This window comes from Leifsonia sp. Root1293, assembly GCF_001425325.1.
In the GTDB taxonomy this organism is placed as follows: Bacteria; Actinomycetota; Actinomycetes; order Actinomycetales; family Microbacteriaceae; genus Orlajensenia.
The window spans coordinates 1874684-2099910 of the sequence record NZ_LMEH01000001.1; the positions used below are offsets into that span (position 1 = coordinate 1874684).

Sequence of the window (225227 nt, forward strand, 5' to 3'; positions counted from 1 at the left end):
ACGTGCCGGCATCCGTCACCGATGAGACCGGCGGATCCGGGGAACGCAACCCGTTCTCGCGCTACGCGCTCATCCTCGGGATCGCGACGATCGCCGCGGCCGCCGCCGTTGCTGTGACTCCACTCGCGGGACTCGTCGCTGTCATCACCGGCCTGCTCGCTCTCCTGCTCGGCATCCTCGGGATCGTGCGGTCGATGCGCACGCGTACGGGACGAACCGCATCGATCTGGGGAACGGTGCTCGGCCCGGCCGGCGTCATCCTGGCGGGGATCGTGTGGATCGTGACCTCCATCGCGATGACGCCGAATCTCGGCCTTCCGGGGTTCGACTACCCGCAACCCGTGTCCGAGACGGCCGAGCGCCGCATCATGAGGGATCTGGAGAGGGCAGCGGCCTCCGACCCTTCGGTGCCCGCCCCCGAGTCCGTGCAGTGCCCCGACGACATCGGCTACGACGACGTGCAGTTCCTCTGCACCATCGAATACCCCGACGGATCGTCGAACGTCGCCTTTGTCACCCAGACGGCATCGGGTCTGTACTGGCAGCCCTCCGAGCTAGGAGAAGAGGGCGAGTAGGCGGTCTCGAGCTCACCTGTAGCGGTGCCGCCGTCGCGACTCCTGCGTCACGACCCCCCGCAGCCGGCCTCAGTCGACGAGCGCGCGGAACCCGCTCATGAGTCCGACGCGCTGCTCCGACGTGCGCGCCAGTGGAGTCACGGCGAGCGTGGTGACGCCGGCCTCGGCGAAGGCCGCGACGCGCTCCTTCACATGGGCCGGAGACCCGATGAGGTTGATGGCCCGAGCCAGCTCATCGGGAACCGCCGCGGTCGCCTCGTCCTTGCGCCCCTCCAGGTACAGGTCCTGGATGAGCGCCGCCTCCTTCTCGAAGCCGTACTGCGACACCAGGTCGTTGTAGAAGTTCTTGCCCCGCGCGCCCATGCCGCCGACGTACAGGGCGATCTGCGGCTTCACGAGCGGGAGGACGGCGTCGGCGTCGTCCCCGATGTACAGCGCCGGGCTCGCGAAGACGTCCAGGCTGGCGAGGTCGTCCGAACGCTTGGCCAGGCCGGCATCGAGCGACCCGCCCCAGACGTCGCGCGCTCGCTCGGGGTGGAAGAACATCGGCATCCAGGCATCGGCGATCTCGGCCGTCTGTCTGACACTGGCCGGGCCGAGTGCCGCGACGACGATCGGGATGCGGTCGCGCACCGGGTGATTGATGAGCTTCAGCGGCTTGCCCAGCCCGGTTCCCTGCTCGGCCGGCAGCGGAATCCGGTAGCTGCGGCCCTCGTACTCCACGCGGTCGCGGCGCCACACCATGCGGCAGATGTCGATGATCTCCCGCGTGCGCCGCAGCGGTGCGTCGTAGGGAACTCCGTGGAAGCCCTCGATGACCTGGGGGCCGGAGGCGCCGATGCCGAGCACGAATCGTCCGTCCGAGACGAAGTCGAGACCGGCGGCCGTCATGGCCGTGAGCGAGGGCGTGCGTGTGTAGATCTGCAGGATGCCTGACGCCAGCTTGATCGTGTCGGTCACGGCGGCGAGGTAGCCGAGCTGACTCACGGCGTCGAAGCTGTAGGCCTCTGGCACGATGACGATGTCGACCCCGGCCTTCTCGAGCTCTCCGACCTCGGCGGCCGTCTCGCGGAATCCGCCCGAGTAGTTCAGCATCATGCCGATGTCCATGTGAGTCCTCACTGCGCTGTGGTGTCGTCAGGCTGCGCGAGATGCACGCGGCCAGCGTCCAGTATGCCCCGGGGCCGCATCCGTACCGAAGCCGCTGCGCGCATATGCAGGATCAGCTGCGTTTCAGCCGCGATATGGGGCTGAACCTTGTCTCATCCTGCAATCCCTGCGCCGCCGATGCGGCATCCGGTGTCTCGTGAACTCTGCGTGACGACCATGGCGCGCCCCCCGATCGGGGGAATAGTCTTCGCTCGAATGACAGCGCTCTCATCCCCTGAATGAAAGGCATGCATATGACACAACCGACGATCGTCCTGGTGCACGGAGCCTGGGCTGACGCCTCGAGTTGGAACGCGGTCGCCACCGACCTGCAGGGTCGCGGCTTCACTGTTCTCGCACCCACCAACCTCCTGAGGGGCGTGGCGACGGATGCCGCCTACGTCGCCTCCTTCCTCGCTCAGCGCACGAGCGGTCCGGTCGTGCTCGTCGGCCATTCCTACGGCGGTGCGGTCATCACCAACGCCGGCACCGGTGGCGGTGAGGTGAAGGCGCTGGTCTACGTCGACGCCTTCATCCCCGATGAGGGCGAGACAGTGTTCTCCATCCTCGGCGGATCCGGCTCGGCGCTCGACGTCCCCGATCCGACCACGGTCCTCGACGTCGCTGGATACCCCGGCTCTCCCGAGGGCGACGCCGAGGCGTTCCTCAAGCCGGCGACGGTGCACGACTCCTTCGCCCAGGACCTGCCCGAGGCCGACCGCTGGCTCATCCACGCCGGCCAGCGCCCGATCACGCTGGCTGCCAATGCCTCGCCGACCACCACCACGGCCTGGAAGACGCTGCCCAGCTGGGCCGTCGTCGGTACCGAGGATCGCGTGATTCCGCCCGCGACGCAGCGCAGCATGGCGGAACGCGCCGGGGCCACCATCACGGACGTCGCGGGGTCGCACGTGTCGATGGTGTCGCATCCGTCGGCGACGGTGGACGCGATCCTCGCCGCGGTGGCAGCGGTCTCCGACTGAGCTCGGCGGCATCCGTGGTTCACAGGATGAGCTCGACGATGAGGCCTGGACGGCCGTCATCGTCGGGCTCATCCTGTGAACGGGAGCGGATGCCGGACCTCAGCTGGCGCCCGACGGCACCCTGAGGCCGATCAGACGGCGGTCGGCACCACGACGACGGGCTGCGTCGTCGGCTGCGGGGAACCGCCTGCCGGCTCAACGGTGACTCCGACGGCCGCTCCAGCACTCATGCTGCCCTCGAGCACGCGCCAGGTGGTTCCGTCGTCTCCGACGGTGAAGGTGCCTGCCGGAACCGCAGTCTCGCTGTCGATGTACCAGAGCTCATAGGTCTGGTCTTCGGCGAGCGCCGGCATGCCGTCGACCATCACGGCCGAGCGTCCGAGTTCCTCGGACCACGTCAGAGTGACGGTTCCACCGCCGGAGACCTCGCCGGTCGCCTGCTGGGCATCCGAGGCGGCCGAGATGCTGGCGAGGTCGCGCTGGGCGCCCCATCCGTTCGGTCCGGGCCAGTTCACCCCGACGACGACGGCGGCGATGAGGACGACGGCGGCGGCAGCGGCGCCGATGAAGGCACCCGGGCGGGAGAACCAGCGCCGGTGGGCTGCGGCTTCTGCCCGGCCGACCGGAGGCGGCGTCACGGACGAGCCGGGGCTCGGAGCAGCGTCGGCATCAGTGGCCGACGGCGCGAGGGGCGCGCCCGGAGCGGGAGGGACTGCAGTCAGAGTCGGAGGAGCGACGGAATCCGCGGCATCCGGAGCCGACAGCACGGCCGGGTCACCGACGTCGGGGGCGGCATCGGCGTCGTCCGCAGTGCGTGCGGGCAGCTGAGGCAGGCCGGCCAGTTGCGCCATGATGCTCGCCTTGAGGGCAGGCGGAGGGTCGACCGGCTGAACGCTGGAGCCGAGCAGGGCTGCGGTGTCAGCGAATCCGGCCGCCTCCTCGCGCAGCTGATCCGAGTCGAGGAGGGCACGCTCGTAGCGGGCGCGCTCGTCGGCGTCGACGGCGTCGAGGGCATAGGAGCCGCTCAGGGAGTTCTCGTCCCCCACGGGACTCTGGTCTCTCTCGCTCATGCGGTCACCCCCAGTGCGTCTCTCAGACGGATCATCCCGTCGCGTATTCGGGTCTTCACTGTGCCGATCGGCACGCTCAGTTCATCGGCGATCTCGCTATGCGAGAAGCCGGAGTAGTAGGCCAACGACACGGCTTGGCGCTGCACATCCGTGAGCTCCGTGAGTGCGCGTTGAACACGTTCGTTCTCCACCCGCAGCTCTGCGGCCTCGCTCACCACGTCGGTGTCGATGGGAAGATCGCGGATGCCGATCCTGGTGTCGCGGTCACGCGAGGCCTGGGCCGAGCGGATGCGGTCGACGGCGCGGCGGTGGGCGAGCGTGAACATCCAGGAGAGGGCACTGCCCCGCTCGGGCTGGAACCGCGCTGCGGACTGCCAGATCTCGAGAAACACCTCCTGCGTCACCTCCTCCGATTGCGCCGGGTCGACGACGAGCCGTCGAATAAGTCCGAATAGCCGAGCCGATACCCCGTCGTAGAGTTCGCTGAAAGCACGCTGGTCTCCCGTGGCGACACGTTCCAGCAGCTCTTCCAGTGTGACGACGGGAATTCCTATGTCGTCTTCACCGATCTCATGGGGCACGAGAACAAGCATGTCAGGTGTTCGGTGTGATGCCGGTTTCGGATTGCCGTCGATACGACGAGAAATCGGATGCCGTCAGGTCCGACATCGGTACGCCGATCGGGTTGAACCGGCACGGCGCCGCGGCCGACCGCCGGCTCCTTCGACTTCCACCCCTCTCCCGGATGCACCGAATGTGCGGATCACGCCGGATTCCCAGCTTCGAAAAACTTTCCGGACTTTCTCCAATCCGCGCCCCACGGGGTTCCGAATGCCCTCCTGAAGGCACCACAGCAAGTGGAGCCGGCCGAACCCGGCCACCGATTCCAAGGAGAAGATCCATGCGACTCACACGCACTTCACTCGCCGCCCTCTCGATCGTGGGCATCGCAGCCCTCGGCCTGACCGGTTGTTCGATGGGCGGCGGATCCGACGACTCGTCGTCGTCAAGCAGCCCCAGCTCGGAAGCCCCCATGACCGAGACCCCCGAGGCCATGGACCCCGCAGCCGACCTCGTCGGCTCCGGTTGCGCCGGCTACGCCGAGCAGGTTCCGGATGGCGCCGGCTCCGTCGCCGGAATGGCTGAGGACCCGGTGGCCGTCGCCGCCTCGAACAACCCGATCCTCACGACGCTCACCGCAGCCGTCTCGGGCGGGCTCAACCCCGACGTCAACCTGGTCGACACGCTGAACGGCAGCGAGTTCACCGTCTTCGCTCCCGTCGACGACGCGTTCGCGAAGATCGACGCCGCCACGATCGAGTCGCTCAAGACCGACTCCGCCACGCTGACCAAGATCCTCACGTACCACGTGGTTCCCGGCCAGATCGCTCCTGACGACATCGACGGAACCCAGACCACGGTCGAGGGTGGAACCGTCGAGGTCACCGGCAGCGGCGACGACATCATGGTCAACGGCGCCAAGGTCATCTGCGGTGGCGTTCACACCGCCAACGCCACGGTGTACCTCATCGACTCCGTGCTGATGCCGCCGGCCTGATGATCCGGTGAAGAGGGAACGGCCCGTCTCCAATGGAGGCGGGCCGTTCTTCGTGTGTCGGTCGCTGAGGCGCACCGGCGGATCTCGATACGCGTCCGACTCCGTCGGGCGCTACTCGATCACCGTCGAGTTCAGAACCCGCCGAAGCGGATGCCCCAGCTGATCTCCCACTCGTCGCCCGGGGCGAGCCAGCGCAGGCCCTTGCCCGAGTTGAAGGCGTCGGCCGGGGCCGTCATGGGCTCGATCGCGATGGCGGCGTCGCCCTCGCGGCCCGGGAACTGCCGTGTGGTGAAGACCTGCACGAATCCGAACTCGGGCTCCGACCACATCGAGACCGTGCGTCCGTCGGGTGCAGTGAGGGTGTGCACCACCTCGCCGTCGGTGGCGAAGGCCTCTCCCCAGGCGTCGTCGAGCTGAAGCTCGCTCACGCGCCGCGGGTCGCGCAGGTCCCACTCGGTTCCCTCGACGGGAACCTCGGCCGTCGGCAGCAGCCTGTCATCGACCTCGATGTGGCTCGCGGCAGAGAGCTGCAGGGTGAGCGAGTCTGTGGGCACGTCGCCGATGCGCAGGAACGGATGCGTTCCCACGGCCACGGGAGCCGACTCGTGTCCGAGGTTGCGCAGGTAGTGCGTCACCTTCAGCCCGTCGGAGACCAGTTCGTAGTGGACGGCGGTCTCGAGAAGGTAGGGGTAGCCATGCTGCGGGAAGACCGTCGCGGCGAGCGTGACCGAGTCCTGGGTGCGGTCGACCTCGCGGTACTCGGTGTAGCGCAGCAGGCCGTGGATGGCGTTGTTCAGCTTGGGCTCGGTGATGTCCAGCTGCCGCTCGACCCCGTCGTGCTCCCACCGCCCATCGCGGATCCTGTTGGGCCACGGCACGAGAACGATGCCGGCCCCGTAGGGCGGCGACGACTCCTCCGCGTAGGTCTCGACGAGGTCGACCCCGTCGAGACTCAGCTGACGGATGGCTGCAGCGAGGCCCGTGATCGTCGCGCGCAGCTCGCCGCTCGCTGTCCTCGTCTGCAACTCGTACTGCTCACCGGTGGGAAAGGTCATGCGGAAAGCCTAGAGCCGGCCGGCAGCACGGCGAGACCCGCCTGCTCGAACTCGCCGAGGAGCACCGCCGGGGCAGCAGCATCCGTCACCAGGGTGTCGACCTCGTCGAGACGGGAGATCCGGGCCAGGTGCACCTCGCCCAGCTTCGATGAATCGGCCACGACGACGGCGCGACCGGCCGCCCTGATCATCGCGATCTTGACGGCCGCCTCCGGCAGGTTGGCGTTGGTGACGCCACGTTCGACGTCGACGCCGTTGCAGCCGATGAAGGCGATGTCTGCCCGCAGATCGGCGAGGATTCCCCGGGCCAACGGGTCTACGAGGGAGTGCTGCCGAGGCCGCAGAGTGCCACCCGTGAGCACGACCGTGAAGCGGGGGATGGCGCTCTCGAGCTCGAGGGCGATGCTCAGCCCATTGGTGAAGATCGTCACGTCGTCCAGGTCGCGGCGGGCACGCAACGACCGGGCCACCTGCAGCGTCGTCGTGCCGACGTCGAGGATGACGCTCTGCCCGCTGCTGACCAGGGCGGCGGCGGTCTGCCCGATGCTCTCCTTCGGTCCGGCGGAGGCTGCGAGTGCCTCCTCGAAGCTGGGCTCGCGCTCCGGGCGTCGGGCGATGGCCGTGGCAGCGGCATCCGTCGACGGAACGGCTCCCCCGTGAACGCGCCTGATGAGGCCCTCGCGCTCCAGCTGGTCGAGATCGGCGCGGGCGGTGACGTCTGTGACGCCGAAGGCGACGGCCAGGTCGCGCACCCTCACGAAGCCGCGGTCGGCGACGAGGGCCGCAGCGCGGTTGCGGCGAATGCCGGCCGGCACCGAGTTGCCGATGTCGCGATCGGTCGAGGTCATCCGCCCATTGTTCCCGGTTTTGCTTTGCCTTTGCAATGCGCAAATGAACTTGTTTCGTAAACGCAAGCCGCGTATCGTGAGCCTGTCATGACAGAGCCTGCAGCCTTCACAGCCGACCCTCGCATCCGTCGCCTCGAGCACTCGCTCGCCGACGGCCGAGAACTCATCTACTTCGATGACGCCGACACGACGCTCTCCGCGGAGCGTGCGCCCGACCTGCGCGAGCTCGACCCGCGGCCGGCCACGGCGACGATGCGCCAGGACGCGCTCACCGGAGAGTGGATCTCCATCGCGGCCGCACGCCAGAACCGCGTGTTCCTGCCGCCGGCCGATCTCGACCCGCTCGCCCCGCAGAAGCCGGGCAACCCGTCCGAGATCCCCAGCATCTACGACGTGGCCGTCTTCGAGAACAAGTCCCCGTCGTTCGGCCCAGAGCTGGCGACGGATGCCGACCCCGACGCCCTCGCCGAGCTCTCGGCGGTGGGCATCGGCCGCACCCGCACCTCCATCGGCCGGTGCGAAGTGGTCTGCTTCAGCCCGGAGCACGCCGGATCGTTCGGAACCCTGAGCGTCTCCCGCGCACGCACCGTGATCGAGGCGTGGGCGGATCGCACCGCCGCCCTCTCGGCGCTGCCCGGTATCGAGCAGGTGTTCCCGTTCGAGAACCGGGGCGAGGCGATCGGCGTCACGCTGCAGCATCCGCACGGCCAGATCTACTCGTACCCGTACGTCACTCCCCGGACGACGCGACTGCTCGAGTCGATCGAACGCTACGGTCCCGGCCTGTTCGCAGACCTTCTCGCCAGCGAGCAGTCTGGCGACCGGCTGCTGCTGCAGGGCGAACACTGGAGCGCGTTCGTGCCGTTCGCCGCGCGCTGGCCCATCGAGGTGCACCTGCTGCCGCACCGGCACGTCCCCGACTTCGCCGCCACGACGCTCGAGGAGCGCGACGAGCTGGCCCGGCTCTACCTGCGGCTGCTCCGCGGCATCGACGCGCTCTACGAGACGCCGACGCCCTACATCGCCGCCTGGCACCAGGCGCCGGTGAATGTCGGGCGCGACGACATCAGGCTGATGCTCCAGGTGACCAGCCCCCGTCGGGCAGCAGACAAGTTGAAGTTCCTCGCCGGATCCGAGGCCGCCATGGGCGCCTGGATCGGCGACGTGACGCCCGAGCAGCAGGCTCGGAGTATCCGCGAGGCTATCGCCAGGGCTGACGCGGCAACACCGATCGATGCGGCGGATGCGGCATCCGGCGCCGTCGAGCACGGAACATCCGCATCGCACGAGGAAGAGATCTGATGGCCGACCTGCACACCAGCGTGACGGAGCACTTCACCCAGCTGTACGGGCGCCGTCCGTCGGGGATCTGGTCTGCTCCGGGCCGCGTCAACCTGATCGGCGAGCACACCGACTACAACGCCGGTTTCGTGTTCCCGTTCGCGATCAACCGCCGCACGGTCCTGGCGCTCGCACCGCGCGAGGACCGCATCCTGCGGGTGGCATCGGCGTTCTCGACGGAGCCCGTTTCGATCTCGCTCGATGACCTGGCGCCCGAGGCTCTGCACGGCTGGTCGGCGTATCCGCTCGGCGTCGCCTGGGCGCTCGGCCAGTTCGGGGCGCCGCTCGACTCCCTCAGCGGAGCCGACGTGTACCTCGACTCCGAGGTTCCCGTCGGGGCCGGCCTGTCATCGTCGGCCGCCATCGAGAGCGCCATGGCCGTTGCCCTGAAGGACGTCTGGCACCTCGACTTCGACCGCCGCACCCTCGCCAGGGTGGGGCAGCTCGCCGAGAACCGCGCCGTCGGAGCACCGACCGGCATCATGGACCAGTCCGCCTCCCTGCTCGGGCGAGCGGATGCCGGGGTCTTCCTCGACTGCCGCTCGTTCGAGTCCGAAGTCATTCCCCTCGGCTTCGACACCGCCGGTCTCGAGGTGCTCGTGATCGACACCAAGGTGAGCCACGCCCACTCGACGGGCGGCTATGCGGCCCGCCGCGCCTCGTGCGAGGCCGGTGCCCGAGCCCTCGGAGCAGACACCCTGCGCGACGTGCAGATGAGCGACCTCGCGCGGGCCGCAGAGATCCTCGATGACGAGACCTTCCGTCGCGTTCGCCATGTCGTCACCGAGAACCAGCGGGTGCTCGACACCGTGCGCACCCTCCGCTCCGAGGGGCCCAGCGCCATCGGCGAACTGCTCGACGCGTCGCATGCCTCGATGCGCGACGACTTCGAGATCTCGACGCCGGAGCTCGACCTCGCCGTCGAGGCATCCCGGGCCGCCGGAGCCGTCGGTGCTCGCATGACCGGCGGAGGGTTCGGTGGTGCAGCCATCGCCCTGGTGGCGGATGCCGACCTTCCGGCCGTGCGCGCTGCCGTGCTGGCCGCCTTCGCTGCAGCCGGCTACACCGCGCCCGAGCTGTTCACGGTGCGAGCGGCGCAGGGAGCCGCGCGCGAGGAGTAGGCGCGCCTCTCGTTCGGACGAGCGTCAGCCCTCGGCCGGCGCCACCACGGCCGATGGCTCGCCGCCGGTGATGCGCACCAGCTCCGCGAACGTGGTCGGGAACACCGTGTGCGCGTGGCCTGCTGCCGCCCACACGGTGTCGTGGTCGGCGAGCGCCGTGTCGACGATCGTGCGCACCGGCGCCGGATGCCCCACCGGCGCGACGCCGCCGATCGTCTGGCCCGTCGCATCCTTCACCTGTTCCTTCGTGGCGCGGGCGACGGTGCCGCCGAGCCTCGCCCCGAGCCACTCGGTGTCCACCCGGTGCGCGCCGGAGGTCAGAACGAGGAGCGGTCTCCCGTCGAGGGTGAAGACGAGCGAGTTGGCGATGGCGCCGACGCTGGTGCCGATGGCGTCGGCTGCCGCCTGAGCCGTGGGCGTCGCCACGTCGAACCAGGTGACGTCGGGGGTGAGACCGTGTTCGGCCAGGGCGGCGCGCACGCGCTCGACCGCCGGGTGAGAGGTGTCGACCATGTCGCCACCCTAGGGCGCTCGCCCCGAGTCGCCCAAATGTGTCGCATCCGCGCGCTGATCGGGGCTCTGAGGCGACGAAAGCGGGCGAGTCGGGCTTGGGTAGGGCTGGGTAGGGTGGGGGCGTGAGCATCGACGAGCTGGCTGTCATCAGGGAGCTGCCGGGTATCGGCCGCCCCTCCATCGCCGCGACCGCCTTCGTGGCCGCCGGCGCCGTGATCGTCGGCGACGTCTCCCTGAGCGAGCGCTCGAGCGTCTGGTACAACGCCGTGCTGCGGGCCGACGGCGCCCCGATCGTGCTCGGAGCGGGCTCCAACCTTCAGGACACCGTCGTCTGCCACGTCGACGCCGGCTTTCCGCTCACGATCGGAGCCAACGTCTCCGTGGGGCACGGTGCCGTGCTGCACGGCTGCACCGTCGGAGACGACAGCCTGATCGGCATGTCGGCCACAGTGCTGAACGGCGCGGTGATCGGCGCAGGATCCCTCGTCGCCGCCGGCGCGGTCGTGCTCGAGGGAACCGAGGTGCCTCCGGGATCACTGGTCGCCGGAGTGCCAGCCAAGGTGCGCCGGGAGCTGACGGATGACGAACGCCAGGGCATCCGCACCAACGCAGAGCACTACCTCCGCCACGTCGGCGAACACACCGCCGCGCTCGACTGATCGCTGACTGACCGCGCTCGCTCGACTGCGGTTGCCCGGTCGCTCAGCGGAGGGCGGACTCCTCGGCCGCGACGACCGGCACCCTCGAGTCGCGCCCGAGAGGCGCCGCCAGCGGGCCCGGCATGAGGGCACGGAGCATCCGTCGGGCACGACGCAGCACCCAGAGCGACGGGACGGCGACGATCATCACGACGAACCCGGAAACCGAGTCGTCGTAGGAGCCGAGCACGCGTTTGCGGTCCCAAGCCCTGCGCAGCCGGCCACCGCGCAGGTTGTGCCGCTGGGGGCTCAGCTGGAGCGGCGCTGCGTCGCGTTCGGCCACGAGCTTCTCGAGCCGCTCGCGCCAGTCGTCGGCCTCGGCGCCGTGGAAGTAGTTGTCCTCCAGCCACTCCGCCCGGGGTCGATGGAACCGTCCCGCGCGCAGGTCGGCCTCGTCACCGAACAGGCCGCTGTCGATGAACACGGTGTTGATCAGCCCGGGCGCGATCCCGAAGTCATCGAGCAGCAGCACGGGGATGTCTGCGGCGACGGCCTCGAGCGCGGCGGTCGAGCTGACCGTCACGAGTGCGACAGCGCGCGCGAGATGATCTGCCATCGGCCCGTCCTCGACCACGAGGTTGGCCGGCACCGGACCACCCCAACGGTCGGTGACACCCGGGTCGTCGAGCAGCGCACCGAAATCGTACGCCTCGGCGTGGGTCTGCGCCTCGCCCGCGCGAGCACGGACCTTGACGACCACGCGCTGTCCGGGGTGGGCGCGCGCGGTCTCGACCAACCATTCGAGCAGCTCGATCCGATCATCGAGCCCGCGGGGCACGATGGCCTGGGCCGCGAAGACGATCGAGTCAGGGAGGCCGCCTGTCGGCCGGACCGGGGCCGCCTGAGCAGCGGACGCCCCGTCCGCCGCCCGGCTGTTCAGGAACGGCAGGGTGGACAGGCCGACGTCGACGGAGACCGGCATCCGCTCCGCATTCCGGGAGAACTCCCGCACCTCACGCCGGCTGTGCACCACGATGAGGTCCGTCTGCTCGCGGTAGACGATGGCCTTGGGCACCGCAGGAATGGTGATGCCCGGGAACCCGCTCACGAGCACCGGCCGATTCGGAACCGACCCGATCGCCCTGATGACCACCCGCACCATCGGACCCCTGAGCGCCAGGAGCACGGCGTCGGGACGCAGCTCGGCCACGACGCGTGCCAGGTCGGTGAGATGACGCACGCGCACCTGCCCCGGGGTGAAGGCCGATCCGGCGAGCGCGTCCTCGAGCTGACGTGCGCTCGGCTGCACGGGCGATGCGAGCACCACGATCTCGACCGCCCACGCTGCCGGAAGCCCTGACGCCAGCGCGGCACCCCACTTCACGTAGGAATCGGAGTCGCCGATCACCAGCATCCGTCGGGCGGCCACAGGCCTCATGACGCGTTGACCCTCCGCAGCTTCGCCTTGGGTGCCTCCTCGCCCGGGAACACGCGCTTCACGCCGTCGCCCATGGCTTCGCTGATGATGCGGATGTCGCGCACCAGGTGGTCGAATCCCTGCGGCTCGAGCGAGGCGGCGTGGTCCGAACCCCACATCGTGCGGTCGAGCGTGATGTGCCGCTCGACGGCGACAGCACCGAGGGCGACTGCCGCGAGGGAGATCTGCAGTCCCCGCTCGTGACCCGAGTATCCGATCGGCACGCCGCGGTAGCGGTCCTGAAGCGTGCGGATGACGGAGATGTTCGCCTCCTCGGTCGGCATCGGGTAGCTCGACGTGGCGTGGAGCATGACGAGGCGTTCGGTTCCGAGCACGTCGACGGCGGCATCGATCTCGTCCAGCGTCGACATCCCCGTCGAGAGGATCACGGGCTTGCCGGTCTCGCGGAGGGCCCAGAGCAACTCGATATCGGTGACGGATGCCGAGGCCACCTTGTGCGCGACGACCCCGATGTCCTCGAGGAAGGCCACGGACGGCGCGTCCCACGGCGACGCGAACCAGTCGACCCCGCGCAGGTAGGCGTAGTCGGCCAGCTCGATGTACTGGTCACGGTCGAACTCGACCCGACGACGGTAGTCGAGGTAGGTCATCGTTCCCCACGGAGTCTCACGCGGCACGTCCTTCATGTGCTCCGGGGTCGAGATCTCGGGAGTGCGCTTCTGGAACTTCACGGCCTGCGCCCCAGCATCGACGGCGACGTCGATGAGCTCCTTGGCGATCTCGACCGAGCCGTTGTGGTTGAGCCCGATCTCGCCGATGACGTAGACGGGCTCGCCCGGTCCGATGACCGATCGACCGATTCGCACGGACATGTGTACTCCTTCGTGTTGCCCGCGTGGCGGGACGTCAGTTCTCGCGGGTGCCACGAGCGGCCAGGATCGCGTCGGAGAGCTCGCGCACGGCGCCGGCTCCGCCGACGCGGGAGAGCACGACGCGTGCTGCGGCGATGACACTCGGATCGGCATCCGCCACCGAGACCGGCCAGCCCACGATGCGCATGCACGGCAGGTCGGCCACGTCGTTGCCGAGATAGGCGATGCGGTCGAGCGGAACCCCGACCCGCTCGGCCCAGGCGATGAGGCTCGTGGCCTTGTCGTCGACACCGTGCTCGACGTCGACCCGCAGCTTCTCGGCGCGGGCGGCAACCACTGAGTTCGTCTCGGCGGAGAGGATGAGCATGGGGATGCCGGCCTCGCGGAGGCGCTTGACCCCGTGCCCGTCGCGGCGACTCACCCGCACCGACTCACGGCCCAGGGTGTCGACGGATGCGGTGTCGTCGGTGTGCACGCCGTCGAAGTCGGTGACGACGGCATCGACGTCGATGAGCGGATGCGGGGACTGGTCGATGACCCGGGCGAGCGCCGTGCTGATCGCGAGGTCGGCCGCGGAGTCGATCTCGACGGCGGAGGCCTCAGGGACGAGCTGAACCGCGATGCGCCCGAAGAAGCGGTGACCGGCCTCACGGAACCCCGCGGTGCTCATCACGTAGAAGGCACCGGTCTCGCGGTACTCGGCATCGCGGTCCTGCCGCCGGAGACGCACGTCGGCCGAGTGGTTGACGCCCTCGACGGCTCCGCTGCCGTCGGGCGTCGCCCGCCACAGGAACGCGTGACTCTCGATCGCCGAGAAGACGACATCGGCATCACCGTCGAGCACCGCACGCACCGCGAGCTCGAGGTCGGCGGCATCGATGAAGGGCGAGGTCGCCTGAATGAACACCGTCGCCTGGGGAACCGTCCCGGTCTCGCTCTCGATCGAGTCGAGCGCGTGCAGGAGGGCGGATTCCGAGGTCGCGGTGTCGCCGGCGAGGCTCGGCGGACGCTGCACGATGTCGGCCCCGGCGTCGCGGGCGAGCGAGGCGATGGCGTCGCCATCCGTCGTCACGACGACCCTGTCGATCGAGGGCGCGGCGAGGGCGGCGCGCACAGCGCGCACGATCAGCGGCACTCCCCCGACCGGAGTCGAGTTCTTTCCCGGCAGACCCCGGGAGCCCGCACGTGCGGGGATGACGGCGACGACGCGGTCGACGACGCGACCTTCGCCGACGGCGCCGGCCGTGCTGGGACGCCCGACCGCCCCGGCTCGCGCTCGCTCCGTGTTGGTCATGCCGCGAGGCTAGGGTTCGGAGGTGACCTGCCCGTGATCGGGAGGTGAACGCGGCCGGTCACCCCGGGGTCGCTCGCCGCAGCGCGCGGGATGTTTCCGCATGCGAGCGGATGCAGGCCTGATGCGACGCGACCGGATGCGATGCGACCGGATGCGACGCGATCAGCCGCTAGCCGAGCCGGAGCTCTGCTGCCTTCACCACGTTCGAGAGCAGCATGGCGCGGGTCATCGGACCGGCGCCACCGGGGTTCGGCGACAGGAAGCCAGCGACGTCGGCGACCGACGGATGCACATCCCCCGTGAGCCGACCCTTGCCGGTCTCCGGGTCCTCGACGCGGGTGATGCCCACGTCGAGCACCGCGGCGCCCGGCTTGATCCAGTCGGCCTGCACCAGATGGGCGACGCCCACGGCGGCCACCACGATGTCGGCCCGACGCACCTCGGCGGCGAGATCGATCGTGCGCGAGTGCGTCAGGGTGACCGTGGCGTCGAGCCCCTTGCGGGTGAAGAGCAGCCCGAGCGGCCGCCCGACGGTCAGACCGCGGCCGATGACCGTGACGTGCTTTCCGGTGATCGGCACGTCGTAGCGCTGCAGCAGCTCGACGATGCCGGCCGGCGTGCAGGGAAGCGGCGAGCGCAGCTCTCCCTCGATGCCGAGCACGAGTCGGCCCAGGTTGGTCGGATGCAGGCCGTCGGCATCCTTCGACGGGTCGATGGCCTCCAGCGCGGCGTGCTCGTCGAGCCCCCTCGGCAGCGGCAGCTGCACGATGTACCCGGTCACCTCCTGTGCGGCGTTGAGGTCGGCGATGGCCGCCAGGACGTCGGCCTGGCTCGCCGTGGCAGGCAGGTCCACCCGGATCGACTCGATGCCCACCTCGGCGCAGTCCCGGTGCTTGCCGGCGACGTAGGAGCGCGATCCGGGATCGTCGCCGACGAGCAGGGTGCCGAGACCCGGCACGATGCCCTGGGCGCGCAGACCCTCGATCCGGGTGGCGAGCTCGTTCTTGATCGTCGACGCCGTCGCGACGCCGTCCAGTCGTACTGCGGTCATGGGAGATCCTTTCGACCGTCTGCTGCTGGAAAGCGAGGAGATTCCCGTCGGAACAGGCCCGAACACCGCGTTCGTCGCGGCATCCGCCGAGAAGTTCCTCGCTTTTCAGCTCCGAGGAGGTGAGGGGTTACTGCTGCAGGCCCGGGTACAGCGGGAACACCGAGGTGAGCTTCGTCACGCGCTCCCGGAGGCCGGCGACGTCGGCGCCGGGCTTCAGCGTCTCGGCGATGATGTCGGCCACCTCGACGAACTCGGCGTCACCGAAACCGCGGGTGGCGAGGGCGGGCGTTCCGATGCGGAGGCCCGAGGTCACCATCGGCGGGCGCGGGTCGAACGGGACGGCGTTGCGGTTGACCGTGATGAGCACCTCGTGCAGGAGGTCTTCGGCCTGCTGGCCGTCGAGCGGCGAGTTGCGGAGGTCGGCGAGCACCAGGTGCACATCCGTTCCCCCGGTGAGAACGTCGACTCCCCCGGCGCGCGAGTCGTCGGCGGTGAGGCGCTCGGCGAGGATCTGCGCACCGCGGATGGTGCGAGCCTGGCGGTCCCTGAAGTCGTCGGACGCAGCGATCTTGAACGCCGTGGCCTTAGCGGCGATGACGTGCATGAGGGGGCCGCCCTGCTGGCCGGGGAAGACGTTGGAGTTCAGCTTCTTGGCCAGCTCCATGTCGCGCGACAGGATGAAGCCCGAGCGCGGTCCGCCGATGGTCTTGTGCACCGTCGAGGACACGACGTCCGCGAAGGGCACGGGCGACGGGTGCAGGCCGGCTGCCACGAGTCCGGCGAAGTGCGCCATGTCGACCCAGAGCTTGGCGCCGACCTCGTCGGCGATGGCACGGAAGGCCGCGAAGTCGAGGTGACGGGGGTAGGCGCTCCAGCCCGCGATGATGACCTGCGGGCGGTGCTCGAGGGCCTTGTCGCGAACGACGTCCATGTCGACGAGGAACGTCTCGGGGTCGACGCCGTAGGACACGGCGTTGTAGAGCTTGCCCGAGAAGTTGAGCTTCATGCCGTGGGTGAGGTGCCCGCCGTGCGCCAGCTCGAGACCGAGGATGGTGTCGCCGGGCGTGGCGATGGCCGAGAGCACCGCTGCGTTGGCCGTGGCGCCCGAGTGCGGCTGCACGTTCGCGTACTCGGCGCCGAACAGGCTCTTCGCCCGCTCGATGGCCAGAGACTCCGCGATGTCGACGTACTCGCAGCCGCCGTAATACCGACGGCCGGGGTAGCCCTCCGCGTACTTGTTGGTGAGCACCGACCCCTGCGACTGGAGCACCGAGACGGGAACGAAGTTCTCGCTGGCGATCATCTCGAGGTAGTCGCGCTGACGACCGAGCTCGAGCTCGAGCACCTCGGCGATCTCGGGATCGACCTCGGACAGAGGGGCGTTGAGAATTGACTGCGAGTTGGCGTAATCAGACACTGGCGTCTCCTTGCGGAATCGGTGAACTAAGGGGTTCGTGTCGTGGCCCAGGCGAACGGCCACCAACCGATTCTCATCGCTCCCCGATGGTCACCCATCCGAACGCCAGTTGCGACCCGATCAGAGTAGCAGCAGCATCCCCGTCCGCGCTCTTGTGTGTTAGTTAGGACTCCTGACATACTCGCTGGACATCGCGACGATGCATCGAGGAGGGGCATGCGCAGGCGCCGGACGGTGTTCGCCCTCGTCGCGGCCACCGTCGTGCTCGCCGCCGGAGCCGCCGGCACGACGCTGGCCATCGCCGCCCTGAGAGAACCCGAGGTGACCTTGCCGCAGATCGTTCCCCAACCCGTCTCCCTCGTCGCCCGCGACGGCGAACCGTTCGAGCTCACCGGTGGCAGCCGCATCGTCGTCGACGGTCCCGGCGCCGCAGCCGTCGCAGAGCACCTCGCCACAGCCTTCCGCGTCTCGACGGGGTTCGAGCTTCCCGTCGTCGAGCTGGCGGATGAGACTTCGGATGCGGCCCCAGCTGCCGCATCCGACATCACCCTCGCCATCGCCGCCGGCACGGCTCCGGCCGGCCACGAGCAGGAGGGGTACGCCCTCGAGACCGATTCTGCCGGCGCCAGCCTCCGCGCAGACACCGCCGAGGGACTGTTCCGTGGCGTGCAGACCCTGCGCCAGCTCTTCCCCGCCGCCATCGAGTCGAGGAAGAGGGTCGATGATCTCGGAACCCGCTGGCTCGCGGCATCCGTCGACATCACCGACCATCCCCGCTTCGCCTACCGGGGAGCGATGCTCGACGTCGCCAGGCACTTCTTCGACGTGGCCGACGTGAAGCGCTACATCGACGACATCGCCCTGCTCAAGACCAATCACCTGCACCTGCACCTCACCGACGACCAGGGCTGGCGCATCGAGATCGACGGCTGGCCGAAGCTCACCGAGATCGGCGGAACGAGTTCCGTGAACGACGAACGAGGCGGCTTCTACACGAAAGCCGAGTATGCGCAGATCGTCGCCTACGCCTCGGACCGCTTCATCACGATCGTTCCCGAGATCGACCTGCCCGGGCACACGAACGCCGCCCTGGCCGCCTACCCGGAGCTCACCTGCACCGGTCAGGCTCCCCCGCTCTACACGGGCATCGAGGTCGGCTTCAGCTCGGTCTGCATCAACTCCGAGGAGACCTACCGCTTCGTCTCCGACGTCGTCCGCCAGATGGCCGCCATGACGCCGGGTCCCTACCTCCATCTCGGCGGCGACGAGTCGCTGTCCACCCCCGAGGCGGACTTCGTGAGATTCATCGAGCGGGTGACGACGGATGCCGCCCTGACGGGCAAGACGATCATCGGCTGGCACGAGATGGGCGCCGCGACGGCCATGCCGAACGGAACGATCGGTCAGTACTGGAGTTTCACCCGCCCGCAGGATGGCGCAGAGGACGAGACCATGACCTTCGTGCGGGGAGGCGGCCGGGTCATCCTCTCGCCGGCCGACGTCGCCTATCTCGACATGGTCTACGAGACGGGCACCGAATTCGGCCAGGCCTGGGCGCAGGGGCCGACCTCGGTGCGCGAGTCCTACGGCTGGAAGCCCACGCGCATCATCGACGGAGTGGGCGAGGAGGAGATCCTCGGAATCGAGGCACCGATCTGGACCGAGACCATGCATCGTATGCAGGATGTGGAATACATGGCGTTCCCCCGCCTCGCGGCGATCATGGAGATCGCGTGGTCGCCGAGAGCCGAGCACGACCAGCACGACTTCGAGAGCTTCGGGCCGCGTGCAGTCGCCTTCGCGGAACGTCTCGAAGCTGCCGGCATCGGGTACCACCGCGCGCCCGATCTGCCCTGGACGGATGCCGCCCAGTAGCCTGAGCGCTGTGGAGAGAGTGGACGAACGCGCTGCCGGCCCCGGCGTGCTGCGCCCGGAGGACGGCGAGGCCGCTCACCGTGTCGCCTTCATCGAGGTGTTCTTCGACGTCGTCTTCATCTTCGCCTTCACGCAGCTCTCGAAGCTGTTCCTGGCGGAGCCGAACCCCATCGGCCTGCTCGAGACCGTCGTGCTCACGGCGGCCATCTGGTGGATCTGGGTCGACACCACCTGGGTGACGAACTGGCTGAACCCCGAGAAGTGGCCGGTGCGTGCGCTGCTCCTGGTGCTGATGGCGCTCGGCCTCACGCTCTCCAGTTCTCTCCCCCACGCCTTCGACACCGCCGTCGGCGGCGCCGTCTTCGCCGTCGGCATCGTGCTCATCGGGCTGGTGCGCACCACCTTCGCCATCGTCGCGTTCCGCATCCACCGGCCAGACAACGCCCGCAACTTCGTGCGCATCCTGGTGTGGACCGGCGCCGGCGGTCTGCTCTGGCTGCTGGGCGGCTTCGGTCCGGCCGAGGTGCGCGTCTGGATCTGGGTCGCCGCCCTGGCCCTCGCCTTCCTCGGACCACTGATCAGGTACCGCGTGCCCGGTCTGGGCGGAACCCCGGCCGAGACCTGGGACGTGAGCGGCGAGCACATGAACGAACGCGTCGGCCTGTTCTTCATCATCGCCATCGGCGAGTCCATCATCGTCACCGGCACGGTGTTCGCCGGCGAGGAGCTGAGCGGCGACTCCATCGGCGGCTATCTCGCGGCCTTCATCGGCTCCGTACTGCTCTGGATGCTCTTCTTCAACCACGGCGAGCGCGGTGGCCGGGAGCGTATGGAGGAGGCGTCCAAGACGGGCATCGTGGCCCGCAATGCCTACACGATCGTGCCCGTCGTCATGGTGATCGGCGTCGTGCTCACGGCCGTGGCCGACGAGCTCGTGATCCTGCATCCGCACGAGATGGAGCATCCGTCGACCGCCTGGCTCATCTGCGGCGGACCGGCCGTCTACGTGCTCGGCAACCTGTTGTTCAAGCGTGCAGTCGGGATGCCCTGGCTGGTGTCGCATCTCGCCGCCATCGGCGCACTCGTCGTGCTGGGCGTCATCGGAGTGGGGATCACCCCGGTGAGCCTCAGCTTCGCGGTGAACGGAGTGCTCGCCGTCGTCGTGCTCGCCGACGAATGGAGCTACCGGAGCAGCCTGCGCCGCGCCGTCGAGAGCGCGGCGCACCGCTAGCCTGATGCACTGACCCCACCGATCGGAAGGCGAACGGATGCCGCGCACGCGCTTCACCAGCAACCTGCTGCGTCCCACGACCGGCGACGAGTCCCACCGCGTCACCTTCGTCGAGCTGTTCTTCGACCTCGTCTTCGTGTTCGCGATCACGCAGCTCTCGCACAGCCTCATCGATGAACCCACGCTGCTGCGCTTCGCCGAGGTGCTCATCCTGGTGGGCGCGGTGTGGTGGGCCTGGGTCGACACGACCTGGGTCGCCAACTGGCTGAACCCCGAGCGCGGCGCCGTGCGAGCCATGCTCATCGTGCTCATGCTGTTCGGCCTGCTCATGTCGAGCGCCATCCCCGAGGCCTTCACCGACAAGGGCTGGCTGTTCGCGATCGCCTTCGTGGCGATGCAGCTCAGCCGCACCACCTTCGCCTACTTCTCCTTCGTCGAGCAGGGCAGGCGGGAGAACGCGCTCAACGTCGTGCGCATCATCACCTGGTACGTGACGTCCGGCGCCCTGTGGATCACGGGCGGCTTCGCCGAGCCCGAGCAGCGCATCTGGATCTGGGTCATAGCCCTGGCCATCGAGTGCCTCGGCCCCGCCGCCAGGTTCTGGGTGCCCGGCATGGGCAAGTCTCCGATGGAGACGTGGGAGGTCTCGGGCGAGCACATGGCCGAGCGCGTCGGCCTGTTCTTCATCATCGCGCTCGGCGAGTCCATCATCGTGACGGGGTCGGTGTTCTCGGCCCAGCCGGTCTCGTGGGAGGGATTGGCCGCGCTCCTCGCGGCGTTCGTCGGCACGGTGCTGCTGTGGCTGCTCTACTTCGCGCACGGGGAGCGCAGCGGTTCCGCCTACATCACCGGAGCCGAGTCCAGTGGCAGCATCGCCCGTGCCACCTACACCTACATCCCGATCCTCATGGTGATCGGCATCGTGCTCACAGCGGTCGGCGACGACCTCGTGCTGGCGCATCCGTTCGGTCATCACGGCGAGACCGGTACCGGGACGGCCGCGATCATCACCGGAGGCGCCGCCATCTACCTGTTCGGCACCACGCTGTTCAAGCGCTCGGTCGGAGGCCCGTGGCTGCTCCCCCACCTGCTCGGCGTCGTCGCCCTCGCCGTGCTGTTCGGGTTCGCCGGGCTTCTCAACCCTCTTGCGCTCACCTGGCTGGTGAATGTGGTGCTGCTGACCGTGGTCGTCATCGACGAGTGGCGCTACAGCCGCATGGTCGCATCCGAGGCCATGCAGCTGGAGTAGGCGCCAGGCTCCGGTCTCCGTTCCCCTCGATGACTACTTGACACTGCCGGCGGTCAGGCCGCCGACGAGCCGCTTCTCGATCAGCATGAACAGCACCACCACGGGGATGATCGCGACGACCGAGACGCCGAAGACGTAGTGCCAACTGGTCTCGTACTGTCCGACGAACTTCGTCAGGGCCACGGAGAGCGGCTGGTTTCCTGCTGTCGAGAGGATCACGAGCGAGGCGGCGAATTCGTTCCAGCAGGCCACGAAGGTGAAGACGATGGCCGTCACGATGCCGGGCCAGACGAGCGGCAGGTTGATGCGGAACAGCACGGTGAGCCGGCCGGCTCCGTCGATCTGCGCCGCTTCGTCGATCTCCTTGGGAACACCCGCGAAGAAGCTGTGCATGATCCAGACGGCGAACGACAGGTTGAACGCCGCGTTCACCAGGATCATCGCCAGCCACGTGTCGGAGATCCCCAGGGTGATGAACTGCCGGAACAGGCCGGAGGTGAGCACGGCCGGCTGCAGCATCTGGGTCACGATGACCAGGAACAGGAACACCAGACGACCGGGGAACCTGAACCGCGCGGTGTAGTAGGCGGCCGGCAACGCGACGAGCAGCACGAGCGCCGTCGCGAACACCGCGATGACGACGGTCGAGATGAGGTTCTGCGGCAATGGAGTCTCGGGCGTCGACCACATGGTGATGTAGTTCTCCCAGTGCCACTCCGTGGGGAAGTAGGTGGGCTCGACACTGCGGATCTCGGACTTCGTCTTGACCGAACCGAAGAACATGATCGTGTACGGCAGCACGAAGATCAGCAGGATGATGAGTCCTGCAGCCATGCGCCACGCCACCCGGGCGAACGAGACCTGGTCGGTGGTGTAGCGCCTCCTGCGCTTGACGGGCGGGGCGATGGTCTCGAAGGCAGGCGCTGTGACGCTCATTCCCCGACCTCCTTCATCGGCTTGACGACCTTCACGTAGACGGCCACGATCACCAGGACGATGAGGAAGGCCACGACGCTGAGAGCACTCGCCACGTCGATCTTGTGCTGGTTCTGGATGTACTTGAAGATGAGCGTCATCACGGTGTCGGCGTCGTACCCGGGGATCGAACCCGTCATGGTCTTCAGGATCGGCAGGGAGTTGAAGACGTTGATGATGTTGATGAGCACGGCGACGGAGATGGCACCCCGCAGCTGCGGCAGCACGATGCTCACGTAGGTGCGTCCCGCCCCGGCGCCGTCCATCTTGGCCGCCTCGAGCGCGTCGGCCGGAACCGTCTGGAGCCCGGCGAGGATCGTGTAGGTGGTGAACGGCAGCGACACGAAGACGGCGACGACGATGGCCCAGATGAACGCGGTCTCTGGATTCTTCGTCCAGCCGTAGCCCTGCGGGGTGTCGATGAGGCCGATGTCGACGAGGAACTTGTTGATCACCCCGAAGTACGGCTCCAGGCCGTAGTAGACGACGAGGGTCGTCATGACCACGGACGCCGCCCACGGGATGATGACGGCCAGGCGCACGAGCTGTCGCCCGGGGAACGCCTTGTTGAGCACCTGGGCGAGGCCGAGGGAGATGACGACGGTGAAGGCCACCACGGTGACCACCCAGATGATGGTGCGGCCCATGATGGGCCAGAAGTCGACGAAGGTGAAGACCTCGACGTAGTTGTCGAAGCCCACCGAGCCCTTGTCGATGCCGCTCAGGGAGATGTCGCGGGTGGAGTTGTAGAACATCACCACCGCGGGGTAGAGCACGATCCCGAAGACGAGCAGCAGCGCCGGACCGATCCAGGGCAGTGCGTGCAGGACGTCCTTGGCGCGGGTGCCCGGAGCGCGGCGGGGCCGCTCGGCGGCGGCATCCGGCGGCGTCGAAGTCGGTGGTCGGTCGATCTGTGTCGTCATAGAAGTGCGTACCCAATGCTTGGCGCACCGTCGACTCTGTGCCGACGGGACGTTCGGAGCGGTGGAATCGAGGCGGTGGGCCGACGGATGCCGGCGGCCCACCGCCTCACAGGTGCAGCGACGTGGCTAGCCTGCGTCGGCCGCGGCCTGGATCTCTGCGAGCACCGCCTGGGGGTCGTCTCCCTGGGCGAGCTTGCCGATCGTGCTCTTGAACGCCGCGTTGGTGGCGTCCCACGCCGGGTTCGTGTTCGGGTAGAACTGGGCAGCGGGCAGCAGGTCGAGGAACGGCTTGAGGTCGGCCTCGGAGGAGAGCTGCTCGGCACCGGACTTCGTGGTGGGCAGGAAGCCCTCGGTCTTCACCCACGGCACGTACACGTCGGGCGTGTAGTAGTAGTCGAGGAACTTCGTGATCGCCTCCTGCTTCTTGCCGTCGTTCTTGAAGGCCATCAGGTGATCGGCGACGCCCAGCGTGAACGGCGAGCCGTCCTTCGTGGGGATGGGAACGATCGAGTAGTCGAGGTCGGGGTTGCCCTCCGCGATCTGCCCGACCGTCGGCGGCAGGCCGACCTGCATCCCGATCTTGCCCTGCACGAAGATGTCCATGAGGGGGCTGCGGTCGGTGGAGCCGGCGTCGGCCTCCGTGGCGCCCTCGTCGATCATCTTCTGCATGAAGGTGGCCGCCTCGAGGTTGGCCGGAACGCCGTCGATGGTGATCTCGTCCGCGTCGCCGAAGGTTCCGCCTCCGCCGTAGAACCAGACCGCACTCTCGGCCTGAGCCTCCTCGGAACCGAGCGGCATGCCGTAACCGGCGACCCCGCCGCCGAGTGCCGAGACCTTCTTCGCGTCTGCGAGCAACTCGTCCCACGTCGTCGGCGGTGTCGTGACGCCGGCCTGCGTGAGCAGGTCGTTGTTCACGAACAGGGCACGGGCGCTGGCGATGAGCGGAGCACCGTACTGGGTGTCGCCCACGGAGGAGACCTCGACGAAGGAGTCCTGGAAATCGGCGAGGGTGTCGGAGGAGACCACGTCCTCGATCGGGTAGAGCAGGTCATCTGCGGCGAAACCGGCGAACGGCCCGCCGTTCATGATGTCGGGTGCCTGATTCGCCTGGATCTTCGTGGTGACGACGTCGTTGAGGTTGTCCCACGACTGCACCTCGAGTTCCACCTTGATGTCGGGGTTCTCTTTCTCGAAGCCGTCGATCACCGTCTCCCAGAGGCCCTGGGTGTTGTCGGAGTAACTGGGAACGAGCAGGTTCAGCGTCGTCGCCGACCCACTCGCGTCGCCGCTCGAACCACTGCCGAAACCGCACGAGGCCAGCGTCACGGTTGCCAGGGCCGCAGTCGCGACCACGGCACCGACGCGCAGGGATTTCTTCATCAGTACTTCCTCACTGTTGGAAAGGGTGATGCACTGCGGATGCGGTCCTGCACGCCACAGTGCGTACGCCGAAGAAGCGCAGAACATGCGAGATTTCTGACACTTCTTGACGGATATCGCCGATAAACGATCAGAATCGTTCACCGATGACGAAACTATGGCTGCTCTGCCACGGAGAGGTCAACGGGTTCACACATTCGTTACACAGAGTTTATTAGCGCTCCTAACAAAACGCCATGGTTTGCCGTTCACCTGCCGTTGCCGATCGTGACACTGATCGGTAGACAGGAGTTCTGCTCATCCGCAATCATGGGGAACGGCACGAAACGACGCGTGCACCGGCGGAGGAGCCCATGCACGACAAGCGATCAGGCCCGGCCGTCCTCGGCCCCGGCGCCGCCGTGCTGGCCTTCGACGTCGGCGGGTCCGACACCAAGTCCGCCGTCATCGACGAGTCCGGAGCCGTCCACGGCCTGCGGCGCACGGCAACGCCCCGTGACCCCGCCGATCCGGCCGGTGCGATCACGGCCCACGTCGGCGCGCTCGCTGAGACCTATCGCCGGGAGTTCCCCCACATCGCTCCGGAATCCGCCGGCCTGCTGGTGCCCGGCCTCGTCGACGACGACACGGGCATCGGCGTTCTCGCGGCGAACTTCGGCTGGCGCGACGTGCCGTTCCGGAGCGCAGCCGAACGGATGCTGCACCTCCCCGTGGCCTTCAGTCACGACGTGCGCGGGGCGGGCGAGGCCGAGTTCAGGCTCGGGGCGGCTCGCGCCTTCAGCGATGTCGCCGTGTTGGTGATCGGCACGGGCATCGCCGGTGCGTTCATCGTCGACGGACGGATGCTGGTCGCCGGAGGCTACGCCGGCGAGATCGGGCACTCGATCATCGTCCCCGGCGGCCCCGCCTGCCCGTGCGGCGGAGTCGGACGCCTCGAGGCCGTCGGTTCGGCCGGCGCCATCGTCCGTCGGTACGGGCAGCGCACGGGCCACGCCGTCGACGGAGCCCGCGTCGTGCTCGAGCGGGCCGGAGCCGGAGATGCAGATGCCGCCGTGGTGTGGGACGAGGCCATCGACGGCCTGGCCCTCGGACTCGCGCAGGTTGTGGCCCTGCTCGGACCTGAGGCCATCGTGGTCGGCGGCGGACTCGCGCAGGCCGGGGACGCCTTGTTCCGACCCCTCGAACAGCGCCTCGACGCCCTGCTGACCTTCCACAGGCGCCCCCTCCTCCTCCCCGCGCAGATCGGCGAGGATGCCGGCCTGCTCGGGGCGGCCCTGCGAGCCAGGGACCTGTTGGTTCCCGGGGCGGCATCCGTTCTCCCGACACCGGATTCCTCCACGCCGACACCCACAGCAGCAGACCTGGAGCCGAGATGAACCGCGCCGAGAGACTCACAGCCGTGCTCGACCTGCTGGCCCAGAGCGGTCACGTCGACGTCGACGACCTGGTCTCGACGCTCGGCGTCTCGCCGGCGACGGCACGCCGCGACCTCGACACCCTCGCCGAGAACCAGTTGCTCACCCGAACCCGCGGCGGCGCCGTCGGGAACACCGTCGCGTACGACCTGCCGCTGCGCTACAAGCACCAGCAGAGTGCCGGCCAGAAGCAGCGCATCGCCGCGGCCGCGAGCGCCCTGGTGTCGAAGGGCTCGGTGATCGGGCTCTGCGGCGGCACGACGGCCACCGCTGTGGCGAACGCCCTCGGCTCGCGCCACGACCTGGCCGAGCCGTCACCGCAGGCGAGCCTCACCGTGGTGACGAATGCCATCAACATCGCGGTGCAGCTGGCGATGCGCCCCCAGATCAAGATCGTCGTCACAGGCGGGGTGCTGCACACCCGTTCCTACGAACTCGTCGGCAGCTACTCGGACCTGGTTCTCGAGTCCGTGTCGCTCGACATCGCCTTCATCGGTGTCAACGCCCTCGACCCGACGCTCGGCCCGATGACCCACGACGAGCGCGAGGCCGGCGTCAACACCCTCATGGCGGCGCGCGCTGCCCGAGCGGTGCTCATCGCCGATTCGAGCAAGATCGGCAAGAAGGCGTTCGCCACCATGGGCGGTTCTGCGCGCTTCGGCACCATCATCACCGACACCGGGATCACCGATCGTCAGCGCGGTGACCTGCTCGACAACGGCTACGAGGTGATCGTCGCCTGAGAGCCGCCGCCCTCGACGTGCTCGGCCCCCTGCGGCCGGTGCCGGCCGGAGGTGACGGCCACCACGACGAAGGCCACGACGACGATTCCCGCGTACACCCACGGCAGCGCCGCGAGTCCGAGCGTGTCGTAGAGCACGGCGCCGAGCAGCGCTCCCCCGCCGATGCCGACGTTGAAGGCCGTCGTGTAGAAGGCACTGGCGGCATCGCGGATGCGGGCCGAAGCGGCGTGCAGAAGTCGGGTCTGGAGCAGCGGCGGGAGCATGCCGAAGGCCAGGCTCCAGACGATGAAGGCGATGAGCGCGGGGATCCAGCTGCCCGAGAAGAGGCCGAGCGCTGAGACCGACAGCGCCACAACACCGAGGGCGACGAGCAGCCCTCGCGTGGGCAGCTTGCTGAACACGGACCCGGCCACCACCAGGCCGATGAGGCCCGAGACACCGGCGACGAAGAGCAGCGGGCTGATGGCGGCGGCATCCGTTCCCACCACCTCGATGAAGTAGGGGGCGATGTAGGTGTACAGCACGTAGTGGCCGATCATGGTGATCGCCGTCACGGCGCAGACGATCGCCACGGCCATGACGGACCTGTCGCGGATCGCCGGGATCGCCGCGGTGTTGACCCCGGGCTCGACGCGGTGCACCACCGGCAGGAAGCGCCAGACCAGCAGGGCGCTCAGCAGGGTGAGGCCGGCGACGATGCCGAACGCGAGTCGCCACCCGACGGCGTGGCCGAGGGCTGTGCCGAGTGGAACCCCGAACACGAACGCCAGCGTTCCTCCGCCGAGGGCGATGGAGACGGCACGTCCGATCTGCTCCTTGGGGACGAGGTGGCCGGCGTAGGCACCGACGATGGCCCAGAACAGGCCGTGCGCCATGCCTCCCACGACACGGGAGCCGACGACGAAGCCGTAGCTCGGCGCGAGGGCTGTGAGCACGTTGGCCAGCCCGAGCACCACGATCGCAGCGACGAGCAGGGCGTGGCGCGGCAACCTGCGGGTGAGGCCGGTGAGCGGTGCGCTGGTGAGGACGACCGTGAACGCGAACACCGTGACGAGCAGGCCGACGAGCGGCTCCGAGACGCCGAGGTCGCGGCTCATGTCGGGCAGCAGGCCCGTCGGCAGCATCTCGCCGGTGACGGAGAGGAAGACGGCGACGGCCAGCACCATGAGGCCCAGCCAGGGGAATTTCGAGGTGCTGCTCACGGCAGCGGAATCGGTCGTGGACACAGGAGTCTCCGACAGGCGTTCCCCGCGTGACGCGCTCGACGAGCGGATGCACTGCGGGTCGACTACGCGCTGTTGTGCGCGCCCAGGGTCGGGTTGATCACACCGACCGTCGTCGAGTCTAGCCCGGCTGCACGGGATACCCTGAGCGGATGGACTTCGACGCCGCCGTGCCGCATCCTTCGATCCACCACCACTGGGTCATCACTGTCAGCTGCCCCGACCAGCCGGGTATCGTGCACGCCGTGAGCGGCGCCATCGTCTCGGCCCGGGGCAACATCACCGAGAGCCAGCAGTTCTCGAGCTCGGACACGGGCCGGTTCTTCATCAGGCTTCAGGTGGAGTCGCTCGCCGACCGCAGCGAGTTCGAAGCCGCCCTCGCCCCCGTCATCGAGCACTACGGCATGGCGGCGCACATCGACACCGTCGGTCGTCCGCTGCGCACGCTCGTGCTCGCATCGACGGCCGCGCACTGCGTGAATGACCTGCTGTTCCGCCAGCGCGCTGGCCAGCTGCCCGTCGACATCCCGCTCGTGCTCTCGAACCACTCCACCCTGCGCGACCTCGTCGGGTTCCACGGTGTGCCGTTCGAGGCCCTTCCGGTGACGGATGCCGCCAGCAAGGCGGCTTTCGAGGCCCGGGTCCTCCGGGCCGTCGAGGAGCACGACATCGAACTCGTCGTGCTGGCCCGCTACATGCAGATCCTGACGCCCGAGCTGTGCGAACGGCTCGAAGGCATGGCCATCAACATCCACCATTCCTTCCTGCCCGGCTTCAAGGGCGCGAATCCCTACAAACAGGCGCACGCCCGCGGTGTGAAGCTCATCGGCGCAACGGCCCACTTCGTGACCAGCGACCTCGACGAGGGACCGATCATCGAGCAGAACGTCGTCCGCGTCGACCACTCGCGCTCGCCGGCAGAACTCGTCGCCATCGGCCAGGACGAGGAGAGCCGCACCCTGAGCCAGGCCGTGAAGTGGTTCGCCGAGCGTCGGGTGCTTCAGGACGGCGCCCGCACGATCATCTTCCGCTGAGCCGGTCGGGCGCTCGCACCAGGCCGCAGCCTCGGCCGAAGCGCATCCCGGTAAACTCGACGAGTGAGTGACGCAGCGCCAGAACCCTCCAGAGTGAGTCCGAACGACATCCTCCGATTCCTCCTCGAGATCTTCGCGATCGTCACGCTGGGCATCTGGGGCTTCCTGGCCTGGCCGCTGCCGTGGCCGGGTGCCGTCATCGGCATCGGAGCACCGCTGTTCGCCATCCTGCTCTGGGGCCTGTTCCGGTCCCCCAAGGCCGTGTTCCACATCGACCCGTTCGGCAAGGCACTGGTCGAGATCGTCGTGATGGGTTCGGCGGCCGTCGCCTGGTGGCAGCTCGGGCAACCCGTCGTCGCCGCGGTCTTCGCCGTCATCGCCACCGTCTCGGGCATCATCAGTGGTCGCAAGGAGTTCGCGTGAGCATCATCGTGCGCGGTGCACGCAAGCTCGACGCCGATGGCATCATCGACGACTTCTGGTTCGCGGCATCCGCCGACCGCATAACGGCGACCGGCACCGGAGACGGATGGCGTGCCGTCGAGGCGTCCGACCCGACCGCCGCAGTCACCGACGCCGAGGGGCGCTGGCTCACCCCCGGTTTCATCGACCTGCACGGCCATGGCGGCGGCGGAACCGACTTCGACCACGATCTCGACGGCATCCGCACGGCCCTCGCCGTGCATCGCGCCCACGGCACGACGAGATCGGTGCTGAGCCTCGTCACGAACCCCGTCGACAGCCTGATCGACAGCCTCGGCATCATCGCCGAGCTCGCGGATGCCGACCCGCTGGTGCTCGGTTCGCACCTCGAGGGCCCGTTCCTCGCCGACTCGCATCGCGGTGCGCACGACCCCGAGCTGCTGATCGACGCTGATGCCGCCGTTGTCGCGGCCCTCCTCGGTGCGGCGCGCGGCACCCTGCGCCAGGTGACGATCGCTCCCGAGCTGCCCGGCGGTCTCGACGCCATCGAGGCGTTCCGCGCCGCCGGTGTCGTCGTGGCCATCGGCCACACGGCCGCGAGCTTCGAGCAGGCGCAGACGGCGTTCGACCGGGGGGCGACGCTCGTGACGCACGCCTTCAACGCGCTGCCCGGAATCCACCACCGCCAGCCCGGACCGATCGTCGCGGCCTTCGGCGATCAGCGGGTCACCCTCGAGCTCATCCTCGACGGCGTCCACGTGCGACCCGAGGTCGCCGCGCTCGCCTTCGCCGCTGCCCCCGGCCGCATCGCCCTCATCACCGATGCCATGGCCGCTGCCGGATCCGTCGACGGTCACTACGAGCTGGGCTCGCTCGACGTCACCGTGACCGACGGCGTCGCTCGGCTCACAGCAGGAGGATCCATCGCCGGCTCGACCCTCACGATGGATCGCGCCCTGAAGAACGCCGTCGAGCTCGTCGGCCTCGACCCCGTCGCCGCGGTGGCGGCCCTCACTCTGACGCCGGCGCGGGTGCTCGGTCTCGACGCCGATCTCGGGCTGCTGGCTGAGGGTCGAGCCGCGGATGCCGTGCTCCTCGACGCGGCCTTCGCCGTGCAGCAGGTCTGGGCGAACGGCGTCGCGCTCTAACCCTTCCGTTCGTATCAGCCGCTCGCTGAGGCCTCGACGCAGTGCGCGGTCGAAGCGCGCCGAGAGCCGGGCATCCCATGCGCTTCGGGCGGTCGCTCCGCTCGGCCCTCCGCGAGCGGGATCACTCCTACAGCGGAACGCCCTCCGGACGCAGCGCCCACGCGTGCCTGTAGTAGTCGGCGTTGCGGAGCTTCGACGCCGCGGCCTCGTCGACCACCACGGTGACGTGCGGATGCAGCTGGATGGCTGAACCCGGGTGGCTCGCCGAGATGGGTCCCTCGAGCGCGTCGGCGACGGCAGCGGCCTTGCGGTCCCCGAAGGCCAGCAGCACCAGGTGACGCGCGCGCATGATCGTGCCGAGCCCCTGTGTGATGCAGTGCGTCGGCACCTGGTCGATCGAGTCGAAGAAGCGTGCGTTGTCGCGGCGGGTCTGCTCCGTCAGGGTCTTCCAGCGCGTCGTCGACGCCAGGGAGGAACCGGGCTCGTTGAACCCGATGTGGCCCGTGGTGCCGATGCCGAGGATCTGCAGGTCGACGCCTCCGGCTTCGAGGATCGCCTCCTCGTACTCGTCGCCCGACGTCAGGATTCCGCCGGGGTCGCCGTTGGGCACGCTGATGCGTGCGGGGTCGAGCCCGAGGGGTTCGACGACCTCACGGCGGATCACCGAGTGGTAGCTCTCGGGGTGATCCACCGGCAGGCCGACGTACTCATCGAGCGCGAAGCCTCGAACGCTGCTCACGTCGATCCCATCGCCACCGATGCGAGCTTCGAGCGCCCGGTAGGTGGTGAGCGGGGTCGATCCCGTCGCGAGGCCGAGCACGGCATCCGGCCGGCGCTGGATGAGGGCGATGATGGCATCGGCGACGACCGCGCCGGCGGCCTCGGCATCAGGGACTATGACGACTTCAGCCATGGGTGACTCCTGCGAGGGCTGCTCCGACCGCTGCGGCCGGGAATCCGAGTGGGATGATGTGCACGCGCTCGGCGAGGCCGATCGATGCGAGGAAACGGGAGGATGCCGCTGCGCGACCGAGTGCGGAACGCACCCCGTCGATGAGAGGCGTCCCGAGGGCGCTGAGGCCGCCGCCGATGACCACGGCGTCGACGTCAGTCGACAGCACGAGGATGCGCACCGCCGCCGATACGCCGTCGAAGAAGCGCTGCTGCACGTCGATCGCCACGCGATCCCCGGATGTCGCGGCCTCGAACAGGGCGCGAGCAGGCAGGGGGTCCTCCGTCGGCCACAGCCGGGCGATGGCCGAGCCCGCGGCGACGGTCTCGACGCAGCCGCGCTGCCCGCAACTGCACATGGCTCCATCGGGGTCGATCGGGATGTGGCCGATCTCGCCGGCGATGCCGTGGCCGCCGCGCAGCAGCACGCCGCGCTGCACGATGCCGGCGGCGAGACCTGTGCCGAGATTGAGGTAGGCCATCGAGTCGAATCCGTTGGCTGCCCCGGTCTCGGTCAGGAGGTGCTGGGCTCCCATGGCCGCGGCCTTGACATCGTTCTCCACGCTGACACTCACCCCGAGGCGCTCGATCAGAGCCTCACCCAGGTCGAGGTCGTCCACGCCGAGGTTGACAGCGTGGCGCACCCGGCCCGTGGCCGAGTCGACGGCCCCCGGGATTCCGATGCCGATCGAGCGGAGGTCCCCGACGCTGATGCCCGAGAGCGCCGCCGCCTGGCGTACTGCGTCGACGGCGGTCTCGATCACAGCTGGCCCGCCCCACCCCGTCGGCATCCGCACCTGGTCGCTGAGCCGTCCGTTGGAGTCCATGGCGATGGCGGCCGTCTTCGTGCCGCCGATGTCGATTCCGAGTCTCATGCGACCGCCCCGTCGAGCAGGGCGAGCACGCTGCGACCGAGCAGCCGCGATGCGCCGAAGGTGGCGATGTCGGCGTAGGTACGGTCGTCGCTCGGCCAGCCCATGTCGATCACGAGGACCGCTCCCCCGCCAGCGCGGAGGGCATCGATGGCATCGCGTGCGAAGGCATGGCGGTGGATGTCCTTGCCGACCACGATCACCGGGCCGGAGAGGTCGGGAAGCGACGCTCCCGCCTCGGCGAGAGCGTGCGGGACACTCCATGCCGAGTCCGTGGGGAACGGATGCCGCGCGAGCTCGGCGAACGGGCCCCAGGGCGCGACTCCCACGGCGATGTTCGCGACGGTGTCGATGCGCACGACGGCCGTCGGCGCGATTCCGGCGTCGAGCCAGGCCCGGGCATGCGGCGAGACGTCGAAAGCTCGCTGCACCTGCTCGACGTCGAAGTCCGGTTCGGAGGGCTCGGCGGCGATGGTGCCGTCCGTGGCGTCCTCCATGGCACGCACCGAGCCGATGTCGAGACCGGCCAGGACGGCGTTGGTCTCCTCCCCCAGCTCGCGCACACGGAGTCCGGCCTCCAGGACGCGCTCGACGGACAGTCGCCGGCCCGCGATGGCCGCGAGCACGAGATCCTCGATCTCGCCGAGCTCGGCATCGGTGTTCTCCGTGCCGATGCAGAGCAGGTCGCACCCGGCGTCGAGAGCGCGCACGGCGGCCTCGGGGATGCCGTGGAGACCGCTCGCTCCCTTCATGTCCAAGGCGTCGCTGACGATCACGCCGTCGAAGCCGAGCTCGTCGCGCAGCAGTCCCTGCAGGATCCGCCGCGAGTGCGTCGCCGGGAACTCGGCGTCGACCTGCGGGATGAGGATGTGGGACGTCATGATCGTGCGGGCTCCGGCCTCGATCGCGGCACGGAAGGGCACGAGTTCCCGGGAGCGCAGGGTCTCGAGGTCGGCGTCGACGACGGGAAGGGCGAGATGGGAGTCCTGGGCGGTGTCTCCATGCCCGGGGAAGTGCTTGGCGCTCACGGCGATGCCGGCTCCCTCGTGCCCTCTCACCCAGGCGCCGACGTGCCGGGCGACCGCGGCGGGGTCGGTTCCGAAGCTGCGCACGCCGATCACCGGGTTGTCAGGGTTGGAGTTGACGTCGGCATCCGGTGCGAAGTTCAGGGTGCAGCCGACGATGGCGAGCTCGTGTGCGACGGTGCGGCCGACGCGCTCGGTGAGGTCGACGTCGTCGAGTCGTCCGAGCACGGCGGGGCCGGGGTATGGCGAGCCCTGGTCGTAGTAGAGCCGGGTGACATCGCCGCCCTCCTCGTCGATCGCGATGACCGCCCGCGGGTTGGCTTCCCGAACCGCATCCGTGAGCGCACGCAGCTGGGATGGCGACACGATGTTCGGACCGAAGATGCAGACCCCGCCGAGTCCAGCCCGCAGACGCGCGGCGAGCCACTCGGGAAGCTCGGTGCCGACGAATCCCGGCATGAGGGTCGCGGCGACCAGCGAGCGGAGTTCTCCCCTGCTGCTGGCGATGTCGGGGTCGGGAACGGGGGCGGTGGAAACGGCGCCGCTCATCCCTTGACCGCCCCGGCCACGAGTCCGCTCGTCATCCGGCCCTGCACGATGAGGAAGAAGATGATGACGGGCAGTGCCACGAGGGTGGACGCGGCCATGACCTGGCCCCAGTCGGTCTCGCGGGTCGCGCTGGCCTGGATGAAGCCGCGCAGCCAGAGCGGCAGCGTGTGCATGTCCTCGGCGGGCAGCAGCACGAGGGCGACCGTGAACTCGTTCCAGGCCTGCAGGAACGCGAAGACTCCGGATGCCACGAGCCCGGGTGCCAGCAACGGGAAGGTGATGCGCATGAACGCTCCGGTGCGGCTGAGCCCGTCGACCATGGCGGCCTCCTCGAGGTCGGCCGGGATGCCGGCGACGAAGCCGCGGAGCATCCAGATCGTGAACGGCACGACGGCGGCCGTGTAGATGATGCTCACGCCGATGATCGAGTTCAGGAGCCCGACGCTCGAGACCATCTTGTACTGGGCGATGAACAGCCCCTCGGCCGGCAGCATCTGGATGATGAGGACCGCGAGCACGAAGGACTTGCGTCCCTTGAACCGGAACCGGCTGATGGCCACGGCCGCGAGGAACGCGAACAGCAGGCAGAAGAACACCGCGATGAGAGTGACGGACAGGCTGATCCCGAGCGCCGAGTAGAACGTCCCGTCCTCGAGGGCGTTGGAGTAGTTGTCCAGCGATCCGCCGATGGGCAGGAAGGTCGGGATGAACGACTGCAGAGTGCGGTTGGGCAGCAGCGAAGAGTTGATCATCCAGTAGACCGGGAACACCCACGCGATCGAGACGACGATCGCGAGGACCGACAGCAGGATGCGCGCCGGACGGAAGCGCAGGCGCGTGAGCTTCTGCGGCTGAGTCTCAGGGGCGGTGGGGATGGGGGCTGGAGCCGGCGCGAGCTCGCTGGCGATGACGTGGGTGTTGATGCTGGTGTCGGTCATGACTGCTCGTCCTCCTTGAGAAGGCTGCGCACGTAGAACCAGCTGATCGCCAGGGTGAGCGCGAGTACGAAGATGGAGACGGCGCTGGCCATGCCGAAGTCCTGGGACCCGGCGCCGAGCTTGTAGATGTAGGTGCCGAGCAGGTCGTATTCGCTCGACTTCGATCCGGCATCCTGCAGCATCGTGATCTGGGTGAAGACGCGCAGGTCCCAGATGAGCTGCAGCAGCAGCACGATCATGATGACGGGCCTGATCATGGGCATGATGATGTAGCGCAGGCGCTTGACGCCGTTGGCGCCGTCGAGCTGCGCCGCCTCGAGCACCTCCTCGGACACCTGGGTGAGACCGGCGTAGACCGAGAACGCCACGAACGGAACGCTCATCCAGATGACGATGACGCTGGCGACGATGAAGAAGGTGATGGGGGTCGACAGCCACGAGAACCGGTTCATGTCGACGCCGGGGATCATGTCGAGAAGGTAGTTGACGACGCCGCGGCGGCGGTCGAAGAGCCAGATCCACACGGTCATCGCGGCGACGACGGGCATGGCCCAGGCGAGCAGCAGGGAGATCTGCAGGATGAGTCGCACCACGGTGCCGACGGCGGTCATGAGGACGGCGAGCAGCAGACCGACCACGAGGGTCACGGCGGCAGTGATGAAGCAGAAGGCGATGGAGCGCACGACGACCTCCCACATGGTGGGGTCGGTGGCGAGGCTGAAGTAGTTGGAGAGGCCGACGAACGGCGCCGGCTGCCCGAACTGCTGCTTGATGCCGAATTCCTGCATCGAAGTGATGATCTGCCAGATGAGCGGGTAGCCCATTCCGACCAGGAGGATGACGATCGCGGGGATGAGGAGAAGGTGCGGGACGGAGAGGCGTCGCCGTTGGCGCCCGGGCTGCGTCGCTGCGGGGGCGTCCCGCGTGAGCGTTGCTGTCACGGTCTCATCCTCCTTTCAGTGTGGAGCGCGTGCAAGGGAGATCAGGGGTAGGGGCCGCGAGCGAAGAGTCGCTCGCGGCCCCTGGGATCGTGCTGGATGTCCGGATGCCGCGGCCGGAACGACCGCTGCTGTCCGAAGGGTCGGACTAGTTGAGCAGCTTGTTCAGCTTCTCGTCGTACTCGGTGGCCAGGGCCTTGACGTCGCCGCCGGCCGAGACCTTGCCGAAGAACTCCTCGAGGATGCCGGCACCCTCGACTGCAGCCCATCCGGGTGCGGCGGGGGTCAGCTTGGAGCCGGCAGCCGACTCGACGAGGGCCTTGGCGAACTGGTCGTCACCGAGGGCCGACGCGTAGTCGAGGTTCGCCGGGCCGAGACCGTTCTCGCCGAGGAGCGTCTGGTACTCCTCGGAGAAGATGATCTTCATGAGCTCCTTGGCGCCGGCCTGGTTCTTGCTGGCGGCCGAGACGGCGATGTTGGATCCACCGGCGAACACCGGGGCCGCTCCACCGTCGACACCCGGGAGCACGAAGGTGCCGAAGGTGTCGTCGTTCCAGGTGGCGACGGTCTTGGTCGCGTCCTTGGGGTCCGGAGCGAGGTCACCGATCGACCAGTGCGCCCATCCGGGAGCGATGATCGTCGCGGCCTCGGGGACACCCGTCGCCTCGTTGTTGTTGATGTTGACCCACGGCGTGCTGTCGAACTCGGTCGACGGCGCCAGGGATGCACCCTCGAACAGCGACTGGAACTCGGTCAGGCCCTTGACGGTCTCGTCGGAGGCCAGCGTGCCGACCCACTTGTCGCCGTCCTTCTTGGCGAGGTCTCCGCCGTTGGCGAAGATCCAGGAGATGCCGTTGCGCCAGTCTGAACCGCCGATGTAGAAGCCGGACTGCGTGTCGGTCTTCAGCGACTTGACGGTCTCGTCGAACTCGGCGAGCGTCGTGGGAACGGTCTTGCCTGCGGCGGACCAGATGTCCTTGCGGTAGAAGTTGTAGCGCGAGCCGAAGTAGTAGGGCAGCGCGTACTGCTTGCCGTCGACCTCGCCGACCTCGACGAACGACTTCAGCAGCTTGTCGCCACCGAGCTCGTCGTACATGTCGCTGAGGTCGGTGAAGGCACCGGCGTTGGTGAAGGTCGGCGACCAGGTGTTGCCGATCTCGGTGACGTCGGGGGTGTTCGCGGCGTCGGGAAGCGCGGTGGTGAGCTTGGCGACGGCGTCGCCCCAGCCCTGCTCCTCGATCTTCAGGGTGCCGCCGGTCGCCTTCTTGTACTCCGTCTTGAGGTAGTCGCGGAGGGTGTCAGGGGTGTCACCGCCCATCAGCCACAGCGTGATGTCCTGGCCCTTGGCAGACTCGGTCGAAGCGGTGTCGCCGCCTGTCGAGCTGCAACCGGCGAGAACGAGTGCGGCTGCGGTTGCGATGGCAGCTACTGCGTACTTTCTCTTCATTGGGATTTCCTTCTCTTGGTTGGGTGGTGGTGCTTTGGGGGTGTGATTCACGAGCTCTGGGCGTCGCGGCTTTCCGACGCCCGTTCCTCGGGGCCTCTAGGAGACCCCGAGCTGTCCGGACAGGACCATGACCGCGGCGCCGCGCAGGACGATGTCCTGCCCCTGCGTGGTCATCCGAACCGTCAGAGAGCCCGTGAACTCGGCCATCGTCCTGGTGCGGATCGTCTCGATGGCCGCCGTCGCCAGCGGGCCCTCAAGCAGTTCGGTCGGCCCGCTCAGCACGATCTCCGAGAGATCGAGGGCTCCGACCACGGGGGCGAGGATGATGCCGAGCCGGCGGCCCGCCTCCCGAAGAACAGTGTCGCGCTCGGCGTCGGCCTCGTCGCCGGTCGCCGTGATGGCGGCGATGCGCGCCGCCAGCCGCGGGGCGGCGAGCCAGGCCTCGAGGCATCCGGTCTTGCCGCAGGCGCAGAGCGGGCCACCGTCGGTGCCGACGACGACGTGGCCGATCTCACCGGCGGCCGAGGTGGCCCCGAAGAGCGGTCGGCCTCCGACCAGGAGCCCGGCACCGACACCGTGGCCGACCTTGATGAGCATGATGTCGCCATCGACCCCGCCGAAGCTGTGCTCGGCGTAGACGGCGGCGTTGGCGTCGTTGGCCACGAGCACGGGGACCTCGAAGCGCTCGGCGAGCACTCCGTGGAGGTCGACGGCGGTCCACCGGAGGTTGGGCGCCGTGCGTACGGTGCCCTCGAGGTCGACGATGCCCGGGGAACCGACCCCGATGCCGAGCAACGGACCCGTTGCGGACGCGACGAGGCTGTCGACGAGCTTCAGGACCTTCGCGATGGCCTCGGCGCCGGTGCTGCCCGCGAGGGCGATCTCGTCGCGGGCGAGGATGGCGCCGCCGAGGTCGAGCACCGCACCTCGGAACACCGAGTCGTCCGAGAGGTCGACGGCCACGATCTGGAAGGCGCCACGATCGAAGTCGAGCAGGGTGGCCGGCTTTCCCGGTCGTGCATCCTCGCGCTGGCCGAGCTCGACGACGAGTCCCTCGGCGATGAGCTCCGCGACCAGGTCGGAGACCGTCACGCGGGTGAGGCCGGTCTCGCGGGCCACGTCGGCACGACTCTGGCCAGAAGCGCGGTACAGGGTCTGGAGCACGAGGGAGCGGTTGTGTCCACGAGCGTGCTCGGGCAACACCTTGGCTGTCGGGCGGAGTGCCCGGCTGGGAGAGAGCTGCGTCGCCGTCATGTTTGTTAGTAAAGCTTACGAACAAACGATCCGCAAGGCCGATGGTGAAGTTAGTCCACGTTCTTTACAAACCTGTGACCTTCAGGAAACACGCGACGGCCGAGCTCCTGCCCCGCGACTCTAGAGCGCGCCGGAGGCCGGCGTCTGCGTCACGGTGCCCGTCCCGTCGAAGACGAGCAGGGTGTCTGCGATCTTGTCGATGAAGAAGCGGTCGTGGCTCACGACCACCACGGCGCCCGGGAAGTGCGTCAGGGCGCGCTCCATCACCTGGGTGCTGGTGATGTCCAGGTGGTTCGTCGGCTCGTCGAGCACGATGACCGCAGCTCCCGAGAGCAGGCACTGGGCGATGGCGACACGGGCACGCTGGCCGCCGGAGAGGGTACCGATCTTCTGCTGCAGGTCGGCATCCGAGAACTGCAGCATCGCGAGGAAGCGGTTCACGCTCTTCTTGGTCGCTGTGAAGGCCAGGGAGTCCGGGTAGGCGTTCACGGCGTGGCCGACGGTGTCGGTGAGGTCGAGGTCGGCGTACACCTGGTTGTACGAGACGAAGCGCGCGCCCTTGGCCCAGCGCACCCGGCCGGCATCCGGTTCCGTCTGGCCCGTCAAGACGTCGAGGAGCGTCGACTTGCCGGAACCGTTCGAACCCACCACGGCGAAGCGGTCGCCTCGATGCAGGCTGAAGGTGAGCCCGGAGAACAGCGGTTCGCCGTCGAATCCCTTCTCCAGGGACTCGACGGTCAACAGGTCGTTGCTCACGCGGAGCCCGTCGTAGATCGCCGTGATCACCTGGTCGACCGGCCGGGGCGCCTGCCGCTTCTTGATGTCGGCGAGCTTCCGCGCGAGACCCCGGTCGGGATTCCTCGCGGCCTCTCGGCGAGCGCTGCTCGCAGCCTGCTCGTAGGCCAGCAGTTCCTCCTCGTGGGCGAACTGCTTCTCGAGCATCTTCAGCCGGGATTGCTTGGCCTGCACATAGGCGGAGTAGTCGCCGTCGTAGTCGTGCAGGTGGTGGTTCTCGATCTCGACGATGCGCGTGACGACGCCGTCGAGGAACTGCCTGTCGTGCGAGACGACGAGCACGGCCCCGGGGAAGGTGCGCAGCCAGCCCTCGAGCCAGCGCACGCCGTCGAGGTCGAGGAAGTTGGTCGGCTCGTCGAGCAGCAGCACGTCGGGGGCCTGAACCAGGATCTTCGCCAGCGCGGCCCTGTTGCGCCAGCCACCCGAGAGACGGTCGACGGGCAGGGTGCTGCGCGCCTCGTCGAAGCCGATGCGGGTGAGAACCGTCTCGATGACGTTCTCATAGCCCCATCCGTCGATGGCGTCCATCTTCTCGAACAGCTCCCCCTGCTCCGTGAGGAGGCGCGTCATCTCGGGCTCGTCCATGGGCTCGGCGAGTCGAGACCCGATCGCGTCGATGCGGGCCTGGGTCTCGTGCACCTCGGCGAACAGCCCGCTCAGGATCTGCCGGATCGACAGCTCGCCGTCGAGCTCGGAGAACTGCGAGAAGTAGCCGATGGTGGTCCCGAGAGACACGTCGACGGTGCCGCTGGTCGGCTCCTGCCTGCCCAGCACGAGCTCGAGGAACGTGGTCTTGCCTGTTCCGTTCTTGCCGATGAGGCCCACCCTGTCGCCCTCGCGGAGCTTGAGGAACGCCTCCCGCACAACGAGTCGCCCGTCGTACTCCTTGGTCACGTCGTTCAGGCGGATCTGGCTCATGGGTGTCCTCGGAATTCGTCGGCACGGCTGCACCGGGGTGTCTCGCACCGGCAGGTGCGGGGGAAAGACGTCCGGCCCACCGCGGCGCTGCGATCCTCCTGCCCGAAGGCGGGAGGACGGCGCCGGCGGTGGGCCGGACGACGGATGCTGCTGCCTACGCCAGGCGGGCGCGCAGGTTGGCGGCGATCGACTCGAGGAACTGCTCTGTCGTCTCGTAGCCCTGCTCCGGGCCAACGAGGAGCGCGAGGTCCTTGGTCATCGAGCCGGATTCGACGGTCTTGATGACGACGTCCTCGAGGGTCGTCGCGAAGTCGATGAGCTCCTGGTTGCCGTCGAGCTTCCCGCGGTGGGAGAGGCCGCGCGTCCACGCGTAGATCGAGGCGATCGGGTTGGTCGACGTCGGCTTGCCCTGCTGGTGCTGACGGTAGTGACGGGTCACGGTGCCGTGAGCCGCCTCGGCCTCGACGACCTTGCCGTCCGGCGTCGCCAGGACGCTGGTCATGAGGCCGAGCGAACCGAAGCCCTGCGCGACGGTGTCCGACTGCACGTCGCCGTCGTAGTTCTTGCAGGCCCAGACGTAGCCGCCCTCCCACTTGAGCGAGGATGCGACCATGTCGTCGATGAGGCGGTGCTCGTAGGTGAGGCCCGCAGCGTCGAACTGCTCCTTGAACTCGGTCTCGAAGACCTCCTGGAACAGGTCCTTGAACCGGCCGTCGTAGGCCTTGAGGATCGTGTTCTTGGTGGAGAGGTAGACCGGGTAGTTGCGGTCGAGGCCGTAGTTGAGCGAGGCGCGGGCGAAGTCGCGGATCGAGTCGTCCAGGTTGTACATGCCCATGGCGACGCCGGAACCCGGCGACTGGAACACCTCGAAGGACTGCGGCTCCGAGCCGTCCTTCGGCGTGAAGGTCATCGTGAGGGTGCCCTCCCCCTCGAAACGGAAGTCGGTGGCGCGGTACTGGTCGCCGAAGGCGTGGCGGCCGACGATGATCGGCTTGTTCCAGCCGGGGACCAGGCGCGGGATGTTGGAGATGATGATCGGCTCGCGGAAGATCACGCCGCCGAGGATGTTGCGGATGGTGCCGTTCGGCGAGCGCCACATCTTCTTGAGGCCGAACTCCTCGACGCGGGCCTCGTCGGGGGTGATGGTCGCGCACTTGACGCCGACGCCGTGCTTCAGGATGGCGTGAGCCGCGTCGACCGTGATCTGGTCGTCGGTCTCGTCGCGCTTCTGAATGGAGAGGTCGTAGTACTCGAGGTCGATGTCGAGGTACGGGTGGATGAGCGAATCCTTGATGGCCTGCCAGATGATGCGTGTCATCTCGTCGCCGTCGAGCTCGACGACGGTGCCTTCAACCTTGATCTTGGACAATTGTTGTTCTCCTCGAAAGATGCGGGCCGATCGGCCCCGACAATCCTACCCGAGCAACGCAACTATCTCGACATCAAGACAGTTGCCTTGGATTTCCGCGGGTGACGTCCACGGAAACGCCGACTTTCCGCTCCGGCGGCCCGCAGGATAGCCTTGCGTCATGGGTGAGATCACACTGGAAGAACTGTCCGCGTCGAATATCGCGGCGGCGAACACCCTGAGCCTGAAGCCCGGCCAGGAGCAGTTCATCGCGCCGGTCTCGTACTCGGCGGAGACGACGGTGACCGACCCGGCCGCCGCTTGGCAGCGCGTCGCCCGCCTCGACGACAAGGTCGTCGGCTTCATCCACGGCAACTTCGATCCCGACAACGAGCACGACGAGTTCCGCGCGTGCATCTGGCGGATCAACGTCGACGCCGATGCCCAGGGTCAGGGCGTCGGCCGTTTCCTCGCCCGCTCCCTCGCCGAGGAGGCGCGCACCCGCGGCTTCGACCGCATCACGGTCATGTGGGAGCCGGGCACAGAGGGACCGGAGGCGTTCTTCCACCGCATCGGCTTCGTCGACGTCGGCCAGACCCAGTACGGCGACGTCATCGGTGCCCTCGCGCTCTGAGTCCGGGCGCACCGGTTCCGTCGGCCCGTCGGCTGGCGCATCCGTTCCCCGTCGTCCGCCCGCCATCGCGGAGGGCTTCGTCGCCGCCGTGCTCGAGGTCGTCGACTCGATTCCGCCCGGCCACGTCATGACATACGGCGACGTCGCGGCCACCCTCGGGTCCCGTGGCGCACGGGTCGTCGGCCAGGTCATGGCGCGATACGGCTCAGACGCCCCCTGGTGGCGCGTGATCAGGGCCGGCGGCCATCCGCCCGTCGACCACGAGGATCGAGCTCTCGTCCACTACCGGGCCGAGGGAACTCCGATCGTGCTGACGGATGCCGGCTACCGCGTCGCGACTTCGGCACGCTGGCGTCCCTGACACCACAGCGGCGCCTGCCGTACGCACCGCGTCAGCCGACGCGCTGCTCCATGAGGGCAGCGGCCGGGATGCGTGCTGCGACGGTCGTGCCGCGCCCGCCCTCGCCCATCGACAGCTCGACCGTTCCGCCGAGCGCGGCGATGCGGTCGACGAGCCCCATGAGACCCGTGCCCTTGGAGAAGTCGGCTCCCCCACGTCCGTCGTCGGTGACGCTCACACTCAGCCCGTCGTCGTCAGCGGCCAGGTGGATGCCGCAGTGCGACGCCTCGGCGTATTTCGCGACGTTCGTCAGGCACTCCGCGATGAAGAAGTACAGCGTGGTCTCCGTCAGCGGCGGGAGGTGATCGGGAACGACCACGTCGACCTGCACGGGCACCGGCGACCGCGACACCAGTTCGCTGATCGCCATGCCCAGGCCCCCGAGCGTGAGAGAGCTCGGGTGGATTCCACGCGCGAGCTCCCGCAGTTGCTTCAACGAGCCGCTCAGCTGCGCGAGCGCCTCCTCGAGGTCGGCAGCGAGCCCGTCGTTGCCGTCGGCACTCGCCCGGGTGATCGCCATCCGCAGACTGAGTGCCAGGGAGACGAGCGACTGCTGAGAGCCGTCGTGGAGATCCCGCTCGATCTTCTTGCGGGCGAGGATGCCGGCCTCGATGATGCGCACCCGGGACTCGCGCACCTCATCGAGCGTCTGCTCGAGCTCCTCACGCAGTCGTCCGTTGTCGACGGAGAGCGTCAGTGCCGTCGACACGGCGTCCAGCAGCTCCTGATTCTCGCTCAGCGCCCTGTCGTGATCGATGACGGCGAGGCGGCCCGACTGCGATTCGATCGCCATGAGTGCGCGCCCTCGTGGGCGTGCTCGTTCCGGCTCGCCGGACATCACGGCGCCGCGCGAGTCGACGTACCCCTCGACGTCGGGCTCCCACCAGTACACCTTCAGGGCGGGGTCCCGCAGCGTCTCGGCGAGAACGGCCTGCCAGTAGTCGCGGTCGACGCCGTCGCGGGTGTGCACCATGAGATCGGACACCCGTCCCCTCAGGCTCCTGATGAAACCGAGCCCAGCGACGAAGCTGATCGGGATCGACGCTGTTCCGAGATAGCCGAGATAGGTGAACACCGCCGAGCTGCCGCCGGTGAAGTCGGAGACGGTGCCGTAGGTCACCGCAGCGCACCACAGCACGAGGGCGACCGGCATGATGAAGGCGACGTTGCGAGCGGGCGTCGTGCCGCGCATCCAGCGCACCGTGACCAGCACGATGATCCCGATGATCAGGGCGATGCCGAGCACCCGGAAGCCGAGGTCGATGGCGGAGTACGCCGCCTGGTTCGCGGCGAAGGCGTAGACGTTCGGCGAGCAGTCGCAGTCGGGGTAGCGGTTGGGAGCAGGCATCACGAACAGCACGGCGAACATGCGGATGACGGCAGCGACGACGCCGATCGCGAGCAGCCATTTCTCCACAGGGCCGTAGAACCGCCCTGTCGGGTACACCACGACCAGTCCCGCCTGCAGGACGGCCCAGAACAGTCCGACGGACTCCAGGAGCGGCCAGACCGCGCCGTACGGCCACATGGCGGCGATGAACGCCGGCGGCAGCCAGAGGAACGCGATCGTGATCATGATGCGGGCGGGGATGGGCGAGTCGGCCGTCTCCCAGGCGATCCAGGCGCACGCGGCGTAGCTGAGCCCGGCGAAGGCGTGGAAGATCGTGCCGCTCAGCGACCACGGCTGCGCGAGGGCGGCTGCCTCGAAGCCGATGACCTCCTGGGCGACGATGAGCGCCGCCGCGAGCGCGACGAGCAGCAGCCTGCGGAGCCGCAGTGCCGTCACGGCTGGCCGAGCAGGCGGAGCACGGCGAGCACGCGCCTGTGGTCCGTGGGCGACTCGTCGATGCCGAGCTTCGACATGATGTTGCCGATGTGCGTCTCGACGGTCTTGAGGCTGAGGAACAGCGTCGATGCGATTCCGGAGTTCGACTTGCCCTCGGCCATGAGGGCGAGCACGTCACGTTCTCGTGGGGTCAGCACCTCGACGGACGGGTTGCCCTTCTGCGCGACGAGTTGCGCCACGACCTCGCTGTCGACGACGGAGCCGCCCGATGCGACGGTGCGCACGGCCTGGACGAGTCGCTCGGGTTCGGCGACGCGATCCTTCAGCAGGTAGCCCGTGCCTCCTCCGGCGCTCATGGCCCGGATGGCGTATGCCGGCGTCGCGTACATGGAGAGCAGCAGCACGCCCACCTTCGAGCCGCCGGCACGCAGAGTCTCGAGGGCGACGATGCCCTCGTCGGTGTGGGTCGGCGGCATCCGGATGTCGAGGACGACGGCGTCGACGGGGCGCTCCTGAACGACCATGAGCAACTCCGCAGCCGTGCCGACCGAGGCGACGATCTCGCAGCCGCCGGCGGTGAGGACCGTGGAGATCCCCGTGCGCAGCAGCATCGCGTCGTCGGCTATGGCGACCCTGGTCGGCGTGCCGTCCGGGGTGACTCTCTCCGCGTTCATGATCGTCCAGTCTGTCGGGCGCCGTGCTCACGACGCTGGGGGTGACGGATGTGACTGAAGGTGCTGTGCGATTGTGCAGGTGCCCGCGACTCAGGCGACGAACTCGCGGAGGCCGGCTCCGGAGAGCTCGTCCTTCGGGATGAAGCCGTCGGCGCCGCTCGCTTCGATGCGACTGCCGTAGTCACTCCGATCGCGACTCGATGTGAGAACGATAGCGAACGAACCGAGCGCGCGCAGCGATGGGACGACATCGAAGCCCATCGCATCCGGAAGCATCACGTCGAGCAGGACCAGGTCGGGCAGGCTGTCACCCACCAGCTCGAGTCCGGAATGAGCCGATGCGGCGTCGCCGATCACCTCGAAGCCGTCGGCTTCGAGGAGCCTGCGCACCTGATCACGAAACACGTCGTGGTCGTCGACGATCACCACCCGAGACACCATGTCCTGATTCTGCCCCGGCCACGAAGGGCCATCCGACCAGCGGGCCGAAGATCGGGGAGCACCCCGAGGGGACACGGAGGGCGCGCACCGATCCGCGCCCCCGTTCGAGGGAGGAACATGACTGTCGAACTCGCGGGAAATCACCGGGCACAGCGGTGGTGGATCGCAGATCCAGCTCGTCGGCATCCGGACCCGAACACGGACGTGACGATCAGCCGGTCGGGTTCACGAAGAGGGGGAAGACCTGATCCCGACAGGTCCTCCCCCTCTTCACGTGCGGGGCCGCCGCAGTACCGCGTCGCGACAGCCGTGTCCGGGCTGTCCCCTCCCCGTCGAGGTGCCAGCACCGACGCGGCAGCGGCTCCGGCGGACGAGGATCGCCTGCGTGAGTCCCTTCCGAACCCGTCGAGCAGTCCAGGTGTGGGTCGCGCGCTACCTGGTTCCCGAGCTCCTCGGAACGGTCGCGGCCCTGGTCGCGGCGTGGGGAGTCTACGAGGCGACGCAGTCGCTGGCCGCCGCCGCCATCGCCGGCACCCTCGCCGAGACCGTCGGCTATTACTCCGTCATCGTCGTGCGCACAGTGCGCGGCCACGCCGCGACCAACGGACCTGTCGCCACGTCCTGGCTCACCATCAGGTCGCTCGGCGCTGAATTCGGACCGGCCGAGGTCGTCGACACCGTGCTCGTGAGACCACTCCTCCTCTGGGCCGTCCCGGCGGCCTGGGGAGCATCCCCCTTCGCCTGGCTCGTCGGGAAGCTGGCATCCGACGTCGTGTTCTACGCGATCACCATCACGAGCTTCGAGCTCGGCAAGCGCATCATCCTGCCGCACCAGAAGGAGAACCATGACTCCCGCATCCCTCTCGACGCTGCCGGCACGGTCGGTCCGCTCATTCGCTGACGACGAACGCGACAGCGCTCGATCTCCTGCGCACGCCCCTGGCCCGACTCATCGCGAACGGATGCGGGTCGAGCTCGCTCGGTACAGCGCGGCCATCGGGCTGCCCGGGATCGTGCGGCGTCATGGCTCTCCGCTTCTCGTGCTCGACGTGGCGCGAGTGCGCGAGCAGCTCGACCTGCTGCGGCGGGAGCTGCCGGGGGCGCAGGTCCACTTCGCGACCAAGGCGCTTCCGCATCCGGCGGTCGTCCGCACGATCGAGCTGGCCGGAGCCTCCTTCGAAGTCGCCTCCCGCGGCGAGATCGCCCTGCTCCGCAACACCGGAGTCGATGTCGGCCGCACGCTGCACACCCATCCGATCAGGTCCAGGGCCGATGTCGCCGACTCCTACGGCAGCGGCATCCGGCGATTCGTGGTCGACAACCCCGGTGAGCTGTCGAAGCTCGCCGTGCTGCCCCGCGACATCGACGTGCTCGTGCGGCTGAGCTTTCCGAACCCGTCCGCCGGGTGCGACCTCTCCGCGAAGTTCGGCGCCACCGAGGCGCAGGCGGCCGCGCTCGTCGAGCGCGCGATCGAGCTGGGCGTCACCGTCGCCGGATTCAGCTTCCACGTGGGCAGCCAGACCACGTCGGTGGCGCCGTTCGAGCACGCGATCCGCCGCACGACCCGGCTGATGAACGATCTCGAGGCGCACACAGGGGTGCGCTTCCACGTGCTCGATCTCGGCGGGGGCTTCCCGATCGGCTACGACGAGGCCGTTCCCGATCTCGCGGTGCTGGCTTCCGGCATCCGCGCGGCGTTGTCCGCGAGCGGGCGCCACGACGTGGTGCTGCTCGAGCCCGGCAGGTTCGTGACCGCGACGGCCATGACCCTCGTCAGCCGCGTGGTCGGGTCGAGTGACCGGATCGACGGACGCTGGCACTACCTCGACGACGGCCTGTACGGCAGCTACTCCAATGTTCTGACCGAGGGAGTGCATCCGCTCGTCTTCGCCGCCTGCGAGCTGCAGGAATCCCCGATCCCGGATGCCGCACGCGAACGGGTCACCCTCGCCGGACCGACCTGCGGCAGCATCGACGTGATCGCGCACGGCGTCGATCTGCCCGTGCTGCACGAGGGAGACCTGCTGGTGAGCCCGATGATGGGCGCGTACACCTCGGTGACGGCCTCGGCATTCAACGGGCTCGAGCCGACGCGGATCCACGTGGTCGACGCCGGCTCGCGCCGCTTCTAGACCAGCGAGTCCCTCCACGCGGCGTGCAGCTGCGCGAAGCGACCCGTGCCGGAGATGAGATCGTCGGGCGTGCCGTCCTCGACGATGCGTCCGTGCTCCATGACCAGCACCCTGTCGGCGATCGCCACCGTCGAGAGGCGGTGCGCGATGATGACGGCGGTGCGGTCGGCGAGCAGGGTCTGCAGCGCCTCCTGCACGAGGCGCTCGCTCGGGATGTCGAGCGACGACGTGGCCTCGTCGAGGATGAGCACGGCCGGGTCGGCGAGGAACGCGCGTGCGAACGAGATCAGCTGGCGCTGGCCTGCACTCACCCGGCCACCGCGCTTGTTCACGTCGGTGTCGTAGCCGTTCGGCAGACCCTCGATGAACTCGTGCGCCCCGACGGCCTTCGCAGCGGCCACGATCTCGTCGAACGACGCCTCCGGCTTGCCGATGGCGATGTTGTCGGCGACCGACCCCGAGAACAGGTAGGCCTCCTGCGTGACCATGACGATCGCGCGACGCAGGTCCTTCGGGTGCAGGTCGCGCAGGTCGACGCCGTCGAGTGTCACAGCCCCGTCGGTCGGGTCGTAGAAGCGCGAGATCAACTTGGCGAGAGTGGTCTTGCCAGCACCCGTCGATCCCACGAGCGCGATCGTCTGGCCTGCCGGCAGCTCGAGGTCGAACCGCGGAAGGATCTCGCGATCGGCCCTGTAGGCGAACCGGACGCCATCGAAGCGAACCGTGCCCTTGGCCTCCCAGAGGTCGACCGGCTTCACGGGATCCGGCACGCTCGGCTTCTCCTCGAGCACGCCGGAGATCTTCTCGAGCGCCGCCGTGGCCGACTGGTAGGAGTTGTAGAACATCGCCATCTCCTCCATGGGGTCGAAGAAGCGCCGCGTGTACAGCAGGGCGGCCAACAGCACGCCGATCGCCACCTGCCCGTCGATCACGCGGAAGCCGCCGACCAGCAGGACGACACCGACCGCCACGTTGCCGATGAGCACGAGGCCGGGATCGAAGATGCCGAACAGCTGGATGACGCGGGCGTTGACGTCGCGGTAGTCCTCCGTCAGGGCGCCGAACTCGCGGGCGTTGCGCTTCTCGACACGGAACGCCTTGACGGCACGGATGCCCGTCATGGTCTCGACGAACTTCACGATGAGCTTCGCCGAGGCCACCCGGGACTCCCGGAACAGTCGCTGCGACCGGGTCTGGAACCATCGGGTGAGCACGAAGAGCGGCACCAGCGAGACGACCAGCACGATGCCGCTCACCCAGTCGAGGGTGAACAGCGCGATGCCGATGAAGCCCATGTAGAGCACGCCGCGGATGAGGCCGTTGATGCCCTCGTCGAGCAGTTCGCGGATCGCGTCGAGATCGCTGGTCTGGCGCGAGATGATGCGCCCGGAGGTGTACGACTCGTGGAACTCGAGGCTGAGCCGCTGGGTCTGCAGGAACACGCGGGTGCGCAGGTCGATGAGCACGGCCTGGCTGATGCGCGCACTCAGCACCGTGTACCAGGCGATGAGGACGGCACCGAGCACTCCGGTGACGAGGTAGGCCCCGCCGACGAGTCCGAGCGGACCCCAGTCCTGCTTCATGAGAGCTGGCAGGCCCTGGTCGATGCCGATCGCGATCAGCGCCGGTCCAGCCACCTGGAACGCCGTGGAGAACACGATGACGATGACGGCGAGCACCACCTGGGGCCGCAGAGGTCGCAGCAGCGACCCGAGGAGGTGCAGCGACCGCCGACGGATCTGACGCGACTCCTCCTTGGTGAAGTCGTTGCGCTCCTCGCCTTCAACTCCGGTGACGCTCATCGGTTCACCCCCTCCTTCTCATCGAACAGATCTCGATCGGTCTGGCGCGCCTGGTCGCGGCGTTCCTCGTCCTCCAGGCTCGAGATCACGAACCTGTAGTGGTCGTTGGTCTCCAGGAGCTCGGAATGCCTGCCCACGGCGGTGATGCGGCCGTCCTGCAGCAGGGCGACCCTGTCGGCGAGCATGACGGTCGACGGCCTGTGCGCCACGATGAGCGCCGTCGTCGACGCGAGGACCCTGCGCAACGCCGCCTCGACCAGAGCCTCGGTGTCGACGTCGAGCGCCGACAACGGGTCGTCGAGAACGAGCACGGCGGGCTTCGCTGCGACAGCGCGGGCGAGCGCCAGTCGCTGACGCTGGCCGCCCGAGAGGCTCATGCCCTCCTCGCCCACTGTCGTGTCGACACCGTCGGGGAGGTCGTGCACGAAACCGGCCTGCGCGATCTCCAGCGCTTCCGCCAGGGCGGCATCGGCTTCAGGGCTGCGCTCGGCGAACTCGGGGCGACCCAGCAGCACGTTGTCGCGCACGGACGCCGAGAACAGCGTCGCGTCCTCGAAAGCCATCGCGACGTGCCGGCGCAGCTCCTCGCGGCTGAGGTCGCGCACGTCGACACCGTCCAGGCGCACCGCTCCCCCGGTGACGTCGTACAGCCTCGTGGTGAGGGCCGTGATGGTGGACTTGCCCGAACCCGTGAGCCCGACGAGCGCCATGGTCTCGCCCGGTCGAAGGGTGAGCTCGACTCCGTCGACGAGATCGGGGAATCGCTCCGGCGAGTCCTGGTAGCGGAAGTGAACGGCGTCGAAGTGCAGCTCGCCCTTCGGGTCGGTGATCGTGACCGGTGCCTCCGGGTCGCGGATGGCGTTGACCTCGTCGAGGATGTCGAAGAAGCGGTCGGTCGCGGTGCGGGTGTCGAACGTCATCGAGAGCAGGAATCCGATCGACTCGACCGGGAAGCGCAGCACCGTCGCCGTGGCGAAGAAGGCCACCAGTGTTCCGACGCTCAGCTCGCCCTGCGCCGCGAGCCAGGTGCCCACGACCAGGCAGAGCGCGAAGGCGACGTCCGGAACCATGAGCAACCACAGCCAGATGCCGGCGATGGCACGGGCCTTCTCGATCTCGGTGCCGCGCAGATCCTCCGCCTGCGAGGTGAAGTTCTTGAGCGCGTGCTTGCCTCGACCGAATGCCTTCAGCACACGGATGCCGTGCACCGACTCCTCTACCGCAGTGGCCAGGTCTCCCGCCTGGTCCTGGCTGCGCCTCGCGATGGTGGAGTACTTGCCCTCGAACACGAAGCCGTAGATCCAGAGCGGGATCGAGCAGGCGAAGAAGATGAGGCCGAGGATCCAGTTCATCGAGATGAGGATGCCGAACCCGACGATGATCGTGAGCACGTTGACGACCAGCAGGATGATGCCGAAGGCGAGGAAACGGCGGATGAGGCCCAGGTCGCTGACGGCGCGGGAGAGCAGCTGGCCGCTCGGCCAGCGGTCGTGGAACGCGACGGGGAGGTCCTGCAGCTGGGCGTACAGCCCGTTGCGCATCGTCGCCTCGACGTGCGTGCCCGGTGTGAGCACGAACCAGCGCCTCAGAGCGATGAGGATGGCCTCCAGCACGCCGAGCCCGATGACGAGCAGCGAGGCCGGCAGGATCGCGGAGGCGTTCCCCGTCGACAGCGGACCGTCGACGAGCACCTGCAGGATCTGCGGGATCGCGAGCGCGACGAGGCTCGCGAGCAACGCCGAGACGGCGCCCAGGATGAGGAACGGGACGGCGGGCTTGACGTACGGGTAGAGCCTCAGAAGGGTGCGGATGGTGCCGGGACGGTCTTGAGGCGGGTGTTGGTGCTGAATCGATGCAGGCATGTCTCGCTGTTTCTGACGGGGTGGCCGGCGGCCGGCTCGGGCGTGACCGCGCTGGCGGTGCGCGCTGTCGAGCGGAGATCCGCTGTCGGCGGTGGTGGAGAGAGGACGAGCGCGGGTCGGTCTGCGGACGGGCGCTGTGCGGGACGGGCGTCGCCCGTGCGGCGTGCGGTGCGGCTACTCCGTGATCACGGCGAGGCGTGCCGCGACGACAGGGCCGGTGGTCGCTCCGGATCGGGGCGTCGGCTTGTCTGTCTTCGTCATGGAATCCTCCTGCGCGTCTTCGTCGAATCTGGTGCCACCGTCGCGTGCGGGGCGGCAGGCAGCCTTGCAGACTATACCCGCGCATCCGTCGACCGCAACGGCTGCGCCGATCCGATCGCTGCCTGGGCGTCGATTACGCTGGCGGGAGTGTCGGCATGGCAGCGGGCGCGCGAGACGAGGGGGCGCCGGTGCGATCGATTCGTCTCGCCATGCTCCGAGCGCGAGCGCGTGCCGGACTCCTTCTCGGTCTCGGCGCCGTCGTGGCCGTCGCAGCGCTCGCGGGCGTCGGCATCATCGGCGGGCTCGCGACGGCGACGGCGACGGGGGTGCACGACGCCCTCGTGGTGACCGGGCCCGCGACGGAGTTGGTGGTCACCGCCGATCCGTCCGATCCCGACGACGCTCCAGCCAGCCGGGATGCCGTCGACGCCCTCATCGACGAGACGATCCGGCACGGCGACGTGCAGCGTTCCGTCGACGATGTCGATCGGCTGGTCTGGACGATCACCCCTGCCGATGCCGCTCTGACGCCGGCCGGCGCGGCGGAGCTGCGCCTCGAGATCGGCGACCTCGTCACGATGGTCGACGCGGCGTCGATTCCGGCGACGACGGTGGCGACATCCGGAGGGCTGACCGCAACGCTCGCCGAACTCGACAGGGGCGTCGTCGCCGTGTCCTCCGTGCTGCCGGTTCCGCTGCTGCTCATCTTCGTCTTCGCCTGGTTCGCGCTCGCCCAGCTCGCTCGTCTGCTGCGCAGCGCCCGCTCCGAGGAGAGCGAACTGCTCACCGCTCGCGGGATGACGGCATGGCAGCTGGGCTCGCTGGCCATTCTCGAGTCGGCCGTGACCGTGATCCCCGCGGCGGTCATCGGAGCAGCGGCAGCGGTCGGAGCGCTGAGCGTCATCCAACCCGCAGCGACGACCTCGCTGAGTGGCTGGCCGTTCGCCGTGGCCGTCGGACTCCTGGCCATGATCGTTGCCGGATGGAGCGCCGGGCGGAGCGGCATCGGCGGAACCGCCGGGCGCCGTGCCGAGCGCTCGGGCCGGGGCGTCGGCGCCGCCACGGCGACGGGAGCCGTCCTCGCCACCATCGCGGCCGCAGTCGCCGTCGCCCAGCTGCTGCAGTACGGCTCGCCCCTCGTCCCCTCAGCCGATGGCGGCGTCCGCGTCGACCCGATCGCCGAACTCGCCCCTGTGCTCATGCTCGTGGCCGGCGCGCTGCTGGCCCTGCTCCTGCTCCGGCCGGCCGTCATCGCCGTCGAGAGGGCGGCGGCGCGCGGAACCGGGCTCGCCGGTTCACTCGCCGCCCGCCAGGTCGCGCGACGCTTCCCGATGTTCCAGGTCGCAGTGCTGCTGGTCTGCCTGGCCGTCGGCAGTGCCGTGTTCGCCTCGGGTTACTCGGCGACGTGGCGGTCGCTGGCCTCGGCCTCGGCGCAGCAGGCCACGGGGACATCCGTGCGGATCGCCCTCGCCGACGACTCCACGGCCGTGACGACGACTGCCGCCGTGCGCGCCGTCGACGGAGTGACGGATGCGGCCCCCGTCGCCACAGCGCCCATCAGGGTGGGCGACGATCCGTCCACCCTCACGGCTCTCTCACCCGCGCTGGTGTCGGCCGTGCTCGCCGATGTCGGCGGCACCGTGGACACGGCGGCCATGGCGGCGGCCCTCGCCGAAGAGGTCAGGCCGGGCATCGCCCTCGCCGAGAACTCGACGTCGCTCCGGATCGATCTCGACATCGCCGCTCCCGAGGAGAGCCGTCGCGGAGAGGTCGCGATCAGCGCGTGGCTCGCCGACACCGACGGAGCACTCGTCTCCGTCGGCCTCGGCTCCATCGACGTCGACGCCCCAGGGCGCATCTCGGTGTCGGGAGAGCTCCCCGTCGTCGATGGGGGCTGGAGCCTGCTCGCGGTCGACGGGCGTCTGAGCGCAGCCGATGGCGCCGAGGACATCGACCTCGAGCTGACGTCCGTGGAGACCGACCCGGCTGCTCCCGCGTCGCTGCCCCTTCCGGAAGAGCCTGAGACCACTCTGGCATCGACAGAGCCGCTCGGCAGGATCATGCTGACGGATGCCACCGACCAGGACGTGCCGGCCGTGATCTCGACGGCCCTGGCCGAGAAGCGCGGACTGCGGGTCGGCGACCGATTCGACTACCAGTTCGATGGACTGCTGCGCTCGGGATCCGCCGTCGTGGCCGGCCTGACGCCCTCGGTTCCGGGCTCAGCCGACGCCCTCGCGGCGCTCTTCCCCCTCGCCACCCTCGACGACGCCCTGCTGCGCGACAACGACACCACGGCCGTCGCCGACGAGGTCTGGGCCGCAGCTGCCGACCCGGCGCTCGCGGCCGCTGCGATCGAACCGGTGCTGGCGGACCCGGGCGGCGACTCCGGCGACGTCGTGACGGTCGCCGGTCCCGGGCCGGCGACCCTGCTCGCCGAGCCTGTCGTGACCGCTGGGTGGGTGGGCGTCGGCGCCGCCATCGCGCTCGCCGTGATCGCCACCGTCGGAATCCTGTCCGCACTGGGAGCCGCTCGCTCCGGCGAGGTCGCCCTCCTGCGGGCGATCGGCGTTCCGTCACGGGCGCAGGGCAGGGGCCGCGCCGTCGAGCTCAGCGTTGCTGTGATCGCGGGAGGCCTCGCCGGAGTCGCCGTGGGGGCGCTGACAGTACTTCTCACTGCGGCTCCGTTCGCCGCGGCATCCGTCGCCGAATCATCGCTCGTCACCGACCTGCCGCCGTCGCTCGGCGTTCCCGCTCTCGCCGCGGCACTGCTCGCGTTGGCCCTGCCGCTGGCCGTCGTCATCGCTGTGCACGCGCACTCGGTCCGCCGCAGCGCGTCCAGGCCCTCGCCTGTCGGGGAGATCTCGTGAGCCGCCGGTCCGCACGGTCGGGCCCCGCGCTCCTCCTTCGCCATCTGGCCGCCCATCCGGCCGGCGGACTCACCGTCGCCGTTCTCGTCGTGCTGCTGTCCGCTCTCGCCGCGGCGGCACCCCGGGCGGTCGAGGCCATGCACACCAGGTCGCTCGACTACGCCGTGAGTGCACTCGAGCCGGTGCAACGCGACGTCACCGGTGGCGCCATCGGAGTGCCGGACCCCGGACCCGGCGCCACGACCGGTCCCGATGGGCTCCCGCAGGAGTCGCAGGCCGTCTGGGGTGCCTTCAACGACAGCGTCGTGGGCCTGCATGACAGCCTGCCGTCTCCGCTTCGCGAGGCCACGGGCAGCCCGCAGTACTTCCTGTCGCAGGACAGCCTGCCCGTCACCAGGGTCGGCGACGAGAATCACGGGGAGCTGGCCCTCGCCTTCGATCCGCGATCGCCCGACCATGTGAGGTACACCGACGGCTCGCCCCCGTCGGCGACCGACGACGACGTCGTCGAGATCGGCCTCGGATCCCTCAACGCCGATGCCCTCTCCTGGGGAGTCGGCGAGACCCGGCAGATCCAGGCCGAGCGCGGCGAGACCTACAGCGCCAGACTCTCGGGCGTCTTCGAACCCGTCGACCCCGATGACGACTACTGGTCGCATGCGCCCCTGCTGCTCGAGCCGAGCATCGTGCGGGATCCGCTCGCGCCGCCGGTCTACACCGTCACCGGGCTGATCGATGCCTCGGAGCTCGCTGCGCTGGCCGCGTCGCCCACTGCGGTGCGCGTGGAAGTGTGGTTCCCCCTGGACCCCGATGCCGTGACCCAGGCCGATGCATCGACCCTGGTCGAACAACTGCGCCGCCTCGAGTCGGCACCGCCGACGGTCATGATGACGCGGACCGAGTTCTACCAGGCCGCGCTGTCGTTCTCCGCCGGTCCGGCCGACACCATCGAAGACACGTTGACGACGGATGCCGCCGTCGACGCTGTGCTCGCCATGACGGCGTCGGGCCCTCTGGGCGTGATGATCGCCGTGCTGCTCCTCGGCTGCCGAGTGATCACGGGCCGGCGGGCCGATGCCCTCCTGCTGCTGGCCGCCCGCGGGGCGGGTGGGCAGACGTTGCGCGGCATGATGGCGATCGAGGGTCTGGTGATCGGCATTCCCGCGGCGATCACAGGAGCCCTCGCGGGCATCCTGCTCACCACCGGACCGATCACGGCGAGCGCGCTCGTGCTGCCCGCCCTGCTCGGCCTGCTTCCGGCGTTCCTGCTCGCGCTGCCGTCACCCGACCTCACTCGTCGCACGGAACGCGACGACCTCGACAGTGCCAGCCGAGCCTCGGGCCGGGTGCGTCTCGTCGGCGAGCTCGTCGTGGTCGGGCTGGCGGCCGTCGCGACCTTCGCCCTGATGCAGCGCGGGCTCACCACGGCTGCGGCGACATCCGGAATCGATCCCCTGCTCGCCGCAGCTCCGCTGCTGCTCGCCCTGGCGGTCTGCGTCGCCGCGCTCAGGCTCTATCCGCTGCCGCTGGCCTGGCTGGCCCGGCGCTCTCATGCGCGGCGTGGGCTCAGTGCCTACCTGGGACCCGTGCGGGCGCTGCGCGACCCGGCGACTGGGCTCGCCCCGGTGCTCGCCCTGGTGGTGGGCGTTGCCGTCGCCGTCTCGTCGGGAGTACTGCTCACCACCATCCGCTCGGGCATCGACGATGCAGCGGTGACGGCCGTCGGCGCCGACCTGCGCGTGAAGGGCACGCCACTCACCACGGACCAGGTGGAGGAGATCGCCGCCGTTCCGGGTGTCGCTGATGCCGCCGCCGTGTCGGGAGCGAACTCGGAGCTCATCGACGTCGACGGGCGCCGCACCAACACGTCGATCATCGTGGTCGACACCGAGGCCCTCGGTCGGGTGCAGGGCGATTCCCCCGGCGCACTGCCGGTCGGGCCTGCGCTGCGCGCCGAGGGCGACACCGTGCCGATCGTGGCGTCGGGGGCGACGACGTCGGCCGTCGGCTCGTCGACGGATGCCACTCTCGACGGAGAGCCGATCACCATCGTCGGCACGGTCGACGGCATCACGGCCCTCAGCAGTCGGGCGAACTGGGCTGTCGTCGACAGCCGCTTCGCTGACAGGGTCGGCGTCGTCAATCCCGTGACTCACGTCGTGCTGCTCCGCCTCGAACCGGATGCCGATCGGGAAGCCACCAGGGCAGCGGTGCAGGCCGTGGCCGGCGGTGCGGCGACCGTCGATTCGCCCGCGGACTCCGCTGCGGTCCTGGAGTCGGCCCCGGCTGCGGCCGGCCTGCAGTCCGCCCTGTTCATCGGCATCGCCGTGACGGCACTGCTCAGTGCTCTCACCATCGCGATGACCCTCGTGCTCGGCGCGACGGCGAGAGCTCGCATCCTCGTGCTGCTGCGCATGCTCGGCGGCGGGCGGCGCGATGCCCGCTCGCTCGCCGTCTGGGAGGTCGCGCCGATGGCCGTGGTCGCCCTCGTGTTCGGGGCGGCGCTCGGCATCGGCCTGCCGCTGGTGATCCTGGCCGGCGTCGACCTGCGCGGATTCACTGGAGGCCGGTTGCAGCCGGAGCTCTCCGTCGACCCGATCCTCACCCTGGCCCTCGTGGTCGGGTTCGTGCTGGTGACCGCACTGTGCACGTTCATCGCGCTGTTCGCCTCAGGGCGGGCGCGCGCCAGTTCCATCCTGAGAACAGTGGAGTCCTGACCATGGAGAAGACGGAGACCCGCGTGATCGACGCGACCGACACCGGCGAGCCCGACGTGATCTGCTCGGACCTGGTGCGCATCTTCACCGCCCAGGGAGTGGAGGTGCAGGCCCTTCAAGGTCTGAATCTGCGCCTCGATCGAGGAGAGCTGGTCGCCCTGATCGGGGCATCGGGCTCCGGCAAGTCCACCCTGCTCGGCATCCTGTCCGGACTCGACGTCCCGACGGCCGGAGTCGCGCGGGTGGCCGGTCACGACCTGCTCGCTCTGGGTCGACGCGAGAGGGTCGCATTCCGTCGACGGAGCGTCGGCTTCGTCTGGCAGCAGACCGGACGGAACCTCCTGCCCTACCTGACCGCCGCTGAGAACGTCGCCGCCGCTCTGGCCGTCGCCGGCGCACGGGGCGACCGTGACGGACGCGTCCGTGATGTGCTCGAGGTGCTCGACGTGACGGACGTCGCGGATCGGCGGCCGTCGCAGATGTCCGGCGGACAGCAGCAGCGGGTGGCCATCGCCGTCGCCATCGCCAACGAGCCGCGCGTGCTCCTGGCTGACGAGCCGACCGGTGAACTCGACGAGGCGACCTCTGCATCCGTTCTCGAGGCGATGCGCTCGGTGAACGAGCGCCTCGGGGTCACGACGCTCATCGTCACCCACGACCCGACAGTGTCCGAGCATGTCGCGCGCACTGTGCAGATCCGCGATGGACGCACCTCGACCGAGGTGCTGCGCAGCACGCGGACGGACGAGCACGGAGCGGAGCAGGCTGTGGCCGAGGAGTTCGCCGTCCTCGACCGCGTCGGCCGGCTGCAGTTGCCGCACGACTTCGTCGGGGCTCTCGGCCTGCGCGACAGGGTGCGGCTCTCGCTCGAGCCCGACCACGTGGCTGTGCGCCCCGGCCAGGAGCAGCGGCAACCGGCCATCCCGCCCACTCCGCCTGCTGCGCCGGCGTCAGACCCAGGCCCCGAGTCGACCACGGGGCAGGATGCGTCCCCCGCCCCCTCGCCTGCGCATTCCCCACAGCCGCGCGGGCGCCACGCCGCCCCCATCGAGGAGGATCGATCATGAGTATCGCCCTGCGCGCCGAAGGCCTCAGCCGCCACTACACGGTCGGCGACATCACCGTGCGAGCCGTCGACGAGGTGTCGCTCGACGTCTCGCCCGGCGAACTGCTGGTCATCAGGGGATCATCCGGCGCCGGCAAGACGACGCTCCTCAACCTGCTGGGTGGTCTCGACAGCCCGACGGCCGGGCAGGTGTGGGTCGGCGACCGGGAGCTCTCCAGCCTGGATGAGGACGAACTCGCGGAACTCCGTCGTACGGGACTCGGCTACATCTTCCAGGGCTTCGGACTCATCCCGGTGCTGTCGGCCGCCGAGAACATCGAGGTGCCGCTGCGACTGGCGAGGATGGACGCCGTCGAGCGCGACAGCCGCGTCGCCGAGGCGCTCGCCCTCGTCGGCCTCTCGGAGCACGCCGCCCAGCGTCCATCCGAACTCTCCGGCGGACAGCAGCAGCGCGTGGGGATAGCCAGGGCGCTGGTGTCGCGTCCCGGCATCCTGCTGGCGGATGAACCCACCGGCCAGCTCGACAGCGGAACGGCCGCGACGGTCATGGATCTCATCTCGGGGCTGGTGCACGACCGCGGTATCGCGGCCGTGGTCTCGACGCACGACCCGCTCCTCGTGCAGCGTGCCGATCGCGTGCTCGAGATGCACGACGGCCGGCTGCGTGCGGCGGACGACCTCAGCGCACGCGCACGCTGAGGCAGGTGACGCACCCCTCGAGCTTCTCGAACTCGGAGATGTCCACGGTGACCACCCTGTACCCGAGATCGGAGATCAGCGCCGCGCTGACCGGGGCCGATCCGGCCATGAGCACGGTGTCGGGAGCGAGTTCGACGACGTGCGCTCCCCCCGCCTCCGGCACGGCCACGAAACGATCGAAGACCGTGACGTCGTCGAGCAGCGGCCGGTAGCCGATCACAGTGCCGTCGGGCAGGGCGGTGGCTGCGCTCTTGAGATGCAGTGCCTTCGTGAGCGGCACGGCGACCACCGTGTAGCCGAGCGGCGCCAACAGGACGCGGAGCTGACGGATGCCCTCCGCATTGGTGCGCGTCGACCGGCCGACGTAGACCGTCGAACCGACCTTCAGCACGTCGCCGCCATCGAGGGTCCCCGGCAGCTCGATACGCTCGATCCGCACGCCCGGAATCGAGCGGACGGACTCCTCGGCCCCGGCGATCTCACCGCGACGGACCTCGGAGCCCGGACTGGTCATCACGGCGACGTCGCCGAACATCACCACGGTGTCCTCGACGAACACGGAGTCGGCCAGCTGAGGTTCTGCGGCGACCTCCACGACGTCCCAGCCCTCCGCCGTCAGGGCGGCGCAGTAGTTGTCCCACTGGTCATCGGCCAGCTCGGAGTCGATGCCCTCCCGCTCGATGTGGGTCACCATCCCCTCGGCCAGGTTCTCGGCAGGAAGACGCACGAGCGCGATCCGGCGGGCCTGGCCGGATGACCCGACGCCGGAGCCGAGCACGATCGCGGTGATGCTGCGGCCGAGGGTGACCTCGCCGAGCGTCACGGCGAGCACGAACAGCAGGTTGAAGCCGATGAGGCTCGCCACGATCTGCCCGAGTACGGCGCCGTCGATGGCGGCTCCGTTCCCGGCTGCGGTCAGGATCGAACCGAGCACGGCACCGATCAGGCCGGCACCGAGGCCACCGGCGAGCGCGGGGAGCCACCACCGGGTGGCGCCGAGGGAGTTGAAGATCGCCAGCAGGACACCGGCGACGATCGCGGGCACCAGGAAGAAGTTCGCCGCCTGGGTGAGCACGGCCGTCGCCTGCTGGCCACCGATGAAGAAGGCCAGGCTCGTGACGGCGAGGGCCACGACGACCACGACCAGAGCCGAGAGCACGCCTGCCGTGATGCGGCGCCCGAGGTCGACGGCCGGAACGGGTGGTCGGGTGGCAGCACTCGAGAAAGTCATGACTGCGACACTACCGGCCACCCGAGCGGCTCTCAGGCGGAGTGCAACCGTGCCTGTGCGATGCGCTCCGCGGCCTCCAACGTGGTCGTCCCCTGGGCGGCGGACTCCCGGAAGATCTCGGCGACGGTGTCGCCGATGGCCAGCACCCGCAGCTCGATCGCGTCGAGATCAGCGCCTCCGCTCGATGCCCCATCCAGGTAGATCACGCCGCCGCCGTTGACCACGAAGTCAGGCGCCCAGAGGATGCCTCGGTCGGCCAGACGCCGGGCTCCGTCGCGCGACTCGAGCTGGTTGTTGGCGGCACCGACGACTCCACGCACACGCAGTTCATCGATCACCCGACTGGACAGCGCCCCGCCGAGGCCGCACGGAACGAACAGGTCGGCCGTCACGGTGTGGGCTTCAGCCGGTTCGACCCAGCGGGCACCGAGCTCGGCGGCCAGCGCCTTCTTCGACGTGTCGACATCCGTCACACTCAGACGCGCGCCGCCGGCCGCCAGCGCCCGAGCGAGCCTGCCGCCGACCTGCCCGAGCCCGGAGATCACGATGTGCCGACCCGCGACGTCGCGGGATCCGTCGAGGGCGTCCAGGGTGGATCCGATGGCCGCGAGGACCCCGGACGCCGTCGCATCGGCGGGCTCCCCCACCCCGCCCTGCTCCGGGGGAAGGCCGCACACGTGAGCCGTGCGGAGCGCGACGATGGCCATGAGCTCCGCACTGGTGCCGACGTCCTCCGCCGTCATGTAGGCGCCACCGAGGCTCTCGACGGCGTCGCCGAGATCGAGCATGGCCGCGTGCCGACCCTCTTCGGTGAGGACGGTGCCGATCGGCACGTGGATGACGGCCTTGACGCCTCCCCTGGCAAGGCCCGCCGCCGCGTTCTTCAGCGTCATGGCGGCCGACAGCCGGAGTGCGTCGGCGAGGGCATCCTGCCAGTCCTCGTACTGCCAGACGCGGCAGCCGCCGAGCGCCTGACCGAGGCGGGTGGAATGCACCGCCACGATGATCGTCAGGCCGGAGCGGCGACCGGTGACGATGAGCACACGCTCATGGTCGAACTCGGGGACCGATGCTGTGACGGCGGGAAGGGTTGCTGGTGCTGTGTCGATGAGAGTCATCGTCGATTCTCCTTGAGGATCTGCTTCGTGGGCAGGGTGCGCGGCACGGGGTGTGTGCCGCTCCCAAGGATACGCGCGCGGTCGCCGTCAGGCGAGGATGGCGACGTCGGTTCCGTCAGTGGAAGAAGTGCCGCTCACCCGTGAAGTACATCGCCACGCCTGCCGCGGCAGCTGCAGCGATGACCTCGTCGTCGCGGATGCTGCCTCCGGGCTGGACGATCGCCTTCACGCCGGCATCGATGAGGATCTGGGCGCCGTCGGCGAAGGGGAAGAACGCATCGGAGGCGGCAACGGATCCGGCCGCGCGATCACCGGCGCGGGTGACGGCGAGCTGGCAGGAGTCGACGCGGTTGACCTGGCCCATTCCGACGCCGACGGATGCTCCTCCCACCGCGAGCAGGATGGCGTTCGACTTGACGGCACGGCACGCGCGCCAGGCGAACTCGAGGTCGGCGCGCGTGGCGTCGTCGACGGGATCGCCTGCGGCGAGGGTCCACTCCTCGAAGGGTGCGAAGTGGGCATCGGCCTGCTGCACCAGCAGTCCGCCCGAGATCTGGCGCAGCTCGGTCCCGCTGCGCGCGTAGTCGGCGGGGAGTTCGAGCAGGCGGATGTTCTTCTTCGCCGTGAGAAGCTCGAGCGCCTCGGGCTCGAAGCCCGGCGCGATGAGCACCTCGGTGAAGATGCCGGCCACGGTCTCGGCCATGGCACGGGTGACGACGCGGTTGGCGGCGATGACGCCGCCGAAGGCCGAAACGGGGTCGCAGGCGTGGGCGCGGGCATGGGCCGAGGCGATGGCGTCAGCGGCATCCGGAGCGGCGACGGCGATGCCGCACGGGTTGGCGTGCTTGATGATCGCCACGGCGGGCTCGCTGAAGTCGAACGCGGCGCGCAGGGCCGCGTCGGCGTCCACGTAGTTGTTGTACGACATCTCCTTGCCGTGCAGGACGGAGGCCTGCGCGATGCCGCCGCCGTCGGGGGAAGCGTAGATGGCCGCGGCCTGATGCGAGTTCTCGCCGTAGCGGAGCGACTGCTTCCGGGTCCACGTGGCTCCGAGCCAGCCCGGGAATCCCGTGCCCTCATCGTCGGGGGCGACCACGTTGCCGATCCATGAGGCGACGTTCACGTCGTAGCTCGCGGTGTGGCGGAACGCCTCCGCACCGAGGGCCTGGCGCTGGGCCAGGGTGGTTCCCCCGGCCTCCAGTGCCGCTGCGACCAGAGGGTACCGGGCCGGATCGACCACGATCGCGACGTTGGCGTGGTTCTTGGCCGAGGCCCGCACCATGGCGGGCCCTCCGATGTCGATCTGCTCGACGATGTCGGAGGCCGGAGCGCCCGATGCGACGGTCTGGACGAACGGATACAGGTTGACGACGACCAGCTCGAACGGCGCGATCCCGAGTTCGAGCAGCTGCGCTTCGTGCGACTCCAGTCGCAGGTCGGCGAGGAGCCCGGCGTGCACGGCCGGATGCAGCGTCTTCACGCGGCCGTCGAGGGCCTCGGCGAAACCGGTGACGCTGGCGACGTCAGTCACCGCGAATCCGGCGTCGCGGATGGTCGACGCCGTCGATCCGGTGGAGACGATCTCGACGCCGGCTGCCGAGAGGGCACCCGCGAGCTCGAGGAGCCCGGTCTTGTCGCTCACCGAGATGAGCGCCCGACGGATCGGCACGACATCGCGGTCGCGGTACAGGCTGGGGTCGTGGCTGGGGCCGCTCATGATCGGGAGAGTTCCTTCAAATCGACGTGTCCGTTGGCGATGTCGAGTACGGCCTCGATGAGGAGGCGGCGCTCGACGGGCTTGATGCGATCGTGCAGAGACGACTCGGTGTCGCCCGCGAGGATCGGCACGCGCTCCTGCGCGATGATGGGGCCGCCGTCGACGCTGTTGTCGACGACGATGAGGCTGGCGCCGGTCTGGGTCGCACCGGCGGCCAGCGCGTCCCGCACTCCGTGGGCTCCGGGGAACTCCGGGAGGAACGCGGGGTGGGTGTTGATGAGGTTCGGCGAGAGTGCTGCGACGACGCGCGGAGGCAGCAGGCGCATCATGCCGCTCAGCACGACGAGGTCGGGGCCCCACGCCCGGATCTGCTCGAGCAGCGCATCGCCCCAGGTCTCCCGATCGGGGTAGACGGGGTAGGCCACTGTGAAGGTCGGGATGCCGTACTCCTCCCCCAGCGCGAGACCGGTGGCGTCACGGTCGGCACCGATCGCCACCACGCGTGCGGGGAACTCGGCATCCTGCGATGCCTCGAGCAGGGCGCGGAGGTTCGACCCCCCTCCGGAGATCAGAACGACGAGCGACAGCACGCAGTCGAGCCTACCGGAGCAGCGGATGTGCCCTCGACGCCGCTGTAGCCGCTCACCTGCGCACAGCTGGAGCACTCAGCTCCTGCGGCCCGACTCACTCCCGCTCGGCGACATCGAGCCGCGACTCGGAGTCGACCCGGCCGCCTGAGGAGCGCCGCCAGCCCGTCACGACGAGGACGAGCACGGCGGGAACGGCGATCTCAGCTGCGGCGATGAGGCCCACGGACCACGGATCGGGGCCGACGCTGGAGAGCCGCCCGGGGCCGATGGCTCCCCCCGACCACCACGCGAGGATCCCGAGCGCGAGTCCGGCCAGGACGCCGATGCCTGCGCCGACGGCGGCCAGCTCGAGCCTCGTCGCCGCGGCGGGCATCCGGCGGCTGGCGAGCCACCCCGCCAGGGCTCCGAGGGCGAGGGGCACGAGCAGACCGAGCACGCCGATCGCTGGCTCGCCCTGGGGGAGGGCGCCGAACACGGGGAGCCCGGGTACGGCTCCGAGCACGGTCCCACCCGGCGCGACGCTCGTTCCCGTGCCGATCAGGAAGCCGGGTCCGATGAGCCAGGCCGCGCTCCAGATGACCAGGTTGGGCAGCAGCGCCAGCTGGAGCAGGGTGATCGCGACGCCGCCGAGGATGCCAGCCTGCAGGCTCTCGTACAGGGCGGTGACCGTGGCGTAGTGGGTCACGAGCATGACCGCCACGACGACGGAGGCGGCACCGATGATGCCGGCCACGGCGAGCAGCGCACCCCTGAGCGCTGCGCCGATGCCGGTACGGAGAATCGACGGCCACTGCATGATCGCCGCCCGCGACCAGACGGCCGTGGCATCGCGCCGACCGACGGGGCCACGCTGCGACTCCCACTCCGATCCCGCCAGCATCGCGCCCACGTAGACCAGTGTCGGGAGCACGAAGGCCTGCACGGGCGCTGGCGTCGCTACGGACGTGGCGGCGCTGGCCGCGAGGAGAGCTGTGAGCAGGGCGAAAGTTCCGGCGGCGACCACCACTCCGAGCATCCTGTCGCCGCTGATGACTGCGCGCCGACCGACGCGCACGCCGCTCAGCACCGTGATCACGGCGAACCCGAGCAGGGCGATGGAGATCGAGAACGGCTCGGCTGCGCCGGGAAGCCCTGTGGTCGCGGCCACGGCCTCCGGCAGCCTGACCGTGAGATCGACCCCGTGCCCGAGCAGCCACAGATCGACCGACCCCCGCCAGAACGGCACCCAGTCCGACGCCATGCGCAGGGTCGTCGCCCACAGGATGGTGAGGGGCACCAGCGGGATCCCGATGCCGACGGCGACGACGACGAGCGCCTCGAGAGCGGCGATCAGTGCGGTGGTTATGCGGTTCATCCGTCAGGGACTCTACCCGCCGGATGCCCGCCGTCAGGCGACGACGACCGGGGTGTCTTCGTCGGAGTCCTCCGGAACCGACACGACGGGGCGCTGGAGGAGCTCGCTGATGCCGAGCACGACGATCGCGATCACCGCGGTCCAGATGATGACCCCTGGCGACAGCGGACGTGTGAAGAGCACGACAACGGCCGCGATCACCCCGACGGCGATCCGCACCAGCACCCGCTGGCGGTAGAGCCACTCTCCGAAGCGGCCGGTGGTCACTCCCCGTTCCTCTCCGGCGGAACGCACCCAGGCGACCCAACCGAGGAAGAGTCGGCGCAGGGCGACCGCGGGGCGATACGACGACGACAGCCATCCGACGACGGCGACAGTCACAGCGAGCACCGCGACGGCTGTGATCGTCGCCGAGATGTAGGTGAGGACCTGGTCGTAGATGGCTCCGGCCGCTGATGCCGACATGACGGCCGGGGCGAGGTTGGCTATGGCGACGATACGCCCGACGCCGAATCCGCCGGCCAGGAGGATCATGGCGACGGCGAGGCCGATGCTCGCCCAGAGCAGGGCGACCATGTGGCGCCGCGCGACGATCACGCCGGCGACGAGGAAGGCGAGCGCCACCCACGGCAGCCACGTTCCCAGTCCGACGGCGACGCCGTACAACGACTGGGCGAGGACAGCCTGATCCGACTGCGCGATGACGATGGTCCTGTCGATGGCCGGAATCTGGGCTGCGAACCCGATGCCCCGATTCACCAGGACCTTCTTGACCTGCTCGATGATCGGCCCCAACTGCACGCCGATCTGCCCCTTCGAGTCGATGCCGATCGCCGCGTTCTCGTCGCCGTTGAGCGTCGCGAGAACCTGCGTGTGGGTGACGGTGAGCGACTGCTTCCAGATCTCCGAGAACGCGTCGGACTCGACGAACCGGCTCACCGCATCCTGGATGAGCGATTGGATGCCGGCCGCAGCAGGGGCCCGCAACAGGTCGAGTGCTGCGGATGCCTTCGGGCCGAGGCCCAGCTCCTGTACTCCGTCGAAGAGGGAGTCGGTCAGTCCGTTGACATCGACCTTGTCGTTGATGGCCACGACCACTTCGTCGGCGACCAGTTTCTGGACTGCCGGGTCGTCGGCCAGCGGGGCGAATGTGGCCACGAAGGTCTCGGTGTTCGACAACTGGTTCTTCGCCCAGCTCGCGACGACCGCCGTGGGGGCGAGGATCAGCCCGATCACGATGAGGAAGGCCGAGAGCACGGCCCACCACCGGCTGGTGCGCGGACGACGACCGCCGCGCGGCGGAGCCGAAGGGCCATCGATCGGGGTGATCGGCAGGGTCTCGGCAGCAGTGCGGGCCGCCTCGAGCTCGGCTCGGAGAGCCGCGTTCTCCGCGGCGAGTGCCGCTTCGGCCTCGGCCTGCTCCCGCCGCAGTCGCTCGACCTCCAGAGCGAGCGTCGCCGCGGACTCCTCCCGCTGTCGCCTGAGTTCTTCGGATTCGGCGTCGTCCGATCCCGCGATCTCCTGGCGACTCAGACGCAACTCCGCGTTCTCGGCCGCGAGCAGTTCGAGCTGACGTTGCAGCTCCGCATTCGTCAACCGAGCCATCGGCCCCACCTCTCGTCGTGTGCGATCACAGTATCGCCATGCTCACGAGCACGACAGGTGTGACGCGAAAACGACGCGGGAACGCGAAAATGGGGCCCACCATTTCGGTGGGCCCCATGTCGTGCAGCGTCGACTACAGCGCGGCCAGCACCTCGCGCATGAGGCGTGCGGTCTCGCTCGGCGTCTTGCCGACCTTGACGCCGGCGGCCTCGAGGGCCTCCTGCTTGGCCTGGGCGGTTCCCGCCGAGCCCGACACGATGGCGCCTGCGTGGCCCATGGTCTTGCCCTCGGGAGCCGTGAAGCCGGCGACGTAGCCCACGACGGGCTTCGTGACGTTGGCCTTGATGAAGTCGGCCGCGCGCTCCTCGGCGTCGCCGCCGATCTCGCCGATCATCACGATGGCCTTGGTCTCGGGGTCGGCCTCGAACGCCGCGAGGGCGTCGATGTGCGTCGTTCCGATGATGGGGTCACCGCCGATGCCGATGGCGGTCGAGAAGCCGAGGTCGCGCAGCTCGTACATCATCTGGTACGTCAGGGTGCCGGACTTCGACACCAGGCCGATGGGGCCCTTGCCGGTGATCGTGGCTGGCGTGATGCCGACGAGCGACTCACCGGGCGTGATGATGCCGGGGCAGTTCGGGCCGATGATGCGGGTCTTGTTGCCCTTCTCCTGCGCGTAGGCCCAGAACTCGGCCGAGTCCTGGACGGGAACACCCTCGGTGATGATGACGAGCAGGGGGATCTCGGCATCGATGGCCTCGATCACGGCGTCCTTGGTGAAGGCCGGCGGAACGAACGCGATCGAGACATCGGCGCCCGTGGTGGCGACAGCCTCGGCGACGGTTCCGAACACCGGCAGCTCCACGTCGCCGTGGGTGACCGTGGTGCCGGCCTTGCGGGCGTTGACGCCGCCGACGACCTGGGTTCCGGCCTTCAGCATGAGGGCAGTGTGCTTGGTGCCCTCGCCGCCGGTGATGCCCTGGACGATGACCTTGGAGTCCTTGTTGAGGAAGATCGACATGTCTTTGAATCCTGTCCTTGTCCGTGGCCTACGCGGCGGCGTTCGCGAGCTCGGCGGCCTTGTCGGCGCCCTCGTCCATGGTGGCGGCGAGGGTGACGAGCGGGTGGTTGTAGTCGGTGAGGATGCGGCGACCCTCCACGACGTTGTTGCCGTCCAGGCGCACGACGAGCGGCTTGTTGGCGTGCTCGCCGAGCGTCTCGAGGGCTCCGACGATGCCGTTGGCCACGGCGTCGCAGGCGGTGATGCCGCCGAAGACGTTCACGAAGACGCTCTTGACCTGCTCGTCGCCGAGAATGACGTCGAGGCCGGCTGCCATGACGGCCGCGGATGCTCCACCGCCGATGTCGAGGAAGTTGGCCGGCTTCACGCCGCCGTGGTTCTCACCGGCGTAGGCGACGACGTCGAGGGTCGACATGACGAGTCCGGCACCGTTTCCGATCACACCGACCTGTCCGTCGAGCTTGACGTAGTTGAGGTCCGATTCCTTGGCCTTCGCCTCGAGCGGGTCCGCTGCGGCGGCATCCTCGAGCTCGGCGTGGTTCGGGTGACGGAAGTCGGCGTTCTCGTCGAGGGTGACCTTGCCGTCGAGGGCGATGATGTCGCCCTCCTCGGTGAGCACGAGCGGGTTCACCTCGACCAGGGTCGCGTCCTCGCCGGTGTAGACCTCGTAGAGCTTGACGAAGACGGGGGCGACCTTGTCGACGAGCTCGGCCGGGAACTTCGCGGCGACGGCGATCTCCTTGGCGGTCTCGAGGTCGAGGCCGGTGCCCGGGTTCACCTCGATGCGCGCGAGTGCCTCCGGCTTCTCGACGGCGAGCTGCTCGATCTCCATGCCGCCCTCGAAGCTCGTGAGCGAGAGGTAGGAACGGTTGGCCCGGTCGAGCAGCACGGAGAAGTAGTACTCCTGCGCGATGCGCGCGCCGCCGGCGACCATGACGCGGTTGACGACGTGTCCCTTGATGTCGAGACCGAGGATGGCCTGCGCGGCCTCGTAGGCCTCGTCGGGGTTCTTGGCCACCTTGACGCCGCCGGCCTTGCCGCGGCCACCGACCTTGACCTGCGCCTTGACGACGACGACGCCGCCCAGCTTCTCTGCCGCAGCCCGCACCTCATCAGCGGTGTCCGCGACGATGCCCGGAAGGACCGGGACTCCGTACTGTTCGAACAGGTCTCTGGCCTGGTACTCGTAAAGATCCACGTGCGTGACTTCCAATCCGCATTGAGCGCGCGGCGCTGGCTTTTCAGGGGATGTGTTCCGTGGCCCGAGTCCGCGCGATTACCTCGACATCAAGACAGTTCCGGGCCATCTGAAAGCCTACCCCTCTCCTTCGGGTGGCCAGAACGCGCCGGAGGGGGCTGGCTTTCGCCGCGGGGGCGATGCTTGCATGGCAGACATGCACTCTCCGACGGCACGCATCGGGATCTCCGGGTGGGTGTACGCGCCGTGGCGCGGCGTGTTCTACCCCAAGGGCACCATCCAGAGGGCGGAGCTCGCCTACGCGTCCCGTCACGTGACGTCGATCGAGATCAACGGGTCCTTCTACTCCCTGCAGCGGCCGTCGAGCTGGGCGCGCTGGCGTGATGAGACCCCCGATGACTTCCTGTTCTCCGTGAAGGGTCCGCGACTCGTCACCCACATCCGTCGCCTCAGCGGGGTGGAGACCCTACTCGCCAACTTCTTCGCCTCCGGGCTGCTCACCCTCGGCGGGAAGCTGGGACCGGTCCTGTGGCAGCTGCCGCCCACCCTCGAGTTCGATGAGCACCTCCTCGACGCCTTCCTCCGGCTCCTCCCCCGCACGACGACGGATGCCGCAAGCCTGGCCGCGGCGCACGACGAACGACTCGACGGGCGCAGCGCCTTCGATCTGGTGGAGCACCGTCCGCTGCGCCATGCCGTCGAGGTGCGCCATCCCTCGTTCAGGAAGGATGCCTGGCCAGAGCTTCTGCGGCGTCACGGCGTGGCATCCGTCACCGCCGACACGGCCGGAAAGTGGCCGGTCATCGACGAGACGACGGCCGACTTCGGCTACGCCAGGCTGCACGGGGACAAGGTCCTCTACGAGAGCGGCTACGACGAGGCCGGGCTCGACCGCTGGGAGGCCTGGTGCCGTGCCCACCTCTCCGCAGGACGGGACGTGCATGTGTACTTCGACAACGACATCAAGGTGCGGGCTCCCTTCGACGCCATGGCGCTGATCGCCCGGCTTCGGGGCTGACCCTCTGTCGCCGGGGATGGCGCGCGCAGTACGGTCGCGAGCATCCACGTGCGAAAGGCGGATCCCATGGCGACCAATGCGAGCGGCGGCGAACCGGTCCTCGAGCTCCGGATCCACGGAGTGAACAACATGCCGCCACACGAGCTGCTCGACCTGCCACCCGATCAGGTCGAGTTCGCCATGGGAGACAAGCTCGGTAGTTTCTGGCATCCGACCGCCGAATCGCTCGACAAGGGACGCGCGCAACAGGAGCTGGGTGAAGGCACTCGCGGCGTCGTGGACGCCGTCGAATCGCCCAGGGGCAGCGTTCCGGAAGGAATCCACCGCGAGGCGTATTCCTGGGGCGGCATGGTGCGCACGGTCCCGCCGGGAACCGGCATCGGCGGTGCGATCGTCGCGGCGATCGGCCGGGCCTGCTGGACGGCGGTGCTGCCGTTCAGCATCGCGAACGCCGCGATCTGGAGCTGGAACCTGCCGCGCTCCGGTACGCGCATCCGGTTCCGGTCCGGACTGATCAGGGTCTTCTGCGTGGTGCTCACGACACTGCTCATCCTGGCCTTCTCCACCGTGGCACTCGACCTCATCGCCATGCAGTGCTACGGCGGTCGTCGCCTCACCTGCACGGCGCTGCCCGAACAGTTCGAGGCCTTCGCGCGCTGGTCGCCCGGCCGTCGAATCGCACTCTTCTCGCTCGTGCCCGTCGCGGCGCTGTTCGCCGTCTTCGCGACCTCGACGCTCGCCCGGCTGCGCTACAACGTGGCCGGACGCATCATCAAGGGAGCGCCGGCCACCGAGGAGCCCGTGCTGCTCGCCCAGCCGCGATTCTGGCAGTCGCGCACCGAGACCTCGCGCCTCACCTCGATGCACCTGGCCGCCGGAATCGCGATGTGCGCCCTGCTGTGCGGGCTGGCGCTGGCGAGCGGCACGCAGGTGGTTCTGGGCATCGGAGTCTGCGTCGCCGCGACCATCGTCATGGTCGCAGCCGTCGCACTCGCCTATCGCACCGACACGATGCCCTTCGAGCAGTTGGAGGAGCGCAACTCCCTGCCGACGCTCACCCTGACCCTGGCCTTCCTCGTGCTGGCGGTCGCGACAGGCGCCCTCTCCCTCATTCCGGGGATGGACATCAACGGCTACACGATGCGCATCGCCTTCAACTGGGTGCTCGTCTCCACCGTTCTGTTCGCGGTGCTCCTCATCACGACGACGCTGTTCTTCCCGGCACCCGACCGGAAGCATCGTGCGTGGGGCGGCATGGCCCCAGCCGTCTTCATGACGATGGGGTTGGTCATCGGCCTCGCTCTCTCCAGCATCGTCAACGTCGTGGTGGGCGACTGGCTCAACGGCGACAAACCGCCCAGCGCGTTGGGAGGCGGACGCCGACTGGCAGCGGCGTACGCATCGTGCACCGGCACGGGCTGTGTCCCTGGCGACCCTTCCCTGCGCCTGGGAGCCTTCTACCCCTGGTACCTCGGCGTGCTCCTGGCCTTCCTGATCGTGGCCCTGCTGATCGTGGCCATCGCCCTCATCCGCCGCCGGGACGTACGGCCACGCATCGGTGCGTTCTGGGACGAGGCGTCGAAGGAGCCTCCGGTCGCCGATGGCACTCCGCGGGGCGACCTGCGCGCGCTGCTGGCCGACGAGGTTCGGCGCAAGCGTGCCGCCGCGGCGCGCTACCACCTCGTCGAGCCCATCCTCGGCGTGCTCTGTCTTGCTGCGATGGCGGCGACCGTCGTCACGCTGATCACGGCGTTCTCCTCGTTGAACCAGCCGTTCGTCGAAGCGCTGCTGGAACCCGAACCCTTCTCGACCGCGTCGATCCTGGCGGCTCGGTGGATGGACTTCTCCCTCATCGTCTGGGGAGCCATCGGGCTCGCCGTGGTGGGCGGCCTCGTCCTCGGCGGGTCGAAGGTGGTGCGCCCCCTCGGGCTCGTCTGGGATCTCGCCTGCTTCCTGCCGCGGGCCGGCCACCCCCTCGGGGCTCCCTGCTACACGGAGCGGGCGGTTCCCGAGGTGGCTCGGCGACTCAGCTGGTGGCTCGACCTGCCACCGGCGAAAGGGCAGGAGCGCTCGGCGATCGTCACCGCCCACAGCATGGGAGGCGTCGTGGCGGTCTCATCGCTGTTCGCCCTCGCCACCCACCCGAAGTGGTTGAGCGACTATCAGGGACGCGTGTCGCTGCTCACCTTCGGAATCCAGCTGCGCCCGTACTTCGGACGGTTCTGGCCGGAGATCCTCGGGCCGGAGGTCATCGGCGGCGAGCCGTGCCGGGCACCCCAGTTGCGCGCGCGTGATCCCTGGGCATCGGATCGGAAACACGTTCTCGCCGAGCAGGAGGCTGCCGCGGCGGCCAAGATCTCCGACCGGCCGTCCCCCGGAGTCGTCCCCGTCGCCGAGTGGATCAGCCTGTGGCGCGCCACCGACTTCCTCGGCTTCCCGTCCTGGTCGACCACGCCGAACGACCGCGACGTCTATGCAGAGGAGGTGGATGCCAGCGGCTACGTCGGCGCCGTCGATGCCCACAGCTGGTACCCGCGCACGCCGTCCTACCGGCGGGCGCTGGGACGACTCGCCGGCCTGCCCGACCGTCAGCCGGGCCGTCCGTAGGCCCGGCGACCGGCCGGCCTGCCGGGCGGCCGCCGCCGCATTATGCACCGCCGGAGCAGGCCCGATGCGCGCAGGCAGGCCGAATGGGCCTGCATCCGTGCCTGATCGACGATCCGGCCTGCTCGCGCTGGTGACGTCAGGTGCCGGCAGCCGAGCGGGACCGGCGGGTGGCGAGACGGGCGGCGAGGACGGTGAGCAGGCCGATCGTCGCGCCGAGGGTCGTGGCGATCACGCGATCGAGCAGCAGGCCCGGCACCGGCGCCGTCGACGCGAGGTGCGAGATCGAGAGTGCGAGGGGCGTCACGAAGACGAGTGCCGCGCCGTAGTGGCGGCCGATCAGGATCTCCGCCGCGAACTGGCAGAACGCGATGACGAGCACGATCAGCACGGCAGGCGGATCCGGCAGCAACACGACCGCCGAGACGCCGACACCGACCACGGTGCCGATGATGCGGTGCACCGATCTGGAAGCCGAGTGCGGTGCACGCGGCGGCGGCACCACCGCGACGACGCTGACGACGGCCCAGGTCGGGTGGCCGACACCGGCCGCCAGGGCGATGGCACCGGCAGCCGCCGAGCCGACGAGCAGTTGTGCGATGTTGATCCACACCGCCGCGTCGCGATAGGCGCGAGGCCTCGGGGCCGGCATCCGGCTCAGCGTGCTGAAATAGCGGTCCTCTCTGGAGCCGGCTGCCCGACGCAGCACCCAGCCCGAGAGGCTCAGCAGAACGGCGAAGCCGGCCGCGGCGACGGTGATCGCCATGCGGATGCCGACCTCGTCGACCGTCGTCGGGATCTCGGCGCAGATGAGAAAGCCGAAGACGAAGAACAGCGGCGTCGGCGGGAAGAGTCCGAGCGACGCCGCGAGAAGCACGCCACCGACGATCACGACGCCGAGCACGGCGGCGACTAGGCCGAGCGGGGCCCCGACCACGGCGACGAGGATGCCGAGTGCGACGCTCACGACCATGCCGCCCGCCGCCGTCGACACGCTTCGCCAGCGCGTCTCGTACGGTTCGCTGCGTCCGTACAGGGCCGCCATCGCACCGAACGAGGCGTAGGGCGCCCACTCCACGTGGCCGAGAGCCAGCAGTATCAGCAGTGGGACCGCTGCGGCGATCGCGGCACGGGCGGCCACCTCGATGTCGAGGGAGCGCAGCCCTTTCAGCCGCTCGACCAGTCCGACGGGCCGGTCCGGCTCGCCGGCGTGACCGGCGGTCGGCGGCAGGCCACCGGCCACGCCTACAGCTTCTCGATGGGCGCGATCTTGATCAGCAGCTTCTTCGCGCCTGCCGTGTCGAACTGCACGTGCGCGACGCGCTTGGTGCCCTCGCCTGTCACCTGCGACACCCGTCCCTCGCCGAAGTTGGTGTGACGGATGCGGTCGCCCGGCGCCAGCTCGAGATCGCCGTTGTCGCGCACCTGCGCGCCGATGGCGTTCGGCCACTCGGTCTTCGGTCGCGGAGCCGGCGGCAGCGTGGGATCGGAGCTGTAGCCGTACTGGCCGGGACCCCGGCCGTCGCGACGCGCGTTCAATGCTCGCGGCTGGGTTCCGCCGCGGGAGTTGGCCATGCCCGGCGACTGGCGCCAGTCGATGAGATCGGCCGGGATCTCCTGCAGATAGCGGCTGGGCATGGCCACGGAGGTGTCGCCGAACTGCGAGCGCGTCATCGCGAGCGAGAGGTAGAGACGCTGGCGGGCGCGGGTGATGCCGACGTAGAACAGCCGGCGCTCCTCGGCCGGGCCGCCGGGCTCGTTCGCGCTCATCTTGTGAGGCAGCAGGTCCTCCTCGATGCCCGTGAGGAAGACCGCGTCGTACTCGAGGCCCTTCGCCGTGTGCAGTGTCATGAGGGAGACCGTTCCCGATGAGTCGTCGAGATCGTCTGCCGCCGCCACGAGCGACACCTGGGTCAGGAAGTCGACCAGGCCGGAGCCCGGGTTCTCCTTCTCGAAGTCCTTCGTCTGTGCGACGAGCTCTTCGACGTTCTCGGCTCGCGTCTCGTCCTGGGGGTCGCGGCTCCGACGCAGCGCCTCGAGCAGGCCGCTCTCGGTCATGAGGAAGGTGAGCACCTCGGAGACCTTGGCCGCTCCGACGCCGCCCCGCTGGTCCTCGGCGTTGGGGTCGTCGCTCGGGGGCGCGGTGGTTCCGTCTGCCTGGATCGGAACGAGCATGGCCGCGGCCTGATCGAGAACGGCCGCGAGCTGAAGGATGGCGTTCGTCACCTTGGGCCCGAGCCCGAGGGAGCCGGCCTCGCGCATCGCCTCGCGGAAGCTCAAGCCGTTGGTCTCGGCGAACTGGGCCAGTTGCGTCTCGGTCGCGGGCCCGATGCCGCGCTTCGGCGTGTTCAGGATGCGGCGGATGGCGAGCTCGTCGAGGGGATTGGCGACGGCGATGAGATAGGCCATCGCGTCCTTGATCTCGGCACGCTCGTAGAACTTGGTGCCGCCGACCACCCGGTACGGCAGGGCGGAGCGTACGAAGATCTCCTCCAGTGCACGGGTCTGGGCGTTGGTGCGGTAGAACACGGCGATGTCGCGGTAGGCCATCCCCTTGCGGTGCAGCGCCTCGATCTCGTCGGCGACGAACTGCGCCTCGTCGTGGCCCGAATAGCCCGTGTAGCCGGTGATCTTGTCTCCGTCGCCCACCGTCGTGAACAGATTCTTGGCCTTGCGATCGAAGTTGTTCGAGATGACGGCGTTCGCGGCGCTCAGGATGTTCTGGGTCGACCGGTAGTTCTGCTCGAGCAGAACCACGCGGGCACCGGGGAAGTCGCGTTCGAACTCGGTGATGTTGCGGATGTCGGCGCCGCGGAACGCGTAGATCGACTGGTCAGAGTCGCCGACGACGGTGAGGGAAGCGCCGGGGATGATCCCGGATTCGTCCTCGAGGCCCTTCACGAGCACGCCCTTGCGTTCCATCTCGGCTACGAGTTCTCGCGAGACCGGGCGGGTGAGCTCGCGGATGAGCGAGTACTGCGCGTGGTTGGTGTCCTGGTACTCGTCGACCAGGATGTGCCGGAACCGCCGGCGGTAGAGCGCCGCCGTCTCGGGGAAGGCACGGAACAGGTAGACGGTCTCGCCGATGAGGTCGTCGAAGTCGAGGGCGCCGGCCGAACGCAGCGTGCGGGTGTACTGGCGGAAGATCTCGAGGAACACCGCCTCCTTCGGATCGCTCATGTTGGCGTTCCGCGCGTAGGCGTCGACATCCGTCAGCTCGTTCTTGAGCTTGGAGATCTGAGCGCCCGCGTTGCCAGGGGTGAACCCGAGGGTGTCGGCGTCGAGGGCCTTGATGATGCGCTTCAGCACGGTGCGACTGTCGGCCGAGTCGTAGATGGTGAACGTCGAGGTGAGACCGGCCTTCTCGGACTCACGACGGAGGATGCGCACACAGGCCGAGTGGAAGGTCGAGATCCACATGCCCTCCGATGCCTGTCCGAGGAGGGCGGAGACGCGTTCGCGCATCTCGGCCGCTGCCTTGTTCGTGAAGGTGATGGCGAGGATCTGGCTGGGCCACGCCTCTCGCGTCTCGATGAGGCCGGCGATGCGGTGGGTGAGCACACGGGTCTTGCCGGAGCCGGCGCCGGCGACGATGAGGAGTGCCGGTCCCCGGTACTCGACGGCCTCGCGCTGCGGCGGGTTGAGGCCGTCGGTCAGGCGGCTCGACGGGCCGGTGCTGCCACCCCCGTGGCTGGAGCCCCGGCCGGAGCCACCCGGCGCGTCGTGGACGATGATCGGGGTGGGCGCGTCGGGTTCGAAGAGTGTGCTCATGGCTGCCTCAATTGTAGGCGCGACCGCTGACACCTGCGCTTCGGGCGGCCGCTGCGCGAAGCCATCAGCGGCCGAAGCGCTCCCGTGCCTCGACTCCCAGATCCGGGTGGTCGACGAAGATGCCGTCGACGCCGGTGCCCAGCACGAGCGTGAACTCGCCGAGCCAGTCGCCGTGCGTCGCCTTGCCGTGCCCGTGGCGGAAGTTCGTCGGCAGGAAGCGGTTCTCGGGCCGCAGCGTCCACGTGAACACGGACAGTCCGTGATCGTGGGCCGCGTCGACGAGCGTGCGACCTCTCAGGTCGCCCCGGCTGTGCTGGTCCAGGGCCTCCCGCTGGGCGGCTCCGGCATCCGACGCCACGAGCTCCCCCACGAGCACGCTCTTGTCGACGCTGATCCCGTCGACCCGCCCCGCCAGCTCGCGCAGCCCCGTCTCGGTCATGAAGTCCGCGTAGCCCGGCGCGTCGACCCCTGCACCCAGCTGAAGGTCGTAGGGGACTCCGGCCTTCTCCAGAAGGAAGACCCGAGGCGCCGACACCCCGCGCAGCGCGAGCTCCTCGAGAACGGTGATCTCGAACGCCTCGATGGTGAGGCGTTCATCATCCGTCGACCAGCCGGCCGCGGCGAGCTCCGCGGTGAAGAGTTCATCGAGTGGCAGTCCCAGACCGGCGAAGTAGCTGGCGTGCTTGATCTCGGCGACCATGCCGAGCATCCGGCCGTCTGCGGCATCCGTCTCCTCGATCAGCCTGAAGAGGTCGGCGAGGCGCAGGAGGGGGAAGCGCCCGTCGAAGCTGGCGTTGGCCGGGCGCACCTTCGGGATGCGCTCACGGGCGTGCAGCGTGGCGAGCTCTGCCCAGGTGAAGTCCTCGGTGAACCAGCCGGTGAGCTTCTTCCCGTCGATCTCCTTGGTGGTGCGTCTGGCAGAGAACTCCGGGTGCGACGCGACGTCGGTCGTCTCTGAGATCTCGTTCTCGTGACGCAGCACCAGAACGCCGTCACGGGTGGCGACGATGTCGGGTTCGACGGCATCCGCACCGAGCGCGAATGCCAGCTGGTAGGCGGATGCCGTGTGCTCCGGACGATAGCCGCTGGCCCCACGATGGCCGATGACGAGCGGATGCGGGCGAGCAGGCATGCGACAAGGCTAACGAGAGCGCGATGCTCACCGTACGCTGGCGGCGGATTCCCAAGAATTCTCCGGGAATCCCCGGTAGATTTGGGGAAAGCGATCACTCGTCGCTTCCACTTCCCCCGCCTCGAGCGAAGGACCACCATGGCAAACCCCGCATTCAGTCGCAACGCCGCGTTCAGCGAGAAGGGCGGCGTCGCCGTCGCCACTCCGACCGCAGAAGAGCTGGCGGCACACTACAACCAGCCCTCCGCGAATGCGGTCGAGACCGACCGCATGACCGTCGAGGACACGATCATGAAGTCGGCGATCAGCTTCGTCATCCTGCTGGCAGGCGCTGCCATCGGCTGGATGACCTACCCGACGCTGCCGTGGCTCTGGGGCGTCGCCGCCCTGGTCGGCTTCGTGCTCGCGCTCGTCAACATCTTCAAGCGCGAGCCGTCGGCACCGCTGATCCTGGCCTACGCCGCCGCGCAGGGCATCTTCATCGGCGGCATCTCGCTGCTGTTCGAATCGCTCTACCCCGGCATCGTCGTGCAGGCGGTCGTCGCGACCCTCGTGGTCGTCGGCGTCACCCTGGCACTCTTCGCCAGCGGCAAGATCCGCGCTTCGAAGAAGGCGACCAAGGTCTTCCTCATCGCGATGGTCGGCTACCTGGTGTTCTCGCTCGTGAACGTCGGCATCATGATCTTCGGTGGGGCGAACGGCAACCCGTGGGGCCTCCGCGGAGACGTCGAGATCGCCGGCATCCCCCTGGGTGTCATCCTGGGCATCTTCGTCGTGATCCTCGCGGCCTACTCGCTGGTGCTCGACTTCGACTCCATCCAGCAGGGCGTGCGCAACCGCGCACCGCGCAAGTACGGCTGGTCCGGCGCCTTCGGCATCATGGTCACGGTCATCTGGCTGTACACCGAGATCCTGCGCATGTTCGCGATCGCGCGCAACTAGCGCTCGCTCCGAGTCCAACAGAACGGGTCGCCCTTCGGGGCGGCCCGTTCTGGCGTTCCGGGCTTCTGTTCGGTTTCCCGGCGTTTCGGTCACCCTGGCGTTCAGTCGTCCGGCGTTCGGTCACCCCGGCTTTCAGTCGCCCAGGGACGCCACTTTCCCGAGCAGCACTCCGCGCTCCCGTTCATTGCCCGTGAGCCGCGCGGCCTCCATGAGCTCCACCCTGGCTTCATCGAAGCGGCCGAGGCGGGTGAGCAGCTCGCCACGCACACTCGGCAGCAGATGCGTACCGGCCAGGGCTCCGGATGCCGCGATCTCGTCGACGAGGCGCAATCCCGTCGCCGGCCCTGTGGCCATGGCCAGCGCGACGGCGCGGTTGAGGTCGACGATGGGCGACGGCGCCAGCCGACCGAGCACCTCGTAGAGCACCACGATGCGCTCCCAGTCCGTCTCCTCCGTCGACGGAGCGATCGAGTGGCATTCGGCGATGGCGGCCTGGAGGGCATAGGCACCGCGGCCCCTGCCGACCGCATCCGCCCGAGCGAGAGCAGCACGTCCCCGGGCTATGTGCGCGCGATCCCAGCGACTGCGGTCCTGGTCGCCGAGCAGGATCGGCTCTCCGTCCTCGGTGACGCGGGCCCGGAACCGCGACGTCTGGAACTCCATGAGCGCGACGAGGCCGTGCACCTCGGGCTCGCGGGGAGCGAGCTCGGCGAGCACGCGGGCGAGCCGCAACGCCTCCCGGCTGAGTTCCGGGCGCATCCACTCGCTGCCGCTGGAGGCGGAGTAGCCCTCGTTGAACACGAGGTACAGCACGCCGAGCACCGATCCGAGGCGGGCGGCGTACTCGTCGCGCGACGGCACCTCGAATGGCACCTTCGCTGCGGCCAGGCTCTTCTTCGCTCGAACGATGCGCTGCTGCACTGTCGCGGTGGGGACGAGGAACGCCCGGGCGATCTCCTCGCTCGACAGACCGCCGACAACGCGCAGGGTCAGCGCGACGCGCGCCTCCCGGGCGAGCACGGGGTGACAGGCGATGAAGACCAGGCGCAGCACGTCGTCGTCGATGTCATCGGGGTCCCAGGGCGCGGCATCGGGATCGATCCGGGACTCGAGGTCGTGGGCGATGGCGCTGTAGCGATCGTCGAGGCGTTCTCGACGGCGCCACCCGTCGATGGCCTTCCGCTTGGCGACCGCTGTCAGCCAGGCGCCGCCGTTGCGGGGAACACCGTCGCGCGGCCACTGCTCGAGGGCGTCGGCGAGTGCCTCCTGGGCCAGGTCCTCCGCCAGCGAGAAGTCGCCGGTGAGCCTGGTGAGAGTCGCGACGATGCGGGCCGACTCCATGCGCCAGACCGCCGCGACGGAGCGACGGATGCCGTCGGCATCCGTCACCCCCATCTCGGTCGGCATGATCACTGTCGTGGCTGGGGAGAGGCCGATCAGAGCTTGAACGTCGGGTCGTTCGCCGCCCGGAACTCAGCCTCGCGCTGGATGAACTCGTTGTCCTGCGGGAAGTCGCTGAGCTCCGTGACGCGCCGCACCTCGATGAAGCTGCCCGGGCCGAGCGGCACCTTCTTCGCCCACTCGGCTGCCTCCTCCTTCGAGGAGACCTCGAGGATCCAGAAGCCGTTGAACAGCTCCTTCGTCTCTCCGTAGGGGCCGTCGGTCACGAGGGGCGTCTCCGAGGCGAAGTCGACGACGAAGCCTTCGCTCGCATCGGTCAGGCCCTCCCCTGCCAGCAGCACTCCGGCCTTGATGAGCTCCTCGTTGTAACGGCCCATGGCGGCGATGACCTCCTCGAACGGCATCTCCTTGTACGCCTCGTACGCTTCGTCGGTGCCTCGCATGATGAGCATGTACTTCATGGTGTTTCCTCCTCGGATGTGGTGCCCGTCGTGGGCCTTCACTCAGTCGTCGAACGGATGCCGCTGGGATCGACAGCGTGGGAAAAGAATTCTCGCGTCAGTATCCGAGTGACGCGAGCGAGCTCCGGAGTGCCTCGCCGGACGCGAGCAGCCGCGATTCCTCCTGCTCCGAGAACGGCGTCTCGCGGATGGGTCGCACCCCGGAGGCGCTGACGATACTGGGCACGGACAGGGCGATGCCGTCGATGCCGTGGTAGTCGTTCAGCACGGTGCTGACGGGCATCACTGCGTGTTCGTCCTGCAGGAGGGCCTCGACGATGCGGGCACCCGAGAGTCCGATGGCGTAGTTGGTCGCGCCCTTGCCTCGGATCACGGCGTAGGCGGCCTCGCGCACCTCTGCGGCGATGTCGTCCAGTTCGTCGGCGGCGAACACGGTGCCTCCGCCCCAGTCGAGCAGGGGCACCGTTCCGATGGTGGCGTTCGACCACAGCGGGAACTCGGTGTCGCCGTGCTCCCCCACGATGTAGGCGTGCACACTCGATGTCGCGACTCCGGCTCGTCGGGCGAGAAGAACGCGGAGTCGCGAGGTGTCGAGCACCGTGCCCGAGGAGAACACCCGATGCGACGGCAGTCCGCTGATCTTCTGGGCGACGACGGTGAGCACGTCGCAGGGGTTGGTGACGAGCACGTAGGTGGCGTCGGGAGCCTGCTCGAGCAGTGCCGGCATCAGCTTCTCGAGGATGCGCGCGTTCGTGCCCGCCAGGTCGAGCCGTGTCTGGCCGGGTTCCTGCTTCGCGCCGGCGGTGATCACGATCACGTTCGATCCCTCGACCACCCCGATGTCCGCGCCGCCGGTGATGGTGCTCGACCCCGTGAACTGGGTGCCGTGCGCGAGGTCGAGGACCTCGGCCTCCGCCTTCGCCGCGTCGATGTCGTACAGGGCGACGTGTCGGGCCGAGCCGCGGATGAGCGCGGCATACGCGAGGCTGGCCCCCACGCTTCCGGCGCCGACGACGGTCAGTTTCGAGTTCTCGATCTCAGCCATGTGCCCATCCTCCCGTGCAGAGGAGCGAGCACGCCACCGCGCGCCGATGACCGTGACGTGTACGAGTCAGCGGAGTTCGAGCCGAGAACAGGCCGATGCAGACGCATCCGTCGCCCGATCACGCCGAACTCCGCTGACTCGCACGCCTGAGATGGTCTCGATACGCGTCCTCGCTGCGCTCGGTCGCTACTCGACCAGCGGGAGCGAGCTATCCGGCCGCGAAAGCGACCAGCAGACCTACTCCCACTCGATCGTTCCCGGCGGCTTCGACGTGACGTCGAGCACGACGCGGTTCACGTCGGCCACCTCGTTGGTGATGCGGTTCGAGATGCGGGCCAGCACGTCGTAGGGCAGCCGGGTCCAGTCGGCCGTCATGGCGTCCTCGGAGGAGACGGGGCGCAGCACGATCGGGTGCCCGTAGGTGCGGCCATCGCCCTGCACGCCCACCGAGCGCACGTCGGCGAGGAGCACGACGGGGCACTGCCAGATCTCGCCGTCGAGACCGGCGGCCGAGAGCTCGGCCCTCACGATCGCATCCGCGTGGCGGAGGAGCTCGAGGCGTGCCTCGGTGACTTCGCCGACGATGCGGATGCCCAGGCCGGGGCCGGGGAACGGCTGGCGTCCGACGATCTCCTCGGGCAGCCCCAGCTCACGACCGATGGCGCGCACCTCGTCCTTGAACAGCGCGCGCAGCGGCTCGACGAGCTCGAACATGAGGTCTTCGGGGAGTCCGCCGACGTTGTGGTGGCTCTTGATGTTGGCCGTGCCAGACCCGCCACCCGACTCCACGACATCCGGGTACAGGGTGCCCTGGACGAGGAAGCGGATGGGTTCGCCGTCGGCGTCGGCTTCGGCGATGAGATCGCGCTCTGCCTGTTCGAAGGAGCGGATGAACTCGCGCCCGATGATCTTGCGCTTGGTCTCGGGATCCGAGACGCCGGCGAGGGCGTTCAGGAACTGCTCGCGTGCGTCGATCGTGACCAGACGGATGCCGGTCGCGGCGACGTAGTCGACCTCGACCTGGCGGCGCTCGTCCTGGCGCAGCAGGCCGTGGTCGACGAAGACGCAGACCAGCTGGTCGCCGACGGCCTCGTGCACGATGGCCGCCGCCACAGCCGAGTCCACGCCGCCCGAGAGCCCGGCGATGACACGGGCCGAACCGACCTGGGCGCGGATCTTCTCGACCTGCTCGGCGATGACGTTGCCGCTGTTCCAGTCGGCGGCGATGCCCGCTGCCTTGTGCAGGAAGTTCACGATGACGTCCTGGCCGTACTCGGAGTGCTTCACCTCGGGGTGCCACTGCACGCCGTAGAAGCGCTTCTCGTCGTTGGCGAAGGCCGCGACGGGAGTCGACGCCGTCGACGCCAGCACCTCGAAGCCGTCGGGCGCGATGGCGACCGAGTCGCCGTGGCTCATCCACACGGTCTGAGAAGACGGCTGGCCGCCGAGCAACTGGTTGCCGTCGTCGGTGCGCGCTGTGACGGCGGTGGAGCCGTACTCGCGTTGCCCGGTGTGGGCCACCTCGCCGCCGAGCTGGGTGGCCATGACCTGGAAGCCGTAGCAGATGCCGAGCGTCGGGACCCCGAGTTCGAGGATGCCGGTGTCGAGCGCGGGCGCACCCTCCTCGTAGACAGACGATGGTCCGCCCGACAGCACGATGCCGATCGGGTTCTTCGCGGCCACCTCGGCCGCGGTGATCGTGTGCGGCACGATCTCGGAGTAGACGGATGCCTCACGAACGCGTCGAGCGATCAGCTGCGCGTACTGCGCCCCGAAGTCGACGACGAGTACTGGGCGCTGCGAGGTCTCGCTCACTGTGTGGCCTCCACGGTGGGGGTGGTCTGGGCGACGGGAGCGGCTTCTGCCTCCCGGGTCGCGAGGTACGCCTTCACCTCGCGGGCGATGCGGCCCTCGAGGAAGAACGACAGGAACGGGATGACGCCGCCGAGCGCGATGACGATGAACCTCGTGAACGGCCAGCGCATGAGGCTCCACAGCCTGAAGTCGCTGAACAGGTAGACGACGTAGAACCAGCCGTGCACGATCAGGATGCCGGTCGAGAGGTTCACCGCGGTGGTCGTTCCCTCCGGAACGAGCGCGAGGAAGCCCGAAGGACCGGCGAGCTCGATCTCGAGACCTCCGACGTACTTGAGGAGCATCTCGGCGCAGAGGGCGAGCAGAAGCGTTCCGGTGATGACCGAGGCCACCTGGTAGAACTTCACAGCCCCCCGGATGCGCGGAAAATCAGCGGGTTTGGGTGCGAGCGGCATGCTCACCATTCTACGGCGCGCTGGAGGCCGCCTCTGCCGAGGCCTCGGCCAGCGCATCCGCTGCCTCCTCCTGCTCGCGCTCGTATGCGTCGCGCACGAGCCGGTACCACAGGAAGATCGCGAAGCCGGCGAAGACGACCCACTCGACGGCGTAGAAGATGTTGAGCCAGTTGAGTTCGACGTCCTGCAGCGGCGGCGGCGAGTCGATGGCCGTGAGCCCGGCGGGAGGTTCGATCTGGACGAGGTAGGCGGCGTAGACGTCGCGGTTGTCGAAGTCGGCCCAGAGGTTGATGAGCGCCGCTGTCGACACCGTCGTCATCGAGTGCGGGTCTGCGCCCTCATCCGGAACCTCGGGTGCCTCGGTCGGCAGGAGGCGGCCGATGACCGTCACGGGATCCGTGCTCTCATCGGCCAGGTCCGCGGCGGCTGCGCGCGCGGTCTTCTCATCGGCCGCCCAGCCGCGTGCCACGGGGATGCCGGGCTCACCGGCCGCATCCACCGCCAGATGGCTGACCACCCAGAACCCGGTCGCGTCCGCGTTCACGCGGTCGCCGATGACCTGCTCGTCGCCGGGAACCCATCGCCCGGTGACCGAGACCATCTGGCCGGTCGAGGTCTGCCGGATGGGCTTTGACGGTTCGGCCTTCTCCGCGAGCGGCACGATGGTCTCGGTCGGGTGCGTCTCCACCCGGGAGGATTCGACGGCGCGGCTGAGCTGCCACTGACCGAGCACGGCGAATCCGGCCGCGATCGCGAGGGCAGCGAGCAGTGCGAGCACCCAGCGCGGGCGCACCATCATCCGGAGCATGGATCTAGTCGTCGTCCTTCGAGCGGGGTGTGTCTGATCCATTGTCCGTCACGTCGATGAGTCGTTCGACCGCTTCGGCCGTCTCGTCGTTGCGGCTCGTGCTGAGGCCGGCGGTGGCCGCCTCCATCAGGGCGATCTCCTCGGCCAGCATCGGATCGCGTTCCCTGCGTTGCTTCTCCGGCTTCTTCCGGATGATGCGCGCCCCGATCTTCTCGGAGTTCGCCGCGAGCAGCGGTCCGATGATCGACATGACCAGCACGTAGAGGCCGGCGAACGGGGTGATCCGGTCGTCGAGTCCCGCACCGACGGACAGGGTCGCCAGGATAAGCGCGAACTCGCCGCGGTTCTGCAGGATCACGGCCGCGTTGATGCCTGCCTGAACCCCGAGGCCGTTGATGCGGGCGACGAACTGACCGGCGGCCACGTTCAGGATGATGGTCATGACGATGGCGATGACCACGGGCAGCAGAACCGAGGGGAACGCGCCGACGTCCATGGCGAGGCCGAAGTTCAGGAAGAAGAAGGCTCCGAACACGTCGCGCAGCGGCAGCGCGATGTGCTCGATCTTGTTGCGGAAGCGGGTGGCGCCGAGCACGAGGCCGATGAGGAAGGCGCCGATCGCATCCGTCACCCCGAGCACCTCGCCGATGCCGCCGAACATGACGGCCAGGCCGAAGAACAGGATGGTGAAGAGCTCGTCGTCCTTGGTGCGGAAGATGCGACCGACGAACTTGCCGCCCCACCGGGCGACGCTGAACATGATCACGAGGAACGCGAACGCGATGCCGAGCTTCATGAGGATCGGCCCGATGTCGGTCTCCCCGCTCAGCACGACCGAGACGATCGCCAGGTAGACGGCGATGAAGATGTCCTCGACCACGGTCACGCCGAGGATCATCGGCGTCTCTCGGTTGGGCAGGCGCTTGAGCTCGATCAGCAGCTTCGTGACGATGGCGCTCGACGATGTCGCCGTCATCCCGGCGATGACGAGCGCTTCCCGAGGTCCCCATCCGACCAGGAAGCCGAAGAGGAGCCCGGCGCCCATGTTGAGCACGATGTAGGAGCCGCCCGAGATCAACAGCTTGCCCGCGTTGCCGAAGAACTCGTCCTGGTCGAATTCGAGGCCCAGGTTGAACAGCAGCATGATCAGCCCGAAGACCGCGATCAGCTCGATGTAGTGGTTCTCGAAGTTGAGCGGGAACCATCCCGTGTGCGGACTGGCGAGCAGCCCGACGATCATGTAGATCGGGATGGTCGGCAGCCCGACCATCTTTCCCAGGCGTCCGAGCGCGTACGCGACGATCAGCAGGATGCCGAGCGTGATGAGTTCTGGGCCGAAGTGCATGACTCAGCCTCCGGGCGGTGCGTCGGTGGCCGACGTGGCGGGGCGGCTTCCGGTGCGGAAGTAGGCGAACGCCTTGAGCACCTTGTCCGGAGCACCGGCCACCACGAGGGTGTCGCCGGGGAAGACCTTGAAGTCGGGAGCCGGAGCCGGGTTCGCCGATTCGCCGCGCACGACGGCGACGACGGTCAGCCCGGCCACGCCGGCATCCGCCGGATCGCCCAGGGGTTGACCGGCGATGTGGTCGTCATAGTCGACGGTGAACCAGTCGATCGAGAGCCCGGGAATCTGGTCGAGTGCCGTGAGGGTCTCCGTGATCTGCGTTCCGCCGAGCAGTTCCGCGAGGGTGTGGGCCTCGTCCTCGTTCAGGCGGAGCGACACCTTCTCGGCGTCGTTCTCCTCATCGGAGAAGGTGACGAGGTCACTGTGGCCGGAGCGATGCGCGATCACGCCGACCTTGCCGCCGTCGTCGGTGATGAAGGTGTGCAACACCCCGACCCCGGGGAGCTTGACGCGCCGAACATCGACCATGGCTGGAACTCCGTTACGTCTCGGGGACAGTCCTTCCACCCTAACAAGAGGGCCAGCGGCACCCGAATCGCCGGGCTCCGGCCGTACCCTTTGCGCCTCGCCCCACGCCACTTCGCGGGCGTCTGCGCCACATGGTGTGGCGCAGACCTCCGCGAACTGGCGCACGGCACCCGACCGGGCGCTCCTCCCCCGCGGCGGCGGCGACAGCGCCGGTGTTCGGACCTCGGATGCCCGCGAATGGCCCGGACGCCCGGCGAGATCATCGGACCATGAGAGCTCCCCTGCCCACCACCCCCGAGAACCTCGTGCTCTCCCGCCGCGCCGGCGAGGTCGGCATGGCCGACACCCTGCGTTCGGCCCGACGCGCCGGCGAGCTGGTGCGCATGAGACGCGGCGTCTACATGCCCGAGACGGCACATCGCGATCTGACCGAACGGGAGAGCTACCGAACTCGTGCGCTCGCGGTCGGTGAGCAACGAGCTCGTCCGGTCTACGCCGGCTTCACGGCCGCGGTCATGCATGGGCTGCCCGTCGTCGACGGATTCAGCCCGGAGGTGTTCCTCCTGTCGCCCACGAGCTCGGGTCGCAGACGCAACGGCGTCGTGGAGCTGGGTCGACGCGACCCCGCTGAACTCGTCGTGGTCGACGGGGTCGTGGCAACCGCCGTGCCCGACACGGTCATCGACGTGGCTCGATCGCGCTCGCTCCTCCAAGCACTCGTGATGGCGGATGCCGCCCTCCGCGTCGACCGGTTCGGGGAACGAGAGCCGCTGTGCACGTCGGAGGAGCTGCGATCAGCGTTCGAGCGGCGGCTGCCGTTCCCGGGCAGCAGGCGAGTGGCCGCCGTCCTCGATCGGGCGACGACCCTGGCGGAGAGTCCGCTCGAGACTCTGAGCCGGCTCCGCATCGAGGAGCTCGGGTTCCCCGCTCCGACGCTGCAGTATCCGGTCACGTTGCCCTCCGGGTCGACCGTCCACCTCGATCTCGCGTGGCCCGAATACGCGGCGTGGGGGGAGGCCGACGGGGACGGCAAGTACCTGGGACTCCTGCCCGGCCCCGATGACCGCCGCTCACCCGGGCAGATCGTCGCCGCGGAGAAGAAGCGCGAGGACGCAGTGCGCTCCGCCATGCGCTGGACCTGCGGGAGATGGGACTGGGCCGAGGCGTAGCACGGGGCCCCGCTCGCCGCCATCCTGCTCGCCCTCGGACTCCCGCGCACTCCGCGTCGCCCACGTTCCTGACGTTCTCCCGCCGCCCCACGCCAGTTCGCGGGAGTCTGCGCCACGTCAGGTGGCGCAGACTCCCGCGAAATGGCGCACGGCAGCAGACCGGGCGCTCCTCTACGGCGGCGCCGGCGACGGCCCCCTACGGCGTCATGATGTCGGGCGCCTCGAGCCTCACGCGGTCGGCCGACTCGTCATCGGGCTGCTCCTGCGACTGCCGCTCGGCGGCGACGCGCTTCAGGTAGTTCGCCACCTCGCGTTCCTGACGCTCCTTGTCCCACCCGAGCACCCCGCCCATGAGCTTGGCGGCCACCGGCGCCGCCGAGACTCCGCGATCCCACGCCTCGATCGAGATGCGGGTGCGTCGGGCGAGCACGTCCTCCAGGTGCAGGGCACCCTCGTGAGAGGCGGCGTAGACCACTTCGGCGCCCAGGTAGTCGTCGGCACCGGGCAGGGGCTCGCCGAGGGAGGCATCGCTTCGGATGAGGTCGAGCAGTTCGTCGGTCAGGGTGCCGTAGCGGTTCAGCAGGTGCTCGATGCGCACGGTGTGCACCCCGAACGCCTTGGCGATCTTGCGGCGCTTGTTCCACGCGGCCCAGTAGCCCTCCGCTCCGAGCAGGGGGATCTCCTGGGTGGTGGATGCGGGGATGCGACCATCGAGGGCGTCGGCGGCCGCGTCGATGGCGTCCTTGGCCATCACCCGGTACGTCGTCCACTTGCCGCCCGCGATCACGACGAGACCCGGAACACTGTGGCCCACCAGGTGCTCGCGGGAGAGCTTCGACGTCTGCTCGCTCTCTCCGGCCAACAGCGGCCGCAGGCCCGCATAGACGCCTTCGACGTCCTCGCGGGTGAGCTGCGTGGCCAGCACACTGTTGACGTGCTCCAGCAGGTAGTCGATGTCGGCCGCCGTGGCTGCCGGATGCGCCTTGTCGAGGTTCCAGTCGGTGTCCGTCGTGCCGATGAGCCAGTGCCTGCCCCACGGGATGACGAAGAGCACGCTCTTCTCCGTGCGCAGCAGCAGTCCCATCGACGACTGGAAGCGGTCGCGCGGCACGACGAGGTGGATGCCCTTCGACGCGCGCACCTTGAAGGTGCCTCGCTCGCCCACCATGCGCTGGGTGTCGTCGGTCCACACGCCTGTCGCGTTCACGACCTGCTTGGCCCGCACCTCGAAGCGCTCACCGGTCTGCAGGTCATGCGCGTGCACGCCGACGACACGCTGGCCGACCTTGATGAAGCCCTCGACCTTGACGCGGGTCGCCACGTGGGCCCCGTAGAACGACGCCGTGCGGCCGAGCGACGACACGTAGCGCGCGTCGTCGACCTGGGCGTCGTAGTACGTGATTCCCCCGACGAGGGCGTCATTGGAGAGCGACGGGATCGCGCGCATCACCTGCCTCTTCGAGAGGTGACGGTGATGCGGGACGCCGGGCGGGCGCCCGCCGCTGTAGCTGAAGATGTCGTAGAGCAGCATGCCCGCGCCGATGTAGAAGCGCTCGATCACGCGCTTCTTGAGCGGGTACAGGAAGCGCACCGGCTTCACCAGGTGCGGGGCGATGCGCTGTAGAAGCAGCCCACGTTCGATGAGCGCCTCACGCACCAACCTGAAGTCGAGCTGCTCCAGGTACCGGATGCCGCCGTGCACGAGCTTCGACGACCGGCTCGACGTTCCCGACGCCCAGTCGCGCTGCTCCAGCAGCCCGACGCTGAGTCCGCGGGTCACGGCGTCGAGCGCCGCTCCGGCCCCCACGATGCCGCCTCCGACCACGAGGATGTCGAGCTCTCGCTCCTTCATCCTCGTCAGCGCGGCCGCGCGTTCCTCGGGGCCGAGCTTGGACGATCGGCTGACGTTGTTCGTAGATGCCATCGTTGGCCTCCTTGAGGCGAGTCGTTACTTCGACGTTAGTTGCCCTGATACGGCGCGACAACAACTTCGACGCGCTGGAACTCCTTCAGGTCCGAGTATCCGGTCGTCGCCATCGAGCGGCGGAGCGCTCCGACGAGGTTCGCCGTTCCCTCGGCCACCGGCGCCGGGCCGTAGAGGATCTCCTCGAGCGGGGCGATGGTGCCGACCTGCACCCTGTTGCCGCGAGGAAGCTTGGAGTGGTGCGACTCAGCACCCCAGTGGTAGCCGCCGCCGGGGGCATCCGTCGCCCTGGCCAGGGTCGATCCGAGCATCACGGCGTCGGCACCGCAGGCGATCGCCTTGACGATGTCGCCGCTGGTGCCGAGGCCGCCATCGGCGATGACGTGAACGTAGCGTCCGCCGGACTCGTCGAGGTAGTCGCGGCGAGCACCGGCCACGTCGGCGACGGCCGTGGCCATCGGGGCGTGGATGCCGAGCGCCGCTCGGGTGGTGGATGCCGCTCCTCCGCCGAAGCCGACGAGAACACCGGCGGCTCCTGTGCGCATCAGGTGCAGCGCGGCCGTATAGGTGGCTGCGCCGCCCACGATGACGGGAACGTCGAGCTCGTAGATGAACTTCTTGAGGTTGAGCGGCTCCGTGCTCTTGGACACGTGCTCGGCCGAGACTGTGGTGCCGCGGATGACGAACAGGTCGACGCCGGCGGCGACGACGGTCTCGTAGAGCTCCTGGGTGCGCTGCGGCGACAGGGCTCCGGCCACGGTGACGCCTGCTGAGCGGATCTCGGCGAGTCGCTCGGTCACGAGTTCGGGCTTGATCGGCTCGGTGTAGATCTCCTGCATGCGACGTGTCGCCTTGTCCTGCGGAAGGCTGCGGATCTCGGCGAGCAGCGGCTCCGGGTCCTCGTAGCGCGTCCAGACGCCCTCGAGGTCGAGCACGCCGAGACCTCCGAGCTGTCCCATCATGATGGCCGTCGTCGGCGAGACCACGGAGTCCATGGGGGCGGCGAGGAACGGGATGTCGAACTGGTAGGCGTCGATGGACCACGTCACCGAGACGTCCTCTGGGTCGCGGGTGCGCCGGCTCGGCACGATCGCGACGTCGTCGAACGCATACACACGGCGACCGCGCTTGGCGCGACCGATCTCGATTTCCATACTCACGACTCCAGCCTACTGCGGAGCCTGAACGCGGCCTGCGGATGGCCGGGCCTCAGCGGGGCGTCACCGTGCCCGTGCCACCCGCGCCTCGTCCCAGACCGGCTGATCCGATTCGTACACCTCGCCGTCGGCGCCGAAGACGAGGTAGCGGTCGAAGCCCCGGGCGAACCAGCGGTCGTGGGTCACGGCGAGCACCGTGCCGTCGAAGGCGGCGAGGCCCTCCTCGAGCGCCTCGGCCGAGACCAGGTCGAGGTTGTCCGTCGGCTCGTCGAGCAGCAGCAGTGTCGCGCCCGAGAGTTCGAGCAGCAGGATCTGCATCCGCGCCTGCTGCCCTCCTGAGAGCGACTCGAAGTTCTGCTGTGCCGAGCGCACGAGCCCGTAGCGGTCGAGCGCCGAGCTCGCAGCCTCGCGCGGCAGACCGGTGCGTCCCTCGTCGCCGCGGTGCAGGATGTCGAGCAGCGTGCGGCCGGCGAGTTCGGGATGGTGGTGGGTCTGGGCGAACCAGCCGGGCACCACGCGTGCGCCGAGCACGGCGCGGCCGGTATGCGGTACCGGTGCGAGCCCCTGCCCGATGCTGGTCACGTGGCCGAGCATCCGATCGGGCTCTGTGCCGCCCCGGGCGAGCGCGCGCAGGAAGTGCGACTTGCCCGATCCGTTCGAGCCGAGCACGGCCACCCTCTCGCCGTACCAGACCTCGAGGTCGAACGGCCGCATGAGGCCGGTGAGCTCGAGCCGCTCGCAGACGACGGCGCGCTTGCCCGTGCGCGCCCCGCGCAACCGCATCGAGACGTCCTGTGCCGGCGGTCGCTCCTCGGGAGGGCCCGCCTCCTCGAACTTGCGCAGCCGCGTCTGGGCGGCCTGGTACCGCGACGCCATCCCGTCGTTGTACGTGGCTTTGGTCTTCAACGTCTGCACGAGCGTGCGCAGCTTCGCGTGCTCCTCGTCCCAGCGCCGACGCAGCTCGTCGAGCCTGTCCATGCGGGCGTCGCGGGCCTCGTGGTAGTCGCCGAACCCTCCGCCGTGCACCCAGACGGTGTTGCCGGCCGCACCGAGTTCGACCGTCAGGATGCGGTCGGCCGCGCGAGCCAGCAGCTCGCGATCGTGCGAGACGAGCAGCACGGTCTTGCGGGTCGCGCGCAGCTGCTCCTCGAGCCAGCGCTTGCCCGGCACGTCGAGGTAGTTGTCCGGCTCGTCGAGCAGGAGCACCTCCTCCGGGCCGCGGAACAGGGCCTCGAGGGCGAGCCGCTTCTGCTCACCGCCCGAGAGCGAGGTGACGTCGCGGTAGCGGGCTCGGTCCCAGGGGATGCCCAGAGCCGCAATCGTGCAGGTGTCCCAGACCGTCTCCTGGTCGTAGCCGCCAGCGTCGGCGTAGTCGGCGAGCGCCGTGGCATAGCGCATCTGGGTGGCGGTGTCGTCGTGCTCGATGAGCGCGTTCTCGCTCGCCTCCAGCTCGATCGCCGCTCCCCTGACCCGCACCGGGGCGACCGACACGAGCAGGTCGTGCACGGTGCCGGATGCCGCATGCCCGACGAACTGGTCCATGACGCCGAGGCCGCCGGCCAAGGAGACGACACCGGCATCCGGGGCCAGCTCGCGACGGATGATGCGCAGCAGCGTCGACTTGCCTGCGCCGTTGGCGCCGATGAGAGCACCGGTCACGCCCTCGCCGACGCGGAACGACACCGCATCGAGCAGGGGCCTGCCGTCGGGAAGGGTGAAGGAGACGTCGCTGACGTCGATGTAGCCCATGAGCAGGAAGTCCTCGTGATCGCCTGAGCCCGACAGCTGCGGGCGCCGCGGGTGGGCAGCCGATCAGGATACACCGATCCGTCCCTTCGGCAGCAGCACCCCCTAGCGCCGGACGGATGCGGCAAGCTGGGGCCATGACGAGGATCGACGCCGAACCCCTCCACCTGCTCCGCGAGCGCACCAGCGAGAAGTGGCGCATGCACCCCGCGGACGTCCTTCCGCTGACCGTCGCCGAGATGGACTTCCCGCTGGCGCCGCCCATCGCCGCGGCCCTGCACGCGGCCGTCGATCGCTCTGACACCGGCTACGTCTCCAGCCGCCTGGCCGTGGCTACGGCCTTCGCCGGATTCGCGCTGGAGCGCTGGGGCTGGGAGGTCGACCCGCAGAGGATCACCAGCACGGCCGATGTGAGCCTCGGCATCGTCGAGGTGCTGCGTCAGGTCACCCGACCCGGCGACGGCGTGATCATCACCCCGCCGGTCTACCCGCCGTTCTTCGAACTGGCCCCCGAGGCGTCGGCGCGCATCGTCGAGGTCCCGCTGCTGGGCGGGATCGACGACGGCTGGCGACTCGACCTCGATGCGATCGACACCGCGTTCGCGGCCGGCGCCCGCGCCATGGTGCTGTGCAACCCGCACAATCCCGTCGGCCTGGTCCACACGGCCGACGACCTGCGCGTCCTCGCCGACATCGCGCTGCGGCACGGGGCCACGATCGTGAGCGACGAGATCCACAACGCCCTGCTTCGGGAGGGTGCCGCGTACTCGCCGTTCCTGTCGGTGTCGGATGCCGCCCGCGAGGTGGGCGTCGCCGTCACCTCGGCGAGCAAGGCCTTCAACACCGCCGGCCTCAAGTGCGCTCTCGTCATCTCGGCGAGCGACCGGGGCGACGCCGTGCGCTCTGGGTTCCCCATCGAGGTGCAGTGGAGGACCGGGCTGTTCGGCGAGATCGCGAGCATCGCGGCGTTCTCAGCAGGCAGCATCTGGCTCGACGGAGTGCGCGAGACGCTCGACTCCAATGCGGCCCTGCTCGGCGAGCTGCTCGCGGAGAAGCTGCCGGCTGTGCGCTACAGGATTCCCGACGCGACCTACCTGGCCTGGCTCGACCTCTCGGCTCTGGGGTGGGGCGACGACCCGGCCGCATACGCACTCGCGCACGCCAGGGTGGCTCTGGCCAACGGCCCGGAGTTCGGCGCCGAGGAGGGCCGCGGACATGCCCGGCTCAACTTCGGCACCTCGCCCGAGATCCTCCGTGAGGCGGTCGACCGCTTGGCCGATCTGGCCGCACGCCCACCGCTACCTCCGCTGGTCGAGTAGGCCGCGAGCGAAGCGAGCAGCCGTATCGAGACCAGTCCCCGAGAACCACGCCCTCACGGGCTCTCCCGTCGCCGCGCGCCGCCCTCTACAGCGGAGGCGCCGTGACGAGGCGAGTCGAACAGCCGATCTCGCCGGGCATCAGCCGCTCCGGGGGGAATCCACCTCCGGCTCTGACGCTGCCATCGCTCTCGCGCACCCCGACGATGCAGTCGCCCTCGCTCGGCACCCCGACGGCTGCGATGAGCCGCCCATCTCCGACGGTCGTCTCGATCGCGACGTAGTCCTGCGGGAATGCCGCCATCACGTCCGCCTCGAGGCCGGCCGCATCCGTCGACAGCAGAACCGCCTCGAGGATGGCCGCTGAGGACGGGTCGAGGGTTGGCGGTGGTGATGGCGACGGGAGCGGTGGCACATCGCCATCGGGACAGTCGACCTGCTCGAGGTCGGGGGCGTCTCCGTAGCGATCACCGACGACCGTGTACTGGGCGCAGAGCGTCGCAGAGCCGGCGGCCCGTGCGATGTCTCCGACGGTGTCGGGGCTGTGAGCTGCGATGTCGACGCTGATGCGGAGGAGCAGCTGCGCACCAGCGGCGTCCGAGGTCGCACCGCTCCAGGAGAGAGCCTCCACCCGATGGGAGGAGCCGTCGGGGAGTTCGACGTTCTCGTCCTGGACGTGCGAGGCCACGAGCCACTCAGCCGTGCGTGCTCTCATCACCGAGGGTGCCAGGTCGTCCCCGATCCGCTCAGCGATGGACCACGCTTCCTGTTCGGCGAGAGCGTCGCCGTCGAGGCGGGTGCATCCTGTCGAGCCGAGCACCACCACAACGGCGAGCGCCGCGATCAGCCCCCATCGTGACCCCATCCGGCGATCCTAGGCAGGCTCGCGTGCCGCGGGCGTCGGGGACGACCCCGAGGGTGAGGAAAGGCTGCGGCACCCGCGGCGGGCTCACGCCTCATCTCAGGACCGCGGAATTCCGCGGCACGCTGACCCTCAGCGCGTGTAGTTGGGCGCCTCGACCACGATCTGCACGTCGTGCGGGTGCGACTCCTTCAGGCCAGCCGGCGTGATGCGCACGAACTTGCCCTTCGCCTTCAACTCCTCCACGGTGCGAGCGCCCACGTAGAACATCGACTGGCGCAGTCCGCCGATCAGCTGGTACGCGACGGCGGAGAGGGGTCCGCGGAACGGCACCTGGCCCTCGATGCCCTCGGGGATCAGCTTGTCGTCGCTCGGCACGTCGGCCTGGAAGTACCGGTCCTTGGAATACGAGGTCTTCTTGCCGCGCGTCTGGAGTGCTCCGAGGGAGCCCATGCCGCGGTAGGTCTTGAACTGCTTGCCGTTCTGGAAGATCAGTTCGCCGGGGCTCTCGGCCGTTCCGGCGAGGAGGGACCCGAGCATCACGGTGTCGGCTCCGGCGACGAGCGCCTTGGCGATGTCGCCCGAGTACTGCAGGCCTCCGTCGGCGATCAGGGGGACGCCGGCCGGCCGAGTGGCCTTGGATGCCTCGTAGATGGCCGTGATCTGCGGAACGCCGACGCCTGCGACGACGCGCGTGGTGCAGATCGATCCGGGTCCGACGCCGACCTTCACGGCATCGGCTCCGGCATCCACCAGGGCCTGGGCGCCATCGCGGGTCGCGACGTTGCCGCCGATGACGTCGATGTGGGCGAACGTGGGATCGCTCTTGATGCGACGGATGATGTCGAGCACGCCCGCGCTCTCGCCGTTGGCCGTGTCGACCACGAGAACGTCGACGCCGGCGTCGCGCAGCGCCTCGGCGCGCTCCCAGGCGTCGCCGAAGAACCCCATGGCCGCGCCGACGCGGAGGCGCCCCTCGGAGTCCTTGGTGGCGTTCGGGTACTGCTCGCTCTTGTCGAAGTCCTTCACCGTGATGAGACCGGTGAGGTATCCCTCGTCGTCGACGAGGGGCAGCTTCTCGACCTTGTGCTTGGCGAAGATCGCGAGAGCCTCGTCGGGGTTCATGCCGACGCGACCGGTGATGAGCGGCATGTGGGTCATGACCTCGCTCACCTTCGTCGAGCTCTTCTCGAAGTCGGCGACGAACCTGATGTCGCGGTTCGAGATGATGCCGACGAGCTTGCCGGCCTCGTCGACGACGGGAAGGCCGCTCACCCTATACGTCGCGCAGAGGGCGTCGACATCGGCGACGGAGGCATCCGGAGTCGTCGTCACCGGGTTGGAGACCATACCGGATTCGCTGCGCTTCACCCTGTCGACCATCTCTGCCTGGTCGGCGATCGAGAGATTGCGGTGCAGGATGCCGATACCACCCTGGCGGGCCATGGCGATGGCCATGCGCGCCTCGGTGACGGTGTCCATCGCGGCGGAGAGCAGCGGTGTCGCCACGTCGATGCGCCGGGTCAACTGCGAGCGGGTGTCCGCGTCGCTCGGGATCACGTCGGTGTGTCCGGGCAGGAGCAGCACGTCGTCGTAGGTCAGACCGATGAAGCCGAAGGGATCGTGCTCGCCCATCTCGAAGTTCCTTTGCAGAGTTCAGATCGTTATGAAGCCGCAATCCACGATGATCCGACCAGTTGATCAATGTTAAGCGAGTTTGCGCCTCAGGCATTCCACCCGACACAATCACTCAGCGTCGACAACCACATTTGCGAAACACATAGGACATAATCAGCACGTACTGTCGACAAAGTTGTTGTCAGGATTGACCTAGGAGCCGCCACCGGCACGACCGGTGAGGCACCCCCCATGGAGGTTCAGTGAATTCCACTGATACGGCTCGTCGGCGATCACCGAGAACTCTCGTGATCCTCGTCGGTCTCTTGTTCGCATTTCTCACATTGAGCGCATTCAACGCCTCACCAGCCCAGGCGGACGAGGTGGGCACCGAGTACGACTACACGTTCGTCGGCAACGTCCAATTCGACCAAGAGCCGCTGGAGGGCGTGGAGATCACGGTCTCCGGCAACGGCTACAAGGCGACGGTGAAGACGGATGCCGATGGCAAGTGGAAGATCGGAGTTCCGGAGAAGGCGGCCTACAAGATCACCCTCGACGAGGACACCCTTCCCAAGGGCGTCGTCGTGGCCAAGGGCGGTTCGACCATCGAGGCCGAGTTCGCCCTCACCGCGACGAAGGCGGTCAACTTCTTCCTCGGTGAGGGGCAGCGCGTCACGACGAGCTTCTTCGACCAGTTCGTGCAGCGCGTGGTCAACGGCCTCAACTTCGGTCTCCTCCTGGCCCTGGCCGCGATCGGCGTCTCGCTGATCTTCGGCACGACCGGCCTGTCGAACTTCGCGCACGCGGAGATGATCACCTTCGGTGCTCTCATGACGCTCACCTTCGGCGTCGACCTGGCCTGGCCGCTCTGGATCGCGATCATCATCGCCCTGGTGCTGAGCGCCGGCCTCGGCTGGACTCTCGACGCCATGATCTGGAAACCGCTGCGCCGCAAGGGCGTCGGGATCATCCAGCTCATGATCGTGAGCATCGGCCTCTCCCTCGCCCTGCGCTACGTCTACCAGTTCTTCTACGGTGGAGCCACGCAGCAGCTGCCCGGCGCGACCCTGCCGAGCGACATCCGCTTCGGCGCCGTCGCCCTGTCATGGGTCGACGTGGCCAGCATGATCATCTCGATCGTCGTGCTCCTCGGTGTCGCCTACTTCCTGCTGCGCACCCGCGTCGGCAAGGCGACCCGCGCAGTGTCCGACAACCCGAGCCTCGCCTCGGCCAGCGGCATCGACGTCGACAGGGTCATCCGCATCGTCTGGGTGCTCGGAGGCCTGCTCGCCGGACTCTCCGGCATCCTGTACGCCTACGCCCGCCCGGGTGTGAGCTGGGACATGGGCTTCCAGATCCTGCTGCTCGTGTTCGCAGCCGTGACCCTGGGTGGTCTCGGTACGGCGTTCGGTGCGCTGGTCGGGTCGATCATCGTCGGCCTCTTCACGGAGCTCACGACCCTGTGGCTCCCGTCGGACCTCAAGTACGTGGGAGCACTCATCGTCCTGATCCTCATCCTGCTGTTCCGACCGCAGGGCATCCTGGGTCGCAAAGAGAGAATCGGTTAGGGGGCAGGCACATGATCGACTGGATTCAGATCTTCTCCAATGCCTCGCAGGAACTCATCAGCCCGACGACGGCCGCCTACGCGCTCGCCGCGCTCGGCCTCGCGATCCACTTCGGATACACGGGCCTGCTGAACTTCGGCCAGGCGGGCTTCATGGCCCTCGGCGCGTACGGGTACGCCATCTCGATCCTCACCTTCGGCTTCCCCGTCTGGGCGGCCGTGCTGGTGGGAGTCGGGGCGTCGGTGGTCTTCGCACTGATCCTCGGTATTCCGACCCTCCGCCTGCGTGCCGACTACCTCGCCATCGTGACAATCGCGGCAGCCGAGATCCTGCGACTGCTCTTCACCACGGGAACGTGGGAGTCCGTCACGGGTTCCGCCAGCGGCCTCCAGGGCTACAAGGGCAGCTTCGGCGCCCTCAACCCCTTCACCTTCGAGGGCACCGTCGGCTTCGGGCCGTTCCAGTACAACGCCTACGACTGGTGGATCCGCCTCGTCGGCTGGACCGTCGTGATCGTCGCCGGCATCCTCACCTGGCTCATCATGCGCAGCCCGTGGGGCCGTGTCATCAAGGGCATCCGTGAGGACGAGGACGCCGTGCGCGCCCTCGGCAAGAATGTGTACTCCTACAAGATGCAGAGCCTCGTGCTCGGTGGTGTCTTCGGAACCCTCGCCGGCATGATCTTCGTGCTGCCGCGTGCTGTGGTTCCCGCGAACTACCAGACCTCGCTCACCTTCTTCATCTACGCGATCCTGCTGCTCGGTGGTGCAGCCACCATCCTCGGACCGATCATCGGCTCGATGATCTTCTGGGTGCTGCTGTCGTTCTTCTCGGGCTTCATCGCCCGAGCCGTGGAGGCCGGCTGGCTGCCCTTCATGACCCAGGTGCAGGCTGGACAGCTGCGCTTCATCCTCGTCGGAGTGGCGATCATGTTGATCGTGATCTTCAGACCCCAGGGCATCTTCGGAAACAAGAAGGAGTTGGCCTTTGTCAAGTGACACGACCCCAACAGTCACCCCGGTCAAGACGACCGGACTGCACATCGGCGATGCCGTGCCGGGAGTCCGCAAGGTCGACCCGATCATCATCGCCGACGGAGTGCGACGCACCTTCGGTGGTCTGACCGCCGTCGACGTCGAGCACGTCGAGATCCCCCGCGGCGCCATCACCGCCCTCATCGGCCCGAACGGCGCCGGCAAGACGACCTTCTTCAACCTGCTGACGGGCTTCGACAAGCCGGATGCCGGTGTGTGGGAGTTCGACGGCAAGCCGTTGCAGCGGGTGCCCGCCTACCGCGTGGCCCGCATGGGACTCATCCGCACCTTCCAGCTGACGAAGTCGCTCGGCCTCCTCACCGTGCTCGACAACATGAAGCTCGGCGCGAAGGGGCAGACCGGCGAGAACCTGTTCCGCTCGGTCCTGCCCTTCCTCTGGCGCAAGCAGGAGGACGAGATCACGACGAAGGCCGACGAACTGCTCGCCCGCTTCAAGCTCGACGCCAAGCGCGAGGACTACGCGGCCAGCCTCTCCGGCGGCCAGCGCAAGCTCCTCGAGATGGCTCGGGCCCTCATGAGCGATCCGACGCTGGTCATGCTCGACGAGCCGATGGCCGGCGTGAACCCGGCGCTCACGCAGTCGCTGCTCGACCACATCCTGGGCCTCAAGGACCAGGGCATGACGGTGCTCTTCGTCGAGCACGACATGCACATGGTGCGCCACATCGCCGACTGGGTCATCGTGATGGCCGAGGGCAAGGTCGTCGCCGAGGGCGATCCGCACACAGTCATGGCCAATCCCGCCGTCATCGACGCCTACCTGGGATCGCACCACGATTCCGACCTGGGCGAGACCGACACGGAGCACGTCGAAGTCCTGAAGGAGCTCATCGATGACGAACAGTAGTCCAGCAGCCCCGGCAGCCCCTGCCCCCGTCGGCGAACTCGTCGTCGACGTGCGCAGCGTCACCGCCGGCTACCTGCCCGGGGTGAACATCCTGAACGACTGCTCGCTGCAGGCACGCCAGGGCGAGCTCATCGGAATCATCGGCCCGAACGGCGCCGGAAAGTCGACCCTGCTGAAGTCGATCTTCGGCCTCGTGAAGGTGCGCGAGGGCGGCATCTTCCTGCAGGGCGAGGAGATCACCAACCTGAAGGCGAACAAGCTCGTCGCCAAGGGTGTCGGCTTCGTTCCCCAGACGAACAACGTGTTCCCGTCGCTCACCATCCAGGAGAACCTGGAGATGGGCATGTACCAGAAGCCCAAGGGTCTCAAGGAGCGTCTCGAATTCGTGACCGAGATCTTCCCCGAACTCGGACGCCGCCTCACGCAGCGCGCCGGTTCGCTGTCGGGTGGTGAACGCCAGATGGTGGCGATGTCGCGGGCGCTCATGATGGGACCGCACATCCTGCTGCTCGACGAGCCCAGCGCCGGGCTCTCCCCCGTGCGCCAGGACGAGGCGTTCCTTCGGGTCAAGGAGATCAACAAGGCCGGCGTGACGACCATCATGGTCGAGCAGAACGCCCGCCGCTGCCTGCAGATCTGCGACCGCGGCTACGTTCTCGACCAGGGCAAGGACGCGTACACGGGCACCGGCCGTGAGCTGCTGAACGACCCCAAGGTCATCGGGCTCTACCTCGGAACGCTGGGCGAGTAGCGCGCAGACGACGAAACGAGACGAGGGGCGGATGCTGCGGCATCCGCCCCTCTTCTCGTTGTCGATCCGACGCCCGCCGTCTGGCCCGCCGGCGAGCGTCGCCCTCTGCCTGCCGCCCTCACGCACTCACGCACTCACGCACTGACGCTCGCACAGGGTCCTCGCACGCCGTCTGCCATACCGTCGGGCGCCCGAGGCCCCCAGGGCGGTCAGGTGGGCGCTGAGCGCCTGTCGCTCGCCTTCGGCGAGACGAGCCCGCCCACCCCGTATGCGCGCATGAGAAAGGGCCCCGACCGAAGCCGGGGCCCTTCCTTCAGTGCTGACGCCTAGTTGATGCGCGAGTACTTGTTGTCGGCTCCGTACTCGTAGACACCGATGGTGGCTTCGGTCGGGTCGCCGTTCTCGTCGAACGTGACGGGTCCGGAGGCTCCGTCGTAGTCGATCTGCTTGCCCTCGGCGAGGAGCTTGGCGCCCTCTTCGAAGGTGGTGACCTTGGTGCCGTCGCCGGTACCGCCCGAGACCTGCTGGAGGTACTTGGCGATCTCAGTGCCGTCGGTGCTGTTGGCCGCGTAGGCCGCCAGAGCGATGAGGACGGCGGCGTCGTACGACTCGGGTCCGTAGCTGAAGTCGGTCAGGGCCGGGTCTGCGGTGAGCAGGCGCTCCCTGAAGTCGTCCTCGAGCTTGGGGCCGGGGAGCGTACCCTTCGATCCGGCGATGAGGCCGGGAGCGAAGTCGGCGCTGTAGTCGGCGAGGTTTCCATCGACGAAGTACAGCTTGTCACCGGGGTAACCGGATCCGACGAGAGCAGGCACGACGACCTTGGCCTCGTCGAACGTGATGACGGCAACGGCGTCGGGCTTCGCGGCGGAGATCGCCGAGAGCTGGGCGTCGAAGTTGGAGTCACCGGTGTTGAACTGCTGCTCGACGACGACCTCGCCGCCGGCGGCCTCGAAGGCCTCCTTGGTGGCAGCGGCCAGGCCGGTGCCGTAGGGGTCGTTCAGCACGAGGAGACCGAGGGTGGAGTTGCCGTCCTCGGCGATCTGCGTGCCGAGAACCTCGCCCTGGAGCAGGTCGGAGGGAGCCGTGCGGAAGTACAGGCCCTTGTCCTCGTAGGTGGTGAAGTCAGGCGACGTGTTGGCCGGCGAGAACTGCACGACACCGGCGCCGGTGATCTGGTCGATGACAGTGAAGGAGACACCCGAGGATGCCGCACCCACGATGGCCGAGACGTCCTGCGAGAGGAGGTCGGTCACCGACACGGTGGCGGTGTCTGTGGTGGTGTCACCCGAGTCACGGTAGATGACCTCGAGGTTGAGCCCCGATGCTGCATCGTTGACCTCGGTCGCACCGAGCGCGACGCCGGCTTCCTCGGGCGGGCCGAGGAAGGCGAGGGTGCCGGACTGCGGCAGGATCGTACCGATCTTCAGATCGAGGGCACGGTCACCGGCCTTGATGGGCAGGGCGTCGCCGGCCGAGGCCGTCTCGGAAGCGGACGGGCTGGCCGCCTCGCCGCCACCACTGCTGCACGCGGTCAGTAGGAGAGCGCTGACGCCGACGAGGGCGGCTCCGCTCAATACTGCCCGGGCAGAGCGCGAGGCCTTGGCCTTCGCGAATACGCTCATGTTGCTCCTTGGGACTTAGGAATGTGTACACAGATGGCAGTCCGGAAGACTGCCGTGGTGCCACAGTATTGGGCGATCATGGGCCGGACAAGCCAACTTGGTCACAGTGCGGTAAAACCGTTCAAATTGTTACATCCCGGCAAACTGACGGGCCTGAAACAACGGAATCTGTACTACGGGCACATTCCAGCGACGTTTTCACGCGTCGGATGCCGCCCCCGCGAGCTACTTCTTCTTGGCCTTCGTGGGACTCGGCTCGGGTTCGGGAGTGGCCTGCGCGAGGCCACCGGTTCCCGTGACCCCCGCGTAGACGATGGAGGCGTCGTCGGCGAGCGCCGCGGCGCATTCACCGAAGCTGACGCACGAGAAGCCGCCGCTCGAGACCGCCGTGATCGCCTCGGCGACCGCGCTTCCGGAATCGTTGTCCGCCTCTGTCGCGGCCAGGGCCACCCGCATCGTGGTGTCATAGGCCTCCGGACCGCCCCAGAGCGATATCGCTCCGGGATCGGCGGACTTCAGCCTGGCCGAGAACGACTTGTCCGGCTTCCAGCCCGCCGGGCCGATGCGCACGACAGTCGTGGTACCGCTGACGGCGGTGATCTCCTCGGGGATGTCGCCCACCGCCGCCCAGAGCACCACGTCGATGCTGCGATCGGCGAGCTCCTTCACGATGTCGGCGGCACCCGTCGACGTCGAGCGGTGCACGACGACGACGGGAGCTCCGAGCACTCCGCCCTGTTCGTCGAGCTCGCGCACGGCCAGCTCGACTCCGGCGACCTGCGCCTGGGAGACGTCTGCAGGCTTGCCTGCCATGTCGAGAACCGTCATCAGGCGCAGCGATCCGTCGCCGGGGATGACGGGCGCCGGGGTCTGGGTGGCAGTCGGCGTCGGCTTCGGTTCGCCCTCGGCCGTGCAGCCCGTGAGCAGCAATGCTCCTGCCACGACAGCCGCCAGCGCAACCGAACGGTGGGTCCTCATACGGCGGTTCTCCCCTTCTGCCGGGCGCCAGCCTAGCGGCGGGTCAGACCAATTCGACGGATGCGCGCCGCGCACTGCGCGCCGAGCGCGCCATGTCGATCGTGAGCACCGCGAGGGCGACCCAGACCAGGCTGAACCCGACCCAGCGCTCGGGCGGCATCGCCTCGTGCAGGAGCACCACGCCGACCAGGAACTGGATGAACGGGGCGAAGTACTGGATGAACCCCATGTAGATCAGTGGGAGGCGCCTCGACGCCGCGGCGAAGAAGAGGAGCGGAACGGCCGTGATGACACCCGCCGCCGCGAGCAGGACCGTGTGCCAGACGCTGATCGTGCCGAGCGTGATGCCTCCGGTCGCGCCGACGACGATGAGGGCGACGATGGCGACAGGCGTGAGCCATGCCGTCTCGAGCGTGAGACCGGAGACCGCATCGACCTGACCGCCGACGCGCTTCTTGATCAACCCGTAGAAGCCGAACGAGAACGCCAGCGCCAGCGCGATCCACGGGAAGCTGCCGTGCCCGAACGCGAGCACGAGCACTGCGGCGATGCTGATGCCCACGGCAGCCCACTGCATCGGGCGCAGCCGCTCCCTCAGCACGATGACGCCGAGGAACACGGTGACGATCGGGTTGATGAAGTAGCCCAGCGCCGCCTCGACGACCTGACCGGTCATGGCCGCAAAGACGTAGACCGTCCAGTTCACCAGGATCAGAACACCAGCGAGAGCCATGGTCAGCGAGATGCGCGGCTGCCGCGCCAGCGCGACGAACCCGCGCCACGCCTTCGTGACGGTCAGGAGGATGGCGCAGAACACCAGGGAGAAGAGGATGCGCCAGGAGACGATCTCCGGAGCACCGGCCGGAGCGAGGGCGATGAAGTAGATCGGGAGGAAGCCCCAGAGCACGTAGGCGGAGATCGCGTAGATCAGGCCCGTTCTCCCGACACTGTCGGTCGGCGACGCCAGAGGGGTCTTCGAGGATTCCTGGGTCACAGCCACTCGTCCGAGCTTACGCCGCGTCGGGGCGGCGACGTCCCGGCCCGACTGCCAACGCGGCGCGACATCCTGCCTCGGCTCGGTCATTTTCGGCAGGGGAACGACGAAGGGTCCGGATGCCGTCGGCATCCGGACCCTTCACTCGATGGGGTGCGACTAGCGCACGACCACAGCGAGGACGTCGCGAGCGGAGAGGACCAGGAAGTCCTCGCCCGAGAACTTGACCTCGGTTCCGCCGTACTTGGAGTAGATGACCTTGTCGCCGACGGCGATGTCGAGGGGCACGCGGTTGCCGTTGTCGTCGATGCGACCGGGGCCCACGGCCACGACCTCGCCCTCCTGGGGCTTCTCCTTGGCGGTGTCGGGGATGACGAGACCCGACGCCGTGGTCTGCTCTGCCTCGACCTGCTTGATGACGATGCGATCCTCGAGCGGCTTGATGGAGACCGACACGGTTGACCTCTTTCTGTAACGAAGACTGGTTAGCACACTCGATATGAGAGTGCTAAGACGAGTTTAGGGCGCGATTGGCACTCATGCAACGTGAGTGCCAACGATGACGTTCTGCGCCGCGGGCCGTGGGTTAGCGTTGGGGGCATGGATCGCTCAGAGCTCGTCGACCTTCTGACGCCCGAGGGTTTCCGGCTCCTCGACTCCCTCCCCGCCTGGGACGCGAAGACCGACGTCGTCCGCCTGGTCAGCGGACTGCGTGCGCAGGGTCACCCGGCCGGACTGGTCGCGAGTGTGCTGAGCCAGTCACGGCTGCGCGCCAAGGCCGAGGGGAAGTTCGGTGAGTTCGCCTCGCGCATGCTGTTCACCGACGACGGCCTCGAGCAGGCGACGCGACTGTCGGTGGCCGCTCTGCACGCCGGCCGCTACAGCGCGGCCGGCATCACCAGGGTGGCCGACCTCGGGTGCGGAATCGGCGGCGACGCCCTGGCGATGTCCGCCCTCGAGCTGGAGGTCACCGCTGCCGACGCCGACGAGGTCACAGCTGCGATCGCCAGCTACAACCTCGCACCGTTCCCGACGGCTTCGGTGCTGAATGCCCGCGCCGAAGACGTCGACCTGGCGGATGTCGGCGGGGTCTACCTCGACCCGGCACGGCGCACGGCCGGACACTCCGAGACCGAACGGCTGACCCACGCCGGCGACTACTCGCCGTCGCTCGATTTCGCCTTCGGGCTGGGTGAGCGGATGCCGACAGGCGTGAAGCTGGGCCCCGGCTTCGATCGCTCCCTCATCCCGGCGGATGCCGAGGCCCAGTGGGTGTCGGTCGACGGGCAGCTCGTGGAGATGGGCCTCTGGTTCGGCGCGTTGGCTCGGCCCGGCATCCGTCGGTCGGCACTGCTGCTCGGGCGGGCGGGCACCGCTGAGCTCAGCGCAGACGCCGACAGCCCCGACGTCGAGGTTCGCGCGCTGGGCGAGTACCTGTACGAGCCTGACGGCGCCGTCATCCGGGCCAGGCTCATCGGCGACCTGGCCCGCGAGATCGACGCGGGCATGCTGAGCGAGTCGATCGCGTACCTCACGTCCGACGTCGCCCGGGAGACCCCGTTCGCTACGGCGTTCCGGGTGCTCGATGTGCTGCCGACAGACGAGAAGAAGCTGAAGGCCGCCCTGCGCGAGCGCGGGGTCGGAACGCTCGAGATCAAGAAGCGCGGCATCGACGTCGATCCGGCTCAGCTGCGCAAGCGCCTGCAGCTGAAGGGGTCGGCATCCGCCACCATCGTGCTCGCCCGGCAGGCCGGCAGGCACGTGACGCTCCTCGTCGAGAGGGTCTGACGTCTCGTCGAGAGGACATGACGCGTCCGAGGGCGTGACGATGCTGCCCCGTGCCGCAGAGCGGTTCAGGGCGCTGGGGCGATCCTGACGACCACGAGCACCCAGATCGCGGCGACGACGATGCCGGCGATCCCTGTTGCGATGCCGACGATCCGATTGGTTCTGCTGTACGAATCGTGGGGCCGCGCGGCGATGCCTGCGATCACGGCGACGATGGAAGCGATCGCACCCCACGGCAGGAACAGGCAGACGATCAGGCCGCCGACCCCGAGCCAGCTGGAGAGGCTGGCGGCAGCACTGGGCGGCTCCGGAATCAGCGCCGCCTCGGACTGGCTCATCGTTCCTCCTGTCGCCGTGGAGAGACAGGGGGCGGATGGCCGATCACGGCCATCCGCCCCCGCCTACGGCGTTCTCTAGTACGTGGTGTAGCCCGAGTCGCCGATGGACGCGAAGACCGCGATCCAGAAGATGAGCGAGATCAGGCCGATGACGACGCCGAGGAAGCCCAGGATGATTCCGGTGAGCCACATGCCCTTCGCCGCCGGCTCCTTCTTCTTGCCGAGGAAGCCGAGCACGATCGCCGCAGCGGGGATCAGCATCTGCAGGATGCCACCGGCGATGGGGATCCACACGACGACCAGCGACCCGGCGACGCCGACGATTCCGGCGATCAACGCGATGAGGCTGAGGACCGGTGTCGATGACGGTGTGCCCGGAGCGTACGCGGAGCCATAGGCCTGGGGCGCAGGCGGCTGGGTGCCGTACGCGGATGGGGCGCCGTAGGCCGGCGGCGGCGTTGGCGCAGCTCCGTAGGCCGGGGGTGCCGGGGGCGCAGGAGGGCCGGCCGGAGGAGCCGGAGGACCGGCGGGTGGTGCCGGCGGTGCCGCAGGAGCAGGAGGCGCTACGGGCGGTGCTTCTGGGGCATCGGGAACCGATGGCTCGTCAGCGACCGTCGGCTCGCCCGCGTCAGTCGCGGCCGCGGGCTCGGCAGCCTCGGTCGACGGAACGACCGGGTCGACGCCGTCGATCGGCTGCTCGGGCTCGTCGGGTCGCGCTGGTGTCGTGGGATCGCTCATGGTGATTGCCTGCTTTCGTTCAGTACTGGTCGCCGTTGGACGCGGCGAAGAAGATCAACGGGATGAGGACGGCGAAGAAGAGGATGATGCCGGCGACGATGCCCAGGTATCCGAGGATGAGGCCGGCGATGGCGAAGCCGCGACCCTGCTCACCGGTCTTCTTGACCTGGTTCAATCCGATGTGGCCGAGCACGACGCCCACGACGCTGATGCCCAGCACCGACAGGATGAACGAGACGATCGACAGCACGTTCCACTTCGGCTGCACCGGGTACGGCTGCCCGTACGCCGGCTGCTGCGCGTAGCTCGGAGCCTGTGCCGGAGCCGGAGGCGGAGCGTAGGCCGGCGGTTCAGCGGACGCGGCGGGCTGGGAAGCCGGCGGAACCGTTGCACCACCCGCCTCATCTGCAGGTGGCTGGTTGACGTCGGTCATCGGTCCCCTTCCGGCCGCGGATTCGCACGTCTCATCACCCTACTCCGCCTGATCAGGGGCGGAAAGGGCGACGCGCGACTATGACGGCGACGAGGACACCGCGACGATCGGACGCGACCCGGAAGGAATCCGGCCGCTCAGCGCACCTGGATGTCGGTGACCGGCAGGGTGGAGTCGGCACCGAAATCGGGACCGGACGGATCATGTCCGTGCATCACCAGCTGCGCCCCGAGCGCTGCGATCATGGCGCCGTTGTCGGTGCAGAGCGACAGCGGTGGGATGCGGAGTGCGATGCCAGCCGCGGCCGTGCGCTCCTCGGCGAGAGAACGGACCCTGGCGTTCGCGACCACACCGCCGCCCAGCAGCAGCCTCGGCACCCCGAGGTCGGTGCACGCGGCGATCGCCTTGCCGATGAGCACGTCGGCGACGGCCTCGCGGAAGCTGGCGGCGACGTCGTTGACGGGCACATCCTCTCCGGCGTCCTGCTTCTTCTCGACCCAGCGCGCCACCGAGGTCTTCAGGCCCGAGAAGCTGAAGTCGTAGCGGTGGGCGGCCATGTCCTTCGGCAGGGTGAGACCACGGGGGAAACGGATGGCCTTCGGGTCGCCCAGGGCGGCCAGTCTGTCGATGTGCGGACCGCCCGGATAGGGCAGGCCGAGAATGCGCGCCACCTTGTCGAACGCCTCGCCCGCCGCATCGTCGATGGTCTCGCCGAGCAGTTCGACGTCGGAGACCAGGTCGCGCACGAGCAGCAGCGAGGTGTGTCCGCCGGAGACGAGCAGGGCGATGGTGGGGTATTCGAGGTGGCCGTCGTCGCCGAGCACGTCGACGCCGACATGGCCGACGAGATGGTTGACGGCGTAGAGCGGCTTGTCCAGGGCGAGGGCGAGCGCCTTGGCCGAACCGACACCGACCATGAGGGCGCCGGAAAGGCCGGGGCCGCTGGTGACGGCGATGGCGTCGAGGTCTTCGAGGCTCACGCCGGCCTCGGCGAGGGCTGCACCGATCATGGGCGTCATCGATTCGAGATGCGCTCTCGCCGCGACCTCGGGAACCACTCCGCCGTAGCGCGCGTGCTCGTCCATGGACGATGCGATGGCGTTGGCGAGCAGGGTGCGCCCGCGCACGATGCCGACGCCGGTCTCATCGCAGGAGGTCTCGATGCCGAGCACCAGCGGATCCTCGCGGTTCATCGGGCCTCCCCCGGCTGGATGGTCTCGATGCCGACGGCCAGCGTCGTCCTGGCCGGCTGAACGCTGAGGCGCATGACGATCGCATCGACTCCGTCGGGCTGGTAGTACGTGGGCCGCACGGCGATCTCGACGAATCCCAACGTGTCGTAGAGAGCCTGGGCGACCGGGTTGTCCGCCCGCACCTCGAGGAAGACCTCCGTCACGCCGCGCCCGCGTGCCTCGTCGATGAGGCGTTCCATGAGGGCGCGTCCGAGGCGTTGTCCGCGGAACTCGGGGACCACGGCGATCGTCTGGATGTCGGCATCCGTTCCTCCGCGGGGCGCCAGAAGCCCGGCGTAGCCGACGATGTGCTCGCGCTCGTCGGGCGGGAACGCGACGAGGTAGTAGGTGTGCTCGCTGGCGAGGTCGGCGCGCATCGTCGACGACGACCAGGCATCGGTCGTGAAGGTACTGGTCTCGATGGCCATGATGGCGTCGAGGTCGGCGACGCCGGCGCGCCGGAGTTGGAACGTCATCGCGTCACCCGCTTCGGACCGTTCGACGGGGTGACGTCGGGCGAGCGCAGGTAGAGGGGCTCGTCGGCGGCGAACGGCTTCCCCGCCGCGAAGGAGAGTTCGGCCACCATTCCGAGGCCACCGGCGGGAATCGTTGCGGCGTCGACGCGGGTCAGCTCCGCGAAGGGAACGGCATCCGGCTTCGCGAGGGCGGGTCCGTCGATGCGCTGCGGCAGCCCGTCGGCGTCGGGGCCGGAGTACGCCGACCAGAACACCTCCCGGCGACGGGCATCCGTCACCACGAGAAGGCCCCCGGTGGCGCCCGACGCATAGTGCTGCCAGGCGACGGCATCGTGGCTGGCGATCGGCACCAGGGGTCGTCCCAAGGCGAAGGCGAAGGTGCGCGCGGCGCTGATGCCGACGCGCAGCCCGGTGAAGGGGCCCGGGCCCATGCCGCTCACGACCCCGGACAGTTGACGGGGCCGGATGCCGGCCTCGGCGAGGGCGGCCGTGATGAGAGAGCCGATCACCTCGGCGTGGCGCATGGTGTCTGCGACGTCGACCTGACTCAGGATGCCGCCGTCCCGATCGACCACGGCGACACTCGTGCCTGCGGAGGTATCGATGGCGAGCAGCACCCGTCCAGCCTACTTCGCCTCGGGCGCCGACCCCTCGGCGTACGCGGTTCCCGCCCAGCGCGGGCCGACGCCGCGGATGGTGACGGTGCGGGGCTCATCGGCGCCCAGCTCCGAGGCGTCCGCCGGGTCGCTGTCTGCAGCATCGTCGGTTCCGCCCTCGCCGGTGCCGTCGGCAGCGGAACCCGCGCCGGTCGGGCGCTCGATCTCGAGCTCGAGCCAGGACTCGGCGACGCCGTCGAGGAGTCCGGCTCCCCATTCGACGACGACGACGGACCGGGCGTAGTCGATGTCGAGGTCGTCGAGTTCCAGGGCGCTCTGCAGCCTGTAGGCGTCGACGTGCACGAGCGGCGGTCCATCGCCGAGGCTGGGATGGGTGCGTGCCAGCACGAAGGTGGGGCTCGCCACCCGACCGCGAACATCCAGCCCGGCTCCGATGCCGCGCGTGAGAGTCGTCTTGCCGGCACCGAGGGGGCCGCTGAGCACCAGGAGGTCGCCCGCGCGCAGCTCGGCTGCGAGGGTGCGGCCGAGGGCCGTCATCCCGTCGGCCTCGGCGATGGTGAGTCTCTGCACGGCGCTACTCCACGTAGTGACGGTGCACCCTGTGGCCGATGCGCGTCACGATCTCGTAGTTGATGGTTCCCGCGGCCGCCGCCCAGTCATCGGCAGAGGGCGCACCCGTCGCCGGGTCACCGAAGACGACCACGGGATCCCCGACGGCGACGTCGACGTCGCCGACGTCGACGATGAACTGGTCCATCGCGATGCGCCCGACGACAGGATGCCGCTCCCCCGCGATCCACACCTCCGCGCGCCCCGATGCCTGCCGCGGGATGCCTTCGGCGTAGCCGAGCGGGACGAGCACCAGGGTCGTGTCCCGTGACGCCCGCCACTGGTAATCGTACGACGCCCCTGTTCCGGCTGCGACCCGGCGCACATTGGCGACCCGGCCCCGCAGCGTCATGGCCGGAACCAGTGCGATCTCGGGTGCACTGTCACTCCACGGCGAGAGCCCGTAGATCCCGATGCCCAGTCGCACCATCGTGTAGCGACTCTCGGGGTGGGTGATGGCCGCGGCAGTCGACGCCAAGTGCAGGAGCTCGGGCGCGACTCCACGACGCGCCGCCGTGGCGATCGCCGCCTCGAACCGCTCGCGCTGAGCTGCGTCGTCCTCTGGCGAGGCGTTCGACAGGTGGCTGAACAGCCCTTCGACGATGAGGTCGCCCGACTCCTGGAGGGAGGCGACAGCCTCGACGGCGGCGACCCAGTCGTCCTCGGCGATGCCGTTGCGGCTGAGCCCGGTGTCGACCTTGAGGTGCACCCGCGCCGGAGCGCCCGCCCGGCGGGCGGCATCCGTCACGGCATCCACCTGGCCGAGCGTCGAGACGCCGATCGAGATGCCGCGTGCCACGGCCTGATAGAAGTCGGCGTCCGGGTCGTGCAGCCACGCGAGTACCGGACCGTCGATGCCGGCATCGCGCAGGGCGACGGCTTCGGTGATGTCGGCGACGCCCAGCCAGTCCGCGCCTCCGGCGAGCGCCGCCCGGGCGACGGGCACCGCTCCGTGGCCGTAGGCATTCGCCTTGACGACGGCCATGACGTGCGGTGTGCCGACATGGGCGACGAGGGCTGCGACGTTCGACCTGATGGCACCGAGGTCGACGGATGCCTCACGGAAGACGAGCTGCTCGTTCATGACGCATCCCTCTCCATCACGACGAAGGCCGTTGCGATGCCGGCGTCGTGGCTCATCGACACGTGCACGCGAGCGACACCCTGCGCTGCCGCGGCCGCCGCGACGGTTCCCGAGAGGGCGAACTCCGGATCTCCGTGCTCATTCGCCTCGATGACCATGTCGTGCCAACGCAGGCCGCCCGGCCCGCCGAGAGCCTTGATGAGGGCTTCCTTCGCGGCGAACCGTGCAGCCAGGGAGCGCGGATGCCGATCGCGTTCGCTCTCAGCGAACAGACGCTCGACCAACCGCGGGGTGCGTGCGATCGCCCGCTCGAACCGCGCCAGATCGACGACGTCGACTCCGATGCCGGCGATCACGGCTCACTCGACCGTGACGGACTTCGCCAGGTTGCGCGGCTGGTCGACGTCGAGGCCCTTGGCCGTGGCCAGCTCCATCGCGAAGATCTGCAGCGGGACGACGGCGAGGATCGGCTCGAAGAGCGGCGCGGCCAGCGGGATCGGGATGACCTCGTCGGCGAAGGGAAGCACTGCTGCATCGCCCTGCTCGGCGATCGCGATGATGCGAGCACCTCGAGCGCGGATCTCCTGGATGTTCGAGACGACCTTGGCGTGCAGCAGAGCCGAGTGACGCGGGCTCGGCACGATCACGAAGACCGGCTGCCCCGGCTCGATGAGCGCGATCGGGCCGTGCTTCAGCTCACCGGCGGCGAAGCCCTCGGCGTGGATGTAGGCGAGCTCCTTGAGCTTCAGCGCACCCTCGAGGGCGACGGGGAAGCCGACGTGACGGCCGAGGAACAGCACGGCGCGGGTGTCGCTCATCCAGTGGGCGAGCTGGCGGATGATCTCGCCGGTGCCGAGCACCGTCGACAGCTTCTCGGGGATGGCCTCGAGCTCGCCGAGCTCGAATCCGATCTCCTCGGCGGTGAGCGAGGAGCGAACCCTGGCGAGGTGCAGGCCGAAGAGGTACAGGGCGGTGATCTGCGCGACGAAGGCCTTGGTCGATGCGACGGCGACCTCGGGGCCGGCGTGGGTGTAGATGACGGCATCCGACTCGCGCGGGATGGTCGCACCCTGGGTGTTGCAGATCGACAGCGTCTTGGCGCCGCGCTCCCCGGCGAACTTCACGGCCATGAGGGTGTCCATGGTCTCGCCGGACTGCGAGATGGAGATGACCAGCGTGTCGTCGGTGATCACCGGGTCGCGGTAGCGGAACTCGTGGCTGAGCTCCACCTCGACGGGGATGCCGGCCCACTTCTCGATCGCGTACTTGGCGACGATGCCGGCGTAGGCGGCCGTGCCGCAGCCGATGATCGTGATGCGGCGGATGGCGGCGAGGGCGTCGTCGCCGAATGCTGTGAGCTCGGGCACGGCGACGGCTCCGTCGTGAATGCGACCGCGGATGGTGTTGGCGACGGCATCCGGCTGCTCCGAGACCTCCTTGGCCATGAAGCTCGACCAGCCGCCCTTCTCGCTCGCCGATGCGTCCCACGCGACGTCGAACTCCTCGGCTTCGACGACGGCGCCCTCGAAGTCAGTGACGGTGACGCTGTCGGCCGTGATGGCGACGATCTGGTCCTGGCCGATGGCGACGGCACGGCGGGTGTGCTCGACGAAGGCGGCGACATCCGACCCCAGGAAGTTCTCCCCGTCGCCGAGGCCGATCACGAGCGGCGAGTTGCGCCGTGCGCCGATGACCAGGCCGGGCTGGTCCTGGTGCAGGGCGAGCAGGGTGAAAGCGCCCTCGAGGCGCGACACCGTGCGCTGGAAGGCGAGGCGCAGGTCACCGGCGGCGCGGTACTCGCGCCCGAGGAGGACGGCGGCGACCTCGGTGTCGGTCTCGGACTCGAAGGTGTGTCCTTCGGCCAGGAGCTCGTTCTTCAGCTCGGAGAAGTTCTCGATGATGCCGTTGTGGATGAGGGCCAGGCGGCCGTCGTCACCCAGGTGCGGGTGGGCGTTGCGGTCGGTGGGTCCACCGTGGGTCGCCCAGCGCGTGTGGCCGATGCCGGTGCGGCCGTCGTTGATGGGCCGGGCCTCGAGCTCGTCGGTCAGCTTGACCAGCTTGCCCGCCTTCTTGGCGACGCCGAGCCCGCCGTCTTCATCGATGACGGCGACGCCAGCGGAGTCGTACCCCCGATATTCCAGGCGACGAAGCCCTCCGATGAGTACTTCGAGACTCTTGTTCTCGCCGACATATCCCACGATTCCACACATGGGCCCGATTTTAGCCTGAACTGGCTGACGCTAAGCTCATAGCGATGTCCGATCCGGCGAGAACCAACGGTGTCCACGGCCACAGCTCCCCGTTCGTCGAGCTGGATCGCGCCGACTGGGCGGCCCTGGCACGATCGACTCCGCTCCCGCTGAGCGAGACCGAACTCGTGCAGCTGCGCGGCCTGGGCGAGCCCCTCGACCTGTCGGAGGTCACCGACGTCTACCTGCCGCTGAGCCGCCTGCTGAACCTCTACGTCGCCGGCGCGAAGAGCCTGCACCGGGCGACGAGCGACTTCCTCGGCGATCGTGCAGAGAGCACCCCGTTCGTCATCGGGATCGCCGGCTCCGTCGCCGTCGGCAAGTCGACGATCGCTCGATTGCTGCGTGAGCTCCTCGCCCGCTGGGAGGACACCCCCCGCGTCGAACTCGTGACGACGGACGGCTTCCTGCTGCCCAACGCCGAGCTCGAGCGCCGAGGCCTGATGTCGCGCAAGGGGTTCCCGGAATCCTACGATCGCCGGGCGCTCCTCCGATTCGTGAGCGAGGTCAAGGCCGGCACCGCCGAGGTGCGCGCGCCGTTCTACTCGCACCTGAGCTACGACATCGTCCCCGATGCCCAGATCACCGTCCGCCGGCCCGATGTGCTCATCGTCGAGGGGCTCAACGTGCTGCAGCCGCCCGGCCCTGGCCATCGCCTCGCCGTGAGCGACCTCTTCGACTTCACCATCTACGTCGACGCCCGCACCCGCGACATCGCACGCTGGTACGACGAGAGGTTCCTGAAGCTGCAGCGCGGCGCGTTCAGCAACCCGCTGTCGTACTTCCATCGGTACGCGTCGCTCACCGAGAGCGAGGCCCGCGCACGGTCGGGTGAGATCTGGCGGTCGATCAACGAGCCGAATCTGCTCCAGAACATTCGCCCGACACGGTCGAGAGCAACCCTCGTACTGCGCAAGGACGAGAACCACACCGTGAACTCGGTGCTGCTGCGGAAGCTCTAGAGAGCCAGACGCTCCCTGACTACGTCGGCGAGGCCATGCGCGAGACGGTCGGCCGTTGCTTGGTCTGCCGCCTCCACCATGACGCGCACCATCGGCTCGGTGCCTGAGCGGCGCATCAGCACACGGCCGGAGGACCCGAGTTCGGCCTCGGCATCGCGCACGGCGGCGGCGATGACCTCGTCGGAGTCGAGGGCGTGGTGGTCGACGCCGCGCACGTTGACGAGGATCTGGGGGAAGACCGTCATCACGCTGGCGAGTTCGGCGATCGACTTGCCCGTGCGGGCCATCTCGGCGACCAGGTGGAGGCCGGTGAGGATTCCGTCGCCGGTCGTGGCGTACTCCGTCATGATGACGTGCCCGGACTGCTCGCCACCCAGCGCCAGCGAGTCGGCGTTGAGCTCCTCGAGAACGTAGCGGTCGCCGACGGCGGTCTGGATGACCCGGATGCCGTTGGCCTCCATCGCCCTGTGCAGGCCGAGGTTGCTCATCACCGTGACCACGAGCGTGTCGTTGGTGAGGTGCCCGCGTTCCTTCATCGCGACGGCCAGGATCGCCATGATCTGGTCGCCATCGATGACGTTTCCTGCTGCGTCGACGGCGAGACACCGGTCGGCGTCGCCGTCATGGGCGATGCCGATGTCGGCTCCGGCCTCGAGCACCTTGGTCGCGAGGTGGTCGAGGTGGGTCGACCCGACGCCGTCGTTGATGTTGGTGCCGTTCGGTTCCGCACCGACGACGGTGATCTTGGCGCCGGCGAGGGCGAACACCTCGGGCGAGATGCCGGCTGCCGCGCCGTTGGCGCAGTCGAGCACGACGTGCACGCCGTCGAGGCGGTGCGGGAGGGTGCCCATCAGGTGCAGGATGTAGCGGTCCTCGCCATCCGCGAATCGGCGGATGCGGCCGACATCGCCGCCCGTCGGCAGGAGTTTCTCGATGCCGAGGTGCGCTTCGATGCGGTCCTCGACCTCATCGGGAAGCTTGGTGCCGCCGACTGCGAACAGCTTGATGCCGTTGTCGGGGGCTGCGTTGTGGGACGCCGAGATCATGACACCGAAGTCGGCGCCGCTGTCGGCGATCAGGAAGGCCGTTGCCGGTGTCGGCACGACCCCAGCGTCGAGCACGTCGACGCCAGAACTCGCGAGGCCTGCGGCAACGGCGGCTCCGAGGAACTCACCGGAGACGCGGCCATCGCGGGCCAGCACCGCGACGGGGCGTCGGCCCTGCGCGCGGCGGTCTTCAGCACGTCGTCCTGAGGTCAGGACGACGGCGCTTGCCTGAGCGAGGCCCAGGGCCAGGTCAGCCGTGAGTTCACGGTTGGCCAGGCCCCGGACCCCGTCGGTTCCGAAGAGACGAGGCATGTCTGCCAGTGTCGAAGCGCTTAGCGCTTCGAGAACTGCGATGCCTTACGGGCCTTCTTGAGACCGGCCTTCTTGCGCTCGATGACACGAGCGTCACGGGTGAGGAAGCCGGCCTTCTTGAGAGCTGCACGGTTGTTCTCGCGGTCGATCTCGTTGAGAGCACGAGCGATCGCGAGGCGCAGGGCACCGGCCTGGCCGGAGGGGCCACCGCCCGTGACCTTGGCGACGACGTCGTAGCTGCCGAGGAGGTCGAGCACCTTGAACGGGTCGTTGATGAGCTGCTGGTGCAGCTTGTTCGGGAAGTAGTCCGCGAGCTCGCGGCCGTTCACGATCAGGCTGCCGGAGCCGGGCACGAGACGCGCGCGGGCGATGGCCTGCTTGCGACGGCCGACGGCCGAACCTGAGACGTTCAGGACGGCGCGGGGTGCACGGGGGGTTTCTTCAGCGGGGGTTTCGGTCGAGTAGCTCTCGGGAGCCACGTCGATCTGGTCTGCGATCTTCGCCACGGTGATTGGAATCCTTTGTCTGTGAATCGAGAAGTCTGGGGGCCGGGCGCTACTGAGCGACCTGGTTGAAGACGAACTGCTTCGGCTGCTGTGCAGCGTGAGGGTGCTCGGGGCCGGTGTAGACCTTGAGCTTCTTCAGCTGGGCGCGACCGAGCGAGTTCTTCGGGAGCATTCCGCGGATCGCCTTCTCGACGGCGCGCGTGGGGTTCTTCTCGAGCAGCTCCGAGTAGGTGACTGCCGTGAGGCCGCCCGGGTAACCCGAGTGGCGGTAGGCCTTCTTCTGCTCGGCCTTGGCGCCGGTCAGGGCCACCTTGTCGGCGTTGATGATGATGACGAAGTCGCCGGTGTCCATGTGGTTGGCGAAGGTCGGCTTGTGCTTGCCGCGCAGCAGGACTGCTGCGTGAGTCGCCAGGCGACCGAGCACGACATCGGCTGCGTCGATGACGTACCAGTCGTGGGTGATCTCACTGGCTTTCGGGGTGTAAGTGCGCGTCACTGTAGTGGCTGCTTTCTGTTCGAACGGAGGTGTTCGTGAATCCCACTCCGGGCGGTTCTCGAAGAGAACACTGTCGATGGAGGGCTCACGTTCGTGTACCCGGCCGCCAAGGCACGGGCACCAACGGTCTATCTTAGGAGACTCCGGGCGCGTTGGCAATTCGGGCCGGCTCCACGCTCTCGTTCGGGGATGCGGCCCGGTGGGCCGGGCCCCGGCGCTGCCGCGTCTCCGCCGCCCGCGCTGCGAGTCTTAGGTCGTCCGGATATCCCACCTGGGTGAGGGTGAGCCCCCGCGCGGGCATCACCATGAACGCGTTGGTACGCTCGGCGGCCTCCCGCAGTGCAACGGGGTCCCCGGGTGCGAGCTTCCCGGCGCCGACGGAGACGCAGGCACCGACGAGCGCGCGCACCATGCTGTGGCAGAAGGCGTCGGCCTGGAGGCGAGCGGTCAGCACACCGTCGACATCCCGCTCCCAGGTGAACGACTGGAGGGTGCGGATCGTCGTGGCGCCGTCTCGCGGCTTGCAGTACGCGGCGAAGTCGTGCAGACCGCACAGGCTGGCGGCAGCGGCGTCCATGGCCTCGCCGTCGAGGCGGGAGTGGTGCCAGGTCGTGTTCACCCTGTGCAGCGGATTCCGGACCGCGGTCTGGTCGGCGAGGCGGTAGCTGTAGCGCCGCCAGAGCGCGCCGAAGCGTGCGTCGAATCCCTCCGGGGCGAGCGAGCCCCGCGAGATCACGATGTCGCCCCTCTGGCTCAGGATGCCGTTCAGCCGGCGCGCGAGCGCCGTGCCCGCATCGCGTTCCCCGCCACGATTCCGACCCCGGTCGGGCCGCAGCAGGCTGCCGGCCTGGGCGTCGGTGAGGTCGAGGTGGGCCACCTGGCCCGTCGCGTGCACGCCGGCATCCGTTCGTCCAGCGACCACGAGAGTGGGCGGCGGGCCGTAGCGACGGAGGATCGAAGCGAGCGCCTGCTCGATCTCGCCCTGCACGGTCCGCAGGTTGGGCTGGCGTCCCCAGCCATTGAAGTCGGTGCCGTCGTAGGCGATGTCCAGACGCACGCGACGAGTGCCGGCGAGCGGCGGATGCAGGGTCGATGGGGCGTCGTCGTCCTCGTCGGTCATGCCATCCACGCAAACCAGTTTACGAGCCGGGATACCGGTCGCCGATCCAAACGACAGGGCCCCGGCGATCCGAGCGGATCACCGGGGCCCTGTCAGGGTGGTGCAGGTGCTACTTGGCCTCAGCCTCAGCCGGGGTCTCGACCTCGGTCGAGTCGCTGGCGACGGCCTCGTCGACCTCGGCCTCGGCCGGAGTCACGGTCTCGTCAGCCTCGGGCTCGGCCTCGACGACCGGAGCGGTCTTCGCGGCGGCCTTGGCCGGCTTGGCCTTCTTCACGACGGGCTCGAGAACGAGCTCGATCTGCGCCATGGGGGCGTTGTCGCCCTTGCGGTAGCCGATCTTCGTGATGCGGGTGTAGCCACCATCGCGCTCTGCGACGAGCGGAGCGATCTCGGTGAAGAGCTCGTGCACGATCGACTTGTCACCGATGACAGCCAGAACGCGACGACGGGCGTGGAGGTCCCCACGCTTCGCGAACGTGATGAGACGCTCGGCGTACGGACGCAGGCGCTTGGCCTTGGTCTCGGTCGTCTTGATCGACTTGTGCTCGAACAGCTGCGAAGCCAGGTTGGCCAGCATCAGACGCTCGTGTGCGGGTCCGCCTCCGAGGCGGGGGCCCTTCGTGGGCTTAGGCATTTATTTCTCCAGTATGTGAAAGGTCGAAAAGCTCAGCTACGAGCTTTAGATGTTCTCGTCGTCGTAGCCGCTGTAGAAGTGGGCGCCGTCGAATCCGGGAACCGAGTCCTTGAGCGACAGGCCGAGCTCCACGAGCTTGTCCTTGACCTCATCCACCGACTTCTGACCGAAGTTGCGGATGTTCATGAGCTGCGTCTCCGAGAGGGCGACGAGCTCGCTGACGTTGTTGATGCCCTCACGCTTCAGGCAGTTGTACGAACGCACCGACAGGTCGAGGTCCTCGATCGGGATCGAGAGCTCGCTGGAGAGCACGGCGTCGACCGGCGCGGGGCCGATCTCGATGCCCTCGGCTGCGGTGTTGAGCTCGCGGGCCAGACCGAACAGCTCGGTCAGGGTGCGACCGGCGGATGCGATGGCATCGCGCGGCGTGATGGCCGGCTTCGACTCGACGTCGACCACGAGGCGGTCGAAGTCGGTGCGCTCACCGGCACGAGTCGCCTCGACGCGGTAGGTGACCTTGAGAACGGGCGAGTAGATCGAGTCGATCGGGATCTGACCCGCTTCGCTGTACTCGTTGCGGTTCTGCGTGGCCGAGACGTAGCCGCGACCGCGCTCGATCGTGAGCTCGAGCTCGAACTTGGCCGACTCGTTGATCGTGGCGATCACGAGCTCGGGGTTGTGCACCTCGACACCGGCCGGAGCCGAGATGTCGGCGGCGGTGACCTGGCCGGCGCCCTGCTTGCGCAGGTAGGCGGTGATCGGCTCGTCGTGCTCGCTGGAGACGACGAGACCCTTGATGTTCAGGATGATCTCGGTCACATCCTCCTTGACACCGGGAACGGTGCTGAACTCGTGGAGGACGCCGTCGATGCGGATGCTGGTCACAGCAGCGCCGGGGATCGACGAGAGGAGGGTGCGGCGGAGGGAGTTGCCGAGCGTGTAGCCGAAGCCGGGCTCGAGGGGCTCGATCACGAACCGCGAGCGGAACTCGGAGATGTTCTCCTCGGTGAGCGTGGGGCGCTGTGCAATGAGCACTGTTATTCCTTTCGGCGAGGTGTCCGCTATATGACACCTGCGATGGCGACCGGGTGGGCGGGCCCGGCGGGTGTTGAGTTATGGAAGGAACGGCTGAACGGCCGGCCGGCTCGCGCTAGGCGAGAGCCGACCGACCAGTCAGTTGATTAGACGCGGCGACGCTTCGGCGGGCGGCATCCGTTGTGCGCCTGCGGGGTGACGTCGTTGATCGATCCGACCTCGAGGCCTGCGGCCTGGAGCGAGCGGATGGCCGTCTCGCGACCCGAACCGGGTCCCTTGACGAAGACGTCGACCTTCTTCATGCCGTGCTCCTGCGCCTGACGCGCAGCCGACTCGGCGGCGAGCTGAGCGGCGAACGGGGTCGACTTGCGCGAACCCTTGAAGCCGACTCCACCGGACGAGGCCCAGCTGATGACCGCACCGGTGGTGTCGGTGATCGAGACGATCGTGTTGTTGAACGTCGACTTGATGTGGGCCTGGCCCACGGCGATGTTCTTCTTTTCCTTCTTGCGCGGCTTGCGTACGGCCGACTTGGGTGCTGCCATGATTTCTCCTGAATCCTATGAGGCGCGAAAGTTCGCTGGCCGAGGCCTAGCGAGCCTTCTTCTTGCCGGCCACGGTGCGCTTCGGTCCCTTGCGGGTACGAGCGTTGGTCTTGGTGCGCTGTCCGCGGACAGGCAGGCCACGACGGTGGCGGATGCCCTCGTAGGAGCCGATCTCGACCTTGCGGCGGATGTCGGCGGCAACCTCGCGACGGAGGTCACCCTCCACCTTGAACGTGCCCTCGATGAAGTCGCGCAGTGCGACGAGCTGCTCGTCGCTGAGGTCCTTGACGCGGATGTTTCCGTCGATCTGGGTCTCGGCGAGGGTCTGGAGGGCGCGGGTGCGGCCAACTCCGTAGATGTAGGTCAGTGCGACCTCCACGCGCTTCTCGCGCGGGATGTCGACGCCGGCTAGACGTGCCATGTGTGGCTTCTCCTGTTGATGAGTGGAGGTGTGGAGCACTCCCGGTGCCGCGGCCTCCAACCGTGGGTGTCCCCTGACGGATCAGGTTCCTGGGAGTGCTGTTCTCTTATCGAGGTGTGTCTTCTGCTTGTCGACGAACCTGCGGTCGACGCAGCTTTCGCGGCGTCGACCTTCGGTTCAACCCTGGCGCTGCTTGTGGCGCGGGTTGGACTTGCAGATGACCATGACGCGGCCGTTACGGCGGATCACCTTGCAGTGGTCGCAGATGGGCTTGACGCTGGGGTTGACCTTCATTGCTTTTCCTTTTCGCTGTCTTCGTACCCGTCCACCTGCTCACGCAGGGGAATCGGACGGGCCGTTACTTACAGCAGCCGTTACTTGTAGCGGTAGACGATCCGGCCGCGCGTCAGGTCGTACGGGCTCAGCTCCACGATCACGCGGTCCTCCGGGAGGATGCGGATGTAGTGCTGACGCATCTTTCCTGAGATGTGAGCCAGAACCTTGTGCCCGTTGGTGAGCTCTACCCGGAACATTGCGTTCGGGAGGGCTTCGACAACCGAGCCTTCGATCTCGATGACGCCGTCTTTTTTGGCCATAGCCTCTTCGTCGCTAAAAGTATTGGATGCTGGTCGTGCGGACGGTGCCCACCCTCGAACTCAGACGTCCGGAGGGCATGCGTCAACGGACGCAGGACACCAAAGATCAATCGTATGGCATTGACGGGGTTTTCGCGAATCAGCGGCTACACTTCCCAGCTCGGATCCAGACGATGACGGATCCTGCTCATCGCCTGCCGATCCGCATCACCGTCGCGCCGCGACGATCTCTCTCAGGTCTTGGAACAACGGATGCCCCGAGTCGATTCCCATCACCGATTCGACGAACTCGTCGGGGCTCTCCGCCGCAGCGAGGAGCGCGTGCATCTGCACGCTCTGCTCGTCGTCGGGGTCGTCGAACGCCAGCGCCGCGCCGATGGCCTCGACCAGGGCGCTCGTGGGAAGACCGCGTTCGGCGAGTTCGGCGGCCGGCCCGACGAACCGCTCGTGCCTGCTGAGCTTGCGGAGCGGTTGGCGACCGACACGCTGCACGGTGTCCGGGAGCGACGGATTCGCGAATCGGCGCAGGATCTTCTCGCGGTAGTCCCGCTGCACCTCGGGGTCGGCCTGGTGCTTCGCGACCAGAAGGGTCGAGGTCTCCTGCAGCACCCGCGTCGCGATCTCGGCGACGCTCGCATCACCGAGGGCGTCCGAGAGCTTCGTGTACCCGGCTGCGGCACCGAGGTAGGCCACTGTGGCGTGCCCGGTGTTCACGGTGAAGAGCTTCCGCTCGATGAACGGCAAGAGGTCGGCGACGAAGGTGGCGTCGGGGATGACCGGCACGTCACCCTCGAACGGCCCGTCCTCGATGACCCACTCGAAGAAGCTCTCCACGGTCACGTCGAGTCCGGCATCCGGATCCTGCCCGGGGACGATGCGATCGACGGCGGTGTTCGCGAACACCGCCTTGTGCAGGTTGCGCCGCCATTCGTCCTGCCCCATGAACGAGGCCACCTCGTCGCGCAACAGATCTGTCGCGTTGATCGCGTTCTCGCAGGCCATGACCTGCAGCGGGGGAAGCTCCGCCGGGCGCTCCCTCATCGCCGCGGCGATGTGGGGAGCGATGAAGCGCAGGATCGTGGGGCCGACAGCCGTCGTCACGATGTGCGCCGTGGTGAGTTCGGAGCGCAGCTCCTCCTCCTGGGTCGCGCTGTTGATGGCGCGGAAGTGGTCGACGATGCGGGTGGCCGGGGTCTCCCCCACCTCGTGGACCTCGTAGCTCGACGCGGCGGAGAGGGCGTCGATGAGCTCGGCGTTCACGTCGGCGAAGACGACCTCGTAGCCGGCGTCGTGCAGGATGAGCCCGACGAATCCGCGCCCGATGTTGCCTGCACCGAAGTGCACTGCCTTCTTCATGTTCACGACTCGTTGACCTCGGAGAGCGCGGCGTAGAGTTCCTCAGCACTGCCCAGGGCGAGCAGCCTCTCCACCTCGTCCTCGTCGGAGAAGATGATGGCGATCTTCGAGAGGATCTCGAGGTGCTCGTTGTCGATGCCGGCGATGCCGACGACGAAGCGCACCTCGTCTCCGTTCCAGTCGATCGGCTGGTCGTAGCGGGTGAACGAAAGTCCCGACTTCCTGATCGCGTCCTTGGCCTCGTTCGTGCCGTGCGGGATGGCGAGGAAGTTGCCCATGTACGTCGACACAGACCCCTCCCGCTCGAGCATCGCGTCGACGTAGGCCTCGTCGACGGAGCCGACGTCCACCAGGATCGCACCGGCCGCACGGATGGCCTCGTCTCGTCCGACGGCCGCATCCGCGATGCGCACCGCTCCACTGGACAGGATCTGATCGGTCATCTCTCCCCCTGCTTTCTCTCGTTCATCGTCGCGATCCTCGCCGTCGGATGACGACGAGGTGGACGAGGGGCGGATGCCGCGACACCAGTGCGCGGCATCCGCCCGTCGTCAGCGCACGCCCTCGCTCTGGAGGAGGTTCACGATCTCCTCGTACTTCGGGCTGTTCATGAAGTTCTCCACCGAGATGTGCAGTGCGCTCGGCGACTGCTGCTTCGCGCGATCGGTGAGGTCCTTGTGGGTGACGACGAGGTCGACGTCGTCGGTCAGGTTGGCGATCGACTTGTTCGTGACGTCGACGCTGTCGATTCCCGCCTTCTTGATCTTGTTGCGCAGCACCGTCGCTCCCATGGCGCTCGATCCCATGCCGGCGTCGCAGGCGAAGATGATCGTGTGGATCGGCTTGTGCTCGAAGGCTGCCGCCTCGCCCTCGGCGACCAGTCCGCCGCCGGCGGCGACACCGGCGCCGGAGAGGCCGCTCAGAACATCGCTCGACTTGCCCTTGTTCGATTCCGTCATGGCGATCGCCATGCCCAGGTCGCCTGCGCCCTCCGTGGCCAGGTCGCGCTTCCGACTGGCTCTGAGGATGATCGAGGCGATGAGGAACGAGACCGCCGCCGAGAGGATGACCGACAGGATGACGCCGACGTAGCTGTCGGATGCCGTCTGCAGGATGATCGCGAAGATGCTGCCCGGGGATGCCGGTGCTCGAAGTCCGGTCTGGAAGATGACGTTGGTGGCGACACCCGTCATTCCACCGGCGATCACCGCGATGACCGTGAGCGGCTTCATGAGAACGTACGGGAAGTAGATCTCGTGGATGCCGCCGAGGAACTGGATGATGATGGCGCCGGGTGCGCTCGCCTTCGCCATGCCGACACCGAAGAAGGTGAAGGCCAGCAGCAGGCCGAGGCCGGGGCCGGGGTTCGCCTCGATGAGGAACAGGATGCTCTTGCCGGTCTCGACGGACTGCTGGGTGCCGAGAGGGGTGAACACGCCCTGGTTGATGGCGTTGTTGAGGAAGAGAATCTTGCCGGGCTCCACCAGCAGTGAGAGCAGGGGCAGCAGGTTCATCGACGTCAGCCAGTTGACGGCCGTCTCGAGCAGGCCGCTCAGCCACTGCACGGCTGGCCCGAACGCGAAGAACCCGAAGATCGCCAGGATCATGCCCACGATGCCTGCCGAGAAGTTGTTCACCAGCATCTCGAAGCCGGCCTTGATCTTGCCGTCCCAGATGCTGTCGATCTTCTTCATGACCCAGGCGGCGAGCGGACCCATGATCATCGCCCCGAGGAACATCGGGATGTCGGTGCCGACGATCACGCCGACGGTCGCGATCGAGGCGACGACGCCACCGCGGGTGTCGTAGACGAGGCGGCCGCCCATGTTGGCGATGAGCAGCGGCAGCAGGTAGGTGATCATCGGGCCGACGAGCCCGGTGTGCTCCGTGCCGTCAGCACTCGGGAAGCCTCCGAGCTCCGGCACGGGCGTCCAGCCGGTCTTGATGAAGAAGGCCGTGATGAAGCCCCATGCGATGAAGGCCGCGATGTTCGGCATGATCATTCCGCTGAGGAACGTGCCGAATCTCTGGATGACGACCCTGCCGCCTCCGGACTTCTTCTCCGACGTCGTTGTCATGATGGTGCCTCTCTGTGATCAGGTGGCGGGCGCTGGGGTGCGCCCTGCTGTGCGCTCGGCCGCGCGGGACTTCGCGGCCGCCTTGGCCTCGGCCGCCCCATCGGCGGCCAGGGCGACCTCGGCCAACGCGCGGGCGTCGTCGAGGGTGAACCGCGCGAGCGACGCGCGTACGTCGGCGAGTGCCGACGGAGACATGGAGAGCGTCGTGGCGCCGAGACCGACGAGCACGACGGCCAGCATCGGATCCGCGGCGGCCTCTCCGCAGATGCCGACCGGCTTGCCGGATGCGGCACCAGCGGCGCCCACCTCGGCGACCAGTCTGAGCACGGCCGGGTGCCAGGGGTCCTGGAAGTTCGCGACCGTGCCGAGGAGCCTGTCGGCCGCCATCGTGTACTGGGTGAGGTCGTTGGTGCCGATGGAGGCGAAGTCGGTCACGGCGAGCACGCGGTCGGCGAGCAGCGCCGTCGACGGTACCTCGACCATGACGCCTGCCGTCTTGATGCCGAGCTCCTTGGCCAGTCCGGTGAAGTAGCGGGCCTCCTCGACGGTGGCCACCATCGGCGCCATCACCCAGAGGTCGGCATCCGTCGCCGCATCAGCCGCCGCGAGGGCCGTGAGCTGCTCGCGCAGGATCGTCTCGCTGTGTCGGAGCGAACGGATGCCGCGGAGTCCAAGAGCCGGATTCTCCTCGGGAGCGTCGTTGAGGAAGGCGAGGGGCTTGTCGGCGCCGGCGTCGAGCACACGCGCCACAACCTTCTTGCCTGCGAACGCGGTGAGGAGCTTGGTGTACTGCTCCTGCTGCTCGCGCACTGTCGGAGCCGACTGGGAGTCGAGGAACAGGAACTCGGTGCGGAACAATCCGACGCCCTCGGCGCCGGCTGCGAGGGCGTCGGCAGCTCCGGCAGCCGAGCCCAGGTTCGCCAGCAGGGGCACCGGGGTTCCATCGGCCAGGGCGCCGGGTCCCGTCGGTTCCTGCAGCCGCTGTGCACGCTCGTCGATGCGCGCCTTGGCCGCGCTCAGCTGCTCGTCGCTCGGATCCGTGATCACGAGATCGGCCGCAGCGTCGACGATCACCTGGTCGCCGTCGGCGAGGGCGCTGGCCCCTGCAGCACCGACCACGGCGACGATGGACTTCTCCCGCGCCAGGATGGCCGTGTGCGATGTTGGGCCGCCGTCGGTCGTGATGAGCGCGAGCACCTGGTCGAGGTCGAGGAGCGCGGTGTCGGCAGGGGCTAAGTCTCTGGCGACGAGCACGAAGGGGTGACCCGGGTTCGGGATGCCGGGAGCGGGAAGCTTGAGGAGGTGTGCGATGACGCGCTGGGAGACGTCGTCGAGGTCAGCGGCTCGCTCCCCCATGTAGCCGCCCATGCCGGCGAGCAGGTCGCGGAAGGCCGCGAACGCCTCGAAGACGGCACGTTCCGCGGTCTTGCCCTCGGCGAGCCTGGCGGTGATGTCGTCCGCGAGGGTGACGTCCTCGGCCATCATGGCCTGGGCCTCGAGGATGTCGCGCGCTGCGCCTCCAGCCTGGGTGCCCCGGCGGTTGAGCTCCGCGGCCACGACCGACAGCGACGCCGTGGCCCTCTGGCCCTCGCGCTCGGCGTCGAGGTGCGTCGGACGGTCGACGGGCTCTGGCAGGGGCTCCGCCATGCGGGCGACAGGCCCGAGGGCGATCCCCTCGCCGATTCCGATGCCGTTCAGTTCCATCAGTCGCCCTCCGTCGTGTGCCGGAAGGACGCCCGCCCGGTGCGATCAGCTGTCGTGATCGGTGAGGAGAAGATCGAGGAGGCGGTCGAGGACCGCTGCGGCGTCGTCTCCATCGACCGTGACAGTGACCTCGTCTCCGTGATCGATTCCGAGGGCGATGACGGCGAGGATGCTCGCCGCGTTGACGGGCTTTCCGTCGCCCTTGGCGATCGTGACCTTCGCCCCGGATCCCCCGACAGCCTGTGTGAAGAGCTTCGCGGGACGAGCGTGCAGCCCGTGCTCCGATCCGATTCGCACGCTGCGCGTCGCAGTGGTGTCGGTGTCTTCCATGTGGTCGGCCTCCGTCGCTGGCGTCCGTTCTCAACCCCACCATACTGTCCGGGATGCACGGGCACCACGGAGATGGGATCGACGCGGCCGGTCACGGACGGATTCCGACCGCGTCGAGTGCACTGTCGAGGGCGATGGCCCCCGACTGGTCTGTGAAGGCCGCCTCGGGAAGGACGACCACGCTGGCGTCGCCGGTGACGGCGAGACGGATGCGGATGGCATCGGCCTGAGAAGCGAGATGAGCGCCCAGCAGGACGACGGAGGCATCCTGTGCCGAGTCCTCGAGGAGGGAGTCGCTCGTGGGAACGACGTCGACCTCCAGGCCGCGCTCACGGGCGAGGCGACGGATGCGGTGAGCCACGAAGGAGCTCGATGCCCCTGCTCCACACACGACGAGGATCTTCACTGATCCGGCTCCTTTGCTCGACTTCCCCCAGTGTGACCTGCGCACGTGCGCATCGGCCAACACGTTTTCTTCCGGCCCGGCGGAAATCTCGCCGGATGGGCACGCTCGCGCCACGGGAGATGCTTGACTCGTCGTGATGCGGACAGCGTCCTCAGAGCAGAGGGCACGCGAAGGGACCGGGCGTGAGTGAGAGACGGGAGCAGCTGCTCGCTCTGCTCGCGCGCGCCGACCGCTGGTTCACCGCGGCCGAGCTCGGCGATCAGCTCGGCGTCACCTCGCGCAGCGTGCGCAGCTACGTCACCGCCGTGAAGACCGAGGCCGCCCCGTTCGAGCCCGTGCGCTCGGGCCCAGCCGGCTACAGGCTGGACCGCGCCGTGTACGCACGCTGGCGAGCGGCATCCGGTGGCGACGTCGTCGCTCCGGAGGAGACGGGCGGACCGACGGCGCGTGCCAGCCGGCTTCTCCGCCGGCTCGTCGATGCTCCTTCCGGGCTGGACGCGTTCTCCACCGCCGCCGAGCTGCACGTGAGCGAATCGACGCTCGAGGGCGACCTCACGCGTGTGCGCGCCCGGCTGGACGGCACCGGGCTGTCGCTGCGCCGACGCGGCGGAACCCTCGTGCTCGAGGGAACCGAGTCCGCCCGGCGGCGCCTGCTCGGCACGCTCTTCCGCGAGGAATCGGCACGCGGAATGCTCGAGCTCGCCGCCATCCAACGCGAGTTCCCCACCGACGGCCTGGCCGAGTTCAAGACCGACCTCATCTCCGAGTTGACCAGGCGCGGCGCCGCCGTGAACGAGTACGGCCTGAGCAACGTGCTGCTGCACATAGCGATCGCGGTCGACAGGGTGCGCCGGCACCACTCGTTGCAGCCCGACGGCAGCACGGCGACGGATGCGGCAGCCACAGGGCTCGCCTCGGTCGTCGACGACCTGGTCGCCCGCCACTTCGACGTGCGGCTCGGCGCCGAGGACGTCGCCTATCTGGGCTACCTCGTCGAGACCAGGGTCGCCACTCCGGCACAGGCCGGCCCCGAAGCCCGTACCGGCGACCTGCTCGATGCCGGCGACCTGGCCGAACTCCGACGAATCGCCGTGCAGGCCGGTCGTGAGTTCCTCATCGACCTCGACGACGACGAGTTCCTCGCCAGGCTCGCACTGCATGTGCGCAACCTCGTGGCGCGCGCCAACGATCTCTCCTATTCGCGCAATCCGCTGACCCGGTCGATCAAGGCCGGCTATCCGCTCACCTACGAACTGGCGGTCTACATCGCCAACGAGCTGCAGACGAGTCGCGGGATCAGCATCAATGAGGACGAGATCGCGTACATCGCCATGCACGTCGGCGCTCTGGTCGAGCAGCGCCGCCGGCTGGACGACGACAGGGTCAGCTGCTCCATCGTCTCCCCCTCGTACTACGAACTCCATCTCACCGTGCTCGGCAGGATCGAGTCGGCCGTGGGCAGCGACCTCGATGTGCGGAGCGTCGTGACCCGCACCGACGTCGATTGGCGCTCACTCCCCGGCGACATCGTCATCTCGACGGTCGAACCGCCGGTACCGGACGAACGGGTCATCGTCATCGCCCCCTTCCTCACCGACGGCGACGTCGAGAGGGTGCGGGCGGCGGTGAGCCGCATCCGTCGGCACCGTCGTCGTGCTCGGCTCGCCGTCGAGCTCGAGCGCTACTTCTCGCCCGAGCTGTTCTTCCGCGACATCGTGGTGCCCGACGAGGAGGCCATGATCCGGCTGCTGGGCGAGCGGATGCGCGACCTGGGCATCATCGATGACGCCTATATCGCGGGGGCGATCGAGCGGGAGCGCCTGTCGTCGACGGCGTTCACCGACACGCTCGCCGTGCCGCACGCACTCGCGATGACGGCGCGGCGCACGTCGATCGCGATCGTGCTGAGCGACGCTCCCATCGAGTGGAGCGGTGCGCGCGTGAACGTGGTCGCGTTCATCGCCTTCAGCGAGAGCGACAGGTCGAGCTTCCAGGACGTGTTCGACCAGTTCGTCGAGGTGTTCTCGGAACACGACTCCGTGCAGAGGCTGCTGCGGAATGCGCGCGACTACCCGACGTTCATCGAGGAGCTCGTCCACGCCCTGGCGTGACGTGCGTTCGCCGGCCGGGCGCGAATACTGCCGAACGCTCACGTCGACGCATCGCATCCGACGTGCGCGGGTGGATGCCTAGGGAATCGGAACCGGGACCACGCCGAGCGGAGCGAGGCCCGCGGCGCCGCCGTCCTCAGCGGTGAGCACCCAGACGCCGCCGGCGTGAACGGCGATGCTGTGCTCCCAGTGGGCCGCGTCGAGGCCGTCCTCCGTCGTCACGGTCCAGTCGTCGTCCTGCACGATGGTGTCGATCGAGCCCTCGACGATCATCGGCTCGATCGCGACGACCAGGCCCGGCTTCACGTCGGGGCCCCTCTGCCGCACGCGGTAGTTGAACACCGGCGGATCCTCGTGCATCGTGCGCCCGATACCGTGGCCGACGTAGTCGGTCAGGATGCCGTAGTCGCCCTGCGACTCCACGTAGCGCTGCACCGCGTCGCCGACCTCGTTGAGGTGCTTCGCCCGGGCGAGAGCGGCGATGCCGTGCCAGAGCGACTGCTCCGTCACGTCGGAGAGCCGCGTCCTGGAGGCGACGAGCTCTGGGTTGGCGGCATCCGGCACCACGACGGTGAAGGCGGAATCACCGTTCCAGCCCGAGATCTCGGCTCCGGCATCGACCGAGACGATGTCGCCGGGCGCGATGGGCACTGCGCTCGGGATCCCGTGAACGATATCGGAGTTCACCGAGACGCACAACGTGTGGGAGTAGCCGGGAACGAGCTGGAAGTTGGGGATGCCGCCGCCGTCGCGGATCGTCTTCTCGGCGATGGCGTCGAGCTCGAGCGGAGTGATGCCGGGTCGGATGGCCCGTCGCACGGCAGCAAGCGCAGAGGCCGTGAGCAGGCCTGGAGCCTGCATCGACCGCAGCTCGGCCGGCGACTTGTAGATCGAACGGCGGAAGCCCATGAGGCTCAGTTCGCCACCGCGGAGTCGAGCTCCCCGATGCCGAAGGCGGCGAGGGCGAGCGCGACGCGGTCGCCGACCTCGTCGGGCGACCCGAGTCCGTCGACGTCGATCAGCAGGCCGCGGTCGCGGTAGATGTCGACGAGCGGAGCGGTCTCGCGGGTGTAGACCTCCTGGCGGTGCCTGATGGCGGCCTCGGAATCGTCGACGCGACCCTGCTCGGTCGCACGCTTGGTGAGGCGCGCGACGATCTCGTCCTGGTCGGCGACGAGGCGGATCACGGCCTCGAGCGGGCGACCCTGCTCGGCCAGCAGGTTGTCGAGGTAGCCGACCTGGTCGACCGTGCGCGGGTAGCCGTCGAGCAGGAAGCCGTTGCGGGCATCCTCCTCGGCCAGCCGCGCCGTGACGATCTCGTTGGTGAGCTCATCGGGCACGTAGTCCCCTGCGTCCACGATCTCCTTGACCCGCACGCCGAGGGGCGTCTGGTTCTTGATGTGGTAGCGGAAGATGTCTCCGGTCGAGACGTCCGGAATGCCGAACGTCTCGCCGATGCGCTTCGCCTGGGTTCCCTTGCCGGCGCCGGGAGGACCGACGATCAGGAGTCGAGCGCCGCGGACCTGGTTGGCCGTGGCCCCCGTCATCGGAGCAGACCCTCGTAGTGACGCTGCTGGAGCTGCGAGTCGATCTGCTTGACCGTCTCGAGACCGACGCCGACGATGATGAGCACGGATGCTCCACCGAACGGGAAGTTCTGATCGGCACCGAACGCGCTGAAGGCGATCAGTGGCAGGAGCGCGATCGCACCGAGGTAGAACGAACCGGGCAGCGTGATGCGTGTCAGCACGAAGTCGAGGTACTCGGCCGTGGGACGACCGGCACGGATGCCGGGGATGAACCCGCCGTACTTCTTCATGTTGTCGGCGACCTCTTCAGGGTTGAAGGTGATCGCGACGTAGAAGTACGTGAACCCGACGATGAGGAGGAAGTACAGCAGCATGTAGAGCGGGTGGTCGCCCTTGGTGAGGTAGTTCGTGATCCAGAGCACCCACGGCTGCGCGGTCTCGCCCGCTGCGGGCTGGTTGAACTGCGCGATCAGTGCCGGCAGGTAGAGCAGCGACGACGCGAAGATCACGGGCACCACACCGGCCATGTTGACCTTGATGGGGATGTAGGTGTTGTTGCCGCCGTACGTTCGCCGGCCGACCATCCGCTTGGCGTACTGCACCGGGACGCGTCGCTGCGATTGCTCGACGAACACCACCGCCAGCACGACGAGGAGGCTCACCAGGAGCACCAGTGCGAAGACGTTGAAGCCCTTGGCCTGGAGGATGGAGCCGAGCGAGCCCGGGAAGCGGGCTGCGATCGACGTGAAGATCAGCAGCGACATGCCGTTGCCGATGCCGCGCTCGGTGATGAGCTCGCCCATCCACATGATGAGGCCGGTACCGGCGGTCATGGTGATGACCATGAGCATGATCGCGTACCAGGCGTCGTTCGTGATGAGCTGCGTGCACTCGGGGCTGGCGGAGGTGCCGAACAGGGCACCGGAGCGCGCCACGGTGATGAGCGTCGTGGACTGCAGCACGCCGAGGGCGATGGTGAGGTAACGCGTGTACTGCGTCAGCTTCGCCTGGCCGGACTGGCCCTCCTTGTAGAGGGTCTCGAAGTGAGGGATGACCACGCGGAGGAGCTGCACGATGATCGAGGCCGTGATGTACGGCATGATGCCCAGCGCGAAGACGGAGAGCTGCAGGAGCGCGCCACCACTGAACAGGTTGACCAGCTCGTAGAGGCCGCTGGTGCCCTGATTGGCCGCGAGGCAGGCCTGCACGTTGCCGAAGTCGACGAACGGAGCCGGAATGAACGATCCCAGGCGGAAGAGGGCGACGATGCCCAGAGTGAACCCGATCTTGCGACGAAGGTCGGGCGTGCGGAAGATCCGCGCGATGGCGCTAAACACAAAGCCTCCTGGTGTGGTGTGAAGTCAGCCTACCTGCGAATCGAGCCTGCCGAGACCGCCTCGTGATGAGGGCTGGTCCCGACAGGCTCGATTCAGACAGATGCAGGTACTACTTGACCGACCCGCCGGCGGCGACGATCTTCTGCTCAGCCGAGCCGGAGACCTTGTCGACCGAGACGTTCAGCTTGACAGCGATGTCGCCGCTGCCGAGAACCTTGACCTTCTCGTTCTTGCGAACGGCGCCCTTGGCCACGAGGTCGGTGACGGTGACGTCGCCGCCCTTCGGGTAGAGCTCGGCGAGCTTCTCCAGGTTGACGACCTGGTACTCGACGCGGAAGGGGTTCTTGAAGCCGCGCAGCTTGGGAGTGCGCATGTGGAGGGGCATCTGGCCACCCTCGAATCCGATGCGCACGGTGTAGCGCGCCTTCGTACCCTTGGTACCGCGACCAGCGGTCTTACCCTTGGAGCCCTCACCGCGACCCACGCGGGTCTTGGCCTTCTTGGCACCGGGAGCAGGACGAAGGTGGTGCACCTTCAGGACCTGCTCGCGAGCCTCGGCCGGCTCGGCCTTGGCCTTCGGCTTGGCGGCAGTGGCCGGAGCCTTGTCTGCAGCAGCCTTGTCGGCAGCGGCCTTGGGGGCCGCCTTCTTGGCCGGAGCCTTGTCGGCAGCAGCAGCCTTCTTGGCCGGAGCCTTGTCGGCGGCAGCAGCCTTGGGGGCCGCCTTCTTGGCGGGTGCCTTGTCAGCGGCGGCCTTGGGGGCTGCAGCCTTCTTGGCAGGAGCCTTGACGGCGTCCTTCTCGGTTTCCTTGGCTTCAGCCATTAGTCGATCTCCTCAACCTTCACCAGGTGAGCGACGGTCTTAACGTAGCCACGGTTCTGAGGGGTGTCCTCACGAACGACGGACTGACCGATGCGCTTGAGTCCCAGGCTGCGAAGCGTGTCGCGCTGGTACTGCTTTTCACTAACTTTGGACTTGATCTGCGTGACCTTGAGCTGGGCCATCAGGCACCTGCCTTCACTGCTGCGGCAGCCTCGGCAGCCTGCGCCTCTGCACGGAGCAGACGGGCCGGAGCGACCTGGTCGTAGTCGAGGCCACGACGGGCGGCGACCGCACGCGGCTCTTCGAGCTGCTTGAGGGCCTCGACGGTGGCGTGCACGATGTTGATCGTGTTCGACGAACCGAGCGACTTGCTCAGCACGTCGTGGATACCGGCGCACTCGAGAACGGCGCGGACGGGGCCACCGGCGATAACACCGGTACCGGCACCGGCCGGACGCAGGAGGACGACACCGGCGGCTGCCTCACCCTGCACGGGGTGCGGGATGGTGCTGCCGACGCGGGGGACGCGGAAGAAGTTCTTCTTCGCCTCCTCGACGCCCTTCGAGATGGCGGTCGGGACCTCGCGGGCCTTGCCGTAGCCGACACCGACGAGTCCGTTGCCGTCACCGACGACGACGAGGGCGGTGAAGCTGAAGCGACGTCCACCCTTGACGACCTTGGACACACGGTTGATGGTCACGACGCGCTCGAGGAACTGGCTCTTCTCGGCGTCGCGGCTTCCGCGGTCACGGTTCGGGTTGCGCTCACGGCCACCACGGCGAGCCTCACGAGGCTCTGCCTGTGCGGTCTCCGTCGATGCAGCGGTTTCCACCGGTGCCTCTGCGGTCACTTCTTGCTCCTTGTTGGGGGTGTTCTCGCTCACAGGTTGAGCCCTGCCTCTCGCGCTCCATCGGCGATAGCAGCGACGCGACCCGCGTACTTGCTTCCACCACGGTCGAATACGACGGCCTCGACACCGGCGGCCTTGGCACGCTCGGCGACGAGCTCGCCGACCTTGCGGGCCTTGGCGGTCTTGTCACCGTCGAACGTACGGAGGTCTGCCTCCATGGTCGATGCCGACGCGAGGGTGAAGCCCTTGCTGTCGTCGACGACCTGGACGAAGACGTGACGCGCGGAGCGGGTCACGACGAGACGCGGACGCAGCTCGGAGCCGACGACCTTCTTGCGCAGACGGGTGTGGCGGCGCGAACGCGCAGCCGACTTGCTCTTGCCTCTTGTTCCAAGAGCCATGATTACTTACCAGCCTTTCCGGCCTTACGGCGAACGACCTCACCGGCATAGCGGATGCCCTTGCCCTTGTAGGGCTCCGGCTTCTTGATCTTGCGGATGTTCGCGGCGGTCTCACCGACGGCCTGCTTGTCGATACCCGCGACGGTGATCTTGTTGTTGCCCTCGACGGTCAACGTGATGCCGGCAGGGGCCTCGACGGTGACGGGGTGCGAGAAGCCCAGTGCCAGCTCGAGGGAGGCACCCTTCTGGGCGACGCGGTAACCGGTACCGACGATCTCGAGTCCCTTGGAGTAACCCGTGGTGACACCGATGATCTGGTTGTTGATGAGGGTACGAGTGAGTCCGTGGAGCGAACGCGATGCGCGCTCGTCGTCGGGACGGGTGACGAGAACCTGGTTCTCCTCGACCGTGGCCTCGATCGGGGCGGCGATGGTGAGCGCGAGCTCGCCCTTCGGGCCCTTGACCGAGACGTCCTGGCCGTCGATCGTCACGGTGACGCCGGCGGGGATGTCAATGGGAAGTCGACCGATACGTGACATGTCGGATTACCACACGTAGGCGAGGACTTCTCCGCCTACGCCCTTCTTCTCGGCCTGGCGGTCGGTGAGCAGACCGCTGGAGGTGGACAGGATGGCAACGCCGAGGCCGCCGAGCACCTTGGGGATCTCGGTGGACTTCGCGTACACGCGGAGGCCGGGCTTCGAGACGCGCTTGATGCCTGCGATGGACCGCTCGCGGTTGGGGCCGAACTTGAGGTTCAGGGTGAGCGTCTGACCGACGCGTGCGTCGGCGACGTCGAAGCCGGCGATGTAACCCTCGCGCTGGAGGATCTCGGCAATGTGAGACTTGAGCTTGGAGTGCGGCATCGACACGGTGTCGTGGTGTGCCGAGTTCGCGTTGCGCAGTCTGGTCAGCATGTCTGCGACCGGATCTGTCATCGTCATGTGATGTTTATCCTTCTATTCACCAGGTTTCGAGCATCCGTTACACGGAAGTCGACCTGTGGTGTTGGGGGCCCGGCGACTGCCTGACCCCGGTATTCCGATCGGCCCGCCTCACGCCATAAGGCGCAAGGCGGACCAACCGAACAGTCTACTGCTGGTTGTCGGCCGTCTTGAACGGGAAGCCGAGCTGCTTGAGCAGCGCGCGGCCCTCGTCGTCGTTCTTGGCGGTCGTCACGATCGTGATGTCCATGCCGCGAACGCGGTCGATCTTGTCCTGGTCGATCTCGTGGAAGACGCTCTGCTCCTGGAGACCGAAGGTGTAGTTTCCGGTTCCGTCGAACTGCTTGTCCGAGAGGCCGCGGAAGTCGCGGATACGGGGCAGTGCGAGCGAGAGCAGACGGTCGAGGAACTCCCACATGCGGTCGCCACGAAGCGTGACGTGGGCGCCGATGGGCTGGCCCTCGCGAAGCTTGAACTGGGCGATCGACTTGCGGGCCTTCGTGACCTGCGGCTTCTGGCCGGTGATCTTGGTGAGGTCTGCGACCGCACCATCGATGACCTTGCCATCACGAGCGGCCTCACCGACACCCATGTTCACGACGATCTTCACCAGACCGGGAACCTGGTGCACGTTGGTGTACCCGTTCTCCTTGGTGAGCTCGGCCGCGATCTCGGTGCGGTAGCGCTGCTTGAGGCGGGGCTGGATTTTGCCAGTTCCCACGGCAGTTTCAGTCATTACAGGTCCTTACCTGACTTCTTGGCGTAACGGATGCGGACCGTCTTGGTGACGCCGTCCTTCGTTACTTCTTCCGTACGGAAGCCGACGCGGGTCGGCTTCTTGGTCTCGGGGTCGACGATCGCGACGTTCGACACGTGGATCGGAGCCTCGTGCGTCTCGATACCGCCGGTCTTCGTGCCACGCTGCGTCTGTCCGACGCGCACGTGCTTGGTCACGAAGTTGACGCCCTCGACGATGACGCGGTTCTTCTCGACCTGCACCTCGATGACCTTGCCCTGCTTGCCGCGATCTCCGCCGCGAGCCTGACTGCGTCCCGAGATGACCTGCACGAGGTCACCCTTCTTGATGTTCGCCATGATTTAGATGACCTCCGGCGCCAGCGAGATGATCTTCATGAACTTCTTGTCGCGAAGCTCGCGACCGACCGGTCCGAAGATGCGGGTACCACGGGGGTCTCCGTCATTCTTCAAGATCACTGCAGCGTTCTCATCGAACTTGATGTACGACCCGTCGGCGCGACGGGTGTTCTTCTTGGTGCGGACGATGACAGCCTTGACGACGTCACCCTTCTTCACGTTTCCGCCGGGGATTGCATCCTTCACCGTGGCGACGATGACGTCACCGAGGCCGGCGTAGCGACGCTTGGATCCACCGAGAACGCGGATGGTGAGCAGCTCCTTGGCACCGGTGTTGTCGGCGACCTTGAGGCGTGATTCCTGCTGAAGCACTTCTAACTCCTTCTATCAAGCAAGCGCGAGGCTTACTTGGCCTTCTCGAGGATCTCGACCAGGCGCCAGCGCTTCGAAGCGCTGAGGGGACGGGTCTCACTGATGAGGACGAGGTCGCCGATGCCGGCCGTGTTGAGCTCGTCGTGCGCCTTCACCTTGGAGGTGCGGCGGATGACCTTGCCGTACAGCGGGTGCTTCACGCGGTCTTCGACCTCGACGACGATGGTCTTCTCCATCTTGTCGCTCGTGACGTAGCCACGACGGGTCTTGCGGTAGCCGCGAACGAGCTCAGCCGTCTCGGCGACCTCGGCCGCGCTTGCGGCCTTCTTGGTCTCAGCCATGACTAGGCCTCCTTCGTCTCTGCAGCCTCGGTGACCTCATCGGTCGCCTTGGCCTTCTTGGCGCTCTTCTTCTCAGCCTTGGCGGGAACCTCGACCGGTGCGGGGGTGGCACGAATGCCGAGCTCCCGCTCACGGATGACCGTGTAGATGCGAGCAATGTCGCGCTTGACCGCACGCAGGCGGCCGTGGCTCTCGAGCTGGCCGGTGGCCGACTGGAAGCGCAGGTTGAACAGCTCTTCCTTGCTCTTCTTCAGCTCTTCCACGAGACGCTCGTCGTCGTAGGTGTCGAGCTCGACTGAGGCGAGCTCCTTGGATCCGATCGCCATTATGCGTCGCCCTCCTCGCGCTTGATGATGCGTGCCTTGAGCGGCAGCTTGTGGATTGCACGGGTCATGGCCTCACGAGCGAGTTCCTCGGAGACGCCGGAGACCTCGAAGAGGACTCGACCCGGCTTGACGTTCGCGACCCACCACTCGGGCGAACCCTTACCGGAACCCATGCGGGTCTCAGCAGGCTTCTTGGTGAGCGGACGGTCGGGGTAGATGTTGATCCACACCTTTCCACCGCGCTTGATGTGACGCGTCATCGCGATACGAGCGGACTCGATCTGACGGTTGGTCACGTACGCGGAGGTCATGGCCTGGATACCGAACTCACCGAAGGTGACCTTGGTACCACCGGTGGCCTGGCCGGAACGGCCGGGGTGGTGCTGCTTGCGGTGCTTGACTCGACGGGGAATCAACATTATGCCGACGCTCCTTCCGCGACCGGCGCCTCGGCGCGCGGGGCGCGGCGGGGACGGTCGTCACGACGCTCGGGGCGCGACGACTTCTGGTTCGCCTGCTCGCGAGCGAGTTCCTTGTTGGTGATGTCGCCCTTGTAGATCCAGACCTTCACGCCGATACGGCCGAAGGTGGTCTTGGCCTCGTAGAAGCCATAGTCGATGTTCGCGCGGAGCGTGTGCAGCGGCACACGGCCTTCGCGGTAGAACTCCGAACGGCTCATCTCGGCGCCGCCGAGGCGACCGGAGACCTGGATGCGAACACCCTTGACGGACGGGGTGCGCTGGGCGCCCTGCAGGCCCTTGCGCATCGCGCGGCGGAAGGCCACACGTGCGGAGAGCTGCTCGGCGATGCCCTGCGCGACCAGCTGAGCGTCGGCCTCGGGGTTCTTGACCTCGAGGATGTTCAGCTGGATCTGCTTGGCGGTGAGCTTCTCGAGGTCGGCGCGGATGCGCTCGGCCTCTGCTCCGCGCCGGCCGATGACGATACCCGGGCGAGCGGTGTGGATGTCCACACGCACTCGGTCACGGGTGCGCTCGATCTCGATGCGCGAGACTCCCGCGCGGTCGAGCGAGGTCTGCAGCAGACGACGGATCTTGATGTCTTCAGCGATGTAGTCGCTGTAGCGCTGACCGGGCTTGGTCGAGTCCGAGAACCAACGCGACACGTGGTCGGTCGTGATTCCCAGACGGAAGCCGTAGGGGTTTACCTTCTGACCCATTACTTCGTACCCTCCTCAGGAGTGGCGAGCACAACAGTGATGTGGCTGGTGCGCTTCAGAATCTGGAATGCACGGCCCTGGGCACGCGGCTGGAAACGCTTGAGGGTTGCACCCTCGTCGACGAATGCCTTGGCGATGTACAGGTCCTGCTCGTCCAGGTAGGTGTTCGAGGCGTCGGCCTTGACTCGCGCATTCGCGATTGCCGAGGCAACCAGCTTGTACACGGGCTCACTTGCACCCTGCGGGGCGAACTTCAGGATGGCGAGTGCCTCCTGAGCCTGCTTTCCGCGGATGAGGTTGACGACGCGACGAGCCTTCTGGGGGGTGACGCGGATGTGTCGCACGCGTGCGATCGACTCCACCATTTCTTCTCCTCCTTCACGTCACCGCGTTAGCGGCGACGGCCCTTCTTGTCGTCCTTCACGTGTCCACGGAAGGTGCGGGTGGGCGCGAACTCGCCGAGCTTGTGCCCGACCATGGTCTCGGTGACGAACACCGGGATGTGCTTGCGACCGTCGTGCACCGCGATGGTGTGACCCAGCATGGCCGGGATGATCATCGAGCGGCGCGACCAGGTCTTGATCACGTTCTTGCTGTTGGCCTCGTTGGCCGAGATCACCTTGCGAAGCAGGTGGTCATCGACGAAGGGGCCCTTCTTGAGACTGCGTGGCATCTTCTACAACTCCTACTTACGCTTCTTGCCGACGTTGCGTCGACGGACAATGAGCTGGTCGCTGGGAAGGTTGCGCTTGCGTGTGCGGCCTTCCTTCTGTCCCCAGGGGCTGACCGGGTGACGTCCACCGGAGGTCTTGCCCTCACCACCACCGTGCGGGTGGTCGACGGGGTTCATGGCGACACCACGCACGGTCGGGCGGACGCCCTTCCAGCGCATGCGGCCGGCCTTGCCCCAGTTGATGTTCGACTGCTCGGCGTTGCCGACCTCGCCGATCGTGGCGCGGCAGCGCGCATCCACGTTGCGGATCTCGCCCGACGGGAGACGCAGCTGGGCGTAGGGGCCGTCCTTGGCGACGAGACGCACGGATGCGCCGGCCGACCGGGCCATCTTCGCGCCGCCGCCGGGACGGAGCTCGATGGCGTGGATGACGGTACCCGTGGGGATGTTCTTCAGCGGGAGGTTGTTGCCCGGCTTGATGTCAGCGCTGGGGCCGGACTCAATCATGTCGCCCTGGGCGAGCTTGTTCGGAGCCAGGATGTAGCGCTTGGTGCCGTCTGCGAAGTGCAGCAGCGCGATACGAGCGGTGCGGTTGGGGTCGTACTCGATGTGAGCGACCTTGGCCGGCACGCCGTCCTTGTCGTTGCGCTTGAAGTCGATCACGCGGTACTGGCGCTTGTGGCCACCACCGATGTGACGGGTCGTGATACGACCCTGGTTGTTGCGTCCGCCGGTCTTGGGCAGCGGGCGAAGCAGCGACTTCTCGGGGGTCGAGCGGGTGATCTCTGCGAAGTCCGCAACAGACGAACCGCGACGACCCGGCGTCGTGGGCTTGTACTTACGAATAGCCATTAGTTATTCCTCTGCTCCCTAGCCGACAGCCGTGAAGATGTCGATGGAACCGGACTTGAGCGTGACGATGGCACGCTTGGTGTCCTTGCGCTTTCCCATGCCGAACTTGGTGCGGCGGGTCTTGCCAACACGGTTGAGCGTGTTGATCGAAGCGACCTGGACGTTGAAGATCTTCTCGATCGCGAGCTTGATCTCGGTCTTGTTCGAGCGCGGGTCCACGATGAACGTGTACTTGCCCTCGTCGATCAGGCCGTAGCTCTTCTCCGAGACGACCGGCGAGATGATGACATCGCGCGGGTCCTTGTTGTGGGCGGCGCTCATGCGGAGACCTCAACCTTCTTGGTCTTGGCTGCGATGAACGAGTCCAGAGCAGCCTTGGTGAAGACGATGTCGTCGGAGACGAGGACGTCGTAGGCGTTCAGCTGGTCGGCCGTGAGGGTGTGCACGGTCGGGATGTTGCGCACGGCCTTGAGAGCCTGCTCGTCACCGCGCGAGAGCACGATGAGAACGTGCTTCGAGGTGGCGATCTGCTCGAGCAGGGCGATGACGGCCTTGGTCTTCGGGGTCTCACCGAGGGTGAGCGACTCGACGACGTGCACGCGGGCTCCACGAGCGCGGTCGGAGAGGGCACCGAGCAGGGCTGCGGCGATCATCTTCTTGGGGGTGCGCTGCGAGTAGTCGCGGGGAGTCGGTCCGTGGACGATTCCACCACCGGTCATCTGAGGTGCGCGGATCGAGCCCTGACGAGCGCGACCGGTTCCCTTCTGCTTGAACGGCTTGCGGCCGGCGCCGGAGACCTCGCCACGGCTCTTCACCTTGTGCGTGCCCTGGCGTGCAGCTGCGAGCTGCGCCACGACGACCTGGTGGATGAGCGGGACGTTGGTCTGCACGTCGAAGAGCTCAGCGGGGAGCTCGACGGTGCCGGACTTCTTTCCAGTCACGTCGACGACGTCGACGGTGTTGGTAGCGGTAGCCATGTGGTTACGCCCCCTTCACTGCGGTGCGGACGAAAACGAGGCGGCCACGAGCGCCGGGAACGGCGCCCTTGACCAGGATGAGGCCCTTCTCGGCGTCGATCGCCTGAACCTTGAGGTTCATGACGGTGACGCGCTCGGCACCCATGCGACCGGCCATGCGCATGCCCTTGAAGACACGGCTGGGGGTCGACGAGGCGCCGATGGAGCCCGGCTTGCGGTGGTTGCGGTGCGAACCGTGCGAAGCGGAGACGCCCTTGAAGTTGTGGCGCTTCATGACACCGGCGGTGCCCTTACCCTTGCTCGTGCCGACGACGTCGACGAGCTGTCCGGCCTCGAACACACCTTCTGCGGTGAGCTCCTGGCCGAGGGTGTAGTCGGCGGCGTCAGCCGTGCGCACCTCGGTGAGGTGACGACGCGGGGTGACTCCGGCCTTGTCGAAGTGACCGGCGGCGGGCTTGGTCACCTTGCGCGGGTCGATCTGGCCTGCAGCGATCTGCACGGCGCTGTAGCCGTCGACCTCTGCGGTACGAATCTGGGTGACCACGTTGGGAGTGATCTCGATGACGGTGACGGGGATGAGCTTGTTGTTCTCGTCCCACACCTGGGTCATGCCAAGCTTCGTGCCGAGCAGACCCTTGCTGGTCTTGTTAGCAGTAGACATGGTCGTTCCCTTAGAGCTTGATCTCGATGTTGACATCGGCCGGAAGGTCGAGGCGCATCAGCGAGTCGACAGCCTTGGGCGTCGGGTCGATGATGTCGATGAGGCGCTTGTGGGTGCGCATCTCGAAGTGCTCGCGGCTGTCCTTGTACTTGTGGGGGGAACGGATCACGCAGATCACGTTCTTCTCCGTCGGAAGCGGCACGGGGCCGACGACGGTTGCACCAGCACGGGTGACCGTGTCGACGATCTTGCGCGCCGAGGTGTCGATGACCTCGTGGTCGTATGACTTCAGTCGAATGCGGATCTTCTGTCCCGCCATGTCGAACTCTCTCTCTGTCAAGGCGTCTTACATCCGGAACTCTCTCGAGCCGGCTGCATTGGACGCCGTCGTAGCACTACGTATGTCGCACCACTGTTTATCTGTCAATCGGCCGCCGGCCGGGCCTGTCCACACAACCGGAACCTGCATCCGATGATGTCGACAGACCCGCCCTGCGAGCCTGTCACCGACCCTCACGCCTCCGGTCTGGACCGGAGGAGGCACAGAGGTAGACCCTGTGCAGTGATTGTCGATTAAGTCCGTCCTGCTGCCCGCGGCCTAACCTGATCCCGGAGGGAGGTTATGCACTGCCTGGCAGTGATTCGAAGACGCGCGCATACGCAGTCATCCGAAATGCTGAACTAGTCGAGTTTGCCACACTGGGAGCCATGCTGCAAGCCCGGGCGTGTCGCGCGCCGCGGACTCCCAGCTTCGGCGTCATTCCGGGGCTCCCGCATCACTGGAGAGCGGCGCTTTCCCGCCTGCGGGCGACGTGCAGGAGGGCGACGGCGACGAGCATCAGAATGGCCGCGGCCACGAGCGCCGGGGCCCCATCGGTGAAGCGCACGAGCAGCGCGCCGCAGGCGCCGCCGAGGCCCATGGCCAGGACCGCACCCAGACGCCGGGGCCACCGTTCCCCCGTGCCGCCGGCGAGCCGGCTGTCGATCGCCAGGTTGGCGAGGGTCGACGTGACGACGATCGTGGTCACGTCGGTGATGCCTGTCGCGCGAACGCTCGCAGCCTGCGCGCCCATGACAATGGCGAGGAAGCCGGTCACCAGGAGCAGGAGGATGCCCTCGAGGGTGTGCAGCGAGAGCCAGAGGATGCCGAGCATGAGAGCCAGCGCGGCTGATCCGAGCAGGACCGCGAGGTTCGCCGTCGGCAGCCGGCTGGCGTGCACTCGACCCCGCACGATGCGGGCGCAGAGCAGGGCGCCGATGAGGAAGCCCACCAGCGCCACGACGTTGTTGAGCAGCGGGATCCCTCCGGTGCCGGCCAGGGCGAAGCCGATGAAGAGCACGTTTCCGGTCATGTTGCCGGTGAAGACCCTGTCCAGGGCGAGGTAGCTGACGGCGTCGACGATCCCTGTCGAGAAGGTCAGGAGTTGGAGTGCCGGCAGGAAAGCGACGTCGAAGCGTCGCTGGGTCGCGGCATCCGTCATACGCTCAACGGTACAGACAGAACGACGTGGGGACGGTTGCATGACGAACGACAGAATTCCGACGGGTGTGCGTGTGGCACCGGGCAGCGTCTCGGCCACCAGGGTGGGCGAGCGCACCTTCGAGGGGCGGAACGACCGCGGCGCGACCGTGCTGATCGGACCGACATCCGTCGACGGCGCCTTCACCCCGGGTGAGCTGCTGAAGGCGGCGCTGGCCGGATGCGCCGGCATGAGTGCAGACTCGGTGATCGCGCGCCGCTTCGGCGACGACTTCACAGCGACGTACTGGGCTCACGGCACCTCGGACAAGGACGAGAACCGCTACAAGGCGATCGACGAGGAGATCGTGATCGACGGCCTCGACGAGATGAGCGTGGAGGATCGGGCGAAGCTCATCAGCCTCATCGAGCGGTCGATCGAGAAGTCGTGCACTGTCGCCAGGAGCGTGGGCAGTGCTATCGACCTGTCGACGACCATCAACGGCACCGAGGTCTGAGGGGAGACTGCGCGCCTCGGTTCGCCTCGGTCATGGGGAACCGCTGTGACAGGCGACGTTCTCCTCCGCCACCTCGGTGAGCGCATCGGCCGCCATGGCGGATGTGCCGACGAGGACGACGCCGATCGCGGCAGCGGCCACGATGATGGTGCGGGTGCGCAGGCGGTGGCTGGCGACACCGAAGCGAATGGGATCCTCGACGTATCGGGTGGTTCCCCACGCCAGCAGGAGTGAGATCGCGAGCAGGAGCAGCATCACCGGATTCTCGCTGGGGCGGCCGGTGATGTATGGCGTCAGCATGACAACGGGCCAGTGCCACAGGTAGAGCGCGTAGGAGATGCCGCCGAGCCAGAGCACGGGACGGAAGGACACCAGACGGCGGGTGGACCAGGCGACAGTCGGCGTGCCCGCCCAGATGACGGCGGCGGCGCCGAACACGGGCATCAGAACGAGCAGGCCCGGGAAGGCGTCGACGTCGGTGGCGACGTACACGGATGCGACGATCAGCGTCAGCCCGAGCCAGGACGTGACCGCGCGCAGCCGCTCGTGGCCCACGGCGGCGGGGACGCATGCCAGCAGGCCGCCGATGCCGAACTCCCACGCCCGGCTGAGGGTGGAGAAGTAGGCCAGGTTGTTGTCGATGCTGACGAGCACGAGCGACGTGGCGAACGAGAGCACGGTGACGGTCCCCAGCAGGGCGATGATGACCGGCATCCGGGGGCGGAGGAAGCGCGAGGCGATCCAGACGCCGGCGAGGATCACCAGCGGCCAGACGAGGTAGAACTGCTCCTCGACGGAGAGCGACCAGTAGTGCTGCACCGGCGTGGACTCGAGGCCCGTCCCCTGCTGGGACTCGATCGACTGCGTCCAGTTCTCGATGAACAGCGTGCTCGCCAGGATCTCGCGGAACCAGCGCGCCGCCTCCGCCGGAGGAACCACGACGGCCGTGACGATGGAGGTGACCGCGAGCACCAGCAGCGCTGACGGCAGGATGCGCCGCACGCGGCGCCCGTAGAAGCGCGCGAACCGGATGCGCCCGGTCTGGGCCGCATCCCGCAACAGGATGCCCGTGATCAGGAATCCGGAGACGACGAAGAAGACGTCGACGCCCCCGTAGCCGGCCGGGGACAGCGCAGGCCAGAAGTGGTAGAGCACCACGACGCCGACCGCGAGTGCCCGGAGCTCCTGGATCTCCGGGCGCGCAGGAGCACGATCGGGGCCGACCACCTTCTCACTGTGCACGGTCCCACGCTAGGCATGGACCCCTATGCGAACGCAAGGACTTGAAGAGGACTCTCACGCAATCGTCTTCTGCACGAAAAGGGGCCGATGGCGCGAAAAAGGGGCCGGACCCGAAGGCCCGACCCCTGATTCAGGAGTAACGAGAGTTACTACTTGATGATGCTGGTGACCGTACCGGCACCCACGGTGCGTCCACCCTCACGGATGGCGAAGCCGAGGCCCTCTTCCATGGCGATCGGCTGGATCAGCGCGACGGTCATGTCGGTGGTGTCGCCGGGCATGACCATCTCGGTGCCCTCGGGCAGCGTGATGACGCCGGTGACGTCGGTGGTGCGGAAGTAGAACTGCGGACGGTAGTTCGCGTAGAACGGGTTGTGACGCCCACCCTCGTCCTTGGACAGGATGTACGCGGTGCCCTCGAAGTCGGTGTGCGGCGTGACCGAACCCGGCTTGACGACGACCTGGCCGCGCTCGACATCCTCGCGCTTGGTGCCGCGGAGGAGCAGACCACAGTTCTCGCCGGCCCATGCCTCGTCGAGCTGCTTGTGGAACATCTCGATACCCGTGACCGTGGTCTTCTGCGTCGGGCGGATGCCGACGATCTCGACCTCGGAGTTGATCTTGAGGGTTCCACGCTCGGCGCGGCCGGTGACGACGGTTCCACGACCGGTGATCGTGAAGACGTCCTCGACGGGCATGAGGAACGGCTTGTCCTTGTCGCGCACGGGGTCCGGCACGGAGGAGTCGACGGCGTCCATGAGGTCGAGGATCGACTGGACCCACTTCTCGTCACCCTCGAGAGCCTTGAGGCCCGAGACCTGGACGACGGGGGCGTTGTCGCCATCGAAGCCCTGGCTGGAGAGCAGCTCGCGAACCTCGAGCTCGACGAGCTCCAGGATCTCCTCGTCGTCGACCATGTCGGACTTGTTCAGCGCGACGAGCAGGTAGGGAACGCCGACCTGCTTGGCGAGCAGCACGTGCTCACGCGTCTGAGCCATCGGGCCGTCGGTGGCGGCGACCACGAGGATCGCGCCGTCCATCTGAGCCGCACCGGTGATCATGTTCTTGATGTAGTCAGCGTGACCAGGAGCGTCGACGTGCGCGTAGTGGCGCTTCGGCGTCTCGTACTCGACGTGCGAGATGTTGATCGTGATGCCGCGCTGGCGCTCCTCGGGAGCGGAGTCGATCGACGCGAAGTCGCGCTGCACGTTGGTGGCAGACGGGAACTTGTCCGCGAGCACCTTCGAGATAGCGGCGGTGAGCGTGGTCTTGCCGTGGTCGACGTGACCGATCGTTCCGATGTTGACGTGCGGCTTGGTCCGCTCGAACTTGGCCTTAGCCACTGTGGGTCCTCCTCAGGACTCGTGTAGAAGCGCCGGGCGCTGGATTGCACTCGGTTTCTACGGGGGTTTGTGTTGTCATGTTACTTCATCAACCGGGGCGTGAACCGGGGGAGCTCAGCTCCCCCGGCGCCGACACTGCTGTCGGTGCTCCAGCGTGGTGAACGCAGGTGGTGTTACTCGCCCTTGTTCTTCTGGACGATCTCGTCGGCGACTGCCTTCGGGACCTCCGAGTAGCTGTCGAACGTCATCGAGTACACGGCGCGGCCCGAGGTCTTCGAGCGCAGGTCGCCGATGTATCCGAACATCTCCGACAGGGGGACGTTGGCGCGAATGACCTTCACACCACTGGCGTCCTCCATGGACTGGATCTGACCGCGGCGCGAGTTCAGGTCACCGATGACGTCACCCATGTATTCCTCAGGGGTGCGCACCTCGACGGCCATCAACGGCTCGAGCAGAACCGGGTTCGCCTTCCGAGCGGCTTCCTTGAAGCCCATCGAGCCGGCGATCTTGAACGCCATCTCCGAGGAGTCGACGTCGTGTGCGGCGCCGTCAAGCAGGCTTGCCTTGACGCCGACCATCGGGTATCCGGCGAGGATGCCGTACTGCATGGCGTCCTGGAATCCGGCATCGACCGAAGGAATGTACTCACGGGGAACGCGTCCACCGGTGGTCTTGTTCTCGAACAGGTAGGTCTGCTCGGCCGTGACCTCGAGGGGCTCAAGCGCGAACTGGATCTTGGCGAACTGGCCCGATCCACCCGTCTGCTTCTTGTGGGTGTAGTCGTGACGCTCGACGGTCTTCTTGATCGTCTCGCGGTAGGCGACCTGGGGCTTGCCCACGTTGGCCTCGACGTTGAACTCGCGCTTCATGCGGTCGACCAGGATGTCGAGGTGCAGCTCGCCCATTCCCTTGATGACCGTCTGACCGGTCTCCTGGTTCTGCTCGGTGCGGAAGGTCGGGTCCTCCTCGGCGAGCTTCTGGATCGCGGTACCGAGCTTCTCCTGGTCGGCCTTGGTCTTCGGCTCGATGGCGACCTCGATGACGGGCTCCGGGAAGGTCATCGACTCGAGAACGACCTGGTTGTCGGGGTCGCACAGGGTGTCACCCGTGGTCGTGTCCTTCAGGCCGATGACGGCGTAGATGTTGCCGGCGGTCACCGAGTCGACGGGGATCTCCTTGTTGGCGTGCATCTGGAAGATCTTGCCGATGCGCTCCTTCTTGCCCTTGGTCGAGTTGATGACCTGGGCACCCGAGTCGAGACGACCCGAGTAGACGCGCACGTAGGTGAGGCGACCGAAGAACGGGTGCACAGCGACCTTGAAGGCGAGAGCGGTGAACGGCTCGGTGGAGTCCGCGTGACGCATGACGACCTTCTCCTCGTCGCGAGCGTCGTGCGCCTCGATGGCGGGGACGTCGAGCGGGGAGGGGAGGAAGTCGATGACGGCGTCGAGCATCGGCTGAACGCCGCGGTTCTTGAACGCGGAACCGCAGAGCACGGGGTAGATCTCCGAGTTGACGGTGAGCTTGCGGATCGCGGCCTTGATCTCGGCCACGGTCAGCTCGTCGCCACCGAAGTACTTCTCCATGAGGTCGTCGCTGGTCTCCGCGACGGTCTCGAGGAGGAGGGTGCGGTACTCCGCAGCCTTCTCGACGAGGTCGGCGGGGATCTCCTCGATGGCGTACTTGGCGCCCATCTGGACGTCACCCTTAGCGTCTCCGCGCCAGGTGAGTGCACGCATCTCGATGAGGTCGACGACGCCCTCGAAGTTCGACTCGGAGCCGATCGGGAGCTGCAGGACCAGCGGCTTGGCGCCGAGGCGCTTCACGATGGTGTCGACGGTGAAGTAGAAGTCGGCGCCGAGCTTGTCCATCTTGTTGACGAAGCAGATGCGCGGGACGTTGCACTTGTCGGCCTGACGCCAGACGGTCTCTGACTGGGGCTCGACGCCCTCCTTGCCGTCGAAGACGGCGACGGCGCCATCGAGCACGCGGAGCGAACGCTCCACCTCGACGGTGAAGTCGACGTGACCGGGGGTGTCGATGATGTTGATCTGGTTCTTGTTCCAGTAGCAGGTCACGGCGGCAGACGTGATCGTGATGCCGCGCTCCTTCTCCTGCTCCATCCAGTCGGTCGTCGAGGCGCCGTCGTGGGTCTCGCCGATCTTGTGGTTGACGCCCGTGTAGAACAGGATGCGCTCAGTTGTCGTCGTCTTGCCAGCATCGATGTGGGCCATGATGCCGATGTTGCGGACCTTGCTCAGGTCGGTGAGCACGTCTTGTGCCACGGGGTGTCCTCCGAAAAGTTGTTGGGGTGAAGATGGGGCGGATGCCGCGACGCGAGTCGCGGCATCCGCCTGCCGACTACCAGCGGTAGTGGGCGAATGCCTTGTTCGACTCGGCCATCTTGTGAGTGTCCTCACGACGCTTCACAGCGGCGCCGAGGCCGTTGGACGCGTCGAGGATCTCGTTGGTGAGGCGTTCGGTCATGGTCTTCTCGCGGCGAGCCTTGGCGTAGCTGGTGAGCCAGCGCAGCGCCAGGGTGTTCGCGCGGTGAGGCTTGACCTCGACCGGAACCTGGTAGGTGGAGCCACCGACGCGACGCGACCGGACCTCGAGGGTCGGGCGCACGTTGTCGAGTGCCTTCTTCAGGGTGACGACGGCGTCCTGGCCATTCTTGGCCGAGACACCCTCGAGAGCGTCGTACACGATGCGCTCGGCGATGGCCTTCTTGCCATCCTTGAGGATCTTGTTGACGAGCTGGCTGACGATCGGTGCGCCGTAGACGGGGTCTGCGACGACGGGGCGCTTGGGTGCGGGTCCTTTACGAGGCATTACTTCTTGTCCATCTTCGCTCCGTAGCGGCTACGCGCTTGCTTACGGTTCTTGACCGCCTGGGTGTCGAGTGCGCCGCGAACGATCTTGTAGCGCACACCGGGGAGGTCCTTCACACGACCGCCGCGCACGAGCACCATCGAGTGCTCCTGCAGGTTGTGGCCCTCGCCGGGAATGTAGGCCGTGACCTCGGTTCCGTTGGAGAGCTTCACACGGGCGACCTTGCGGAGAGCCGAGTTCGGCTTCTTCGGCGTCGTCGTGTAGACGCGCGTGCAGACGCCGCGCTGCTGGGGGTTGGCCTTCAGAGCGGGAGCCTTGGTCTTCGAGACCTTCGGCGTGCGCCCCTTACGGACCAACTGCTGAATGGTTGGCACTATTTCTCCTTGTTGTGCTGCACGGTGACAGCTTGATGATTTGTTTCACATCACGACCCACCGGCATCGCAGACGAGCGACGCCTTTTGTATGGTGGGTATGCCGTGGGGGCAGCCCGTTCAGGGCTCCCTTCCCGTGTGGCCCTCGGTCGCCGGCTCACATCCCGGCCGGAGCCGGGGCACGAAGCAAGCGCGCACAGGAGCGCACACCCGCCCTACTCTACTGCCCGCCACACAGGCGGTCAAACGCGGGCGCGTGTCTCACGGCCCGCGCACAGGCAGGGTTCACGAGGAATGCAACGCGGACGGGAGCATCCGCATTCCCCTCAGAAGCCGGGCCAGATGGGCGAGTCGAGTTCGCGATCCAGGTCGGCGAGCAGCTGGGCGATCTGCGGCTCGACGATGTCGCCGACGGCCTTCTCGATGCGGTCGCGGTGCTGCACGAGCTCGACGCACACCCGGCGGCCGATCTGCTTGGCGTACTGATCGGCCAGCTTGACCTCCGCGCGGATGGCCTCCTTCTCGGGCTCCGACAGCGGCTCGGGCGGCGGCGGGGCCAACTCGGCGGCCGTCTGGCTGGCGAGTTCGCCGAGAGTGAAGAGGTACGGCTGGCCCGGCTCGGGCTCGGGATCGAGCTCCAACCCCGTGACCTCGGGCGGGAGGCCCTCCCCCGGCCGGTACGGCCGGTGAGCCTTGCGCTCCTCGCTCAGACGGATCTCACGGCGCAGCAGCGGAAGGTTGCGATCGGTGTAGTCGTCGACGGCCGAGTCGATGATGAGCTTCATGCGCATCGAGAGAGCGTGCTGCACCGCGTGCGGCACGTCGGTGGAGAGACCGGCCGCAGCGATGATCGGAGATCCGAAGCACCGACGGCACAGTCGGGTTCGAGCCCGGTGGGTGCCGGGGCGCCATTTAGGCAGCCACCGCAGCCAGTTGTCGACTTCGTGGCTCACACGGGCTTCGATCGAGCCTTCCACGATTCTCACCGTACCGTCCGCCGCATGATTCCGGGGGATTCGGGCGGAACTCGCCGGGCTCTCGGCTCTCAGTTCCCGTCGTGCCGCTCCCACGGCCACAGTGGGCGGAGGCCGCCGTGCAGTTGCCGCAGCAGCACGAGCAGGTAGAGCACCGCCGTGATGACCGCGAGCAGGAAGACGACGAGGGTGAACAGGCGCAGGATGTGATGGCCGAGGAAGAGCACGGCGTCGAGCAGGTCCCCCGTCGTGGCGGAGTACACGATGGCTCCCACCAGCAGATACGCAGCGGTCGTGGCGACTCCCGTGGCGAGGATGGCCCAGAGGGAGATGAAGCGCGACGTCGCATCGACGCGGATGCCGACGACGATGAGCGCGCTGAACAGCACGAACGCGGCAGCGGCGACCATGAGGGGTCCGACGAGGGGGCCGGCATCCGGCTCGTCGATGACGCTCACATCGGTGATGAGGCTGGCGAATCCGAAGGCACAGACGACCGCGGCGACGAAGGCCGCCAGCGCGAAGACCGCGAGTGTGAGCACCACGCGGCGCGGCGCCTGATCGGATGCTGGAACGGTCACGCTTTCAGCGTACGCGCGCCTCGCGCGGCATCCGCGGGTCGACAGTCGGCACCTGCCGACGCCCGAATGCGGCCGGAAACGCAGGAACCGCGGGTGCCGTTGGAGCGGCACCCGCGGTTTCTGCGGTGAGGGTGGTCTGCGACCGGGAGGTCAGCGGCTGAGCGTCGGGCCCTCGGCGAGCACGCGGTCGTACTCCTGGCGGGCGGCGATGTTGCGCTCGGTGACCTTGCGGCCACGCGAGGCGATCCAGGCGCCGAACCAGATCGGCACCTCGCGGGCGATGACGGCCGCACCGATCGCGAGCGGGTCGAACCAGCGGTTGGCGAGGAACGCGATGGCCTCGTCGTAGGTGAGGGTCCACGCTCCGACGGTCAGCAGGGACGCCGCGATGTAGGAGAAGTAGACGAGAACGGCGCCGAAGAACGCTCCGACCACCCACGCCCACCAGCCGGCGCGGTTGATGATGGCGGCGAGCAGCGCGAACACGCCGAAGAAGGCGATGATCGGAACGTAGAACACGGGGCGGCTGGCGAAGTCGCGGAACGCGTCTGCCGCTCCGTCGCCGGTGAAGACGCCCGCCGTGATCAGGGCGACGATCGAGTACAGGATGGCGAAGGCCGCGGTCGCGATGAGCCCGACGAGGATTCCGAAGCCGCGGTTGCCCTTGTTCACCGGCGGCGTGGGTGCCTGGACGTAGATCGGGGTGGCAGCAGCCGGATAGGCGTCGTTCGGGTAGCTGGCGGCCGGTGCCTCGTCGACGACGGGCTGGGAGGCCGGAGCCGTGGCGGCTGCCGCAGCGGTGGGGGCGGCGATCGTGGAGGGGGAGACGTAGGGCTCCGGCTCCTGGGCCGAGCCGTAGTCGATGGGCTGCTCGTCGGCAGCGGCGGCATCCGGAATCGAGTCGACGCTCGGAGCGACGTAGGGGGCCGCGGGCTCGGGTGCCGGCGGCTCGACGAGCGGCTCGGGCTCCGAGACCGGAGCGGCGGGCTCGTTGACGGGCTCAGCCACCGGCTGTGCAGGCTCTGCGACCGGCTCGGCCGGAGTGTCGATGACCGTCGTGGCGCCTGTCGCGTCGGCGGGAGTGTCGGCGACCTGCGTCGGTCCCGTCGTCGGCGTGGGCTCGTTCGTGGGCTCTGCGGCCCCGTTCGGCTCCGTCGTGCTCATCTGTCGTACTCCTCCCGCGCCCAGCGGGCGCCCATTCGTTGCTCAGACTAGCAACGGGGCGCCCGGTGGGGCGTTAGGCGTGCGGTGCTGACTAACCTGCGGCCGCAGCGTCTGTTGCCGTGACGTCAACGCCGAGGAGCACATAGATCAGACCACTGATGACGCCGGTTGCCGGCTGGCCCACCGTGGCTGGTGCCACGTCACCGTCGTCTCCGACGGGAGCTGCTTCCGTGGCGGCTGTCGTCGTCACGTGATTGACCAGGAAGAGGCGGGCGCCCGATTGCACCCCGGCAATGAAGTCGAGCACCTTGCTGTACTCACCATTGACCGCAAGGTCGAGTGGAATCGTGACGAAGTTTTCAGCGGTGACGAGGGAGCTGGTCGGAGCGGAAACCGTCGCCATCGATGCCGTGCCTGCGGGAACCGGAACGGCAGAAGCCCCCGAAGGAGCAGTCGGAGTCGGAGTCGGAGTCGGCGTTGGCGTTGGCGTCGCCGACGTGCCTTCGGTCGACGCCTCAGGCACCGGAACGACATCCGGAGCCGTGGGGGCGAACGCTGCGGCGGTGCCGAAACTGACCGTGGTGATGGTCACCTGGTTCTGCGCCGCCAGGGCATTCAGCTCGTTTAGCATGGCAGACGTGTCGGCCGACGCGGGGATGGATGCCCTCAGTGCCTGGAGCGCAGTCTGTGCCGTACCGATGTCGGCCTTCTTCGCCTCGAGAGTGAGGAGATTAGCCTCGAGAGCAGCGTTCTGGCCTTCGACCGCCTGCCTCTGCTGGTCGGCGGTGGATGCGGCGGAGAGCTGCGGCGAGATGGCCACGAAGTAGCCGCCGACCACCACGAGAAGAGCCACCACGGCGGCACCGATGACCCAGAGTCTGGCTGGAGTGATCACTGTGCGGCTCCTGTCGCTGCGGTATCTGCGGAATCACCGGCTGGCGTGCCGGCATCGCCGGCCGGCACGTCGGGCAGGAATCGCTTCGAGAGTGCGCTGTCGTTGATGTGCATGATCATGTTCACCGTGTAGCCACCTTCAGCCTGGTTCACCGATGTCGGCATCGCATCCGTGAACCCGGGTACGGCGCGCAGGGCGTCCAACCAGGCCGGGATCTGCGGAATGTCACTGCTCGTCGCCGTGAAGGTGAGCGTGGCGATGCGCGCGCCCTCCAATGGAACCGTCGACTGGGCGTAAGCCTCGGTGGGTGACGCGGAATCGACGTTCACGGCGGTGATGGTCACGCCCGCCGGCAACGTCGCCTGAACTGCCTGGAGGAAACTGCGCCAGTCGATCTCCGTCCAGCCGCCGAGCGCCTGGGCGTCATGCACCGCCTGGGTCGCCTGCTCGACCTGGGTCACGATGGCATAGTCGGCCTGCTTCTGCACGAGATCGCCCGTGCGCTGGTTGGCGTTCGCAAGCAGAAGTTGAGCGTTCACGTTGGTAAATACCGCATAGCCGGTGCCCGCCAAGACGAGCGCGACCGCGAGCACCAGGGCCAGCAGCGCACGCCCCCGTATGCGGCGGACCGCAGCCTGGGCACGAACCTCGGGTGGCAGGAGATCTACGCGCGGTGTCCCGCCGATTTCAACGACCTCGGTCGTCGACTTGGACTGCTTGGGCGCAGCCGCTGGAAGTTGCTTTGCCGCCTTGCGGGCTCCGCGAGCCGATTCGTCAGGTGACTCCTGGGCCTCCACCGCCTCCGGAGGTGTCTCGATGACGCTCATGCCGCCACCATCGCCAGTCCGAGAGCGGCAGCAGCTGATGCGCCATACGTCCGCATCGAGGGCGCATCGAGCCGTTTGGCGATAGCGAAGCCCCCGAACGGGTCGGCGAACGCCACGGGCAGACGGGTGAACTCGCCCAGAGACCTGCCGAACCCGGGCAGAGCCGAGCCACCCCCCGTCAGGATGATCTGCGTCGGCAATCGATTGGGGCGCGTGTTGGAGAAATAGGTGATGGTGTTGCGAATGCTCGTGAGCAGGTCGCCGGTGATCTCGTAGATGATCTCGAGTGCCCGCTGATCTTCAGCGGGCACCGGCACGGAAGAGAGTCCGATGCGGCGCTTGAGTGATTCGGCAGTGGCGATATCAGTCTCGAGCCTGAGCGCCAGCGCCTGAGTGAGGTCGTCACTGCCGGTGGGGATGATGCGCAGGAACTGCGGAACCCGGCCCCCAGCGATGATGACACTGGTGGTGCCCGCACCGACGTCGACCAGAACCGATGTGCCGTTCGCTCCAGCACCCCGAAGCGCAACCCTGGAGACGGCGAAAGGGAGCAGGTCGACATCGACGGTGGTCAGCCCGGCGAGCCTGGCCGCCCTGACATTGCCGAGTACCGCCTCCTTCGGGGCAGCGACGAACAGGCCTTGGATCGCCGGCCCGTTCTCATTCACGATCTCCTCGACCGGGTAGAAGTCCAGCAGCGCCTCGGCCACGGGCATGGGAATGATGTCCTGAACCTGGAAGGGCAGCGATTCGCGAATTCGGCTGCGAGACATCCGCGGCACGGCCAGATCACGGGCGAGTACCTTGTGGTTCCCGATGCCCATGGCGATCGACTTGCTCTTGAATCCGGCGGAGGCCCACATCTTCCTGAGAGCCGCAGCAACGGTATTGGGCTCGACGACCTCGCCCCGCAGGATCGCGCCCTCGGGCACCTCGATCTCGCCATAGCGCTCGATGGTCGGGCGCGACTTGGTCACATCGCTTAGTTCGACCGCCCGGATCACTCGGCTGCCGAAGTCGACGCCGACGATTGATGTCGCCATCAGTTACCTCATTCCATTCACAGTGCACATCAGAGGGTGCCAGCCAGACCGAAGATCGCCAGATAGCCGTTCCAGAGCGGTTCGCCGGCGAGGATGCCGATCCAGGCGCCGAGGAGCATCCAAGGGCCGAAGGGGATACCACTCGTGCGGTCGGCCTTCCGCAACAGGATGAGGGCGAGCCCGAAGAGCCCGCCGAGGATGAACGCCGACAGGGAGCCGACGATGAGCGGGCCCCAACCAAGCCATCCGAGCGCCATGCCGATCACGCCCGACAGCTTGACGTCACCGCCACCCATTCCGCGTGGCGCGATCAGACCGAGAAGGAGGTAGGTGCCGCCGACGATCAGCAGCCCCACGCCGGCGCCGAGCAGCGCGTCCCATGCTCCGCCCAGCGCCGCGGATGCCGTGAACAGCACGGCGAGCACAGGGTAGCCCGGGAGCACGATCCGGTTCGGAAGGGTGTGCGTGTCGAAGTCGATCAATGCGAGGGCCACCGAGATCGCCGCGAGGTAGAGGTACGCGACCAGGATCAATGCGTCGGCGGCGATCTGCTGGCCATCCGTGGCCACGAACAGCGGCGGTACGAATACGAGGGCCACGACCGCGAAGAACAGCGCGGTGCCGAGTTCCACCAAGGGGTAGCGCGCGGAGATCGCGGCCGCGCACGTCCTGCACTTTCCGCGCAGGAAGAGCCATGACAGCACCGGAACGTTGTCGCGCGCGGTGATGTGCGTCCCGCAGCTCGGGCAGGCGCTGGGAGGCGCCACCACCGACATCCGCCTCGGCACGCGATACACCACCACGTTCAGGAACGACCCGATAAGCGAGCCGAATATCCCCACGACGACGACCATGAGGATCAATTCAAATCTCGAATGGACAGCCGCGCAGAGAGAACGATCCCGCTCGGCGTTGATGGCCCGGTCGGGTTGGCGATCCCAGTGCTGAGGTCGTAGCCGGGGAGCCCGAGCGGCTTGTAGTCGATCTTCCCATCTCCGTCCACCGTGGCCTTGCCCCCGAACACCTGACCCGGCCAGCGGATGTCTGCCCCGAGCACTGCCGTGCATGGCGTGTACAGCAATGCCGAGACGCCCGCGAAAGTGAAGCCTCCTCCGGCCGTGGCTGCGGGATTCGACGCCACACCGTTCCAGCTGTTGATCGATCCCTCGTTCACCGGGCAGTTCGGCTGGTGGTTGCTTGTCTCGTCCGGCGTGATGAACCACACGCGATTCGAGGTCGTCGACTTGATCTGCGCGCCCCCGCCGAAGCTGAACTTGTTGGCGACGATCACCTTGTCGCCTGTCAGGGAGACAACTGTTCCACCGTCGAGCTGCATACCCGCAGTGCACGTGCGCATGTCGATCACGTGAGTTCCCGGAAGCTCCATCGCTGCGACGAGCTTGGCCTTCGTGCAGTCGGCCCCGCTGAGGACCTTCTCGGTGTACCCGGTCCACGCGCTCATGTCGTACTTGAAATCGATCCACTCAGGAACCAGGGGCATCGCGGGCGCCGCAGGCCCCGGGCCGGGGCCACTCGCGACGATGGTCTTGACGCCCCTCACGGTGCCCGGACCGCTGAAGGATTTGGCTGTGAGGTTGCCGTCAATGGATGACCCGGACACCGAAGTCGCCGCGCCGGTCGCCCACGCCGTGCCACGGATGTTGCCTCCATTGAGTGCGATCGTGCTGGCCGTGGCATTGCCGCCGACCAGAGTCCCCCACTGCACGGTGATCTTCCCCGAGGGACTGGTCGCCCAGACACTGCCACCGATGAGTGCGCCGTTGATGTCGAGTTCCTTGCCGACGACGTTGCCACCGACCGGAACGACCCCGCTGAATGTGATCTTCTTCGCGGCGTAGACGTCACCGCTGATCTTGCAGCTTCCCGACCCTGTGAACTCGCCATCAGCGACGACGACGTTGGCGTATGTCGGACTGCCACCCGAACAGGTCACGTCACCGTTCTTGACTTGAACGGACGGCACAGCGCCGGTGCCGGCAAGAATTCCACCGGATCCTGAGAAGCCTCCCGAGCTGAAGGCGTAGAGAGCTGCGCCCGTTGCCGTGATGCCGACCGCCGACCGCACCGTCGTGTAGACGGCCTGGATCTTGCGCTGGTCACCGGTTGCATTGCCGACCACGCCTTTGCTCTGCGCGAATCCGGTGGAGGTGATCCGGAGTACCTGGGCGGAGGGGGAAGGGCAGCCCGCGTGCCACGCGCCGTGTGACTGCGCCTCCTCCGGTGTCGAATACTCACTCCACTCGATCGACGCGGAGTAGGCAGGCACGGCCGTGACCGCGGTCGCAGTGGTTCCACCGGCAGGGCACCCAGTGTTCTGCAGCGTTGCAGCCATGGCGTTGACGCCTGATTCCGCTGCCGTGGTCGCCTGCACGCTCGCACGGGTCGCCCCGGTGAAACCCAAGGCGCTGAGGGTCGTCGCGGCGACGGCCATCGCGACGATGAGCGAGATGGAGAAGACTGCGAGCACGGCCATCAGGGCGCTGCCGCGTTCATCGCGTGCGACCGGAAGGATTCGGTTCAGAAGCATGCGAGGCTCTCCGATTGCTGGATACGCTGATTCACGGTGGTCTGGATGAGTACGGCAGGACGATCACCGGCGTCGACGCTCATGTCGAGGGTGACACTCCCCGTGCCCGTTGTGAAGATTCGAGTCGAGTGTGGGGTCACGCCCCGAAGCATCAGAATCCATCCCGGCGGCGTCGTGGTGCCGGCCGGGTCGATGCTCGGAGACGGGATGGGTGTGCTGCCGGGGCCGCTCATCCAGTAGATGGCACCCCCGGACAGCGGGGTGTAGTACCACGCCTGGCAATTGGCGGTTCCAGCGGCGTCGCCGCTGCGGGTGTGAGCGACCAGTAGCTCCGAGTCATCGGTGAGGAGCGTGCGGCGGATGTCCGATGCGTTCGCGATCCCCGTCTTCAAGGATCGGGCGACCAGCTGCCCATCCTGGGTCGCCTGTGAGGAGTCGCGCACGAGCGCATCCCCCTTGATGGAGTTGATGAGGAAGCCGCCGACGATGGCGAGGATCATGACGAAGAGTCCGCTGTAGACGATGAGCTCCACCAGGGTGAAGCCTTTCTCGTCGCGTGCCATCGTCATGCGTGAGCCTTTTGAAGAAGGATGAGGGCGGTCGTTTCGGCGACAACGGAACCTGAGGGGTTGGTGACATAAACCCGAATGGATACGGTCGCCGGGTACACCGTGGGGCAGGTGGTCGTGCCCGTGATGTGCGGAGTGAGCACGACGCCTCGAGGATCGGTGACGCTCACGAGCGGCCGGCCCATGAACTCGACGAATGCGTCGCAATTCTGAGGAGTGGCCAGAGCACCGTCAGCCTGCTGGTTGACGAGTTGGGTGGCCGTGGCTGTCGTGGTGTTGAGCTGTGAGACCTTCAGCCCCTGGATGAGGAGCGGCAGGAATGCGATGGCGACGATGCCCAGGAGGAGCATGGAGACCAGGATTTCGACCATGCCGAAACCGCGCTCGTCCTTGACGAGCGCGGTTTCGGTTGCGTAGGTACTCATAAATGAGACGTTCCGCTCGGATGTCAGGAGCCTAGGAGCCTGCTACTGCCTTGCCGCCGGTGCAGATGCCACCCTTGAGAGCCGCACCTGTGTCGTCAATGGCCGCCTTGTGTGCCGTTCCCGACTTGTCGGTGCCGGCGATGCAGAAGCTCTTGTTGTCTGTCGACCACTGGATGGTGACGGGGATGTCGGCGCTGGGAGTGAATCCATTGGCTGCCGTAAGAGCTACTGCGGTTGGGGCGGTTCCGGAAACGAGCTGTGCGACGACCGCCGTCTTGGCGTTCGTGACCTGAGCCTGGGTCGCGTTGTCTTTCGCTGCATCCTGCTGGCCGAGGTAGATCGGGATGGCGATGGCGGCGAGCACGCCGATGATGAGGACGACGACCAGGAGCTCGATCAGGGTGAAGCCCTTCTCGTTGCCCGCGGCGTCGGTGCGGCGCTTCTGGAGTGCCTGCAGGAAGCGGGTCATGGTGATTCCAATCAGTGTAGGGAGTGACGGAGACGGCGGTTTCGGATCGCCGATAGCGACTCTATTGGCCACCCTGATCGGGATAAAATCCCTTGTAAGGGGGTGAATCGGCGTGATTCTGACCCCAGTTGAGGGGGACGCGCGACGGCGCTGGCGAGGTCAATGGGGTTGACTACTTGATCTGCTCGAAGATGCTGAACATCGGCATGTAGAGCGCGACGATCATCGACCCGATGATGCCGCCGATGACCACGATCATGAGCGGCTCGATCATGGCCGTCAACTGCTCGGTGGCAGACTGCACGTCCTCCTCGTAGAAGTCGGCCACCTTGCCGAGCATCGTCTCCAGCGAGCCGGAGTCCTCGCCGACGGCGACCATCTGGGTGAGCATCTGCGGGAAGATGTCCTCCCGCGCCATCGGCTCCGAAATCGACTTTCCCTGACGCACCGCGTCGCTCACCCGATCCAGGGCATCCTCTATCACCTTGTTGCCCGAGGTCTCCCCGACGATGGCGAGCGATTGGAGGATCGGAACGCCGGAACCGAGCATCGTGGCGAGATTGCGAGTGAACCGTGCGACGGCGAGCTTCTTGATGAGGCCGCCGAAGACCGGCAGCTTCAGCTTCAGCGGGTCCACGAAGCCGCGGACCCGGTCGGTGTGCTTGTTCCTGCGCCACCAGACGCTGAATGCGATCGCCACCACAGCGAACAAAGGAACGAACCAGATCATCTGCTTCGAGAGCACGACGAGAACCTGCGTGGGAAGCGGCAGCTCTCCCCCGAGGCCCTTGAACATGTTCTCGAACACGGGAACGATGAAGATGAGCATGCCGAACATGGCCACGATGGCGATGCAGAGAACCGCCACGGGGTAGGTCAGCGCCGACTTGATGGTACCGCGCAGCTTGACGTCGGATTCGAAACTCGCAGCGACGGACTCCAGAGCACGTTCGAGAAATCCACCCGTCTCGCCGGCCTTCACGAGGTAGATCATGATCGGCGGGAAGACTGTCGGTTGCTTCGCCATCCCGCTCGAGAGCGATCCGCCCGCCTCGATCTCGCCACGCACCGACTTGAGGCTCGCAGCGAGCGTCTTGTTCTCGGTCTGCTCGGCAAGGATGTTCAGCGTTCGCAGCAGCGACAGGCCGGCCGCGACCATCGTCGCCATCTGACGGCTCATCACGGCGAGATCCTTGAGCTTGACCCGATCGCCGAAGGGCATCTTGATCTCCATCTGGAGACCTGTTCCCCCGCTCGACTCGTTTACCTCGATCGGCGAGAGGCCCATCGTGCGCATCCGGTTAACGGCAACGGAGGGGGTCGCGGCGTCCACCTTGCCCTTGACCACCTTGCCGCCGGCGTCACGACCCTTGTACTCGAACGTACGGACGGTGGACATCAGGCGGGATCCTTCGACGAATAGGCGTCGCCGAAGTCGATGCCGTCGAGGCTGGGACCGCCGCCCTGCGTCTCGGTGCGGGAGATCAGCTGCTTGAGGCTCTCGCGATCATTCGACTTCTCGAACGCGGCGTCCCGCGTGATCTTGCCTTCGTTCGCGAGTTCGGCCAGGTGCTGGTCGAGGGTGTGCATTCCGTGCCCGCGACCGGCCTGCATGGCGGAGGGCACCTGGAAGGTCTGCCCCTCGCGCACGAGGTTGGCGATGGCCGGCGTGGTGATGAGGATCTCGGTCGCGACCACACGGCCCTGCCCGCTCGCCCGCTTCACCAGAGTCTGGGTGACCACGCCCTTGAGGGTCGCCGCCAGCTGCGCGCGCACCTGGTTCTGCTGGTGCGGCGGGTAGACGTCGATGATGCGGTCGATGGTCTGGGCCGCGCTCTGCGTGTGCAGTGTGGCGAAGACGAGGTGACCGGTCTCGGCCGCGGTGAGGGCGACGGAGATGGTCTCCAGGTCTCGGAGCTCGCCGACCAGGATGACGTCGGGGTCCTGGCGCAGCACGTGCTTGAGGGCGGCCGCGAAGCTGTGGGTGTCGTGGCCGACCTCGCGCTGGTTCACCAGCGACTTCTTGTGGTTGTGCATGAACTCGATCGGGTCCTCGACCGTCACGATGTGGTCGGCACGGGTGGAGTTCACCAGGTCGATGAGGGCGGCGAGCGTCGTCGACTTTCCGGAACCCGTCGGCCCCGTGATGAGCACGAGCCCACGCGGGAGCGTGGCGAAGCGGCCGACGGACGAGGGAACGCCGAGCTCCTCGAGGGTCTTCAGTTCGGTCGGGATGAGACGGAAGGCGGCGCCGACGTTCTCGCGCTGCTGGTAGATGTTCACTCGGAAGCGGGCGTTCTCCGAGATGGCGTAGGCGAAGTCGAGCTCGAGTTCGCGCTCGAACTTCTGCCGCTGGGCTGGCGACATGATGCTGTAGATCGCCTGCTTCGCCTTGTCGCTGGTCCACACCGGGCCGGGCAGCTGGGTGAGGCCACCATGGATGCGGATGGTCGGCGCCGAATTGGCCGTGACGTGAAGGTCGGATGCTCCTTGCAGCACGACCTCCCTCAGTGAGTGCACGAGGTCACGGTCGGCAGCCTCGCGAGCCGCGGACTTCTCCGTGACAGCGGATGCAGTCGGCTCGGGTCGCTCCCGTGCCGCCTCGCGTGCCGGCGCGGGGGTCGGGGGTGTCTGGGCGAGACCGGCAGCAGCCTCCTCCACGCTCACCTCGGACGCGGACTCGGGCGCGGCGAGGTGCTCGTCGGCGGCGATCGGCGCAACGGGTGCGGCCGGAGGAGCGATGTCGATCACCTCGGTCGGCACCACCGGAAGCACCGCGGTGACGGCGTCGGGCTCGCGAACCTCGGCGTTGAAGAGCCCGGAGTCGAGGGGAGCCGTCTTCGAGAAGTCGGGGACGGTCGGCAGCGCTGGTTCGCCGGCTGACACGACCGGCGCGACGAGAGGAGCGGCATCCGTCTCACCCTCGAGTCCATCGGTGAAGGGATTGCTTGCCTCGGCCGCGATCTCGGCACGGCGAGAGCGCCGCGACTCACCGACAGGAGCGGGCGGGGCCAGCGGCGCACCGGATGCGGCCGCCTCGACGGGCGGGGGCATCGGCGCCGGGGCCGCGAAAGCTGCGGCGGGCGGCAGAGCGACCGGCGCTGCGAGAGGTGCCGCTGGGGCGACGGGCGCGACGACGGGCTCGGGGTTCTGCACCTGCGACGCGTCGCGCAGGGCCTCCTGCCGCAGGCTCTCGCGCCACGAGGCCTCGAGGGCCTCGGCCAGCGGGTCCGAGGCCGCCGGCGAGACCTGTGACGGCTGCACTGGAGGAACGGATGCGGCAGCCGGTGACGCGGCGGGCGGCACGACGGCGGCGGGGCCGGCAGCGGCCGGCGGCGGCACGGGTGCGCTCGAGGGCGGCGGCGACATCGGTGCCGCTCCCCCGGTGCCACCGGTGAGCAGCGCGGCCCAGTCCTCGAACGAGATGCCGGGTGGATTGATCGGCAGGTCGTTGTTCTGGTTTGTCATGACGTCTCCTTGTTCGCGCGGGTCGTCAGACGACGACGCGCATGATCTCTTCAACGGATGTGAGGCCTGCCTGCACCTTGAGCCAGCCGTCCTGGCGGAGGGTCCGCATCCCGTTCGCCTGGGCGGCCCGGGCGATGTCGGAGGACGCTGCACGGGCGACGGCCAGCCGCTCGATCTCCTCGTTGACGGCCATGATCTCGTGCAGGGCGAGACGGCCGCGGTAGCCGGTGTTCGAGCAGCTCGAGCATCCGGTGGGGGCGAAGGTCTGGATGGGCTCACCGTTCGGGTCGACGTCGAAGCGCAGGGCGGCCAGCTGGCGGGACTCGGTGTAGATCGGGTGCTTGCAGCGCTCGCAGAGCCGTCGGGCGAGTCGCTGGGCGACCACGCAGTCGAGCGCCGAACCCACGAGGAACGGTTCGATGTCCATCTCGATGAGGCGGGTCACGGCAGAGGGCGCGTCGTTCGTGTGCAGGGTCGAGAGCACGAGGTGACCGGTGAGCGAGGCCTCGATGGCGATCTGCGCCGTCTCGTGGTCGCGGATCTCACCGAGCAGCACCACGTCGGGGTCGGATCGCAGGATGCTGCGCAGTGCGCTCGCGAAGGTGAGACCGGCCTTCGGGTTCACCTGCACCTGGTTGATGCCCGCCATGCGGTACTCGACGGGGTCCTCGACGGTGATGACGTTGACCTCGGTGCGGGCGACCTGGTTGAGCGTGGAGTACAGGGTCGTCGACTTGCCGGAGCCCGTCGGCCCTGTGACCAGGATCATGCCGTAGGGCTTGGAGTACGACTCGCGGTAGATGGCGCCGTTCGCCTCGCTCAGACCCAGATCGCGCAGGTCGAGGCTCGTGTTGGTGTTGTCGAGGATTCGCATGACGACCTTCTCGCCCCACACTGTGGGAAGGGTCGCAACGCGCAGGTCGATCTTTCGGCCGCCGGAGTTGACCGACATGCGGCCGTCCTGTGGCTTGCGGCGCTCCGCGATGTCGATGTCGCTCATGATCTTGAGGCGCGAGATCACGCCGTTCTGGATGCTCTTCGGGGCGCTCTGCATCTCGTGCAGCACGCCGTCGATGCGGTAGCGCACCCGCACGCTGTTCTCTGCCGGCTCGATGTGGATGTCGGAGGCGTGGTCCTCGATGGCCTGGCTCACGAGGAGGTTGACGAAGCGCACGATGGGCGCGTCGTCGTCCTGCGATTCCGAGACGGAGAACGCATCCGTCAGCAGTGCCGCGTTCTCCTCCTCGAGCGTGTTGGTGAGGTCTGTGAGCTCGTCATCGGCACGGTGATAGCGCGCGATGGCGGTGAGCAGGTCGCTGCGTTCGGCGACCACGGGAACGACCTGGAGACCGGATGCCTCACGCACGTCGTCGATCGCGAAAACGTCGCCCGGGTTGGTCATGGCGAGCACGATGCGCCCGGGGGCGAGCGCGATGGGCAGCACCTCGTAGCGCCGGCAGGTGGCGGCGCTCACCAGCACGATGGCCGCGCGATCGACCGGGTAGTCCACGAGCTCGATGAACGGAACGCTCGCCTGCGCCGCGCGCGCCTTGGCGAGCTGCGTCTCATTGATGACGCCGCGATCGACGAGTCCGCGAACGGCACCCTCGTCGGTCTCGTCCATCCCCATGATCTCGTCGAGATGCTCGATGGGGAGATGTCCGTGCAGGATGAGGATCTCTGAAAGCGCAGCCACGCCGATCCTCCCGATGGGGACACCAAAGCTGCGGCTATGGCCCGAGCAGCCGCAGTTTGTGTAGGGGCAAAGAAGGGGAGCTCGGGTGAGTTGTTCAGGTAACAGGGCAAGCTAACGGGGTTCTCACGAGTCACACCAGTCCCGCAATCGGGGCACGTGGGCCTGTCCACCCTTCGGCCCACCGCGCCTGTACCCCGGCGGCCGGTCGGCCGACGGCGCCCTGACCGGTCCCGGAACGCGGATACGCTCGACAGGTCCCACCTTCACCGATGAGAACGGATGACGCATGGCCCGGTTCGACCTCTCCCTGCCCGAGCTCGAGCGCTATCGGCCGGAGGTGAGCGAACCCGACGACTTCGACGCCTTCTGGCAGCGCACCCTCGACGAGGCGCGGGCGTTCCCGGCTGAGCCGGTCGTGCAGCGCGTAGCCTCCCCGCTCACGCAGGTCGAGGTGCACGACGTGACGTTCAGCGGGTACGCCGGACAGGCGGTCAAGGCGTGGCTGCTGCTGCCGAGCGGCGCTCGCACTAGACTGCCGGCCGTAATCGAGTACCTCGGGTACGGCGGCGGGCGCGGCCTGCCGCACGAGAAGCTCGAGTGGGCCGCATCCGGCTACGCGCACCTGATCATGGACACGCGCGGTCAGGGCAGCGGCTGGGGCAGCGGTGGCGACACCCCCGACCCGGCTGGCACGGGCCCCTCATCCCCGGGCTTCATGACCCGGGGCATCCAGAGCCCGGACGACTACTACTACCGTCGCGTCTACACCGACGGTGCGCGGCTCGTCGATGCCGCGCGCACCCTGCCGCAGATCGATCCCGCGCGCATCGCGGTCACCGGAGTGAGCCAGGGCGGCGGCATCGCCGTGGCCGTGGCCGGCCTCGCCGACGGGCTCGTCGGCGTGCTGCCCGACGTGCCCTTCCTGCAGCACTTCGAGCGCGCGGTCGGGCTGACGGATGCCTTCCCCTACCAGGAGATCGTGACGTACCTCTCGGTGCACCGCGATCTGGTGGAGCAGAGCTATCGCACCCTGTCGTACTTCGACGGCGTGAACTTCGCACGCCGGGCGAGCGCCCCGGCATTGTTCTCGACGGCCCTGCACGATGCGACCTGCCCTCCGTCGACCGTCTTCGCCACCCGCAATCACTGGGCGGCGGAAGCGGCCATCGAGGTGTACCCGTTCAACGAGCACGAGGGTGGCCAGGGCCACCAGTGGGTGAAGCAGGCGGCCTGGCTGTCGGCTCGGCTGTCCGCGGTCGGTGCCGGCGCGGTCTGAGGGAGTCCGGGTTTCGGCCCCGGGCGAGCGGAACGGCGCCAGACGCCCGCCGACTACGATCAACGGGTGACTTCTCCCGCGCCTGCCTCGCACACCGCTCTCGCCATCGACGCCGGCCAGACCGGCATCAAGGTGCGCCTGGACGCTACGTCGGGCACTCAGCAGGACTTCGAGTTCACCGGCATCCGCACCGACCGTCCGCTCATCCCCCAGCTCGCCGGCATCGTCGTGGCCGTGGCCGAGGAGACGGGCAGCGATGTCGACGTCGTGAGCTTCGGCGTCTCGGGACTCACGCCGGAGCAGACCCGTCCCGAGGAACTGTTGTCGGCGCTGAAGCCCTTCCGCGTGCGGGAGGTGCGGCTCACGCATGATTCCATCGGCGCCTACCTCGGAGCCCTCGGAGCGTCACGTGGGGCCGTGGTCGCATCCGGGACCGGCGTCGTCACGCTCGGGGTCGGTGCCTCGACGGTGGCCCGCGTCGACGGATGGGGCTACCTCATCGGCGATGCGGGCAGCGGCTACTCCATCGGCCGGGCGGCCCTCGACGCCGTCATGCGCGCCTATGACGGCCGCGGCGCCGAGACCGCCCTCACCGCGGTGGTGCAGCGCGAGTTCCCCGAGCTCGAGGAGGCGTACATCGATCTGCAGTCCGACGACGGCCGGGTTCGCCGGATCGCCGCATACGCCGCCGTGGTCGGGGAACTGGCCCCGACGGATGCCGTGGCCGCCGGCATCATGACCGCGGCCGGCCGCGACCTGGCGCTCTCCGCACTCACGGCGCTCCGCAGAGTGGGCGAGGACGCCAACCCGACCGCGAGCGTGCGCGGCATCGGAGGAGTGTTCCGCTCCCCGGAGCTCGCGGGCGCCTTCTCCGGGTCGGTTCGCGAGGTGCTGCCCGATGCCGACATCCAGACCGGCTCCGCGCATCCGCTCGACGGCGTCGCGCTCCTTCCCTCCGTCTCCCTCGACGGCCCGTTCGGCCCGCACATCGCGGTGGCCGGCGGGCGCTGAGCCTCCGCCGCACGCGCTCACGGCTCGGCCGGCCGGCCGACGGACCGAACCGACCGTCCGACGGACCGACCGACCGACCGGCGGACCGACCGAAAAGCGAGGAACTTCTCGCCGGAGAGCGGCCGGAAGGGCCGATATCCGGAGAGTTCGCCCGGGACTTCCTCGCTTTTCAGACGCCCGCCTGTCGGTGTGCGCTGCCGATCGACGTCGGAGCGATCGTAGAGTTGGCCCATGGCCCTGATGCAGTGCAGCTTCTTCTCGGATGCGCTCGGCGTGCAGACCCACGCGAACGTGATCCTCCCGCAGGAGGTGAGCCTGGCCGGCGAGCGGATGCCGGTGCTCTACCTCCTGCACGGCCGCTCGGACGACGAGACGGCGTGGCTTCGGTGGACTGCCATCGAGCGGTACGCCACCGAGCACGGCATCGCGGTCGTGATGCCGAACGCCGGGCGCAGCTTCTACACCGACCAGGTCACGGGCTACGACTACTTCACTTTCATCTCAGACGAGCTCCCGCGCGTGATGCAGGGATTCTTCCCCCTTTCAGCGGAGCCTGAGGACACGTTCGTGGCCGGACTCTCGATGGGCGGCTACGGAGCGCTCAAGTGGGCGCTCAACAAGCCGCACACAGTCGCGGCTGCGGCGAGTCTGTCCGGTGCCGTCGACATCGCCGCCCGGGATCAGGATGCCGAGTGGCTGGCGAACCATGGCAGCATCGGGCAGGCGCAGGCCAAGGGTGACGATCTCCTCGCCCTCGTCGCCGCGACGCCGACGGATGCGTCGTCACTGCCGCCGCTCTTCGTCTGGTGCGGCACGGAGGACGCCCTCATCGAGGAGAACCGCCGATTCCGAGCCGCGGCGGATGCGGCAGGGGCGCACCTCAGCTACAGCGAGGGTCCGGGCGGGCATGACTGGGCGCGGTGGGACGAGCAGATCCAGCGGGTGCTGGAGTGGCTGCCGGTGCGCGGGCGCTGAGTCGTTCCGCAAGTGCTCGTCGCGGCATCGTGCTGGTGTGATGCGCGCCCGATCCTCGCCCGCGCTACTGAAACTTCAAGCGCGCAGCGGAGATTCGATAGCGCGGGCGGATCGAGCATTCCCCGCCAACGAGGAAGGGCCCCGCATCCGAGTGGATGCGGGGCCCTTCCTGGTGAGACTCGTGCCTAGCTGTAGTTGCCGGGCGTGAAGTCGTCGGACGAGAAGCTGTCGAAGTCGACGAAGCTCAGGTCACCCTCGGTGAACGACGCGTCATCCGCGAAGATCCGGTTCGGGTAACGCTCGGCCTTGGCCTCTTCCGTCGCCTCGACCGTGACGTTGCGGTACTTCGCAAGTCCGGTTCCGGCGGGGATCAGCTTTCCGATGATCACGTTCTCCTTGAGGCCGACCAGCGGGTCGCGCTTGCCTTCCATGGCGGCCTGCGTGAGAACACGCGTGGTCTCCTGGAACGAAGCAGCCGACAGCCACGACTCGGTCGCGAGCGAAGCCTTGGTGATACCCATGACCTCCTGACGAGCCGAAGCCGTCTTCTTGCCCTCGGCCAGAGCCGCGCGGTTGATCTCGTTGTACTTCGAACGGTCGACCAGCTCGCCGGGGAGCAGGTCGGTGTCACCGTGGTCGACGACGGTCACCTTGCGGAGCATCTGACGAACGATGACCTCGATGTGCTTGTCGTGGATCGGAACACCCTGCGAACGGTAGACGTCCTGCACACCGTTGACGAGCTGCTTCTGCACCTCACGGACACCCTTGACGCGAAGGACTTCCTTCGGGTCGAGAGTACCGACGATGAGCTGCTGTCCGAGCTCGACGTGCTGGCCGTCCTCGACGAGAAGCGTCGAACGCTTCAGCACCGGGTACGCGATGGCCTCGTCGCCGTTGTCGGGCGTGAGGATCACCTTGCGGGCACGGTCGGTGTCCTCGATCGTGATGCGACCGGCGGCCTCGACGATGGGCGACGCACCCTTGGGGGTACGGGCCTCGAAGAGCTCCTGCACGCGGGGAAGACCCTGCGTGATGTCGGCTGCGGATGCGGATCCACCGGTGTGGAAGGTACGCATCGTGAGCTGCGTTCCGGGCTCACCGATCGACTGGGCCGCGATGATGCCCGCGGCCTCACCGATGTCGACGAGCTTGCCGGTCGCGAGCGAACGGCCGTAGCACTTCGCGCAGACACCGACGGCGGACTCGCAGGTGAGCACGGAGCGCACCTTGATCGACTCGACTCCAGCGGCGACGAGCTCGTTGATGAGCACGTCTCCGACGTCGGCGCCGGCAGCGGCGACGACCTCACCGGCGGCGTTGACCGCGTCGGCTGCGAGGTTGCGCGAGTAGACCGAGTTCTCGACGTTGTCGTCGCGAGTCGGCTTGCCGTCGACGAGCACGACGTTTCCGTCGGCGTCGTGGGTGACGATCGCGAGATCGAGGCCCTTGCCGGTGCCGCAGTCCTCTTCGCGGATGATGACATCCTGCGAGACGTCGACGAGTCGACGCGTGAGGTAGCCCGAGTCGGCCGTACGGAGGGCCGTGTCGGCCAGACCCTTACGGGCACCGTGCGTCGCGATGAAGTACTCGGCGACCGAGAGTCCCTCGCGGTAGCTCGAGATGATCGGGCGAGGGATGATCTCACCCTTCGGGTTGTTCACGAGGCCTCGCATACCGGCGATGTTGCGCACCTGCAACCAGTTACCACGAGCACCGGACGTGACCATGCGGTTGATGGTGTTGTCCTCGGGGAAGTTGGCGCGCATGGCGACAGCGACCTCGTCGGTGGCCTTGGTCCAGATCTGGATGAGCTCCTGGCGACGCTCGAGGTCGGTGATGAGACCCTTCTCGAACTGTGCAGTGACCTTGGCGGCCTGCTTCTCGTAACCGGCGACGATCTGCGGCTTGTTCGGCGGGGTCAGGATGTCGCTGAGTGCGACGGTGACACCGGAACGAGTCGCCCAGCGGAAGCCGGCGTCCTTGATGTTGTCGAGAGCTGCGGCAACCTGCACCTTGGGGTACCGCTCGGCGAGGTCGTTGACGATCGCCGAGATGGCGCCCTTGTCGACGACGTCCTCGAAGTACGGGTAGTCGGCGGGCAGGGTCTCGTTGAACAGCGCGCGGCCGAGCGAGGTGTTCACCAGAACGGTGCCCTCCGCCTTGCCGTCGACCAGCTCGACGCCCTCGGGCTGGGTGCCCTCGGCGAAGAACTTGTCGGTCAGACGGATGCGCACCTTGGCGTTCAGGTCGAGCGAGTGCTGGTCGAAGGCGAGGATCGCCTCGGAGACCGAGCTGAACGCACGGCCCTCACCGGTCACGCCCTCCTTGATGGTCGTCAGGTGGTGCAGACCGATGATCATGTCCTGCGTGGGCAGGGTCACCGGGCGGCCGTCCGACGGCTTCAGGATGTTGTTCGACGCGAGCATGAGGATGCGGGCCTCGGCCTGAGCCTCGACCGACAGCGGCAGGTGCACAGCCATCTGGTCACCGTCGAAGTCCGCGTTGAACGCGGCGCAGACGAGCGGGTGCAGCTGGATGGCCTTGCCCTCGACGAGCTGAGGCTCGAAGGCCTGGATGCCGAGACGGTGCAGCGTGGGTGCACGGTTCAGCAGAACCGGACGCTCACGGATGATCTCCTCGAGCACGTCCCAGACCTGCGGACGTGAACGCTCGACCATGCGCTTCGCAGCCTTGATGTTCTGAGCGTGGCTCAGGTCGATCAGGCGCTTGATGACGAACGGCTTGAAGAGCTCCAGCGCCATCTGCTTGGGCAGACCGCACTGGTGCAGCTTCAGCTGCGGACCGACGATGATGACCGAACGGCCCGAGTAGTCGACGCGCTTTCCGAGCAGGTTCTGGCGGAAGCGACCCTGCTTTCCCTTGAGCATGTCGCTCAGGGACTTGAGGGCGCGGTTGCCGGTACCGGTGACGGGGCGACCACGACGGCCGTTGTCGAACAGTGCGTCGACGGCCTCCTGCAGCATCCGCTTCTCGTTGTTCACGATGATCTCGGGAGCACCGAGGTCGAGCAGACGACGCAGACGGTTGTTGCGGTTGATCACACGACGGTAGAGGTCGTTGAGGTCGGAGGTCGCGAAGCGGCCACCGTCGAGCTGCACCATCGGGCGCAGCTCCGGCGGGATGACCGGAACGACGTCGAGCACCATCGCTGCCGGCGAGTTGCCGGTGGCGAGGAAGGAGCTGACGACGCGCAGGCGCTTGATGGCGCGGATCTTCTTCTGACCCTTGCCCTCGGTGATCTGCAGGTGCAGGCTCTCGGCCTCGGCCGCGAGGTCGAAGGCGAGGAGGCGCTTCTTGATGGCCTCGGCGCCCATGTAGGCCTCGAAGTACATGCCGAAGCGGTCCTGCAGCTCGTGGAAGACGCTGTCCTCGGGCTTGAGGTCGCCGACCTTGAGCGTGCGGAAGTCCTCCCAGACGCGCTCGAGGTGGGCGATCTGCTCGTCAGCCGCCTTGCGGGTCTGAGCCATCTCCTTCTCGGCGCCGTCCTTCGTGCGCTTCTTGGCGTCGGACTTGGCTCCCTCGGCCTCGAGGGCCGCGAGGTCCTCTTCGAGCTTGGCGAGGCGTGCCGCGATGCGGGAGTCGCGCTGGTCGCCGAGGGTCTTGATCTCGAGACGGAGCTCGTTCTCCAGACCGGGCATGTCCTGGTGGCGTCCGTCGACATCCACGTCGATCACCATGTAGGCGGCGAAGTAGATGACCTTCTCGAGGTCCTTGGGTGCCATGTCGAGCAGGTAGCCCAAGCGCGAGGGGACGCCCTTGAAGTACCAGATGTGGGTCACGGGAGCGGCGAGCTCGATGTGTCCCATGCGCTCACGACGGACGGAGGACTTGGTGACCTCCACGCCGCAGCGCTCGCACACGATGCCCTTGAACCGGACACGCTTGTACTTGCCGCACGAGCACTCCCAGTCACGGCTCGGTCCGAAGATCTGCTCTCCGAACAGGCCGTCCTTCTCGGGCTTGAGGGTGCGGTAGTTGATGGTTTCGGGCTTCTTGACCTCACCGTACGACCAACGACGGATGTCGTCAGCAGTGGCCAGACCAATACGAAGCTCGTCAAAAGTGGCTGCGTCGAGCAATTTCTCTCCTTGGAAAGTTTCCGAAGTCTTCAATTGGTGAGGTGGCTTAGATCTCGTCGACAGACGACGACTCGAAGCGCGTGGAGATGTTGATGCCCAGCTCCTCTGCGGCACGGAAGACCTCGTCGTCCGTGTCGCGCAGGCTGAACACGCTGCCGTCGGCCGAGAGGACCTCGACGTTCAAGCACAGCGACTGCATCTCCTTGATGAGCACCTTGAAGGACTCGGGGATTCCGGGTTCCTGGATGTTCTCGCCCTTGACGATGGCCTCGTAGACCTTCACGCGGCCGAGGATGTCGTCGGACTTGATGGTGAGGAGCTCCTGCAGGGCGTACGCGGCTCCATAAGCCTCGAGCGCCCAGACCTCCATCTCACCGAAGCGCTGTCCACCGAACTGCGCCTTACCACCGAGCGGCTGCTGGGTGATCATCGAGTACGGACCCGTGGAACGTGCGTGGATCTTGTCGTCGACGAGGTGGTGCAGCTTCAGGATGTACATGTAGCCGACCGAGATGGGCTGCGGGAACGGCTCGCCGGAGCGGCCGTCGAACAGACGCGTCTTTCCGGTGCGGTCGATCAGGCGGTCGCCGTCACGGGTGACCGTGGTCGAGTCGAGCAGACCCTCGATCTCCTCCTCCGAGGCACCGTCGAACACCGGAGTGGCGACCTTGGTGCCCGCGGGAGCCGAGTGGGCGTCCTTCGGGAGCTTCTTGGCCCATGCCGGGTTGCCCTCGACCTTCCAGCCCTGCTTCGCGACCCAACCGAGGTGGGTCTCGAGCACCTGGCCGAAGTTCATTCGACCGGGAATGCCGAGCGGGTTCAGGATGATGTCGACCGGAGTACCGTCGGCGAGGAACGGCATGTCCTCGACCGGCAGGATCTTCGAGATGACGCCCTTGTTGCCGTGACGACCGGCGAGCTTGTCACCCTCGGTGATCTTGCGCTTCTGGGCGATGTAGACGACAACGCGCTGGTTGACGCCCGAGCCGAGCTCGTCGTCGCCGTCCTGCGAGTCGAACACCTTGACACCGATGATGGTGCCCTGCTCACCGTGGGGAACCTTGAGCGACGTGTCGCGAACCTCGCGGCTCTTCTCGTTGAAGATCGCGCGGAGCAGACGCTCCTCGGCGCTCAGTTCGGTCTCGCCCTTCGGCGTGACCTTGCCGACGAGGATGTCGCCGGGGCGAACCTCGGCACCGATGCGGATGATGCCGCGCTCGTCGAGGTCGGCGAGCAGGTCGGGGCTGACGTTGGGGAGGTCACGGGTGATCTCCTCCTTGCCGAGCTTCGTGTCGCGCGCGTCGACGTCGTACTCCTCGATGTGGATCGAGGAGAGCACGTCGTCCTTCACCAGGTTCTGGCTCAGGATGATCGCGTCCTCGAAGTTGTGACCCTCCCACGGCATGAATGCCACGAGGAGGTTCTTTCCGAGGGCGAGCTCGCCGTTGTCGGTCGCAGGTCCGTCGGCGATGACCTCGCCGGCCTCGATCCGGTCACCGGCGTTGACGACGACGCGGTGGTTGTACGACGTGCCCTGGTTGGAGCGGTCGAACTTGCGGAGGTAGTGCGTCTGCGTTCCACCCTCGTCGAGCTGGATGGTGACGAAGTCTGCGGAGACCTCGGCGACCACACCGGACTTGTCGGAGGTGAGCACGTCACCGGCGTCGATGGCCGCGTAGCCCTCCATACCGGTTCCGACGAGCGGGCTGTCGCTGCGGAGCAGGGGGACGGCCTGACGCTGCATGTTCGCACCCATGAGGGCGCGGTTGGCGTCGTCGTGCTCGAGGAACGGGATGAGCGAGGTCGCGACCGACACCATCTGGCGCGGTGAGACGTCCATGTAGCCGATCTCGTCGGCGGGGATCAGGTCGACCTCGCCACCCTTCTTACGGGCGAGGACGCGGTCCTCGGAGAAGTGGCCGTCTGCCTTCAGCGGAGCGTTGGCCTGGGCGACGATGAAGTCGTCCTCCTCCATCGCCGTGAGGTAGTCGATGTCCTCGGTGACCCGCCCGGCGACGACGCGACGGTACGGGGTCTCGATGAAACCGAACGAGTTGATGCGCGCGAACGATGCGAGCGAGCCGATCAGGCCGATGTTCGGGCCTTCCGGGGTCTCGATCGGGCACATGCGGCCGTAGTGCGACGGGTGGACGTCGCGGACCTCGACGCCGGCGCGGTCGCGCGAGAGGCCACCGGGGCCGAGCGCGGAGAGACGGCGCTTGTGGGTCAGACCCGCGAGCGGGTTGTTCTGGTCCATGAACTGCGACAGCTGCGAGGTTCCGAAGAACTCCTTGATCGCGGCGACGACGGGGCGCACGTTGATCAGGGTCTGCGGCGTGATGGCCTCGATGTCCTGCGTGGTCATGCGCTCGCGGACGACGCGCTCCATGCGGGACAGACCGGTGCGCACCTGGTTCTGGATGAGCTCACCCACGGCGCGGATGCGACGGTTGCCGAAGTTGTCGATGTCGTCGGTGTCGAGACGCAGGTCGACTGCCTTGCCGGCACGGTGTCCGGCGAAGGTGGTCTGGCCGTCGTGCAGGGCCACGATGTACTTGATCGTCGCGATGATGTCCTGGACGGTCAGCACCGAGTCGGTCAGCGGGGCCTCGAGGCCGAGCTTGTTGTTGATCTTGTACCGACCGACCTTCGCGAGGTCGTAGCGCTTCGGGTTGAAGTAGAAGTTGTCGAGGAGCGCACGCGCGGCCTCGGCGGCGACCTGCTCGCCCGGACGCAGCTTGCGGTAGATGTCCTTGAGGGCTTCTTCCTTCGTGAGGATGTTGTCCTTCTCGAGGGTCAGCTCGATGGACTGGAAGCCGGCGAACTCCGCCAGGATCTCTTCGCTCGACAGGCCGAGGGCCTTGAGGAAGACGGTGACGCTCTGCTTGCGCTTGCGGTCGATGCGAACGCCGACCTGGTCGCGCTTGTCGATCTCGAACTCGAGCCAGGCACCGCGGCTCGGGATGACGCGAGCCGAGTAGATGTCCTTGTCGGACGTCTTCTCGGGGGTGCGCTCGAAGTAGACGCCCGGCGAGCGGACGAGCTGCGACACGACGACACGCTCGGTGCCGTTGATGACGAACGTGCCCTTGGGGGTCATGAGCGGGAAGTCGCCCATGAAGACCGTCTGGGTCTTGATCTCACCGGTGAGGTGGTTCATGAACTCGGCGTTCACGTAGAGAGGTGCGGAGTAGGTCTTGCCCTTCTCCTTGCACTCGTCGATCGTGTACTTCTCAGGCTCGAGCTCGGGGTTCGAGAAGCTGAGCTGCATGGTCTCGCCGAGGTCCTCGATCGGAGAGATCTCCTCGAAGATCTCCTCCAGACCGGTCTTCTCGGGAAGATCCTTGCGGCCGGCTGCCTGAGCCTCCGCGACGCGTGACTTCCACGCGTCGTTGCCGACCAGCCAGTCGAAGCTCTCCGTCTGCAAAGCGAGCAGATCGGGAACAGTCAGCGTGTCCGTGATCTTGGCGAACGACAAACGCGAAGCGTTACGACCGTTCTTGGGTGAGTTGGTGGTTGCGTTGCGCGCAGCAGCCAAGGAAATAACCTCCGTGGACCCCGTCAGGTCTCGTTACGATCGGTAATGATGGAGTACTCGTAGACCCTCTGATGCGTGGGGACCGGATCTGAGACCCGATCACGCAGAAGCCGACCGCAATATGAAGGCAGAGTGATGTCTAGGAGCGCAAAGAAAAAGCATAACCGGTGGACCACGATATGTCCAGCGGTTTCTTGACCTCTTTTGCTTCTTCCGGTATAACCGCGAGCCGGCCCCGATATTCCCGTACGCCGAGCCGCCCATCCTCGTCGCTACAGCGCCCGGATTCCGGGGGTTTGCCGACGAGAACGGGCGACTCGATCAGCCTGTCGTGAGTCGCTAGGGTCGGAACATGGACCAACGGATGCGGCTCGACGAGGATCCGTTCGTCCCCGGCAGCTTCATCCTGAGCGTCGACGGCATCCGTCAATCGCACGTCGACCCTGCGGATCCGACGCGACTGTTCTTCGAGTACACCCGGCGCATCGGGCACGTCATCGACCTCGTCGCCGACCCCGGCCAGCCGATCCGCGCCCTGCATCTCGGCGGCGGGGCGTTCACCCTGCCCCGGTACGTCGCCGCCACCCGGCCGGGGTCCGAGCAGGTCGTGGTCGAGATCGATCGTGAGCAGACCGACTTCGTGCTCGAACGGATGCCCCTGGCCGACGCCTCCGGGATCTCCATCGTGTTCTCCGACGCGAGGGAGGCCCTGGCGGTGCTCGAGGATGCCGGCGAGATCGCCTTCGACGTGATCATCGTCGACATCTACATCGCACTGGAGTCTCCGGAGTACGTCGGACTCCGCGGGTTCTTCGGCGAGCTCTCCCCATTGCTGGCGCTCGGCGGCGCGATCGTCGTGAACGTGGCAGACGGTCGCTCGCAGATCCAGACCAGGGCGCAGCGTCTCGAACTCGGCCGGGTGGTCGAGGCCACGCTGGCCACGGCGCCGCCGCGAGTGCTGGCCGGCGAGGAGCTCGGCAACATCGTGCTCGTAGGAGCCGACGCAGAGAGCATCGCCGCCTGGGCACCGGAGCTGCAGCAGCGCGGGCCGCATCCTGCGGCCGTCGATCTGGGGTAGGGATCCGCTCGCAGAGGTCCGGACGGAGTCCGCGAGCGACGCGCTTCGGCCGCGGCCTCCGGCGGGCCTCAGCGAGCGAGACGAAACGCTACCGTTGAGGCATGCGCGCCAATCGGGATGACAGTTCGGCCCCGACGCGCACTCTCTCGACCAGCGGCTTCTCGGCCCGTCTGGAGGAGGACCGCCACGAGCCGGGCGTCTGGACCCTCGTCGTCGACGGGACTCCCCAGTCGAGCGTCGACATCGAGCATCCCGAGGTGCTGCACTTCGAGTACGTGCGTCGCATCGGCCACGCCGTCGACCTCGTGGCCCCGGAGGGGCAGCCGATCACGGCCGTGCACCTCGGCGGCGGCGCGCTGACGCTCCCCCGCTACGTGGCCGCGACCCGTCCCGGCTCGCGTCAGCAGGCGGTCGAGCTCGAGAGCGACCTCGTCGACTTCGTCCGGGAGAACCTCCCGTTGCCGCGGAACGCCCAACTGCGCATCCGGCACGGCGACGCCCGTGAGGTGCTCGCCAAGCTGCCGAGCGGCCTGCACGGATCGGTCGACCTGGTGGTCGTCGACATCTTCTCCGGCGCCCGCACACCCGCGCACGTGACCAGCCGGGAGTTCTACGGTCTCATCGCCCCTCTGCTCTCGGCATCCGGAATCGTCGCCGTGAACGTGGCCGACGGTGCCGGCCTCGCCTTCGCCCGCGGCCAGGCCTCGACCCTGCAGAGCGTGTTCCCCCACGTCGCCATCGCCACCGACACCCAGATGCTGAAGGCCAAGCGGTTCGGCAACGTCGTGATGTTCGCATCCGCCGCGGAGTTGCCGTTCGATCGGATGCCCCGACTGCTCGCGGCGGATCCCGCCCACGCCAAGCTCGTCAGCGGCCGCGAGCTCGAGAACTTCATCGCCGGAGCTCCCATCGTGACGGATGCCACCGCCATCCCCTCGCCGCCTCCGGCGCGTTCCATCTTCCTGACCAAGCCCGGCGGACGCTGACCCGGCACGGATCAGCGCGCCGACGACACCTCGGCGAGCACCGCGTGCACCGCGGAGACCACCACGGAACCCTCGCCCACGGCTGACGCCACCCGTTTCACCGAGCCGCGCCGGGCGTCGCCGACGGCGAACAGCCCCGGCACCGACGTCTCGCCCTGGCGTGGTGGGCGCTCGAGCGGCCAGGCGCGCCTGCCACCCTCGGTCAGAACCTCGTCTCCCGTGATGACGAATCCCCAGCGATCGCGCAGCACGGCATCGGGCAGCCAGGCCGTGTGCGGGCTGGCTCCGATGGTGATGAACAGCGCGTCGCTGCGCACCCGCTCCTCACTCCCCGTCGCCACGTCGCGCAGCACGATGTGGTCGAGCCTGTCGGCGCGATCAGCGGAGATCGCCCCGCCCACGACCCGCGCCTGCGTTCTGATCGCCACGCCCGCCTCCTCCAGCTGCCTTACGAGGTAGGCCGACATGCTGTCGGCGAGCTCGCGGCCCCGGATGATGAGGGTGACGGCGTCGGCGTACCGCCCGAGGTGCAATGCCGCCTGCCCGGCCGAGTTCCCGCCACCCACCACGTGCACGATGCGTCCGGCCTGCGCCCTCGCCTCCACCGCCGCTGCACCGTAGAAGACGGCCGTCCCCACGTAGGGAGAGAGCGGCCCGAGGTCGATGCGCCGGTACGTGACGCCGGTCGCGAGCACGACGGAGCGAGCCAGCACGGCATCATCGGGAGCGATGGCGATACGGAAGCCGTGCGGCACCATCTCGAGACCGACGGCCTCTCGGGTCAGGGCGAACCTGGCGCCGAAGACCCACGCCTGCTGGTAGGAGCGCTGGGCCAGATCCGATCCCGAGATGCCGCGCTCGAACCCGAGGTAGTTGCGGATGAGCGAACTCGAACCGGCCTGGCCGCCGACCGGCCCCCGTTCCACCACGAGGGTGCGCAGCCCTTCGGATGCCGCGTAGACCGCGGCGGCGAGACCGGCAGGGCCGGCGCCGATGATGGCGACGTCGACCTCCTCCGATGGCACGTCGGTGCTGAACGCGAACGCCCGGGCCAGCTCCGTGTCCGTCGGGTCGACAACGTCTCGTCCGTCGACCAGCCGCACGACGACGGATTCCGGGTCTGGTGATGACGGGCCCGGTTCCTCCACCGCGTGACCGATGCCGAACCTCGCCAGCTGAGCGATGACCTGATGGGTGCGCGGGTCGGCGGTCCGGCCGATCACGGTGACGGATGCCGTGGTGGACGCCACCACTCCGGCTCGTTGCCACTCGAGCAGGAACTCGGTGATGCGGCGGTGGAACGCCTCGTCCGGCGAGCGCAGCGGACGCACGACGTAGTAGTGGATCTCGATCGCCGACATCAGCCTGTACACGGCATCGGCGAGCGCGGGTTCGTCCCAGCTTCCCCACTCGATGAGAAGGCAGCGCCTCACCTCGGGGAAGAGCTGCCGAGCGATGGCGAACAGGCTGGGCCGGCCGGCGGCCGTCGGCGCCACCTCATCGCTGAGGAGCAGTGCCACGGTGCTGCCGGCTGCGTCGATGTCGTGAAGAGCCGAGGCTGCGGCATCCGTCGTCTCGGCGCTCACCACCCTGTAGTCCCCGGCGTAGCGATTCTCGATCTCGCGCACGACGTCGGCGCGGGCTGCGGCATCGGAGATGCCGAGCAGGATGACGGGCTCGGTCGCACTGTTCCGTTGCGTGTCCATGACGCCTCCCGGGGCATGGCCGATCACGATGTTGCGTGTCACAGAGGAGTGTACTCAGCACGCGCACCGGCCTCGACTCTGGACGCGATGCGGTCTGCGAGATCAGACTGTGCTGCATGACCCCCAGAGCGGGACGCATCCGTACACCCGACCAACGCCTCCGCGTCTTCGTGAGCTCGACCCTCCAGGAGCTCGCAGCGGAGCGTCGAGCCGCGCGTTCCGCGATCGAAGACCTGCGGATGGCGCCCGTCATGTTCGAGCTCGGCGCGAGGCCGCATCCGCCCCGAGATCTCTACCGCGCCTACCTGGAGCAGAGCGATGTCTTCGTCGGCATCTACTGGGAGCGCTACGGCTGGGTCGCGCCGGAGGAGCAGGTGTCGGGTCTCGAGGACGAGTACAACCTCGCGCCGACCGCGATGCCGAAGCTCATCTACATCAGGCACTCGGCGGAACTGGAGCCGCGCCTGGCCGAGTTGCTCGACCGCATCCGATCCGATGACACCGCCTCGTACAAGTCGTTCAGCACCGCGGAGGAGCTCGGCGAATACCTGCGGGGCGATCTGGCGACGCTGCTGGCCGAGCGCTTCGATGCCAGCCGCGCGCCGGCTGCCGCGGCGCCGGGGGCGGCAGGGTCGCCTCCCGAGTCCCGGCTCACCAGGCTTCCATCTCCCCTGACGGAGCTGATCGGCCGCCACCGCGAGATCGAGGAGGTCGTCGACCTGGTCGCCGGGGCCGGCGCCAGGCTGGTGACGATCATCGGACCGGGAGGCATCGGCAAGAGCCGGGTGGCCATCGATGCCGCCGAACACCTGGCGGAACGGTTCGCCGGCCACGTCGTGTTCGTCGATCTCGCAGCGGCGACCCAACCCTCCCTCGTCATCGCCGCGATGGCCCAGGCTCTCGGCGTGCGCGACACCGGTGACGCCCCGCTGGCCGACAAGATCACCATGGCGCTCGGAGGACGGCAGAGCCTGCTCGTGCTCGACAACTTCGAGCAGGTCCTCGATGCCGCGCCTCTCCTGTCCCGCCTGCTCTCCGACATCCCCGGGCTCAGCTTCATCGTCACCAGCCGATCGCTGCTGCGGGTCTCGGGCGAGCACGCCTACGAGCTGAGCCCGCTGGCGGTGCCGGATGCCGCCGACATCGGCGATCTCGCCAGGCTCATCGCCGTGCCGTCGGTCGCGCTCTTCGTCGCCCGCGTGCGCGCGGTCAAGCCGGACTTCGAGCTGACCGAGGGGAACGCGGCGGCCGTCGCCGGAATCTGCACCGCCCTGGACGGCGTACCGCTGGCCCTCGAACTCGCCGCCGCCCGCGCCAGAGTGCTCGGTCCGAAAGCGATGCTGAAGCGCCTCGATCGCCAACTCCCCCTCCTCGTCGAGGGGGTCCGCGACCTGCCGGAACGCCAACGCACCCTGCGCGGCACCATCGAGTGGAGCACCAGACTGCTGGGCGAGGCGGAGAACGCTCTGCTGGCCAGGCTCGGCGTCTTCGCCGGCGACTTCTCCCTCGACGCCGCCGAAGCGGTCCACGCCGAGACCGGCGGCGGCTCGGACGCCGTGACACTGCTCGGCGCCCTGGTCGACAGTAGCCTCGTGCGTCAGCGAGAAAGCGACGACGTCTCGCTGTTCTCCCTTCTCAGCACGGTGCGGGAGTACGCCCTGGAACGGCTGGAGGCCGAGGGAACGCTGCCGGCCGCCCAACGTGCGCATGCCGACTACTACCGCGTGCTGAGCGAGGAGATGAGCGGCTCTCTCACCGGGAGGCTCCAGGCGGAGAGCGTGCGCGGGCTCGCCCGGGAGTACGACAACCTGAGGGCCGCCATCCGGTACCTCATCGACGCCGGGGAGTTCGACGCAGCAGCCGGATTCGCCTGGAACCTCTACATCTTCTGGTGGGTCGACGGCCATCTCGGCGAGGTGCGCGGGTGGATGAGCGAGGTCCTGGGGGCGGATGCCGCCCTCTCGGACCGGACGAAGGCCACGGCGCTCTACTACAGCTGCGCCATCGTGTTCTGGCAGGACCCGGACGAGGTCATCCTCCCCGGCCTCACCGAGAGCGCCGAGCTGTTCAGCAGGTCGGGAGACCCATCGGGATCCGCGCTCGCGTTGATCTCACTGGCCCTCGCCCTGCTCTCGGCCCAGGAGCCGGATCCCGCCCGGGCCGACGAGGCCCTCGAGACCAGCCTCGGGCAGTTCCGCGACGCTCGCTTCCGATGGGGAGAGGCCATGGCACTCGTCACGCTCGGCCGGGTCGCCCTGCTCGCCCGCAAGGAGCACGCCGCCCTCAACCGGTTCGAGGAGAGCCTCGCGCTCGCCGAGTCGGAACGCGACGACCTCGGCATCGCGATCGCACTGCACCACCTGGGATGGGCTCACCTCCTGCTCGGGTCGATCGAGCACGCCAGGCACTGCTTCGAACGGAGCCTGGCGGTCTCGGCCGGACTCGGACACGACGAGGGAGTGGCGTACGGCCTCGAGGGGCTCGTGGCCATCGCGGCCGCGGCGAGAGACATCGACCGCGCCGGCCGCCTCGCCGGAGCCGCCAGAATCCTCCGGGAACGCAGCGGCCTGTACAACGCGCCCACCTTCAGCTTCCACGAGGCCTACCTCGCACCCATCCGCGCCTCGGATGCCGCCCCCGCGCTCGCCGCAGCCGTCGCCGAGGGCGAGCGGATGACGGCCGAGACGGCCACCGACTACGCGCTCGCGCCAGCATCCGGGGCGCCAGGTCCCGAGGCCGCGCCAGGTCGCGAGGCCACGCCATGAGCGAGGCCACGCCATGAGCACCGAGCAGCGGCGTGGATCGGCGAATGAGGCGTCGACCGGGAGGCTGCCACCGGTTCGCGACGATCGGATCCTTCCGTTCACCTGGTGGCTCTCGCTCGCGATCATCCCGTTCCTCGTCGTGGCGAGCGTGCTGCTCTACCTGCTGCCCGGCAGCACCGACCAGACCTTCGCCTGGACCATCCAACCCGACATCACCGCGATGTTCCTCGGCTGCGCCTACCTCGGCGGCATCTGGTTCTTCCTGCAGGTGTTCCGGGTGGGGAAGTGGCACCGCATCAGCCACGGCCTGCCCGCGGTGTTCGTCTTCGCCACGCTCCTCAGCATCGCGACCTTCCTGCACTGGGACAGGTTCCACTTCGGCCACATCTCGTTCATCACCTGGGTGACGCTCTACGTCACCACGCCGGTTCTCGTGTTGGCGGCCGGCCTCCTCAACCGCCGCACCGACCCGAGGACGCCCGACCGGTTGGACGCCGTGATCCCGGGCGCCGTGCGAGCCCTCCTCGTCGTCGTGGGCGTGTCGGCCTTCGTCACGGGCGCCGTGCTGTTCGCCTTCCCGAATCTGCTCCTCGGCGCCTGGGCCTGGGAGGTCACCCCGCTCACCGCCCGGGTCGTGGGGGCCGTGCTCACGTTGCCGGGCACCGTGAACATCTGGATGCTGCGCGACGCGAGGTGGAGCGCCTTCCGCTGGGTGTTCCAGGCGCAGATCGTGAGCCTCGTGTTCATCGTGCTCGCTCTCGTGCTGCGCTGGGACGACCTCGTCTGGGAGCATCCGGCAGCCTGGGCGTTCACCATCGGCATCGGGTTCTCCCTCGTCGCCTACGTCGCCTTCTTCCTGCTCATGGATCGGCGACGCTTCACCGCTCCCGCAACCTGAAGGCATTCCTTCGGGCAGGCCTGCAGCGGCGCGGACAGACGCGCCGAGGTTCCTTCACACGGTGGAGCGTGCGTGACGGAAGCGCACCTTCTGCCCGGGCCTCAGCTGGGCGAAGGCGTCGACGGAGGCATCGGCCACGACGGCGATCACCGGGTATCCACCCGTCACCGGATGGTCGGCCAACAGCACCGTCGGCTGTCCGGATGGCGGCACCTGCACCGAGCCCGTGAGCATGCCCTCGCTGGGGAGTTCGTCGTGACCGCTGCGCTCGAGCACGGGTCCGGTGAGCCGCAGTCCGATGCGGTTCGACTCGGCCGACACCGACCACTCCTCCTCGAAGAACGCGGCGACGGCTGCAGGCACGAAGGTGTCGGCGCGCGGACCGGTGTGCGCCCGGATGTCGACTGCGGCGTCCGTCGGCGCCCAGAGCGTGAGCGGGTCGAGTGCCGGGATGGGAACGGATGCGGCGTCGCCGACGTGGATCCGATCGCCGGCGGCCAGTGGGGCGGGTCCGAGCCCCGAGAGCGTGTCCGTCGAGGAGGAACCGAGCACCGCGGTCGTCTCGATGCCGCCGCGCACAGCGAGGTAATACCGCAGGCCGTGCTCCGCCGTGCCGAATTGGAGCACGCTGCCGGATGCCGCCGGTATGGCGGCGTCGAGGCTGATGGTTCGCCCGTCGAGCCGCACCGGCCCCCACGCTCCCGTCACGGAGAACCAGATCGGCTCCCCGACACGCAGCCTGAGTCCGCCCACGGTCACCTCGAGGCCGGGAGCGCCCTCCGGATTGCCGACGAGGCGATTCGCCAGCCGGAGCGACCCCCGGTCCAGGGCGCCGGAGGCTCCGACGCCGAGGTGGGCGAAGCCCGGCCGCCCGAGGTCCTGAACGAGGCTCAGGGGACCGGCCTCCATGACCGTGATCGAGGGCGTCACGTCACAGCCTCGAATCTCACCGTGCCGCCCGGAACGAGAAGTGCCGGCGACATGGCGTCACTGTCCCACAGCACGGCCTCTGTCGTTCCGATGAGCTGCCAGCCGCCGGGGCTGCTGCGCGGATACACGCCGCCGAACTCGCCGGCGAGACCGACCGAGCCCGCGGGAACCAGCGTTCGAGGACTCGCCAGACGCGGCACGTCGTGAGTCCACTGCGTACTCGTGAGATAGCCGAAGCCCGGCGCGAAGCCGGTGAAGGCCACGCGCCAGGTGGCGGCGACATGGCGCTCGATCAGGTCCGCCGGGCGCAGGCCGAGCACCGTGGCCACCGATTCGAGGTCCGGCCCGTCGTAGCGCACCGGGATCACGACGGGCGCGAGTGTCGGCGCGGCTGCATCGGCCGGTCGAGCCGTTGCAGCGCGCATGATCCAGCGGCGCGCCTCGGAGAGCGTCAGCTGCGCCGGATCGACGGTGACGAGCACCGTCCTGGCCGCGGGCACCAGGTCGATGACGCCGCTGGGTCTCGACAGCTCCAGCGCCTCGTGCAGGGCCAGGACGGCGTCGAGCGACTCGAGCTCGACGAGCAGCGCCCTGTCGCCTGTCGGGAGGAAGCGCAGGGAGGCCTCCGCGACGGGAGGGGCGGCATCCGGTGGACTCATGCGAACGACCCGACCTCGACGTCGGCCCCGGCCAGCGCCTCCCGGACGGCTGCGGCGAGCGCCGGCGCTCCGGGGGTGTCACCGTGCAGGCACAGCGACGACGCGCGCAAGGGGATGCGGGTGCCATCGGTGGCGAGGACGCCCCGGCCCGTGGCGATCGCGACGGCTCGTTCTGCGACGAGGTCGGCGTCGTCGATGAGAGCGCGCGGCAGCGATCGCGGTGCGAGGGAGCCGTCGGGGAGGTAGGCACGATCGGCGAAAGCCTCCGTGAAGTAGGCGACCCCCTGAGCGACCGCCGCCCGCTCCAGGGCGCTGCGCGGCATGCCGAGGACTGCGGCGTCACCGCCATCGGCCAGCACCCTGCAGAACAGCTGCGCCAGATGATCGTCGACCTGCAGGCGGTTGTAGAGCGCTCCATGCGGCTTCACGTAGGCCATGGCCCCACCGGCCTCGGCTGCGGCGTGGCGCACCGAGCGGATCTGCACATCCCATTCGGCCATGAGCGTCGAGTCAGCGGCCTCCACCGCTCGCCGCCCGAAGCCCTCGCGGTCGTTGTACGACGGATGCGCTCCGATGGCCACCCCGTTCGCCACGGCCAGGCGGCAGCTCTCGGCGATCGTCTCGGCGTCCCCGGCGTGGAAACCGCAGGCGATGTTGGCACTCGAGATGAGCGGGAAGAGCGCGGCATCATCGCCGAGCCCCTCGCCGAGATCGCAGTTGAGATCGATGGTGTCGCCCACGTCTCCCATTCTGGCCACTCGCGTTGCACCGGCGCGACCCGCAGACTGGAGGGGGAGGCAGCGATATGACACGAATGCACCAGGCGGCAGCCGCTTTTGCCACGACCGTGTCCCTGATAGCGGCCCTCGCGGCGTGCAGCACCGGCGGCGGACCGTCGCGCGCTCCCAGCCCGTCACCGCCCGCGTCGTCGGCACCGCCGCGTCCGACGGGCACCTCGACGCCGAACCCCGTGCTGCAGCCTGTCCAGGTGACCGGCGATCCCGTCGAGCTCGCCTCAGGGCTGAACGCACCGTGGTCGATCCTCAGGCTCGCGAACGGCGCGACGCTGATCAGCGAGCGGGACACCGCCAGCGTGCTCGAGCTGCTCGCCGACGGCAGCACCCGGGTCATCGGTCAGGTCGACGGCGTCGTGCCGAACGGCGAGGGCGGACTCCTCGGCCTGGCCGCGCTCGAGGACTCCGCATCCGTCTGGATCTACGCGTACTTCACCGCCGCGGACGACAATCGGATCGTACGGATGCCGCTCTCCGGCGCCCCGGGGTCGCTCGGCCTGGGTACCCCTGAGCCCGTGCTCGACGGCATCGCGAAGGCCGGCAACCACGACGGCGGCCGCATCGCCTTCGGGCCGGACGGCATGCTCTACGCCACGGCCGGCGATGCCGGTGACGGCGCGCGATCGCAGGACCCGGCATCACTGAACGGCAAGATCCTGCGGATGACTCCGACCGGCGGAGTACCCGACGGCAACCCCTTCAGCACCCTCGTGTGGAGCCTCGGCCACCGCAATCCGCAGGGGATCGCCTGGGACTCGCAGGAACGGATGTGGGCCAGCGAGTTCGGCCAGAACACCTGGGACGAGCTCAACCTCATCACCCCCGGATCGAACTACGGCTGGCCTGTCGTCGAGGGAGCAGCGGGCGACCCGGCCTTCGTCGATCCCGTGCAGCAGTGGGCGACGACGGATGCCAGCCCGAGCGGTCTCGCGATCGTCAGCGACACGCTCTTCCTGGCCGCCCTCCGCGGCGAGCGCCTGTGGACCGTGTGGCCCGACGCCGGTCGCGCGCCGGAGGCCGCCTTCGAGGGCGTCTACGGCCGCATCCGCGACGTCGTGCCCGGAGCGGACGGAACGCTGTGGTTCATCACGAACAACACCGATGGGCGTGGCGACCCCCGAGACGGAGACGATCGGTTGTTCCAGGTGAGCCTGGGCCCAGCCGCCTGAGCTGTGGACACCGCTGCGATCGTGTCGCTCGGCGGGTTTATCCTCATCCCATGGCCGAACTCGAACGGGTGAAGGTGTGGGCGAACGCGCTCATCGCTCTGCACCTCGACCCCGCAGTGTGGTCTTTCGGCTTCGACAACGCCAAGAAGCGGGCCGGCCTCTGCAACTTCACGGAGAAGCGCATCACGGTCTCCCGCTACCTGGCCGCACGCTACGACGACGACGAGATCCACCAGGTCCTGCTGCACGAGGTGGCCCACGCCATCGCCGGTGCACGCGCCGCGCATGGGGCCCGATGGCTCTCCATCGCCCGCGACCTGGGCTACGAGGGCCGTCGAACCCACGACGGCGAGATCGCCCACGAACTCGCACCCTGGGTGGGAGTCTGCCCGGCCGGTCACGCGCACTTCCGCTATCGGCAGCCTGCGCGTCAACTGTCGTGCGGACTGTGCTCGCGGGGGTTCAACCAGGCCCACGTGATCAGTTGGTCTCGACGCGACATCAGCGCCGCAGCACGACGGCGGGCTGCCGCGGCCGCTGCGGAGTAGCGTTCGGTCGACTGGCCTCCGGCGGCAGACCGCGCGGGGCTCCTTCCCCATGGTGACCGATCGAAGCAGGGCCCGTAACCGACTACCGTGGTTTCGTGCCATCGACCCCACCGCCGACCCCAGCATCACCCGGTCTTCCCACGGGGCAGTGGTTCACGACCCGCGACGGCAAGCCGTGGTGGTTCGATTCCGGGGCGCTCTCCCTCGACTTCGCCTATACGGGCGACCTCGGCTTCGGGCATCCGGAGTGGGAGCAGTTGCACTCCCCCGACGACCTGGCCGCCTGGATCCTGGGGCGCTTCCCGGAGAGCGACGGCATCGTCCATCCGCGTCACCTCACCGACGGGATGATGCTGCGAGACGCCGTCGGCCGCCTGGCTGTGCAAGCCAGCCGAGGCGAGGCGTTCGAGCCGCGCGACGTCGATGCCGTCAACCTGTTCGCCGCGACCCCCGACATCCCGCCGGCGCTCGAGGGCGGATCCCGCCGTGCCGGCCGTCAGACCACCAGCACCAACCAGGCGTTCGCCACTCTCGCTCGTGATGCCGTCGCCGTCTTCTCCGCCGATGCCGTCGGGCGCGTCCGCGAGTGCGCCGCCGAGGACTGCGCCCTGGTACGTCGACACGTCCCGTGCCGGTACCCGCCGGTGGTGCTCGATGCAGCGGTGCGGCAATCGGGCGAAGGTACGCAAGTTCCGAGCGGCTCAGGCCGGGTAGAGCCGCAGCACGCGCAGTTCCTCCGAGGATCCGAGCGTCGCCGTTCGCCTGATCTCGGCGGCTGCGACGCCGGCCGCCAGAAGTTCCTGTGCTCCAGCGGATGCCGTGGCCAGGTGCGCGACGGCTCCGCGCAGCCCCGTGAAGGCAGCACAGGCGGCCGCCGCCTCCGGGGAGCAGTAGTCCAGTCCGACCGAGGCGAGAGCGTCGATCACGGCCCCGGCGCCGAGCAGATCCTCCACGGTGAAGCGGAGGGCATCGGAGGCGTCGTCGGCCTGCCCGTCTCCGCGGTCCGGTGCTCCAGCCGCCACGACACCGATCAGCACACGGCGACCGAGTCGCACCTGCAGGTCGAGGACGCGAGCGGCCACGACCGCCGCATCCGTCAGCCCGCCCTCGACGAACTCGGCCTGCGGCAGCTCGGCGAACAAGGCGGTCGGCGCGCCATCGTCTGCACCACCCAGTACGTCGACCCACACGACGATGTCGGCATCGGTTCCGATGCGGACGGCCCCGGATCGGCCCCAGTCGAACCGCACCTGGTACTTGGACTGGGCGTGGGGATGAGGGCTGGCGTCGGTCACCCCGCCATCGTAGGCAACCGCGCAAGGCCTCGCATGTCGCATGACGGCGGCCTACGCTTGCGGCCATGAAGGTCATGCTGAAGCTCGTGCTGGACTGCGACCCGGATGCGGCGTGGCGCGCCATCAGGAGTCCGGCCGTTCTCCGCGAGGTCGCGGCGCCCTGGCTGGGCTTCGACTCGCTCGAGGAGGGCGGCTTCCCGACAGTGTGGCCCGCCGGACCCCACAGGGTCGACGCCCTGGCCCTCGGCGCGGTCTCGGTCGGGGAGGAGGTCATCGACCTGAGCTTCCCCGGAGGGCTGCCCGACGGCGTGCGGATGCTGAAGGACGGCGGGGGCGGGCGCAGCGGCGTGATGGCCGGCATCACCGCATGGAATCATCGAATGGCGATCTCTCCAGACCCCGCCGGCTCGGGTGGCACGCTCTACAGGGACCGCCTCGAGTTCAGCGCCGGCCCGGTGACCGCCCTGGCCTGGTACCCGACGTGGCTGTTCTGGCAGTGGCGCGGGGTTCGGCTGCGCCAGCTGGCCCCGACCTGGGCCTACGACATCGGCGTGGATGCGGAGACGGTGCGCTGAACCGTCAGCGGTAGGAGGGCGCGCGCATCTGCGCCCTGATCACGTCGAAGTCGTGGCGACTCAGCTCGATGAGACCGCGCCGGAGCTGGTAGCCCCAGTTGGGCGACGCCGTCGTGAACTCGAGGGCGCCCAGCAGCGGACGGATCGGGACGGCCTGCGCCTCGCGGTCGTAGTCGATTCGCCTGCGCCACGGCCGGAACGTGTCGCCTCCCGTGACCGCATGCCCGTCCGTCGCCTGATAGACGCTGTCGTCGGCGACTCGCCCGATGGCCGTGAACTCCCGGAGTGGATCACCGTCGGGAAAGCTCACGCGAGGCGAGTAGTAGATGAGTCCATCCGCCTCCCTGAGGCGCGACACCGCCGCCTTGGACCCGTGATTGAACTGGGCGATCCCCTGCGCGACACCGTGCAGCACGTGATCGCGCTGCACCACTCCGAGCCAGAATCTGATCGCCACGACTCCGATTCTGGTGCACGCATCCGACACTCCCGGCACGTCGAGGGTTAGCGTGGCGGCATGGGGTCGACTCTGGGTGCTCTGCAGGTGACCGATTGGCGTCGTCGCGTCTTCGGTCTCTACGCCGGTGTTCGGCAGTTGAGCGGGCATGATCCCGCCGCCGGGCACGAGCTGTGGCGGTCGGGACGCGACGAGCTCTTCGCCGGGCACCCGGCATCGCCGTTGCTCCCCGACGACCGCTCGGCCTTCACCGGACTCCCGATCGCCCCGTACGACCCCGACTGGCGATTCGAGCTCGAGGTGCACCGCGCCGAGGAACCGCACCGGCTCTCGGTCGAGACCGGCACCGACGGCGTCGTCACCTTCGCCCTGGTCGGCACCGTGCGGCTGGCCTACATCGGAACGCTCGACGTCTGGCGGCACACCGGCTACGGGGGCGGATTGTTCCTGCCCGTGCGCGATGGCCTCGCGGGCCAGCCGGGCGGCACCTACGGGGGTGGGCGCTATCTTCTGGACACCATCAAGGGTGCAGACCTCGGCCCGGGAGCCGATGACGACGCCCTCGTCCTCGACTTCAACTTCGCCTACAACCCGTCGTGCGCCTACGACCCGTCCTGGGAATGCCCGCTCGCCCAGCCCGGCAACACCGTCACGACGCCGATACCCGTCGGCGAGCACTCCGCTCGCTAGGTGGAGGGCAGAAAAATGGGGCTCACCCTGGTCCGACCCGAACGGACAGGGGAGCCCCCGCTACACCCGGCAATAGGGTGATGAGCGCAGTTAGATGCTGCCATGAATCGAAGCCCGCGAACCACAAATGCGATTCGACGCGCCGGGGAGAACGCTGAATTCCGGCGCGCCATCACTGTAATTCCGCGATCGTGAGCGATCCTCGCCTCTTTCCGCCGCCTGATGCACTGTTTCGGCTCTCAGCACGTCGTCAGCACACATCCGCTAGAGTGGAACCACTTGCGAACGTATTGATGCGTTCCCTGCGTCGTAGAACGCTTTCTTTGCGATGCGCGCCGGGCCTCTCCGCCCCGCTGCATCCAGCGATCGACAATTCATACGGCGAACGGATGTGCCCACTGGCACCTTCGCCACACTTCTGAACGAAGCGCCGTCGCTTTCGATGCGATGGTTCGCGTTCAGAGCAGCCTGAAAGGCACACCCCTTGACTGACAACACCACCACGTTCGCCTCGCTCGGCGTTCCCGCACCGCTCGTCGCAGTGCTCGCCAAGCAGGAGAAGGCGACCGCCTTCCCCATCCAGGTGGACACCCTCCCCGACACCCTGAAGGGCCGCGACGTGCTCGGCCGTGGGAAGACCGGATCGGGCAAGACCCTCGCGTTCTCCCTCCCCCTCGTCGCCCGCCTCGGCGGCGAACTCGCCGGCGGCCGTCGTCGCGCAGGGCGCCCGCTCGCTCTCGTGCTCGCACCGACGCGTGAGCTCGCCACCCAGATCACCGCCGTCATCGAGCCGCTGGCCGACGCCTACGGGCTGAAGAGCACCACCATCTACGGCGGAATCAACCAGAAGCGGCAGGTCGACGCCCTCAACGCCGGCGTCGACATCGTCGTGGCCTGCCCCGGCCGCCTCGAGGACCTGATGAAGCAGGGCTTCGTCTCCCTCGACGCCATCGAGATCACCGTGCTCGACGAGGCCGATCACATGGCCGACCTCGGCTTCCTCCCCGTGGTGACCCGCATCATGGACAAGACGCCCCAGAGCGGACAGCGGATGCTGTTCTCCGCGACTCTCGACAACGGCGTGGACAAGCTCGTCAAGCGCTACCTGCACAACGAGATCCTGCACTCCGTCGACGAGGCCAACTCCCCCGTCGCAGCGATGACCCACCACGTCTTCGAGGTGAGCGACCTCGATGCGAAGAAGCGCCTCGTCGAGACCCTCGCCAGCGGCACCGGTCGTCGCATCCTGTTCATGCGCACCAAGCACCACGCCAAGAAGCTGGCCAAGCAGCTCACCGACTCGGGCATCCCCTCGGTCGATCTGCACGGCAACCTGTCGCAGCCGCAGCGCGACCGCAACCTCGCCGCCTTCTCCGAGGGCTCGGCCCGGGTTCTCGTGGCGACGGATGTCGCGGCGCGCGGCGTGCACGTCGACAACGTCGAGCTGGTCGTGCACGTCGACCCTCCCATGGAGCACAAGGCGTACCTGCACCGCTCGGGTCGCACGGCTCGCGCCGGCAGCGAGGGCGACGTCGTCACCGTCATCACCCCCGGCCAGAAGCGCGATGTCGAGCAGCTCATGCGCAAGGCCGCCATCCAGGTGAAGCCGCAGCAGGTCACGCACGAGTCGGCCGCGGTCTCCGCCCTCGTCGGCGAGGTCGCCGCCTACGTCAAGCCGGCTCCTCGCGCAGCCGCCCAGCAGCAGGGCGGTGGCGGCCGCTCGCAGGGCGCCAACGCCCAGCGCAAGCGCGCGAACCGCGACGAGCGCACCGGTGGTACGGATGCCGCGGCTCGCCCGCGTCGTGACCGCTCCGGTCGCCCCACTGAGCAGGGCGCCGGCCGCTCGCGTTCATCCGAGCAGGGTCAGGGACGTTCGCGCTCCGGCGCCGCCACCGGCGGCTCCGCTCGCTCGGGCGGCACCGGGCGCTCCGGCTCCGGCCGCTCCGGCGGGCTGACCGTCGGCAGTGTCGTGCGGTCCTCCTCGTCGCAGGGCCGCGGCCCGCGTCGCGCCCAGGGCTAGTCCTTCTCTCGTCGAACGCGCGGTCCCTCCTTGCGGAGGGGCCGCGCGTTCATGCGTCGTCGGCGAGCGCCGGTCGGGTCGATTTCGCGTTGACGGAAGCCCGCTCTAGTCTCGTTCCATGAGCACCGAAGTAGTTGTTCGCCCCGTCCGCGACGTCGACGCCGAGATGCTGGGGCGAGTTCACGCGACCTGCTGGCACGAGGATTACGACACCCTCGTGAGCACCGCCGTGCTCGAGAACCTGTCGCCGCGGCGCATGGCCGAACTGTGGACGCACTGGATGAACCAGGGCGAGTCGTACACCCACGTCGCGGCCCTCGTCGATCACGAGATCGTCGGCTTCGCCGGCTCGGGTCCGGCACGCGACGAAGACGCCCCACGGGAGCGCGAGCTCTTCTTCATCCACCTCCTCGACGCCTGGCACGGTCACGGTATCGGCCAGCGACTGTTCGATGCCGTCATCCCCGAGGGACCCGCCTATCTGTGGGTGCCGGAGGCGAACACCCACGCCATCCACTTCTACGAGCGCAATGGCTTCGTCGCCGACGGCGCTTCGCACGACGAGCCCTTCCTCGGCGAGATCATCCACGAGATCCGGCTCGTCCGCTAGATGAGAACCTCCGTCATCCTCGACGTCGACACCGGAGTCGATGACGCCCTCGCCATCCTGTTCGCTGTCGCCCACCCCGACATCGACGTGCGCGGCATCACCTGCGTGGCCGGCAATGCCGGCCTCGATCAGGTCGTGGCGAACACCCTGAGCATCCTCGACGCCGCCCGAGCGCCCGACATCCCCGTGGCGGCCGGTGCCCGGCGTCCGCTGATCGAGGCCGCTCGCTCGGCGACAGAGGTGCACGGCGCCGACGGCCTCGGCGGCGTCGAACTCCCGGCATCCGTCCGCCAGCCGCACCCCGATGGTGCCGTCGCCCTGATGCGACGCCTGCTCCTCGAGAGCGCCGAGCCGCTGACGCTGGTCGCACTCGCACCGCAGACCAACCTCGCCCTGCTGCTGCGCACCCACCCCGAGGTGGTGCCCCACATCGAGCGCATCGTGTTCATGGGCGGTTCTGCCAGCATCGGAAACGCGACGTCGGTCGCCGAGTTCAACGTCTGGCATGATCCGGAAGCCGCAGCCATCGTGCTCGACTCCGGAGTGCCGTGCTACATGTACGGCCTCGACGTCTTCAATCACGTCTCGGTGCCCTTCGACACGGCCCTCGCCCTCGCCGCGCGGAAAGACGTCGGCGGCCGGGTGGTGGGCGAGTTGCTGGGCAACCGGGTGAAGGCCGCCGGGGACTACTCGGGGCTCATCGGCGACGCAGGCGCTGTGTGCGCGATCGTCGATCCGGGTGCCGTCGGCACTCAGATCCGTCCCGTCCGGGTCGAACTGGCCGGCCACTCCCGAGGCCAGACCGTCGTGGACCGCCGCGAGGCATCAGGCGAGGATCTCCTGCACGGTCTGGCGGCCGCGACCGTCCATGTCGAGGTCGCCCTCTCGGTGGACGCCGACCGGATGATTCGGCTCTTCCTCGCGACTGTCGCACCGTAGGCGCCGCAGAAGCGCCGAAAGCACCCCCCGAACGGGGACGTTTCGCGTGTCGCGCCCTGCCCCCACCCCCTGAGTTCATGGGAGCATGGCCGCGGCGGACACGGCCGCCGCGCCATCGTCGACGCGAGACCGACAGAAGGAGTCCGACGTGAGTGACCTGCTCCCCGCTGTGCGCCCCCGCGGCCGGCACGCGAATCCCGATGTCCCCGTCGATGCGCCGAGTGCAGCATCTACGGCTTCCGTGGCACCAGCAGCCTCGGCAGAGCCCGCTCTCCTCTCCGAACCCGCCCTGCTTCCCGACCCTGCTCCCGCACCGGCTGCCGAACCGGCTCCCGCCGCGGAGGCCGCCCCACCAGCGGCACCCGCACCAGCGACCGGCGCCGACATCATCGACGCCGAGATCGTCGATGATGTCGATGACAGCGACACCATGCCCGACGCCCCGGCGGATCCCGTCCACGTCCTCGTCGACTCCGACTCCAACTCCTTCGCGGCGGAACAGGAGCAGCAGCCCGAGCCGCAGCCGGCGACATCCGTCGACCCGGGCGATTCCACGGAGACCGAGCAGCCGGCGACCTCCGCGTGGGCCCCGCCGCCCTGGGAAGCCCCATCCGCTCCTCTCAGCGCATCAGCCGCTCCCTCCATCGACGCCGCACAGCCGGCGGCTCTCAGCTCCTTCGCGCCCCCCGTCGCCACGGCCGTTCTCGACGGGCCCGCGCCCGAGTCGGCTGCTCTTCCCGCGCCGGTTCCCGCCGTGTCCAGCACGGCATCACCGGTCTTCTTCGGTCTCGCGCCCGTCGCTTCCCCGGCCCCGATGGCCGCGGCGGAGCCCGAGACGGCGATCGCTGTCGAGGAGAATACCACAGCCGCTCAGACCGATGCAGCCAGTGACGAGTCCTCCGAGCCGGCCGAGGCCGTCGGTGTTCCCGCATCGGATGCAGAGCCGTCGACCTCCTCGCGCCGCAAGCGCGGACGAGTCGCGCGCGGCGTCCTGCTGTCGCTGCTGATCATCCCGGTCGGCATCGCGGCCTGGGTGCTGCTCTGGAACTACGGCTTCATCACATCCGTCATCGCCTTCGGAATCTCCTGGGGCGCCGTCGGGCTCTACAGGCTCGGCTCGCACGCCCGCGTGACGACAGGTGCGCTCTGGGCGCTCATCTCGGTGATCCTCGCGACACTCGCGTTGGCGTTCTTCGGCGCCGTCGCCTCGGACATCATCTCGACGACCGGTATCGCCCCTCTCGCCGCAGCGACATCGAGCGAATTCTGGTCGGAGTTCCTGGCCACCATCGGGTCCTCCGAGCTGTGGAGGACCTACGCCATCAACCTCGCCGTGGCCGTGCTCTTCGCCGGACTGGGGCTTTTCAGCGTGCTGAAGTGCCTGCGGCCCGAGTCCAGGTCCTAGAAGCCGGCTGCACCCGGCCGACGCTGCGGGTCGGCTCGGCGAGTCAGCGCAGCGCTCCGACGGACGCGAGCGCCTGACGGAGCAGCACCCCTCGTCCGCCCTCCATCTCGGACACGATGGCATCGGACGCAGCCTCTGCGGGCGTCATCCACGTGATCTCGAGCGCGTCCTGGCGGGGATCGCAGGTGCCGGTGACCGGAACGACATAGGCCAGCGAGACGGCGTGCTGGCGTTCATCCGTGAAGGCGGTGATCCCGGGCAGCGGGAAGTACTCGGCGACCGTGAACGGCACCGGGCTGACGGGAAGCTGCGGGAAGGCCATGGGGCCGAGATCCTTCTCGAGGTGCCTGAACAGCGCGTCGCGCAGCGTCTCGCCGTACATGACCCGGCCGGTCACGAGGGTGCGTGTGATCTCTCCGACCGAGTTGGCACGCAGCAGGGCGCCCACCTCGGTGACCTGTCCCATCCCGTCCACGCGGACGGGCACGGCCTCGACGTAGAGAAGCGGGAGGCGACGTCGCGTCTCGGCGAGCTCCACATCCGTCAGCCAGCCGGGATTGGGGTCGGGGGTGCGCACGCTCATGCCAGCCATTCTGGCACCGCTGCCTGCACGTGGCTCGCGACGGGGCCGGAACCGCCCATGGCAATGGAAGGATTGAGGTCGTCGATGCATGTTCAGCTTCGACCGGACGACGGGCACCCAGATGACAGAAGAATCAGCCGAAGGCTCCCTGCAGGTCGATGATCGGGCGGTGCTCTGGTCGGCGAGCGCGGCGGACCGCGCCGGTCGCCCACTGCTCGTGCTGTTGCACGGCTACGGCTCGCACGAGGGCGATCTCTTCGGACTCGCTCCGTATCTGCCGCTCGAGCCCGTGCTCGCGTCGGTGCGGGCGCCGATCGCCATGGGCCCGGGCAACGCGTGGTTCCCGCTCCACGACTCTCCGACGGGATTCACGTCAACGCCCGCCGACATCAGCGCCGCGACGGATGCCCTGCTCGACTGGATCGACGGGCTCGAGGTCACGCCGTCATCCGTCGGTCTGCTCGGCTTCTCGCAGGGCGGCGCCATGGCGCTGGAGTTGCTTCGTGCTCGACCGGAGGCGTTTGCCTACGCGGCGGTGCTCGCGGGCTTCGTGGCCGATCTGCCGAACGCCAACGATTCCGCCCTCGCCGAGGCGGCGCCACCGGTGTTCTGGGGGCGGGGAACAGCCGACGCCGTGATCGCGAGCGACCGCATCGACCGCACTCAGGCGTGGCTGCCCACCCATTCGACGCTCACGGAGCGGATCTACGAGGGGCTGGGGCACTCCGTGTCCGAAGCGGAACTGGGCGACCTGACGACCTTCCTCCGCGCACGCTACGTCTGAAAAGCGAGGAAGTTCGCACGGGAACAGGCCCGAGCGGTTCGAAGTCGAACCGAGCAGCCCGAAAGTCCTCGCTTTCCAGATACGAGGGCGCGATCGCGGAGCGAGGTCTAGCGGGAGGAATCCGCCGCGCGGCGGGCAGCACGCTCGGCGTCGCGCTCCTTGACCCGTACCTGCTCGGCACGCACCTCTGCCTGGGTCGCCCGCTCGGCGACCAGCCAGGCCGGCGGCTGCTTCAGCAGGGCGCTGATCTCGGCCGTGGTGAGAGCCTCGGTGATGCCGGCACGGGCGAGGCCGGAGGTCGAGACGCCGAGCTTGCCGGCCATGACCGGGCGGGGGTGCGGTCCGTTCTTGCGCAGTTCCTCGAGCCAAGCCGGAGGGTTCGCCGCCCACTCGTCCAACTGCTCTCGGGAGATCTCGACGGAGGTGAACTCGGGCGGAGCGGCAGCCAGCAGGATGCCGAGCTTCTTGGCGGCGGTCTCCGGCTTCATGGTCTGCGTCTTCTTCGGGCGCTTCGGCTTGGCCTCGGGGAACTCGTACTGCGGGGCCGCCGCTTCAGTCTCCGATTCCGGTGCGGTCTCGGACGGCTGGTCTTGCGGGGTCTCGGGTGCGGTACTCACAGTGCCCAGCGTATAGCCTGAGACCGGCGGAGGGGCATCCGCCCTCGGCGGAACGGAAGGCGCTCGCATGCTGAAGCTGGCCTTCGTCGCCGGAGTCACGCCCACCAAGTGGCTGCGTGCCTGGAACGACCGCCGCCCCCGCGATCCGCTGGAGGCGTTCCGCACCGAGCAGGCCGAACAGACGGCTGTGCTCCGCGATCAGCGCGCAGACCTGGCCATCGCCCGCCTTCCCCTCGACGACGACGCCGGCCTCAGCGTCATCCGCCTCTACGAGGAGGTGGCGGTCGCCGTGGCCCCCAAGGACCACGCCATCGCGGCCGCCGACGAACTGGTGCTCGCCGATATCGCCGACGAGAAGCGCGTCGCCGACATCGGGACCATGGACGGCGACATGGTGATGGAACTCGTCGCCGCCGGGGTCGGTATCGTCGTGGTTCCGCACTCGATCGCGAGGCTCTACGCCCGCAAGGACGTCATCTCGCGCACGGTGACGGATGCCCCCGTCACGCACATCGCTCTGGTCTGGCCGACGGCTGCCACGACAGGCGATGTGGAGGAGTTCATCGGCATCGTGCGCGGACGGACGTCCAACAGCTCGCGCGGCTCCAGCGCCGAGCAGGCCGCCGAGGCCAAGAAGGCCGCCGAAGCGAAGGCCAAGGCCGCCAAGGCGAAGAAGAAGGCAGCCCAGCCGGCCAAGAAGCAGCGCACCGCCGCCGAGATCCGCGTGGCGGCAGCGCGTAACTCCCGCGGGAAGAAGCGTCGGAGCTAGCCCGATGACTGCCCGATTCCTCCTGATCACGATCAGGCCAGAGCTCGATGCCGCGCGCGACGAGTACGGCTCCATGCTCGCCGCGACGGGCCTGCCGTCATCCGCCCTCTCCCAGCACCTGCTCGCTGACGTGCCGCTCGACGACGCGCTCGACGGTGTGTCCGGGGTGATCGTCGGCGGGAGCCCGTTCAGCGTGACCGATGCCGTGAAGAGCCCGGCCCAGCGCCGCGCCGAGGCCGACCTGAGGACCGTGGCCGCGGCATCCGTCGACCAGGGGCTTCCGGTGCTGTTCACCTGCTACGGAATCGGAGTGGTCGCCCAGGCCTACGGCGGATCCGTCGGACGCGAGCACGGAGAACCGACGTCGGCGGTTCCTGTGACCCTCACCGCTGAGGGCGCCGCCGACCCGCTGCTGGGCACGCTGCCCCGAACCTTCGACGCCCTCGTGGCGCACAAGGAGGCTGTGAACACCCTCCCGACCGGTGCAGTACTGCTGGCCGGTTCGCCGGAGTGTCCGGTCCAGGCCTTCAGGCTCGGCAGCAGTCTCTACGCCGTGCAGTTCCACCCCGAGGTCACGGCCGACGACCTCGCAGCCCGCGCCGGCATCTACCAGCATCACGGCTACTTCGACGCCCACGAGTTGCATGTGGTGCAGGCGCGCCTGGCAGCCACATCCGTCTCGGTTCCCAGACGTCTGTTGAAGGCCTTCGTCGAGCTCAACGGCTGACGAGGCGCTCCCCGCCGACCGCCCATCCGGGCCGGCACAACGAAGAACCCCCTCCGACCCGAAGGCCGAAGGGGGTTCGTTACGAAGTCTCGTAATTACACGGGACGGATGTTCTCCGCCTGCAGACCCTTGGGGCCACGTGCCGTCTCGAACTCAACCCGCTGGTTCTCCTCGAGGGAGCGGAACCCGCTCGACGCGATGGCCGAGTAGTGGGCGAAGACGTCGGCAGAGCCGTCGTCAGGAGCAATGAAACCAAAGCCCTTTTCCGCGTTGAACCATTTGACGGTGCCAGTTGCCACAGTCTTTCTCGCATTCTTCTTCAGTGAACCCCGCCTTTCGGGGTTCAAAGTCATAGTGTCCACAGTTCGCTTTCACGCTCGCGACTTGGGTCACAAGAAATGCGCAACACAACAACTTCGATCAATCTATCGCATTTGCATGGTATGCGGCTGTACGAGTTTGAGATCGGGTCAATTCGTTACGCATTTCGCTTCCGGCACCCTTCTCGTCGCTCGCCCCCGGACTGGGGCGACCGCCCAGGAGCGCACCTCTGTAACGTGCATCTCAGCCATCTCTGGACCCATCACGGAGCTCCCACGCGAACGATGGGGAGCGGTCTTTCCAGGGGGATCCATGTCAGCACGTCGTCGATTGCACGCACTCGCGCCCGCGAGCCTGCTCGTCACCGGAGCACTCCTGCTCGGTTCCATCGCCTCCCCCGCCTTCGCGGTCGATGGCGACGAGCCCGCGCCCGTCCCCACGGAGCAGCAGCTGGACCCGACTCCCGCGCCGACCGAGTCGCCTGATCCGACGCCGACGGACGAACCGACCACCGAGCCGACTCCGGAACCGACCGCAGAGCCGACGCCGGAACCGACCGTGGAACCGACGCCGACGCCGGCTCCGACCGACGAACCCACCGAGGAGCCAGCTTCGGCGCCGGTGCTGGCCGTCACGACGATCGGGTCATCGGTGCTGACCCTGCCGTTCGACGACGGATACAAGGACTTCGGCCTCGTGCACATCGCGTCCGACGTGGCGACGTCTGTCGTCGTCGACGTCGTCGACACCACGACGAGTCAGGTGTTCCCCGCCATCACGCAGGAACTGGCGCTGACCGAGGAGACCGTCGGTTTCGGTGCGGAGGTGGCCATTCCGGCGTCTGCCATGCCCGCCGGCCGATACCTGGTCGTCGCCCGGACCGCGACAGAGCCCGTCGCAGCATCCACGGGAGGGCCGGTGCTCACCGTCGGCTCCGGAATCGCGAAGACCGTGGCGTTCTCCGCGTCAGCGAAGACCTTCTACCCGTACAAGGACGGCCGGTACGACTCGTTCGTCGGAAGCGTCTCCGCGAAGGACGAGACCGGTACTGCGCTCCCGATCACGGGATCGGTCGTCGCCCTCTCGGGGACGACGAAGAAGATCGTGGCGATCACCAAGACCACGGGAACCGCGAAGACGACGGTCTCCGTCGCCGGACTTCCGCTCGGCTCGGGCAGCCTGTACGCGTCAGTCAGGGGTCCGGCCGGTGCGGCGAAGGTCAGCTCATCGGTGAAGGCGACCTTCTCGTCGACCCAGATCACGTCGGTCGCTGTCGCGAAATCCCTCTCCACCGTGTACCCGGCGAAGGACGGCTACAAGGACACCGTGTCGATCACGACCAACGCGCAGGCCTCTCCGACGGGAACGCTCGCCGTCACCGGAACCGTCAAGGTCACGCTGAACGGCAAGACGATCACGAGCTGGAACCTGACGAAGTCGTCGACGACCAAGTTCACCTGGAACGGCCTCAACAACAAGAAGGTCGTGCCGGGCACCTATACGATCACGGTCTCCGAGAAGGGCCCGCAGGGCGCGACCAAGTCGGCGAGCACGACGGTGAAGGTGTCGGCGAAGAAGCTCGTGACCACGATCACCAGCAAGTGGGTCACAGCCAACACAGTCATCCCGTCGTACTGGAGGTACGACTCCTCCGACAGCGGATTCTGCGAGTACAACAAGTTCGAAGCCGTGCGATGCGTCGGATACGACAGCTACTACAACCCCAACGGCTACTCGATCATCAGCGGAGGTAGCGTCGGTGTGCCGTCCGCTGTTCGCGCCAGCAGGGTCTACTGGACTCCTCAGGTGCGCATCACGGCGGACATCGCCTCCCTCCAGGGTTCCGGCGAATGGGCCTACGGCTTCGGCGACAGCTTCAAGATCGGGAGCACCGCCAAGGGAGTTCGGAGCCTCGGGTGGCTCGGCATGAGCGGCAACCCGGCGGAGATCGAGGTGCAGGTCGGGATCAACGAGTACACCGACCAGGTGATCAACCGCTTCAGGGTGGAGTACCAGTACAAGGTGCTCAAGTAGCAGTTGGAGCGCTTGTCAAGGCGGGTGCCGCGATCAGCGGCATCCGCCTTGCTGTGTATACAGTGAGCCCGTGACCTCGACAGCCAAGAACGCGGCCCGCTCCGCGAAGGACTCCTCCGCCCTGAAGATGCTGGCACGGCTGGGGTTCGTCGTGAACGGCGTGCTCCACCTGCTCATCGGCCTGCTCGCCATCGGCGTGGCCGTCGGCAACGGCGGCGAGGCCGACCAGTCAGGAGCGCTGCAGCAGGTCTCCAGTGCCCCGGGCGGGGTGTTCCTCCTCTGGTTCATGGTGCTGGGCTTCGCTGCCCTCGGCGCATGGCAGGTCGTCGCCGCGGTGCTGCCGCCGGCCGACAAGAACACCAAGCGCGCGGTTCACGTCGTGAAGGAACTGGGGAAGGGCGTCGTCTACCTCGCCCTCGCCGGTACCGCGTTGACCTTCGCCCTGGGCGGCAGCTCGAGCAGTTCGCAGTCGAACCAGCAGTTCAGCGCCAAGGTTCTGGCCGCACCCGGCGGCGTCTTCCTGATCCTCCTGATCGGACTGATCGTCGTCGGAATCGGAGGTTACTTCGTCTTCAAGGGCGTCGCCGCCAAGTTCACCGAGGACATCGTGCCGCCGGGCGGCACGCTCGGTAAGGTCACCATGATCGTCGGTCGGGTCGGCTACATCTCCAAGGGAATCGCGCTGGGCATCGTCGGCGTGCTGTTCGGCGTCGCCGCCGTGACCCATGACTCGAGCAAGGCGACGGGACTCGACGGTGCCCTCAAGTCGCTCGTGCAGTTGCCGTTCGGTGTCGCCGTGCTCATCGCAGCGGGCATCGGGCTCATCTTCTACGCGGTGTACCTGTTCTTCCGGGCGCGGTACGCCAAGCTCTGACGCCCTCTCGACCCCGGGTATGTGAGAAGCCGACGTCCCCACGCTTCAGGCGTGGGGACGTCGGCTTCTGTTCACTCAGACGAGACCGGCTCAGACGAGAGGGTCGCTCTCCGATGTGCGCTTGGTGATGCTCTCGCCGCTGGCGGGGTCCACAGCCGAGCGGGTCGTGGAGACCGAGCTGCGACGGCGCGTGATGAGGACGATGCCGAGGATGATCCCCACGACGCCGGCGATCATGAGGATGTAGCCGATGAGGTGGAGGTCGACCCAGTCGACCTCGATGTTGAGGGCGAACGCGAGGATCGCGCCGATGACGAAGAGGACGATGCCTGATCCGAGACTCATGTGTTGTTCCTTACTGTCGAGTGCTGTCTGAGGCGTGCGAGTTTCGCAGCGGGCTCAGACGCGACGGTTTCCGCCGATGAAGCGCAGCAGGAAGACGATGGCAGCGATGACCAGGAGGACGATGCCCACCCAGAGGAGGAAGTTGAGGGACGAGACGAATCCGCCCGTGAGGAGCAGGATCACGGCGATGATCGCGATGATGATGACGAGGAGGTTCATGGTGGTCGATCCATTCAGTGGTGGTGGAGGACGGCGTCGTACCGACCCCGTCGTGATCTCACATCATGACCGCTAGTTCATTTGTCTAGCAATGCGTTGACAAACGCAGGGAAGACGTGCTTAGGACGAGTCCTTGCGTCTGTGCCCGATGCGATCGACCGTCTCCCGCATCCGTGCCAGGAAGCTCGTCACCACCACGGCCTCCTCGGGAGTGAGTTCCTGCGTCGCGTCGGCCATCTGCGCATTCGCGACGGCGAGCATCGGGCCGGTGTCCCCCTCGGCCGCCGGCGTCGGAACGACCTCGATGGACCGCCGATCGACTGAGCTCGGACGCCGCTCGACGAATCCGCCGCGTTCGAGCCTGGTCAGCAGAACACTGGTCGACGCACTCGAGATCCCGAGGTATTGGGTGATGTCCTTCGGTGCCGTCACGCGACCGGCTGCGTGATTGTCGAGCACGAAGCGGAGGGCGAGGATGTCGCTCTCCCCCAAGCCCATCGCCGCACCGGTGCGTCGCCGCATGGCGGCCTCGGCGGCCCGGTAGACCTGAAGCGCCTCGAGGACGCTGGGTGCTTCGTTCTGAGCAGACTCGACGCTCGGTCGAGCTGAATCGTCGGAAGTCGTCACTCGTCAACTGAAACGCATACTCGTTAGATTCTCTAGCGAAACGCTGCTGCTGTGAGGCAACTCACGGGTTGTCGAAGCCAGCGCGGGTTGGAACGGGCCTCCGCATCCGCTTAGGGTCGGAGGCATGAGTGCCGAGTACCCGCAACGCATCGGCCAGATTCTGGCCGGTCGCTACGAACTGACGGATGTCGTCGGTCGCGGTGGCATGGCAACCGTCTACCGTGCGCGCGACACGAACCTCGGGCGGTTCGTCGCGGTGAAGTTCTTCGCCCCGGGCACGGCCCTCGACGATGCTCGCCGGAGAGCCGAGGTCGACCTGCTGGCTCGAGTGAATCATCCGAATCTCGTCGCACTCCACGACGCCCAGCTCGCTCCGGCCGATTCGGAGGAGCCGAGCTACATCGTCATGGAACTGGTCGACGGGCCGGATCTGCGCAAGGTCCTCGACGCGGGACCCTTGTCTGGACCGGCAACGGCCCTGCTGGCGGCCGAGATCGCCGAGGCGCTCGCCGTCGTGCACGGTCAGGGCATCGTGCACCGCGACCTGAAGCCCGCGAACATCCTGCTCGCCCCGACAGGACTCCCGGAGCCGCAGTACCACGCCAGGCTCACCGATTTCGGCATCGCCCACCTCGTCGGCGCCGACCGTGTCACGACGGCGGGCACCGTCATCGGCACGGCCGCCTATCTCAGTCCGGAGCAGGCAGCGGGTGCCGAGCCCGGTGCGTCGTCCGACATCTACGCCCTGGGCCTGCTCATCCTCGAATGCCTGACGGGCATCCGCGTGTACCCGGGAACCGCGATCGAGGCGATGAGCGTGCGCGCGGCCCGAGACCCAGCCATGCCCGACGGCCTCCCGGTGGAGTGGGCGAGCCTGCTCACGCAGATGACATCACGCGATTCGAGCCTCCGCCCCACGGCGATCGACGTGGCGATCGCCGCGCGCGCGAAGGCGCCGGCCCTCGACGGATGGATGCCCCCGAAGGTCTCGAGCGCATCGCCTGAGACCGAGGCCACGGGGGCGATGCCCACCCCGACGCGCCTCCTCCCTCCCGCGACCGCGGCCACCGTGAACCTCGGGTCGACACCTCCCCCACCCGCTCCGCCCACGTCTGCGGCATCGGCGGGCGAGAGGCGCCGCCGCGGCCCGGCCCTGGCGGCAGGAGCCGTCCTGCTGGCCGGTGTCGTCGTCGCCGCGACGGTGCTGATCACGTCAGGGGTCGGCTCGCCGGACGAACCGGCGCCGACGCCCGCTGCGACCTCGGTTCCCTCGCCGGCTCCGAGCACGGATGCGCCGGCACCGGCAACCGACCCGGTGGTCGACGAGCCGGCAGAGCCCGAACCGGAGCCCGAGACGGGCAACTCCGGCAACGGCAACGGAAACGGCAACAACGGGAACGGCAACCCCGGAAAGGGCAACCCCGGCAACGACAAGAAGGACAAGGGCGGCAAGGGCAAGAAGTAGCGCGGTCGAGCCCCCGACGCCGCCTCAGGGCACGGGTCGGGTCGGCGGCATCCGTTCTTCTACTGCAGAGCCGAGGTGAGCCGAGCCACGCCATCGAGGAACGTGGCGGATGCCGGTTCCTTGTTCCACTCCTCGAGAGTGAGCCGGCGGCCGGCGTCGCGGTAGCCCTGTTCGACGGCGCGCATCTGGTCGACGAACGGGAGCCCCCGCACCAGCAGGGTCACCTCGGAGTTGAGGGCGAAGGAGCGGATGTCCATGTTGCTCGAGCCGATGACGGCGACGTCGTCGTCGATCGACAGGTGCTTCGAGTGCAGGATGAACGGCGCCGGGTAGAGCCAGATCTGCACGCCCGCTCGCAGCAGTGGCCCGTAGTAGGAGCGTTGCGCATGCCAGACCGACCCCTGGTCGCCGATCTCCGAGACGAAGAGCTGCACGTCGAGGCCGCGCTGGCAGGCCGAGGTGATGGCGTACATCATCGCCTCGTCCGGCACGAAGTACGGGCTCGTGATGATGACCTTGCGCTGCGCCGACGTGACGAGGGTGAGGAACTGGCGCAGGTTGTTCTCGCCCTCGTAGCCCGGCCCACTCGGCACGACCTGGCATACCACGGCATCCGCAGACCTGTCGGCCGGGATGTCGACGGCCCGAACGTTCGCGTCGTCTCCGAGGAGCTCGTTCGTCTCGAGGTACCAGTCGGAGATGAACACGGCGTTCGTCGCGGCGACGATCGGTCCCGTGATGCGGGTCATCAGCTCCTGCCACTGCAGACCGCGCTTCAGGTTCTTCGGAGTGTTGTAGCTCCGGTCGATGAGGTTCTGCGATCCCATGAATCCCACCACGCCGTCGACGACGACGAGCTTGCGGTGGTTGCGCAGGTCTGGCCGCTGGTATTCGCCCTTCAGGGGGCGCACGGGCAGCATCCAGCTCCAGGTCACGCCGATGCGATCGAGCTCGGCGAAGGTCTCCTTGCTGGCGACGGCCTTCCTCGATGCGACGTGATCGGCGAGGAGTCGCACGGTGACACCACGCTGAACCGCTCGCTCCATCGCGGCGAAGAACCCCTTCGTCGTCGCATCGAACGACACGATGAAGAACTCGACATGCACGAATCTCTGGGCCGTGTCGATCTCTGCCGCCATCGCCTCGATGGATGTCGTGTAGTCGCCGATGAGGGTCGCTGAGTTGCCGCCGACGGCAGGCAGCGCCCCGAGCTCCTGGTTCTGGCGCACGAGCGCGGCGAACCAGTCGGGCCACGTGGAGCGGTCGTCGACGAGGTCGATCGTCTTCGCACGCTCCTCGATCAGGTGATCGAGTTCCTTCTGCTTGTCCCGGCGCTTTTTCGGCAGCTTCGAGTTCCCGATGACGAGGAAGAGCACGATCCCGACGAAGGGGATGAGGAAGATGGCGAGCAGCCAGGCCATTGCCGCTGTCGGCTTGCGATCGCGCGGCACGATGATGAGCGCGGCGATGCGGATGGAGAAGTCGAGGATGACGAGCACGCCGCCGAGGATGGAGGCGAACTCACCGTTCATCGCTGGTGCTCTCTGCCGCTGCGGCGGCCGGTCACGGCCACATGATTCGATTCCGGTGCACTGGCGTGGAGCATGCGTCCATCTCCCTGGTGTCGGCCCGCCTCACGGGGCTTCGTCGCCGAGGTCGGGATGGTGGAAACGAGTATGGCAGTCACGGCCCGTTTCCACCGGTGTTTCGCGCGCGCCATCATCGGCACGTCACCTCAGAGGGGATAGGCCACGGCATCCGCCGGGTGGAACGCGAGCCAGACCCAGGCCCCGGAACTGAGATCGAGATCTGCGACGACCCGCGGCGTCACGTCTGCGGCCAGGTGCTCCGTGCGCACGCGGATGAGGTCGCCGCGCGTCTCGAGGTCGAGGATCACCCCGGCCACCACGGTGAGAGCCGGGTCCGTCGGCTCGGTGACGCTGACGGCGACGAGGCCGGGCCGGATCGCGACCCCGACGCGTGCCCCCTCGGGGAGCGGGTCGCCCGCCGGAGAGCTGACGTGACCGCCGGCATCCGTGTCCACGCCGTCGGCGGATGCCGTTCCCGTGAGCAGGTTCACCGCGGCGAGTCCCGCTGCGAACTGCGTCGACGGCCTGTCGAGCACCTGGCGGGTGGGGCCGATGTCGACGATGCGGCCCGCCTCGACGACGACAACCCGATCCGCCAGCGTGTAGGCGTCGAGGACGTCGTGGGTGACGATGACGGCGGTGCGATCGGCGAGCACGTCGCGCAGCATGCGACGGATGGCCGGGGCGACCGAGACGTCGAGGGCGGCGAGTGGCTCATCGAGGAGCAGCAGTCTGGGGTCGGATGCCAGTGCTCGCGCGACCGCGATGCGCTGGGCCTGTCCGCCCGAGAGCTGGCCGGGTCTGCGCTCACTCAGCTCGGCGGCGTCGACCCTGCGCAGCCAGTCGCGCGCACGGCTGTCGGCCTCCGCCCGGTGGACCCCGGCGCTCCGCGGACCGAAGGCGACATTGTCGAGCACGGTGAGGTGCGGGAACAGCAGGGCATCCTGAGCCAGCAGGGAGACGCCCCGGGCGTGCGGAGGCAACCAGCGGTTCCGGGTGCCGGTGCGAGCGCCGGCTCGCCTGCCGCCGGCTTGCGGGGATAGATCGAACAGCACCGTGTCTGCCAGCACAGCCCGCCCGGAGTCCGGCTTGAGCAAGCCCGCGATGAGGCTGAGCAGGGTCGACTTTCCCGCGCCGTTGGGGCCGAGCACGGCGACGGTCTCCCCATCGGCGATCGAGAACTCCATGTCGAAGCCGCGATCGGCGACGCTCGCGCTGAGGCTGAACGTCATGCGCTCGTCCGCCGACGGAATCCGGAGATCTCCCCTGCCTGGTGGGCGAGGCCCACGACCACGACTGCGACGACGACGAGAACGAGCGACAAGGCGACGGCGGCATCCGGATCGGTCTCACGCTGCAGGTAGATCTCGAGCGGAAGCGTGCGGGTGACGCCCTGCAGGCTGCCGGCGAAGGTGAGGGTGGCGCCGAATTCGCCGAGTGCCCTGGCGAAGGAGAGCACGGCGCCTGAGATGAGCGCCGGAAGCACCAGCGGCATCGTGATGCGGCGGAGAACCGTGGTCGGCCGGGCACCGAGCGTCGCCCCGACGGCCTCGTAGCGCGTGCCCACCGTGCGGAGCGCGCCCTCGAGGCTCAGCACGAGGAAGGGAAGGGCCACGAAGGTCTGGGCGAGCACGACGGCCGTCGTCGAGAATGCGATCGTGACTCCGAGCACCTCGAAGGTCTGGCCGAGCAGCCCCCGCCGGCCGAAGGTGTAGAGCAGCGCGATGCCTCCGACCACGGGTGGCAGCACGAGCGGAAGGAGCACCAGCGAGCGCAGCACCTTCCGGCCCCAGAACTCGACGCGGGCGAGGACCACCGCCATCGGAACACCGAGCAGGATGCAGAGAACGGTCGCGATCAGCGAAGTGCGAAGGCTCAGGAGCAGGGCGGCGACGGAGGACTCCGAGGTGATCAGGGGGATGAACTGCGCCCAGTCGACCCGCAGGATCATGGCGGCCAAGGGCAGCACGACGAAGGCGGCGCCGATGACGGCGACGACGACGACCCATCCGGGAATGCCGGCGTAGGAGGTCCTTCGACGAGGCGTCATCGGTTCGACTCGGGCTGCCCGAACCCTGCCGAGTCGAGAACCCGCCGACCGATGTCGCCAGTGACGTAGTCGACGAACGCCTGGGCGAGGTCGGGCGTCTTCGAGGACGTGATCGGGGCGATCGGGTAGGTGTTCACCGCCTCCGCAGCCTCGGGGAATGCGACTCCCTGCACGGCATCGCCTGCGGCGATCACGTCGGTCACGTAGACCAGCCCGGCGTCGGCCTCGCCCGAGGTGACCTTGCCCAGAACATCCGTCACCGACGACTCCTCACTGACCGGAGCCAGGCTGACGCCGGCCGCCCGCTCGACGGCGACAGCCGCCGCGCCGCAGGGCACCTGGGGAGCGCAGATGACGGTCTTCACACCCGGTTCCGCCAGATCGGCGAGAGACGCGATGCCGGCCGGGTTGGACGGCGGCACGACGATCTGCAGGGTGTTCGATGCGAAGTCCATCGGGGAGCCCGGCTCGACGATGGCAGCGTCGGTGAGCTTGGTCATGTTCTTCTCGTCGGCCGACGCGAAGACATCGGCCGGTGCGCCCTCGGTGATCTGCGTGACGAGGTCGGATGATCCGGCGAAGTTCAGCGCCACGCTGGCAGCGGGGTTCGCCTTCTCGAATTCGGCAGCGAGTTCGGTGAAGGACGCCGTGAGAGACGCGGCGGCGAAGACGGTGATCGAGCCCGTGGATGCGGCACCAGAAGGCGCGCTCCCCGTCCCCGCGCCCGGCGCACCGTCACCGTCTGAGGCGCTGGGCGAGCATCCGGCGAGCGCGACGGCTGTGAGCACGACGACTGCCGCAACGCCGACGGTACGGATGCGATCGACCATGCACGCGCTCGAGCTCATGCGTGCACCGCGCCTGCCGGGGTCTCGATCATCACCGTCGTGGCCTTGACGACGGCGATGGCGACCGAGCCGAGCTCCAGGCCGAGGTCGCGCACGGCCTCGCTGCTCATCAGTGAGACGATGCGATGCGGACCGCACTGCAGCTCGACCTGGGCCATGACCCTGTCCATCGTGATCTCGGTCACGAGGCCGACGAGATGATTGCGCGCGGAGCGACCGATCTCCGAGGGGTCGACAGGCAGAACAGCGTTCTTGCGCGCCAGCCTCGCGAGAGTCAGTCCGTCGACGACACTCCGGCCCGAGGCATCCTTGGTGCTGTCCAGCAGGCCGTTGTCGATCCAGCGGCGCACGGTGTCATCGCTGACGCCGAGAAAGCTTGCGGCATCCTTGATCCGAATCTGCGACATGACAGCAATGCTATGCCCGCGGATGCGGAAATAGACCCTCGATCACGCAGCCAGATGGAAAGTGGAGGCGAAACGATCGAGCAGGTCACGGCGACCGTGCAGCACTTCGACCGCCCCGGTGGCGATCGCGCGTTCCGGTGCGAGTTCGCCTGAGATGAGGTGGCGGATGTGATGGTTCGCTGCGAAGGCGAGGTCGGCGGGGCCACCCCCGCGTGTCACATCGAGCGATGAGCCGTCTACCTGGATGAGCAACTCGGCGGCGCCGAAACTGGCCGCATACGAGGTCGGCGGCAGGCTCACCGCCACCTGCGGTCTGAAGGCCGTGCGCAGGTCGATCGTCATCGAGTCGGGCGTGATGATCTGCTCCTGGCGCGGCTCCTCCATCGCCTTGAACCCCCATGCGCCGAGGGCGAGCACGACCGGCTCGAGCTCACGGCCATACGGGGTGAGCTCGTAGACGATGACTCGGGAGTGTGGCACTCGACGCAGGACGCCGGCCGCCTGCAACTCCTTCAGCCGGGTGGCCAGGATGTTGCTCGGGATGCGCGGGAGACCGCCGGCGAGCTCTCCGTAGCGGCGTGGTCCGACGAGCAGATCGCGCACGATGAGCAGGGCCCAGCGCTCGCCCACGAGCTCGAGCGCTCGCGTGATGCCGCCGTACTGGCCGTAATCGCGCGCTGCCACGCCTCAGGCCTGCTGGTTCGCCATGGCCCCTGGACCCTGCTCGGCGGCGACCGGGTCCATCCAGCCGAACTCGAGGATGTTGCCGTCGGGGTCGTTCAGCTGACGCTGGTACATGAAGCCGTAGTCCGAGGCGTCGTGGGGTTCGACCCCACCGGCGGCGATGCCTGCGGCGATGGCTGTGTCAACGGCTTCCCTGGTATCGACGAAGATGGCGGTCGAGACCGAGGGGCTCACGGCTGGGTCGCCGAGCGGGAGTTCGGTGAAGGTCTGGAAGAACTCGCGCACCAGCAGCATGACGTAGCTGTGGTCCTCCTCCACGATGACGCAGGCGGCATTGTGGTCGGTGAAGGCAGGGTTCAACGGGAAGCCGATCGCCGTATAGAACGTCTTCGCACGCTCCAGGTCGGTCACCGGCAGATTGACGAACATCGCAGTCATCATGGACTCCCTCTTCGTGGTCCCGTCTGGGGACGAATTCAACACTTGCAAAAAACAAGTGGTTCGTCAAGGGGCCGGCTCGAGTTCGCAGTCCGAACGCACGACCAGGCGTCCCGGTCGTGCGTTCAGTCGAGGTTGTCGGTCCGTCTCAGCCCGCCGGGCTCACGAGGACGACGTCAGCGGACCTCGTGACCGTCAGTGACGTGTCCAAGGGCAGGGCTTTCCAGGCCGTCGCCGAACAGAAGTCGACCTTGTCGCGCGGGATCTCCGCAGAGGAGGTGACCTCCTCGTCGCCGACGATGGCGATGGTCTGTCGATCATCACGGGTGGAGTAGTCGGGGGCGCCGGGCCATGTGAACCCCAGGCGATCGGTGATGGACTCGACGGACTCGTAGGGGCAGACGACCAGGAATGCGGACCCATCGATCCCCCTCACGCTGGACAGCGCGATGCTGTCGTCCGCCCCTTCGAGTGCGGTGGTCAGCTCCGATTCCCACGACGGGGCGATCGCACATCCGGCGAGCAGGAAGGACGACGCGGCGATGGCGACCGCCCGTGGGAGATTCTTCATCGACGCATCAGAGCTCGACGCGGAGCGCGCTCTCGGCGGCACCGTCGATCACGTCTGAGACCACTCCGGCCTGCGTCAGGTACACCGCGTGGCTACCTGGCGTGGTGGTGACCTTCGCGCCGGCCCGATGCGCCATGTGCTGCAGCATCGCCTGGTCGAATGCCCTGTCCTCTGTGGCGATCACGGCCCAGCTGGGCTTGTCGTGCCACGCCGCCCTCGTGACAGCGGCCCCGAAGACGGCCATGTTCACCGGAACCTGCGAGTCGCGCAGGAACTCGGCGTCGGACTCACTGGCGTCGGCCGCGAAGCCGACCGCGAACTTCTCGTGATCGAGGAAACCGAACCCGTCATCACCGATGTCGATGACGAAGTCCGGAGTCGCGGCGAACCCCTCGTACTGCTGGCCCGAGGTCTCGCCCGTGTCGGGAATGAGCGCGGCTACATAGACCAGGCCGGCCACGTTGTCGTGCGATCCGGCCTCGGTGATGACCGTGCCGCCCCAGGAGTGCCCGACCAGGATGGCGGGTCCGTCGAGCTTGTCCAGGACCCGGTTGGTCGCGGCAACGTCATCGTCGAATGACGTGAGCGGATTCTGCACGATCGTCACCCTGTACCCGCGCTTGGTCAGGTTGTCGTAGACCCCTCGCCAGCCCGAGCCGTCCGCGAAAGCTCCGTGAACGAGCACAACATTCTTGATTCCGTTTCGGGACATCGCGTTCTCCTTGTCTGGCCCCGCCGGTCACGGAGAGGCTGCTCATGGGCGCATCGTGCGCTTGTGATGTGTAACATATTGCATTCAATGATCTATTCCAAGGGTTCGACGATTTGCGCATGCGTCCACGCCGTGCGCAACATATTGCATGCCGATTCCTTCTGACAGCGCCGGAGTGGGTCGCTCGCTCCTGCGAGACGACGTCTACAGGCGACTTCGCGATGCGATCGTCGATGGAACTTTCACGCCGGGCGAGCAGTTGAAGGATGGCGAACTGGCGGCTTGGCTCGGGGTGAGCCGCACGCCCATCCGAGAAGCCCTGCTCCGTCTCGGCAACAGCGGACTGGTCGTTGCACTGCCTGGCCGGTCGACGACCGTGAGCGCCATCAACGCTGCGGCCGTTCGAGATGCGCGCGACGTCATAGCGGCGATGCACTCGCTCGCGGTGCGTGAGATGGCCGGGCGGCTTCCCGACGACGACGTGAAGCGGATGCGGGAGGCGAACAGGCGATTCGTCAAGGCAACCAAGGCAGGCGATGTCGGAGCAGCCCTGGATGCCGATGAAGAGCTGCACAACATCCCGGTGGCCGCGCTCGGCAATGGCGCTCTGGCATCAGTGATCGAGCACTTCGGTCCGCTCGTGCGCCGAGCGGAACGCACTCGCTTCAGCGGCGACGGGAACACGTCGGGCGAGGCCCACGAACAACTGATCGATCTGCTCGAGTCCGGCGACGCCGAGCGAGCAGCGGCGGTCGCGTTCGATATCTGGCACAGCCTTCCCGCTGAGGATGGCGCCGACGAGCAGTAACTCGGTCTCGTGAGGGCGCGCGGCGCGCTCTGTTGCCAGCCCGCCACTGCGCTGTACGCTCCGGAATGGACAGCGTGCTCGCCGCAGGATGCGCTGGGTCCACTGGAGGCCTTCGGTGAGTCAACCCACGTCGCTCGTTCGCGTTCTCCGCCATCCGATCGCGGATGCCGAGGCTCGCGAGTCGTCCGCCCTTCTGGTCGGTGCAGTCACCTTCGTCGCCGGTCTGGTGCCCGCGCTCGTTCTCTTCTGGGGGCGTGAGCTGGCGATCTCCGGGCGAGGCTCATTCGGGGACTTCGCTGCGATCGGCTCGGCGGTCGCAGCGGCCCTTGCCTTCCTCTACGGCTGCATCCTCAGGAGACGGCAACAGGGACCGGCCACCACCTGGCGCCGGCTCCGCTGGTTCGACGTGGCTGCACTGTGTCTGGCCCACGCCATCATCGCCCTGCTCGGGTGGATCGGTCTCGCGTCGGTGTTCAGTATCGGTTTCGAGGGGGCATCCCTCTACGCCACGTCTGCCGCCGTGCTCGCCGCAGCCCTCATGGCGATCACGGCATACGCTGCCTTCCTGTCGGCCGTCAACCTCACGCCGATGCTCCTGTCGCTCCTCCTGGCGGTGTTCCTCGTCGTCGGAGCCCTGGCGAGCATGCTGAGCGCGAGTGATCCGCTGTGGTGGGAGAAGAATCTGAGCACCCTGGGCATTTCCGACGACATCTCGGCGCTGACCTTCAACGTCACGCTCATCATCGCGGGCGTGATGATGACGACGATCTCGCACTACGCGACGGCGTGGCTGCCGACGTCGACGCGGGCCGAGATCCGAGGGCGGAACCTGGTTCGGCTCGCGTTGATCCTCATGGGGATCCTCCTGGCCTGCGTCGGCCTGTTCCCGGTCGACGAGAACCTCCAGATCCACAACATCTCCGCCACCGGCATGGCGATCATCTACGTGGTGATGGCGCTCTCGCTTCGAGCTCTGATCCCGTCGATGCCACGGGTGTTCCTTCTTCTCGGCTACATCTTCGTCGCGGTGATCGTCGTGCTGGCGATCTTCTTCATCACCGGGTACTACAACCTGACGGCGGTGGAACTCATCGCGTTCGTGCTGATCTTCGCCTGGGTGATCGTCTTCCTTCGCAGCACGGGCTCGATCGCGCCCGCGAGTTCGACAGAGATCCGTCGCTAGCCACCGCCGAGTCGGCAGCTCTAGACTGCCGCCAGACGGCGGATCAGAACCTGCCAGCCGGCAACGACGCCGCTGCATGAGACGGGAGCTCACCATGGCCGATCAGAACTACGTCGCGATCGCTGCACAGTACGCGGACACGGATGGGGCGGTGGCCGACTTCGACCGCATCCGGGCGCATTTCGCGGAAACGCCGAAGAAGGAGTCGTTCGACGCGGCTGTGATCAGTCGCGAGCTGGACGGGAAGATCTCCATCGTCAAGCGCGACGACGGCGGAAAGCATCACGGCACGAAGAAGGGACTGACGATCGGTCTGGCGACCGGCTTGGCCGTTGCTCTCTTCCCCGCCGTCGCCTTGGGCGGCGCGCTGGTCGTGGCCGGGGGATCCGGTGCCGGAATCGGAGCCATCGCGGGGCACATCGGACGCAAGACTCCGACGCGGGACCTGGAATCGATCAGCGAGACGCTGGATGCTGGCAGCGGCGGAATCGTGCTCGTCCTCGAGCCGGAGGACGTGGACGGCGTGGAGGGACTCCTGGCCGGTGCGACGAAGGTGACGAAGAAGGACCTGAGCGTCGACGACAAGGAACTCGACGAGGAAGTGGATGAGGCCTACGAGTAGGTCCTGAGCCGTTCCCGACCTCAGGCATCCTGGCTGGAGCGATCGGATGCGGCCTCTCGGGTAGAGCGGATGCGCTTCCAGATGAGGTCGACGAGCACGGCGAGCACGAGTATCGCCACGAGGGCGATCGCGGTTGCGGGCTCGTTCACGAGTGTCGTGGTGCAGAAGACGATGAAGGTGCCCAGAGTGGCGATGAGCGCGACGATGAGCACGACGATGCTCGCACCCGTCTCGCGGTAGAGCCGGAAGTGCCCGACGGTCACGGTCGAGAAGACGAGCAGGGCCACGGCGCTGCCGATCGAGGCGATGCTGGTGAGGTCGAACCAGACGACGAGAACTCCGGCGAAGACGCCCATGACGATCAGGCCAACGGGGAATCGTGCGATCGAGCGACTGAACACCGGCGGGAACTGACCGATCGACGCGAGATGGCGCGTCATTCCGATCGACGGATAGAGTCCGGCGTTGACCGCACCGGTGGTCGACAGCAACGCGGTGATCACCATCAGCACGTAGCCGGCCTGCCCGAGGGTCGGCTTCGCCGCCTCGGCGATCGCCGTCGCGCCGTACTCCACCACTTGGTCGGCGGTCAGGGTGCCGAACACTCCGAGTGATACCGCGACGTAGACGGTCGTGGCGATGGCCAACGCGAAGTAGATGGCGCGCGGAAGTTGTCGCTTCGGGTTCGGGAGGTCTTTCGCGGTGAAGGTGATCACACCGAACCCGAGGAACGCGAAGAATGTGAGGGCGACGCTCGCGATGATCTGCTGCAGCCCCGGGTAGTCCGCCGGCGCCAGCAGCGCGGGGTCGAGGTTCACGATGGTGACGGCCGCGAACACCACCAGGATCGCCAGTACGACGGTGACGAGGATCGACTGCACCTTGGCCACGGCCGTGGACCCGACGGCGTTGAGGCAGCTCATCACCACGATCAATGCCACACCGAGAACCTTCGCCCAGCCTGCGTCACCGCCGGCAACGACGGAGCTGGCGTAGCCGCCGAAGGACGACGCGATCATCGCCACGACGATCGAGCCGGCTGTGAAGAACAACCACGCACCGATGCCGGCGATGTGACCCTCTCCGAATCCCTTCGACAGGTATGTCAGAAGGCCACCACCAGATGGGTACGTCGTACCGAGCTTGGCGAAGGAGTATCCCTGCAGTCCCGCGATCGCACCCGCGATCAGGAACGACAACCACACGGCCGAACCGGCGACGGCGCCAGCCGCTCCGAGGAGCGCGAAGATGCCGGCACCCACCATCGAACCGACACCGATGAAGGTCGCCTGGAGCACAGTCATGCGTTTCTGGGTGTCAGCGGCCACGGCCCCTCCCTCGACGTCGCCCATGATGCTCCTGCGATCTTCACTCTGCAAGAGACGGCCGGAAATCGCATCTGATTTGGCTCTTCCCTTCGGTGCCTGTTTGGGTGCACTCTGATGCCAGCAGGTTCACTGCCTCCACCCAAGCGCAGTGGCCGTTGAAGCAGGGGGCCGTCATGGACGCCGTGTTGATCATTCTGCAAGCCGTCGTCGTCATCGGTGCGATCGCCATGGGCGTGCGCACGGGTGGTCTGGGACTGGGACTCTGGGGTGTCGTCGGCACCGTGATCCTGGTGTTCGGTTTCCATCTGCCGCCGGGGTCGATCCCCGTCGATGCGTTCTTCATCATCATCGCCGTGATCACCGCGTCGTCTGCCATGCAGGCAGCCGGCGGCATCGACTACCTCGTGTCGATCGCCTCGAAGATCATCCAGCGCAACCCGAAGAGGCTCACGTACGTGGCGCCGATCGTCGCGTTCGTGTTCACCGTTCTCTCCGGAACGTCGAACATCTTCCTGGCCCTCATCCCCGTCATCTACGAGACGTCGTATCGGAACGGGCAACGCCCCGAGCGCGCCCTGGCCGCATCGACGGTGACCTCCGGTCTGGGAATCACGGCGAGCCCCGTCTCCGCAGCGATGGCCGCCTACATCGTCCTGATGGACGGCACCGGATACGGCCTCCCGCAGATCCTGCTCATCACCATTCCCGCGGCCATCGTCGCGTGCATCGTCACGTCGTTCGTGCAGCAGCGCATCGGCAAGGATCTGCTCGACGACCCGGTGTACCTCAAGCGCGTCGAGGCTGGCACTGTCGAGATGCCGGCCGCATTGGCCGCACGGTATGAGGCCAGGGTCACGGCCGGGTCCGCCGCTTCAGGGACCACGACGACCACTGCCGCACCTGCCGGGCGCCACGGGTCCGGCACGGTCGAGGCGGCGGCCGCGCCGCCGGCGCGAATCGAGCATCCCGTGCCACCCGGGGGCGCGATCTCCGCCTGGATCTTCGTCTCGGGAACGATGTTGATCGTGCTGTTCGGCCTGTTCCCTGGACTGCGGCCGGCATTCCCCGACGAGGAGGGCGAACTGGCGCCCATCAGCATGACGACGGTGATCGAGATGATCATGTTCACCGTGGCCCTGGTCATCATCCTCGCCCGTCGAGTGAAGCCGAGTGTCGTCGTGGAGCAGCCGCTACTCAAGGCCGGATTCGTGGCCGCAGTGGCCCTGTTCGGAATCGCGTGGATGGCCGACACCTTCATCTCCGCGAATGAGGAGACGATCATCGAGCCGCTCGGCGCGATGATCGAGGCCAATCCTCTGCTGCTCGCCGTCGCACTCTTCCTGGTCTGCGGTCTCACGACGAGCCAGTCGGCCACCACCAACACCCTCATCCCCATCGCGCTGGCCGCGGGGCTCGCACCGGGAATCATCACGGCGATGTGGCCATCCCTCATCGGTGTCTGGCTGTTCCCGGCGAACGGTTCCCAGATCGCATCGGTCGAGACCGACCTCACCGGATCGACGAAGCTCACCCAGGTGCCCGTCTGGCATTCGTTCACCATCCCGATGCTCGTGTCGTGGGTTGCCGTCGTACTGGCAGGTCTCCTCATCCAGCTCGTCGTGCCCGCCTGATCCTGATCGGTCCATTCAGCCCGCCAGGGCGGGCAAGGAGGAGGAAACATGTCTGATGCAGCCACGGTCGACGCCGCACCGCTGATGGCGGAGGTGATCCAGCGGCTCGAGGATCTCGTGCGCATCCCGTCCGTCGCATTCCCCGGTTTCGACCCCGACCCCGTGCACCGCATGGGTGAGGCCGTCGTCGAGTTGCTCACGTCTGCTGGCGCCGATGACGCCAGATTGCTCCCGGTTCCGGATGGCTACCCATGCGTCTACGCGAGCATCCCCGGCCCGGAGGGATCGCCGACAGTGCTCCTGTACGCGCACTACGACGTGCAACCGGCCCCGAAGAGTCAGGGGTGGTCCAGTGAACCCTTCGAGCCGATGACCAAGGACGACGGCCGCATCTACGGCCGCGGTGCCGCCGACGACAAGTCGGGACTCGTCATCCACTGGGCGACCCTCAAGCTGCTGGCCTCCTCCTGGCCCTGCACGATCAAGGTCCTCGTCGAAGGGGAGGAGGAGACGATCTCCCACCTCGAGGGATTCGTCGAAGCCAACCCCGACCTGTTCGAGGCCGACGCCTACGTGATCGCCGATATCGGCCCGCAGCGCGTGGGCAGGCCAGGGCTGACGACTGCGCTCCGCGGCGACGTCGCGTGCACAGTGACCGTGCGGACATTGGCCAATCCCGTGCATTCCGGCATGTTCGGCGGCGCGGCCCCCGACGCGATGACAGCGATGATCCGCATCCTCGACACCCTTCACGATGAGCGCGGCGACACCGTCATCCCGGGTGTGGCGAGCGGAGCGTGGAGCGGAGCCGATATGGACGAGGACGTCTACCGTGACGGGTCCTCGATCCTGCCGGGCGTCGAGTTCCTCGGCACAGGGTCGTTGTCTGACCGGATCTGGATGAAGCCGTCCGTGACAGTGCTCGGCATGGACCTCCCGAACACCGCCGAGGCGTCGAATGTGCTGCTGCCCGAGGTGACGGCGAAGCTCTCCATGCGGGTCATTCCGGGGTCGGATGCCGACGCTCAACTCGAGTCACTGATGACCCATCTGCGTACGCAGCGGCCGTGGAACTGCGAGGTCGTCGTGGAGCGGGTGAAGGTGGGCAACCCGTTCGAGGTCGATGAGTCCCACGCGGCGATCGTCGCCGCGAAGGAGGCTCTGACGACGGCATACGACGCTCCGGTCGAATCGATCGGCAGTGGCGCATCCATCCCCCTGGTGGCCTCGCTCAAGAAGGTCGCTCCCGACGCCGCAATCGTGCTGTGGGGAGTGGAGGACACCGAGAAGTCGCGCATCCACGCGTCGGACGAGTCCGTCGACCCGGCCGAGATCGAGCGCATGATCGTCGCCCAGACTCTGTTCATCCGCGAGTTCGCCGCATCGACCACCCGATCCGTATGAGCAGCGCTGTGGACTCGCCGACCGGTGAGTTCCAGCCACATACCCGCCGGCGGAGGGTCTGCAGGCAGGCAAATAGAAGGAGAGAGTGCGATGGCCGAGACAACGAGAAGCGGTTGGACGGGGTGGGTCGGATTCGCGGCCATCATCCTCATCCTGAGCGGAGTGTTCAGCCTGATCCAGGGATTCGTCGCCCTGATCGGATCGAATTACTACTACGCCGTGGAGAACGGCACCCTGTTCCTGTTCGACCTCACCGGCTGGGGGTGGTGGAACCTCATCATCGGCGCGGTGCTGGTCCTCGTCGGGCTCGCGCTGTTCACCGGCGCCACCTGGGCTCGAGTCGTCGCGATCATCGCCGCCTCCCTCAGCGCCATCGGCCAGATGCTGCTGATTCCTGCCCAACCGTGGTGGGCGGTGATCGTCATCGCGATCGACGTTCTCATCATCTACGCGGTCAGCGCCCACGGACGGGAGATCGCCGACTGACCGTCGCCTCCGGGAGTGCCTGTCACTCCCGGAGGCAGCGGATCGCCATTCGCACCTGGAGGTATGAGATGTCGCAGGAATCCGGAGCAGCCCTCAGCGTCTTCTCGCTCGACTCTGCTGCGCTCAGCAGGACCGCCGTGAACTCGATCCGAGCAGCGCTGGGGATCGGCGGAGCAGTCGCACTCATCGTCGGCCTGCTGATCACGTTCCAGCCGGAGGCAGCGGCCACGACGATCGCCGTCCTGCTGGGTGTCTACTTCGTCATCGCCGGAGTGGTCTACGTGGTGGTCGGGATCACGGCGCGGGGTCTGAGCGGTGCGGCGAGGGCTCTGGACGCATGTCTCGGTGTGCTGTTCCTGGTCGGAGCCGGGCTCGCCTTCGCCAACCTCTCGGGAACCGTGGCCTTCCTCGCCGGCTTCCTCGGCATCGTGATCGGCGTCTTGTGGATCGTCGAGGGCATAGCGACCCTGGTGCAGCTGAGCGATGCTCCATCGAAGGGCTGGGCGGTCGTGATCGCCATAGTGAGCATCCTCGCCGGCATCGCACTGCTCTTCGCACCGGTGTGGGGCGCCCGGTTGTTGTTCCTCGTGACCGGCGTTGCCCTGATCGTGCTCGGGATCATGCAGATCGTGCGCGCATTCACCTTCGGCCGTAGAGGCTCCGGTCAAACGGGAGTAGAGGCCTAGTCCGCCGGCATGGCGGTCACGACGACGTTGTCGAGGTACACCCGTCGTTCGTAGTCGAACTCACCGCCGCACGTGACGACCACCAATCGGGGTGGCCCGTTCCTGTCGAAGACGGACGGCCAGTCGACCTCCGGCTTGCGGACCATCCCCTCGGTCTGCACGATGTAGCGCATGGTCGATCCGTCGTCGACGGTGACGAAGATCTCGGTGCCGGCCGTGGCCTCGGGCAATCGGGAGAGCGGGCCGATGTCGTAGTCGAGGGCGTCGACGTGGGCAGCGATCACTGTCGCACCTTCGGTGTGCCCAGGCCACGATCCGAACCGGTACCAGGCGGCATCTGCGGGATCGGGCGGTAGAGCCATCGCGCCGGTATCCGCCGTTCCCACGGGTTGGACCCCCATGTCGACCCCGATGGCCGGAATCTGGATCCGCACCGGAACCGCAGCCACCGGGTACTGCTGGTCCAGGTCGGCACTGGTGACGGGCACGGCCACGGATGTCGTCGGCGTCGGCGTGGGCGTGGGCGATGCCGTCGCCGTCGCGGCCGACGGAACCGCCGCCGATGGCGAAGACGGACTACCGCATCCGGTCAGGGCGGCCGCGCAGAGGAGCGCCGCGACGAGAGAGGTTCGTCTCGTCGCGACGCTCCTGACGTTGTCCGTCAGCTCCTCGCCTTTGCGCGAGTCACTGCGGCGGTGACGACGGCAGCGGCCAGCAGAACCAGTGCGGACGCGCCCAGCCACAGTCCCGTCGGATCGAACGGCTGGTTGGTGGCGACCAGACCCGCCGAGCCGGCAGGGATTCCCTCAGGGTTCGAGTGCAGGTCGCCGATGGTCTGCACGGCGAGATCCAGGTTGTCGTCGTCGAGGCTTCCCCACGCGTAGACGATGGTGTTGACGCCCTCGGCCACGTTCACGTCGGCCGGACCGATCAACGGCTCGGTCGTCCCGGCTGCGGCGACGGATGCGGAGATCACGCCGGCGGGAAGGGTCAGAACCTCCTCGTTCGGGTTCGTGAGCCCTGAGATGGCCGGAGTTCCACCCGCCAGGACGTCCACGGCAGGAGCCGCAGCCACGTGGCGGACGGTCAGGCGTCCCTCGCCTGCCGAGAGAGTCGACACGTCGTTGGTGAATAGTGTCGCGGTCGGCGTACCGTCCTCCCCGAGATGGGCCACGGCCGTGTAGTTGGAATTCGACTCGAGCGTGAGGTCGATCGGCCCGATCACGGGGTCGGATGCGTCAGCGGCGTCCGAGGCGGTGATGGCGACAGAGTAGGTTCCCGCAGCGAGCGGAAGCGGACCGCCCAACGACCCCGGGGTGAAGTCGTCGAGCGTCAGTGCGCCGTTGACGTAGACGTCGACGGTGACGTCGGGAACGCCGTGCAGGACGGATAGCTGAGCGTCGCCGTCGGCGGCTTGTGCGGGGGCGGCGACTCCCAGAAGAGCAAGAGCGCCGGCGGCGATGCCGGCGGTGATGATCGTTGTGCGCATTGTTACCTCCATCTAGGGCCCGAAGGCGGAGAAGTGCTGTCACTCGGTACTTCCGCCGGAACGGGACATCCGGATGCACTTGCGGGGTAATCCGCACCTCAACCTTGACTTGAGCCGGACGACCTATCCGAGCCGTGAGTGGGTCAGATCCGACTTGAAGAGACTTTCGTCGATCCGCCACATCTCGATGTCAGGATCCCAGGTGAATGCTCCGTCGCGGGCGGATTCGATCCATCTCGCGACGGGGGTACAGAGAGAGGTCGCGCGGTTCCATCCCTCGGTGCCCGGGTAGTCGAAATCGGGTGTGGTGCGCCGGACCCGAGGAGGGACGTCCGGCGCGCCGGTGCAGTCCACCGCAACCGACATGCCCTCATTCTCCAGCCGCAGCCATCCTTCGCCTGCACCCCAAGCCACGAAGGAGTAGTCCATCTCATCTTCGTATGCGTGCTCGAGAAGAACTCGAGCCTCGTCGTAGCGGTCCAGCGATTCAGCCAGCGAAGCCAACACCATTGGAGGGAAGTCGCCGAGGGGGCGCGTGGCGCCCCTCTGGATCCCGTCGTGCCACTCGAACCAGACCAGGATCTCCTCGACCGGCTTCAGGCCTCGCTGCGCGAGAGCGAGTTGAGTGATCTCTCTCGGCACCCCCGGCCGCATTCCGGTGTTCTCGGGTCCTCCCAGCTCGTGGAGAAGGCTCTCGTACTCGACGAGGAGTGATTTCAAGCGCTCACCCGAGGAACCCTCGAGCATCGGGCCGTGATCGGTCTGCGTGTAGCGAAACATGGGCCAATCCGTTGCCGATACCGCAGTGATGGGGAAAGCAAAGGCCCCTTCTCCTCCGGGGTTCGGGGAGTCGGGGCCTTACGCATGGCGGTACCGGTGGGATTTGAACCCACGGTGGACTTTCACCCACACAACTTTTCGAGAGTTGCACCTTCGGCCGCTCGGACACGGTACCGAGAAGGAGTTTAGTTGAGCGGGGGCTTCTGCGCGAATCGAGTCACGTGGTCAGCGGCATCCGTTCGCCAGAAGCCTGATCAGCACCGCACAGGGTGGCGTAGCCTTCGCACATGACCGCCTCTCCCCTCCTCCGCCTCGGCGTTATGGCAACCTCGCGCAAGCTCCATGAGAATCGGCTTCCGCTGCACCCATCGCACCTGGAACGCATCGACGACGACCTGCGGGCGAACATGATGCTCGAGACCGGCTACGGCGAGCGCTTCGGAATTCCGGATGCGGGCCTCGCTCCCTTCGTCGGAGCGATCGCCTCCCGCGAGGAGATCATCGAGGCTGCCGACGTGATCGTGCTCCCCAAGCCGGTGGCGTCGGACCTCGCCGAGCTGCGCGACGGGCAGACCCTGTGGGGCTGGCCGCACTGCGTGCAGGATCGCGAGATGACGCAGTTCGCCATCGACAAGGGCCTCACCCTCATCGCGTGGGAGGCGATGAACCACTGGACGAGCGACGGCGGCTTCGGCCTGCACGTATTCCACAAGAACAACGAGCTGGCCGGATACTGCTCCGTTCTGCATGCCTTGCAGCTGTGCGGATCGACGGGAGACTACGGGCGCCGCCTCAGCGCCGTGGTGATCGGCTTCGGCGCCACGGCGCGTGGAGCCGTCACCGTGCTGAACGCCCACGGCATCCACGATGTGCGGGTGCTCACCAACCGCGACACGGCTGCCGTCGGTTCGCCCATACCCTCTGTCGACATCATCCAGTTCGAGCACGACCCCGACTCGCCGTTCCAGAGCACTGTGAACACCGAGGACGGCCCCGTGGCACTCGCCCCGTTCCTCGCTGCCCACGACATCGTCGTGAACTGCACGCTGCAGGACCCGAACGCGCCCCTCACCTACCTGCGTGAGGAGGACCTCGACGAGTTCCGGCCCGGCAGCCTCATCGTCGACGTCTCGATCGATGCCGGCATGGGCTTCAGCTGGGCGCGGCCGACGACCTTCGACGACCCGATGTTCACGGTCGGCGAATCGACGAACTACTACGCCGTCGACCACAGCCCGTCGTTCCTGTGGAACTCAGCGACGTGGGAGATCAGCGAGGCGCTGATGCCGTTCCTCCGCACGGTCATGGAGGGTCCGGACTCGTGGGCGTCATCCGACACGATCCGCCGAGCGATCGAGATCGAGGCCGGACGCGTGCGCAACGACGCCATCCTCGAGTTCCAGGGGCGCTCGAGCGAATACCCCTACCTCCCGGCTGGCTGACGACCGGCGCTCGCGGGCGGCCAGCGACTCCGTCCCATCCTTCGGTGCCGGATGCCGCTCCCCCACACGCCGCTTCGTCCACGGATGCAGTTGTGCAGCGGAGCGGCATCCGGCAGTGTCGTCGGGCCCGATTAGGCTCGCCGCATGGCCCGATCCACCAACGCGTACCGCTGCGTCGAATGCGGATGGACGACGGCGAAATGGGCCGGCCGCTGCGGCGAGTGCCAGCAGTGGGGAACCGTGACGGATGCCGCTGAACAGGCTGGCGGCAACGCCCGCGCTGTCAAGCCCGTCGCCGTCTCTGCAGGCCGCGCGGCCCGTCCGATCACGGAGTTCACCGCCGAGATGGAGATCACCCGGTGGCCGAGCGGCATCGGCGAGTTCGACAGGGTTCTCGGCGGCGGCGTCGTCCCCGGAGCGGCCATCCTGCTGAGCGGGGAGCCCGGTGTCGGCAAGTCCACGTTGCTGCTCGAGGTCGCCGCACGCGCTGCAGCCACGGGAAAGCGGGTGCTCTACGTGAGCGCCGAGGAGTCGGTGAGCCAGGTGAGGCTGCGCGCGGCCCGCACGGGCGCGCTCGTTCCGAACCTCTACCTCGCGTCGGAGACCGATCTCGGCACCATCCTCGGTCAGGTGGATGCCGTCGAGCCGCAGCTTCTCATCGTCGACTCCGTGCAGACGGTGTCGAGTTCACTGTCCGATGGCCTCGCCGGCCAGCCCGGACAGGTGCGCGAGGTCGCGGCAGCACTCGTGCGACTGGCCAAGGAGCGCGAGCTGCCGATCCTCCTGGTGGGGCACGTCACGAAAGACGGCTCGATCGCCGGCCCCCGCCTGCTCGAGCACCTCGTCGACGTGGTCTGCCACTTCGAGGGCGACCGCCAGACCGCCCTGCGATTCGTGCGAGCCCTCAAGAACCGCTTCGGCCCCACCGACGAAGTCGGCTGCTTCGAGATGACCGGAGACGGCATCGCCGAGGTGCCCGACCCGAGCGGTCTGTTCCTCAGCCGCGGCTCGACGAATGTCAGCGGAACCTGCGTCACCGTCGCCCTCGAAGGGCGACGGGCGCTGCCCGTCGAGGTGCAGGCACTGGTCGTCAAGGCGACAGGCCCGCAGCCGCGGCGCGTGATGAACGGCGTCGATCCCTCGCGGGTGGCCATGATCCTCGCCGTGCTCGAACGCCGAGCAGGCCTCAAGGGTGTCGGCGAGCACGACGTGTACATCTCCACGGTCGGAGGGGTGCGGCTCACCGAGCCGGGCGCCGACCTGGCCATCGCCGTGGCCATAGCCTCGGCGCTCAGCGAGCGCCCCGTGCCCCACGAGCTCACGGCGTTCGGCGAGATCAGCCTGGCGGGCGAGGTGCGCCCGGTCTCCGCGGCCGCGCAGCGGGCATCCGAGGCACGCCGCCTCGGGTTCACCCATGTGCTCGACGCCGAGGTGGGCAGTGTGCACGCAGCCCTCGACAGGCTGCGGCTGGCCGGACCATCGGCATCCGATGCCTCAGACGCACGTGCCGCGGAGCGTCGAGCCGCCCAGCGCGACGAGTGGGAGCGCGAGTTCAGCGGGTCGTTCTAGGACGTTCAGGCCTCGACGTCGAGAGCGCGCAGGATCTCAGCCGGGGTGGCCTGCATCGGATGCGGTCCGGCGATGTCGAAGAACACAGTGGTGATCAGCTCGGCGTTGGCGCCCAGGAATGCGCGGAGCCAGACCGGAGACTGCAGACCGACGGCGGGCGGCAGGTTCGCCGGCTTGTTCGCCGCGTCGCTGAACAGCAGCAGGGCGACCTCCCCCGTCTCGGGCGATCGATAGGTCCAGACCTCGCCGCCGTCGAGAGGATTGTCGCGCGGGCCCGGCTTCAGCAGCGGCACCACGGTGTTTCCATTGCGCAATGCCAGCGCGACAGCCGCCATGTCCTGGTGCTCCAGAGCCTCGGCGAGGGCCTGGGAGCGGAAGGCGGGAGCACCGGCAGCACCGGCTTTCGCGGACTTCTTGGGCTTCTTCGGAGACGCTGATGGCATGCCTCAAGGGTAGTAGCAGCCGCGCGCGCCGCCCTAGTCGAGCAGGAACTGCGTGGGCTCGCTGGTCACGTTGCCGAGGGTCACCGTCAGCTTGTAGGAGGCGCCACCCGCTGGCACGACCTCGCGGTCACCGTCGCAACTGTCGGCCGACGACCGAGTGCGATCCCAGGTCAGCGGCGCCGCCGACCCGATGGGTACGTTCGGCTTCAGCGTGACCTCCGCGTCGACGGCATCCTTCTGGCAGTCGGTCGACAGCCAGTAGACCTCGTCGCCGCTGGTGATCGTGAACACCTGCTGCGAACTGCCGGCGTTCACGACGCAGGGCTTCGATCCGGTGTTGGTGAGGCTGAGTGTGAGCTGCGGCTTCTGGTCGGCCGCGTAGGCCTCGAGGTCCGTCACGGCCTTCACCACGAGGTCATCGTCCTTGCACGCGACGCCCTTCGCATCGACAGCATCCGTCGGGATGGCCGTGGCATCGGCGGCTGGCTTCTCGGAACTGGTCGAGACGGCCTGTGGAGCCTTCTGATCGTTGGGCTGGCCCGAGCTGGATCCGGGGCGAACCACGATGAG

At 68.0% G+C, this 225227-nt stretch carries 222 protein-coding genes, 1 tRNA gene, 1 pseudogene and 1 riboswitch (2 of these 225 running past the window's edge); of the genes and pseudogenes, 68 read left to right on the forward strand and 156 right to left on the reverse strand.

Features of this window, described 5'->3' with window-relative positions; all coding sequences use genetic code 11:
* Window positions 1-575: the 3' portion of a DUF2510 domain-containing protein gene (locus ASC59_RS08890; protein ID WP_055821026.1), read on the forward strand. The gene continues 112 nt to the left of window position 1, outside the view; 575 of the gene's 687 nt are visible here — the last part of the coding sequence; the start codon falls outside the window, past its left edge; it ends in the stop codon at window positions 573-575.
* Window positions 576-644: 69 nt separating this feature from the next.
* On the opposite strand, the gene ASC59_RS08895 is transcribed toward ASC59_RS08890, so the two are convergent.
* Window positions 645-1685, reverse strand: coding sequence for an LLM class F420-dependent oxidoreductase (locus ASC59_RS08895; protein ID WP_055821029.1), 1041 nt, complete (start codon window positions 1683-1685; stop codon window positions 645-647).
* 293 nt (window positions 1686-1978) lie between these two features.
* Here ASC59_RS08895 and ASC59_RS08900 point away from each other — a divergent pair, with 293 nt between their 5' ends.
* Window positions 1979-2707, forward strand: a complete 729-nt coding sequence (locus tag ASC59_RS08900; protein WP_055821031.1) for an alpha/beta fold hydrolase — start codon at window positions 1979-1981, stop codon at window positions 2705-2707.
* Between the two features lie 131 nt (window positions 2708-2838).
* Here ASC59_RS08900 and ASC59_RS08905 read toward each other — a convergent pair whose 3' ends face one another.
* Window positions 2839-3777: an anti-sigma factor domain-containing protein gene (locus ASC59_RS08905; RefSeq protein WP_055821035.1), complete on the reverse strand. Its 939-nt coding sequence runs from the start codon at window positions 3775-3777 to the stop codon at window positions 2839-2841.
* On the reverse strand, window positions 3774-4370 hold the full coding sequence (gene sigK / locus ASC59_RS08910; RefSeq protein WP_055821037.1) for an ECF RNA polymerase sigma factor SigK: 597 nt from the start codon (window positions 4368-4370) through the stop codon (window positions 3774-3776). Before sigK ends, ASC59_RS08905 begins: the two co-directional genes overlap by 4 nt.
* Before the next feature lie 308 nt (window positions 4371-4678).
* Between sigK and ASC59_RS08915 the strand changes: the two genes are divergently transcribed.
* Complete coding sequence (locus tag ASC59_RS08915) at window positions 4679-5335, forward strand: fasciclin domain-containing protein (protein WP_055821039.1); 657 nt, start codon at window positions 4679-4681, stop codon at window positions 5333-5335.
* Between the two features lie 131 nt (window positions 5336-5466).
* Here ASC59_RS08915 and ASC59_RS08920 read toward each other — a convergent pair whose 3' ends face one another.
* Window positions 5467-6390, reverse strand: coding sequence for an aldose 1-epimerase family protein (locus tag ASC59_RS08920; protein ID WP_055821042.1), 924 nt, complete (start codon window positions 6388-6390; stop codon window positions 5467-5469).
* Window positions 6387-7238 (reverse strand): DeoR/GlpR family DNA-binding transcription regulator, encoded by an 852-nt coding sequence (locus ASC59_RS08925; protein WP_055821044.1) that lies wholly within the window; start codon window positions 7236-7238, stop codon window positions 6387-6389. Before ASC59_RS08925 ends, ASC59_RS08920 begins: the two co-directional genes overlap by 4 nt.
* 87 nt (window positions 7239-7325) lie before the next feature.
* Here ASC59_RS08925 and galT point away from each other — a divergent pair, with 87 nt between their 5' ends.
* Both galT and galK read left to right on the forward strand, forming a co-directional pair.
* Entirely contained in the window at window positions 7326-8540 is a 1215-nt protein-coding gene (gene galT, locus ASC59_RS08930) for a galactose-1-phosphate uridylyltransferase (protein ID WP_055821047.1), read from the forward strand.
* Window positions 8540-9700 carry a galactokinase gene (gene galK / locus ASC59_RS08935; RefSeq protein WP_055821051.1) on the forward strand — a complete coding sequence of 387 codons (1161 nt, stop codon included), beginning with the start codon at window positions 8540-8542 and terminating at the stop codon, window positions 9698-9700. The genes galT and galK overlap by 1 nt, the downstream gene beginning before the upstream one ends.
* 24 nt (window positions 9701-9724) lie before the next feature.
* Here the strand turns inward: galK and ASC59_RS08940 are convergent, their stop codons facing one another.
* The gene (locus tag ASC59_RS08940; RefSeq protein WP_055821055.1) at window positions 9725-10213 is read right to left on the reverse strand and encodes a YbaK/EbsC family protein; all 489 of its coding nucleotides are present in this window, start codon (window positions 10211-10213) and stop codon (window positions 9725-9727) included.
* A 122-nt stretch (window positions 10214-10335) separates the two neighbouring features.
* Between ASC59_RS08940 and ASC59_RS08945 the strand changes: the two genes are divergently transcribed.
* On the forward strand, window positions 10336-10872 hold the full coding sequence (locus tag ASC59_RS08945; protein WP_082513493.1) for a gamma carbonic anhydrase family protein: 537 nt from the start codon (window positions 10336-10338) through the stop codon (window positions 10870-10872).
* A gap of 43 nt (window positions 10873-10915) precedes the next feature.
* Here ASC59_RS08945 and ASC59_RS08950 read toward each other — a convergent pair whose 3' ends face one another.
* The 5 genes from ASC59_RS08950 to glyA all read right to left on the reverse strand — a co-directional run bounded on the left by ASC59_RS08950 (window position 10916) and on the right by glyA (window position 16923).
* Window positions 10916-12289: a DUF6716 putative glycosyltransferase gene (locus tag ASC59_RS08950; RefSeq protein ID WP_157487971.1), complete on the reverse strand. Its 1374-nt coding sequence runs from the start codon at window positions 12287-12289 to the stop codon at window positions 10916-10918.
* Window positions 12286-13161: an N-acetylneuraminate synthase family protein gene (locus ASC59_RS08955; RefSeq protein WP_055821060.1), complete on the reverse strand. Its 876-nt coding sequence runs from the start codon at window positions 13159-13161 to the stop codon at window positions 12286-12288. The genes ASC59_RS08950 and ASC59_RS08955 overlap by 4 nt, the downstream gene beginning before the upstream one ends.
* A gap of 34 nt (window positions 13162-13195) precedes the next feature.
* Complete coding sequence (locus ASC59_RS08960; RefSeq protein WP_082513494.1) at window positions 13196-14455, reverse strand: acylneuraminate cytidylyltransferase; 1260 nt, start codon at window positions 14453-14455, stop codon at window positions 13196-13198.
* A gap of 169 nt (window positions 14456-14624) precedes the next feature.
* Window positions 14625-15506: a bifunctional methylenetetrahydrofolate dehydrogenase/methenyltetrahydrofolate cyclohydrolase gene (locus ASC59_RS08965; RefSeq protein WP_055821065.1), complete on the reverse strand. Its 882-nt coding sequence runs from the start codon at window positions 15504-15506 to the stop codon at window positions 14625-14627.
* 127 nt (window positions 15507-15633) lie between these two features.
* Complete coding sequence (gene glyA / locus ASC59_RS08970; protein ID WP_055821068.1) at window positions 15634-16923, reverse strand: serine hydroxymethyltransferase; 1290 nt, start codon at window positions 16921-16923, stop codon at window positions 15634-15636.
* 38 nt (window positions 16924-16961) lie between these two features.
* A riboswitch (ZMP/ZTP riboswitch) is annotated at window positions 16962-17046 on the reverse strand.
* 93 nt (window positions 17047-17139) lie between these two features.
* Here glyA and ASC59_RS08975 point away from each other — a divergent pair.
* The 3 genes from ASC59_RS08975 to ASC59_RS08985 are packed head-to-tail and all read left to right on the forward strand — an operon-like array spanning window position 17140 to window position 21278.
* Window positions 17140-18798: a family 20 glycosylhydrolase gene (locus tag ASC59_RS08975; RefSeq protein ID WP_082513496.1), complete on the forward strand. Its 1659-nt coding sequence runs from the start codon at window positions 17140-17142 to the stop codon at window positions 18796-18798.
* A gap of 10 nt (window positions 18799-18808) precedes the next feature.
* On the forward strand, window positions 18809-20029 hold the full coding sequence (locus ASC59_RS08980; RefSeq protein WP_162243182.1) for a low temperature requirement protein A: 1221 nt from the start codon (window positions 18809-18811) through the stop codon (window positions 20027-20029).
* A 37-nt stretch (window positions 20030-20066) separates the two neighbouring features.
* Window positions 20067-21278, forward strand: coding sequence for a low temperature requirement protein A (locus tag ASC59_RS08985; protein ID WP_055821075.1), 1212 nt, complete (start codon window positions 20067-20069; stop codon window positions 21276-21278).
* 33 nt (window positions 21279-21311) lie between these two features.
* On the opposite strand, the gene ASC59_RS08990 is transcribed toward ASC59_RS08985, so the two are convergent.
* The 3 genes from ASC59_RS08990 to ASC59_RS09000 all read right to left on the reverse strand — a co-directional run bounded on the left by ASC59_RS08990 (window position 21312) and on the right by ASC59_RS09000 (window position 24556).
* Complete coding sequence (locus ASC59_RS08990; RefSeq protein ID WP_200942357.1) at window positions 21312-22214, reverse strand: carbohydrate ABC transporter permease; 903 nt, start codon at window positions 22212-22214, stop codon at window positions 21312-21314.
* Window positions 22211-23176: a carbohydrate ABC transporter permease gene (locus ASC59_RS08995; protein ID WP_055821077.1), complete on the reverse strand. Its 966-nt coding sequence runs from the start codon at window positions 23174-23176 to the stop codon at window positions 22211-22213. The genes ASC59_RS08990 and ASC59_RS08995 overlap by 4 nt, the downstream gene beginning before the upstream one ends.
* Window positions 23177-23302: 126 nt before the next feature.
* Entirely contained in the window at window positions 23303-24556 is a 1254-nt protein-coding gene (locus ASC59_RS09000; RefSeq protein ID WP_055821080.1) for an extracellular solute-binding protein, read from the reverse strand.
* Window positions 24557-24909: 353 nt separating this feature from the next.
* Between ASC59_RS09000 and ASC59_RS09005 the strand changes: the two genes are divergently transcribed.
* Window positions 24910-25932: an ROK family protein gene (locus ASC59_RS09005; protein ID WP_082513498.1), complete on the forward strand. Its 1023-nt coding sequence runs from the start codon at window positions 24910-24912 to the stop codon at window positions 25930-25932.
* On the forward strand, window positions 25929-26714 hold the full coding sequence (locus ASC59_RS09010) for a DeoR/GlpR family DNA-binding transcription regulator (protein ID WP_055821083.1): 786 nt from the start codon (window positions 25929-25931) through the stop codon (window positions 26712-26714). The genes ASC59_RS09005 and ASC59_RS09010 overlap by 4 nt, the downstream gene beginning before the upstream one ends.
* On the opposite strand, the gene ASC59_RS09015 is transcribed toward ASC59_RS09010, so the two are convergent.
* Window positions 26693-27940, reverse strand: a complete 1248-nt coding sequence (locus ASC59_RS09015) for an MFS transporter (protein ID WP_235492638.1) — start codon at window positions 27938-27940, stop codon at window positions 26693-26695. The genes ASC59_RS09010 and ASC59_RS09015 overlap by 22 nt on opposite strands.
* 149 nt (window positions 27941-28089) lie before the next feature.
* Between ASC59_RS09015 and purU the strand changes: the two genes are divergently transcribed.
* From purU to nagA, 3 genes are all read left to right on the forward strand, one after another.
* Entirely contained in the window at window positions 28090-28971 is an 882-nt protein-coding gene (gene purU / locus ASC59_RS09020; RefSeq protein ID WP_055821088.1) for a formyltetrahydrofolate deformylase, read from the forward strand.
* Window positions 28972-29034: 63 nt separating this feature from the next.
* Window positions 29035-29394, forward strand: a complete 360-nt coding sequence (locus ASC59_RS09025; protein ID WP_055821090.1) for a YrdB family protein — start codon at window positions 29035-29037, stop codon at window positions 29392-29394.
* A complete protein-coding gene (nagA, locus tag ASC59_RS09030; RefSeq protein ID WP_055821093.1) occupies window positions 29391-30542 on the forward strand; it encodes an N-acetylglucosamine-6-phosphate deacetylase in 1152 nt (383 codons plus the stop codon). Before ASC59_RS09025 ends, nagA begins: the two co-directional genes overlap by 4 nt.
* A 127-nt stretch (window positions 30543-30669) precedes the next feature.
* On the opposite strand, the gene nagB is transcribed toward nagA, so the two are convergent.
* The 9 genes from nagB to ASC59_RS09075 form a co-directional block, all read right to left on the reverse strand.
* The gene (gene nagB / locus ASC59_RS09035; RefSeq protein ID WP_055821096.1) at window positions 30670-31455 is read right to left on the reverse strand and encodes a glucosamine-6-phosphate deaminase; all 786 of its coding nucleotides are present in this window, start codon (window positions 31453-31455) and stop codon (window positions 30670-30672) included.
* The gene (locus ASC59_RS09040; RefSeq protein WP_055821099.1) at window positions 31448-32368 is read right to left on the reverse strand and encodes an ROK family protein; all 921 of its coding nucleotides are present in this window, start codon (window positions 32366-32368) and stop codon (window positions 31448-31450) included. The genes nagB and ASC59_RS09040 overlap by 8 nt, the downstream gene beginning before the upstream one ends.
* The gene (nagZ, locus tag ASC59_RS09045; protein ID WP_055821102.1) at window positions 32365-33939 is read right to left on the reverse strand and encodes a beta-N-acetylhexosaminidase; all 1575 of its coding nucleotides are present in this window, start codon (window positions 33937-33939) and stop codon (window positions 32365-32367) included. Before nagZ ends, ASC59_RS09040 begins: the two co-directional genes overlap by 4 nt.
* Entirely contained in the window at window positions 33936-34877 is a 942-nt protein-coding gene (locus tag ASC59_RS09050; RefSeq protein ID WP_082513499.1) for a carbohydrate ABC transporter permease, read from the reverse strand. Before ASC59_RS09050 ends, nagZ begins: the two co-directional genes overlap by 4 nt.
* Complete coding sequence (locus tag ASC59_RS09055) at window positions 34874-35818, reverse strand: carbohydrate ABC transporter permease (RefSeq protein ID WP_055821106.1); 945 nt, start codon at window positions 35816-35818, stop codon at window positions 34874-34876. Before ASC59_RS09055 ends, ASC59_RS09050 begins: the two co-directional genes overlap by 4 nt.
* 145 nt (window positions 35819-35963) lie before the next feature.
* Window positions 35964-37262 (reverse strand): extracellular solute-binding protein, encoded by a 1299-nt coding sequence (locus ASC59_RS09060; protein WP_055821109.1) that lies wholly within the window; start codon window positions 37260-37262, stop codon window positions 35964-35966.
* A 96-nt stretch (window positions 37263-37358) separates the two neighbouring features.
* On the reverse strand, window positions 37359-38516 hold the full coding sequence (locus tag ASC59_RS09065; protein ID WP_055821112.1) for an ROK family transcriptional regulator: 1158 nt from the start codon (window positions 38514-38516) through the stop codon (window positions 37359-37361).
* Window positions 38517-38636: 120 nt separating this feature from the next.
* Window positions 38637-40229 carry an ABC-F family ATP-binding cassette domain-containing protein gene (locus ASC59_RS09070; protein ID WP_055821114.1) on the reverse strand — a complete coding sequence of 531 codons (1593 nt, stop codon included), beginning with the start codon at window positions 40227-40229 and terminating at the stop codon, window positions 38637-38639.
* Between the two features lie 154 nt (window positions 40230-40383).
* Window positions 40384-41598, reverse strand: a complete 1215-nt coding sequence (locus ASC59_RS09075) for an NADP-dependent isocitrate dehydrogenase (RefSeq protein WP_055821117.1) — start codon at window positions 41596-41598, stop codon at window positions 40384-40386.
* A 160-nt stretch (window positions 41599-41758) separates the two neighbouring features.
* Between ASC59_RS09075 and ASC59_RS09080 the strand changes: the two genes are divergently transcribed.
* Window positions 41759-42211, forward strand: a complete 453-nt coding sequence (locus tag ASC59_RS09080) for a GNAT family N-acetyltransferase (protein WP_055821120.1) — start codon at window positions 41759-41761, stop codon at window positions 42209-42211.
* The gene (locus tag ASC59_RS09085) at window positions 42195-42572 is read left to right on the forward strand and encodes an MGMT family protein (RefSeq protein WP_082513500.1); all 378 of its coding nucleotides are present in this window, start codon (window positions 42195-42197) and stop codon (window positions 42570-42572) included. Before ASC59_RS09080 ends, ASC59_RS09085 begins: the two co-directional genes overlap by 17 nt.
* A gap of 31 nt (window positions 42573-42603) precedes the next feature.
* Here ASC59_RS09085 and ASC59_RS09090 read toward each other — a convergent pair whose 3' ends face one another.
* From ASC59_RS09090 to ASC59_RS09100, 3 genes are all read right to left on the reverse strand, one after another.
* A complete protein-coding gene (locus ASC59_RS09090) occupies window positions 42604-44397 on the reverse strand; it encodes a sensor histidine kinase (RefSeq protein ID WP_055821123.1) in 1794 nt (597 codons plus the stop codon).
* Window positions 44394-45071 (reverse strand): response regulator transcription factor, encoded by a 678-nt coding sequence (locus ASC59_RS09095; protein WP_055821125.1) that lies wholly within the window; start codon window positions 45069-45071, stop codon window positions 44394-44396. The genes ASC59_RS09090 and ASC59_RS09095 overlap by 4 nt, the downstream gene beginning before the upstream one ends.
* A gap of 90 nt (window positions 45072-45161) precedes the next feature.
* Entirely contained in the window at window positions 45162-45512 is a 351-nt protein-coding gene (locus ASC59_RS09100; protein ID WP_055821128.1) for a response regulator, read from the reverse strand.
* Window positions 45513-45897: 385 nt separating this feature from the next.
* On the opposite strand from ASC59_RS09100, the gene ASC59_RS09105 reads away from it, so the two are divergent.
* The gene (locus ASC59_RS09105) at window positions 45898-46413 is read left to right on the forward strand and encodes a hypothetical protein (RefSeq protein WP_157487972.1); all 516 of its coding nucleotides are present in this window, start codon (window positions 45898-45900) and stop codon (window positions 46411-46413) included.
* Window positions 46414-46474: 61 nt separating this feature from the next.
* Complete coding sequence (locus ASC59_RS09110) at window positions 46475-47644, forward strand: type III PLP-dependent enzyme (protein WP_055821135.1); 1170 nt, start codon at window positions 46475-46477, stop codon at window positions 47642-47644.
* On the opposite strand, the gene ASC59_RS09115 is transcribed toward ASC59_RS09110, so the two are convergent.
* Window positions 47641-49446, reverse strand: a complete 1806-nt coding sequence (locus ASC59_RS09115; RefSeq protein ID WP_055821137.1) for an ABC transporter ATP-binding protein — start codon at window positions 49444-49446, stop codon at window positions 47641-47643. The genes ASC59_RS09110 and ASC59_RS09115 overlap by 4 nt on opposite strands.
* Window positions 49443-51308: an ABC transporter ATP-binding protein gene (locus ASC59_RS09120; RefSeq protein ID WP_055821140.1), complete on the reverse strand. Its 1866-nt coding sequence runs from the start codon at window positions 51306-51308 to the stop codon at window positions 49443-49445. The genes ASC59_RS09115 and ASC59_RS09120 overlap by 4 nt, the downstream gene beginning before the upstream one ends.
* A 449-nt stretch (window positions 51309-51757) precedes the next feature.
* Here ASC59_RS09120 and ASC59_RS09125 point away from each other — a divergent pair, with 449 nt between their 5' ends.
* From ASC59_RS09125 to ASC59_RS09140, 4 genes are read left to right on the forward strand one after another with little or no spacing between them, the layout of a single operon-like run.
* Window positions 51758-54439 carry an FtsX-like permease family protein gene (locus ASC59_RS09125; RefSeq protein WP_157487973.1) on the forward strand — a complete coding sequence of 894 codons (2682 nt, stop codon included), beginning with the start codon at window positions 51758-51760 and terminating at the stop codon, window positions 54437-54439.
* On the forward strand, window positions 54436-57156 hold the full coding sequence (locus tag ASC59_RS09130; RefSeq protein WP_055821146.1) for an ABC transporter permease: 2721 nt from the start codon (window positions 54436-54438) through the stop codon (window positions 57154-57156). Before ASC59_RS09125 ends, ASC59_RS09130 begins: the two co-directional genes overlap by 4 nt.
* Before the next feature lie 2 nt (window positions 57157-57158).
* On the forward strand, window positions 57159-58223 hold the full coding sequence (locus ASC59_RS09135; protein WP_082513502.1) for an ABC transporter ATP-binding protein: 1065 nt from the start codon (window positions 57159-57161) through the stop codon (window positions 58221-58223).
* Entirely contained in the window at window positions 58220-58921 is a 702-nt protein-coding gene (locus ASC59_RS09140; RefSeq protein ID WP_055821152.1) for an ABC transporter ATP-binding protein, read from the forward strand. Before ASC59_RS09135 ends, ASC59_RS09140 begins: the two co-directional genes overlap by 4 nt.
* On the opposite strand, the gene ddaH is transcribed toward ASC59_RS09140, so the two are convergent.
* The 8 genes from ddaH to sucC form a co-directional block, all read right to left on the reverse strand.
* Complete coding sequence (gene ddaH, locus ASC59_RS17770) at window positions 58902-60152, reverse strand: dimethylargininase (RefSeq protein WP_055821155.1); 1251 nt, start codon at window positions 60150-60152, stop codon at window positions 58902-58904. The two genes, ASC59_RS09140 and ddaH, sit on opposite strands and share 20 nt — an antisense overlap.
* Before the next feature lie 32 nt (window positions 60153-60184).
* On the reverse strand, window positions 60185-61270 hold the full coding sequence (locus ASC59_RS09150) for a Glu/Leu/Phe/Val dehydrogenase dimerization domain-containing protein (RefSeq protein ID WP_055821159.1): 1086 nt from the start codon (window positions 61268-61270) through the stop codon (window positions 60185-60187).
* 115 nt (window positions 61271-61385) lie between these two features.
* Window positions 61386-62987 carry a bifunctional phosphoribosylaminoimidazolecarboxamide formyltransferase/IMP cyclohydrolase gene (gene purH, locus ASC59_RS09155; RefSeq protein ID WP_055821162.1) on the reverse strand — a complete coding sequence of 534 codons (1602 nt, stop codon included), beginning with the start codon at window positions 62985-62987 and terminating at the stop codon, window positions 61386-61388.
* Complete coding sequence (purN, locus tag ASC59_RS09160; protein ID WP_055821165.1) at window positions 62984-63577, reverse strand: phosphoribosylglycinamide formyltransferase; 594 nt, start codon at window positions 63575-63577, stop codon at window positions 62984-62986. Before purN ends, purH begins: the two co-directional genes overlap by 4 nt.
* A 94-nt stretch (window positions 63578-63671) precedes the next feature.
* Window positions 63672-64931, reverse strand: coding sequence for a cell division protein PerM (locus tag ASC59_RS09165; protein WP_055821168.1), 1260 nt, complete (start codon window positions 64929-64931; stop codon window positions 63672-63674).
* Between the two features lie 33 nt (window positions 64932-64964).
* On the reverse strand, window positions 64965-66536 hold the full coding sequence (locus ASC59_RS09170; protein ID WP_055821170.1) for a hypothetical protein: 1572 nt from the start codon (window positions 66534-66536) through the stop codon (window positions 64965-64967).
* A gap of 133 nt (window positions 66537-66669) precedes the next feature.
* Window positions 66670-67557, reverse strand: coding sequence for a succinate--CoA ligase subunit alpha (sucD, locus tag ASC59_RS09175; protein WP_055821173.1), 888 nt, complete (start codon window positions 67555-67557; stop codon window positions 66670-66672).
* Between the two features lie 28 nt (window positions 67558-67585).
* On the reverse strand, window positions 67586-68755 hold the full coding sequence (sucC, locus tag ASC59_RS09180; protein ID WP_055821176.1) for an ADP-forming succinate--CoA ligase subunit beta: 1170 nt from the start codon (window positions 68753-68755) through the stop codon (window positions 67586-67588).
* 187 nt (window positions 68756-68942) lie between these two features.
* Between sucC and ASC59_RS09185 the strand changes: the two genes are divergently transcribed.
* Window positions 68943-69773 (forward strand): DUF72 domain-containing protein, encoded by an 831-nt coding sequence (locus ASC59_RS09185; protein WP_055821179.1) that lies wholly within the window; start codon window positions 68943-68945, stop codon window positions 69771-69773.
* A 66-nt stretch (window positions 69774-69839) separates the two neighbouring features.
* A complete protein-coding gene (locus tag ASC59_RS09190) occupies window positions 69840-72380 on the forward strand; it encodes a hypothetical protein (RefSeq protein ID WP_055821182.1) in 2541 nt (846 codons plus the stop codon).
* Between the two features lie 136 nt (window positions 72381-72516).
* On the opposite strand, the gene ASC59_RS09195 is transcribed toward ASC59_RS09190, so the two are convergent.
* From ASC59_RS09195 to ASC59_RS09205, 3 genes are all read right to left on the reverse strand, one after another.
* On the reverse strand, window positions 72517-73620 hold the full coding sequence (locus ASC59_RS09195) for an FUSC family protein (RefSeq protein WP_235492639.1): 1104 nt from the start codon (window positions 73618-73620) through the stop codon (window positions 72517-72519).
* A 2-nt stretch (window positions 73621-73622) separates the two neighbouring features.
* A complete protein-coding gene (locus ASC59_RS09200; protein ID WP_055821185.1) occupies window positions 73623-76148 on the reverse strand; it encodes an ATP-dependent helicase in 2526 nt (841 codons plus the stop codon).
* 64 nt (window positions 76149-76212) lie between these two features.
* Window positions 76213-77280 (reverse strand): glycerophosphodiester phosphodiesterase family protein, encoded by a 1068-nt coding sequence (locus tag ASC59_RS09205; protein ID WP_055821188.1) that lies wholly within the window; start codon window positions 77278-77280, stop codon window positions 76213-76215.
* 138 nt (window positions 77281-77418) lie between these two features.
* Here ASC59_RS09205 and ASC59_RS09210 point away from each other — a divergent pair, with 138 nt between their 5' ends.
* Window positions 77419-78222: a Bax inhibitor-1/YccA family protein gene (locus ASC59_RS09210; protein WP_055821191.1), complete on the forward strand. Its 804-nt coding sequence runs from the start codon at window positions 77419-77421 to the stop codon at window positions 78220-78222.
* A 132-nt stretch (window positions 78223-78354) separates the two neighbouring features.
* Here ASC59_RS09210 and ASC59_RS09215 read toward each other — a convergent pair whose 3' ends face one another.
* The 8 genes from ASC59_RS09215 to ASC59_RS09250 form a co-directional block, all read right to left on the reverse strand.
* Window positions 78355-79629, reverse strand: coding sequence for an RNA polymerase sigma factor (locus ASC59_RS09215; protein WP_235492640.1), 1275 nt, complete (start codon window positions 79627-79629; stop codon window positions 78355-78357).
* Window positions 79630-79658: 29 nt separating this feature from the next.
* Complete coding sequence (locus ASC59_RS09220; protein ID WP_055821194.1) at window positions 79659-80084, reverse strand: YciI family protein; 426 nt, start codon at window positions 80082-80084, stop codon at window positions 79659-79661.
* A 97-nt stretch (window positions 80085-80181) separates the two neighbouring features.
* A complete protein-coding gene (locus tag ASC59_RS09225) occupies window positions 80182-81129 on the reverse strand; it encodes an L-lactate dehydrogenase (protein WP_055821196.1) in 948 nt (315 codons plus the stop codon).
* A gap of 237 nt (window positions 81130-81366) precedes the next feature.
* A complete protein-coding gene (guaA, locus tag ASC59_RS09230) occupies window positions 81367-82944 on the reverse strand; it encodes a glutamine-hydrolyzing GMP synthase (RefSeq protein ID WP_055821199.1) in 1578 nt (525 codons plus the stop codon).
* Window positions 82941-83399: a DUF3817 domain-containing protein gene (locus ASC59_RS09235; RefSeq protein WP_055823104.1), complete on the reverse strand. Its 459-nt coding sequence runs from the start codon at window positions 83397-83399 to the stop codon at window positions 82941-82943. The genes guaA and ASC59_RS09235 overlap by 4 nt, the downstream gene beginning before the upstream one ends.
* Before the next feature lie 10 nt (window positions 83400-83409).
* A complete protein-coding gene (locus ASC59_RS09240) occupies window positions 83410-84207 on the reverse strand; it encodes an SURF1 family protein (protein ID WP_235492641.1) in 798 nt (265 codons plus the stop codon).
* A gap of 4 nt (window positions 84208-84211) precedes the next feature.
* Entirely contained in the window at window positions 84212-85552 is a 1341-nt protein-coding gene (locus tag ASC59_RS09245; protein WP_055821207.1) for a cation:proton antiporter, read from the reverse strand.
* A 3-nt stretch (window positions 85553-85555) separates the two neighbouring features.
* On the reverse strand, window positions 85556-86080 hold the full coding sequence (locus ASC59_RS09250; protein ID WP_055821211.1) for a cation:proton antiporter regulatory subunit: 525 nt from the start codon (window positions 86078-86080) through the stop codon (window positions 85556-85558).
* 269 nt (window positions 86081-86349) lie between these two features.
* Between ASC59_RS09250 and ASC59_RS09255 the strand changes: the two genes are divergently transcribed.
* Window positions 86350-87249, forward strand: coding sequence for a hypothetical protein (locus ASC59_RS09255; RefSeq protein WP_055821214.1), 900 nt, complete (start codon window positions 86350-86352; stop codon window positions 87247-87249).
* Window positions 87250-87445: 196 nt separating this feature from the next.
* On the opposite strand, the gene ASC59_RS09260 is transcribed toward ASC59_RS09255, so the two are convergent.
* The 3 genes from ASC59_RS09260 to ASC59_RS09270 form a co-directional block, all read right to left on the reverse strand.
* Window positions 87446-89173, reverse strand: coding sequence for a glycerol-3-phosphate dehydrogenase/oxidase (locus ASC59_RS09260; RefSeq protein ID WP_055821216.1), 1728 nt, complete (start codon window positions 89171-89173; stop codon window positions 87446-87448).
* Window positions 89174-89208: 35 nt separating this feature from the next.
* Window positions 89209-90327 carry a GuaB3 family IMP dehydrogenase-related protein gene (locus ASC59_RS09265; RefSeq protein WP_055821219.1) on the reverse strand — a complete coding sequence of 373 codons (1119 nt, stop codon included), beginning with the start codon at window positions 90325-90327 and terminating at the stop codon, window positions 89209-89211.
* 66 nt (window positions 90328-90393) lie between these two features.
* Window positions 90394-92079, reverse strand: a complete 1686-nt coding sequence (locus tag ASC59_RS09270; RefSeq protein WP_055821222.1) for an ABC-F family ATP-binding cassette domain-containing protein — start codon at window positions 92077-92079, stop codon at window positions 90394-90396.
* 134 nt (window positions 92080-92213) lie between these two features.
* Here ASC59_RS09270 and ASC59_RS09275 point away from each other — a divergent pair, with 134 nt between their 5' ends.
* Window positions 92214-93395, forward strand: a complete 1182-nt coding sequence (locus ASC59_RS09275; RefSeq protein WP_055821224.1) for a MalY/PatB family protein — start codon at window positions 92214-92216, stop codon at window positions 93393-93395.
* A gap of 85 nt (window positions 93396-93480) precedes the next feature.
* On the opposite strand, the gene ASC59_RS09280 is transcribed toward ASC59_RS09275, so the two are convergent.
* Together ASC59_RS09280 and guaB are read right to left on the reverse strand one after the other, a co-directional pair.
* Window positions 93481-94257: a hypothetical protein gene (locus ASC59_RS09280; RefSeq protein WP_055821228.1), complete on the reverse strand. Its 777-nt coding sequence runs from the start codon at window positions 94255-94257 to the stop codon at window positions 93481-93483.
* Window positions 94258-94386: 129 nt separating this feature from the next.
* On the reverse strand, window positions 94387-95889 hold the full coding sequence (gene guaB / locus ASC59_RS09285; RefSeq protein WP_055821231.1) for an IMP dehydrogenase: 1503 nt from the start codon (window positions 95887-95889) through the stop codon (window positions 94387-94389).
* Between the two features lie 293 nt (window positions 95890-96182).
* On the opposite strand from guaB, the gene ASC59_RS09290 reads away from it, so the two are divergent.
* Genes ASC59_RS09290 through ASC59_RS09305 form a run of 4 tightly spaced genes read left to right on the forward strand, consistent with a single transcriptional unit; the run spans window position 96183 to window position 100095 of the window.
* Window positions 96183-97442, forward strand: a complete 1260-nt coding sequence (locus ASC59_RS09290; RefSeq protein ID WP_055823107.1) for a branched-chain amino acid ABC transporter permease — start codon at window positions 96183-96185, stop codon at window positions 97440-97442.
* A gap of 14 nt (window positions 97443-97456) precedes the next feature.
* A complete protein-coding gene (locus tag ASC59_RS09295; RefSeq protein ID WP_055823110.1) occupies window positions 97457-98440 on the forward strand; it encodes a branched-chain amino acid ABC transporter permease in 984 nt (327 codons plus the stop codon).
* Complete coding sequence (locus tag ASC59_RS09300; RefSeq protein WP_055821233.1) at window positions 98430-99344, forward strand: ABC transporter ATP-binding protein; 915 nt, start codon at window positions 98430-98432, stop codon at window positions 99342-99344. Before ASC59_RS09295 ends, ASC59_RS09300 begins: the two co-directional genes overlap by 11 nt.
* Window positions 99331-100095 (forward strand): ABC transporter ATP-binding protein, encoded by a 765-nt coding sequence (locus tag ASC59_RS09305; RefSeq protein WP_055821236.1) that lies wholly within the window; start codon window positions 99331-99333, stop codon window positions 100093-100095. The genes ASC59_RS09300 and ASC59_RS09305 overlap by 14 nt, the downstream gene beginning before the upstream one ends.
* A gap of 326 nt (window positions 100096-100421) precedes the next feature.
* On the opposite strand, the gene ASC59_RS09310 is transcribed toward ASC59_RS09305, so the two are convergent.
* The 4 genes from ASC59_RS09310 to groES form a co-directional block, all read right to left on the reverse strand.
* A complete protein-coding gene (locus ASC59_RS09310; RefSeq protein ID WP_055821238.1) occupies window positions 100422-101717 on the reverse strand; it encodes an ABC transporter substrate-binding protein in 1296 nt (431 codons plus the stop codon).
* A gap of 225 nt (window positions 101718-101942) precedes the next feature.
* Window positions 101943-102695, reverse strand: coding sequence for an ABC transporter substrate-binding protein (locus ASC59_RS09315; protein ID WP_157487974.1), 753 nt, complete (start codon window positions 102693-102695; stop codon window positions 101943-101945).
* A gap of 43 nt (window positions 102696-102738) precedes the next feature.
* On the reverse strand, window positions 102739-103662 hold the full coding sequence (gene rarD / locus ASC59_RS09320) for an EamA family transporter RarD (RefSeq protein WP_055823113.1): 924 nt from the start codon (window positions 103660-103662) through the stop codon (window positions 102739-102741).
* Between the two features lie 186 nt (window positions 103663-103848).
* On the reverse strand, window positions 103849-104145 hold the full coding sequence (gene groES / locus ASC59_RS09325; protein ID WP_055821246.1) for a co-chaperone GroES: 297 nt from the start codon (window positions 104143-104145) through the stop codon (window positions 103849-103851).
* A 144-nt stretch (window positions 104146-104289) separates the two neighbouring features.
* Between groES and ASC59_RS09330 the strand changes: the two genes are divergently transcribed.
* Window positions 104290-105477 (forward strand): class I SAM-dependent methyltransferase, encoded by a 1188-nt coding sequence (locus ASC59_RS09330; protein ID WP_055821249.1) that lies wholly within the window; start codon window positions 104290-104292, stop codon window positions 105475-105477.
* A gap of 65 nt (window positions 105478-105542) precedes the next feature.
* Here the strand turns inward: ASC59_RS09330 and ASC59_RS09335 are convergent, their stop codons facing one another.
* The 10 genes from ASC59_RS09335 to glmS all read right to left on the reverse strand — a co-directional run bounded on the left by ASC59_RS09335 (window position 105543) and on the right by glmS (window position 113214).
* Window positions 105543-105815 carry a hypothetical protein gene (locus ASC59_RS09335; protein ID WP_055821252.1) on the reverse strand — a complete coding sequence of 91 codons (273 nt, stop codon included), beginning with the start codon at window positions 105813-105815 and terminating at the stop codon, window positions 105543-105545.
* A 75-nt stretch (window positions 105816-105890) separates the two neighbouring features.
* Window positions 105891-106553 (reverse strand): hypothetical protein, encoded by a 663-nt coding sequence (locus ASC59_RS17485; protein WP_055821254.1) that lies wholly within the window; start codon window positions 106551-106553, stop codon window positions 105891-105893.
* A gap of 19 nt (window positions 106554-106572) precedes the next feature.
* Window positions 106573-106986 (reverse strand): DUF4190 domain-containing protein, encoded by a 414-nt coding sequence (locus ASC59_RS09345; protein ID WP_082513504.1) that lies wholly within the window; start codon window positions 106984-106986, stop codon window positions 106573-106575.
* 137 nt (window positions 106987-107123) lie between these two features.
* Window positions 107124-108179, reverse strand: a complete 1056-nt coding sequence (gene tsaD / locus ASC59_RS09350; RefSeq protein ID WP_055821257.1) for a tRNA (adenosine(37)-N6)-threonylcarbamoyltransferase complex transferase subunit TsaD — start codon at window positions 108177-108179, stop codon at window positions 107124-107126.
* The gene (gene rimI / locus ASC59_RS09355; protein WP_055821260.1) at window positions 108176-108694 is read right to left on the reverse strand and encodes a ribosomal protein S18-alanine N-acetyltransferase; all 519 of its coding nucleotides are present in this window, start codon (window positions 108692-108694) and stop codon (window positions 108176-108178) included. The genes tsaD and rimI overlap by 4 nt, the downstream gene beginning before the upstream one ends.
* Window positions 108691-109311: a tRNA (adenosine(37)-N6)-threonylcarbamoyltransferase complex dimerization subunit type 1 TsaB gene (gene tsaB, locus ASC59_RS09360; protein ID WP_055821263.1), complete on the reverse strand. Its 621-nt coding sequence runs from the start codon at window positions 109309-109311 to the stop codon at window positions 108691-108693. The genes rimI and tsaB overlap by 4 nt, the downstream gene beginning before the upstream one ends.
* A 9-nt stretch (window positions 109312-109320) precedes the next feature.
* Complete coding sequence (gene tsaE / locus ASC59_RS09365; protein WP_055823116.1) at window positions 109321-109848, reverse strand: tRNA (adenosine(37)-N6)-threonylcarbamoyltransferase complex ATPase subunit type 1 TsaE; 528 nt, start codon at window positions 109846-109848, stop codon at window positions 109321-109323.
* 37 nt (window positions 109849-109885) lie between these two features.
* Window positions 109886-111004 carry an alanine racemase gene (alr, locus tag ASC59_RS09370; RefSeq protein ID WP_055821264.1) on the reverse strand — a complete coding sequence of 373 codons (1119 nt, stop codon included), beginning with the start codon at window positions 111002-111004 and terminating at the stop codon, window positions 109886-109888.
* Window positions 111001-111360, reverse strand: a complete 360-nt coding sequence (locus ASC59_RS09375; RefSeq protein WP_055821267.1) for a holo-ACP synthase — start codon at window positions 111358-111360, stop codon at window positions 111001-111003. Before ASC59_RS09375 ends, alr begins: the two co-directional genes overlap by 4 nt.
* Window positions 111361-111363: 3 nt before the next feature.
* Window positions 111364-113214 (reverse strand): glutamine--fructose-6-phosphate transaminase (isomerizing), encoded by a 1851-nt coding sequence (glmS, locus tag ASC59_RS09380; RefSeq protein WP_055821270.1) that lies wholly within the window; start codon window positions 113212-113214, stop codon window positions 111364-111366.
* 44 nt (window positions 113215-113258) lie between these two features.
* Here glmS and coaA point away from each other — a divergent pair, with 44 nt between their 5' ends.
* Window positions 113259-114215: a type I pantothenate kinase gene (coaA, locus tag ASC59_RS09385; RefSeq protein ID WP_055821273.1), complete on the forward strand. Its 957-nt coding sequence runs from the start codon at window positions 113259-113261 to the stop codon at window positions 114213-114215.
* Here coaA and glmM read toward each other — a convergent pair.
* The 16 genes from glmM to ASC59_RS09465 form a co-directional block, all read right to left on the reverse strand.
* On the reverse strand, window positions 114212-115573 hold the full coding sequence (gene glmM, locus ASC59_RS09390; RefSeq protein ID WP_055821275.1) for a phosphoglucosamine mutase: 1362 nt from the start codon (window positions 115571-115573) through the stop codon (window positions 114212-114214). The two genes, coaA and glmM, sit on opposite strands and share 4 nt — an antisense overlap.
* A 20-nt stretch (window positions 115574-115593) precedes the next feature.
* Window positions 115594-116079 carry a 30S ribosomal protein S9 gene (gene rpsI, locus ASC59_RS09395; RefSeq protein WP_055821278.1) on the reverse strand — a complete coding sequence of 162 codons (486 nt, stop codon included), beginning with the start codon at window positions 116077-116079 and terminating at the stop codon, window positions 115594-115596.
* Between the two features lie 49 nt (window positions 116080-116128).
* Window positions 116129-116575: a 50S ribosomal protein L13 gene (gene rplM / locus ASC59_RS09400; RefSeq protein ID WP_055821281.1), complete on the reverse strand. Its 447-nt coding sequence runs from the start codon at window positions 116573-116575 to the stop codon at window positions 116129-116131.
* A 133-nt stretch (window positions 116576-116708) separates the two neighbouring features.
* The gene (truA, locus tag ASC59_RS09405) at window positions 116709-117695 is read right to left on the reverse strand and encodes a tRNA pseudouridine(38-40) synthase TruA (RefSeq protein WP_055821284.1); all 987 of its coding nucleotides are present in this window, start codon (window positions 117693-117695) and stop codon (window positions 116709-116711) included.
* Between the two features lie 109 nt (window positions 117696-117804).
* A complete protein-coding gene (gene rplQ / locus ASC59_RS09410; RefSeq protein WP_055821287.1) occupies window positions 117805-118329 on the reverse strand; it encodes a 50S ribosomal protein L17 in 525 nt (174 codons plus the stop codon).
* A gap of 45 nt (window positions 118330-118374) precedes the next feature.
* On the reverse strand, window positions 118375-119364 hold the full coding sequence (locus tag ASC59_RS09415; protein ID WP_055821290.1) for a DNA-directed RNA polymerase subunit alpha: 990 nt from the start codon (window positions 119362-119364) through the stop codon (window positions 118375-118377).
* A 146-nt stretch (window positions 119365-119510) separates the two neighbouring features.
* Window positions 119511-119909, reverse strand: a complete 399-nt coding sequence (gene rpsK, locus ASC59_RS09420) for a 30S ribosomal protein S11 (RefSeq protein WP_055821293.1) — start codon at window positions 119907-119909, stop codon at window positions 119511-119513.
* A 46-nt stretch (window positions 119910-119955) separates the two neighbouring features.
* Complete coding sequence (rpsM, locus tag ASC59_RS09425; protein WP_055821296.1) at window positions 119956-120330, reverse strand: 30S ribosomal protein S13; 375 nt, start codon at window positions 120328-120330, stop codon at window positions 119956-119958.
* Window positions 120331-120507: 177 nt separating this feature from the next.
* Window positions 120508-120624: a 50S ribosomal protein L36 gene (rpmJ, locus tag ASC59_RS09430; protein ID WP_055821300.1), complete on the reverse strand. Its 117-nt coding sequence runs from the start codon at window positions 120622-120624 to the stop codon at window positions 120508-120510.
* Between the two features lie 80 nt (window positions 120625-120704).
* A complete protein-coding gene (infA, locus tag ASC59_RS09435; protein WP_021759551.1) occupies window positions 120705-120926 on the reverse strand; it encodes a translation initiation factor IF-1 in 222 nt (73 codons plus the stop codon).
* A 207-nt stretch (window positions 120927-121133) separates the two neighbouring features.
* Window positions 121134-122282, reverse strand: a complete 1149-nt coding sequence (locus ASC59_RS09440; RefSeq protein WP_055821303.1) for a mannitol-1-phosphate 5-dehydrogenase — start codon at window positions 122280-122282, stop codon at window positions 121134-121136.
* A gap of 2 nt (window positions 122283-122284) precedes the next feature.
* Window positions 122285-122725: a PTS sugar transporter subunit IIA gene (locus ASC59_RS17490; RefSeq protein WP_055821306.1), complete on the reverse strand. Its 441-nt coding sequence runs from the start codon at window positions 122723-122725 to the stop codon at window positions 122285-122287.
* Between the two features lie 108 nt (window positions 122726-122833).
* Window positions 122834-124360: a PTS mannitol transporter subunit IICB gene (locus ASC59_RS09450; RefSeq protein ID WP_055821309.1), complete on the reverse strand. Its 1527-nt coding sequence runs from the start codon at window positions 124358-124360 to the stop codon at window positions 122834-122836.
* Between the two features lie 18 nt (window positions 124361-124378).
* A complete protein-coding gene (gene ptsP / locus ASC59_RS09455; protein WP_055821312.1) occupies window positions 124379-126064 on the reverse strand; it encodes a phosphoenolpyruvate--protein phosphotransferase in 1686 nt (561 codons plus the stop codon).
* Between the two features lie 45 nt (window positions 126065-126109).
* On the reverse strand, window positions 126110-126394 hold the full coding sequence (locus ASC59_RS09460) for an HPr family phosphocarrier protein (RefSeq protein WP_055821314.1): 285 nt from the start codon (window positions 126392-126394) through the stop codon (window positions 126110-126112).
* A 91-nt stretch (window positions 126395-126485) separates the two neighbouring features.
* The gene (locus ASC59_RS09465; protein WP_055821316.1) at window positions 126486-126800 is read right to left on the reverse strand and encodes a PTS sugar transporter subunit IIB; all 315 of its coding nucleotides are present in this window, start codon (window positions 126798-126800) and stop codon (window positions 126486-126488) included.
* 182 nt (window positions 126801-126982) lie between these two features.
* Here ASC59_RS09465 and ASC59_RS09470 point away from each other — a divergent pair, with 182 nt between their 5' ends.
* The gene (locus ASC59_RS09470; protein ID WP_055821318.1) at window positions 126983-128911 is read left to right on the forward strand and encodes a BglG family transcription antiterminator; all 1929 of its coding nucleotides are present in this window, start codon (window positions 126983-126985) and stop codon (window positions 128909-128911) included.
* A 78-nt stretch (window positions 128912-128989) separates the two neighbouring features.
* Here ASC59_RS09470 and map read toward each other — a convergent pair whose 3' ends face one another.
* From map to ASC59_RS09590, 24 genes are all read right to left on the reverse strand, one after another.
* A complete protein-coding gene (gene map, locus ASC59_RS09475; RefSeq protein ID WP_055821321.1) occupies window positions 128990-129820 on the reverse strand; it encodes a type I methionyl aminopeptidase in 831 nt (276 codons plus the stop codon).
* Between the two features lie 5 nt (window positions 129821-129825).
* On the reverse strand, window positions 129826-130458 hold the full coding sequence (locus tag ASC59_RS09480; protein ID WP_055821324.1) for an adenylate kinase: 633 nt from the start codon (window positions 130456-130458) through the stop codon (window positions 129826-129828).
* Window positions 130455-131777: a preprotein translocase subunit SecY gene (gene secY / locus ASC59_RS09485; protein ID WP_055821331.1), complete on the reverse strand. Its 1323-nt coding sequence runs from the start codon at window positions 131775-131777 to the stop codon at window positions 130455-130457. Before secY ends, ASC59_RS09480 begins: the two co-directional genes overlap by 4 nt.
* 109 nt (window positions 131778-131886) lie before the next feature.
* Window positions 131887-132597, reverse strand: a complete 711-nt coding sequence (gene rplO / locus ASC59_RS17625) for a 50S ribosomal protein L15 (protein ID WP_082513505.1) — start codon at window positions 132595-132597, stop codon at window positions 131887-131889.
* On the reverse strand, window positions 132597-132779 hold the full coding sequence (rpmD, locus tag ASC59_RS09495; RefSeq protein ID WP_183060650.1) for a 50S ribosomal protein L30: 183 nt from the start codon (window positions 132777-132779) through the stop codon (window positions 132597-132599). The genes rplO and rpmD overlap by 1 nt, the downstream gene beginning before the upstream one ends.
* On the reverse strand, window positions 132779-133447 hold the full coding sequence (gene rpsE, locus ASC59_RS09500) for a 30S ribosomal protein S5 (protein WP_268765481.1): 669 nt from the start codon (window positions 133445-133447) through the stop codon (window positions 132779-132781). The genes rpmD and rpsE overlap by 1 nt, the downstream gene beginning before the upstream one ends.
* Window positions 133448-133476: 29 nt before the next feature.
* Window positions 133477-133848, reverse strand: coding sequence for a 50S ribosomal protein L18 (gene rplR, locus ASC59_RS09505; RefSeq protein ID WP_055821334.1), 372 nt, complete (start codon window positions 133846-133848; stop codon window positions 133477-133479).
* A gap of 2 nt (window positions 133849-133850) precedes the next feature.
* Window positions 133851-134387 carry a 50S ribosomal protein L6 gene (rplF, locus tag ASC59_RS09510; RefSeq protein WP_055821337.1) on the reverse strand — a complete coding sequence of 179 codons (537 nt, stop codon included), beginning with the start codon at window positions 134385-134387 and terminating at the stop codon, window positions 133851-133853.
* 6 nt (window positions 134388-134393) lie between these two features.
* The gene (gene rpsH, locus ASC59_RS09515) at window positions 134394-134792 is read right to left on the reverse strand and encodes a 30S ribosomal protein S8 (protein WP_055821339.1); all 399 of its coding nucleotides are present in this window, start codon (window positions 134790-134792) and stop codon (window positions 134394-134396) included.
* Window positions 134793-134940: 148 nt separating this feature from the next.
* Window positions 134941-135528, reverse strand: a complete 588-nt coding sequence (rplE, locus tag ASC59_RS09520; RefSeq protein WP_055821342.1) for a 50S ribosomal protein L5 — start codon at window positions 135526-135528, stop codon at window positions 134941-134943.
* A complete protein-coding gene (gene rplX, locus ASC59_RS09525; RefSeq protein WP_055821346.1) occupies window positions 135528-135887 on the reverse strand; it encodes a 50S ribosomal protein L24 in 360 nt (119 codons plus the stop codon). The genes rplE and rplX overlap by 1 nt, the downstream gene beginning before the upstream one ends.
* 3 nt (window positions 135888-135890) lie before the next feature.
* A complete protein-coding gene (gene rplN / locus ASC59_RS09530) occupies window positions 135891-136259 on the reverse strand; it encodes a 50S ribosomal protein L14 (RefSeq protein WP_055821349.1) in 369 nt (122 codons plus the stop codon).
* Window positions 136260-136291: 32 nt separating this feature from the next.
* Window positions 136292-136600 (reverse strand): 30S ribosomal protein S17, encoded by a 309-nt coding sequence (rpsQ, locus tag ASC59_RS09535; RefSeq protein WP_055821352.1) that lies wholly within the window; start codon window positions 136598-136600, stop codon window positions 136292-136294.
* Window positions 136601-136602: 2 nt separating this feature from the next.
* Window positions 136603-136926: a 50S ribosomal protein L29 gene (gene rpmC / locus ASC59_RS17630; protein ID WP_055821355.1), complete on the reverse strand. Its 324-nt coding sequence runs from the start codon at window positions 136924-136926 to the stop codon at window positions 136603-136605.
* Window positions 136926-137345: a 50S ribosomal protein L16 gene (gene rplP / locus ASC59_RS09545; protein WP_055821359.1), complete on the reverse strand. Its 420-nt coding sequence runs from the start codon at window positions 137343-137345 to the stop codon at window positions 136926-136928. Before rplP ends, rpmC begins: the two co-directional genes overlap by 1 nt.
* Window positions 137345-138103 carry a 30S ribosomal protein S3 gene (gene rpsC / locus ASC59_RS09550; RefSeq protein WP_055821362.1) on the reverse strand — a complete coding sequence of 253 codons (759 nt, stop codon included), beginning with the start codon at window positions 138101-138103 and terminating at the stop codon, window positions 137345-137347. Before rpsC ends, rplP begins: the two co-directional genes overlap by 1 nt.
* Window positions 138103-138468 (reverse strand): 50S ribosomal protein L22, encoded by a 366-nt coding sequence (rplV, locus tag ASC59_RS09555; RefSeq protein WP_082467805.1) that lies wholly within the window; start codon window positions 138466-138468, stop codon window positions 138103-138105. Before rplV ends, rpsC begins: the two co-directional genes overlap by 1 nt.
* 26 nt (window positions 138469-138494) lie before the next feature.
* Entirely contained in the window at window positions 138495-138776 is a 282-nt protein-coding gene (rpsS, locus tag ASC59_RS09560) for a 30S ribosomal protein S19 (protein WP_055821365.1), read from the reverse strand.
* A 12-nt stretch (window positions 138777-138788) separates the two neighbouring features.
* A complete protein-coding gene (rplB, locus tag ASC59_RS09565; protein ID WP_055821367.1) occupies window positions 138789-139628 on the reverse strand; it encodes a 50S ribosomal protein L2 in 840 nt (279 codons plus the stop codon).
* Window positions 139629-139646: 18 nt separating this feature from the next.
* The gene (gene rplW, locus ASC59_RS09570) at window positions 139647-139949 is read right to left on the reverse strand and encodes a 50S ribosomal protein L23 (protein WP_055821369.1); all 303 of its coding nucleotides are present in this window, start codon (window positions 139947-139949) and stop codon (window positions 139647-139649) included.
* The gene (rplD, locus tag ASC59_RS09575) at window positions 139946-140605 is read right to left on the reverse strand and encodes a 50S ribosomal protein L4 (RefSeq protein WP_055821375.1); all 660 of its coding nucleotides are present in this window, start codon (window positions 140603-140605) and stop codon (window positions 139946-139948) included. The genes rplW and rplD overlap by 4 nt, the downstream gene beginning before the upstream one ends.
* A gap of 4 nt (window positions 140606-140609) precedes the next feature.
* Entirely contained in the window at window positions 140610-141266 is a 657-nt protein-coding gene (gene rplC, locus ASC59_RS09580) for a 50S ribosomal protein L3 (protein WP_055821377.1), read from the reverse strand.
* A 10-nt stretch (window positions 141267-141276) separates the two neighbouring features.
* Window positions 141277-141585 carry a 30S ribosomal protein S10 gene (gene rpsJ, locus ASC59_RS09585; protein WP_055821380.1) on the reverse strand — a complete coding sequence of 103 codons (309 nt, stop codon included), beginning with the start codon at window positions 141583-141585 and terminating at the stop codon, window positions 141277-141279.
* A 457-nt stretch (window positions 141586-142042) separates the two neighbouring features.
* On the reverse strand, window positions 142043-142747 hold the full coding sequence (locus ASC59_RS09590) for a YoaK family protein (protein ID WP_055821383.1): 705 nt from the start codon (window positions 142745-142747) through the stop codon (window positions 142043-142045).
* 40 nt (window positions 142748-142787) lie between these two features.
* Between ASC59_RS09590 and ASC59_RS09595 the strand changes: the two genes are divergently transcribed.
* A complete protein-coding gene (locus ASC59_RS09595; RefSeq protein WP_055821386.1) occupies window positions 142788-143243 on the forward strand; it encodes an OsmC family protein in 456 nt (151 codons plus the stop codon).
* Between the two features lie 30 nt (window positions 143244-143273).
* On the opposite strand, the gene ASC59_RS09600 is transcribed toward ASC59_RS09595, so the two are convergent.
* The 19 genes from ASC59_RS09600 to ASC59_RS09690 form a co-directional block, all read right to left on the reverse strand.
* Window positions 143274-144485 (reverse strand): acyltransferase family protein, encoded by a 1212-nt coding sequence (locus ASC59_RS09600; RefSeq protein WP_082513507.1) that lies wholly within the window; start codon window positions 144483-144485, stop codon window positions 143274-143276.
* Between the two features lie 149 nt (window positions 144486-144634).
* On the reverse strand, window positions 144635-145828 hold the full coding sequence (gene tuf / locus ASC59_RS09605; protein ID WP_055821392.1) for an elongation factor Tu: 1194 nt from the start codon (window positions 145826-145828) through the stop codon (window positions 144635-144637).
* Window positions 145829-146001: 173 nt separating this feature from the next.
* Window positions 146002-148116 carry an elongation factor G gene (gene fusA / locus ASC59_RS09610; RefSeq protein WP_055821395.1) on the reverse strand — a complete coding sequence of 705 codons (2115 nt, stop codon included), beginning with the start codon at window positions 148114-148116 and terminating at the stop codon, window positions 146002-146004.
* Between the two features lie 76 nt (window positions 148117-148192).
* Window positions 148193-148663: a 30S ribosomal protein S7 gene (rpsG, locus tag ASC59_RS09615; RefSeq protein WP_055821398.1), complete on the reverse strand. Its 471-nt coding sequence runs from the start codon at window positions 148661-148663 to the stop codon at window positions 148193-148195.
* Window positions 148663-149037 (reverse strand): 30S ribosomal protein S12, encoded by a 375-nt coding sequence (rpsL, locus tag ASC59_RS09620; RefSeq protein ID WP_055821401.1) that lies wholly within the window; start codon window positions 149035-149037, stop codon window positions 148663-148665. The genes rpsG and rpsL overlap by 1 nt, the downstream gene beginning before the upstream one ends.
* Before the next feature lie 325 nt (window positions 149038-149362).
* Window positions 149363-150013: a hypothetical protein gene (locus ASC59_RS09625; protein ID WP_055821404.1), complete on the reverse strand. Its 651-nt coding sequence runs from the start codon at window positions 150011-150013 to the stop codon at window positions 149363-149365.
* 68 nt (window positions 150014-150081) lie between these two features.
* Entirely contained in the window at window positions 150082-150591 is a 510-nt protein-coding gene (locus ASC59_RS09630) for a DUF6121 family protein (protein ID WP_055821407.1), read from the reverse strand.
* A gap of 150 nt (window positions 150592-150741) precedes the next feature.
* Entirely contained in the window at window positions 150742-151755 is a 1014-nt protein-coding gene (locus tag ASC59_RS09635; protein WP_055821409.1) for a hypothetical protein, read from the reverse strand.
* 91 nt (window positions 151756-151846) lie between these two features.
* The gene (locus ASC59_RS09640; RefSeq protein ID WP_055821411.1) at window positions 151847-152650 is read right to left on the reverse strand and encodes a hypothetical protein; all 804 of its coding nucleotides are present in this window, start codon (window positions 152648-152650) and stop codon (window positions 151847-151849) included.
* Complete coding sequence (locus ASC59_RS09645) at window positions 152647-153477, reverse strand: hypothetical protein (protein WP_055821414.1); 831 nt, start codon at window positions 153475-153477, stop codon at window positions 152647-152649. Before ASC59_RS09645 ends, ASC59_RS09640 begins: the two co-directional genes overlap by 4 nt.
* The gene (pilM, locus tag ASC59_RS09650; protein ID WP_055821417.1) at window positions 153474-154520 is read right to left on the reverse strand and encodes a type IV pilus assembly protein PilM; all 1047 of its coding nucleotides are present in this window, start codon (window positions 154518-154520) and stop codon (window positions 153474-153476) included. The genes ASC59_RS09645 and pilM overlap by 4 nt, the downstream gene beginning before the upstream one ends.
* 29 nt (window positions 154521-154549) lie before the next feature.
* Entirely contained in the window at window positions 154550-155374 is an 825-nt protein-coding gene (locus ASC59_RS09655) for a prepilin peptidase (RefSeq protein WP_055821420.1), read from the reverse strand.
* Window positions 155375-155379: 5 nt separating this feature from the next.
* Window positions 155380-157068 (reverse strand): hypothetical protein, encoded by a 1689-nt coding sequence (locus ASC59_RS09660; protein ID WP_055821423.1) that lies wholly within the window; start codon window positions 157066-157068, stop codon window positions 155380-155382.
* The gene (locus ASC59_RS09665) at window positions 157059-157637 is read right to left on the reverse strand and encodes a PilW family protein (protein ID WP_055821426.1); all 579 of its coding nucleotides are present in this window, start codon (window positions 157635-157637) and stop codon (window positions 157059-157061) included. Before ASC59_RS09665 ends, ASC59_RS09660 begins: the two co-directional genes overlap by 10 nt.
* Entirely contained in the window at window positions 157634-158062 is a 429-nt protein-coding gene (locus tag ASC59_RS09670; RefSeq protein WP_055821430.1) for a type IV pilus modification PilV family protein, read from the reverse strand. Before ASC59_RS09670 ends, ASC59_RS09665 begins: the two co-directional genes overlap by 4 nt.
* A 31-nt stretch (window positions 158063-158093) precedes the next feature.
* Window positions 158094-158531: a competence type IV pilus major pilin ComGC gene (locus ASC59_RS17775; protein ID WP_082513508.1), complete on the reverse strand. Its 438-nt coding sequence runs from the start codon at window positions 158529-158531 to the stop codon at window positions 158094-158096.
* 172 nt (window positions 158532-158703) lie between these two features.
* The gene (locus ASC59_RS09680; protein WP_055821433.1) at window positions 158704-159930 is read right to left on the reverse strand and encodes a type II secretion system F family protein; all 1227 of its coding nucleotides are present in this window, start codon (window positions 159928-159930) and stop codon (window positions 158704-158706) included.
* Window positions 159930-161999 carry a type IV pilus twitching motility protein PilT gene (locus tag ASC59_RS17780; RefSeq protein ID WP_327063431.1) on the reverse strand — a complete coding sequence of 690 codons (2070 nt, stop codon included), beginning with the start codon at window positions 161997-161999 and terminating at the stop codon, window positions 159930-159932. Before ASC59_RS17780 ends, ASC59_RS09680 begins: the two co-directional genes overlap by 1 nt.
* Before the next feature lie 25 nt (window positions 162000-162024).
* A complete protein-coding gene (locus tag ASC59_RS09690; protein ID WP_157487975.1) occupies window positions 162025-163695 on the reverse strand; it encodes a GspE/PulE family protein in 1671 nt (556 codons plus the stop codon).
* A gap of 286 nt (window positions 163696-163981) precedes the next feature.
* Between ASC59_RS09690 and ASC59_RS09695 the strand changes: the two genes are divergently transcribed.
* The 3 genes from ASC59_RS09695 (at window position 163982) to ASC59_RS09705 (ending at window position 166957) form a co-directional block, all read left to right on the forward strand.
* Window positions 163982-164971, forward strand: a complete 990-nt coding sequence (locus ASC59_RS09695; protein WP_055821438.1) for an acetylxylan esterase — start codon at window positions 163982-163984, stop codon at window positions 164969-164971.
* Between the two features lie 66 nt (window positions 164972-165037).
* Complete coding sequence (locus tag ASC59_RS09700) at window positions 165038-165982, forward strand: N-acetylglucosamine kinase (RefSeq protein ID WP_055821442.1); 945 nt, start codon at window positions 165038-165040, stop codon at window positions 165980-165982.
* Between the two features lie 231 nt (window positions 165983-166213).
* Complete coding sequence (locus ASC59_RS09705; protein ID WP_055821444.1) at window positions 166214-166957, forward strand: alpha/beta hydrolase; 744 nt, start codon at window positions 166214-166216, stop codon at window positions 166955-166957.
* Between the two features lie 185 nt (window positions 166958-167142).
* On the opposite strand, the gene ASC59_RS09710 is transcribed toward ASC59_RS09705, so the two are convergent.
* Together ASC59_RS09710 and rpoB are read right to left on the reverse strand one after the other, a co-directional pair.
* Window positions 167143-171060 (reverse strand): DNA-directed RNA polymerase subunit beta', encoded by a 3918-nt coding sequence (locus ASC59_RS09710; protein ID WP_055821447.1) that lies wholly within the window; start codon window positions 171058-171060, stop codon window positions 167143-167145.
* 46 nt (window positions 171061-171106) lie between these two features.
* Window positions 171107-174598 carry a DNA-directed RNA polymerase subunit beta gene (gene rpoB / locus ASC59_RS09715; protein ID WP_055821450.1) on the reverse strand — a complete coding sequence of 1164 codons (3492 nt, stop codon included), beginning with the start codon at window positions 174596-174598 and terminating at the stop codon, window positions 171107-171109.
* Window positions 174599-174950: 352 nt separating this feature from the next.
* Here rpoB and ASC59_RS09720 point away from each other — a divergent pair, with 352 nt between their 5' ends.
* Together ASC59_RS09720 and ASC59_RS09725 are read left to right on the forward strand one after the other, a co-directional pair.
* A complete protein-coding gene (locus tag ASC59_RS09720; RefSeq protein WP_157487976.1) occupies window positions 174951-175676 on the forward strand; it encodes a spermidine synthase in 726 nt (241 codons plus the stop codon).
* A 101-nt stretch (window positions 175677-175777) separates the two neighbouring features.
* Complete coding sequence (locus tag ASC59_RS09725) at window positions 175778-176662, forward strand: spermidine synthase (protein WP_055821456.1); 885 nt, start codon at window positions 175778-175780, stop codon at window positions 176660-176662.
* Window positions 176663-176673: 11 nt separating this feature from the next.
* On the opposite strand, the gene ASC59_RS09730 is transcribed toward ASC59_RS09725, so the two are convergent.
* On the reverse strand, window positions 176674-178410 hold the full coding sequence (locus tag ASC59_RS09730; protein ID WP_055821459.1) for an FAD-dependent oxidoreductase: 1737 nt from the start codon (window positions 178408-178410) through the stop codon (window positions 176674-176676).
* 74 nt (window positions 178411-178484) lie between these two features.
* Here ASC59_RS09730 and ASC59_RS09735 point away from each other — a divergent pair, with 74 nt between their 5' ends.
* Entirely contained in the window at window positions 178485-181133 is a 2649-nt protein-coding gene (locus ASC59_RS09735) for a DUF4062 domain-containing protein (protein WP_055821462.1), read from the forward strand.
* Between the two features lie 13 nt (window positions 181134-181146).
* On the forward strand, window positions 181147-182031 hold the full coding sequence (locus tag ASC59_RS09740) for a hypothetical protein (RefSeq protein WP_235492644.1): 885 nt from the start codon (window positions 181147-181149) through the stop codon (window positions 182029-182031).
* A gap of 54 nt (window positions 182032-182085) precedes the next feature.
* On the opposite strand, the gene ASC59_RS09745 is transcribed toward ASC59_RS09740, so the two are convergent.
* Genes ASC59_RS09745 through ASC59_RS09755 form a run of 3 tightly spaced genes read right to left on the reverse strand, consistent with a single transcriptional unit; the run spans window position 182086 to window position 184360 of the window.
* On the reverse strand, window positions 182086-182961 hold the full coding sequence (locus ASC59_RS09745) for a biotin-dependent carboxyltransferase family protein (RefSeq protein WP_235492645.1): 876 nt from the start codon (window positions 182959-182961) through the stop codon (window positions 182086-182088).
* Window positions 182958-183620, reverse strand: coding sequence for a 5-oxoprolinase subunit B family protein (locus ASC59_RS09750; RefSeq protein WP_055821464.1), 663 nt, complete (start codon window positions 183618-183620; stop codon window positions 182958-182960). Before ASC59_RS09750 ends, ASC59_RS09745 begins: the two co-directional genes overlap by 4 nt.
* Window positions 183617-184360, reverse strand: coding sequence for a LamB/YcsF family protein (locus tag ASC59_RS09755; RefSeq protein WP_235492646.1), 744 nt, complete (start codon window positions 184358-184360; stop codon window positions 183617-183619). The genes ASC59_RS09750 and ASC59_RS09755 overlap by 4 nt, the downstream gene beginning before the upstream one ends.
* A 65-nt stretch (window positions 184361-184425) precedes the next feature.
* Here ASC59_RS09755 and ASC59_RS09760 point away from each other — a divergent pair, with 65 nt between their 5' ends.
* The 4 genes and pseudogenes from ASC59_RS09760 (at window position 184426) to ASC59_RS17640 (ending at window position 186845) form a co-directional block, all read left to right on the forward strand.
* Window positions 184426-185583, forward strand: coding sequence for a PQQ-dependent sugar dehydrogenase (locus ASC59_RS09760; protein WP_055821470.1), 1158 nt, complete (start codon window positions 184426-184428; stop codon window positions 185581-185583).
* Window positions 185584-185633: 50 nt separating this feature from the next.
* The gene (locus ASC59_RS09765; protein WP_055821473.1) at window positions 185634-186131 is read left to right on the forward strand and encodes a SprT-like domain-containing protein; all 498 of its coding nucleotides are present in this window, start codon (window positions 185634-185636) and stop codon (window positions 186129-186131) included.
* A gap of 95 nt (window positions 186132-186226) precedes the next feature.
* Window positions 186227-186631: pseudogene (locus ASC59_RS17005) on the forward strand (ABATE domain-containing protein); the annotation flags it as partial.
* 64 nt (window positions 186632-186695) lie between these two features.
* Window positions 186696-186845: a CGNR zinc finger domain-containing protein gene (locus tag ASC59_RS17640; RefSeq protein WP_235492647.1), complete on the forward strand. Its 150-nt coding sequence runs from the start codon at window positions 186696-186698 to the stop codon at window positions 186843-186845.
* Here the strand turns inward: ASC59_RS17640 and ASC59_RS09775 are convergent.
* Window positions 186833-187426 (reverse strand): hypothetical protein, encoded by a 594-nt coding sequence (locus ASC59_RS09775; RefSeq protein ID WP_157487977.1) that lies wholly within the window; start codon window positions 187424-187426, stop codon window positions 186833-186835. The genes ASC59_RS17640 and ASC59_RS09775 overlap by 13 nt on opposite strands.
* Window positions 187427-187491: 65 nt before the next feature.
* Here ASC59_RS09775 and ASC59_RS09780 point away from each other — a divergent pair, with 65 nt between their 5' ends.
* On the forward strand, window positions 187492-188001 hold the full coding sequence (locus ASC59_RS09780) for a hypothetical protein (protein ID WP_055821482.1): 510 nt from the start codon (window positions 187492-187494) through the stop codon (window positions 187999-188001).
* 4 nt (window positions 188002-188005) lie between these two features.
* Here the strand turns inward: ASC59_RS09780 and ASC59_RS09785 are convergent, their stop codons facing one another.
* Complete coding sequence (locus tag ASC59_RS09785; protein WP_235492648.1) at window positions 188006-188458, reverse strand: EVE domain-containing protein; 453 nt, start codon at window positions 188456-188458, stop codon at window positions 188006-188008.
* 60 nt (window positions 188459-188518) lie between these two features.
* On the opposite strand from ASC59_RS09785, the gene ASC59_RS09790 reads away from it, so the two are divergent.
* From ASC59_RS09790 to ASC59_RS09810, 5 genes are all read left to right on the forward strand, one after another.
* Window positions 188519-189148 (forward strand): DUF1684 domain-containing protein, encoded by a 630-nt coding sequence (locus ASC59_RS09790; protein WP_055821485.1) that lies wholly within the window; start codon window positions 188519-188521, stop codon window positions 189146-189148.
* Between the two features lie 484 nt (window positions 189149-189632).
* Window positions 189633-191168, forward strand: coding sequence for a DEAD/DEAH box helicase (locus ASC59_RS09795; RefSeq protein ID WP_055821488.1), 1536 nt, complete (start codon window positions 189633-189635; stop codon window positions 191166-191168).
* A 118-nt stretch (window positions 191169-191286) separates the two neighbouring features.
* Complete coding sequence (locus ASC59_RS09800) at window positions 191287-191778, forward strand: GNAT family N-acetyltransferase (protein WP_055821491.1); 492 nt, start codon at window positions 191287-191289, stop codon at window positions 191776-191778.
* Window positions 191779-192717: a nucleoside hydrolase gene (locus tag ASC59_RS09805; protein WP_055821495.1), complete on the forward strand. Its 939-nt coding sequence runs from the start codon at window positions 191779-191781 to the stop codon at window positions 192715-192717.
* Window positions 192718-192865: 148 nt separating this feature from the next.
* Window positions 192866-194122 (forward strand): hypothetical protein, encoded by a 1257-nt coding sequence (locus tag ASC59_RS09810; protein ID WP_157487978.1) that lies wholly within the window; start codon window positions 192866-192868, stop codon window positions 194120-194122.
* Window positions 194123-194165: 43 nt separating this feature from the next.
* On the opposite strand, the gene ASC59_RS09815 is transcribed toward ASC59_RS09810, so the two are convergent.
* Complete coding sequence (locus ASC59_RS09815) at window positions 194166-194705, reverse strand: NUDIX hydrolase family protein (protein ID WP_055821504.1); 540 nt, start codon at window positions 194703-194705, stop codon at window positions 194166-194168.
* Window positions 194706-194826: 121 nt separating this feature from the next.
* Here ASC59_RS09815 and ASC59_RS09820 point away from each other — a divergent pair, with 121 nt between their 5' ends.
* On the forward strand, window positions 194827-195489 hold the full coding sequence (locus tag ASC59_RS09820; RefSeq protein ID WP_055823143.1) for an alpha/beta hydrolase: 663 nt from the start codon (window positions 194827-194829) through the stop codon (window positions 195487-195489).
* 107 nt (window positions 195490-195596) lie between these two features.
* Here ASC59_RS09820 and ASC59_RS09825 read toward each other — a convergent pair whose 3' ends face one another.
* Window positions 195597-195977: a DUF5997 family protein gene (locus ASC59_RS09825; RefSeq protein ID WP_055823145.1), complete on the reverse strand. Its 381-nt coding sequence runs from the start codon at window positions 195975-195977 to the stop codon at window positions 195597-195599.
* Window positions 195978-196173: 196 nt separating this feature from the next.
* Here ASC59_RS09825 and ASC59_RS09830 point away from each other — a divergent pair, with 196 nt between their 5' ends.
* Together ASC59_RS09830 and ASC59_RS09835 are read left to right on the forward strand one after the other, a co-directional pair.
* On the forward strand, window positions 196174-196875 hold the full coding sequence (locus ASC59_RS09830; RefSeq protein ID WP_055821506.1) for a LysR substrate-binding domain-containing protein: 702 nt from the start codon (window positions 196174-196176) through the stop codon (window positions 196873-196875).
* A 4-nt stretch (window positions 196876-196879) separates the two neighbouring features.
* A complete protein-coding gene (locus ASC59_RS09835) occupies window positions 196880-197602 on the forward strand; it encodes a glutamine amidotransferase (protein WP_055821509.1) in 723 nt (240 codons plus the stop codon).
* A 95-nt stretch (window positions 197603-197697) separates the two neighbouring features.
* Here ASC59_RS09835 and ASC59_RS09840 read toward each other — a convergent pair whose 3' ends face one another.
* The gene (locus tag ASC59_RS09840; RefSeq protein WP_055821513.1) at window positions 197698-197901 is read right to left on the reverse strand and encodes a cold-shock protein; all 204 of its coding nucleotides are present in this window, start codon (window positions 197899-197901) and stop codon (window positions 197698-197700) included.
* A gap of 334 nt (window positions 197902-198235) precedes the next feature.
* Here ASC59_RS09840 and ASC59_RS17500 point away from each other — a divergent pair, with 334 nt between their 5' ends.
* Both ASC59_RS17500 and ASC59_RS09850 read left to right on the forward strand, forming a co-directional pair.
* Window positions 198236-199957, forward strand: a complete 1722-nt coding sequence (locus ASC59_RS17500; protein WP_055821517.1) for a hypothetical protein — start codon at window positions 198236-198238, stop codon at window positions 199955-199957.
* 70 nt (window positions 199958-200027) lie between these two features.
* A complete protein-coding gene (locus ASC59_RS09850; RefSeq protein ID WP_235492649.1) occupies window positions 200028-200831 on the forward strand; it encodes a DUF1206 domain-containing protein in 804 nt (267 codons plus the stop codon).
* 90 nt (window positions 200832-200921) lie between these two features.
* Here ASC59_RS09850 and ASC59_RS09855 read toward each other — a convergent pair whose 3' ends face one another.
* From ASC59_RS09855 to ASC59_RS09860, 3 genes are all read right to left on the reverse strand, one after another.
* A complete protein-coding gene (locus ASC59_RS09855; protein WP_055821519.1) occupies window positions 200922-201176 on the reverse strand; it encodes a DUF6458 family protein in 255 nt (84 codons plus the stop codon).
* Between the two features lie 54 nt (window positions 201177-201230).
* Complete coding sequence (locus ASC59_RS17505; protein ID WP_200942358.1) at window positions 201231-201395, reverse strand: hypothetical protein; 165 nt, start codon at window positions 201393-201395, stop codon at window positions 201231-201233.
* A 120-nt stretch (window positions 201396-201515) separates the two neighbouring features.
* Window positions 201516-202022 (reverse strand): MarR family winged helix-turn-helix transcriptional regulator, encoded by a 507-nt coding sequence (locus tag ASC59_RS09860; protein WP_055821522.1) that lies wholly within the window; start codon window positions 202020-202022, stop codon window positions 201516-201518.
* Between the two features lie 124 nt (window positions 202023-202146).
* On the opposite strand from ASC59_RS09860, the gene ASC59_RS09865 reads away from it, so the two are divergent.
* Window positions 202147-203487 carry a serine/threonine-protein kinase gene (locus tag ASC59_RS09865; RefSeq protein ID WP_055821525.1) on the forward strand — a complete coding sequence of 447 codons (1341 nt, stop codon included), beginning with the start codon at window positions 202147-202149 and terminating at the stop codon, window positions 203485-203487.
* Window positions 203488-203546: 59 nt separating this feature from the next.
* Here ASC59_RS09865 and cls read toward each other — a convergent pair whose 3' ends face one another.
* The 9 genes from cls to ASC59_RS09910 form a co-directional block, all read right to left on the reverse strand.
* Window positions 203547-205019, reverse strand: a complete 1473-nt coding sequence (cls, locus tag ASC59_RS09870) for a cardiolipin synthase (protein WP_055821526.1) — start codon at window positions 205017-205019, stop codon at window positions 203547-203549.
* A 203-nt stretch (window positions 205020-205222) separates the two neighbouring features.
* Entirely contained in the window at window positions 205223-206308 is a 1086-nt protein-coding gene (locus ASC59_RS09875; protein WP_055821529.1) for a sulfate/molybdate ABC transporter ATP-binding protein, read from the reverse strand.
* Window positions 206305-207126, reverse strand: coding sequence for an ABC transporter permease (locus ASC59_RS09880; RefSeq protein ID WP_055821532.1), 822 nt, complete (start codon window positions 207124-207126; stop codon window positions 206305-206307). Before ASC59_RS09880 ends, ASC59_RS09875 begins: the two co-directional genes overlap by 4 nt.
* Window positions 207123-207956 carry a molybdate ABC transporter substrate-binding protein gene (modA, locus tag ASC59_RS09885; RefSeq protein WP_055821535.1) on the reverse strand — a complete coding sequence of 278 codons (834 nt, stop codon included), beginning with the start codon at window positions 207954-207956 and terminating at the stop codon, window positions 207123-207125. Before modA ends, ASC59_RS09880 begins: the two co-directional genes overlap by 4 nt.
* Before the next feature lie 14 nt (window positions 207957-207970).
* On the reverse strand, window positions 207971-208381 hold the full coding sequence (locus ASC59_RS09890; RefSeq protein WP_055821538.1) for a TOBE domain-containing protein: 411 nt from the start codon (window positions 208379-208381) through the stop codon (window positions 207971-207973).
* Between the two features lie 42 nt (window positions 208382-208423).
* Window positions 208424-209065: a winged helix-turn-helix transcriptional regulator gene (locus ASC59_RS09895; RefSeq protein ID WP_055821541.1), complete on the reverse strand. Its 642-nt coding sequence runs from the start codon at window positions 209063-209065 to the stop codon at window positions 208424-208426.
* A gap of 3 nt (window positions 209066-209068) precedes the next feature.
* A complete protein-coding gene (locus ASC59_RS09900) occupies window positions 209069-209503 on the reverse strand; it encodes a VOC family protein (RefSeq protein ID WP_055823153.1) in 435 nt (144 codons plus the stop codon).
* A 148-nt stretch (window positions 209504-209651) separates the two neighbouring features.
* Window positions 209652-210074, reverse strand: a complete 423-nt coding sequence (locus ASC59_RS09905) for a hypothetical protein (protein ID WP_055821545.1) — start codon at window positions 210072-210074, stop codon at window positions 209652-209654.
* A gap of 7 nt (window positions 210075-210081) precedes the next feature.
* Complete coding sequence (locus tag ASC59_RS09910; protein ID WP_055821548.1) at window positions 210082-210786, reverse strand: alpha/beta fold hydrolase; 705 nt, start codon at window positions 210784-210786, stop codon at window positions 210082-210084.
* A 148-nt stretch (window positions 210787-210934) separates the two neighbouring features.
* On the opposite strand from ASC59_RS09910, the gene ASC59_RS09915 reads away from it, so the two are divergent.
* From ASC59_RS09915 to ASC59_RS09925, 3 genes are all read left to right on the forward strand, one after another.
* Window positions 210935-211594, forward strand: coding sequence for a GntR family transcriptional regulator (locus ASC59_RS09915; RefSeq protein ID WP_055821549.1), 660 nt, complete (start codon window positions 210935-210937; stop codon window positions 211592-211594).
* A gap of 115 nt (window positions 211595-211709) precedes the next feature.
* Entirely contained in the window at window positions 211710-212777 is a 1068-nt protein-coding gene (locus ASC59_RS09920; protein ID WP_082513513.1) for a DUF998 domain-containing protein, read from the forward strand.
* A 94-nt stretch (window positions 212778-212871) separates the two neighbouring features.
* Window positions 212872-213399 carry a hypothetical protein gene (locus ASC59_RS09925; protein WP_055821555.1) on the forward strand — a complete coding sequence of 176 codons (528 nt, stop codon included), beginning with the start codon at window positions 212872-212874 and terminating at the stop codon, window positions 213397-213399.
* A gap of 20 nt (window positions 213400-213419) precedes the next feature.
* Here the strand turns inward: ASC59_RS09925 and ASC59_RS09930 are convergent, their stop codons facing one another.
* Window positions 213420-214751, reverse strand: coding sequence for an APC family permease (locus tag ASC59_RS09930; RefSeq protein WP_055821558.1), 1332 nt, complete (start codon window positions 214749-214751; stop codon window positions 213420-213422).
* 149 nt (window positions 214752-214900) lie between these two features.
* Between ASC59_RS09930 and ASC59_RS09935 the strand changes: the two genes are divergently transcribed.
* From ASC59_RS09935 to ASC59_RS09950, 4 genes are all read left to right on the forward strand, one after another.
* Complete coding sequence (locus ASC59_RS09935; RefSeq protein WP_055821560.1) at window positions 214901-216358, forward strand: SLC13 family permease; 1458 nt, start codon at window positions 214901-214903, stop codon at window positions 216356-216358.
* A gap of 48 nt (window positions 216359-216406) precedes the next feature.
* Window positions 216407-217762, forward strand: a complete 1356-nt coding sequence (locus tag ASC59_RS09940; RefSeq protein ID WP_055821563.1) for a M20/M25/M40 family metallo-hydrolase — start codon at window positions 216407-216409, stop codon at window positions 217760-217762.
* Window positions 217763-217852: 90 nt separating this feature from the next.
* The gene (locus tag ASC59_RS09945; RefSeq protein WP_055821566.1) at window positions 217853-218248 is read left to right on the forward strand and encodes a DUF7144 family membrane protein; all 396 of its coding nucleotides are present in this window, start codon (window positions 217853-217855) and stop codon (window positions 218246-218248) included.
* Window positions 218249-218316: 68 nt separating this feature from the next.
* A complete protein-coding gene (locus ASC59_RS09950) occupies window positions 218317-218934 on the forward strand; it encodes an HdeD family acid-resistance protein (RefSeq protein ID WP_055821569.1) in 618 nt (205 codons plus the stop codon).
* Here the strand turns inward: ASC59_RS09950 and ASC59_RS17015 are convergent.
* The gene (locus ASC59_RS17015) at window positions 218931-219335 is read right to left on the reverse strand and encodes a class F sortase (RefSeq protein WP_235492650.1); all 405 of its coding nucleotides are present in this window, start codon (window positions 219333-219335) and stop codon (window positions 218931-218933) included. The genes ASC59_RS09950 and ASC59_RS17015 overlap by 4 nt on opposite strands.
* Here ASC59_RS17015 and ASC59_RS17380 point away from each other — a divergent pair.
* Window positions 219334-219633: a hypothetical protein gene (locus ASC59_RS17380; protein ID WP_055821575.1), complete on the forward strand. Its 300-nt coding sequence runs from the start codon at window positions 219334-219336 to the stop codon at window positions 219631-219633. The genes ASC59_RS17015 and ASC59_RS17380 overlap by 2 nt on opposite strands.
* Here the strand turns inward: ASC59_RS17380 and ASC59_RS09965 are convergent.
* The 3 genes from ASC59_RS09965 to ASC59_RS09975 form a co-directional block, all read right to left on the reverse strand.
* Window positions 219596-220423 (reverse strand): DUF4397 domain-containing protein, encoded by an 828-nt coding sequence (locus ASC59_RS09965; protein WP_055821578.1) that lies wholly within the window; start codon window positions 220421-220423, stop codon window positions 219596-219598. The two genes, ASC59_RS17380 and ASC59_RS09965, sit on opposite strands and share 38 nt — an antisense overlap.
* Before the next feature lie 123 nt (window positions 220424-220546).
* Window positions 220547-221203 (reverse strand): hypothetical protein, encoded by a 657-nt coding sequence (locus ASC59_RS09970; protein ID WP_055821583.1) that lies wholly within the window; start codon window positions 221201-221203, stop codon window positions 220547-220549.
* An 85-nt stretch (window positions 221204-221288) separates the two neighbouring features.
* A tRNA-Ser gene (locus ASC59_RS09975) sits at window positions 221289-221378 on the reverse strand.
* Window positions 221379-221490: 112 nt separating this feature from the next.
* Between ASC59_RS09975 and ASC59_RS09980 the strand changes: the two genes are divergently transcribed.
* Both ASC59_RS09980 and radA read left to right on the forward strand, forming a co-directional pair.
* Window positions 221491-222645, forward strand: a complete 1155-nt coding sequence (locus ASC59_RS09980) for a N(5)-(carboxyethyl)ornithine synthase (RefSeq protein ID WP_055821586.1) — start codon at window positions 221491-221493, stop codon at window positions 222643-222645.
* A gap of 144 nt (window positions 222646-222789) precedes the next feature.
* Complete coding sequence (gene radA, locus ASC59_RS09985; RefSeq protein WP_055821589.1) at window positions 222790-224214, forward strand: DNA repair protein RadA; 1425 nt, start codon at window positions 222790-222792, stop codon at window positions 224212-224214.
* Between the two features lie 5 nt (window positions 224215-224219).
* On the opposite strand, the gene ASC59_RS09990 is transcribed toward radA, so the two are convergent.
* Entirely contained in the window at window positions 224220-224657 is a 438-nt protein-coding gene (locus tag ASC59_RS09990) for a hypothetical protein (RefSeq protein ID WP_055821591.1), read from the reverse strand.
* 33 nt (window positions 224658-224690) lie between these two features.
* Window positions 224691-225227, reverse strand: partial view of a hypothetical protein gene (locus ASC59_RS09995; RefSeq protein ID WP_055821593.1) — the 3' portion only. 105 nt of this gene lie beyond the right edge of the window; 537 of the gene's 642 nt are visible here — the last part of the coding sequence; its start codon lies off the right edge, out of view — the gene reads right to left on this strand; the stop codon is at window positions 224691-224693.

Bases quoted from the DNA above. Each gene is read 5' to 3' on its own strand.
- ASC59_RS09040 (WP_055821099.1), bottom strand. From the start codon at position 32,368: ATGAGACTCGGAATCGACATCGGCGGCACGAAGACGGCCGCCATCGCC.
- sigK (WP_055821037.1), bottom strand. From the start codon at position 4,370: ATGCTTGTTCTCGTGCCCCATGAGATCGGTGAAGACGACATAGGAATT.
- rpsH (WP_055821339.1), bottom strand. From the start codon at position 134,792: ATGACGATGACAGATCCGGTCGCAGACATGCTGACCAGACTGCGCAAC.
- ASC59_RS08900 (WP_055821031.1), top strand. From the start codon at position 1,979: ATGACACAACCGACGATCGTCCTGGTGCACGGAGCCTGGGCTGACGCC.
- ASC59_RS08940 (WP_055821055.1), bottom strand. From the start codon at position 10,213: ATGGTCGACACCTCTCACCCGGCGGTCGAGCGCGTGCGCGCCGCCCTG.
- ASC59_RS09315 (WP_157487974.1), bottom strand. From the start codon at position 102,695: ATGAGGACCCACCGTTCGGTTGCGCTGGCGGCTGTCGTGGCAGGAGCA.
- rplD (WP_055821375.1), bottom strand. From the start codon at position 140,605: ATGGCTACCGCTACCAACACCGTCGACGTCGTCGACGTGACTGGAAAG.
- ASC59_RS09990 (WP_055821591.1), bottom strand. From the start codon at position 224,657: ATGCCATCAGCGTCTCCGAAGAAGCCCAAGAAGTCCGCGAAAGCCGGT.
- nagZ (WP_055821102.1), bottom strand. From the start codon at position 33,939: ATGAGCGGCGCCGTTTCCACCGCCCCCGTTCCCGACCCCGACATCGCC.
- ASC59_RS09855 (WP_055821519.1), bottom strand. From the start codon at position 201,176: ATGAGTCTCGGATCAGGCATCGTCCTCTTCGTCATCGGCGCGATCCTC.
- ASC59_RS09335 (WP_055821252.1), bottom strand. From the start codon at position 105,815: ATGAGCCAGTCCGAGGCGGCGCTGATTCCGGAGCCGCCCAGTGCTGCC.
- ASC59_RS17500 (WP_055821517.1), top strand. From the start codon at position 198,236: ATGTCAGCACGTCGTCGATTGCACGCACTCGCGCCCGCGAGCCTGCTC.
- rplR (WP_055821334.1), bottom strand. From the start codon at position 133,848: ATGGCTCTTGGAACAAGAGGCAAGAGCAAGTCGGCTGCGCGTTCGCGC.
- rplC (WP_055821377.1), bottom strand. From the start codon at position 141,266: ATGTCTACTGCTAACAAGACCAGCAAGGGTCTGCTCGGCACGAAGCTT.
- ASC59_RS09450 (WP_055821309.1), bottom strand. From the start codon at position 124,360: ATGACAACGACGTCGGAGAAGAAGTCCGGAGGCGGCAGGGTCGTCATC.
- ASC59_RS09305 (WP_055821236.1), top strand. From the start codon at position 99,331: ATGACGAACAGTAGTCCAGCAGCCCCGGCAGCCCCTGCCCCCGTCGGC.
- ASC59_RS09310 (WP_055821238.1), bottom strand. From the start codon at position 101,717: ATGAGCGTATTCGCGAAGGCCAAGGCCTCGCGCTCTGCCCGGGCAGTA.
- ASC59_RS09865 (WP_055821525.1), top strand. From the start codon at position 202,147: ATGAGTGCCGAGTACCCGCAACGCATCGGCCAGATTCTGGCCGGTCGC.
- ASC59_RS09880 (WP_055821532.1), bottom strand. From the start codon at position 207,126: ATGACGCCTCGTCGAAGGACCTCCTACGCCGGCATTCCCGGATGGGTC.
- rplV (WP_082467805.1), bottom strand. From the start codon at position 138,468: ATGGTGGAGTCGATCGCACGCGTGCGACACATCCGCGTCACCCCCCAG.
- rplF (WP_055821337.1), bottom strand. From the start codon at position 134,387: ATGTCACGTATCGGTCGACTTCCCATTGACATCCCCGCCGGCGTCACC.
- truA (WP_055821284.1), bottom strand. From the start codon at position 117,695: ATGACCGACGAGGACGACGACGCCCCATCGACCCTGCATCCGCCGCTC.
- rplO (WP_082513505.1), bottom strand. From the start codon at position 132,597: ATGGCTGAAGCCAAGGAAACCGAGAAGGACGCCGTCAAGGCTCCTGCC.
- ASC59_RS09835 (WP_055821509.1), top strand. From the start codon at position 196,880: ATGACTGCCCGATTCCTCCTGATCACGATCAGGCCAGAGCTCGATGCC.
- ASC59_RS09945 (WP_055821566.1), top strand. From the start codon at position 217,853: ATGGCCGAGACAACGAGAAGCGGTTGGACGGGGTGGGTCGGATTCGCG.
- ASC59_RS09825 (WP_055823145.1), bottom strand. From the start codon at position 195,977: ATGAAGCCGGAGACCGCCGCCAAGAAGCTCGGCATCCTGCTGGCTGCC.
- ASC59_RS09830 (WP_055821506.1), top strand. From the start codon at position 196,174: ATGCTGAAGCTGGCCTTCGTCGCCGGAGTCACGCCCACCAAGTGGCTG.
- ASC59_RS09190 (WP_055821182.1), top strand. From the start codon at position 69,840: ATGGCGACCAATGCGAGCGGCGGCGAACCGGTCCTCGAGCTCCGGATC.
- ASC59_RS08925 (WP_055821044.1), bottom strand. From the start codon at position 7,238: ATGACCTCGACCGATCGCGACATCGGCAACTCGGTGCCGGCCGGCATT.
- map (WP_055821321.1), bottom strand. From the start codon at position 129,820: ATGGGCTTCCGCCGTTCGATCTACAAGTCGCCGGCCGAGCTGCGGTCG.
- rplW (WP_055821369.1), bottom strand. From the start codon at position 139,949: ATGAGCGCCGCCCACAACAAGGACCCGCGCGATGTCATCATCTCGCCG.
- ASC59_RS17015 (WP_235492650.1), bottom strand. From the start codon at position 219,335: ATGGGGGTCCAACCCGTGGGAACGGCGGATACCGGCGCGATGGCTCTA.
- ASC59_RS09740 (WP_235492644.1), top strand. From the start codon at position 181,147: ATGAGCACCGAGCAGCGGCGTGGATCGGCGAATGAGGCGTCGACCGGG.
- galK (WP_055821051.1), top strand. From the start codon at position 8,540: ATGGCCGACCTGCACACCAGCGTGACGGAGCACTTCACCCAGCTGTAC.
- ASC59_RS09820 (WP_055823143.1), top strand. From the start codon at position 194,827: ATGACAGAAGAATCAGCCGAAGGCTCCCTGCAGGTCGATGATCGGGCG.
- ASC59_RS09980 (WP_055821586.1), top strand. From the start codon at position 221,491: ATGACCGCCTCTCCCCTCCTCCGCCTCGGCGTTATGGCAACCTCGCGC.
- ASC59_RS09205 (WP_055821188.1), bottom strand. From the start codon at position 77,280: ATGCCTGCTCGCCCGCATCCGCTCGTCATCGGCCATCGTGGGGCCAGC.
- ASC59_RS09635 (WP_055821409.1), bottom strand. From the start codon at position 151,755: ATGAGCACGACGGAGCCGAACGGGGCCGCAGAGCCCACGAACGAGCCC.
- ASC59_RS09250 (WP_055821211.1), bottom strand. From the start codon at position 86,080: ATGGTCGATGTTCGGCGCGTCAAGCTCCCCGGGGTCGGGGTGTTGCAC.
- ASC59_RS09935 (WP_055821560.1), top strand. From the start codon at position 214,901: ATGGACGCCGTGTTGATCATTCTGCAAGCCGTCGTCGTCATCGGTGCG.
- ASC59_RS09135 (WP_082513502.1), top strand. From the start codon at position 57,159: ATGGAGAAGACGGAGACCCGCGTGATCGACGCGACCGACACCGGCGAG.
- rplX (WP_055821346.1), bottom strand. From the start codon at position 135,887: ATGGCGAACATCAAGAAGGGTGACCTCGTGCAGGTCATCTCGGGACGC.
- rplB (WP_055821367.1), bottom strand. From the start codon at position 139,628: ATGGCTATTCGTAAGTACAAGCCCACGACGCCGGGTCGTCGCGGTTCG.
- rpsQ (WP_055821352.1), bottom strand. From the start codon at position 136,600: ATGGCTGAGACCAAGAAGGCCGCAAGCGCGGCCGAGGTCGCCGAGACG.
- ASC59_RS17775 (WP_082513508.1), bottom strand. From the start codon at position 158,531: ATGACCCGCTTCCTGCAGGCACTCCAGAAGCGCCGCACCGACGCCGCG.
- rpmD (WP_183060650.1), bottom strand. From the start codon at position 132,779: ATGGCCCAGCTCAAGGTCACGCAGATCAAGTCCAAAGTTAGTGAAAAG.
- ASC59_RS09115 (WP_055821137.1), bottom strand. From the start codon at position 49,446: ATGAGCGTCACCGGAGTTGAAGGCGAGGAGCGCAACGACTTCACCAAG.
- ptsP (WP_055821312.1), bottom strand. From the start codon at position 126,064: ATGGAACTGAACGGCATCGGAATCGGCGAGGGGATCGCCCTCGGGCCT.
- rimI (WP_055821260.1), bottom strand. From the start codon at position 108,694: ATGACGTTCCAACTCCGGCGCGCCGGCGTCGCCGACCTCGACGCCATC.
- ASC59_RS09215 (WP_235492640.1), bottom strand. From the start codon at position 79,629: ATGCCGACCGAGATGGGGGTGACGGATGCCGACGGCATCCGTCGCTCC.
- radA (WP_055821589.1), top strand. From the start codon at position 222,790: ATGGCCCGATCCACCAACGCGTACCGCTGCGTCGAATGCGGATGGACG.
- purU (WP_055821088.1), top strand. From the start codon at position 28,090: ATGGACTTCGACGCCGCCGTGCCGCATCCTTCGATCCACCACCACTGG.
- glmS (WP_055821270.1), bottom strand. From the start codon at position 113,214: ATGTGTGGAATCGTGGGATATGTCGGCGAGAACAAGAGTCTCGAAGTA.
- ASC59_RS09725 (WP_055821456.1), top strand. From the start codon at position 175,778: ATGCGCGCCAATCGGGATGACAGTTCGGCCCCGACGCGCACTCTCTCG.
- ASC59_RS09915 (WP_055821549.1), top strand. From the start codon at position 210,935: ATGCCGATTCCTTCTGACAGCGCCGGAGTGGGTCGCTCGCTCCTGCGA.
- ASC59_RS09050 (WP_082513499.1), bottom strand. From the start codon at position 34,877: ATGACCGACACCAGCATCAACACCCACGTCATCGCCAGCGAGCTCGCG.
- ASC59_RS09680 (WP_055821433.1), bottom strand. From the start codon at position 159,930: ATGTCCACCGTCCGTACGTTCGAGTACAAGGGTCGTGACGCCGGCGGC.
- ASC59_RS09660 (WP_055821423.1), bottom strand. From the start codon at position 157,068: ATGCTTCTGAACCGAATCCTTCCGGTCGCACGCGATGAACGCGGCAGC.
- ASC59_RS09805 (WP_055821495.1), top strand. From the start codon at position 191,779: ATGAGAACCTCCGTCATCCTCGACGTCGACACCGGAGTCGATGACGCC.
- coaA (WP_055821273.1), top strand. From the start codon at position 113,259: ATGTCCGATCCGGCGAGAACCAACGGTGTCCACGGCCACAGCTCCCCG.
- ASC59_RS08985 (WP_055821075.1), top strand. From the start codon at position 20,067: ATGCCGCGCACGCGCTTCACCAGCAACCTGCTGCGTCCCACGACCGGC.
- ASC59_RS09815 (WP_055821504.1), bottom strand. From the start codon at position 194,705: ATGAGCGTGCGCACCCCCGACCCCAATCCCGGCTGGCTGACGGATGTG.
- ASC59_RS09590 (WP_055821383.1), bottom strand. From the start codon at position 142,747: ATGACGGATGCCGCGACCCAGCGACGCTTCGACGTCGCTTTCCTGCCG.
- ASC59_RS09695 (WP_055821438.1), top strand. From the start codon at position 163,982: ATGGCCCGGTTCGACCTCTCCCTGCCCGAGCTCGAGCGCTATCGGCCG.
- ASC59_RS09150 (WP_055821159.1), bottom strand. From the start codon at position 61,270: ATGACTCTCATCGACACAGCACCAGCAACCCTTCCCGCCGTCACAGCA.
- ASC59_RS09110 (WP_055821135.1), top strand. From the start codon at position 46,475: ATGCGGGTCGAGCTCGCTCGGTACAGCGCGGCCATCGGGCTGCCCGGG.
- rpsM (WP_055821296.1), bottom strand. From the start codon at position 120,330: ATGGCACGTCTAGCCGGCGTCGACATCCCGCGCGAGAAGCGCGTGGAG.
- ASC59_RS09240 (WP_235492641.1), bottom strand. From the start codon at position 84,207: ATGCTCCGGATGATGGTGCGCCCGCGCTGGGTGCTCGCACTGCTCGCT.
- ASC59_RS09060 (WP_055821109.1), bottom strand. From the start codon at position 37,262: ATGAAGAGAAAGTACGCAGTAGCTGCCATCGCAACCGCAGCCGCACTC.
- tsaD (WP_055821257.1), bottom strand. From the start codon at position 108,179: ATGAACCGCGAGGATCCGCTGGTGCTCGGCATCGAGACCTCCTGCGAT.
- galT (WP_055821047.1), top strand. From the start codon at position 7,326: ATGACAGAGCCTGCAGCCTTCACAGCCGACCCTCGCATCCGTCGCCTC.
- ASC59_RS09010 (WP_055821083.1), top strand. From the start codon at position 25,929: ATGAACCGCGCCGAGAGACTCACAGCCGTGCTCGACCTGCTGGCCCAG.
- ASC59_RS09255 (WP_055821214.1), top strand. From the start codon at position 86,350: ATGAGAGCTCCCCTGCCCACCACCCCCGAGAACCTCGTGCTCTCCCGC.
- rpsS (WP_055821365.1), bottom strand. From the start codon at position 138,776: ATGCCACGCAGTCTCAAGAAGGGCCCCTTCGTCGATGACCACCTGCTT.
- ASC59_RS09065 (WP_055821112.1), bottom strand. From the start codon at position 38,516: ATGACGGCGACGCAGCTCTCTCCCAGCCGGGCACTCCGCCCGACAGCC.
- guaB (WP_055821231.1), bottom strand. From the start codon at position 95,889: ATGGGCGAGCACGATCCCTTCGGCTTCATCGGTCTGACCTACGACGAC.
- alr (WP_055821264.1), bottom strand. From the start codon at position 111,004: ATGAACGAGCAGCTCGTCTTCCGTGAGGCATCCGTCGACCTCGGTGCC.
- rpsK (WP_055821293.1), bottom strand. From the start codon at position 119,909: ATGGCAGCACCCAAGTCGGCCGTACGCAAGCCGCGCAAGAAGGAAAAG.
- ASC59_RS09875 (WP_055821529.1), bottom strand. From the start codon at position 206,308: ATGACGTTCAGCCTCAGCGCGAGCGTCGCCGATCGCGGCTTCGACATG.
- ASC59_RS08905 (WP_055821035.1), bottom strand. From the start codon at position 3,777: ATGAGCGAGAGAGACCAGAGTCCCGTGGGGGACGAGAACTCCCTGAGC.
- ASC59_RS09120 (WP_055821140.1), bottom strand. From the start codon at position 51,308: ATGCCTGCATCGATTCAGCACCAACACCCGCCTCAAGACCGTCCCGGC.
- ASC59_RS09965 (WP_055821578.1), bottom strand. From the start codon at position 220,423: ATGCGCACAACGATCATCACCGCCGGCATCGCCGCCGGCGCTCTTGCT.
- ASC59_RS09665 (WP_055821426.1), bottom strand. From the start codon at position 157,637: ATGACGATGGCACGCGACGAGAAAGGCTTCACCCTGGTGGAGCTCATC.
- ASC59_RS09070 (WP_055821114.1), bottom strand. From the start codon at position 40,229: ATGAGCCAGATCCGCCTGAACGACGTGACCAAGGAGTACGACGGGCGA.
- ASC59_RS09170 (WP_055821170.1), bottom strand. From the start codon at position 66,536: ATGGCTCGGTTGACGAATGCGGAGCTGCAACGTCAGCTCGAACTGCTC.
- ASC59_RS09345 (WP_082513504.1), bottom strand. From the start codon at position 106,986: ATGACCGACGTCAACCAGCCACCTGCAGATGAGGCGGGTGGTGCAACG.
- ASC59_RS17485 (WP_055821254.1), bottom strand. From the start codon at position 106,553: ATGAGCGATCCCACGACACCAGCGCGACCCGACGAGCCCGAGCAGCCG.
- ASC59_RS09440 (WP_055821303.1), bottom strand. From the start codon at position 122,282: ATGAAGAAGGCAGTGCACTTCGGTGCAGGCAACATCGGGCGCGGATTC.
- ASC59_RS17505 (WP_200942358.1), bottom strand. From the start codon at position 201,395: ATGAACCTCCTCGTCATCATCATCGCGATCATCGCCGTGATCCTGCTC.
- glmM (WP_055821275.1), bottom strand. From the start codon at position 115,573: ATGCCTCGTCTCTTCGGAACCGACGGGGTCCGGGGCCTGGCCAACCGT.
- ASC59_RS09910 (WP_055821548.1), bottom strand. From the start codon at position 210,786: ATGTCCCGAAACGGAATCAAGAATGTTGTGCTCGTTCACGGAGCTTTC.
- ASC59_RS17380 (WP_055821575.1), top strand. From the start codon at position 219,334: ATGTCGACCCCGATGGCCGGAATCTGGATCCGCACCGGAACCGCAGCC.
- sucD (WP_055821173.1), bottom strand. From the start codon at position 67,557: ATGTCGATCTTCCTCAACAAGGACTCCAAGGTCATCGTCCAGGGCATC.
- ASC59_RS09100 (WP_055821128.1), bottom strand. From the start codon at position 45,512: ATGGTGTCTCGGGTGGTGATCGTCGACGACCACGACGTGTTTCGTGAT.
- rpmJ (WP_055821300.1), bottom strand. From the start codon at position 120,624: ATGAAGGTCAACCCCAGCGTCAAGCCCATCTGCGACCACTGCAAGGTG.
- ASC59_RS09925 (WP_055821555.1), top strand. From the start codon at position 212,872: ATGGCCGATCAGAACTACGTCGCGATCGCTGCACAGTACGCGGACACG.
- modA (WP_055821535.1), bottom strand. From the start codon at position 207,956: ATGGTCGATCGCATCCGTACCGTCGGCGTTGCGGCAGTCGTCGTGCTC.
- ASC59_RS09270 (WP_055821222.1), bottom strand. From the start codon at position 92,079: ATGGGCTACATCGACGTCAGCGACGTCTCCTTCACCCTTCCCGACGGC.
- ASC59_RS09000 (WP_055821080.1), bottom strand. From the start codon at position 24,556: ATGAAGAAATCCCTGCGCGTCGGTGCCGTGGTCGCGACTGCGGCCCTG.
- cls (WP_055821526.1), bottom strand. From the start codon at position 205,019: ATGAACGGTGAGTTCGCCTCCATCCTCGGCGGCGTGCTCGTCATCCTC.
- ASC59_RS09670 (WP_055821430.1), bottom strand. From the start codon at position 158,062: ATGAGTACCTACGCAACCGAAACCGCGCTCGTCAAGGACGAGCGCGGT.
- ASC59_RS09200 (WP_055821185.1), bottom strand. From the start codon at position 76,148: ATGAGCACACTCTTCGAACCCGACGCGCCCACCCCGATCATCGTCCAC.
- ASC59_RS09480 (WP_055821324.1), bottom strand. From the start codon at position 130,458: ATGACGGGGGCCACGGCCAACCAGGTCCGCGGCGCTCGACTCCTGATC.
- ASC59_RS08960 (WP_082513494.1), bottom strand. From the start codon at position 14,455: ATGACCAACACGGAGCGAGCGCGAGCCGGGGCGGTCGGGCGTCCCAGC.
- ASC59_RS09900 (WP_055823153.1), bottom strand. From the start codon at position 209,503: ATGACTGCGATGTTCGTCAATCTGCCGGTGACCGACCTGGAGCGTGCG.
- ASC59_RS09225 (WP_055821196.1), bottom strand. From the start codon at position 81,129: ATGGCTGAGATCGAGAACTCGAAACTGACCGTCGTCGGCGCCGGAAGC.
- ASC59_RS09330 (WP_055821249.1), top strand. From the start codon at position 104,290: ATGGATCGCTCAGAGCTCGTCGACCTTCTGACGCCCGAGGGTTTCCGG.
- rpsC (WP_055821362.1), bottom strand. From the start codon at position 138,103: ATGGGTCAGAAGGTAAACCCCTACGGCTTCCGTCTGGGAATCACGACC.
- ASC59_RS08915 (WP_055821039.1), top strand. From the start codon at position 4,679: ATGCGACTCACACGCACTTCACTCGCCGCCCTCTCGATCGTGGGCATC.
- ASC59_RS09265 (WP_055821219.1), bottom strand. From the start codon at position 90,327: ATGGAAATCGAGATCGGTCGCGCCAAGCGCGGTCGCCGTGTGTATGCG.
- ASC59_RS09245 (WP_055821207.1), bottom strand. From the start codon at position 85,552: ATGCACTTCGGCCCAGAACTCATCACGCTCGGCATCCTGCTGATCGTC.
- ASC59_RS08975 (WP_082513496.1), top strand. From the start codon at position 17,140: ATGCGCAGGCGCCGGACGGTGTTCGCCCTCGTCGCGGCCACCGTCGTG.
- ASC59_RS09800 (WP_055821491.1), top strand. From the start codon at position 191,287: ATGAGCACCGAAGTAGTTGTTCGCCCCGTCCGCGACGTCGACGCCGAG.
- ASC59_RS09210 (WP_055821191.1), top strand. From the start codon at position 77,419: ATGGCAAACCCCGCATTCAGTCGCAACGCCGCGTTCAGCGAGAAGGGC.
- ASC59_RS17780 (WP_327063431.1), bottom strand. From the start codon at position 161,999: ATGACAAACCAGAACAACGACCTGCCGATCAATCCACCCGGCATCTCG.
- tsaE (WP_055823116.1), bottom strand. From the start codon at position 109,848: ATGACGGCCCTCGGCCGCACCCTCGCAGCCGAGCTGCGCGCGGGCGAC.
- rpsJ (WP_055821380.1), bottom strand. From the start codon at position 141,585: ATGGCGGGACAGAAGATCCGCATTCGACTGAAGTCATACGACCACGAG.
- ASC59_RS09260 (WP_055821216.1), bottom strand. From the start codon at position 89,173: ATGGCATCTACGAACAACGTCAGCCGATCGTCCAAGCTCGGCCCCGAG.
- purH (WP_055821162.1), bottom strand. From the start codon at position 62,987: ATGAGCGGCCCCAGCCACGACCCCAGCCTGTACCGCGACCGCGATGTC.
- ASC59_RS09780 (WP_055821482.1), top strand. From the start codon at position 187,492: ATGAAGGTCATGCTGAAGCTCGTGCTGGACTGCGACCCGGATGCGGCG.
- ASC59_RS09970 (WP_055821583.1), bottom strand. From the start codon at position 221,203: ATGTTTCGCTACACGCAGACCGATCACGGCCCGATGCTCGAGGGTTCC.
- ASC59_RS09765 (WP_055821473.1), top strand. From the start codon at position 185,634: ATGGCCGAACTCGAACGGGTGAAGGTGTGGGCGAACGCGCTCATCGCT.
- ASC59_RS09890 (WP_055821538.1), bottom strand. From the start codon at position 208,381: ATGTCGCAGATTCGGATCAAGGATGCCGCAAGCTTTCTCGGCGTCAGC.
- ASC59_RS08965 (WP_055821065.1), bottom strand. From the start codon at position 15,506: ATGACCGCAGTACGACTGGACGGCGTCGCGACGGCGTCGACGATCAAG.
- ASC59_RS09930 (WP_055821558.1), bottom strand. From the start codon at position 214,751: ATGGGCGACGTCGAGGGAGGGGCCGTGGCCGCTGACACCCAGAAACGC.
- ASC59_RS09645 (WP_055821414.1), bottom strand. From the start codon at position 153,477: ATGAGCGTCATCGAGACACCTCCGGAGGCGGTGGAGGCCCAGGAGTCA.
- rplP (WP_055821359.1), bottom strand. From the start codon at position 137,345: ATGTTGATTCCCCGTCGAGTCAAGCACCGCAAGCAGCACCACCCCGGC.
- ASC59_RS09165 (WP_055821168.1), bottom strand. From the start codon at position 64,931: ATGAACCGCATAACCACCGCACTGATCGCCGCTCTCGAGGCGCTCGTC.
- ASC59_RS17490 (WP_055821306.1), bottom strand. From the start codon at position 122,725: ATGACCGATCAGATCCTGTCCAGTGGAGCGGTGCGCATCGCGGATGCG.
- ASC59_RS09095 (WP_055821125.1), bottom strand. From the start codon at position 45,071: ATGAACGCGGAGAGAGTCACCCCGGACGGCACGCCGACCAGGGTCGCC.
- ASC59_RS09940 (WP_055821563.1), top strand. From the start codon at position 216,407: ATGTCTGATGCAGCCACGGTCGACGCCGCACCGCTGATGGCGGAGGTG.
- ASC59_RS09655 (WP_055821420.1), bottom strand. From the start codon at position 155,374: ATGGTCGTCGTCGTGGGGATATTCGGCTCGCTTATCGGGTCGTTCCTG.
- infA (WP_021759551.1), bottom strand. From the start codon at position 120,926: ATGGCCAAAAAAGACGGCGTCATCGAGATCGAAGGCTCGGTTGTCGAA.
- ASC59_RS09750 (WP_055821464.1), bottom strand. From the start codon at position 183,620: ATGAGTCCACCGGATGCCGCCCCTCCCGTCGCGGAGGCCTCCCTGCGC.
- ASC59_RS09705 (WP_055821444.1), top strand. From the start codon at position 166,214: ATGGCCCTGATGCAGTGCAGCTTCTTCTCGGATGCGCTCGGCGTGCAG.
- ASC59_RS09005 (WP_082513498.1), top strand. From the start codon at position 24,910: ATGCACGACAAGCGATCAGGCCCGGCCGTCCTCGGCCCCGGCGCCGCC.
- pilM (WP_055821417.1), bottom strand. From the start codon at position 154,520: ATGGCGACATCAATCGTCGGCGTCGACTTCGGCAGCCGAGTGATCCGG.
- nagB (WP_055821096.1), bottom strand. From the start codon at position 31,455: ATGGCTGAAGTCGTCATAGTCCCTGATGCCGAGGCCGCCGGCGCGGTC.
- rpmC (WP_055821355.1), bottom strand. From the start codon at position 136,926: ATGGCGATCGGATCCAAGGAGCTCGCCTCAGTCGAGCTCGACACCTAC.
- ASC59_RS09220 (WP_055821194.1), bottom strand. From the start codon at position 80,084: ATGAAGTACATGCTCATCATGCGAGGCACCGACGAAGCGTACGAGGCG.
- ASC59_RS09735 (WP_055821462.1), top strand. From the start codon at position 178,485: ATGACCCCCAGAGCGGGACGCATCCGTACACCCGACCAACGCCTCCGC.
- ASC59_RS08990 (WP_200942357.1), bottom strand. From the start codon at position 22,214: ATGAGCGTCACAGCGCCTGCCTTCGAGACCATCGCCCCGCCCGTCAAG.
- ASC59_RS09080 (WP_055821120.1), top strand. From the start codon at position 41,759: ATGGGTGAGATCACACTGGAAGAACTGTCCGCGTCGAATATCGCGGCG.
- ASC59_RS08920 (WP_055821042.1), bottom strand. From the start codon at position 6,390: ATGACCTTTCCCACCGGTGAGCAGTACGAGTTGCAGACGAGGACAGCG.
- ASC59_RS17640 (WP_235492647.1), top strand. From the start codon at position 186,696: ATGCCGTCGGGCGCGTCCGCGAGTGCGCCGCCGAGGACTGCGCCCTGG.
- ASC59_RS09950 (WP_055821569.1), top strand. From the start codon at position 218,317: ATGTCGCAGGAATCCGGAGCAGCCCTCAGCGTCTTCTCGCTCGACTCT.
- ASC59_RS09185 (WP_055821179.1), top strand. From the start codon at position 68,943: ATGGCAGACATGCACTCTCCGACGGCACGCATCGGGATCTCCGGGTGG.
- rpsG (WP_055821398.1), bottom strand. From the start codon at position 148,663: ATGCCTCGTAAAGGACCCGCACCCAAGCGCCCCGTCGTCGCAGACCCC.
- rplQ (WP_055821287.1), bottom strand. From the start codon at position 118,329: ATGCCTAAGCCCACGAAGGGCCCCCGCCTCGGAGGCGGACCCGCACAC.
- ASC59_RS09760 (WP_055821470.1), top strand. From the start codon at position 184,426: ATGACACGAATGCACCAGGCGGCAGCCGCTTTTGCCACGACCGTGTCC.
- ASC59_RS08955 (WP_055821060.1), bottom strand. From the start codon at position 13,161: ATGTCCGTGCGAATCGGTCGATCGGTCATCGGACCGGGCGAGCCCGTC.
- rplE (WP_055821342.1), bottom strand. From the start codon at position 135,528: ATGACTGAAACTGCCGTGGGAACTGGCAAAATCCAGCCCCGCCTCAAG.
- ASC59_RS09595 (WP_055821386.1), top strand. From the start codon at position 142,788: ATGACGAACGACAGAATTCCGACGGGTGTGCGTGTGGCACCGGGCAGC.
- ASC59_RS09460 (WP_055821314.1), bottom strand. From the start codon at position 126,394: ATGGAAGACACCGACACCACTGCGACGCGCAGCGTGCGAATCGGATCG.
- ASC59_RS09280 (WP_055821228.1), bottom strand. From the start codon at position 94,257: ATGGGGTCACGATGGGGGCTGATCGCGGCGCTCGCCGTTGTGGTGGTG.
- ASC59_RS09235 (WP_055823104.1), bottom strand. From the start codon at position 83,399: ATGCCGCTCGCACCCAAACCCGCTGATTTTCCGCGCATCCGGGGGGCT.
- ASC59_RS09140 (WP_055821152.1), top strand. From the start codon at position 58,220: ATGAGTATCGCCCTGCGCGCCGAAGGCCTCAGCCGCCACTACACGGTC.
- ASC59_RS09275 (WP_055821224.1), top strand. From the start codon at position 92,214: ATGACGAGGATCGACGCCGAACCCCTCCACCTGCTCCGCGAGCGCACC.
- ASC59_RS08995 (WP_055821077.1), bottom strand. From the start codon at position 23,176: ATGACGACACAGATCGACCGACCACCGACTTCGACGCCGCCGGATGCC.
- ddaH (WP_055821155.1), bottom strand. From the start codon at position 60,152: ATGACTTTCTCGAGTGCTGCCACCCGACCACCCGTTCCGGCCGTCGAC.
- ASC59_RS08950 (WP_157487971.1), bottom strand. From the start codon at position 12,289: ATGAGGCCTGTGGCCGCCCGACGGATGCTGGTGATCGGCGACTCCGAT.
- ASC59_RS08895 (WP_055821029.1), bottom strand. From the start codon at position 1,685: ATGGACATCGGCATGATGCTGAACTACTCGGGCGGATTCCGCGAGACG.
- ASC59_RS09905 (WP_055821545.1), bottom strand. From the start codon at position 210,074: ATGAAGAATCTCCCACGGGCGGTCGCCATCGCCGCGTCGTCCTTCCTG.
- ASC59_RS09790 (WP_055821485.1), top strand. From the start codon at position 188,519: ATGGGGTCGACTCTGGGTGCTCTGCAGGTGACCGATTGGCGTCGTCGC.
- ASC59_RS09720 (WP_157487976.1), top strand. From the start codon at position 174,951: ATGGACCAACGGATGCGGCTCGACGAGGATCCGTTCGTCCCCGGCAGC.